Source organism: Streptococcus sp. SCPM-O-B-23252 (M501), from assembly GCF_058200355.1.
The window spans coordinates 633,767-864,452 of record NZ_JBYQGS010000001.1 but is presented as its reverse complement, the minus strand read 5'-3'; the positions used below and the strand labels follow the sequence as shown (position 1 = coordinate 864,452).

Genomic DNA, 230,686 nt, shown 5'->3' with positions numbered 1-230,686 from the left:
CTATCTGAGAACCTGGGCCAATTGTCTCTACTGGATGAGAAAGAACAAGCAGTGGGCAATCTAGAGATTCTCTCCTTTGAACAGGACTATGATTTGGTTATTGATTGGCAAGACAGATCTTATCCCATGGTCCAGCATGTATTTTCGCATCGCAAGTGGCAGGTTCAACTTCGTTACGGATTGGTAAAAGAAGGAGAACAAGCAACCAGTGATTCGACTGTTTGGTTGCAACCAGAAGAATTTTCGGCCTATCCTTTTGCCAAACCTCAGCAGAAGATTTGGACGACTTTTACAGAAAATGAAAATTAGCTAGATAATAATCTCTAGCTAATTTTTTATAGATGAGCGAATGCTTTGATTTCTTCTTCTGACATGGATGAGTCGCAGCGAACGCTAACTTCACCGGCTTCGACATGTAAAAATCCAGGAACAGTTGGAATGCCATAGGTAGAGCGGAAGGCTTGCAAAGCATCAAGTTGACTTGGTTCTTCACTATTAATGAAGTAGATATGAGCTTTAGTTTCGGCTACGACAGTTGCTAATTTAGCAGCGAATTTACGACAGTAAGGACAAGTTTTGCGTCCAATAAAGAAGGTTGCTGTTTCTTTTTGATCGATGGCTTCTTGCGCACGCGCAACAGTGGTTACTTCAAGATCTTTAATATCTTCTAAAAATTGTTCCATGAGATTACCTCGCTTTCTTATAAATCTAGTATGCCATAAAGGGCGAAAAAATGCTGTATTTTGATACGAAAAAAAGATGAGATTGGTTGATCTCATCTTTTGTGGTTGCTTATTTTACAAAGGCATTGATTTCAGCTTCGATGTTAGCAATTTTAGCTTGAGAATCTTCGTTGCTTTCACCAACAACGGCAATGTAGAACTTGATTTTTGGTTCTGTACCTGAAGGGCGAACGGCAATCCATGAACCATCCGCAAGTGTGTATTTCAATACATCACTTGGAGGAGTAGTTAAGGCTGTTACAGTGCCATCAGCAGCAGTAGATGTTTGTGCTTTGAAGTCTTCAACGACAGCAATGGCAGTTCCATTGAATTCTTTTGGACCGTTTTCACGGAATTTCGCCATAATCGCCTTGATTTGCTCAGCACCGTCAACACCAGAAAGTGTAACAGAGATTGTCTTTTCAGCGTAGTAGCCGTACTCTTTGTAGATTTCCTCGATACCGTCAGCAAGTGTTAAACCACGAGAACGGTAGTAGGCAGCAAGCTCAGCAACGACAAGGACAGCTTGAATCGCATCTTTATCACGCACGAATGGTTTGATCAAGTAACCGAAGCTTTCTTCAAATCCCATCATGTAAGTGTGGTTGTGTTTTTCTTCGAATTCTTGAATCTTTTCAGCGATGAATTTGAAACCAGTCAAGACGTTAAACATGGTTGCGCCGTAGCTTTCAGCAATCTTCGTTACCAAGTCAGTTGAAACGATTGATTTGCAAAGGGCTGCATTTTCTGGAAGTGTACCAGCATTTTTGTGGGCTTCCAAGATGTACTTAGCCATGATGGCACCGATTTGGTTACCTGAAAGGTTAAGGTAGCTACCGTCTTTTTGAAGGACTTCAACACCGACACGGTCAGCGTCAGGGTCAGTTGCCACAAGAACATCAGCTCCTACTTGGCGACCAAGTTCTTCTGCAAGAGCAAAGGCTGCTTGGCTTTCAGGGTTTGGAGATTTAACAGTTGAGAAGTCTGGGTCTGGAGTTGCTTGAGCTTCAACGACTTGAACAGAGTCAAATCCTGCTTGCGCAAGAGCACGACGAGCCAACATTTCACCAGTACCGTGAAGAGGAGTGTAGACAATCTTCATGTCTTTGCCAAACTCTTCAATCAAGGCTGGGTTGATGTTAACGTCTTTTACTTCTTTGAGGTATTCAGTGTCGACAGCTTCGCCAATAACTTCAATCAAACCAGATGCTTTTTCAGCTTCTACATCAGCAACTTCAACTGCAAATGGATTGTCGATAGCACGGATGTAGGTTGTCAATGCGTCCGCGTCGTGTGGAGGCATTTGACCACCATCTTCACCGTAAACCTTATATCCATTAAACGGAGCAGGGTTGTGGCTAGCAGTAATCATAATCCCTGCGAAGCAGTTGAGGTGACGAACAGCAAATGAAAGTTCTGGAGTTGGACGGAGACTTTCAAAGACATAGGATTTAATACCGTGTTTTGCAAGAACGGCTGCTGATTCGAAGGCAAATTCTGGAGAGAAGTGACGGCTATCGTAGGCGATGGCTACACCACGTTCTTTTTCATTTCCACCTTTAGATTCAATCAAACGAGCCAAACCTTCAGTTGCTTGACGGACTACATAGATGTTAATACGGTTTGTACCCGCACCAATCAGTCCGCGCATACCTGCAGTACCGAATTCAAGGTTTGTGTAGAAAGCATCTTCCTTCGTTTTTTCATCCATGTTTTCCAAATCACGACGAAGGTAATCTGGTAGATCAGCGAAATCAGCCCATTTTTGGAAGTTTTCTTGATAAGTCATAGTGCAACTCCTTATTTCTATAATTAATCGCTTACATTATAGCATTTTTTTTCTGAAAAAACTAGATTCAATAGCAATTGTTTTCAAATTTATATGCTGAGATCGACAAAAAAATCACACCTTCATTTAAAAAGTGTGATAAACGAAAATGCATTACAATGAATTCTTAACTTTTGAGAGAGGTGGGATGATAGCTAGTGTCAGAATGACTGTCGCAAGGACCTCAATCAAAGAGTTAGTAGTTAAAACAGCAGCGAGGAAGGCTTGGATACCACCTGGATAATTTTGTGAAAAGAAGATGAAAATACCTGAAAGCACAAAGAAAGTGTTGGTGAAAGATCCAACCGCGGCAGCGATTGCCAGTCCGGATTTATTATGGATCAACTTGTACACAAAGTAAGGGGTGATCCCAATGAGGATACGGGGAACCAGCACAATAATCAGAGAGTAAATGTTCCCTTTTTCAACAAAGGGACTGAATAAATAACTACTTGGTAGCTGAACAATGGTGTTGATGGTGAGGCTAAAGAGTCCCATTAAAAGTCCCAAGGTCCCACCAATACGAGGTCCATAAAGAATGGAGGCAATGACAACTGGGATATGGACGAAGGTCGGTGGAATTAAAAAGGGGAAGAATTGGAAGATCATGGTTGATGTAAAATGAATGGTCACCATGATAGCGAAGAAAATAGAAATTTGTGCAATGGATGAAGAAGATTTTCTCATGAGAGCGACTCCTGTATAGTAGTTAGAATGGTTTCGATGGAAGCTAAAGCGCCAGATCCCTGATCGCCACAAGCTAGTAAAGCTTCGCGCGGTGGGATGATTTGGTAGCCGTAGCTTTTTAGAGTTTCAAGATTGTTTTGTGTAGCGGGGTGGTCCAACATCTTGGTATTCATAGCGGGTGCTAGGAATTTCTTCACCTCAGACGGAAGGGCCAAAGCAGTGCTGGTAACAATAGTATCTGCAAAGCCGTGGGCTAATTTTGCAATGGTATTGGCACTAGCAGGTGCGACTAGAAAAAGATCGGCCTCTTTCCCCAAGTCAATATGTTGGATTTGTTTTGGATCCTCTTCTGTCATGACTTCTACCAGGACAGCTTGTTTGGAGAGGACCTGAAGTGTTAGAGGGGTAATAAAAGCTGTAGCTGCAGGAGTCATCAGAACCTTTACCTGGTGACCGAGCTTGGTCAATTGACTGGTGAGGTCTGCTGTCTTGTAGGCAGAAATGCTCCCAGTTACAGCCAGTAGTATATTCGCCATAGGTTTTATCCTTTGTTCCTAATGTGATGATAAATTTTTTGAGCAATATCCAATTTCGTTTCAGCTATTTGAGTAGCATCTTTCGTAACTAAGTAAGCTCGATGTTTTCCGTCTTGAATTTCGCTTAAGTCATTGGCAACAATCATTTCTGCCTGATTCTTTTCGAGGCTTGCACGAGCAACGGCTAGGAGTTGATCCTGTGCAACATCAACAAGCAGTTTAAAGCCAATCAAGCGTATGTTTGGATTCCAAGTTTTTACTAGAGAAATCAACTTAGGATTTTTCTTCAAAAAGAGAACCTGGTAATCTTCCTCTGATGAAATTTTCGATTCCTGGTTGGTTTGATGGAGAAATTGCTCTAAATTGCTAGCTTCTTTGACAGCCTGAAAGCCTGACATATAAACGGGGCTGTAGTCAGAGACGGCCATCGCATGGATGAGCACATGGTGAGTTGGAGTTTCTTTTTCAAGGACGGTTTGAAGTTCAGCGACATTTTTGATAAATATCTTTCTTAAACGAGGATGTTCTTTAGGCTGAACCGCAGTTTGAGTTGTCACCAGAGTCACAGAAAAACCTGCCTCTAAAAAACGTTCGGAAATAATTTTTCCAAGTTGACCAGTGGAATGGTTGGTAATCGAACGAACCTGATCGATCTTTTCACTCGTCCCACCGGAAGTAATCAAAATATTCATAGGCTTATTTTACAAGAATTTTATATTTTAGTAAAGCCAGGAACACGGCTCATACGATTGTTGGTCAAGGGGATGCAAAGGCGGTAGAGTGGACAATGAAGGGACTAATAGTTATTTCATATAGAAGGGTATAAGAAATTAGAATGAAGGCTGATAAGGTCTATTTTAAAGGCAAAATCCGAACGAATGGAAAAAGTTTGACATTTAAAATATATATCCTCGCAAAATTTCTGTATAATAGGATTATAAAATAGTGAGGAGATTCAGATGAAGACAGATATCGAGATTGCACAAAGTATTGAATTGAAACCAATCACAGATGTAGTTGAGAAATTGGGCATTCAATTTGATGACTTGGAACTTTATGGAAAGTACAAGGCAAAATTAACCTTTGACAAGATCCAAGCCGTTCAGAAGGAAGAACCAGGAAAACTCATCTTGGTAACAGCGATTAACCCGACTCCGGCTGGAGAAGGGAAGTCTACCATCACCATTGGTTTGGCAGATGCATTAAATAAAATTGGAAAACAAACCATGATTGCCATTCGCGAACCTTCTTTAGGTCCTGTTATGGGGATTAAAGGTGGTGCAGCTGGGGGAGGCTATGCTCAAGTACTCCCAATGGAGGATATCAACCTTCATTTCACGGGTGACATGCATGCCATTACAACAGCAAATAATGCTCTTTCGGCATTGATTGATAATCATTTGCATCAAGGAAATGAGCTAGGCATTGACCAACGTCGGATTATCTGGAAACGGGTAGTGGACTTGAATGACCGTGCTTTGCGACACGTATCGGTTGGTCTCGGTGGACCGCTCAATGGGATTCCTCGTGAAGACGGGTTTGATATCACCGTTGCTTCTGAGATTATGGCCATCCTTTGCTTGGCGACGGATATTAAAGACTTGAAGCGCCGTTTAGCTAATATTGTGATCGGTTATCGCTATGATCGTAGTCCAGTTTATGTCCGTGATTTGGAAGTGGAAGGGGCGCTTGCCTTGATTCTGAAAGATGCGATCAAGCCAAACTTGGTCCAAACCATCTATGGAACGCCAGCCTTTGTTCATGGTGGACCTTTTGCTAATATTGCCCATGGATGTAATTCTGTTTTAGCTACCTCAACCGCTCTTCGTTTAGCCGATTACGTAGTGACAGAAGCAGGTTTTGGGGCGGATTTGGGAGCCGAAAAATTCTTGGATATCAAAACACCAAATCTTCCTGTTAGTCCATCTGCAGTGGTGATTGTCGCAACGATTCGTGCTTTGAAGATGAATGGTGGAGTTGCCAAAGATGCTCTTTCTGAAGAAAATGTAGAAGCTGTTCGTTCAGGTTTTGTGAACTTGGAACGCCACGTAGAAAATATGCGTAAATTCGGAATTCCTGTAGTAGTGGCTATTAATGAATTTGTCACAGATACAGAAGCTGAAATTGCAACTCTGAAAGAACTCTGTGCTTCTATTCAAGTTCCTGTTGAATTGGCGAGCGTTTGGGCTGATGGTGCTGATGGAGGGTTGGCCCTAGCAGAAACAGTAGTGGAGACAATTGAAACAAATCCAGCCAATTACAGTCGTCTTTATGATAATGACCTTTCTGTTGAAGAAAAAATCACTAAGATTGCCCAAGAAATTTACCGGGCCGACAATGTTGTCTTTGAGAAGAAAGCTAAAACTCAGATTGCTCAAATCGTGAAAAATGGCTGGGATAAGTTGCCAGTTTGTATGGCTAAGACCCAATACAGTTTCTCAGATGATCCAAGTCTCCTCGGGGCGCCGTCTGGTTTTGACATTACCATTCGCGAATTGGTACCTAAGACTGGTGCAGGCTTCATTGTTGCTTTGACAGGTGAAGTGATGACTATGCCTGGATTACCAAAACGTCCTGCTGCTTTGAACATGGATGTAGCAGAAGATGGTACTGCTTTAGGCTTGTTCTAATAAACATATATAGAGGTTGGTGGACAACCTCTATTTTTGTGTTTTTGGGGTATAATAGAGAGATAGAAAGCGAGAAGACCATGCTGAAGATAAGACCCGTCACCCTTGAAGATGCTCCTGAACTTGTCAGGATTTATGCCCCTTATGTTGAGAAAACAGCCATCACTTTTGAATACCAGGTTCCGACGATTGAGGAATTTGAAGGGCGTATCGAAAAGATCCTTCAACGTTTTCCCTATTTAGTAGCTGAAGTAGACGGTCAAGTCCTTGCTTATGCCTATGCCTCAAGCTATTATGATCGATCAGCATATGATTGGGCGGTAGAAGTATCCGTCTATGTGGATCAAGATCATCGTGGGCAAGGACTGGGTTCTCGTTTGTATGAGGCATTAGAGATCGAGATAGAGGCGCGTGGTTATTTGCGGTTCTTAGCTTGTATTGCCCTGCCAAATCCAGCTAGTATCGCCCTACATGAGAAACGAGGCTATGTGAAAGTTGCTCATTTTCCTAAAATTGGCTATAAATTTGATCAATGGCATGATATTGTCTGGATGCAAAAGACCATCGAAGGGACTGTGAAGCTCCTAATGTAAAAACCAGAGGAGCTTAGCTCAGCTCAAACTTTTTAAAGGAAGTCTAGAACGACCCTCTTGACAGTTCATGTGATTTCATGGTAGACTAGCTTCATGCGATGAGTCGATTGGCTCTTAGGAGCCTTTTGCGCTGAGGAGGTCTACATTCAATTGTAACGCAGGAGCGGACCTTGAACAGTTGTGTGAACCGGCTGTTCTCATCGAAAGATGCCTCGATCCCTTACCGTTTGGTAGGGGATTTTTTTTGTAAAAATTCATTGTAAGCAAATACATAAATTTGTTTGCCTCTTATGACTACCGGTGATATAATGATGTAAATAAATGGATTCATTTGTGTTTGAAAGGAGATGGTTATAGTGTATGATCAAAACAGTCCAAACAACAAGTGGTCACAAGAAACGTTTCAACGTATCAGTGAACTGGAAAAATTAGAACAATATCAGGCTAAGTTGCTCATTATGAATGAACAAATGAAGAATAATATTCATTGGAGAAACGCCACTATTCTTGGTGGTATTCTAGCTTTTCTCTCCTTCCAACTTGTTAGATGGCGAGCAGCGATTGTTATCATTCTTCTTGTAGTGGTGTTTTATTATTTACCAGAATACAAAAAACGAAAAGCCTTATTCGGAGATCAGGTTCGATCCAATGAAGAGATTTATATTACAGATTTTCTTTGTCCCATCCTGAAAGAAGTTTTTCCTCAAGCGGAGCTAACTCTGACAGCTGACTACCCAATGAATGTCCTGCAGGTCATTAGTCCGAGATCGACTAAGTTTGATCTCTTTCATCAATTATCTTTCCATGATGAAAAGAATCTCGTAGTAGCCAATCTCTATGCTTATCATATTGAGACGCGAACAAAGAGAGACTCTAGTGGGGAAACTCATACGGTCAGAGAAGAAGTTAAAGATTTTGCTGGTCAGATTTTTTCTTTAAAAGCTCCTATCTCATTTCCAGGGCACTTGAGAGTTGTTCCAACCAAGAAATCTTTGTTTTTAAAAAGAGAACTAAAAGGTGCCTATCCGGGTGCTGGACCTAATGAAGTCCAAATTGAAACAGAAGATATCCAAAACAATGAAAATTACAATATCTATTGTACAGATGAACTGGCTGCTCGAAAATTCTTAAAACCCAAGATACTAGAATGGTTTGATCAGCAAATTTCTCAAAATGCTATGTGTGTTTATTTAGTACAAGATACACTCTATATTTCCTTATATACTAACCGCTACCTTTTCCCAACACCGAATAGAAAAGATGCAATCGAAAGTCTTTCGATTGCTGCAGAGTATCAAAAACTTTGTAGGGAGATTGATCTCATTGATGAATTAACCAATATATTTAAAGGAGAATAACTATGTTAGGGTTATTTATTGCCATTGTCGTTTTTGCTCTTGTCGTTGTTATGTGGTTTATCGGTGAAAGCAATCGCTTGAATCGTTATCAGGTCATGATTGAAGAAGCAAAGAGAACGGTTGATATCACTCTTGTCAAACGCTACGATACCATTTCTGAAATGTTGAAGGCGGCTAAGGCCTACGCCAAACATGAGGAAAAGGTCTTCACGGAATTGGTAGCCCTTCGTCAAGGTGCGTCAATCCAAGAATCCAACCAAGTCATTGCCAATCAAAACGATGTTTTGGCACAAATCCGAGCAGTAGGTGAGAATTATCCAGATCTCTTATCTTCTAACCAATTCTTGGCCTTGCAAAAAGAAATTGCAGACGAAAATGAAGATTTGGCAGCTTCTAAACGCATTGTCAATAGTAATATTAGCCAAATCAACCAAGCCATAGTAACCTTCCCAACTTCACTAGTGGCGGGTATCAAAGGGATGCAACAAGTGCCATTTTTATTGGAAGATACTCAAGGCAAGAAGGATTTGAATGATTTGGATTATGAAATCCATTAATTTTTAATAAAAGCTATTTCATATCTAGAAACTATCCCGGTCTTAGATCGGGATTATTTTGTTTTTATAAGTGTAAAATACACTTTTCATTTGTAGGGAAAAATAGTATAATAGATAAAATTCACAAATTTTTAGAAAATTCCGAAAGAGGTTTTATTATGGGATATACAGTTGCTGTTGTTGGTGCTACAGGTGCCGTTGGTGCTCAAATGATCAAAATGTTGGAAGAATCAACACTTCCAATCGATAAGATTCGTTACCTTGCGTCTGCGCGTTCAGCAGGTAAAGTCTTGCAATTCAAAGGGCAAGACGTGACCATTGAAGAAACAACTGAAAATGCTTTTGAAGGGGTTGATATCGCTCTCTTCTCTGCTGGAGGATCAACTTCAGCTAAATATGCACCATATGCTGTTAAAGCAGGAGCAGTAGTTGTTGATAATACATCTTACTTCCGTCAAAACCCGGATGTGCCATTGGTTGTACCTGAGGTAAATGCACATGCGCTTGATGCTCATAACGGCATCATCGCCTGTCCTAACTGTTCAACGATTCAAATGATGGTAGCTCTTGAACCAGTTCGTCAAAAATGGGGCTTGGACCGTATCATCGTGTCTACTTACCAAGCTGTTTCAGGTGCAGGTATGGGAGCCATTCTGGAAACCCAACGTGAATTGCGTGAAGTATTGAATGATGGAGTGGATCCACGTGATTTGCATGCGGAAATCTTACCTTCAGGTGGTGATAAGAAACATTACCCAATCGCTTTTAACGCCCTTCCTCAAATTGACGTCTTCACTGATAATGACTACACATATGAAGAAATGAAGATGACCAATGAAACTAAGAAAATCATGGAAGACGATAGCATCGCTGTCTCAGCAACATGTGTACGTATTCCAGTCTTGTCAGCTCACTCAGAGTCAGTCTATATTGAAACAAAAGAAGTAGCACCAATCGAAGAAGTGAAAGCGGCTATTGCTGCCTTCCCAGGAGCAGTTCTAGAAGATGATGTGGCTCATCAAGTATACCCACAAGCTATCAATGCGGTTGGTTCTCGCGATACCTTTGTTGGTCGTATCCGTAAAGACTTGGATGCAGAAAAAGGGATTCACATGTGGGTGGTTTCTGATAACCTTCTTAAAGGAGCTGCTTGGAACTCAGTTCAAATTGCAGAAACCCTTCATGAACGTGGACTCGTGCGCCCAACAGCTGAGTTGAAGTTTGAGTTGAAATGATTCATTAACTAAATAATGTGTATAGGGGACAGCTATCAACTTTTGGTGCTGTCCCTCTTCCCTATGGTTGTCTCAAAAAGGAGTATGTATGTCTTATCAAGACTTAAAAAATTGTAGAATGATCACTGCCTTTATCACTCCCTTCCATGAAGATGGTTCGATAAACTTTGAGGCCATTCCTCCACTCATCGAACATCTCTTGGCTCATCACACAGATGGGATTCTTTTAGCTGGTACCACAGCTGAAAGTCCAACTCTTACTCACGATGAAGAATTAGAACTTTTTGCAGCGGTGCAAAAGGTAGTCAACGGACGGGTTCCTTTGATTGCTGGTGTCGGGACCAATGAAACTCGCGACTCGATTGAGTTTGTAAAAGAAGTGGACCAATTTGGTGGTTTTGCTGCCGGATTAGCGATTGTCCCTTATTACAACAAACCTTCTCAAGAAGGTATGTACCAGCATTTTAAGGCTATTGCAGACGCTTCTAACTTGCCAATCATAATCTATAACATCCCTGGGCGCGTGGTTGTCGAAATGACACCAGAAACCATGCTTCGTTTGGCGGAACATCCAAATATCATTGGGGTCAAAGAGTGTACAACCCTTGCCAATATGGCTTATCTAATCGAGCACAAGCCAGAGGAGTTCCTCATTTATACGGGAGAGGATGGAGATGCTTTCCATGCCATGAACCTTGGGGCAGATGGTGTGATTTCAGTAGCTTCCCATACCAATGGGGATGAAATGCACGAAATGTTCCTAGCCATTGAGAATAATGATATTAAAAAAGCGGCGGCCATTCAGCGCCAATTTATCCCGAAAGTCAATGCTCTCTTCTCTTATCCAAGCCCAGCTCCTGTTAAAGCAGTCTTGAACTATATGGGCTTTGAAGCTGGTCCGACTCGTTTGCCATTAGTGCCAGCTCCTGCTGAGGAAGCGAAGCGCATCATCAAGGTTGTAGTGGATGGGGATTACCACGCGACCAAAGAAATCATTACGGGAGTTCTTCGTCCGGATTATTGATGTTTTAGATTCTTGACAAATCCCCTATTTATTTAGATAATAGAAGTATATTGATGATCAAGGAGAATAAGATGGAAGTCATTAAACGTAGTGGTGAAGTTGTAGAATTTGATCCAGATAAAATCTATCAAGCTGTTTTGAAGGCAGCACAAACAGTCTATGTCTTGACCGATGATCTTCGCCAAAACTTGGCGCAAGTGACTAAAAAAGTTGTGATGGATTTGGAAGAAGCGAAAGTGGAACGTGCCACAATCAGTATGATCCAATCAATGGTTGAGCACCGTTTACTTGGTGCTGGTTATATTACCATTGCAGAACACTATATTTCTTATCGTTTGCAACGCGATTTGGAAAGAAGTGGTTATGGAGATCACATCGCTGTTCACTTGCACTTTGAACAAATTCGCTAAGCTAAACCATTAGTTAGTAAATCACTCGTGGAGTAAATACCATAGAGTCTAACCACCCTTCATAGGGTGGTTTTGACTGTCTAGCAATTTATTTTTCTTGAAAGGGCTATATTTATGCAGAATCCAACCATCTTTACCTACCTTAATAGGGATTTCTCTGCTATTCCACTTTTTGATGGCTTAAGCGTTGATGGTCTATCTCAAGGGAGTCAGGCAGATTTGCATCTGGCTGATGATTATCAGTCCCCTTCTATTGCTGTCTTCCGTTTTCTTGATGATCAATGGTTTCTTGATTGTTTGTCTGGGATGATTGAGGTGGATGGTGTGATCTATCAGACAAATCAACGTGCTCTATTAAATCATCGTTCCATTATCCACCTTTGTGATGCTGACGGCCATGTTTTTCGCTCAAAATTCATCATTGTAGAAATGCAATCCCCAGAATGGAAGACCATTGAAAAAGATGCATTTCCGGTGGATTTGTCCTCGCTTGCTAGGATTGATTGTGTAGTTTTATCAAATCAGTTGGTTGTCAGACTAGGAGATCAGATCATTTACCAAGATCTTCAGTCAGCAGCTGCAGATCCATCTGTTTCAACTAGAGAGTGCCAGGACTTTTCTCATTCATCACTCACGATTGCTATTCAAGATGTAACAGTCGGAAATCTCTTAAACCGTAAAACCATTCTTAAGGACATTCAGGTAGAATTTAAACCTAAGGAGATGATACTTATTCTGGGTGGTTCTGGTGCTGGGAAATCAACCTTTATGGAAGCAGTGACAGGACTTGTTTATTCAAATACCAGTGCTTATTTTAATGGAGTGGATTTATTAAGTGATGGGAAGAAACAAGGGGTGATCACCCTCGCTCCTCAGTCTCCGGATGAGCATTACCGAATGGAAGATACGGTCTATAAGAATTTAGAAGATGCAGCCAAACTCTATGGCCCATCTGAATTAGCAGAAAATCCTGAACTTCGAAAAGAAGAAGTCCTATCAGTTCTGAAAAAGTTGGATTTAGAATCGGTAAAAGGATCTAAGTGTTCTTCTCTTTCAGGTGGCCAGAAGAAAAAACTTACAATAGCAATGGAATACATCACGCGCCCTGAGATTCTCTTTATGGATGAGCCGGATTCCGGTGTTGATGGGAGCATGGTCATGGAGGTCATGACCACACTGAGAGAGATTACGGATGAAGGAAAAATCTTATGTGTTATCACTCATACACCCGATCGTATTCGTCATCTCTTTGACAAGGTCATGGTGGTTGGAAAGAGTTCGGAAGGATGCGGAAGACTTTGTTACTTTGGATCTGTTGACAATGCGCTAAAAGTCTTTGCGGCTAATAGCTTAGAAGACATCGTCCATAAAATTTCAGGAGCTGAAAATGCAGCTCTTGTTGACAGATATGTGCTATGGTTTGAAAATGAAAGGAGAGGTGTCCATGCTGGATAAGAAGCAAGTCTCGATTTATTTTAGTAAATTCCTTCGACTCCTCATCAACAAAAAATCCCTATTTTTTGTATCAGAAGCGATTCTCCTTCCTTTCATCATTTCGATCGCTTTTAATGCTAATGAAGTTTTTAATAAATACCACATTACCAGAACTTCTTCGATCATGTTTATTTCTGCAGCTCTCTGGATTGGTCTCTTTAACTCAGTGACCAGTATTTGTAATGAGAGAAAAGTCATCAAGTTTGAGTACCAAATTAAAGGCTTGTCCTTACCTTCTTATGTAGCGGCACGTGTATTAACAGAGTTGGTTCTTTGTTTAGCCGAAGCTGTCTTAATGATAGGAACCATTGTTATACTTTATCCACATGCTCAAGGAAATGGAAGTCAGATAGTTCTTTTTGGGGTTACTTTGTTCTTGGTGATTTTTACTTCCGATATGTTGGCCTTATTGATTTCGGCATTTGTCAAAAAATCGTCCCAAGCGATGACAGCCATGCCGCTAGTATTGATGGTTCAACTGCTGTTTTCAAATTTTCTCCAATCTTTGGATGAAAAAATTCCATTTTTAGTGTGGATCTCACATGCAACGATTACGAGATGGGGAACAACGGCCTTCTTTCGGATTGCAAACATGAACAATTTGGTCCCGTCTCAAGGTCATACTGACTGGCAAGTTTATCAAAAAGATGGGGTAGGAACCTATGCTTATGATCTACTTGCGATTCTTGGAAATTGGGGAGTCTTGATTGCTTTTTCAGCTCTATTTATGGTCGCAACTTCCCTAGTATTGACTTCTGTCCGTAAGGACGCTCGATAAATAATAAGGAGATGATTTATGAAAAACTGTACCAATTGCCAGGCACCCATCAATGCTGGTGATGCCTTTTGTTCTAAATGTGGTGCTAAAGTTCAAGTAGCTGCCAAAGCTGAACCAAAAGCTGTTGCTTTTCAACCAAAGACAGTTCAATTAGGGCCAAGTCCAACTCAAGCCCCAGAACCTAAAAAACCAAAAAGAAACATTAGAGGAATTTTAGCAGGGATTTTTGTCCTTCTTGCTGTCATTGCTGTTGCAAGTTATTTCCTATTGAACCGTGGAAGCAGTGACACCATTAATTTAGAGGATTATGTAAAGCTGGAAATCAAAGGGAATGATGGTGAAGGATTTATTGTTGAGAAGTCAGTTAGTTTAAATAAGGAAAATTTAGACCGGGATATCAAGAAGAAACTTAAAGCGGATCACTCCAAAACGGAGAGTTCAAATTACAATATTGATCAGTTAGTTTCAAAAGTAGAATTTAGCGTTTATAAAGGGGATGAGCTGATAGATGTAAAAGAGCGAAAGAACCTAAACAACCACGATAAAATTACGGTTAAATTACTTTACGATAAAAGTGATCTTGAAAACATGATACCTGGCCTTCACTTTACTGGTACATCTGTAACTCAGGAGGCAGATCTAATCCCGCTTGTAGGTGTTGACCCCTTTAAGGGTTTTTATCCAAAAATCAAGGGCATTTCTCCAAATGGAACTTTATCAAAACCTTCTCAATTTGAAGGAAAAGATGTAGAAATTGTTGCAAAGGCAACCGCTAAATATGGTTTTCCATTTGATTATTATCTGAATGGAAAAGAAGTTTCAAGTAATGATCCCATTGCAGTTGGAGATGAAATTGAAATTCGTCTCAATGAAAGTGGTAAAAATGCGTTGAAAGAAAACGGTCAAACTGTTGAGAAAGGAAAAGACAGTATGAAATACAAGGTCACTTTGGCTGATTTTGAGGAAGGGGCTTATGTGACTTCCTTGTCAAAAGTGGATGAGGATACACAAGAAGCCATCTCTAAAAATGTAGAGGATGCAGCAAAGGCTTATGTGGCTGATCGCAATTACAAAGTCCTTCCAAAATTTGAAGGGATGGCTTTTGCGGCAATAAAAGATGGAGTTGACTGGGGAGGTACATTTGATTCCAAAATCCCACAGCTAATCTATGTATACTCTATTACCAATACCTCCTATGGTAAAACAAAAACAAGTTATATTGTAATTTCGAAAATTACAGTTATTGAACAGGTTGAAAATCATGGGAAAGACAATGCTCATGAAAATCCTGGAAAAACTATTCAGACTTTTGAAAAAGATTCTAAGAAGTATAATTTTCAAAACTTTTCTGACCAGAATGATTTGAAGAACTCCTTTACTAGAAATATAGATACTTTTACCTATACAATGGACGATCAATTGAAATCGTTGATTAATTGGACGGAATAGAAAAAAATGAAGTTACCTAGGTAGCTTCATTTTTTGTATTCTCATTTGACGCTGAGAATTAAATAAAACATGTTATAATAGAAAAGACTGAACTGGAAAGGAATGGAGAACATGGCAACTATTCAATGGTTTCCTGGACACATGTCCAAAGCTAGAAGACAAGTACAAGAAAATATTAAATTTGTGGATTTTGTGACAATTTTGGTGGACGCTCGTTTGCCTCTATCAAGTCAAAATCCTATGTTAACAAAAATTGTTGGTGACAAGCCTAAGTTGATGATTCTGAACAAGGTAGACTTGGCCGATCCTGTCGCTACAAAAGAATGGCAGGAGTATTTTGAGTCGCAAGGAATCAAAACCTTGGCTATCAACTCCAAAGAGCAATCTACGGTTAAGAAGGTTACAGATGCTGCCAAGTCTTTGATGGCCGATAAAATTGCTCGCCAGAAAGAACGGGGGATTCAAATCGAAACCCTTCGGACCATGATTATTGGGATTCCCAACGCTGGTAAATCAACGCTGATGAACCGCCTAGCAGGGAAAAAGATTGCGGTTGTTGGAAATAAACCAGGAGTGACCAAGGGGCAACAGTGGTTGAAAACCAATAAGGACCTCGAAATCTTGGATACCCCAGGGATTCTTTGGCCAAAATTTGAAGATGAAGATGTAGCTCTAAAATTAGCTTTAACGGGTGCCATTAAGGACCAGTTATTGCCAATGGATGAGGTGACTATTTTTGGTCTTGAGTATTTTAAATCCCATTACCCAAAAGAGTTACAAGAACGCTATAAACAAATGGATTTGGAGCAGGAAGCGCCAGAAATCATTATGGAGATGACTCAACGCTTAGGCTTCCGAGATGATTACGATCGCTTTTACAGCTTGTTCGTCAAGGATGTACGTGATGGTCGTTTGGGTCGCTATACCCTTGATCGTGTAGGTGAAGTGGATGCCAACGATTAAAGAAATCAAAGAGTGTTTGGCAACGATTAATAGGCTGGATCATCCCTTATTTGAAGAGTTGATCCTTGATGGTCGAGCGGGCGTTCAAGCGGCTATCAGCAAACGAAAACGCGAACTCCAAAAACAAGTGGACGAAGACTTGCGTTTAGAAAAAATGCTAGCCTATGAGAAAGAACTCTATGCTCGAGGGATTCATCTTATTGCAGGTGTGGATGAAGTAGGGAGAGGCCCTTTGGCAGGTCCTGTCGTCGCAGCAGCCGTTATTCTGCCGGAAAATTGTAAGATTCCAGGTTTAAACGATAGTAAGAAAATTCCAAAATCGAAGCACTATGCTATTTATCAAGCGGTTTTAGACCAGGCTCTCTCTGTCGGGATTGGGATAAAAGATAATCAGGTCATTGATCAGGTTAATATTTATGAAGCAACCAAATTAGCCATGCTAGAGGCTATTCAAGAATTGGATCCTCAACCTCAACACCTCTTGATTGATGCTATGAAATTGGCTCTCCCTATTTCTCAGACATCCATCATCAAAGGAGATGCTAATTCTCTGTCTATCGCTGCGGCTTCTATTGTGGCGAAGGTGACACGAGATCAGATGATGGCAGCCTATGACCAAGAGTATCCAGGTTATGATTTTGCTCAGAATGCGGGGTATGGGACAAGCAATCATCTTGAGGGCTTGGAAAGACATGGGGTCACTCCTATCCATCGCCGAAGCTTCGAACCCATTAAGTCCATGACGGATGTTGATTAGGAGGGAAGGAAATGCTATTAGCCTTTGACATTGGCGGGACCTTTATTAAATATGCCTTAGTGGATGAAGCCTATCAGGTGAGTGATTCCTCTAAAGTTCCGACACCAGCTACTATTGAGGAATTCTGGGAAGCTCTTGAGCGCGTGATTTGCTTGTTCCAGAATCGAATCACTGGGATCGCCATCTCTTGTCCGGGTGAAATCAATAGTCGACTGGGATTTGTCTTCAAAGGTGGCCTCATTCCTTATTTAAGGAATATTCCTTTAGCTTCTCGTTTAAATAAGACTTTTCAAGTCCCTGTGACCGTCCTCAACGATGGGGATGCTGCAGGCTTGGCAGAAGCACGAATTGGAAACCTCCAGGATTGTGATTGTGGCGCAACCTTTGTTTTAGGAACTGGGGTAGGCTTAGCCTTGACTTCCAACGGTTCCTTAATTTCCACCTGGAATCTCAAGGATTATCTTCGTTGGCCAAGCTTAGGGGAGAAGCAAATGACTCCTGAACAAAAGCAATATCAGACCGAGATTTTGAGACATGGGATTTCCAGTTTGGTTCAAAATTTAGGCTCTGCAGTCAATTTTGTGGCTAATGCTAGTCGGCTCTTAGAATTGCCTGAAGAAGATGGAGTTCAAGTTTTTGAAGTCCTTGAAGCTGGTCATCATGAGGAATTGCAAGACTTATTTGCTTCTTATTGTCGGGAAATTGCGATCCTAATCTATAACCTTCAGTCTTTGGTTCGGCTTGAAAAAGTGACGATTGGTGGGGGAATTAGTAGTCAACCCCTTCTTTTAGAAGAGATTAACCATCAGTATAAAAGCCTGATGGAGGAAAGTGGGGAGCAACGATTTTCTTTAGTGGAGATTCAAGCAGCTCGTTACCACAACTCAAGTAATCTTTTGGGGGCAGTTTGTCATTTTAACATCTTAGAAAATCATTAAAAAGTTCTATTTTTAGAGCTTTTTTTGTTTTCTTTTACGAATATTATAAATAGATAGTAGAAATTGAGGTTTACAAATGAACAAATATGAACTTTATAAATTAAAGGTTGCTGGCCTATCAAATTTACAGGTTTTTAACATTGTCAATTACTGGGAAATGAATGGGGAGTGGCCCTCTTTAGAATTAATGGCAAAAATTGCAGGTTGTCGCAATCAAACACTATTTATGGAACGGTATATCCGGATTGATGACAAGGTCTTGAGAGAAGAGTTCAAGGAGTTCGATTCGATTTCCATTATGGATCCGGAATACCCTGAAGAACTTCTCTGGATGCATAACCCACCTGTTTTGTTGTTTTACTCAGGCAATATTGATCTTCTTAAACAGCCAAAGATTGCGGTCGTAGGAAGTCGATCCTGTAGTCGCACAGGGATTCAATCCGTCGAGAAAATCATTAACGAGTTAAATAATGAATTGATTGTGGTGAGTGGATTAGCCAAGGGGATTGATGCTGCAGCCCATTATGCTGCTATTCGAAATGGAGGAAAAACAATTGGAGTGATTGGGACTGGCTTAGATGTCTTCTATCCTAGATCCAATAAACAATTGCAGAAGTACATGAGTGGGAACCATTTAGTTCTTACCGAATACGGTCCAGGTCAAGGTCCTCAGAAACACCATTTCCCAGAGCGCAATAGGATTATTGCTGGGCTTTCTAGAGCAGTGATTGTGGCGGAAGCGCGGATGCGGTCTGGAAGTCTGATCACATGCGAGCGTGCTATGGAAGAAGGGCGAGATGTCTTAGCTATTCCTAGTTCAATCTTGGATGGACGTTCAGATGGCTGTCACCACCTCATTCAAGAAGGTGCAAAGCTGGTCACCAGTGGAAAAGATGTCCTAGATGAGTTTGAATTTTAAAATGAGTTTTCCTATAGGAGAACTTCACGGTTGACATCCCGAAAAAAATAGTTTACACTCTATGAGGTTTATTACAAAATAGAGGTAAAAAAGTGGCTACTAAAACAAAAAAGAAAACCACAACAACTAAAAAGAATTTAGTCATCGTGGAGTCTCCTGCGAAAGCTAAGACGATTGAAAAGTATCTTGGTAGAAATTATAAGGTCATGGCCAGCGTGGGTCATATTCGTGACTTGAAAAAATCTACCATGTCTATTGATTTTGATAACAATTACGAACCAGAGTACATCAATATTCGCGGAAAAGGTCCTTTGATTAATGATTTGAAAAAAGAGGCTAAAAAAGCCAAACAAGTCTTTCTCGCAAGTGACCCGGACCGTGAAGGAGAAGCTATTTCTTGGCATTTGGCGCATATTCTTCAGTTGGATAAGGAAGATAAGAACCGTGTTGTTTTCAACGAAATTACCAAGGATGCGGTAAAAAATGCCTTTCAAGAACCCCGTAAGATCGATATGGATCTGGTAGATGCTCAACAAGCACGTCGTGTCTTGGACCGGATTGTCGGCTACTCCATCTCACCAATTCTATGGAAAAAGGTGAAGAAGGGACTTTCGGCTGGTCGGGTGCAATCCGTTGCTCTTAAATTGATTATTGACCGGGAAGAAGAAATCAATGCCTTCCAACCAGAAGAATATTGGACAATTGATGGAACCTTTAAAAAGGGGACCAAGCAATTCCAAGCCAATTTCTATGGAATGAATGGCAAGAAGATGAAGCTTCAAAACCAGGAGGATGTGAAAGCCGTTCTTTCACATCTCGATGGGAAAGAGTATATCGTTGAAAAGGTAGAGAAGAAAGAGCGCAAACGCAATGCGCCGCTTCCTTACACAACTTCTTCCATGCAGATGGACGCAGCCAATAAGATTAACTTCCGTACACGTAAGACCATGATGGTGGCCCAGCAATTGTACGAAGGAATCAATATTGGATCTGGTGTTCAAGGTTTGATCACGTATATGCGTACGGATTCGACTCGGATTAGTCCAGTCGCTCAAAATGAAGCAGCTAGCTTTATCGTTGATCGATTTGGAGACAAGTATTCTAAGCATGGTAGTCGGGTTAAGAATGCTTCTGGTGCTCAAGATGCTCACGAAGCCATTCGTCCTTCTAGTGTCTACAATACGCCTGAGAAAATTGCCAAGTACCTAGACAAGGACCAGCTTAAGCTCTACACCTTGATCTGGAATCGTTTTGTGGCTAGTCAGATGACGGCAGCTGTTTTTGATACCATGAATGTCCGTTTGGGGCAAAATGGGGTTCAATATACAGCAAATGGTAGTCAGGTGAAGTTTGACGGCTATTTGGCGATCTACAATGATTCGGACAAAAATAAGATGCTACCGGACATGGAAGAAGGGGACACCGTCACTCAGGTCAACAGTAAACCTGAACAGCACTTTACCCAACCACCAGCTCGTTATTCTGAAGCGACCTTGATTAAGACTTTAGAAGAAAACGGTGTTGGTCGTCCTTCAACCTATGCACCGACCATTGAGACCATTCAAAAACGCTATTATGTGAAGCTTGTAGCCAAACGCTTCGAGCCAACCGAATTAGGAGAAATCGTCAATAAACTGATCGTTGAATTCTTCCCAGATATCGTCAATGTAACCTTTACCGCAGAGATGGAAGGGAAGCTGGATGATGTCGAACTCGGGAAAGAACAGTGGCAAAAGGTCATTGATTCCTTCTACCAACCCTTTAAAAAAGAAGTAGCAAAAGCTGAAGAGGAAATGGAAAAAATCCAAATCAAGGATGAGGCTGCTGGATTTGACTGTGAGGTTTGCGGAAGTCCGATGGTCATCAAGTTGGGTCGATTCGGTAAGTTCTTCGCTTGTAGCAATTTCCCTGATTGTCGCCATACCCAAGCTATCGTTAAGGAAATTGGAGTGGAGTGTCCAGATTGTCACCAAGGCCAAATTATCGAGCGTAAAACCAAACGGAATCGTCTCTTCTATGGCTGCAATCGCTACCCAGACTGCGAATTCACCTCTTGGGATAAGCCAATCGGCCGTGACTGTCCGAAATGTGGTCACTATCTAGTTGAGAAAAAAGTTCGTGGTGGTGGTAAGCAGGTCGTATGTAGCAACGGCGACTATGAAGAAGAAAAAGTGAAATAATCTTTTAGAATCATTCGATGTCTATTATAACGGCAATTTTTAAAAATGTCTGTTATAATAGACATTTTTGTTTTTTTTCGTTATAATAGACACAAGGAGGTGGGCTTATGTATCTTGCTTTGATTGCAGATGTCATTGATTCCAAAATGGTTCAAGAGCGTTTTGACCTGCAAAAACAGTTGGAAAAAACGCTTCAAAAGATCAATGAGCTTTTTAAAAACTGCCTAGCATCGGCTTTTACCCTAACTTTGGGGGATGAGTTTCAAGCGCTTTTAAAAGTGGAGGCTCCGGTTTTTCAAATCATTGATACCCTGCGTTCAGAACTAAAGCCGACTCAACTTCGTTTCGGGATTGGTCTCGGGGAGATTTTAACGGATATTGATCCTTTACAAAGTATCGGTGCGGATGGGCCAGCCTATTGGAATGCACGCAGCGCCATCAATCTGGTCCATCAGAAAAATGACTACGGCAATACCCAGATCTATTTTTCAAGTGGGAAGGAAAAGCAAGACTTCTTTGTGAATGCCCTCATCGCTTCCGGTGAAGCTATTCGTTCGGGTTGGCGTGGCAGTCAGGAAGAAATCCTGCTAGATCTTCTTAAGAGATGTGTATATAGTGAGAATTTTAGCCAGCAGGATTTGGCCCAATCGCTAGCCATCAACCCGAGTGCTCTCTCTAAACGGCTGAAAAGTAGTAGTATCCGTGTTTACTTACGGGGGCGAGCAGCAGCACTAGCTAGTATTCAAAGTTTAGCGTAAGGAGAGGCTTATGACAGGATTATCTAATATCGTAACAAATCCATACTTGCTTCTCTTGTTGAGTTGTCATTTGTTGTCGGATTATTATTTTCAAAGCCAAAAGATGGCGGACCACAAGGACCAGGATAAGAAGGTGCTCGGCCTTCACATTCTGTATGTAGCTCTGCCTCTATTCGTCGTTTCCCTCTGCCATCTGGATTTGTGGTGGATTTGCTTGATCATTTTGTTGACTCATGCGGGAATAGATTTCTTGAAACCGATCGTGCAGCAACAATTGAAACTACCAACCACCTGGACTTTTGCCTTGGATCAAGTCTTGCATGTCGGTATCATTAGTTTCCTAGTCCTTTGGGGAGCTAAAAATGGCACGACTTATTTGCCTATTGACAGTTTAAAGTTAATCTTTTATGTCCTCCTAGTGGGAAAACCGACCAATATCGTCTTTAAAATTCTTTTTGCTAATTACCAGCCGACGATGGAGGAGAAAATGGATACCATCACTGGGGCTGGTTCCATGATTGGCTTCTTAGAGCGGTTGATTATCGGTGCCTGTCTTGTCTACGGCAAATTTGCTTCTATCGGACTGGTCTTTACGGCCAAATCTATCGCCCGCTACAATAAAATTTCGGAGAATCCAGCCTTCGCAGAGTATTATTTAATCGGGTCCTTGTTCAGTATCCTATCAGCCCTCTTTGCTGCTTGGTTGTGTCTATAAGAAAACAAATAACAGACTTAGGTCTAAGACAGGAAGGAAACCCTCCCTGTCTTTTTACTTGGCTTTCTGGTATAATGGACCAAGTAGAAAATTAGAAAGATTTGTGGGTGTCTAACAGCTTAGTGGGATGTTTGGATACCCAAAGAGGTATTAGTGTCATGTCTCAATCTTATATCAATGTTATCGGTGCTGGCCTTGCTGGCTCTGAAGCAGCTTACCAGATTGCCCAACAGGGAATTCCGGTGAAGCTCTATGAAATGCGGGGAGTAAAATCTACTCCGCAACACAAAACAGATAACTTTGCTGAGTTAGTGTGTTCCAACTCTCTTCGTGGGGATTCTCTCACCAATGCTGTCGGGCTCCTCAAAGAAGAAATGCGCCGTCTAGGTTCTGTCATCCTTGAAGCAGCTGAAGCGACCCGGGTACCAGCCGGTGGAGCACTGGCAGTGGACCGAGAAGGTTTTGCTAGCCGGGTGACGGAGAAGGTGTCCCAACACCCTCTCATTGAAGTGATTCGCGATGAAATTACTGAATTGCCGACAGATGCCATCACAGTGGTCGCAACGGGGCCTCTAACCAGCGATGCCTTGGCAGAAAAGATCCACGCGCTTAATGGTGGCGATGGCTTCTATTTCTATGATGCAGCAGCTCCAATCATCGATGTCAATACCGTCGATATGAACAAGGTTTACCTCAAGTCTCGTTATGACAAAGGAGAAGCGGCTTATCTCAACTGTCCCATGACCAAACAAGAGTTTATGGACTTCCATGAGGCTTTGGTGAATGCGGAAGAAGCCCCGCTCAACTCTTTTGAAAAAGAAAAGTATTTCGAAGGTTGTATGCCAATTGAAGTCATGGCCAAACGAGGCGTCAAAACCATGCTCTATGGTCCTATGAAACCAGTTGGTCTCGAGTATCCAGATGACTACAAAGGACCTCGTGACGGGGATTTTAAGACCCCTTATGCGGTAGTCCAATTGCGCCAAGACAATGCAGCTGCTAGTCTCTACAATATCGTTGGCTTCCAAACTCACCTTAAATGGGGCGAGCAAAAACGAGTCTTTCAAATGATTCCTGGTTTGGAAAATGCGGAGTTTGTGAGATATGGCGTCATGCACCGTAATTCTTACATGGACTCTCCAAATCTGCTTGAACAGACTTACCGTTCTAAGAAGCAAGCCAACCTCTTCTTTGCGGGGCAAATGACAGGAGTAGAGGGCTATGTCGAGTCAGCGGCTTCAGGTTTGGTGGCTGGGATCAATGCGGCACGTCTTTTCAAAGGAGAAGAAGTAGCGATTTTCCCAGAAACAACAGCCATCGGAAGTCTCGCTCACTATATTACCCATGCCGACAGCAAGCATTTCCAACCCATGAATGTCAACTTTGGAATTATTAAAGAGCTGGAAGGCCCTCGCATTCGGGATAAGAAGGAACGGTATGAGAAAATTGCCGAACGTTCTTTACAAGATCTGGCTACATTTATTGGAAAATAAAGTCAATCAATGAAAAAGTTTGGAGAAATCCAGACTTTTTCTTATAAAAATGGTATAATAAATAAAAATTTAGAATATAGAGAGTTTTCTGACAATGAATAAATCCTACTTTTATTTAGAGATGAAGACACACGAGTTGAAAGTGCCTTATACCGGAAAACTCCGTCGTGTGCGAGTCTTATTACCTAAGAATTATGAAACAGATACAGATCGTCGCTACCCTGTGGTTTATTTCCACGATGGGCAAAACGTTTTGTATAGCAAGGAAGCCTATGCAGGTCATTCCTGGAAAGTCATTCCAGCCATTAAGCGGAATCCAGACATTAGTCGCATGATTGTCGTTGCCATTGATAACGATGGTTTGCAACGGATGAACGAGTACTCTGCCTGGAAGTACAAGGAGTCCAATATCCCTGGTATGCAATTTGGTGGCAAGGGTGTCGAGTATGGGGAGTTTGTCATGGATGTTGTCAAGCCCTTTATTGATCAAGAATATCGAACCCTTGCTGATAGAGAACATACAGCCATGATTGGATCTTCGCTTGGTGGGAATATCACCCAATTTTTGGGCTTGGAATACCAAGACCAAATCGGTTGTCTGGGAGTCTTCTCCTCTGCTAACTGGTTGCACCAAGAGGCCTTTGACCGCTATATTGAGCGCAAGAATCTTTATGCAGATCAACGTATTTACATCTATGTGGGGACTGAAGAGGCGGATGATACAGATAAAACGCTAATGGCGGGGAATATCAAGCAAGCCTATATTGACTCATCCCTTCGGTACTATCATGACGTTATTCAACAAGGTGTTGCTTTGGAAAATATTGCTATTCGGATTCAATCTGGGGCTATTCACCACGAAGAAGCCTGGGCTGAGAATCTTCCAGAATGCCTTCGTTTTTTGGCAGAAAAATGGGATTAATAGACTGTAAATAAAGAAATATAGAAAAAGAGGGAACTTATGAATATTGAACATTTAAGCCACTGGAGTGGTCAACTTAACCGTGAAATGTATTTGAATCGCTATGGACACGCAGGGATTCCTGTTGTAGTCTTTGCTTCATCAGGTGGAAGCCATAACGAGTACTATGACTTTGGTATGATTGATGCTTGTGCTCAGTTTATCGAAGAAGGTCGGGTTCAATTCTTCACCCTTTCGAGTGTTGATAGTGAAAGCTGGCTTTGTGATTGGAAAAACCCTCATGATCGAGCAGAGATGCACCGTGCTTACGAGCGCTATGTGATTGAAGAGGCCATTCCTTTTATCAAACACAAAACAGGCTGGTTTGACCCGATGATGACAACTGGTTGCTCAATGGGAGCCTATCATGCGCTTAATTTCTTCTTGCAACATCCAGATGTCTTTAACAAAGTGATCGCTTTAAGTGGTGTTTATGATGCTCGTTTCTTTGTTGGTGAATTTGGTGGAGATGAAGCCATTTATCAAAACTCGCCATCTGATTATATCTGGAACCAAAATGATGGCTGGTTTATCGATCGTTACCGTCAGGCTGAAATCGTTGTTTGTACTGGTTTAGGGGCTTGGGAACAAGACGGGCTTCCATCTTTCTACAAACTGAAAGAAGCCTTTGATCACAAAAATATTCCTGCATGGTTCGCTGAGTGGGGCCATGATGTCGCCCATGATTGGGACTGGTGGCGCAAGCAAATGCCTTATTTCCTAGGTCAGATGTATTTATAAGCTAAAAAGGAGGAGACCTCTATGAATTATCTTGTTATTTCACCTTATTATCCGCAAAACTTTCAACAATTTACCATCGAGCTGGCTAACAAAGGCATCACGGTCTTGGGAATTGGTCAGGAGCCTTATGAACAGTTAGACGAGCCATTGCGCAATAGTTTAACAGAGTATTTCCGAGTTGATAACATGGAAAACTGGGACGAAGTGAAGCGTGCAGTAGCCTTTCTTTTCTACAAACACGGGCCAATCGATCGCATCGAATCCCACAATGAATACTGGTTGGAATTAGATGCAGCGCTTCGTGAGCAATTCAATGTCTTCGGTGCCAAGCCAAAAGATTTGAAGAAAACCAAGTTTAAATCAGAAATGAAAAAACTCTTCAAGAAAGCTGGAGTCCCAGTCGTACCTGGTGCAGTGGTCAAAGCTGAAAAAGACATCGACAAGGCTGTGAAGAAGATTGGGTTGCCATTAATCGCCAAGCCTGACAATGGGGTAGGAGCAGCAGCAACCTTCAAGCTTGAAACAGCAGAAGATGTGGACCATTTCAAGGCTGAATGGGATGGACATACTGAGTATTTCTTTGAGAAATTCGTCACTTCTAGTGAGATTTGTACCTTTGATGGTCTGGTCGATCGCGATGGCAACATTGTCTTCTCAACGACTTTTGACTATGCTTATACGCCACTTGACTTGATGCTCTACAAGATGGACAATTCTTATTATGTCCTAAAAGAGATGGATCCAAAATTGCGTCAATACGGAGAAGCGATTGTTAAAGCTTTTGGTATGAAAGAACGATTCTTCCACATTGAATTTTTCCGTGATGGGGATGACTATATTGCGATCGAGTACAATAATCGCCCTGCAGGTGGCTTTACCATCGATGTCTACAACTATGCTCACTCGATTGATTTGTACCGTGGCTATGCTGCCATCGTAGCCGGAGAACCTTTCCCAGCTTCTGAGTTTGAGCCATTTTATTGCTTGGCGACTTCACGCCGTGCCAATGCAGCTTATGTCCTTTCAGAGGAAGAAGTCTTGGCCAAATACCGAGATCAATTCCGTGTGAAGAAAGATATGCCTGCGGCCTTTGCAGAGCTTCAAGGGGACTACCTTTACATGTTAACAACTCCAAGTCGTGAAGAGTTAGAACAAATGATTCATGACTTCGGCCAACGCCATCAATAAAATGATTCCGATAGGTCTTCCCTATCGGTTTTTTGATTATCCATATTAAAAAACGACTTTGTGAATCTTTTATATAACAGTTTGGGAATTCATATCTATCAGTATTCTAGACAGATTAGTTTGTGAAAGGAAATGAGCATTTATTTTGACAGTGTTTTCATAGTGAGATAGAATAAAATAGAATAGAATGAATAATTGCTTAGAAAGGCGAAATAATGGCAACATTAGATAAAAGTCTCTTATTGGAAATGTTCCGTAAAATGGAAGAAATCCGTCGCATGGACTTAAAAATTGCACAGTTAGTAAAAAAAGGAAAAGTGCCAGGAATGACGCACTTTTCTGTTGGGGAAGAAGCGGCTAACGTTGGAGCGATGTTGGCTTTGAACGATGATGATTTGCTGACATCTAACCACCGTGGACATGGACAAGCCATCGCTAAAGGAATCGATTTGAATGGTATGATGGCAGAAATCCTTGGTAAGTATACCGGTACTTGTAAAGGGAAGGGTGGCTCCATGCACATCGCCGACCTGGATGCAGGTAACCTTGGTGCCAACGGTATTGTTGGTGGTGGTATGGGGATTGCAGTAGGAGCTGCTCTTACTCAACAAATGCATAAGACTGGCAAGATTGTTGTCTGCTTCTTTGGGGACGGCGCAACCAACGAAGGTGTCTTCCACGAAGCAGTGAATATGGCTTCTATTTGGAATCTTCCGGTAATTTTCTACTGTATCAATAACGGTTATGGAATCTCTGCTGACATCAAAAAAATGACCAATGTCAAGCATATCCACGAGCGTAGTGCTGCTTACGGTATTCCTGGAATGTTTATTCCTGATGGAAACAATGTTATCGATGTCTATGAAGGATTCCAAAAAGCTGTTGAACATGTCCGCTCTGGTAAAGGCCCTGTCTTGATTGAAAGTGTCACTTATCGTTGGCTCGGTCACTCATCTTCAGACCCTGGTAAATACCGGACCCGTGAAGAAGTTGAAGAGTGGAAGAAGAAAGATCCAATCGAAAACCTTCGCAAGTATCTCCTTGAGAATGAGATTGCGAGCGCAGAAGAATTGGATCAGATCCAAGAAGAAGTAAAAGAAGCAGTGGAAGCTTCAGTTAAATTTGCGGAAGAAAGCCCATTCCCTCCACTCGAATCAGCTTTCGAAGATATTTACGCAGACTAAGGGGGAGTAAAGAATTATGGAAACTAAATTAATGTCTTTCCGCGATACCATTATCCTTGCTATGTCTGAGGAAATGCGTCGCGACGAAAACGTATTGTTGATGGGGGAAGATGTCGGAGTTTTCGGTGGAGACTTCGGAACTTCAGTAGGAATGCTTGAGGAATTCGGTCCAGAACGTGTTCGTGACTGTCCGATTTCTGAGGCTGCGATTTCAGGTGCGGCAGCAGGGGCAGCCATGACCGGACTTCGCCCAATCGTTGATATGACCTTCATGGATTTCTCAGTAATTGCCATGGATGCTATTGTCAACCAAGCTGCTAAAACTCGCTACATGTTTGGTGGAAAAGGGCAAGTGCCGATGACCGTTCGCTGTGCTGCTGGCAATGGAGTTGGATCTGCAGCTCAACACTCCCAATCTTTGGAATCATGGTTTACTCATATTCCTGGTTTGAAAGTTGTTGCTCCTGGTACGCCAGCGGATATGAAGGGACTGCTCAAGTCATCTATCCGTGATAACAACCCCGTTATCATTCTTGAATACAAATCAGAATTCAACCAAAAAGGGGAAGTGCCAGTTGATCCAGACTACACGATTCCACTTGGTGTCGGAGAAATCAAACGCGAAGGAACTGACGTCACTGTCGTAACCTACGGGAAAATGCTTCGTCGCGTGATGCAAGCAGCTGAAGAATTGGCAGAAGAAGGCATCTCAGTAGAAGTAGTAGACCCACGTACCTTGGTTCCACTTGATAAAGAGATTATCATTAACTCTGTCAAGAAGACAGGAAAAGTAGTGCTTGTTAATGATGCCCACAAAACAAGTGGCTATATCGGTGAAATCTCAGCTATTATCTCTGAATCAGAAGCATTTGATTACTTGGATGCACCAATCCGCCGTTGTGCGGGGAAAGATGTGCCAATGCCTTACGCACAAAATCTTGAGAATGCAATGATCCCAACAGTTGAAAGCATCAAAGATGCCATTCGTAAAACATACAACAAAGAATAATACATAACATAAATTATGTAATGTTAATTAAATTAGACTAGGAAACTTTGTATCTAGTGATGCAAAGTTCTCTACGTCCTTGATATCTTAGATTAGAGCATGGGCTAAAAGCTCGGAAAAAAGATAAATCTCCTTGACTTCATCGAAGTCTGCGTTGATTTCCTATTTTTCAGTCGCTTTTAAACGCCCTTTGCATCATAAAATTGAACTCGGGCTAAAGTCTGGGTGAAAAAGATAAACTTTCCTAGAAACTAAAGTTTCTTCGTCAAGTTTCCTATTTTCACTGAGACTTTTGACGCCCTTAGTATCTTATAATAGAATAGGAGAGGTCATGGCTGATGATAAGCTAAGAGCGACTCCTGCGGCTAGAAAATTAGCGGATGATCTTGGGATCAACCTCTATGATGTTTCTGGTTCAGGCGCAAACGGTCGTGTCCACAAAGAAGACGTGGAAACATATAAAGACACAAATGTGGTTCGCATTTCACCACTTGCAAAACGAATTGCTTTAGAACACAATATTGCTTGGCAAGAAATCCAAGGAACTGGTCATCGTGGTAAAATTATGAAGAAGGACGTCCTTGCTTTCCTTCCTGAAAATATTGAGAATGAGACCATTAAGTCACCTGCTCAAATTGAGAAAGTCGAAGAAGTTCCTGATAATGTGACACCTTATGGTGAGATCGAGCGGATTCCGATGACACCAATGCGTAAGGTAATCGCTCAACGGATGGTGGAATCTTACTTGACAGCACCAACCTTTACTTTGAACTATGACATTGATATGTCTCAAATGTTGGCCCTTCGTAAGAAGGTATTGGATCCAATTATGGAGGCCACTGGCAAGAAAGTCACTGTAACAGATTTGCTTTCTCTAGCAGTGGTTAAGACCTTGATGAAACATCCATACATCAATGCGTCATTAACAGAAGATGGCAAAACCATCATCACTCACAATTATGTCAACTTAGCGATGGCAGTTGGGATGGACAATGGATTGATGACTCCAGTTGTCTACAATGCTGAAAAGATGACCTTGTCAGAGTTGGTCGTAGCCTTCAAGGATGTTATCGGACGTACCTTGGATGGTAAGCTTGCTCCAAGTGAATTGCAAAACTCAACCTTTACCATCAGTAACTTGGGAATGTTTGGCGTTCAATCATTTGGACCAATTATCAACCAACCAAATTCTGCCATCCTTGGCGTTAGTGCAACGGTTGAAAAACCAGTGGTTGTGAATGGTGAAATTGTTATTCGTCCAATCATGAGCTTGGGCTTGACCATTGACCACCGAGTAGTCGATGGGATGGCTGGTGCCAAATTCATGAAAGACTTGAAAGCCTTGATTGAAGACCCGATTTCAATGTTGGTCTAATCAACGAGAGAGAATAGAAACAAGAAAAAGAGGGAAATAAAATGGCCTTAGAAGTAATTATGCCGAAAGCCGGCGTAGATATGACCGAAGGACAAATCGTTCAGTGGAATAAAAAAGTTGGCGAATTTGTAAAAGAAGGAGAAGTTCTCCTTGAAATCATGACAGACAAAGTCAGCATGGAGTTGGAAGCGGAAGAAGACGGTTACTTGATTGCTATCTTGAAAGGGGACGGCGAAACTGTTCCTGTAACAGAAGTGATCGGTTACCTTGGTGAAGAAGGGGAAAACATCCCAACCGCTGGAGCAGCAGCACCAGAAGCGAGTCCAGCACCAGCCACAGTAAGTGCTTCAAACGATGACAATAAGAGCGATGATGCTTATGATATCGTAGTAATCGGTGGGGGTCCTGCTGGTTACGTATCTGCTATTAAGGCAGCTCAATTAGGTGGTAAGGTTGCACTCGTTGAGAAATCTGAACTTGGTGGAACGTGCTTGAACCGCGGATGTATCCCAACTAAGACTTACCTCCACAACGCTGAAATCATTGAAAATATTGGTCATGCGGCAAACCGTGGTATTATCATTGAAAATCCAAGTTTCTCAGTGGATATGGATAAGGTTCTTGAAACCAAGAACAAGGTCGTAAATACCTTGGTTGGTGGTGTTGCTGGACTTCTTCGTAGCTACGGAGTGGATGTTCATAAGGGTATCGGTACCATTACGAAAGATAAGAATGTCTTGGTCAATGGCTCAGAATTGCTTGAAACCAAGAAAATCATCCTTGCTGGTGGTTCAAAAGTTAGCAAGATTAACGTTCCAGGTATGGAATCATCCCTTGTCATGACCAGTGACGACATCCTTGAAATGAATGAAGTTCCAGAAAGCCTTGTCATCATCGGTGGTGGGGTTGTTGGTATCGAACTTGGTCAAGCCTTCATGACCTTTGGTTCAAAAGTTACTGTTATCGAAATGATGGACCGTATTGTTCCAGCTATGGATGCAGAAGTATCTAAGAACCTTCGCTTGATCCTTGAACGCAAGGGTATGACCATCTTGACGGATACGAAATTGCAAGAAATCATTGAAGAAGATGGCAAACTCCGTATCAAGGTTGAAGGAAAAGATGATATCATCGCAAACAAAGCTCTTCTTTCAATCGGTCGTGTTCCAGATCTTGAAGGAATCGGTGAAGTCGAGTTTGAATTAGACCGTGGTCGTATCAAGGTTAACGAATACATGGAAACTTCTGTTCCAGGTATCTATGCACCAGGTGATATCAACGGTACTAAGATGTTGGCCCATGCTGCCTTCCGTATGGGTGAAGTTGCCGCTGAAAATGCTCTTAAGGGAAATCATGCTGTTGCAAAATTGAACTTGACTCCTGCAGCCATCTACACACTTCCAGAAGTGGCGGCTGTTGGTTTGACAGAAGAACAAGCTCGTGAGAAATACGACGTTCAAATCGGTAAATTTAACTTTGCGGCGAACGGTCGTGCCATTGCATCAGATGCGGCTCAAGGCTTTGTTAAAGTCATTGCAGACAAGAAATACGGTGAAGTTCTTGGGGTTCATATCATTGGTCCTGCAGCAGCTGAATTGATCAACGAAGCTTCAACCATCATTGAGATGGAAATCACTGTGGAAGAAATGCTCAAGACCATTCATGGTCACCCAACCTTCTCAGAAGTGATGTACGAAGCCTTTGCGGATGTACTTGGCTTGGCAGTTCACTCACCTAAGAAGAAATAATACTATTCTTTCAACTAAATTTTCTTAAAGTAGTACGGACGGCAGCGACCTCTCTTAGAGTTCCATGCCTAAAAATTGAGCCACTTGTCTCAATTTTTCCGAGAAATGTAACGAGTTATCGTTACATTTCTTTTTACTACTTCAGAAATTCAAGTGAAATTCAACTATTTCTGTCTAATGCTTATCTTACTATGAGTAGGATTTATAAAACGAATTTTTGGAATTACTATGAAATACATTATTAATTATTCAAATGATACTGCTTTTAATATTGCTTTAGAAGAGTATGCTTTTAAGCACCTCTTGGATGAGGATCAAATCTTCCTTCTTTGGATTAACAAACCTTCGATTATCGTTGGTCGTCACCAAAATACCATCGAAGAAATCAACCGTGACTATGTTCGGGAGCATGGGATTGAAGTGGTTCGCCGGATCAGTGGTGGTGGGGCTGTTTATCACGATTTGAACAACCTCAACTACACCATCATTTCAAAAGAAGATGAAAACAAGGCCTTTGACTTCAAGAGTTTTTCTACTCCTGTGATCAACACCTTGGCTCAACTTGGGGTTAAGGCTGAATTCATGGGTCGTAACGACCTAGAGATTGATGGCAAGAAATTCTGTGGAAATGCCCAAGCTTACATCAATGGTCGGATCATGCACCATGGTTGCCTTCTTTTTGACGTTGATTTGTCAGTCCTTGCCAATGCTCTCAAGGTGTCTAAAGACAAGTTTGAGTCCAAAGGGGTTAAATCAGTCCGTGCTCGTGTGACCAATATCATCGATGAGTTGCCAGAAAAAATCACGGTGGAAGAGTTCCGGGACCTACTTTTGGACTACATGAAGAAAGAATACCCTGAGATGACAGAATATGTCTTCTCGGATGAAGAATTGGCTGAAATCAATCGTATCAAGGAAACCAAGTTCGGTACCTGGGATTGGAACTATGGAAAGTCTCCTGAATACAATGTCCGTCGTGGCACAAAATTCCCAAGCGGTAAGGTGGAAATCTTCGCTAATGTCATTGAATCAAAAATTCAAGATATCAAGATTTACGGTGACTTCTTTGGTATCGAAGATGTTGCAGCAGTAGAAGATGTTCTTCGTGGCGTTAAATACGAACGTGAAGACGTCCTCAAAGCCCTTCAAACCATTAATCTAGGTCGTTACTTTGCAGGTATCACTGCAGAAGAAATTGCTGAAGCAGTGGTGGAATAAAGTCATAAGAGATTCGCAGAAGCGGATCTCTTTTTTGAAACTAGTTTCACATAGAAATTATTGTTTTACGAAGGATTTTGTAGTATAGTAAAGGTGGAAAAGTGTATTCGTTTACAATAATATAATTAAAATTTTTATACTCAGTAATCACGATACAATTAAATTAATTGACTAGCTAGGTATTACTTTCCTTTTCTGCTTTAGAAAGTGTGATGATATGAAACGTGTCTTTATTATTTTATCAAACCTTTTCATCTCTAGCTTTTTGATTTGGATTGCCTTTATTTCTCCAAATACGCTTATCCACCGCAGTCTTCCGGTAGTAGGTGTGGTAAGACAAGATAAGAGCGTCACATATGAAGACTTATCTTCCAGTTTAGACCGCTTGGCAAGGGAAAATCATAGTATAATTGCCCGTCAGATACAAAGAACAGATTCTAAGGGGCAGGTTGTTTTCACCTATGAAATCTACGGAGAGGGAAAACTTCCTCTTGGGATTAAAAGAGAGAAGAAAGAACTGGCTGCCAAAGAAAGCCTGCTAACGAATTATTATGTATTAACAGGTGAATTGGAAACTGAAAAGCTGGATCAAACTCTTCATACTCTTGGTTTCTCACAAACTTTTATTGAGAAACCGAATCTTCTGCTGACCTTTATTGCCTTTTTTGGCTCAGGTTCACAATCACTTGCCTTAGTCATTTTTATCATTAGTTTTAGCGCTTTTACGATTATTCAAAAAACACAAGAAATGAGAAGTGCTGGGATTCGATATATTTCAGGAATGAGACGCTTGCAACTTTTCGGACATTCTCTAAAAGATGATAGTATAGAGTTGCTTTTGGGATGTATTGGCGCAAGTATAATGGGTGCTGTTCTGATTTATTGCTTTCAATTGACACCTTTTTCCTATTCCATCGTTATTTTCAGTAGTATTATTTACAATGGGATGTTACTAATTTTGTCTGTTTTCTTATCCTTCCTCTTTGCATATAGTATTCAAACGATTCATTTAGTCCCCCTTTTAAAAGGGAAGGTTCCATTGAAGCGCATATTGGTTTTCCTCTTTATTTGTCAATTTCTCGCTGTGGCATTAATTGGCCTTGCGATTCATCGAATCAGTATTTTTGGATCAGTCTGGCAAACTCACCAAGAGGGAAGTGAGGCTTGGTTAAAACAGTCGAATTGGGTCCAAATTAGTACAAGTCGGGAGGATTTTTCACAGAAAACAAACAAAGAGACGCAAATTGAGGACAGAGCAAAATGGTCTAAGCTCATCGAGTCTGGCATCGAAAATGGTGGTCTTTTAGCTTATCATAATCTCGTATCTTTTAGTTCAAAAGGAGTTATGACGGATCCCAATACAGGTAAAGAATTTTCAATCACAGATTACGATCCTCTTGCACGAACTCTCTATGTAACTCCAAATTATCTTGATATTCAGAATGTTCCAGTTTCTCCTGAAGAAAAAGATCACTTAAATCACTTACAAGCAGGAGAATTTGGTCTCTTACTTCCGGAAAAATTAAAAGGTCGAGAAGAGGAGATGATCAAACGATATGAAGATTATCTATCTCCTCGAGATGATCAAGGAAATATCACCTTATCAATGAAGGCGCAGGTAACGTATATTCCGAATCATCAAAAACGCTTTATCTACAACAACACACCAATCAGCTATAAGCAATTCTTTACAGATCCTGTTTTAGTGGTTATGCAACCTGAAAGTTTTGGAGGTTATGAGAATCCATATTTCACCCACCTAGATTCCTACCTTTATTTTAATGGGCTTCAGAATAGTAAGAAGCTAGTCGCTGAGTATAATCTTGAAAAAAGTGTTAGTCAGTACGACTATGCAGTGGACGTTTACCAGCAAATGGCCCAAAACATACAAATAGAAAATCTCATGGCGATTGCAGGAGGAGTCTTTGGTATAGCAACCTCTGTTCTTCTTTTTAACACTATGAATTTCCTATATTTTGAAGAGTTTAGAAAACAAATCTTCTTGAAGAAGATTGCAGGTCTGGGATTTGTAAACATTCACCAAATGATTTTGCTATCAGAAAGTAGCCTCTTGCTATTAGGAAGCCTCCTGGTATTCCTTCTCACTCAAGAATGGTGGATTGCTCTTGTCACTCTCTTTCTATTTATTACTAATGCTTGGTTCATTCTCCTGTACCGGTCTCATAAAGAAGACCACTTGTTAGCCACTGTACTGAAAGGAGCCTAATATGATTAGCGTAGAACATTTAACCAAATCATTTGGCCAACGAACGGTCTTTCAAGATTTGAGTTTGCAATTTACAGAAGGTAAGGTCTATGCTCTGATCGGAAATAGTGGGTGTGGTAAAACAACCTTGCTCAATATCTTGGCGAAGATAGAGCCTTATGAAAAAGGGAGTATAAGCTATAAAGGGCAAGAACTGAAACAAATCAAACTGCATCACTTCTTTAAGCATGAATTAGGCTATCTCTTTCAAAACTTTGGCCTACTTGAAAACGAGACTATCGCTACAAATTTAGATTTGGGATTGATTGGGCAAAAATTAACGAAAAAGGAGAAGAAGCAGCAAGAAGAAGAAGTGCTAAAAAAAGTAGGACTGGCTTACCTTTCTCTGGATCAAAAGATTTATGAACTATCTGGTGGCGAGGCACAACGTGTCGCATTGGCCAAAGTCATCCTCAAAGATCCACCTTTAATTTTGGCAGATGAACTAACTGCAGCACTGGATCCAGAAACCTCACAAGAGGTGATGGACTTGCTCTTAATGTTAAAGAATCAAGATCGTATAATCATTATTGCAACCCATAATCCAGTAATTTGGGAAAAAGCTGACGAAGTGGTAAAACTCAACTAGTCCATGGCTGAAGAATGGTAGGATCTTCTGTATTATCTTTTATAGTTAGCTATTCATGAGGTAAGAGCTAATGAAGAAAAAAGATTATGTCAAACAAAAATTTTTAAGATTTATCATCAAAAGTTAGTTCATGACACGGCCTCTTTTCTTGATATTCAAAAATAATGAGAGTAGAATATAGAGGAAATCTGAACAAAAAAGGGGATCATATTCGATGATGAAAATTCCAGTTGAAAATCTTGGTCTATTTGAACAGTTAGATCGTATAGTAGTGGCTTTTTTTAGCAAACAACAACCTTCAAGTCCATATGATTTGAATATCAGTATTACACAAGAACACCTTGACCAGAAAAAACAAGAGCTAGAACCATTAGGTTATCAAGCTGTCCAACTACCATTAGGAATGGCTTTAGATAATATCATTCAGCAACCTCATTATCAAAACTTAATCCTTGGTGGACTTGCTCCCGACGAAATTATAGTCAGCAAAGAAGAATTAATGCCTTTGAAAGATATTGTAGATAGTTTTTGTATTATGTACGCTGCAGCGAATAACAGACTGGAAAATAGTAAGGCTTATGAATTAATGAAAGATAAGACGGTTTATTTTATTGGTAAACTATTTACAGATTTTCCAAAAGCCGGTGATGAAATTGCTTATTTAGGAATTGATCGAATAGCGAGCGATGGTACTCCATATGAAGCAGTTAAATGCTTTTTAACGGAAGAGAGTGCAGAGAAGTACAATGGTGAAAAAAGACCGGTCAGCCCTGCAAACTTGGCCTATCTAAAATCATTCTGGGGAAAACCAGTTATTATTGAGCCCCACCGTAATTATTGGATCGAATTTTTATAGAAAGAATAAAAGAGCGTAAGATACCATAAAAAATCTTACGCTCTTATTCTAACACTAAAACATTACATAATTTATATTATGTATCTTATAAACTATCCAAGGCATTTTTCTGTTCGTCATTAACGATATGCGTATACAAGTCCGTTACCTGTGTGCTAGCATGTCCCAGCTGGTGGCTGACCAAAACTTGGGATTTGGTAGCATCATAGAGACGGGTTGCAAGAGTATGGCGCAGTTTGTGGGGGGTTACGCGGACTTTGAAGTCTTCTGAATACTTGGCCACCATCTTTTCAACACTAGAAGCATCAATCCGGTTTGGAACACCTCTATACAAGGTCAGAAAGAGGGCTGTATCAGTCTTTTCTGTCTTATAACGTTTGTCTCGAATAGCAAGATATTGCTCTAAATAAGGCTTAGCAAAGGCAGCAACATTAACTGAGTCTCTTTTTCCACCTTTTCGAGTGACGTCAATGACCATCATCTTAAGATTGAGATCTCGAAGATCCAGGTTAACTGCCTCAGAGAGACGGACACCAGAGGCGAGAAGTAGTGCGATAATGGCTAAATCTCGTTCTTTGTTCTTATTAAAGGAAGATAAGGCACGATTGGAGAGTGTTTGAGGGTACTCCTGATCGATATAGTTGAGGAAACCTTCTGTCTCATCCCCTAAAAAGAGCTTTTGCTTGATATTTTCAGCCCGAGCAGCCAAGGTTTCTTTCTTTTTCTTGGTCGCAACCTTCTTCATGACATTACGGTAGAAATAAGGTTCCCCATGCTCGTTTTCAACTTCCTCAGTCAAATACTTATAAAGGCTAGAAAGTGCCGAAAGGGTACGGTTAATGGTTGTTTGCGAAACCCCGTTTTTCGTCGTATTGGCATTGAGCAGAGGACGTTCACGTAAGTAAAGGATAAAGGATTCCATGTTTTTCTTGGTCATGTGCTCCAGAACCTCTAAAGGGATATTAGCCATGGTGTCAGCATCCGATATACCAGATTCCAAGACCCAGGTGAAAAATCGATCGTATTCCTTTAAGTATTCGTATAAGGTCGTAAAACTATATGGAACGGCCAGTTTTGATTGATAGTATTCCAAAACGTACCAAGGCATGATTTTTTTGAGTTTATCAATCCGTTCTAATAAGATCTCGCGTTTCATGTTTTTCTCCAAATCTTTCTATACTAGTAGTATAACATAGCCAGATATATTTTTCAAGAAAATTATAGTTTTTCGGAAAGATGTTATAGGGGTTATATAGGACTGTTTTGTATCAAGAGTATAACCAAAAAAATTTTTTAAGCCAATTATACTCAATTATGTACTTTATTTAAGTGAACACTGGAATTTTTTACTACTCTCAATTCAGTTGAAAATGTACTTTATTTAAGTGAAAACTAAAAAATTTTCAAATGTACATTTTGACAATAAAAAAACACTCTAATATCAATTTAATGAAATTTAGAGTGTTTTTATTTATCTATATTTTTTCAAACTGTACAAAGTGTTCTTGCTTTCTTCTGTGGCCTTTGCAAATGGAACACGACCTTTTATTGCGTTTTTTGTATGCCATTCTTTCTTTTACTTGAATTTTGTAACGGTGATTAAGATTTTCTTGACATATCCACCATACAGGCAGAATACTCAACTCTGTAATTTCAGTTGGACTTACTATCAAGGAGTTATTTAGATAATCCCACTCATTCATTAGACTTTGTTGCGTTGTTGCTAAATCGTTAAATCCTTTTAATACTTTTTGATTTCTACAGTATGGACAAGAATTTTCTCTGTAAAATTTTTCTTTAATAACTTTCTGATATTCTCCAGTACATACAGGGCATTTCCACCATGCATTATATGTTGAATTTGCCCTTACTGAAGATATTTCTTGTTTATTTAATGATGACCATTCTTTAATTAACCAAGGATGTGTTGTTTCAAGATCATTATAACCTTTTGCAGTCTTCTTAAAAGAACAATATGGACAACATTGGTCGTTTTTGTGGCGATCAGAAATTTTTGCTTTAAAACTTCTGTGACATTTTCGACAAATCCAATTGGTTAAAGCATTTGAATTATAAAAGAAGGTATCAATATCACCATTCAGTTCTTTTACCCATTCATTGTTTAAGTACGGTTTAACATAGCTTAGTGTTTCATTTGGTTTAGGAATTTTTTTATTACAGTAAGGACATATAGAATTGAGACTATTAGAATTATTGTTTGTAAACACACCTAGAACAATCCCTAATCTCTCCTGAAATTCTAAATCACAACAATCACAAATCCAATTAAATATTTTATTCTCGGTTTCTGACGATTTCGTCACCTCATCAGGTTTTTCTACATTCTTGCTACTCCAAAGGTCACACAACTCAGGATAAGTATCTGCAATTGTATTATAACCTTTTAATGCTTGTTCATCATTACAATATGGACAGCTATCTATTACTTCTTTTCTTATTGGAATTGAACAAAGGTATTCACCTTGACAAACAGAACACTTCCACCAATATTTTTTTGTTTCGATGTGGCTCAATGCTAAATGAACAGGCAATCCGTTTTTATCGCTCCATTCTTCCTGTAATTTTGGGAAATTATAGAGTATATCATTGTTAAAAACAAGTGTATCCCAATCACAACGATTAGGACAAGTTTGAAAATTACTATTCTCTAAGTCGGTTCTTAAAATCATTTCAATTGGACTACAATAAAAACTGACTTTGCAGCAAGGGCATTTCCAATTTATGCATTTAGAAGACTTATACCAGTATTCAGAAATAGGTTTATCATTACTTTTATCCCAAAATTTCTCTAAATAAGGATGAGTTTCTTGTAAAGTATTATATCCTTTTAACATCAATTTATTATCACAATAAGGGCAGCCTTCAAGATGCCTTTTGACAACACTACATTCATATTGACCATGACATTTAAAACACTGCCATCTTACTAAGATGTTGGATAAACTATCAATCATATTACTTTTTACATGAGTTGGAATAAATTGCTTAAAAAGATTTCTATCTGTATGTAATAGGGGGTTCGCTTTCACTTTAATTGGGGTATCAAATGTAGCTTTACAGTTAGTACAATAGAAACTATATCTTTTGATTCTTGAAATTAGCTGATCAATAGACAACTTAAAGATATGGTCACATTTGTCGCATTTCCAATTTCTAGGGATTGTAACATTGTCACTTAACTTCAAATCATTAAACTCTACATCGTTTTGTTCCCCTGGAAGATAAATTTTCCGAAGATTAGGGTATGCTTTAGTGTAAGGTACAAAATGTGTACTTTCATTACATCCGACATGAACAAGCTCTTGATTATGTTTATTGATTAATTTAGAAGTGTTTGCTACATCTTTCCAACCAACATGACAGGTAGGACATTTGAAGTGAAATAACCTCTTTGAAGAAAAAGATAAATTATCAATCTCTTCCTGAATGGTTTCTATATTTTCATAATGAAAGTTTATGTACCTTAGAAAGTTAGGAATCCTTGCAGATATAGAGTTTTCCCCTTTTATGAACACTTTTCCAAGCTCACATACAGGACAGATTTTTGAATGATTTTGAATATTCTTATAAGATTTTGATGTACTTGCTTTCCATTCATAAGAACAGGTAGGACATTTCCAGTTAATGTGTTTTTTACTGGTAATTGTTATTTTTTCTACATCTATTTTGATATTCTTGTCAAAGTCCCAATAGTTCAATAAGGCTGGAAAATCAGTGATTAAGTCTGACATTTTCTCCTCCTAATACTTAGTCTTGTTATCCAGTAAGTCTTTTATTTCCAAAATCTTACTTTTGCTTGTTTGCTTTTCAGTATGAGTATGTTTTTCAAAAGATATTTTTGTGTCTGAAGTAATAACATTCTCACTAAGATACTTCTTAGTTACTAGTTGCTGATCAGATTTTAACAAGCCCTCTTCTTTTAACAATTCATTCGCAATATCAGGATACAAACTAGTTTTAAGAAGATTCCTTAACTTTTTGTTTTCCTCTAATAATTCTTTGTTTAACGCTGTCTGCTCCTTTATTTCAGCATTCTTTTTATTAAGTTGTGCTACCTCATTTTTCAACTCTGAAACTCTTGTTTTGAGCTGACTGGCTTCTTCCTTATATTCTATTGCTGCATCAACAACTCTTTTATAATAATTGTTAAGTTCCATCAATGCTGATTTGATTGCTTTAGGGGTTCTATTGGTCATTAAGAAACGTTCTACATCTAGAGTTTTATACGTTATAACTGTTTGATAAGTGTCGTCTTCAAATAGTTCCAATCTATCATTAAGGGCTTGTCTAAATTCTTTGTTTCTTCTAATCGTTGTGTCTGCAACCTGCGAAAATCCGTTGCTTCTAAGGTAATTTCCAAACTGTGGAATTTTGAATAGTCTAGGATTATTCGAACAATGTTCCAGTAAATAATGTTCAAATAATAATAGCAATTCTTGATTATCAATATACTTCTTTCTAGCCATTTGAGAACTCCTGTAAGGATAAATGTTTTTCAGTTAGATATTCTTGATAAGAATGACTAACTGTTTTAAGTTTTAATAATGCCTCACCAATATCTTCTATATTCCCCTTTCCTTGTCGAACTCTTTTTATAGCCTCATCTACAATTAAAGCTTCCTCGTCGATTGATTTCTTAAAGGATTTATCCATAGAGAAATAATCTTTTCCAGCTTTTCTGTAAAATGGACAACTAGTACAAGCACCAAGCTCTGCATGTGAGCTAATGACTTTAAGACAGTCTGAATAATCACCTTCCTCAAATCGAGGTGAATAACATCTGCCCTTATTATCAAGAGGAACATAGTTTTTATTAATGGTGTATTTATGTTGAGTTTTACTTATAGCGTAAGACGTTTGAGAGTTTGTTAATTTACGATAAAGCTGATAGCTCCTACATTCAATAAACTGACTCAGATTTGAAAAATAATGTGAAGATGTTGTGATACTATCATGTCCAGCTAAGAGCATTGCTGTTACTGGACTAGCTCCTTCTGCTATCAAATTGATCATTGCAATGTGTCTAGTATCTCCAATATGAATGAAATTAATCTCATGATCGTCTAATTGCTTTGGGGAATTGATATGATGGACAAAATACCCATACTGTTGAGATACAATCTCATTAAAGAAATATTTTAAAATTGTATTTAAGTTACTGTATGTCAAGAAACGGTTTTTAGTACCAGAAATACGTTTCCATTTCCGATAATGAGAGTCTGTCACAAATAGAGTATCCAACTGAGTAGATGATAAATCTTTGGTTAGTTCTAAATAATTTAAAATCTCACTCGCAAGCTTAAATGGTACTTCGTAAGTTGTTAAATAATAATCCTCTGAAATTTTATGGGATACTCCCTTGTCTTTTCCTTTTAAGTTATTTCGTCTGAGAGTTAAGTAATATTTTCCGTCTTTTTCTGTGAGACAATTTCTCTGAGTGAGCAAAAACTCCCTTGGTCTAAGTGGTACTACTGCTGTTATTTGCCACCATAAGTAAAGAGGGTAGTAAAACAATCTTTCCTCATCTAATAATGATTTAACCCAATAGTCGTTTAAAATATCATTAAATAAAAAATAGGATTGAAATTGGGCTAACTTTCGCTGTTTTTTAGTGTTCAGTTGATAACTAACATTTAAAAGTTCGTCTAGTTGCTCAATCAGTTGGGTTAATTCGTTACTCTCTAAACATGGTAGTGTAGAAAGAAAATCTATACATACTGAGGGGTTGGAAATCTTCATATTTGCTAATGAGAAGACTTCGTTCACTTTTAGTTCTTTGACTAATTTCTTTATATCTCTTAAAAAGGCTTGGAGAGTGATTAAAACATGATGTTCCATAGATAGCACTATAAAACTCTTTAAGTAGGTAACAAAATCATCAAAAGATAATTGAAATACTTGTTCATAAAACCTTTTATATTGGAATTTATTCAAGTTAAAAATGAAGCTAACGTTAGAATATTCATTAGTCGTTTCCCATTTATTTTCTTCAAAATTGGTGGATAGAATAATCCCTTTTTCAACATAGTCTTGAAAACATTCTTTTGCGCTCTCAATCATATTGTCATCAAACAGGATAATTTCATTTACTTTACGAAATAATTTTGATTGATTATTCAACTGACTAACTCCTTAATAATATCCTCATAATCAGACAATACAGCTTCGCCATACTGTTCTGATAAAGCTTGCAACATTTCTGTAAGACATGGTTTAATCTGCTTCTCAAGAATGGCTCGAACCTTTCCTCGTTCAAGTTCATTCTTTAATTTTTGATATTGTTTATTGAGTCGATTAAACTCACCAATTAACAAAAGCAAGGTAGATTTTGTTTGTAATTCATACTGACAGCCGACGCAATGCTGACGGTCATCATAGGGACATAGTTTCCCTAGTGCAGATAAAAGACACATACTCTCTCCTTGCTTAGAAAAAGCTTCTCCGTTACCAATTCGATGACAGATCGTCAGTAATTGTTCAGGATCAACATTATTTTCAACTAGAGTTTTTAATGCTTGTTGCGAACGTGAATCAGCCCTAATACTCAATTCCAACGTTTTTTCAATTTCAATTGGCGTTAAATCTAAACTTTTAATCATTTGAGTTTGTTGGCTTGGACTTAATTTTTTATACTTTCCTCTAGTTACAATGGTCAAGAGCATAGACGGAATCATGGATAATACGCCTCGTTCAAATAGCTCTTTTGCAACCATTTCAGGTTTTAGTTGTCCGAGTTGGGCATCTTTTAGATACGTTGTTGTAGTTTGTGCAAATTCATTAAAATCCCCTTTATGGCTACGAGCTAATGCTGCTAGAAAATAACCTTTAATATTCAGTTCTGACTTTTCTTCAAGAACATCATCTGCTAACATTGCGACAGATTGTAAGTAGGACTTGTTTGCAGAACGACTACTAAAGTTACGCTCTAAAAATAAATTTCCGATTTCCTCCCCCATATAACTAGTAATCTTTTCATAAGTTTTAATTTGTCTGATCAATGGATTTTCTGCATTGAATGGTATTTGAAGTTGGAAATGTGCCTCACAGATAGCCAATAACGTTCCAATAAGAACCTGACAACTTTCTGGGACATGAAACTTTAACTGAGCAACATTAGAAGCGTTTTTGGTTTTATTAGGTGTTAAGTTTAAATAAGTCAATCTTGTTGTAATACTTAGTAAAGTCCTTCTAGCTTCACTACTACTCCAAGTTCCATCTACTACTGCTTCTAAAACTTCTAATGGTTCTCTTGTTAATTTAGGATGTCCTAATCTTTCTAAGTCTGTTGATCTTAGTGCGCAAATAAAATGTAACCCTAGATACAACCATGTATCTGCATAGTTTTTTGAATTTGCTGCTTTACACAACATATCATTTTTTATGATGTAGTTTTCGTTGAATAGGTAGTACATTAATTCAAGGTATTCATCTAATTCATACGCTCCATTTGCACTCTCAATCGTGTAACGCTTTGTCATTTCAAAACTTACTCGATAACGAGTAACGCCTTTATTGAGTAGCCATTTAATAAATTGAATGAGGATATTGCCTTGTGACTTCGTAAGGACTTCTGTTGCTACTTCTACTAAGGTCTCTACTTCAGCATCACCATATAGAAACAAATCTTTTGTTAAGTAGTATGCTAAAAAATAAAGTAGATAGAAACGATTTGTTTCACTCAGCTTTTCTTCTTCAGCAAATTGTACGAATAATTCACTTGTAGAAGGAAATTTTTTTGAAAAGATTCCTTCCATACTCTTAATTCCAGGAGGTGTTGTTAGATAGTCTTTGATGTGATTTTTAAGAACTTCAGCATCTTTTTCAGAAATAGTATAGTCATCAAGATTTATAGACACACCAAACCATTCATTGTCTAGTAAGAATCCACTGACTTTCTCACGGTGTTTTATTGTAGCAGCACCTAACTCGACTAATATTCTTTCAAGATAATTTTTAAAATCTACTACCAATAGCTACTCCTTTTAATCTTCTCCAAACAATTTTTCTGCTTGCCAGTTCATATATTCAAAAACACCATTATTAACCTGACCATATTGTTTTGCAATTTCTCCTTTATTTTGTAAATAAACCCAAGCACTTTCTGGTGAATTGTCCCCTCTAGCAGACATCAGTTCACTAACTTCATTAACACCTGACAAAACCAATTGTGTGGTGTACCAGTGCCTAAAGATATGGGGTGAAATATTATTTTCTTGCAAGAGTTGACCAAAAAAGACAACCTCTGGGTCATCAGATTTAAGAAATATTGGAATCATTTCTTCGCGAATAATCTTACGAAATCGTTGATAGTACACATCGTATGACAATGCTTTCCCTTGCTTGTTAAGGTTTAATGGACCATAATCTCTCTCATACCTTTTACCTTCTAGGTAGCTCATATAGTCATTGTAGGTGTCTAAAAAGACCTCTAAGAAGATATAAGGTACAGCTTGAAGTCTTTCCTTTTTAATTCGTCCAGTTGGTTTTAAATCGCTTCTAAGGGGCATTTCTTTTCGCAGATCAATCTCAATTTTAAATACTTGATTATCACTTTGGTGAAATATGATACCTGCCCCCAAAGGGCTATCTTCACGCCTTACATTACAAGCTTCTGATGGTCTTAAACCAACAAATGCTCCCAAAGCAACAACCATAAGTAAATCCTTGTGATATTGAGCAATGTGAGCAAAAAGCATTTCAAAGGCGCTGTTTGGCATATCCCTAAAAATTGACTTCTGTGTGTTGCTTCCATCAACAAATACCTCAAAATTCAACTCTTTTCTTTTGATGACTCTACCTCGTCTATTAGTGAACGTATTGATAGAATAAAGGTCTTTTGGCTTCAATTTAGCCTTCCCTTTTCGTTCATTCAAGTATAGAGTTAAAAAATCAAGAACGGCATTTACACATTTTTCGACTGTACTTTTCTTTCTATTTGTTCTATCTTCAGGTAATTGTGCTAAACCATAAAGCGTAAAAAATTCCTTGACCATTTCAAAAGTTAGTTGATCAAGATTATTTACCCCAACTGTTCCAAATATATAGTTCAAAAACTTAACAACGTATGAAAAACGTTTGTTGCCATTGTCTGAGATAGACTTAATTTTTGCGGAAGATTTTACATATCTATGAAAATGAGTGAATTGTAATGTGCCATCATCATGTTTGAGTGCAATCAATTGCTTTGTAACGATATTATTATCACCTAGAATCAGTGAATGTTTATATACAACAAATCTCATGCTACCTCCTTGTTTATTATGACTGAAGGTTCTGACTGTGTTTTATGATGTCAATACACAAAAAAACGATCAAGTCAGTACCATTTTCCTTTGTGCTCTAACTGCATAAAGGGAATATCGATGAGTACTTTCATTGATCGTTATTATTATTTAAATTAATTCAATAATAAAAGTAACTTCATCTAAGTAATAAGAGCAATTAATTAGCTCAGCAACAACGATAACCACAGCAAATCCTTCTAAACAATGAAAGGAATATCCGCCGTGGCTATCTATTTACTTTTGTTATTTTACTTCTGTAAGTTACTTTTGTTATTTTTACTTTTTCTGCATTATATCATATTTTGATTAAATTGTCATCTGAGAAAGTGATTTTAAAAAAACTGGAAATTTTTTCAATTGTATATTTTGACAATAAAAAACACTTTTATGTCAATTTAATGATTTTAGAGCGTTTTTAGCTTATTTGATTTTAAAGTTGTCGTCTATTCCTCAGAATTACTTGAAGAAGTAAAAGTAACTAATAATGTCAAGTTATTTATTGGAAAATGAAAAAAGCCTTAAAATCAAGGCTTTTATATACTTTCAAAAATAATCCTAATAAATTTCCATTCAACTTCATCTAAGCATCTTTTCAAAAAAATAAATTGACAATCTCATCTTCCGAAAATCCTAGCTCACCTAGATTTTCAAACAAAATTTTCACTAGCTTGTTCGATTCTTGATATCTTAACTCCTTTATTTCTTGCTCGCTTGCTATGACAAAATATCCTAATGTTCCACAGCTAATAACCAAATTCTGTTCTTCGAGAACTTTCATTGCTTTTTGGATTGTTGCTGGATTACACTTCTCATTTTCTGCTAAACTCCTTATCGAAGGAATTTTTTGTCCAAGCACATAATCACCTCTTAAAATAGTTGTTCTTAATTTTGATGCAATCTGTAAATATAGATGGGGTTTCATTTAATCTTTTTATTTTCCTTCCCCCTAACAATCTTCCAATATGCAGAGTATGGAATTACTGTAGCCAGTAGAAGATAATATTTATTTGCAAACATATCTGCAACACCTTTTGCATTGAAATGGATAGGAACTTCCTCTGGGAGAAAACTACAAATAACAACTATTATGACTGTCATCCCTAGCAACACCAAAATATCTTTTGTCAGTCTGTTTTTCATCTTATTTTCCTCCTTTAACTAGATAAAATTCGACTTGCTCATTGTTATATAAACACCCATTGTAATAACCAATAAAACTACTGATACTACCTGCAAAACAAATGTAATCGGAATATTTAACACCCAATTAAGAAAAATAGGCGTAATAAGTACAATCATACCAATAATTCCAGTCACAATAACAGGTAGACTTTGTTTGACGACTATCATCTCACTGTCCCAATAATAGTTAGGATATTTTTTATTTAATGAAATTCCGATTACCGTTATAAAAAGGGAGTAACATATAGGAACAATAACTAGATTCATAACTTGAATAGGATTCATATCAAGTTTCAGCATAAATACTGATACAGAAATCATATATCCAATCAAATGAAGTGTAAGGTTGACAGCTATCTTAGCATTTAAAATCATTTTTATCTCAACCGGAGAACTTTTCAAAATCCAAATATTTTTACCTTCTAAAGATATAGATGAAGCTGCTGGACAACTGAGTGAAAGCATAGATGCAATAAAGACGGGAGCTAAGTTTGAAAGATACTCATTTATATTTTCAATTCCTGCAGAATTTCCTATTTGACCTACAGAATTAAACAGGAAACATATACTAAAGACACATAAAAGAATCACTCCAAGCCCAGCATTCAAGACTGCCATATAAGAACTTAAAAATCGTCCAAGCTCTTTTTGATACAAGGCAAAAAATACCGATTTTCTTTCATAAGATACTTTGTCATTAGCATAACTTGATTTTGTATTGGCAAGTGTATTAAGTAGTCCATACTTCAACGAAGCAATTTTGACAAATAGATAAAAGACGACTATTGAAAGAACTATATAAAATCCCATCCCATAGTACATTGGAAAATTGTAGTATGACATAAATAGTCTAGAAATTGGATACAGTCCAGTAATTTGCTTAGCCAGAGTAACCCCAATACTACTTTCATCACCTGATTGCAAAGCTGATAATGCAAAATATCCAATTATACCTAGCATCGCAAATGAAAAAATAAGAGAGATAACATTTTTTCTTTTAAAAAAAGATGAAGCGACAACAATAACGAGTCCCATGCATGCCGCTATACACATGGGGATCAAAGGGGCAAAAAATATAGAAGTAAAATACAATATAATCTGTAGGAGGTTTAAACTTCCGTTCAAGCCCCATACAATTCCACCCGGAAGCATAAACATCAAGCCTATTAAAAAATTCAATAAGTACATAAACATGAACTTGCTGGTGATAATATACGAACTTTTAACAGGTAAGGATTGGAGAATTTCCATATCTCGACTGCCAAATAAAATGCCATTCGAATAAAAAACTGTCAAAAATAATATCGAAAAACTTGAGACAGAGACCATATATGCCGGAATCAAGTTTTGTTGTCCAACTTGTACCAATGTTTTAGCTGTTAGGATATTATAAAAAAAGCAAAATAAGGCAAGAGTTACTATGCCAAAACTCGCAATAGCCATTGAACTTTGTTTTTTATTTCCCGTCTCTCTAATCTGGTTAATGGGAAAAAAATTTATCAATTGTGCTCTAATTAGTATCCAAATGTTACTCATTGCCCTGCACCTCCATGAAAAATGCTTCCAATGATTCATTACCTTTGATATCTCCTGTATTACCACTTGCAACTAACTTTCCATTTTTGATAATGGCAATCTTATTACATAATTTTTCCACAACATCCAATACATGGGTTGAAAAGAAAATAGCACCTCCATCTGAAACACACTCATGCATAATTTTCTTTAGTAGGAAAGTTGCTTTGGGATCTAGCCCAACAAAAGGTTCATCTAAAATCAATAGTTTGGGAGAATGTACAAGTGCAGAAATAATGGCTGTTCGTTGCTTCATACCATGTGAATATGAAGAAATTATCCCCGAAAGATGCTCAGTCATATCAAATAAATCACCGTAATTTTGGATTCTCTCCCTGCGTATTTTTGTAGGAATTTCAAACAGGTCAGCAATGAAATTAATATATTGAAGTCCTGTCATATGTTCATACAAATCTGGATTATCTGGGATATACGCCATCATTTTTTTACAAATAACAGGTTCTTCTTTAATAGAATGACCGTTGATAATTATACTTCCGTCTTCAAAATCATGGATACCGACAACTGCCTTTATCGTTGTCGTTTTTCCCGCACCATTTGCTCCAATAAAACCATAAATATCTCCAGGCTGTACTGAAATAGATAGGTTATCCACAACCTTCTTATCCCCATAACTTTTACTAAAATTCTTTATCTCTAACATATTTTCACCTCTATTGACAATTTGTCAGTCATATTTTGAAATAATACCGATAGCTTGTTTTGATTCAGCTATCGGTACATAGTTCTCTTTACAAACATTCTATCTTTTTTTAATTGCTAAAGAGTCCTTTTGTATTTAGGTTTTGTTCCAGCATTATCTTAAATGCATTCAAGTAATCTTTGACAGGTTCTTTCTTTGATGTTTTTATACCTATGTTATTTGAAACAAAAACATAGGCTGTCATAAGAAATTCTGCTGTTTCAGATGGATATTTTACAGAAAATACTTTTTCTGAGATGCCTTGATTTATTATCCTCTCAAAATATATAGTCAGTTTTTCAATGAGCTTATGGGATAACTTATCTAACATATAACGATTTTCTTTAAGATCAACCGTCTTTTGTAACTCAGTTCCCTCCGCTGAAACGTTATCTGTAGAGATTATTGTGGCATCTATAAAGGCTCTTATTTTTTCAATAGCAGTTTTGTCGTCATCATTGACAATCACATGAATATCTCTCAATAATTTCTCTGAATATCGTTCCACAAGACAATATAGAATATCTTCTTTGTTCTTAAAGTGATAGTATAACAAACCTCGTGATATATTTACCTTATCGACTATATCCTGAGTTGTTGTGTTCGCATATCCTTTCTCCATAAAGAGGAGCATAGAAGCATCCATAATCTCAGCCCGTCGAATTTCCGGATCTTTTACATCTCGCATTTTATTCCTCCTGATTATAAATTATACTGCTCTACTGACAAATTGTCAATTATAAAATTATCTTTTTGAGGATAGCAAAAAATCCTTGACACCAAGGCTTTTTCGTCAACATTTTTTTCTAAGCTCGTACAAGCAGTGATACTGCCTCAACGTGTGCTGAGAGCTTTCTTCTATACTAATAGACGAAAGGGTGTGAAAATGATTTTTAAATGATACTGTGGAACGGAACAGTAGCCCTAGTATTGACTACTGTCGTTTCTATTCATATTGGCTATTCTAGGACTGAGATGAAAAAATCTATAAATGCTCAGAATAAAATTGAACCCGCAAATCTCCCCAAAACAATGGTGAGTCATGTACTTGTATTATTCCGAAAAAATACACCTCTGGTGCAGTGAGACAAATTGGTGTATCTTATAGTGGCTTCGTAGATGAAAGCTATACTCTACTATCACTCTTTGATGATGTAGAACAAATTGAAAAAGATAATAGACTTCAGACAGCTATTGATGTTGTCAGAGAACAGTTTGGTTTTTTAGCCATACAAAAAGGAACCGTCCTAACTGAAGGTTCCAGAAATATTGAACGCAGTAAACTTATCGGTGGTCATTCCGCGGGTGGATTGGAGGGATTAAAATGAAACAAGAAAAAAATACAGTACAATTTTCAGAAATCCGTAGCAAAGGATGTAATGATATTGAAATGCTTGAAAGATTTTTACATGGAATCGTTGAAACAGCAACTTCAAAACTTCGTCAGAGAAAACTCAAAACAACTGAAATATCGATACGACTAGTACATGCTAAATCTGAAAACCGATTACCATTGGAATTTACATTTAGCATTAAGCCAACAAGCTCATCTGTGATAATCTATACTGAGGTAATCAATCGCTTTAAAGAATGTTACACAGGTGGGAGAATTCAAGGTTTTACGATTCAATTTGATAAAAATACCCTTGCCTCTGCATAGAAAGGATTTGATATGATTGACCGTTCATATTTACCATTTCAATCAGCAAGAGAGTACCAGGATACAAAGATGCAAAAATGGATGGGCTTTTTCCTATCTGAACATGCATCAGCACTCTCTGATGATACAAACAAAGTAACGTACATGTCTGACTTATCACTAGAGAAGAAATTATTACTCCTCAGTCAAGTATACGCCGGGCAGCTACGCACACGCATTCAAGTGATTGAAAAAAACAAGCGTGTTTCCTACACTGGAACAATACCAAGTCTGACCAAAGATTTCATTTTGATAAAAACTACAACAGGTCACATCAATTTGAAATTAAAAGACATTATTAGTATTGAACTTGTCGAGGAGGTGCTCTATGAATCAGCTTGAGTTTCAGCGTAATCACCTACAAATGGACTATTATAGCGAGAGCTACCAAGATTTTGAACGTGACTTCTACCGCTACTCTAACATGAATATTCCATTGACCTTCCTAACTGATGATATCCTAAAAACAATGGCGACTTCACGTAAGAATTACTTTGTCCTCAATAAGGAAAAGTCCAGAGATAACCGCGATCACTTCTTCATATTTGAAGTAAGTACCGTAGATGAGAATCCGCTAATCTATCATTATACATATAAGAAAACTACAATATATTTAGCAGAAAAATAGGAGCAGTTCAATTGACTGTTCCTATTTTTAATATTCATAAAATCTAAAGTCTTTATACTCTTTAACAATGGAGTCGCCAACCAGAACAGACTATACTGACCAGCGACTACCTTAAATTTAATGTTTCAGATTTATTTTCTTATCTCTAATTTCATAAACTACATCTGCTACATTTTCGAGTAATCGTTTATCGTGGGTGATAAACACGATAGTTCCGGTGTACTCCTTCATTAGTATTTCCAAAGCCTCTAAACTTGGTATGTCAAGGAAGTTACTGGGTTCATCCATTATTAGGATGTTATATCTACCCATGAGCATTTTAGCAAGCAACAATTTTATAATTTCTCCACCGCTTAAAACAGATAAACTTTTTCCAATATCGTTCTGTTTGAACCCCATAGATGCTAGCACTGAACGAATTTCTGATATATTGTAGTCACAATCCTTCTGCATAAACTCCATAACATTCTGATTACTGTTGTACTTGTAACCATTCTGTGCAAAGTAACCTATTTTTGCCTTAGGCGAAATAGAAATTCCTTCTTCATGGTTTAAGATCATTTGGATTAAAGTTGTTTTTCCGATTCCATTACCACCAGTTAACGCCACTTTTGCTCCTAACGGAATTTGAAAAGATGCATTTTCAAACAGAGCCTTATCCCCAAATACTTTATTAATTTCTGCACCGACTATAGGGTATGGATTATGGAGCTCCAATGCTTTACTTTGCCTGAAACGAATTCTGCGAATGCCTTCCGGAGCTTCTACTTTTCCTAAGGCCGCAATCCTGTGCTCTAGGGTTTTAGCAGCATTATACATCTTTTTTTCCTTACTTCCTATTGATTTTTGATGAGCTAAACGCCCTCCGTCTTCAGTACTTTTTTTCTTTGAAGAACCTTTTGCCTTCTGTTCTATTTTACGAGCCTGTTTTCGCTTTTCCTCCGCAGCCCTTTCCAATCGGGCACGTTCCGCAATAAATTGTTCGTATTCTGTAGCTTGGCTCTTACGTTCTTCCTCTTTCTGACGAAGATAATCAGAATAGTTTCCCCAATACTCAGTGATTTTGCCATCTTTCAGTTCCCATATTTTATCTACTATTTCATCAAGAAAATAGCGGTCATGGCTAATAACTAACAGTGCACCTGTAAAATATTTTAGCTGTCCTATTAGAAAATCAATTCCTTCACGGTCTAAATGGCTCGTAGGTTCATCCGCTAAAATACCATGAACCTGTGCCGATAAGGCCTGTGCTATTTTAAGCCTTGTTTCTTCACCACCGCTCATAGTCTGTATATTTAATTGCTCAACACCTAGCTTGCCTACAAGTGCAAAATCTTTTTCCTCCTGCAGAGTTACTTCGTCCAACTGGGGAATATAGGCAAGTTCACCCAGACGATTCATTTTACATCCTGGGGGAGTTAATTCTCCTAAAAGTACCCTGAGTAAAGTGCTTTTTCCAGCACCATTTGCTCCTACTAAACCAATACGGTCATAATCATATACTTCTAATTCATTTATATCTAAAACATCGCGTCCTTTGAATTCCACACGAATGTCTTTTGCTTTTAATATTAATTCCATAACATTTCCTCCTGTCTATAATCGCATGCTTTCATTTGCTTGTATGCAGGGAAAACCCTGCGATTTTAGCAGGAAGAGTTACATGAAAATAAGATACATAAATATTCCTCCAATATTGTTTATTTTAAATCTAATTTTCTAACCTCAGTTATCATTTGGCAAACTATAGCAATGCCAATAATTAAAATACCTGATAGTAAAAACCAATGATTTACACCGATTTTATCAGCAAAGAATCCAGAAAGAATTAACCCAATTGGCATAGCAAGTGACATGATACTTCCGATCAAAGAAAATACACGTCCTAAATATTCAGGCTTAATTTTCTCCTGAAAAAGAGCTGTTTGCACACCGCTATAAAATGGCACCGAAAGCCCCATTATTGCACAGCAAACTACGAATATTACAAATCCATTTGGAGGAAGTATTCCCGAAACGGCTAAACTGGTCCCCATTATAAAAAATGAACTTGTTATTAGTAATACATGCTTTTCGAAGCCCCCTAATCTTCCTAATAATAAGCCTCCTGCTAGCATCCCAAATGCAAAGGAAATTTCCGTAATAGAAATATGCACAGGCGTTCCATTAAAGTGTTCCATGCTTATTAAAGGAAATAGTGCATTGATTGGCATATAAACAAAAGTATATAGTGTTCCTAAGAGTAATAAGGCAAACAATCCTTTGTTTTGTCTCAGAACCACAACTCCTTCTTTCATCTCCCTTATGAAATTTGGTTCTAAACTTTGCACTTGATTACCCAGCTTAGGTATACGTACAATTGCTACCGTAATAGATGCAATCACAGCACCCAATACGTCGATGGCAATAATAGCATTTAAATCCCAAACGGAGTATAAGAGTGCTGCAACTGCCGGACTAACAATATAGCTTATAGACTGCAAAGACTGACTATAGCCTGCGCATTTCGTTAGCTGTTCTTCTGGTACTAAAAGTGGTGTAACCGCATTGAGTGCTGGGGTATGAAAAGCTGTTCCAATGCTACGGATAAACAATACTATCATAATCATCCAGACAGGTAGCTCCATACAGAATGCAACAATAGCAAGCACTGCACCAGCTGCTGCGATAATTAAATCGGCACCAATCATTATCTTCTTCCTATCATGACGATCCACTAGCACACCAATGGCAGGTCCCAAAATCGCATAGGGTAAAAAACCTACTAATGAAGCCATAGACAAGACCATCGCAGATCCTGTTTTTTCTGTAAGGTAAAAAATAATCGCCATTTGCAGGATGGCACTAGTGATTAATGATACTGCTTGCCCTGCCCATATTGCATAAAATTTTCGTTTCCAATTGTTGTATTTTTCCATTTATATTATCTCCTGCATATTATTTTGCTTGAATTTCTATTTTTAATAGCATTCTAGGCAATAAAAAATGCAGGCCAAACCCCACAATGTGGCTTTTGGTCTGCATACATACAATTTGGAAACATTCATATTAAAGACATAGTTAAATAAAGGTATAGTTAAATAACCAATATCCTCACCGTAACTAATGAATGCTCAATATCGTATAAATAAGCACAACAAAAAAGCCTATCATCGGGTATAGATTCTGCTTTTTTTATTGCCAGCTTATCTTAAACGCATTGAGGCTGTCATAGTTTCGGTTCCTCCTACATCTTTGTTTATATCAATTTATAGTATAACACAACAAGATGATATGTTCAATATAAAAGTTATGGAATGAGACTCATACTTCCAATTCGATGCCAGATTTAAAGGATATGACGAAGTTTTCTTCATAGACTGTAACGCTCTGGATTATCTTCATTAGTAGCAAGCGATTAGCTTTCACAAAATCTTCTGTTTGTAGTTTTAAAAATTCATCAGGATTTTCTAACTCAACCTCAAAATATTTCATTTTACATTCCCTCATTTCATTTATTGATAAATTGAGTTTGCAAAAAAGAGTGGACAATTTTTGTCTACTCTTAACCTTTAAAATAGTTTTTTTTAATCGATTTGAAGTTGCCTAAATTATTACTTATTCGGTAAAATGAAGTATTGCTTTCAACAGATTTCCTTCAACTACACTTCACTTGATTCAAACAAGGTGGGTACATTTCTATTCCCACAAACTCCTTGTCAATGGAAACAAACACGTACCCACAGGGTAAATGGAAATAGAAACTGATAATTTCTAGCTATCACTTCTACTCATTCCAAAAATTTTCTCACTCTGATACTTACCCACCATAAAGCAAAAAGCCTTGCAATCAAGGCTTTCATTATCCCTTTCGTTCAAAGGTTTCTAAGCTTTTACGAGCAGAGCGACACACTCAGCGGTTCGCTATCTCCGTTCTGTCTGCGTGCTAGCACTTGTCAATCACGGACAGCTATCGCATGGGCGGAAGTAAATGCTAATCTTCGTCGTTTTACTCCTTGACTAGCAAACTTACCGCCTCAACATGTGGTGCTAGTATACTCCTATATTAAAGAACGAAAGTAACTGAGTTGTTGTTTAAAATTAAAATGTAGAATGAAACTATTTTATAGTTACCATTTTTCAACTTTATAGCTGATAATTGTCACTTAAAAAATTTACTTGCTAACTTGTAAACTTGTTGAGTCTCTTTACTTTTAACGTCCCAACTACCAAATTCTTCTTTAATCAACTCTTTTATTATTCAGCTTTTTTCTCAATCAAATACCAACTAGGAATGATTTGCTTCATATCATCATACCATTCTAAAATTTCCTTAGCTTGATTTTGCATTACTGATATTTCTTCAACTCCGTAAGGAACAGACCATGGAAGAGCACCAACTATGTTATTTAGAATATAGATAGCAAGAAGTTTCCAAAATAAATCTGGAACCTTATGATCAAAATATCCATCTATCATACCAGAGGCAAAAGAAGGTGAAACTTGAGCAGACCATACAATACGATTGAATTCCTCCCAAGGATCTCCAAGGTCAAATCGATCAAAGTCAATGACATAAATATTACGATCTTCACCAATCATGAAATTCCCGATATGATAATCTCCATGTTGGAAAACCTGAGGTCTATCTTTTAATAATTCTCTATTTGCATTTAAAAAATCAATAAAAATCTGACCATTCTCGTATTGAACGGGGCATTCTTTGTATTTTTTGATTTTGTCATCAATTTTACGATTAAAAAAGGGTTCCCAATCTTCACGAACTTCTGTAACAGGAAGTGAATGAATTTTTCGAAGTATACTTCCTGCTTCTACTCCGTAAGTGTATTGTTGTTCTTTCGAAACAGTTAAAATGGTTTCTCTTGCATCTTTCCCGTCTATCCATTCGTGTAAAGAATGCACTTCATCATCACAGAGTTCTATACTAATCGGTTTACACATCGGAATTCCAAGAGAAGCTACTTTCTCCATCATATCATATTCAGATTTTTTAGAATCTAACTTCTCCTTATCAGAAACACGCAAGAAATATTTTTGCTGATTTTGATCTGTCACACAATATTTTTTATCATCTGACCAGCCTTTATTTATGGCTATCTTACTAATAAAATTCATCAAGCACTCTCCGATTCACTTTCCAACACTTCTTGCAGTTTTCACTAGTAACCCATCCAGTTCGTCTACACTTTAGTTTCCAATATGTAAAAATATCTTAATAATACGCTATCTAGTTGCTTTCCCTAATAATAAAGTTAAAATGTGTCTCACCGTATCTGAAAGCTGATAAACTAAATCGATATAAAATTCAGTTGATGATTTAATAATCATATCAATTGTTTTCATACTTTCTACTTCCTAATCAACTTTCAAATATATAGCGTTTTCATTATTTTCTTATCCTATTATATCATTATTCAAAATAAAAAACTGCAACTTACTAGTTGCAGTTAAACACAGATTTTCTTCCGTTCCTACTAGAAATTTATAAGTTAACATTTAGAATTTGTTCAGTTATCAAAGTTCATTTAGCTTTCTACTATGTAAGATTCTTGCTTGATAGCGGAGTAAATTTTCTATTCTACACCAAAAGCAAAAAGGATATATTTTTAATAAATTCCATTTGAAAACAATTCCTGTTCTATTATAGTAATGGTAATTCTAACTTTACACTTGCACCATGTTTATCCGAGTTGTTTTCTAATATGATGCGTCCATTATGTAATAACATTATTTTCCAAGAATTATATAAACCTAAACCATAGTTTGTAGCTGAATGTCTACTCTTATCTCCACGGTAAAATTGCTCCGTTCCTCGTTTTAAATCCTCATTAGAAAATCCTGGGCCTTCGTCTATCACAGATATTGAAAGTATCTTATCTGTAGTCATTATTAGTAATTCAATGTTGGATTTGTCTGGTGAATATTGAATAGCATTACTAAATATATTTTGAATGACTCTTTCAAATAATTGTATATCTATCATTACATCTGAATCTTCACAATTAATAGATTTAGATATAGTACGGTCATGTATTAGTGTAATCTCTCTCGCTATTTCACTAACTCTTTCGATTATTTCTGACACCTTTACTTTTTGTAAATTCAACGAGTTTAATTTAATTGACTGATTCATCTCCATCAGAGCTTTTGTATAATCTGATATACGTGTTGAATTTTTTATAATGTACGCTACATAATCTTTTTGTTCATCAGTTAGATCAGTTACCTTTAACAATTCAGCATTACCTTGGACAATAGAAACCGGAGTTTTTAAGTCATGCATTAATGCCGATATCTGACTTCTCTTATTCTCTTCTTTAATCCAATTCTCTCTTAATGAATCACTTAAGGCTTTTTTCATTATATCAAGGCTATTTAAGACATCATTAAATTCTTTGATATTTGAACTTCCTATTTCAAAGTCTAATTCATGGTTGGCGATTTTATCTGATGCATCTAGCATTGGAGATAATTGCCTTGTTATTCGTTTTGCCCAGATTAGAGTAGCCACAAATGCACTCATTAAAAAGAAAATGATTAATAAAAATATTAATAGTAAATCTATGCTAGGGAAATATTTTTCCATCCAATCATTATTGTAGCGTGGCTCTAGTGAATAATGGATTAATACATATCCATCATTCCTTTTAAATTCTATAAATGAAGAAGATGGAGTTGAAAATCCCTCATGATTGTGAAAATTCTTAGCTTTCAGTTGAATAGCTTCATCCATATTAGTTTTTATCACTTCACCATCTGGCGATAAAAACATATAGCTAGCTCCTTTAGGTATCAATGCTTCATCAAAGTCAATTTTATTTAAAATTTTATATTTATCTTTTTGTAATAAATTTTCTGTATGGTTAGCCGGAACAATCAAACCAACACTATAAAACGCTGTAAAAGTTAATAAAGCTAGTACGATGGCACATCCTAAACCAACTCCAACAGTCATTAAGTATTTAAGAAATACTATTTTGAGCGACTGTCCTTTTCTAATTAATTCCATTTATAACCAATCCCCCAAACTGTAGAAATTGGATTTTCACCAAATTTTAAGAACTTTGCTCTAATATTTTTTACATGTTCTGATATGGCAGAAGAATCACCAATCCCATCAAATCCAAAAATCATTTCATATATTTGTTCTCTTGAAAAAACTTGTCCCTTTCTCTTTGCTAAAAGTTTAGAAATTTGATACTCAGACTTTGTCAGATGAATTTCTTCTTCCTTCACAAATACTTGATTGGAGGATAAATCAAATCTTATATTCCCTAGGTTTAAACTCGAATGTTTTTCTCTTTGTTCTCTTCTCAGATGAGCTTCTACCCTTGCTAACAATTCACCAACACCAAATGGTTTGGTAATATAGTCATCTCCTCCACTTAATAAGCCATCTACTATATCCGTTTCCATTGCTTTTGCAGTTAAAAAGATAATCGGACAATCCACTTTGCTACGTATATTTTTACAATAGCTGATTCCATCAACCTCTGGCATCATTACATCAAGTAATATTAAGTCATATTTCCCCAAACTATTTTCATCAATATCTACCGTGGTTTGGTAAATATCAACAATATGATCTCCTTTTATTAAAATATTCTTGATTAGAGTCAGCATATCTAATTCATCATCTATAGCAAGAATTCTTGCCATACCAAACCACCTCCATATTTATAAATATTTTATTATTATTATACCATATTCCATTTACAAATACATTTAGAGCTATTATTCACTGATTGACTTTCCACCCCACCTATTGAACCATAATAAAGAGCCAGTAAAAATGACTACTGTAATAGGTATTGCTACATAGCCCCACATGGTAAACTCTTTAATTAAATATGAGCTATCAGCCAATTCACTTCCAACAATATATGTTGCAGATAATCTCGATGCCCAAGTACAAGGTAAATAATACCAGATATTTTCACCTAAATTGGTTATTGAAAGTAAAGCAATCAACGTTTCCACAAATCCCAATCCAATAGATGCACCACCACCTAACATAAGTGATACGCATAAATGAATCATATATGTAGATAAACATCCTATAAAAACTAATAATAATTCAATTAACCAAGCCATAGTCGCTTGATTACCAAATAGCATTGCAAATATAAAAACTGCTAAACTTATAGAAAATAGAAAACTCAATAAGAGCATTATAAGTTTTCCGCCATAAGCCTTGCTTCTGGATTTTGTAGTTGATAGAATCACTTGAAATCGTCCAGCACTTGCTTCCATGTCAACAACCTTAGATGTGATAGCACCAAATATTATTGGTAAGATAGCACCTAAAAGCACAAAATAATTCAGTATGATATCCATATCAGAAAAATTTTTTAGACTTGTAAATGTTGCTGCTCCATAAAATATTAGTGCATATAAAACAGGTAAGATAAAGTGAGCCCAGGGAATCCATGTATGCTTCAATTTATAAAACTCTGATTTTAATATTTTCATCATTACTTCACCTCTTGCTTAGAAAACCATTTTGCAGTAATGAAAGTCAATAATGTAAACAAACATATTGATAAAATACAAGGAACAAGTAAGGATGTGTTTAAAATCATTGGATCTGATACTTCTGTTGGGATACCGTTCGGTAAAATACGCATAACGGGTACCATCAATCTAATCCCCCAAGAATAAGGGCAATAAATCCACATAGAACCGTCAGCTAACAAAATTCCTAACACAAGACCTAATACAGCGTTTACTACAATGCTTGCTATAAACCCAAACTTTTTAGCCAGGAAAAAACAAAATGGAACTTGCCATATGTTAGTTATAACCAATAATACACTTGCGAATAATAATGTCGTGAATGCATAGTTTCCTGTTAATTGTTCTCCAATGAAAAATTGAAAAACAAATACTCCTAGCATATGCAAAATAGCAGTTATACTTAGATAAATTGAAGCTGTTAATATTTTTGAAATCCATATCGTTTTTAAATCAATATTGAGTGGAAAAATTGCTCGGTAGTTTAATTTTCTCTCTTCTTTTCTATGCATCATTGCTGGTATTAAAGCGAAAGTTGCTGGCATAATCATCACATACCACCAATTATATGCATTTACACTAAAATATAATGGCATTAATACAAACGCAACAAGTAAAGATATAATTGGTGCAATAAATAATATCTTCAACAAAAAACTGTGTTTGTGTTTCAAAGTTTCTGCAAAAATATAATTTTTCATTAATCTATACTCTCTTTCCATTCTTTACAACATCCATAAAAAGTTCTTCTAAATTTTCATTATGATCAATGATGTTTTGATATTTTAATTCTCCATCATGAATAATTCCTATGTGATCTGCAGTATGTTCTACTTCTGCCAGAATATGGCTTGATAAAATCACTGTTATCCCTTTTTCAGGAAAACTACGTATCAAATCACGTAATTCTTGAATTCCTAATGGATCTAATCCGTTTGTCGGTTCATCTAGTATCAATAGTTTAGGATTATTTAATAAAGCAATTGCAATACCTAATCTTTGTTTCATCCCCAAAGAAAATTGACCGCTTTTCTTTTTTCCGGTATTTTTTAAATCTACAATTTCTAAAACTTCATCAATTCTTGCTTCAGGCAATCCAAGTAATAATGTTCTAACTTTAAGATTTTCTCTTGCACTTAAATTTTCGTATAAGGGTGGCATCTCGATTAAAGCACCAATATCTGATAAATCATTTCTACTCCATTCATGTCCTTCAAACATAATTTCACCTGACGTCTTGTGTAACATACCTGTAATCATCTTTAATGTCGTAGATTTACCTGCACCATTAGGTCCTAGTAATCCATATACTGAATTTTCCTCAATTTTTAATGACACATTATTTACAGCTTTTTGTTTTCCAAAAACTTTTGTTAGCTCATTTGTTTCTAAAATATATTTGTTCATATTTTATTCCTCCTTTAATCTTGTAAATAGTATAAAAAATAATTTTAAGGATTCTGTAAGGAAAAAATATTTTTAAAAAGTAGCAAGAAAATTCTAATATATTAAATGTTTTGCATTTTTTTCTTTAGTCTTTTATGCCATATTTCATATACTTCATAAATAAAAAAGGCAGAACCAGAGTTCTGCCATAAATAACCATTATTTATCTTACAACTTCAATCTCCACCTTACTCTAAATCAAATTTTAAGGAATTGAAGTATTCTCTTTTTAATCCTATAGATATGCCTATTCTGTTCGAGTTTCAGCTAAATATATTCTCCATTCAGCTAATTCTTCAGGCAAATCATAAACAGTTTTTCCATTACATTCATAGATTTCAGAGATTCCTGGTGAGGTCTTAGAAAAAGTTTTCCAAGCTGTCACTAGTTCTTCTACAAATTGAATATTATGAGGTTCAAAAAAGTCATTAAATTTCGATAGTTCTTTACTATAAATTGTCACAACATTATAGCTATCAAGCATGATCTCATCATGACTTTTATGCCCACCAAATCCAAACTTACTTAGTCCATCATTAACAAGCAAATCACCGTATCTAATCAACAGTTCTAGGCATTCCTCTCTTGAACAACCATCAATATAATAAACATCCTTATGGGATTCCTTGATAATATTCTTTGCTATTACTTTTTCTCTATCAATACTGACAGGCAATTCCAAAATAAAAAACAAGGGCTCGTCATGAATCGCAATAAAGTGTTGAAAAACCTCTAATATTTTTTCTGAGTGTACATTCGCCATCAAATGATGTTCAGTTAACTTTGTAAATGATTCAAACAGGTTTTCTACCAAGGTAACTCGGTGACCTTTTACTAAATTCAACATTATGCGTCCTCCAGAGTATTTAGACAATATCCACATTTATAATTACATTATACCATTAAACCCCTAAAAAGACTGCAACTTCCCAGTCACAGTCTCTTATAAATCTACCTCAGTTCCTTCAAGGAAAGTTATTACAATTTGTCCAGCTTCTGAAATAGATTGATAGCATGTCAGACTATAGTATCCAGAAGCCATACTTGAACTATTACTCTGATTCTTACCCTCTATTCGATTAGAGAAGCTACCTTCACGCTTTTCATTATTTCTTTCGTTCACTTTTAAGAGCAGAGAAACACTCTCAGCGGTTCGCTGTTACCGTATCGTTTCGTCGTAAATTCCTTACTCTAAGACAGCTGTCCCATGGGCAGAACATCTTCTTCTACCTCGCTGATGCTTCAGCTCGTACAAGCAGTGATACCGCCTCAACGTGAGTTTTAGAGGACTAAATGGAGTCTGAATTGCCTGATAGAGATGTAGTATTGATTAAGCAATCAACAAAAAATGTACAAAACAAAAATAAAGTACACTGCTTAATGAGTGTACTTTATCCTTCTAATTCAGTTTTATCAATAGTTTAGCTCTAGTTAAGTCGATTAGTTAAATGAATTTAGACTATTGCTTTTTATAACGACTATAAATTGTATGTTCAATACTATAATTTATCTTTCGAATCTACTTCTTCATAATTTATCGGAATTAAAGCAACATCACTGCTTAGAGTAGATTGTTTTTCATTTTCACTTATTTGAATGGCATTTTTGAGTGAAAAAATAACTTCTCTTACAAGATTTAATAAATCTAATGCAAACTCTTGAAGTTCAGATTCAGTTAGATACAGTCTCGTTTCATTATTATTTTCACTTCCATCAAAAATATTCAATGTTATATTAGTAAACCTGTGCTCTAAATAATTTCTAATAATTTTCAATCGCTTTGAGTTTGGATTAGCTGTTAAAGAATTATCACCATTATCAAAATCTTTCGCTATCCAAAATATAGATGACAGGCCAATGTTCTTATTCAAAAATTTATTTAAATCGCTATTAGACATCCAAATTGAATGAAAATTTACTTGTCTAGTCTTAATTTTAAGAGAATAATATTCATTTATAAACATTGCAACTTTGTCTAATAATGAATAGAGTGTTTTAAAAGCCGCTTTTAATCCTTCAAGTCTGATAGAGTATTGTACGTAGTCTAGACAATCAATAAGATTAACATTCTCGTCAGCATAATGAACCGAATCAACCTCAATGCTATTAAAACAGAGATAACGGGCATAAACATATTCTTGCTTAATTTGATTAAACATAGAAATGTATTTGTTTAAATCTTTATCCGATTGAAACAATAAACTTGGTAGTAAAAGATTGTCATCATATCTATTTATATCGTCAGCTTGTAAGTCATTAAGTGGATTAAGATACAGCCCGTTGTTCCAACACCATTCACGATACTTTTGTGAATTAGGATTATAATCAATGTTTTTACAAGAGCATTCATCTAAATCTTTATAATCAAGATATTGTTCGTAAAGTTTAATAAATTGCTTTTCTGCGTTTTTAACTCTGTTTGGATCTGAAACAGTTATACTTGTTTCTATTAAATTTTTAATTTTTTTAATAAAGTGAAGATGTTCGTTATCATTCAAAAAATTACGATAATGATGTAGACAAATAGCCAAGTTACCACTAGCCATTGTGAATCTTGGATTGATTTGTATACATTTACAATACATCTTAATAGCTAACTGTTTTCTACCACAAGCATCTAATAGATTTGCGTAATTGGTGTATAGTGAACATAATAATGGGTGAATAAAGCTATTGTTCTCAGGATCTATATCAATATTATTTGAAATTTCGATAGCTTTTCTAAAGTAATAAATTTGTTGAACTGTACAATCGGTATCTATGTTGAATACTAGGTTATTACTTAGTTCAAATATATCACCATATGCTGTCCCAATAGAATAAAATAATTGAATTTTGGAAATATCATCAATAGTATTTTCCATATTTTTTCCAAATTCTATTAGTCTATAGATTTCCACTATATTTTTATGTTTAAAAGCATTATCGAAATCCTTTGACAATTTAAGTACACTATGATTAATTGGATTATTTGTTAACATCTTCATCCTAAATATTTCGATTTTAAATTTGATTTTCCTTTATTTTCTTGTTCTTCAACTAACATATCAGATAAAAACTCTTTTATCATATTAAGATTAAGAAAAATTCGAGTTGCAATAAATTTAAGTTATAATACCTTATATAAATTATAAATAGGGTAAACCTGATATCTTTCTTGAGTTTCTTTATCTAACTTAGTCCAAAATAAATCAGCTTGTGGTTTTGATTTTAATAACACTGATGCACCAAAACAAATTTCATCATTATCTTTATTATTTAATAAAATATTAGTAAGCTTCTCTATTTCAGTATTATCTAATTCACGATTTCTATATTTAATTTGAAGATCATTTATGATGCTTATGCTATTTTCTTTTATATGGTTCATGTTCCAGTCAGAAAGACGTTGAGCCCAGTTAAGCAACTGTTCTTTTTTTGAAACTTCTTCTGTCATATCGGCTGCAGCAACTATTTTTATTATGGTATCGTCAGCACACACGTTTTCTACACTACAGTCAACTAATCTTTGGTATGAGGCAATAACCGAATCAAAGTTACAGTTATCAATTGTTAACCAATCTTCGGGCCTAAAAACCTCAAATAAAGAAATATCCTCATCCTCGCCTCTCCTGCACCAAGGAGTTTCAGTGAAAATATCTATCATAGTTCCATTATTACCTTCATGAAATGCATATAGAGTACTAATATGTATGTTAGCAATCTTAAGATTAAACAATTTCGATTCCTCGTAATTTAACGCCACCTTGTTTTTTAATACTAGACCTGAATTAAGGATATTTAAATTTCTTTGAGATTGTTCATTAAAGAGGGATAAATCAAGCTCTTTTTTTATCCCCATTTTCTTTATGAAATTTGATATTTTCGACAATTCTTTTATATGGCTATCTAAATCAAGCGAATTAATATCCGATAAAGACCGTTCATCTAGTTCTATACTAATACCATTGAGTGTGAAAAATCCTACTTTTCCTAGTTCTTTAAGTGCCTGAGTACACTTTATAGCATCTGACAGCATATTAGGTCTTGAATAATTAAATTTAGGTTGAGCTTTCCCATTGTTAAAGGATATTTTAAAACCTTCCCCAAAATGAAGCTGTACCTCTCCGTCAGGAAAATAATGTCTCTCTATATCTTCAAAAATATAATCTCCTATCTCAATAATTAAATCTGTTGCTTCGAAAGTTTCAACAATCTCTATTGAATTTTCAAGTGGAATTTCGATGGCAGTTTCAGGATCCCTAAGATAAAGAAAGAGGTCGTGTTCCTTCTGGTAATTAAATATTCCTTCATGCCCCTGACCATAAAAGTAAAGCTTGATCTCTTTATTATTGGGTATATTTTCAATTGACATCCCATCGATATTTATAAAACTATGCTGTTTCTGACTATTAGTAACAAAATCAACTAACATCGAATAAATTTTTTGTTCATCTAGTTTATGAATCTGTACCGAAAGTGTTTTATAATTTGCAGACTTATTTTTTAATTTACTTCTTTTAATTATTTTCTTTATAGAAAAAGGTGGCAGTGATTTATAATAAATATCTTTTAAATTGCTATTCTCATCTAACCAAACTACGAATAAAACTACCCCACCGTTTTTTGAATACAATTCTAAATCACGCATATCTACTGGGAAAGATTTCATTGAATTGTTCTTACGTTTAGTTGCTTTAATTTGGACAGGTACTCTCCCAAATATTTCGCTCTTTTTCTCACTAGCATTTTTAAGAACATGAATTTCCCCATCCCACGCTGGAGTTTTATCATTGTTATCGAAATAAGTCTGAAGCAACTTATTTCTGTTAATAAATGTTGCCAGATATGAAACGCCTAACGTTTCAATTTGTCTATTATTTGCCAAATTATCACCTCATAACATAACACTATGTATTATTTATTATACCATCAACAAAATAAAAATCTATATCTTGTGTTCAATTGAAACTTAAATAAGCTTCAAAAAATGTACAATTGAACCACCACTTCTTCTACACCTATTAGAGTCGAAAATGTACAAATCAATTTCTTCGATTAGATGATATTATGTACTAGAAAACATACAAAATAACACTCCAGAATAATGTACAAAATAAAAATAAAGTACACTATTTAAAGAATGTACTTTATGCTTCTAATTCATTTGTATCAATGGTTTAAGTCTTGTTTGGTCAATTGTACATAAATTTTTAGTTTTTCTTTCTATACTAGATCTCTTTTAAATACAATAAAATCAGCAAATCACATGGATTTGCTGATTGTTTTTTTCTGTAACTTATTTTTCTACATATCGAAATGGAATCTTACTACCACAGAGCCAATTATAGACTCGATCATTGACTTGAACATTCATAGCTTCGTGGGCATATTCTGGCATGATTAAATGCTCTTTTGGACATTCTAATCGATTATAAATGGCAAACTGCGTTTCAGGATAACAAACATCATCATCTAGTCCGGTTATCATGTGAACTTGTCCTTTGATCCGATGGGCAAAGTTTTTTACATCAATATAGGCCAATGTCTGCATCAAACGATCTTCGGTTTCGTGGAATGGATCATGGAACTTGAAATAACGGAAAAGCTCGTCATAAGCCTCGCTGGTGTTCCCAATCTCCAATACTCGTCTGAAATCTGATAAGAATGGATAAATGGCTACCGTTCGTTGTATACGAGGATTCAATCCAGCAGCAATCAGGGCCAAGGCTCCACCTTGAGATGCTCCGTAGCTAGCAAGTTTGCTGTCGTCAACTTGAGGGAGGTTGGCTACAATTTCAATTAACTGGTAAAGATCCAAATAGACATCCTTATAAAAGAGCTCATCCGGACCTTCCACGGCTCCACGGATAATCTGTCCTTTTACCGTATTTCCAAGTGGTGAACGATCTCCGTCGGTTGAAAAGCCTGACTGACCTCTTACATCCATAGTCACAACACCATAGCCGGCTACTGTATAAGGCAGCATGTCAGACCAATCCCAACAACGGCCCATATAGCCATGAAAATGGAAAATAACTGGAACCTTTTGATCCGTTTTTGGGAGAACAACCCGCGCATAAACAAGCCCATCTCGTGTTCCTTTAAAGGTTAATTCATAACAAGCAACATTTGGAATGCTGAAATCTCGTTCTTCAAGCTTGTATTCAGGCAGTTCAGTCATCTTTGCTAGGGCTTGATCCCAAAAAGCATCAAAATCTGCGGGAACCTCATCTCGTCCCTTATAATCTTTCATTGTTTCTAATAATTTGGGATTTTTCATAAAATCCTCCTTAAGTATGTGTAATCGCTACCAAAAATGTACCATATTTACTTAAGGATTGCAAGAGACAAATAAAAAATTACATAACCGAAATTATGTAATTTACTTATAGATTCAAAAATAGACTTAATTGTTTCACTAGATCTGGATTAGTGGGTAAAGCCGAATGATGAGCTTTACGACCGTTTAAATTCACTTCTGTATAGGCTTGTTTCTCAAAAATAGATTGTGCTGCTTGTGCACTAGAAAGGGGGACGATCCCGTCTGATTTTCCAGCAAAGCTACCGACAAAGTTAAGGACCTCTACTCCTTTTTCTAAGCGATGCTTCCATTTTTGAAAATCATCATACATTTCCTGATTGAATTGGTAAGGACTGCCAATAATAGCGAGCTTGCTCACGGTCAGTTTTTTCTTTTCTAAAAAGCCACTTTCCAATAAACCAGTCAAAACTAGTCCACCATTGGAGTGCCCAACTGCCTTGAACTCTGTAAAATAATAGTGATCAAGGAGGTAGGTTAGAGCAATCTTAAGGGATTCGATTTGCTGCTTGATATTGCTGTAGCCGTCTCGATTGTTCTCGAAGCCAATCACAATCATCGGATTCGGCTCTTTCGTATTCAGTCTTCCCTCCATCTCTATAGAATCATCTTTGTTGACTTTTATTTTTAAAAGACTTTGCTTTTTTCTAGAAAAGCGATGGAGCATGCGGATGGTTCTATTGAATCGCTGGATACTGGCTGAACTCCCAGGTACAAAGATGATTGGTCTGATCGGTGGTTTCTTTGACCCTTTAGGAAATTCAAAGGGCTTGCTGTGCGAAGAAAACAATCTTGCAAAGAAACGAATGACTTGTTGAAATAATTTTTTTAACATGTTTCCTCTAGTAGTAGTTTCTAAAAGAACCCAGAACAGTGTGTTCCAGGCCCTCATTAGAAAGAATTATTTCCGCTTTTTCTTATTTTTGCGCATTTGTTTGGCCATTTTGTTCATAGCCCGTTTCATCATAAATTCACCGGCTTTTCCTTTGAGACCACCACCGAACATTTGGCTCATGTCAGGCATCCCAGCGCCTCCGCCAAGAGCTGATAAGTCAGGCATCCCGCCTTGTCCCATCATGCCTTCAAGAGCAGACATATCAGGCATGCCACCAGGCATATTCTTCGGCATGTTATTTGGATTCAGCCCCATTTGTTTCATCATCTTGTTCATATCGCCAGAGAGGACACCTTGCATCATCTGTTTGGCTTGGTTAAAGTCCTTGATGAATTTGTTGACTTCGACAAAGCTGTTTCCTGAACCAGCCGCAATCCGACGACGACGGCTTGGATTTAACAAATCTGGATTCTCCCGTTCAGCTGGTGTCATGGATGACACGATCGCACGTTTGCGAGCAATTTCTCGTTCATCAACCTTAAGGTTCTTCATGGCTGGATTGTTGGCCATTCCTGGAAGCATCTTGAGCAGGTCTTCCATTGGTCCCATGTTTTGAACTTGGTCTAACTGATCGATGAAATCGTTGAAGTCGAAGGTATTTTCCCGCATCTTTTCAGCGAGTTCAAGAGAGCGTTTTTCATCGTATTCTTGAGAAGCTTTCTCGATCAGTGTCAGCATATCCCCCATACCGAGGATCCGACCAGACATGCGGTATGGGTGGAAGGTTTCGATATCAGTGATTTTTTCACCAGTACCGGTGAATTTGATTGGTTTCCCGGTAATCTGACGGACAGAAAGGGCTGCACCACCACGGGTATCCCCATCAATCTTGGTCAAGATGACCCCGGTCACTTCGAGTTGTTCGTTAAACTCACGCGCCACATTGGCTGCTTCTTGACCGATCATGGCATCCACAACCAAGAGGATTTCGTTCGGTTCAGCAAGAGATTTGACATCGCGCAACTCGCCCATGAGTTTTTCATCGATTTGCAGACGACCGGCTGTATCGATCAAGACATAGTCATTGTGGTTGGCTCTCGCTTGTTCCAAACCTTGACGTACGATCTCTACTGCAGGGACTTCTGTACCAAGTGAGAAGACAGGGACATTGATCTGCTGACCAAGAGTCTTCAACTGGTCAATGGCTGCTGGACGATAGATATCGGCCGCAATCATCAAAGGACGTGCATTTTCTTCCTTGACCAATTTGTTGGCCAATTTCCCAGCAAAGGTTGTTTTACCAGCCCCTTGAAGACCGACCATCATGATAATGGTTGGGATCTTTGGAGATTTGATAATGTCTGCTGTCTCAGAACCCAAAATGGCTGTCAATTCTTCATCGACAATCTTCACGATTTGTTGGGCAGGGTTGAGGGTTTCAATGACCTCATGCCCTACGGCCCGTTCGCGGACGCGTTTGATAAAGTCTTTTACAACTGGAAGGGCAACGTCGGCCTCTAAGAGGGCTAGACGAATCTCTTTGGTCGCCTCTTGGACATCCGCTTCAGAGATTTTCCCTTTCTTACGAAGATTTTTAAAGACGTTCTGTAAACGTTCAGTTAAATTTTCAAATGCCATTATTTTCTCCTAATTTTTCAATTCAGTGGAAATCGTCCGAAATGTTGCAAACATTCTAGTTCTTCGGGTGTGACTTCTTTCATGATTTCATTTGGATATCCCCAACAGCTAAAACCTATTTGCATAGCTTTGGAGATATCATTGGGCGAGATAATCTGTAGTCGAGCAGAAAATACTTCCTCTGCGACTAATAGTTTGCAAGGTATTCCTTGATAAATGACGAGACTGCCCATAATCACTCCCGATTGTCAATGCTTGATAAAATTTCAACCTGCTCTTGTAGAAAAGTATCTTCCGGATAGCGTTCTAAAATCTGATCAAAAATCTGGCTGCGCACAATGTAATCGGAATACATATGGAGTTTCATTTCGTAGTCCTCCAAAATCTTTTCAGTACGTTTAATATTGTCATAGACCGCCTGACGGCTCACTCCAAACTCTTCCGCAATTTCAGCCAAACTGTAATCATCGGCATAATAAAGCTCGATGTAGTTCATTTGCTTATCCGTCAAGAGCGCTGCATAAAACTCAAAGAGCGCATTCATTCGGTTGGTTTTCTCAATTTCCATACCTTTCATTATATCAAAAAAGCCCGCTAAAGACTAGCGGGACTTACCTATTTTGCCTCACAAGAAACAAGGAAAATGGTTTAAAACAAAATCGCTGTTTCCTAGCGAAAGACTCCTGAGAATTACGTAATATAAATTATGTAATTCTAATTATTTTCTAGATAAAATTCAAAGCGCTCGCCAACATATTGACTTTTTACATACTCAAAAGCGGTTCCATTATCAAAATAAGAAATCTGGGTCAAACCAAGGATGGCCTGCCCTTTGGGAATTTCCAGATATTCAGCAATCTTTTCTTTGGCCAAGCGTGCATAAATGGTTTGTTGAGATTTGCCAATTCGATAGCCGTGCTCTTCTAAGGTTTGGAAGAAATGGCTAGTGACTTCTTCCCGTTTGAAGTTTTTGATAAATTTTTCTGGAATCGAGGTGACTTCATAAACGACTGGTACACCATCCGCATAACGAACCCGTTCCATTCGAACGATTGTTTCAGTCTTGTCGATACCAAGCTTATCTACTTCTTGAAGGCTTGGTATGGTGCGTTTGTATGATATAACCTGTGTCGAAGGGATCTTTCCTTGGGCCTTCATGATTTCAGTAAAACTAGTCGTCCCCCGCATCTTTTCCTGGACGCGCGTGCTAGCGACAAAAGTACCACTACCAACACGGCGTTCCAGTACTCCTTCTTCTACCAAGAGTGTAATGGCTTGACGGAGGGTCATGCGACTCACTTGAAACTTTTCTGCCAAGTCTCGTTCACTTGGGAGGCGCTGTCCAATTTTCCAGATTTTCTGGTCAATCTCTGCCTTGATTTGGTCGTGAATTTGAATGTATGCTGGGATCATATTGCTACTCTTTCTATCTGTTACAACCTATTGTAGCGCAAATTTATCAAATCTTCAATCCTAGTCAGTCTTGATTGGTAATGAATGGCCTTTTGTGTTAGAATAGAGGAAAAGAATTTTCTAAAAGAAGGGGAAAAGATGACAAACCTATCAACTGATTTGCATGATGTTGAAAAAATTATCGTGCTTGACTACGGTAGCCAGTACAATCAGCTTATTTCACGTCGTATTCGTGAGATTGGTGTCTTTTCAGAATTGAAGAGCCACAAAATTACGGCAGCTGAAGTTCGTGAAATCAATCCAGTTGGGATCGTTCTTTCAGGCGGACCAAACTCAGTGTATGAAGAAGGGTCTTTCGATATTGATCCTGAAATTTTTGAACTTGGAATTCCAATTCTTGGGATCTGTTATGGAATGCAGCTATTGACTCACAAGCTTGGAGGAAAGGTTGTACCTGCAGGAGATGCTGGTAACCGTGAGTATGGTCAATCTGAGCTAAACTTAGCTGAATCTTCTGCCCTTTTTGATGGAACACCGGATAAACAGTTGGTTTTGATGAGCCACGGAGATGCTGTAACAGAAATTCCTGCCGACTTTGTTCGTACAGGTACTTCTGCTGACTGTCCGTATGCTTCGATTGAGAATCCTGATAAGAAAATCTATGGTATCCAATTCCATCCAGAGGTTCGTCACTCAGTACACGGCTATGATATCCTTCGCAACTTTGCCTTGAATATCTGTGGTGCCAAGGGTGACTGGACCATGGATAACTTTATCGAGATGCAAATCAAACAAATCCGTGAGAAAGTTGGAGACAAACGTGTCCTCCTTGGCCTCTCTGGTGGTGTTGATTCTTCTGTCGTTGGAGTTCTCCTTCAAAAAGCGATTGGGGATCAATTGATCTGTATCTTTGTAGACCACGGTCTTCTTCGTAAAGGAGAAGCTGACCAAGTCATGGATATGCTTGGTGGAAAGTTTGGTCTCAATATCGTCAAAGCAGACGCTGCCAAACGTTTCCTTGATAAATTGGCTGGTGTTTCTGATCCCGAACAAAAACGGAAGATTATCGGTAACGAATTTGTCTATGTCTTTGACGATGAGGCAAGCAAACTAAAAGATGTGAAATTCCTTGCTCAAGGGACACTCTATACAGATGTGATTGAGTCTGGTACGGATACTGCTCAAACTATCAAGTCTCACCACAATGTTGGTGGACTCCCAGAAGACATGCAGTTTGAACTCATCGAGCCTTTAAACACTCTTTACAAGGATGAAGTTCGTGCCCTTGGTACTGAACTTGGTATGCCAGACCACATCGTATGGCGCCAACCATTCCCAGGCCCAGGACTTGCGATCCGTGTCATGGGTGAAATCACTGAAGAGAAACTTGAAACAGTCCGCGAATCAGACGCTATCCTTCGTGAAGAAATCGCTAAAGCTGGTCTTGACCGCGATATCTGGCAATACTTCACTGTTAACACTGGCGTTCGTTCCGTTGGGGTTATGGGGGACGGCCGTACTTACGACTATACCATCGCTATCCGTGCTATCACTTCCATCGATGGGATGACAGCTGACTTTGCCAAAATCCCTTGGGAAGTACTCCAAAAAATCTCTGTACGTATCGTAAACGAAGTTGACCACGTCAACCGCATTGTCTACGATATCACAAGTAAACCACCTGCAACTGTTGAGTGGGAATAGATTATAGTACTACATTTATGTGATTTAATTAATGTAACAGCATTATAATTACGAATAAAGATTGGAAACCATCAGAACCTATTTTGATGGTTTTCTTAATTTTATATACTGCTCTATATTTTATTATTAAATATAACGCCTTAGATACTAATTCTTCTTATATTTTAGTTAAAAATCCAAATAGAACCCTTATATTTTTGAGATATAAAAAAATAAGATTTTGTTGTGTTGCTTTTAATGATATTGACAAAGAATGTGATTTTTATTATAGTTATTATGTTATAAATACTTAACATTCATTAAGAAATTTGTGTTAAGTATAATAATTAATCTACTAATTTTACGAGGAAATTATGGAAGAAAACAATCAGTTAATCCTAAAAGGTCACCAATTAAATAATTTGTCTAATCATCATTTACAAGATGTTATTTCTATGGCTGTAGCTGAGAAAAAACCTGTAGAATTAGCTTGGAGCAACTATTATTATGCCTCAGAAAGAAAACAGTATAATGACTATTTGTTCGATCTCGGGCTAACTCAATATCAAATAACAAACTCAATGATCGGACAAAAATTACCTTTTTCTCAAAAAGATGTTGAGGAGGCTATACATAATAAAATTAACGAAAATATTAGTATGGCAGAAACTAACTTAGCCAAACTTGATAAATCTTGGAAGAATGATAGTAAAATATTCTTAGAAAATCTACAAGCTGAGAATCCCGAATACTTTTTAGACTGGTCAAAAGAACAGATTAGTAAAACAAAATCTCCAGGCTTCTTTACATTAAGTCTATCGGCAATGCTATCTGGTTTAGTTTTGTTGTATATTTTTTATATGAATGTATACAGTATGGGTAGTGAGCATTTTTTTCAATGGGTATTAGAACCTTTTATTAGTCTAGTCACGTTGGAATTTTTGGAATATCCATTTTTATCCTTCTCATTCTTTATAGGATTTGTAATTGCATTTGCAGTTTTATTGACTATCACAAGTCCACTAACTATTTCTCTTTGGGAAAAATTTGTAAGAGATCCTTCAGCAGAATCAAAATCTAAAAAGATTGCTAACGATCGTTATATTCACTCACAAACAGTCTTAAAAGAGTATACAAATAAGCCTCTATCAGAATTTATTGAAAAGAATGTTTATAACCAATTAATTACTGACGCAATCCCTACTGATTATTTAAATAAATTAATTAATGACTATAATAAGAATATAGAATTGCTAAAAACAACTGATGCTTGGAAAAATAGATACCCTAAAGCAGCAATTAAAAAGGTTTTCAAGTTAAATGAAAAATTGTCTACGGCTTTGCAAGACTATAATAATAGAATTGAAAATGGTACTAGTATGATTGCATTACTACCAAAATCGTATCATGATTCTAAAAGTTTATCAGTTATTTGGCAGTTATTAAACGAGGGACGGGCAGATACATGGAAAGAAAGTGTCAATCTTATGAAAACAGATCAATTCCAAGATCAGATGCTCTACACCATTAATAATCTTTATCAATCAGTTGATAACCTTTCATCTCAACTGGCTGATGATGGTAAGAAATTGCGTGATAGTCTAGAATTCTCCATTCAGCAACAACACTCTCATTACTCTGAACTGAAACAATCAAATTCTAAACAAAATAATCTTTTAGAGCAAAATAATAAATTGCTAGAAACGCAAAATGATATTACAAGTGCCCTTTTGATGTCAGAGTTAATCTCTAGATAGATACATAAAAATTTATTTAAATACAAAAAATCACTTGATTTTTCAAGTGATTTTTTGAGTTGCTACTATAGTCAAAAAAGATGAAAATATATATAGAGATCTTTATTTGAATAGTATTTATAAAACACGTATCTTATAGGAAATAATTAATCTATTCATTTCAAAAGTTTGCTATAAATCCGTGCAAATGTTAAAAATAATCCCCATAGTAAACTTAAGATGATTATAATCATTTTTCCAGAACTTACTTCTGCTCCGATAATAAATATATGAAAGAGAGGAGCGAGGCTCATGCACATGTAAATAAGATAAGTAAGGAAATTAACTTCACCAATTCCAATAATAAAATTTTTCATGAAGAATTGCATAGTTTCTTTACCTTTTAGCTTCTTAAAAATGGTATATAAGATGTTTGCTCCAGTAAGTCCGATTAATAATTCTATTGGTAAGAAGTAATAAGAAAAAATCAAATGAGAAGTTATTACAAATGAAAATATAAGAATATCTAAATTAATACTCTTAAATTGAGCTTTAATCAGATAATATAAAAACGCAACCAATATAGAAAGTATAAACATCTTCATAATACATTTCCTGACTTATTATTTACTTTAAAATATAATTATTTGTGTATATACAACTGTTTCTTTTATAATTTAAAACAGAATGAGATAATTATTTTCAACATGATAATAGCATAAATTTGTAAGTTCTTCAAGCGTAATTATTTATGGTTTAAACTTACTTTGAAGAATCTATTCTAATAAATACATACACTATCTTTCGTATAAGATTTAACTTGATTCTTAAAGAAAACAATGCTATGATAAAGTTATCGTTATTTTTATGAATTATTAAGTAAAATACTTTTAAAGTTTAGGAGAAACAAAATGTCAGAAATTACAGTATCGCGTCAAACTGGCCTTGTAGGTGTATTAATGAAGGTAAACGTTTATATCAATGGAGAATGTGTTGCCAACTTAAGCAAAGACGAAACCGTTATACTTCCGCTTCCTGAAGGGCTTGATATGGTTAAGGTCTACGTAGATCAAAGAGGAGCCTTCACTCGTTCTAAGGAAGTGATCGTAAAAGCTGGTCAAACAGCTATTATTAAAGCTTCAGCTATGAAAACACTTCTAGGTATTTTCGGAAAAATCTTAGGTCTTCCTTATCTCTCAATCGAAGTAACAGATTAAAAAGCCAATGAAAATTGGTTTTTTTTTAGGACTTAAATTTTTAATATAAGCCTACAGAAAAAGGAAGCAGGTTTTATCCCTTTGCCTCCCAACTAGTCTATCCTTTTTATCTTATGACGGGCTTACAGCTTCTTTATAAACAGATGACAGTTTGCTCCATAAAAAAACAAGGGATTCTTCCCTTGTTTAGAGTGACTGCTTGTATTAGAACCAGGAAAATAGTTTCATGATGAACTGATTCATTTCAACGAGACGTGAATAATAATAATTTCCCCCATTAACGTAGAGCTCTGAGCCATGTAAAAATGAAATAGGATGGAGATAAAGATAGGTCTTCCCTGTGACATTACCAAGACTCGGTGCAACCACTTCTTTTGAGTATTTACGAGCTAATTCAAGACTGTTTTTCCCGCCATTTTTTTCTACATATTCAATGTAATCCTGTCCGAAATTATAAGCCTGAACAGCTGTCCAGGGATCGACTCCCTTCTCCTTTGCTTTTCGTAGATTCTCAGATAGGGTTTGAATTCCTTGGCGGATACTTTCTTTATTATTGGTGATAGAATTTGTCTGGCCTGTTGCACTTTCACTGGCCTGCATGACATCATCTTCCTTGCCCTTGGTCTCTGTATAAATCATAGCAAGGATCAGATCTTCATTTGTACCAGTATCTTCCTCAGCCAGTACTTCACGCACTAGGGTACGATAAGTCATGACCTGTTTTACATCCCGGTGTATCTGATAGCCCTTGTATATGAAAAAGACGAGCAAGAGGCAAAAGAAAATTTTTATTATTCGTTTCATCATTATTTATTCTGAATGTCCTCTATATTCTTGATGAGGATCGAGTAGGTCCCATTCTCATTCTGGATGAACTCTACCGATTCAGCATCTTCGTAAACATGGTTAGGGACCAAAAGCTCAATTCCGTTTGAAAGGGAGAGTTTTTGGTTTTCAAATTTCTTCAATTGGCGGCTGGCATCAATCTCATCGAAGCGAACAGGATCTGGAATAGTCTCTTTCACCTGATCGACAAAACTGAGTCGAGCTGTTAAGTTGTCATCGAACAAATCATTGGCTAACTTTTCAGGTGACAATTCATTCTCTTCTTCCAGTTGGTTGAAAATTGCTGATTTGACCTTGGATTGGAACTGAAAATCATCTTGTTGGAAGTTCTCAGCAATCCGTTGGGCCGTTTTCTCTATTTCTTTGATTGACTTTTTAGGAGAAATCTTCGGTTGGGCCTGGAGGAGATTCTCAGAGAAATAGTTCAAGAACGTTCCGTTGTACTTGATCCGTTTTTCAATCAAGTGGTACTTACGGCTTTGAAGATTAATAACCAAGGCTTCGTCGGCACCAGTACCAAAACCAGGCAGATTGTTTTGTGTCAGTTTGATTGGATTGTCCACTTCGCCACCTAAGTGTGTCAAGGTTTCACGCAATGCAATTCGGAGGAAGGCAAAGTGGTCCACCCCTTCTTTTGAGAATTGAATAAACACCAAATCATTGGTCTTTTGATTCTCAGAGATGACAAATTCTTCCTTCCAGCGATTCGCAACTGCTACTGAAGTTTCTAGTAAATCATCCGAAATCATCTCAAGAAAAGGGTTATCCTCTTCAAAAATACCGGTCTTGGCTTCATCGGAGTAGACCCGTTCAATCTTTTTGCGCAAGTATTCCTCAATTTTAGGTGTGATATTGAGGAATTTGTCCGCCAGGTAGAGGTCGGTATCATCTGGGCTAAATTGATGAATGATGGCTTTCTTTACGTAAATATCCATAAGATGGTTTAGTCCTCATAAAGTGGAAAGGCATCTGTCAAGGCTTTGACTTGGTTTCGCACTTCCTCTAACACAGCTGGGTTATCTGCGTTTTTCAAGGTTTTAATCATCAGTTCAGCCACTGTACGGCTTTCCTCTACTCCAAAACCACGAGCGGTGATGGCTGCTGCCCCGATACGGATTCCACTGGTCTTGAATGGTGATAAAGTTTCGTAAGGGATAGAGTTCTTGTTGAGAGTAATGTTGACTTCATCTAACAAGTTCTGAGCAACTTTCCCATTTTCAACGACTTTCGTCACATCGACAAGGAAAAGGTGGTTCTCTGTTCCGCCTGAAATGACACGGAAATCAGGATCTTGTAAAAAGACATCAGCCATAGCCTGACTGTTTTTAATGACGTTCGATGCATACTCTTTAAAGGCTGGATCCAGTGCTTCCTTGAAGGCTACTGCTTTAGCTGCGATGACATGCTCCAAAGGTCCTCCTTGGATACCAGGGAAGATAGCTGAATTGATCTTCTTGGCCAAGTCTTCATCATTGGTCAAGATCAAGCCACCACGAGGGCCACGAAGGGTCTTGTGGGTGGTCGTGGTCGTGATATGTGCATAAGGAACTGGGCTTGGGTGAAGACCTGCTGCGACCAAACCAGCGATATGGGCCATGTCAACCATGAGCTTAGCTCCTACTGCATCCGCAATTTCACGGAATTTAGAGAAATCAATGATATGAGAGTAGGCTGATGCACCAGCAACGATGAGTTTTGGCTTCACTTCTTGGGCTTGTTTTAAGATTGCGTCAAAATCCAAGAGTTCTGTTTCAGGGTCTACGCTGTATGACACAAAGTGATAAGTTTGCCCTGAGAAGCTTACAGAAGCTCCGTGTGTCAAATGTCCTCCAGCAGCCAAATCCATCCCCATAACAGTATCTCCAGGCTCAATCAAGGCCATATAAGCAGCACAGTTGGCCTGACTACCTGAGTGGGGTTGAACATTGGCAAACTTAGCACCAAAAATTTCCTTAGCGCGTTCAATCGCCAAGCTTTCAACGACGTCTACAACATCTGTCCCACCATAGTAACGATGACCAGGGTAACCTTCAGCATATTTATTGGTCAGGATAGACCCTTGTGCAGCCATAACTGCCTTTGAAACGACGTTCTCAGAAGCAATCAACTCGATATTGTTTTGCTGGCGCTCCTCTTCTTTTGCGATGGCATTCCATAGGTCCGCATCATAGGCTTTGTAATCTTCTTTGTCAAAAATCATAGGTCTTCTCCTTTATAAAAAAATATTTATGTACATTATCACTGAGGAAATTCATCATCCTCAAAGGAAAGCTCGGGCACATGTGCAAGCAAATCAGCTTTCGTTATAGAACCTTGCCGCAAAATCCTGGCTTTAGAACCAGAAATATCCAAAATAGTTGAATCTTGGCCAGTCAAGAAGTCATCATCCTCTATACCATGAACCACTTGATCAAATTCGCTTACAATAGCCTCATACTTTGTTCCACTTACATGACCTGAAAGATTAGCCGAGGGACCTACCAAAGGGCCGTATTTACGAACTAATTCCAATGTTTTTGGGTGAGCCGGAATACGGAAACCAACTGTATCCAATCCTGAATGAATCCAGTCTGGGACCTTGTCATTCGCCTGAAGAATGATAGTGAGAGGCCCTGGTAAGAATGAATCAATCAGTTTTGTTAAATAACTAGGTTGATTTTTCGAATAAAGTCTGATATCTTCTTCGCCGGCTACATTTAAATTCAGTGCCTTGTCTCTCGGTCTACGTTTTAACTCGTATATATAATCAACTGCCTCTTGGTCCAAAGCTTTAGCGAAAATACCATAGACTGTTTCAGTTGGCAGAATAACCGCACGGCCTGCTTCTAATTCTTTCTCAATGTTATCCATTGTCTACTACTACCATTCTATCTTGTCCAAATTGGTCTTTCAGAACGCGAACTCGTTTGTTGGGAAAAGCCTCTTGAAAGAGTTCTTTTACTTTCTTACCTTGCTTATAGCCAATTTCTAGATAAATCTTTCCTTCTGGTCTTAATACACTCGGTGCTTGTTGGGCAATCTTTTCGTAGATGGCATATCCATCACGATCCGCAAAGAGTGCCAAGTGCGGTTCAGAGGCTAATACATTGGCTCCAACTTCTTCTAGATCATCATGCGAGATATAGGGTGGGTTGGAAACAATCAGGTCGTAGGGACCTTCTAGTTCATCCAGTACGTCTGAAGAGTTGAAGGAAACGACTGCTTCTAACTCTTGAGCATTTTCTTGAGCAAGCTCCAAAGCCTCCTCTGACACATCACAAGCTTGAATCTGCCAAGAAGGTCTAGCCAGGGCTAAGCTAATGGCAATGGCGCCACTTCCCGTCCCAATATCGAGTACGCGTAAGGTTTCCCTACTGTTTTCTTCAATAATGAGGGTGACGAGTTCTTCTGTTTCAGGCCTAGGAATCAGCACGCGCTCATCCACTGTGAAAACATGGCCACAAAATTCTGCGCTCCCAATAATATATTGGGCAGGGACGTGATGTTTCAACTGCTCAAAGATGGAATCAAGCAAGACTTGATCCTCTGCTTCCACTTCTTTTTGCAAGTCAAGGACGAAGTCTGTAAAGGTCCAGTTTTTTAAAGCACGATATACGAAGGAGAGGCTTTCTGCTTCCTCTCCAACGGCTATTAATGCATCTTCATACTGGGCTAATAATTGTCCCAACAACATTATTTGTTCAACTCTTCTAGTTTTTGAGTTTGATCATACAAGACCAAAGCATCGACCACTTCATCTAATTTACCAGATAAGATGGTATCCAGTTTTTGAAGGGTCAAGCCAATCCGGTGATCGGTCACACGGTTTTGAGGGAAGTTGTAAGTCCGAATCCGCTCTGAACGATCCCCAGTACCAATAGTAGACTTCCGCTCAGCATCCTGCTCGTCTTGAGCAATCTGAGCAAAGTGGTCAGCTACACGCGCACGGATGATCTTCATGGCTTTTTCACGGTTCTTCTGTTGGGTGCGTTCTTCTTGCATCTCTACCTTGATATTGGTTGGCAAGTGGACGATACGAACGGCTGTTGCAACCTTGTTGACGTTTTGTCCACCCGCACCAGATGCGTGGTAGATGTCAATTCGAAGGTCTTTTGGATCAATGTCGTACTCAACTTCTTCGATTTCTGGCATAACCAGAACAGTTGCTGTAGAGGTATGGACACGACCCTGGCTTTCCGTCACAGGAACGCGTTGTACCCGGTGGGCACCAGATTCATACTTGAGTTTTGAGTAGACAGATTGACCAGAAACCATGGCTACGACTTCTTTGATCCCACCAACGCCATTATAGGAAGCTTCCATAACTTCAAAGCGCCAGCCTTGGCTTTCCGCATATTTTTGATACATCTGCAAGAGGTCACCAGCAAACAACTGGGCTTCGTCTCCTCCTGCTGCCCCACGGATTTCCAAGATAATGTTCTTGTCATCGTTTGGATCTTTTGGAAGAAGTAAGATCTTCAGTTTTTCTTCGTACTCTTCTTTTTCAGCCTTGGCATCTTTCAGCTCTTGCTTGGCCATTTCTTCCAAATCTGCATCGCCACCTGCTTCCTTGATCATTTCCTCAGCGTCAACGATGTTTTGAAGGACTTGCTTGTACTCTCGGTAGGCTGTCACCGTGTCACGAGTGGAAGCCTCTTCTTTTGAAAGCTCCATAAAGCGTTTGGTATCAGAGACTACATCAGGGTCACTCAGTAATTCTCCTAACTCTTCATAACGGTCTTCTACAGCTTGTAGTTGATCATAGATATTCATGTTTGCTCCTTAATTCTTGGTTGTTAGATCATAGATTGCTACAATTTCGTCTTCTATGACTTCGCCAGTTTCTTTAAATCCATAATGGAGATAGCAAGATCTCGCTTGATTATTTTCCGGTTCATAAGATAACCAAAGACTTGTAGCTTTTCCAGCTGGCTCTGTTCGAACAAAGTCAATAACTGCATCCATAGTCGGTTTAAAATAGCCTAAACCTTGAAATCGTTTATCTATCATAAAACGAAATAACAAGTAGTTCCCCTTACTGATCCCAATTTTCCGGTCATAGGCAATCATAACAAAACCAATTAATACTTCCTTATCATAAACTGCTAAGGGAGCTATAAAATCACCATTTTTATCATATACATAGGCTTCAGCTAAACTAATGGAATTGGATGCAATAAAATTCCTTTGGTTTGGATGAACTTCTAGATTTAAAACGTCAAAATAATTCTCTATTGTAATATATTTTAAACAAATAGACATTTTTATACTCTCTAAAACGTTCTAGACGCTTTCAGTTGGTATGTCTGGATTAAAATAATGCTTGCGACAAACCGAGATATAGGTCTCGTGTCCACCGATCTGGATCTGCTCTCCGTCGTAGACAGGTTTGCCCGCTTGGGTGCGCAAGACCATGGTCGCCTTGCGAGAACAGTATTGGCAGATGGTTTTGATCTCCTCGATCTTGTCGGCTAACAAGAGGAGGTGTTTGGAACCTTCAAAGAGTTCATTTCGAAAATCATTTTTGAGGCCAAAAGCCATCACCGGCACATCCAGTTCATCCACGACTCTTGCCAGATCATAGACATGATGGCGTTTCAAAAACTGAGCTTCATCGATTAAGACACAGTAGGGTTTGATTGCTTGGTTTTTAATAAAGCCAAAGATATCTGTATCGTCTTCGATCGCAACGGCTTCCCGTTTCATACCAATCCGGCTAGAAACAACTCCAAATCCATCGCGCGTATCGATTGCCGAGGTCATGATGACGACGCTCTTGCCTTGCTCTTCATAATTATGGGCCACCTTCAAAATCTCAATGGTTTTCCCCGAGTTCATGGTCCCATATTTATAATATAATTGTGCCATTTTCCTTCTGTTCTCTCTAAAAGTGTTTCATTATATTTTACCATATTTTTGCCCAGCTTTGTATCCCAAAATGTGATAAAATAGATCTAAGATTTATAGAGGAGGTGGCTCTATGCCATTTGTACGAATTGATTTATTTGAAGGACGCACCTTGGAACAAAAGAAAGCTTTGGCCAAGGAAGTAACCGAGGCTGTCGTTCGGAATACAGGTGCACCCAAATCTGCTGTCCATGTCATTATCAATGATATGCCTGAAGGAACCTACTTCCCTCAAGGTGAAATGCGCACTAAATAAACAAAACAACCAGAAGCGTATTCTGGTTGTTTTGTTTTAGGAAATTTGGTATTTCTTTTGTATCTGCAATAGGCGAAGTTGGTAACAAATACCACTCACGACAAGACTAGAAATGAGGCCAATCCAATAAGCATAGGGACCGAGGTCAGTCACATGATCAAGGAAAATCCCAAGAGGGATAGAGATACACCAATAACTAAAAACTCCTAATAAGAATGGAACCGTTGTATCCTTATAACCCCGCAAAATCCCTTGAAGGGGTGCTGCAAAAGTATCAGCTACTTGGAAAAAGAGACTAAAGGTCATGAATATAGTCGTTTGCTGAACGAAGATTGGATCCTTGCCATATAATCCAGCCAGTTGGTAGCGGAATGTATATAGAAAGGCGAGGGTGATAATCGCAAAGCCAAAGGCTGTCAATCGTCCTAAACGGCAATATTGTTTCACTACCTCCGGTCTTCCAGCTCCTAGTTCGTAAGACACAATAATTGCCATGGTGCTTGAGATACTAACTGGGAAAGCATACATCATGTTTGAAAAGTTCATGGCAGATTGGTGACTAGCAATGGTGAGTGATGGGAATTTTGCCATGAGCAGTCCAACAAGCGAGAAGATGATGACTTCAGCAAAAACAATTCCCCCGATTGGAAGGCCAAGGTGCAATACTTCTTTGATCCCTTTAAGATCATAAGGTTGTGGCTTCCACAATTGATAAGGAGCTACCTTGGGATGCTTGCATAAGATAAAAATTGCAATAATTAGTAGAACCCAGTAAGCCAGAGAGGTTCCAAGGCCCGCTCCTGCTCCTCCCATCTCAGGAACACCAAAGGCTCCATAGATAAGGACATAGTTAAAACAGGCATTCAAAGGCAAGAGCAAGAGCATCAGGTACATTGATAGACGTGTCATTCCTAACGTATCAAGGAAGGTTCGCACGATACTAAAGAGCAACAAGGGTAGGATTCCTAGCGAAAGGAAATATAAGTAGCTTATGGCTATCTGAGCAACAACATTTTCTAAGCCGATCTGCTTGAGTATGATTGGCGCAACTCCCCAGACAAAGCCTATTAAGAGAACAGCCATACCAAATGACATATAAAGAAATTGGTAAAAATCACTAGCAATCCGTTCTTTGTTTCCTTTGCCTAGGTGATGCCCGACTATCGGCGTTAGGGCAGAAACAATTCCTGTCAGAAAAGTAAAAAAGGGATTCCATAGACTCGTAGCCGTAGAAACACCAGCCAAATCAAGGGTCCGATACTGACCAGTCATGGCTGTATCAACAAAACTAGCAGAGTAGTTAGCAAGTTGATAGACCAGGAGAGGGATAAATAGACTGATAAACAAGCGCAAGCGCTCTTTAAAATGATGGGTTAGATACATGGATGATACTCTCTTCTTGTTAAGTTGAAATTTTCTCTTACCACTCTACTATATGTCTCCTCAAATGTCAAAAAAATTAAAAAACTGAAGATCTAACGGATCCTCAGTTTGTTTAGATTATTTTTTGTTGCGGTTCAAGATGGCGTTGAGAATAATTGCCAAGACGCTGGCAACAACAATTCCGTTTGCAAAGAACATTTTAAAGGCGCTTGGTAAGCCATTAAAGAGTGTGCTATTGTTTAACCCTACTCCTGCTGCGATTGATACAGCCGCGATGAGGAAATTGTGCTCATTGTGTTCAAAATCAACACGCGCAAGGATCTGCATCCCCTGAATAGACACAAAACCAAACATGACTAGCATAGCTCCGCCAAGTACTGGACTTGGGATGATTTGCGCCAAAGCTCCAAACTTAGGCAGGAGCCCAAGAAGAACGAGGAAACCAGCCGCATAGTAGATTGGAAGACGGGTCTTGATACCAGACAATTTCACCAATCCGACGTTTTGTGAGAACCCTGTGTATGGGAAGGTATTGAAGATACCACCGAGAAGGACGGCCAACCCTTCAGCGCGGTAGCCATTACGGAGGCGCGTGCTATCAATTGGATCTTTTGTAATATCTGAAAGCGCAAGATAAACACCAGTTGATTCTACCATTGATACAGTTGCGATGATACACATCATGACGATTGAAGTAATTTCAAACTTAGGAGCTCCAAAGAAGAATGGCGTTGGAACGTGAACGACTGGAGCTTGTGCTACAGGTGCGAAGTCCACCAAGCCCATTGAAGCTGCGATGGCTGTCCCAACAATCAACCCAATCAAAATAGAGATGGATTTGATAAAACCTGTCGTATAGATGTTGACCACAAGAATGATGAGGATGGTAATCACAGCCAAGATCAAACTTTGAACCGTAGGTTCTGCTGCATTGTTCCCCATATTCCCAATCGCTACTGGAATCAAGGTCAAACCAATGGTCGTAATGACAGATCCCGTCACAATGGATGGGAAGAGGTTGGCGATTTTAGAGAAGAATCCTGAGACTAGGACTACGTAAATCCCTGAGACAATCAAGGCACCAAACATAGCGCCACTACCATGGCTAGCCCCAATCATGCTAAGAGGTGCTACAGACTGGAAGGCCACCCCAAGGACGACCGGAAGACCAATCCCGAAATGTTTGTTTAACTGCAATTGCAGGAAGGTGGCTACCCCACACATAAAGATATCTGTAGAGATGAGATAGGTTAGTTGCTGGGCATTATATCCCAAAGCGCCCGCAATCATAATCGGTACTAGAATAGAACCCGAATACATAGCTAATAGGTGTTGCAAGCCTAGAATGGCTGCCTGTGAATGGTTTTCCTGTTTTTGCATTAGATGTCTGCCTCCTTAAATACAACCTGACCATTTTCGAAACGGTCCAAACGAGCAAGTGAAACAACTGGGTAGCCGAGTTCTTCTAGCAGTCCACGGCCATCTTGAAAGGATTTCTCAATGACGATACCGACGGCTTCTATACTCGCACCAGCTTGTTCGATAATCTGGATCAGACCTTTAGCTGCTTGTCCATTAGCCAGAAAGTCATCAACGATCAAGACGCGATCATCTGGTGTTAAAAACTTGCTAGCAATGGAAACAGTACTGGTCACTTGCTTGGTAAAGGAATAGACTTCTGCTGTCAAAATCCCTTCATTCATGGTGATATTCTTGGCTTTTTTGGCAAAGATCATGGGAAGTTCCAAAGCTTCTGCCACATAGAGGGCAGGAGCAATTCCGGAAGCTTCAATGGTCACAATCTTGGTCAGACCAGCATCTTTAAAGTGTTCCGCAAAAGCCTTCCCAATTTCTTTCATCAACTGGTAATCCACTTGGTGGGTCAAGAAGGAATCAACCTTGAGGATATTCTCTCCCAGGACATTTCCGTCTTTCAATATGCGTTCTTCTAATAATTTCATGTTTTCTCCTAAACAGTTTGGAACAAAAAATAGAGACTTACCAAGTAAGCCTCTACAGAATCCAAGTATTCCTGGATCAATCTAAGACTTACTTATTGTTAGGTGTTCCGGCACCTTGTAGAGACCTTGCGCCAATCCGCAAGATAAATAAGTAATTGTAGTTTTAATGAGAGTCACCATTCCAGATAGAGTTCTTTACGATGACATAATCGACATGCTTCAGATCAGCAACCTTCCGGCCTCCAGCATAGGAAATAGAACTTTGCAAGTCTTGCTCCATCTCTGTCAAGGTATCTTGCAGATGACCTTTGGCTGGTAGGAGAATTTTCTTGCCTTCAACATTTTTATAGGCCCCTTTTTGGTACTCGGAAGCAGATCCATAGTACTCTTTAAAGGATTCCCCATCGACTTCAACGGTTTTCCCTGGGCTTTCAATGTGACCTGCAAAGAGAGAACCAATCATGACCATGCTGGCACCAAAACGAATGGATTTCGCAATATCTCCATGCGTCCGAATTCCGCCATCCGCAATAATCGGTTTGCGGGCTGCTTTTGAACACCAACGAAGGGCTGCTAACTGCCAACCGCCAGTACCAAAGCCTGTCTTCACTTTGGTAATACACACCTTACCAGGTCCAATCCCGACCTTGGTAGCATCTGCTCCAGCGTTTTCCAATTCCCGAACGGCCTCTGGTGTTCCGACATTTCCTGCGATCACAAAGGTATCTGGTAATTCCTTCTTGATATGCTGGATCATTTGGATCACACTATCTGAGTGACCGTGAGCGATATCGATGGTGATGTATTCTGGTGCATCGTCCTTGAGTTGAGTCACAAAGTCGTACTCATAGTCTTTTACTCCAACCGAGATGGAAGCAAATAAGCCCTGATCGTGCATGCGTTTGATAAAGGGAATGCGACTAGCTTCGTCAAAGCGGTGCATAATGTAAAAATATCCCCCTTTAGCCAGTTGCTCGGCCACATCCTCATCCAGGATAGTCTGCATGTTGGCAGGTACCACTGGTAGCTTGAAGGTGTGCTTACCAAACTGAACGGTCGTGTCAGCTTCTGCACGACTTTTGATAATACACTTGTTAGGGATTAATTGAATATCTTCGTAATCAAAGATTGGAAATTCGTTTAACATACGGATTGGAATCTCGTTTCTAAATTTTAAATCGTGATGCGTCATCACTACGCCTTCCGACGTTTCCATTCAAGATTATAACAAAGATACGGAGGCGATTCAAATAGAATGCTGATTATATAAATAATGTTCGGAAATTACTAGACAATTAGTTAGATAAAATTCTATATATGAGTTATTTATGAACAAACTTGAATCCAATTGATGATTTCTTTGCTGACAAGCTCGGGAACTGCTGTATAAAAATCGTGGCCTAGATCCTTTAAGAGCACCTTCTTGATAGAAGGATCTAAATTTTCAAGTGCTCTTGCTCTCCATTCAGGCTCATCCTCGTATTTAGGACCGATAAACAAGGCCTTGGTATCCGTTAGTGGAGCTTGATAAGATCGGAGCTCTCGTCTGAGTCTCAGCAAGGAAAGAACAGCTTGTGGATCCAAAGCCAGTTCATAATGATGGAGATCAGGATTCCAACGATAACTGGCTTGGATGGCCTTTATAGTCGCTGGCGAAGGAATGACAGTATCTCCAAGTTCACTTGCAACAGCTTCCTCTAGAGACGGAAATACCTGTTGCTTCAGATAGGCGAGTGTCTCTTCGATTTCCTGCTCTAGTGGTAAGATCTGGTCCATGTTAAGATAGCCACCATCTAGCAGAACCAGATGTGTAATTTGAGGCATATTGAATGCTAGGTATCGAGCCAAATCTCCACCCAGTGAATGGGCAATGATACAAGTCTTTTCATTAGAATCGGCATGGGCTTCAAACCAGCCAACTAAATCTTGGGGAGATTCCAGTTTCAGATTATAGGGATCTAGATAGGTGATGGGGTATGGAAAGTAATGAGCAAATTCGCTCATATGATTCTCATTACTTCCCAGTCCTCCGATAAAGTAAAACTTCACTCTTTCACCTCTATTTCCTTAATGATTCTGGCTGGATTACCAGCTAGGACTACATTATCCCCGAAGGATTTGGTCACCACTGCTCCTGCTCCGACGACGACATTATCGCCTAAGGTTACGCCTGGAAGGATGATAGCTCCACCACCCGCCCAGAAGTTATCTCCTATCGTTATCGGAGCTCCATATTCTTTTCCTGCATTACGTTCATGCGGATCTAGCGGATGGAGAGGGGTGAGAAATTGGCAATTGGGGCCAATCATGGCATTCTTTCCGATCCTGATCGGGCAGACATCCAGCATGGTTAGGTTCCAGTTGGCATAAAAATTCTCTCCCAAGTGGATATTGACCCCATAGTCACAAGCCAAGAAGGGGTGCAAGGATAGATTTTCTCCAGTTGACCCGAACCAACTTTTTATGAGTTGACTCCGCTTCTCACCGTCTGCTTCTTGGTTAAAGGCAAATTGCTTGGCCCGAGCTTCTTGTGCCAACTTTCTCAATTCTGGATCCATGGGACTGTAAAACTCGCCAGCAATCATCTTTTCATATTCCGTCTTCATAATTATCTCCGTCCTATAGTAAAAAACCACTCATAGTGAGTGGGCTTGTCTATCTCTTAATGGTACATCAGGTAGCCATCGAAGAGCTCAAAAATCTTTCCTATCGCTCGGAAAACAAGAGCCGCAACAAGGGCAACCAACAAAAAGTAAGCTACAGCAAAAATCACACTAATGATCATCATGACACACTCCTTTTTAATGTACTTTTTCCACCCTCTATTATACTCCTGGCCAAATTTAGATTCAAGGAAAACGCTATCAAAAGTTGATTTGTTTTCAATTTGTAATTTACAAAAATTTTCAGACGGTTCAATAATAACAAAAAGCAGGATTCATACTTAGATATCGTTTTAATGATCTACTCCTGCTTTTGCTATTATTGAAAATGAAAGAACAAAAGATAGTTCTGTCAGAAAATATCATGAAAGGTAAGCTATTATTCTTCAGTCTTACCAGTCTTTTCTTTGTCCTCTTCTTTTTCAGCAGAACCATTGTTGACGGCTGACTTGAATTCAGAGAACATTTTCCCAAGCGAGTGTCCTAACTCAGGCAAACGCTTTGGTCCAAAGATTAAGAGGGCTCCCAGGATGATAATAATCAGTCCTGGTGCACCGATATCACGTAAAATTCCCATATTTATCTCCTTTTTTGTATACGGTTAAAGATGATGCGACTGATGCCCAGACTCACTTCGTAAAGCAAGATCAGGGGCACGGTCATTGCTAAATCACTGATGAAATCAGCAGGGGTCAGGATGACTGCTAGTACCAGCAATAGAAAGTAGGCTATTCGGCGATACCGCCTTAACCAGTCTGGCGTTAAGATATGAATCGAAGTCAAAAAGGCTACAAGGACCGGCAATTCAAACAAGACACCCAAAGGCACTGTCGTATGAAAGATGAAGGCCAAGTAGTTCTGTGCCGTTAACTGGATGGTAAACTGGCCTTGTCCCAACTTTAGGAGCACCTCGAGAATAGCTGGACTAACCAGATAATAGCCGAAGAGTAAGCCTAGCAAGAAACAAAGCAAACTTGCCGGCACATAGAGCAGAATAGCTCCTGCTTCTCCCTTTCTCAATGCTGGTTTTACAAATTGCCAGACTTGAAAGAGAGTGAAGGGCAGGGTGATGGTAAAGGCTATTAAGCTTGCCAACTGAAGGTAGATGCTTAAAATGTCATTAGGGCCAAGGACCAAGAGTTTCTCTCGAAATCCAGCCGTCAAAAAGGCATAAAGCTGGTCAGAAAACAAGAGGGCTCCACAAAAGACAACGAAAAAACAAAGGATACAAGCGATGAAGCGTCGTCTAAACTCGCTTAAATGCTCTACAATAGTAAGCTTACTATCTTCATTTTTCATGCTGCTTCACCGTTACAAACCCGACAATAAGAACGAATAGAACTTGGCAAGCAAGAACTTCCCAGCTCGGATAGATCCCTGCCCAATCGACCGTCGGGAAATTACTCAAGATATGATTGGGAAGCATATTGGTTAATTGGAGCGCGTGCAGGCTCACCCCTAGCATCTTAAAGGCCAGGGCATAGATCATCCAAGTCAGGATGAAGAAAATCTTATGTGGCTTGACCAGATGACTTGCCTTGGTCATGAGAATAGCAAGAATGGCTAAAACTGCAAGTGCCAAGCCAATCCCTAGGAAGAAATCAAAGGAGCGAATACGAGGGAGGATCCCCACATAGAAAAGGATGGTCTCAGCCCCCTCACGGAAAACAGCTAAGAAGCTGAGGGCAAACATAGAAATAAAGCTTCCAGTTGCTGTCACAGCCTTCATCTGACTTTCCATGAATTGATTCCATTTTTTTACAGAGGACTTACGATGTAGCCAAATCCCAATGACAATCATCATGCCTACTGCGATAATCCCTACTGCCCCTTCGATCACCTCACGGTTGGAAGCTGAGGTCACAGCTGGGAATAAGAATTGAAGAGCGACTGCAATGGCTGCACTGGCTAGGATACCTAGAAGAGCGCCTGCATAGACCCATTTCAAACCTTTGATCAATTTAGCAGATTTGAGAACTGTCACCAAAGCCATAACAATCAAGAGCGCTTCGACACCCTCGCGTAAGAGGATCAACATAGCGTCAACCGCCGAATAAGAGGCGGTGGTATCAATAGCAGACAGATCACTAATCAGGGCTTCCAGTTGTTTTTGGTACTTGCTTTCCTTTCCCTTGACCATAATAACTGGACTTTGACTTTCTACTCGGGTATAGAGAGCTGGATTGGTCGTGCTGACATCGCCCTCGATTGTTGGCCAAATGGTAATGAACTCCTTCATGACTTGACTAGCTTGGCTAGTCTCATTGGCTTGAAAGAGGCTAAGAGCTTTTTTAAGGAGCTTGATCCCGTCTGAAAGGGTCAGATTGGAGCTTGTCTCTTCAATCTTTTCCCCACTGATAAATTGATCCAGTACATTCTTTAAGTCGTTGTACGAGGATTGGATGGCGTCAAAGTTTGTAGGCTCCGTTTCGATCGCACTTCTCAAGAAGGAGATAGCTGTTTCTACCTTTCCATAGTAAGCGGTACTATGATCTCTGACAACCGCTTCATTCCGGGTCCAGGTATTGTTTAAATCGGCATAAGCCTTTCGTGTCGCTTGGAGATCCTTTGTCGTGATCGCCTCTTGAAGCTTCTCAAAGTAAGGCTTCAAGCGAGTTTCTAGCTTCTCTTTTTCAGCATCCAGATCGACTGGATTTTGCTCTTTTTCAAAGGCTAGCAAGGAAGTGGAGACAGTCACCAATTGCTTTTCTGTAATCTCACCTTCCAAGTCCAGACTTTTCTGGACTTCTTTTCCTGCCTTGGAATCATGATTGGCTTTCTTAAGAAATTCTTCTTTTATCTCTGCAACAAGAGTGTGAGCTTTTTCTTGATCCTTATCCCGAACTGCTGTCGTTGCATCTGTAATTTTGATAAAGAGATCACTATAAGACTCAGCTTGGACAGGGGTGACGATGAAAAAGAGACAGGCTACTAGGACGACTAACAATTTATTCAAATAAGTCTTGACCAATGTACCCTCCTTCCTTCACACCTCCGAAGCAGGCAAAGAGGCCACTGCCAATATGGGTCACATATTCATTCATCTTATCGTCTGCCCCAAGATTGGTTTGGATTTTCACAAAGCGGTCTGGATCCTTTTGAAAAGCAATAAAAAGCAATCCTGCATCAAACTGCCCCGTTTTCGGATCAATCCCATCAGAGTAAGAATAAGAGCGTCGCAAAATTGGCAGATCCACTTCTTTAGCCAAACGGACATGTGAGTCAACTGGTAAGAGGGAGAGGTCCACTTCGTCAAACTCGTTTTTCTTTCCAAATGGTGCGCCACTTTCTTTATAGCGTCCAAAGGTATTTTCTTGCTCCTGCAGGTTGGTCCGGTCCCAAGTCTCTAAGTGCATAATAATCCGACGGACAGCCATATAAGAGCCGTTATTCATCCAGTCTTGACTATCAGCCCAAACTACCTTATTAAAATCTTTCTCTGACGTGACATTGGCAGTTCCATCTTTGAAGCCAAAGAGGTTCCGGGGCGTTTCCATGCGATCCCCAATAGCAGCGAATCCTGATTGGCTCCACTTCATGGTCACCTTATTGCGTCCTTTACGAATCAGATTGCGGACAGCATGAAAGGCTACCTGCTCATCATCTGCACATGCTTGGATGACAATATCACCACCCGTATACTGCTCTCTCAACTGTTCCTTAGGAAAAGCTGGAAGATCCCGGAAGAGTTTAGGACGTTTCTTTTCAAGGCCTAGTTTGGTCAAAAAGCTAGCCGAAACACCAAAGGTTAAGGTGAGGCGGTAAGGATTTAGTCCGACTGTTTCTCCTGTATCACTTGGAGGCAAGAGAGCGTTGGATCCATCTTTTTTGACCAGTTCCCCATTGACTAATTTCTGGCTATAATCTGTCCAGTCTTTAAACAACTGAATCAATTCGTTTTTATCTGTCGTCCGGAGATCGAGCACCACAAAATAAATATTCTTCTGCATGGGGGTGGTAATCCCCGCTTGGTGCTTACCATAAAAACTAATCTCTTCTTGACCGTCTGCGATATTCTTGGAACCTTGATCCTTATTAGCGAAAAAAGCAGAAGCACCAGATAGACCAAGTGCTAAGCCTGCTCCCCCAATACCTGCTTTTTTCAGAAATTCGCGACGATCCATCTTCTTTTCAAAAAATTTTTCGTCTTTTGTCATTGTTATTTACCGTTTAAAATGATTCCCATTTGAGAGAGTGGTTCCCCCAATTTTGTAACTGCTTCTGCTAGTTCTTTGGTATCTTTTTCTGTTAGATCTGTATATGATTTATAGTTGGAATCATCTGTCATATGTTTGTCTAACAAGTCATTCACCGCCTTGAATTCTGTTTCAAGGGTTTTCACTAGCTTGGCATCCTTCTTCTCAATGAGAGGTTTGAAGAGAGCAAAGATCTTCTCAGCCCCTTCGATATTGGCACGGAAGTCATAGAGATCTGTATGAGAGAAAATTTCTTCTTCCCCAGTGATCTTTTGTGTCGCCACTTCATTCAAGAGGTCAACCGCACCTGTCAACATCAAATCTGGCGTTACTTCTACTGTCGCAATCTTAGCTTTCAACTCTTTGATATCATTTACCAATTGCTCTGCATATTTTTCAGTGCCTTCGGTTGTATTTTGTTCCCAGAGAATGCGTTCGATACGGTGGAAGCCTGACCATCCTTCTTCTGATTTGTTTTCATCGACATAGTCAACCAAACGGAAGTCAATCTTGACATCAGACTCCCCAAAGCTTTCAGCGATTGGTTCAGAGCGTTCATAAGACATCCGAATCAAAGGATAGACCTTCTTAGCTTCTTCTAAATCACCACTTTTTAGGACTCTTTGAAATTCCTCTGTATCTTTTAACAACTGATCAATTTGTCCTTGCACAAACTCCTTGTATTCACTTGTCGCCTGGTCCAAGGCTTTTTGGTCCTCTTTTGACAATTTCACTGTCGAAGAGGAACTATTTGTAGTTGTGTTTTTTGAAGATGTATTGGCACAGCCTGCTAATAAAGCGACTGATAAGAGTGTTACTGCAAGTTTTTTCATGAGAATTTCTCCTGGATTCGTTTTTTACGTGGTCTATTATAGCAAAGATTTTCTCATTTTTCAACAATTGTCAGAAAACTTTAATAAAATGAATTAAAGAAGTAATTCTTTTACCCGACCGATATCTGCCTCTTTTACCACGAGGTAGATGCTATCTCCTAGATAGAGGCGGGTACTACCATGCACCGTACTGTTTTTTCCATTATGCTGATGAGTTGTGATCAGGAGGTCTCTAGGTAGGTCTAAATCTCGAACCTGACGGCCTGCTATTTTCTCTGATACTGGAATTTCGATCAGGGTTAAGACATCTGAACCGCTGGTCACCTCAGGCATCAATTGCTCCAGCATAGCCTCGTAGACAGGGGCCCCTTTTAGCAGATCCATTGTAATGTAAGCTGTCAAAGTCACCAAGCCAATCGGCATCAAGGTTCGTATATCTCCTACCATTTCAGTCACTAGAATCATGGCTGTCAAGGGCGCTTTTGAAATGGCACTGAAATAACCACTCATTCCTAAAATAACAAACAAGGGAAGTTGATTAGAATGTATGAGACCAAACTTCAACAAAACAGCCGCAACAAAGGCTCCTAAAACAGAACCTAGAGCTAGAATCGGAAGAAAGATGCCACCAGGAAGACCACTCCCGTAACTGATCATACTCCAGATAAACCGTATCCCAAAATAAAAGACTAACGTCTGGATACTAAGAGGAACATGGGCTAAGCTCAAAACCAACTGATTGCCACCACCTAATAAGTGAGGAAAATAATAACCAATTGGTAGGATCAAAAGAAAGGCAAAGAGTGGAAAATAGGGAGAAGTCACCTTGAAACAGCTACCAAGCTTTTGATAAACACGACCAATATTTAAAACAGCAACTTCATAGAAATAACCAGTTAGGCCCAGAAAAATTCCCATGACTAAGAAAATCCAATAACTGGATAAATCGATATGGGGGATGTGGTCCGGCATGTTTAAAACAGGTGTTTGACCGAAAATATTGAGAGAGACAAAGTTTGCGACCAAACTAGCAGCCAAGGTCGATACCCAGAAGACACGAGAAAAATGATGGTAGACTTCTTCTACTACAAAGAGAAGACCCGCAATCGGCGCATTGAAGGCTGCTGCCAAACCTGCCGCAGCACCGCTGGCTATCAAGGCTCTTTCTTCTACTGGACTAAGCGCAAGTTTCTTAGCCAGCCCCTTTCCTCCCATGGCGCCAAGTTGGATACTGGGGCCTTCACGACCCAACATCAAACCACTTGCAATTGCTAAAATCCCTAAAATGTACTTCTGCCAAAGCGTAGCCCACCAGTCTATCTGAAGCAATCCTTTTAATTCTGCTTCTACTTGAGGAATACCAGATCCTTTAACGTTTTTGTTCTTTTTGATGAGCTGGCTAGCTAGCAAAATAATAAAAAGATACATAGAGAGGATGATGACCCAATTGAAACGACTTCTTCCTAGATCCTTATACAATCCCTGGACAACATGAAAGAGATGCTCAATAAAAAATCGAAAACTCGAGACAATCGCACCGACTACAAGCCCTACTAAAACACCTCTACTAACCTGAGATAAAATAGATCTCGAGGTCGATTGAAATTCTCTTTGGATTTGCTGACTTTGTTTCATAATTTCTCTTTAACTCCCAGATTGATTGCTTATATTATACTATTTTTCATAGCGCTTGAGTAAGACAACAGCAAAAAAACGCCCAAATGAGCGTTTTTATAGAATACATTATTTAGCAGTAAGTGCTGCCATTGTGATGTAGTTGTATGGTTTGTTGAAGTGCGGCAAGAAGAATAGGTCTGTCAATGCCAATTTTTCAATCGTTACATGCTCTTGGATAGCCAATGAGAACATGTGGATACCCATTGAGATTGCAGCATCACGTGATACCATTTGAGCACCAAGGATTTCGCGGCTATCTTGATCATAAACAATCTTGATGGCAACTTCATGGTTGTCATGTTTGATAAATTCTGGTTTTTGAAGGTCGTTGAAGCCAGTTTCAACAGCGTTGTAGCCTGCTGCTTTTGCTTTTTCAAGAGTCAAACCAGTTGAAACCATGTGAAGACCATAGATAGAGATACCGTTAGATCCTTGCACACCGATTCCTTCAAGCTCATGTCCACAAGCATTGTAAGCACCTACAATACCAGTACGAACAGCGTTTGATGCAAGGGCAATGTAGCTAGTGTCTTTACGAGCGTTGTCATAAACAGTCGCACAGTCACCAACAGCGTATACACCTGGGATTGAAGTTTCTTGTTTCTTGTCTACAAGGAAAGCACCGTTACGGAAGAGTTCGATCTTACCATCAGCAAGAGCTGTGTTTGGACGGAAACCAACAGCAAGAATAACCATATCAACGTCGAATGTTTCTTTGTCAGTTACCAAGCGTTCTACTTTACCGTCACCTTGGATAGCTTTAACAGTTTGACCAAGTGCCAAACGGATGTTGTGGTCTTCCAAGTTTTTAGCCATCATTTGTGTAAAGTCTTTGTCATAGTATCCGTTCAATACTGTGTCAACGATATCAACAAGGACAACTTCTTTTCCAAGACGTTCGAATGCTTCAGCAAGCTCAACACCGATGTAACCACCACCTACAACAGCGATGCGCTCAAGGTGTTTGCTCTTGTCTTCAAGTTTCTTAATAACTTCTTCAGCATTTTGGTACAATTTAACGAATTGTACATTTTCAAGAGTCGCTTTGAACTCACGGTTCCCTTTGACAATTTCAACACCTTCAATTGGTGGCAAGATTGGAGTTGAACCAGTTGCGAAGATCAATTTTTCATATGATTCTTTGTGTTCTTTACCATCTACTTCTGCAGTTACAACTTTGTTGTCGTAGTCGATTGAAAGAACTGGTGAGTTCATGTAAACTTTAGCGCCTTTAGCTTCTAATTTTTCTTTATCTGAATAGAACAAGCCTTCAGGTCCGTCAATTTGTTCACCAATCCAAAGAGCCATTCCGCATCCAAGGAATGAAATATTTGAGTTTTGGTCAAACACAACGATTTCATTTTCGTTTCCAAAATTATCCAACATTGTGTTGATACATGCAGTTCCAGCGTGGTTAGCACCCACAACTACGATTTTACTCATAGAAAAAATCCTACCTTTAATTTTATTTACCATACAATTATAACATGAAAATGATATCGTTTCCAATTTTTTTGCTTACAATTTGTGATTTTATTTTCAAATCAATTTGCATAAGTCCTGAAAAATGTCAATAAATTTGCTTGGGGGGATTGTGAAATGGCTTTCTTTTTGATAAACTTGAAGTAGGTGAATATTGGAAAGGTGGTTTACTATTTGTGGAACTAACTAGTCGATCCGAACGCCTAATGGGCTCCACCATAACCGTTTCGATTTCTCATCAACAAGCTGACCAAATACTGGTCGATTGTTTTAGTCTCCTGCGATCCTATGAGCATCGCTTTAGTGCTAATGACCCTTCTTCTGAATTGATGGAGGTCAATCAAAAGGCTGGCATTGAACCCGTAAAGGTTCATCCAGATCTTTTTTCACTGATTGCTCTAGGAACTAGCCATAGTCAGGCGCAAGGAAGTCATTTAAACATTGCGATTGGTCCACTTGTCCAAACTTGGAGAATTGGTTTTTCAGATGCTAGGAAGCCTGATCAAGTAGAAATTGAACAAGCCCTAACAGTCATTGACCCTCATCAGATTTGCTTAGATCCGGATCAACAAACTGTTTTTCTCAAAAGAAAAGGGATGAAAATTGATCTAGGCGCTTTAGCTAAGGGGTTTAGTGCCGATTTACTAGCTGGCTATCTCAGAAGTCAGGGCATTGAACAGGCTTTAATTGATTTGGGAGGGAATATCCTTACCCTTGGTCAAAATCCTATCAGTCACCGCCCTTGGCGAATCGGGATTCAAAATCCTCAGCTTCCAAGAGGGGAACATTTACTGGTTCTATCTGTAACAGATAAGTCCGTCGTGACGTCAGGTACCTATGTTCGTCACCTCGAAGTTGACGGCCAGTCCTTCCATCATATTTTTGATCCCCAAACCGGCTATCCTGTCGAAACGGAGCTGGCAAGTCTCACGATTATTTCTGATCAATCAGTCGATGGGGAGATTTGGACCACCCGCTTGTTCGGTGAAGAACCGACAAACATTTTAAATATTGTTGAAACCTTACCTGGCATGGATGCTATTCTAGTCTATCAGTCAGGTCGCCTCGCCTATACCAGTGGGCTACATGATTATTTGTAATTTTAATTTCAGAAAGGAATTTCCATGACAAAACTTATTGCGATCGTTGGAACAAACTCCAAACGTTCAACAAACCGCCAACTGCTTCAATACATGCAAAAGCATTTTGCTGACAAGGCAGAGATTGAGTTAGTTGAGATCAAAGATATCCCTGTCTTCAACAAGCCAGCTAACAAACAAGTTCCTGAAGCTATCTTAGAGATTGCTACAAAAATCGAGGAAGCTGATGGTGTCATCATTGGCACACCGGAATATGATCATTCCATTCCAGCTGTCTTGATGAGTGCACTTGCTTGGCTATCTTATGGGATTTACCCACTCTTAAGTAAACCAGTGATGATTACAGGTGCTTCTTATGGTACACTTGGTTCATCTCGTGCTCAATTGCAACTTCGTCAAATCTTGAACTCACCAGAAATAAAAGCAACTGTCCTTCCAGACGAATTCTTGCTTTCTCACTCTCTTCAAGCATTTGATCAAAATGGTGACTTGGTAGATCTTGACGTCATCAAGAAACTCGACGCTATCTTTGATGACTTCCGTATCTTTGTTAAAGTGACTGAAAAATTGCGCAACGCTCAAGAATTGCTTCGTAAAGATGCCGAAGACTTCGACTGGGAAAACTTGTAAGATAGGAGACATACTAGCATGAAATTTGTAGGACTTGTAGGATCGAACTACGACCAATCATATAACCGCAAACTTTTGGAATTCATCCGTCGTCATTTTAAGATCAAATTTGAATTAGAAGTTCTTGAAATCGATGAAGTTCCAATGTTCAACCAAGATGAAAAATGGGACGAAAGCTTCCAATTGCGTCTCCTTAACAATAAAATTACCCGTGCCGATGGTGTCATTATTGCAACACCTGAACACAACCACACTATTTCAGCAGGATTAAAATCTGTTTTAGAATGGCTTTCCTATGAAGTACATCCATTTGAAAGCAAACCGGTCATGATCGTGGGTGCTTCTTACTATGACCAAGGGACTTCTCGTGCCCAAGTTCACCTTCGTAAGATTCTGGATGCTCCAGGTGTCAATGCCTATACCCTTCCAGGGAACGAATTCCTTCTCGGAAAAGCGAAAGAAGCTTTTGACGCGGATGGCAACATCATCAACGAAGGAACTGTAAAATTCCTTGAAACTTGTTTAGATAACTTTGTGAAATACGTAGGAGTCGTTTCTAAATTGAAAAAACCAAAACCAATTGAACCAGAAGATTTGGATTGCGGAAAACCAATCGCTACTACCATCACTGAGGTTGACCCAGATGATCCAGATTGGGTAGAAAAAGTTGCAGAAATTACAGGTGCTGTATCAGGCGATACTTATGTCAAATTGGACCACGGTATCCTGACTGTTAATCAAATCGATATGTTCTTGAAAGCTATGCCTTTCGAATTGACATACGCTGATGACAACAACCAATTCCTCTACTACAACAATGCCCACCAAGATCCAGATACCATGTTTGCAAAACGCGTGCCACCTCAATCAGGTAGCCGGATGTCAACCGTTCACGGTTCCCTTCCACCAGCACGTATGAAAAACGTTGAATGGGTAATCGGCACTCTTCGCAACGGAAACCAGGAATATGTTCGTACCATTGTTCCAGGATCTCCTGAAGGCGTGATCAATACTCATAACTACCAAGCAATGTACTATCCAGATGGCTCATATGCTGGTATCAATGAGATCGTCTTCAACTTCCAACCATGGTTGGACTGGTATCTTCAAACAACAGGTCAACGCCTTGTAGGCGGTAGCGGACCATTTGCTCCTGCTGGTGGCCATGGTGATGCAGATGCAACTTCAGGTGCATCAGATACTGGAGGACACGGTGACGGAGCTGCTGATGCTACATCTGGTGCAAGCAACTAATAAAAAGAGAGTGGGACAGAAATCGGTAATTCATTAGAATTCGATTTCGTCGTCCCACCTCCGCACAGTTGAGTAGGGCTGTAAAAGCTGATGAAATCAGCGTAGTAGAGCCCACTCAACCACTGCGTCTTGCTCGACAATCCAAAGACAATTGAGAGGCTAGGACTTTTGTCCCAGCCTCTTTTATTTCAACTCTTTGATAATCTTCTTGGCATCTTCGTTTGAAATAGCCCCTAATTGAACATGTCCAATCTTTCCTTGGCTATCGATAAAGACTTCCGTAGGGATTGAACGAACTTGATAATTCATAAAGGCAGATCCATCTGGATTGTACAAAACAGGAACCGATTGATAGTCTTGTTGGGCAAACCATTTAACGAACTCTTCTTCTGTTTTTTCCCCTTGCATTCCCGGTGCCATAACGGTAAGAATCTCAAAGTCCCGGTCCTTTTCTTCAACTAATTTATTGAGTTCAGGCATGCTTTGGCGACAAGGACCACACCAAGTCGCCCAGAATTTCAAGTAAACCTTTTTGCCTCTATAGTCTGAAAGTTTAACCGTGTTCCCCTTCATATCCTTTAGCTCGAAGTCACTCGCTTCTTTCCCTACTAAAGGATGTTTGCTAGCTGTTGTGTTGGTCATTGATTGATTATTCATTGATTGATTATTCATTGATTGATTATTCATGCCACTCTCGGACTGATTCATAGAGCAAGCAGTCAGGATAGACAGAGAAAGAAGCGAAAAACAGGCGTATTTAATAACTTTCATAATAAGTAAACCTCCATTTGATTTATGAAAAGATAGCAGACAAGCTATTCAATTGTCCCAAAAGTAACAAAATCCCCATGATGATGATGATCAAGCCACCAATCTTCTTTAGTAACAAGAGATGGGGTTTTAGACGATTAAAGTATGGGAGAACGATCCCAGATGCTAGAGCTAGAAGTAAGAATGGAATAGCCATCCCTAATGTATAAATGAAAAGGTAAACGGCTCCCATAAGGGCATCTTGGCCATTGGATGCTGCTAAGGCAAGTACAGAGCCAAGAACAGGACCGATACATGGCGTCCATCCAAAGCTAAAACCAAGCCCAAGGAGAAAAGCTGAAAATAATTCATTCTTGTGCTTGTTTGCCCCGAAATCCATTGTCTTTTGCTTTTCTAAGAAGTTAAAGTGAAAGACTTCCATCTGATGAAGACCAAGGATAATGATCAGCGCGCCCATCAAGTATCGGAACCAGTTGGTGTACATAATTTGACCAAGTAGACCTGCCCCGAAACCAATAATGAGAAAAATAACAGAAATCCCTGCGATAAAACACAAGGTCTTTACAAGACCATGCCAGCGAATCTTCTTCCCAAAAATCTGAATGGATTTTTCCTGATCACTTCCTAGCAAGACCCCGATGTATACCGGAAGCAAAGGGAAGACACAAGGAGAGAAAAAGGAGAGAATCCCTGCCAGAAAGACAGAGAAGGAGAAAACGATTTGATTCATAAAATACTCCGTATATTGATATGCTACAACTAGTATAACATTCCAGCTCCTAAATTAAAAATTTCTGCTACGCTTTGGTTTCTAAACGATCATTTAGAAACTAGTTTCAAAGCCAAACAAAAACTCCAAAGTATTTCACTCTGGAGTTCAATTGACGACTTATTCTTCTTCTGCACTTTGTTTATTTGGCAAGAAAAGAGAAAGGACAATACCAACAACTGCTGGGAGTAACCACGGAAGGGACTGGGCAGCAAATGGTAAAGTTTTAATGACGTTTGCCAGACCTGTAAATTTGAAGGTGCTTGCAAGAACATCTGCAATCGCCACCAAGCTAACTAAGAAAATAGTTAGTTGCATTCCTGGTTTTGATAGTTGAGTAAATTTGTTTACAATCACAATCAACACAATAGTAATGGTGATTGGATAGAGGATCATCAAGACAGGTAATGAATAGGCAATAATGGCGCTCAAGCCAAGATTGGCAATCGCAAAACCAATCAAAGTGAAGATTGTCGCATAGACCTTGTAAGAGATTTTAGGGAAGGTATTATGGAAGAATTCCCCTGTTGACACGATCAAACCGGCTGTTGTAGTGAAGCAAGTCACCGTCACCATACCCGCAAGGAAGATTTGAGCAGCTGGGCCAAAGATAGCCTTGGTCGCTTCTGAAAGGACATAGACCCCTTTATTGGCATCAGATGCCATTACTTTTGCTGGAATTGGGAAATGATTTCCAAGGTAACCCAAACCAATGTATAAAATACTAAAGCCAATGGCTACGACGATCCCAACGATCCAGATGGTTTTAATGTATTCTTTCTTGCTGGTGAAACCAAGTTGATTAAGAGTAGTCACTGCGATGACGCTAAAGGCTACTGAAGCAAGAGCATCCAAGGTGTTATACCCTTCAAGGAAACCTTGACCAAAGGCAGAGGCTTGGTAAGCTTCTGTTGCCACTTGAGGCGCATTTCCGCTGTACTTGAGAGCACCAAGTACAACGAGCACAACGATCAAGATAGCAAAGACAGGTGTTAAAATCCGACCAATACTATCTAGAATTTTAGAAGGGTACAAGGCAATCAAATAGGCTAAACAAAAATAAACTAAGGTAAAGATAAAGAGACTCAGTCTACCACTTGATTGTCCTAACAGTGGAGCGATCCCAACCTCGTAAGAAACAGTAGCTGTTCTTGGAATGGCAAAGAAGGGACCAATAGACAGATACAAGGCTACCAGATAAACGATGGCAAACCAAGGAGCAATTTTTCGTGAAATCTCATGGATATACCCTTTAGGATTGAGTGTACCAACAATCAAGGTAATAATCGCAATCCCTACTCCTGATAAGACAAATCCAGCAATAGCTGGCCAAAAATGGCTACCCGACTGGGCACCTAGCGCAGGTGGAAAGATCAAATTCCCTGCACCGAAGAAAATACCAAATAACAGCAAACCTGTTAAGGAACCTTTTCGTAACATGTGTTCTCCTTTACATTTTTCAATCTTATCTAGTATAACAGCTTTTATCTGCTACGGCAATTCTTTTTATCTGGATTTATGGATTGCAACATGTAACTTATGGGTTAAGCTATATTATTATGAAGTATCAGGGTACAAATTCATATACTTATTTACTTCTTCATCCATTGATTAAAAAAAGCTCCTCTGCTAAGTAACAGAGAAGCACTTTTTTAATCTTCACTAAAGCGTCTGTATTCAATACGGAAATCAAAGTAATTCTCTGCTTGCAGTTTATGGAAGATGTCCCGATAAGCCTCTTCATCAAATTGATCGCCTCGATAAAGAATCTCAAAACTCAGATCATCGTATTCTAAAAAGGCATTGGCTGTTTTGAAGCCGTTCCGCAAATAAAAGTCCATCCGAGCCCGTCGTTGTTCTAGATTATCACATTCTTCATCCAATCGCTCAACTTCTAACAACATGGTCCGTTGGTAAAACTCGACTAATTTTTCAATGATTTCTTGACCATAGCCGTGGCTTCGCAAGTGTGGCATAATAGCAAAGAAGCTGACGTAAAAGGCCTTGGCATTTGAAATAGCAAAGGCAAATCCGACAAACTCTTCCTCATTGTAAAAAGCAAAAAAATGAGCATCATCATTGTCCGTATAGCGTAAAAACTCCGATAAAGGAATCCGTTCCTCTTCAGGGAAAGCCTCGATATTCAACCGCTCGACTTTATCCAGATCTGAGAACGTTTCAGTGATTAATTGGCTGGTTAAGCGCATAAAGCCTCCATTTCTGCTTCGATTATAGCAAATAAAATACCCCCTTTCAAGAAATCCGACTTTTAACAAAAGCAAGTGATTTGCCAAACAAAAAAAGAGCTAATGCTCTTTTTGTTTGTCTTATTTTGCCACTTCTTCTTTTTTGGAGAATTGGCTCATATACAAGTCGTAATAAAATCCTTTTGCAGCCAAGAGAGACTCATGGTTCCCCTGTTCAATGATCTGTCCTTCTTTAAGGACTAAAATCTTGTCCGCTTCTTGGATCGTAGACAAGCGGTGGGCAATGACAAAGCTAGTCCTTCCCTTCATCAAGTTCTTCATAGCCTTTTGAATCAAGAGTTCTAGACGGGTATCCACTGAAGAAGTCGCTTCATCTAAAATCAATATTTTTGGATCGGCCAGAAGAGCACGCGCAATGGTCAACAATTGTTTTTGCCCCAAAGAGATATTGCTAGACTCCTGGTTCATCTCCATGTTGTAGCCCCCCGGAAGTGTCCGGATAAAGTGGTCGACATTGGCAGCCTTGGCAGCAACAACAATCTCTTCGTCTGTTGCGTCCAAGTTCCCAAAGCGCAGATTTTCTTTAATGGTTCCTTCATAAAGCCAAGCGTCCTGAAGGACCATCCCAAACTGCTTGCGGTAGTCTTGGCGAGATAGGTCGCGGATATCCTGCCCATCCACTGTAATAGATCCCTTAGTCACGTCGTAGAAACGCATAAGGAGGTTGATGAGGGTCGTTTTCCCTGCTCCTGTCGGTCCGACAATAGCCACCATCTCTCCAGGATTGACCTCTAGGTTAAAATCACGGATCAGGGGTTTATCTTCCACATATTGGAAGTCCACATGGTTAAAGCTAACCTGCCCTGTCAATTCCGTGTCCAGAGATTCATTTTTACCGAGCACTTCATCTGGCTCATCAAGGACTTGGAAGACCCGGTCCAGTGAAGATTTGGCACTTTGCAAGGTTCCAGCTAATTGGCTCAAATTTTGAATTGGCTGATTGATTTGCCAGACATACTGAACAAAAGCCTGCATATTCCCAACTGTAAGACGTCCGGCAAGAACTTGAATAGCTCCGATAACAGCCACCAAAAGGTAGGTCAAATCAGAGATCGCATTAAGAACTGGCATCATCAGTCCAGAAATAAAATTCGCTTTAAATCCAACTTGCTGGAGACGACGGGTAATGTCACGGAAGTCTTCTTGCGATGATTCTTCACGTACATAGAGTTTTAAGACATTGAAACCACTTAAGTTTTCCTGAACAAAACCATTTAAAGCCCCAAGGACATCAGCCTGCTCCTTAAAGTAAGGCTGGGATTTCTTCATAATCAACTGGGCACCGAAGAAGGTGATTGGAATAGAAGCAATCACGATTAACCCCAAAGTGAGGTTAAGATAGAGTACAATAGCGATGACCAAGGTTAAGGTGAAAATGGCATTCACAATTTGAAGGAAGGATTGCTGCAAGGCGTTAGAAACTGTTTCGACATCACTAGTAAAGCGACCAAGAAGATCTCCAAATTGGTGCTGATCAAAGTAAGAAACGGGGATACGATTTATTTTTTCAGATAAGTCATTACGCATATCCTCAATCATGCTTTGAACAGCATTGGTCATGAAGTAATTCGAATAATAAGATCCAAGCTCATACAAAACTCCGCGGAAGAGATAGACAATCATGACCCAGCCAACATAGCCAGCATTAATCTCAGCTCCTGCAACTCCTCTAGCCATATCTGTCAGGTTAGCGGTCAATTCCGTAATAGCGAGCCCAAGAATATAGGGCTCAATAACACTCATGACCACACTTAGAATCTTTAGGAGTGTAGCGAAAATAACGGCAAAACGATAGGCTTTTAGATAGCCCCAAAGACGTACAAAACTGGAACGTTTTTCTTTCATTTTCTCCTCCCTCCTATTCTTCTGTTAATGATTGGTTATTCAACTGAGAGCGAGCAATCTCACTGTAGATTTCATTGGTTGCTAACAGTTCCTCGTGGGTTCCACGACCAACGATTTCTCCATGATCCAAGACGATGATTTGATCTGCATCCATAATGGTCCCAACCCGCTGGGCAACGATTAAGACTGTCGCATCTCCTGTCACTTCCTTGAGACGATTTCTCAACGTTGCATCTGTCTTATAGTCCAGAGCCGAGAAGGAATCATCAAAGATATAGATATCCGGCTCCTTAACAACTGCACGTGCAATGGATAAACGTTGCTTCTGACCGCCAGAAAGGTTGCTTCCCCCTTCAGCTAAATGAGTGTCAAACTGTTCTTCCTTACTTTCGATAAACTCCTTGGCTTGGGCTACATCCGCTGCCTTATCTAACTCCTCAATACTCGCATTTTCCTTCCCATAGCGAAGGTTTTCAGCAATAGTACCTGTAAAGAGCAAGGCCTTCTGTGGAATGAATCCAATCTTATGGCGCAAGGCTTTAACGTTAAAATCACGGACATCCACGCCATCGACCAAGATTTTCCCTAGGGTGACATCGTAAAAACGTGGAATGAGCTGGACGAGCGAGGACTTACCAGAACCGGTCGATCCAATAAAGGCGATGGTTTCACCCGGTTTAGCCTTAAAGGAAATATTATGCAAGACTGGATTCTCTGTTTCCCCTGGATAGGCAAAAGTGACATTGTCAAACTCCAGATAACCCTTGGTTGCTGTCTCAGTAACCCCATTTTCATTAGGATCAATGGAAATCGGCATGTCCATGATTTCTTTCAAACGATGACTAGACACTGCTGTCCGTGGGTACATGGTGAAGAGATTGGCTAGGAAAAGGAAAGAAAGCAAGGCATGGAAACTGTATTCGATAAAAGCGACAAGGTTCCCGATTTCTAAGATCCCATCCCCTAGAGGGTCTAAAGCAAACCACACAATAGCTACAATCATCGCAATGATGATTTGAACAAAAAGGGGCTCTGTTAAACCGGTCAGTTTAAAGAGTTTATTAGAGTTGTCCGCATAGACTGCATTGGCTTGGCCAAACTTTTCTTCCTGGAATTCCTCACGTGCAAAAGCACGAATAACCCGGAGACCTGTAAGATTTTCTCGCGCATATTGATTGAGCTTATCCAGAGTTTCCTGCTGCTTCTCTGACAAAGGCTTTGTCTTGACAGCGACATACCAGACGACTACGGCTAAAAATGGCATCGAAATCGCCACAATCCAGGCAAGCGAAGGACTTGTTTGTAAAATCAACAGAATACTTGACACCATCATGATAGGGGTAATGACCCCAAGTTTTAACATCTGGTCAGAAAACTGCATCAAGACAAAAGCATCTGACGTCATTCGCGTCACTAAAGAAGAAACGCCAATCTTTTCATACTCATGATGCGAATATTCCTGAAGCTTCTCATAAAGATCATTCCGCATATCCATAACCATGGTTGTAGTAATCTTCCCAACCGCATAAGCTAGAACGATTCGACCAAGAATTCCGACAATGATCACACCAAACATAACCCAGGCCCAGAAATAAACTCGTTCTATATCTCTCGGATTAATTCCCTCATCAATCATACGGGCCAAAACAGTTGGTAGACCGAGGTTAACAATCACAAAAAAGATGGCCGCTGTAAAGTTCAAGCACAACCATTTTGGATATTTTCTCAAATAGGACCAAATATATCCCATACCTTTCTCCTCCCTATACAATAAAAAAGCACCCTCAAGTACTTTTTAACTGATTCTAGAAAGCTCACACGCCTTCTTCAATGCAACCTTATTATATCAGATCCCTAGGAGGCTAGCAAGGAAAAAAGCTATTGAAAAGTAAGGAATGAAAAAAAGGATAGCCTCAGCTATCCCTTCTAGATACGATTATTTTTGACGTTTGAATTTTGCATCTTTGAAGAAAGCAAATGTTTCGCTATCGTTAGACTTAAATTTACTCAAGTCCAAAGTTAAAACATCCCCATCAATCTTATACTTGACTTTATCATTACCACCTTCTTCTGACTCAAGAGTTTTGCTACCTTGATCAGCTTTTAGGTCAAATGATTTCTTTCTATTATTTCCTAGGGTATAGCTAACAGTTTTAACACATTTTTCAGACATAATATAAATTTAAAGGAGTTAAAGAATGTCAATTAAAAATCATTTACAAAGAGAATTCAAAGGTTCAAATTTTGAAATTCGTGAAAAACTAATAACAGATACCTACTTCACTAGCTTTTTAGATTACGTGAGTTTACCTGAATCAATCTCGAAATTAATTGAAGAAGGCTATGCTGATAAAAGAAATCAACTAGATGAATACATTGATTTTGCAGTTCATCATAATTTAATTACTATGCAAAATAATATTATTCAAGCTACTGATCTTGGTTTAGCTTGGGTGTGGTGGGCTTATGCACCAGTTGAAGGCGATGATTGGATTTAGATAAATAGGCTCCATAATTTCTATTTAGTCTAAAACTAACATAGAAATTATGGAGCCTATTTTATTGTAGAAAAAATCCCTGCCAAGATCTAACTTGGCGGGGATTTGGTGGGGAAGAACTCCTCTATTTAAGATTTAAATCACCTTATGCAATTCTTAACCTTAATATACTAGGCTTTCGCATTCAATTTGCGTTACTCTATTATTCGTGCACATTAATGATTTAACAATTCTCCCATTTAGTATTGAGTCACAAATAAATAACCATTATGTAAGATATAAGTAAACTTCACTGGTCTATATTATTCAAGACTATAACAGTTCATGATTACAACATGAATAGCTGTCTAATCATCAAAAGACACATTACTTACCGGCTAATCACTTTCTACAAAGGCCCATCCTTTATCTTTATTAAAAATTACTGCCCTTGTTAGCTTCTCTGGCATACGTTTTTTGAAATCATAAATCCAATCACCAACTTCTTTTGGTAAATCTTTAACTGGCCGATCTCTCAAATAAAGAACGAACTCTTTACCTGGGGATTTCTTATCTGCTATTCCGTAAGGTTCAGTTGTATCAATTTTCACACCATTAACAATCTTTGTTTCTCCCACTTTTGAATAATCTAAATCAGTTAAAGTCATCTTATATTCATAGTCATTAACTTTAACTAGATTTTTAAAATTACCTTTAAAATTAGAAATATACATTTGACCATTTGGATAATTTGGACCAGTAATTCCCATATTCGTATCATGGTACGTTCCCTTGAAACTGCCATCTTTAGAAACATCCATTCCAGTAGCCCAGCCTCCTACACCACTAGCAAAGATGAATGGTTTAGTTAGTTTTTCAAATATAGCCTCTGGATTATGAACTGGCTCATTACTATAATCCTTTCCTAAATCAAACTCATAATTTCTAAATTTTATTTTACCATCAAATAAGGTTAATTCATCATTTAATGCCATGTCTTCCTGAATTAATCCCAATTTTTTAACTTGCTTCAAAATTTCTAGTTCAGCCTTTAAAGTTAGATAACCATACTCTTCGATAGATATCTTTTTATCATTGATAGAAATAGGTGATGTAATAAGTTTTTCATTATCACCAGTAATTAGATTTGTTTTATCTTCTTTTTTCTTCTCAACAGATAATATTGTTTGTGAATATGAAGCTTCTATGGCTGACCCAGCATTAGCAGAAACAGAAACTGTATCTATTCCTAATATTTTAGGTTTTACTTTTATTTCTGGACCACGCTTGACCGTGGCTTTAGCTTTTATTTCTCCCACTTTCATTGTATGGTTGACAGTACGCTTATATTCAGGAGCCCAATTTTTTAATTTGATTGAGTCTTGAATTGAATATGTACTTGATACTGAAACACTTAAACTCCCTTCAACAGTGATCTTAATACTTATAGGAATATTTACAGTCACCCCTGTAACCGGTGTAGGTAAAATCAATTCTCCTAAATGAATCTCACTTACTATATCTTCTGGTGTACTAAATTCTAAAGAACCTTCTGTAGTAAAACTCAATTCTTTATTGATATCAAAATTCATAAAATCTATTTTAGGAATCCAAAAATTTAAATCTACAGCATCTGACCAAACCTTACCTGAAATATTAAATGACAGGTTTCCTTTTATTTTATCTTTACTAAGTAATGGAATTGATAAAGTTGGAAGAGTTCCTTCAAGAGAGACACTTCTAAATAGACCTTGATCTGTATTTGATGCTTTTTTTACAGTAACTCCTTCAGCTGGAATAAAAGTAGCACGGTTGATATTAGACGACCAAGCTTTTGTATTGATATTCTGTACAACCTCGTACAATGATGGCACACTATATTCAATAACTGACTGATTATTAATAGTGCTAATAGAATTTATTTTAATAGCTTTAGAAGTCTCATAAATCTTAGATGGTGGGATAACAAGAATATCACCTACTCTGGCATTAATTTCTTTAGATAGTACTACTTTTTTCCCATCGTCACTCAAACTTTGATATTGACCATCATTAACGTAAATTACATTGTCTTTTAGATGGTAGTCAATCATATCATCTGAATATTTTTTTCCTAATTCAAAATGACCCTTTATATTTTCAATTATCGGATCACCATAAGATAGAGCTGTAACTTTAGCTTCGAAGCCATTAGATTTCAAAATATAAGATTGATTTGGGATTAAACGAGTAAACATATAACCATCAAAATCAGTATTTGCCTCTGCAACCAGCTCATTACCTTTATAAATTGAAATAAAACTTTCCTCTATAGCATTGTCATTGCTATTATATGCATGTCCTGAAATAACTACATCTTTCTTAGATAAACCGTTATTTTTTGTACCTAGGCGATAAACCTTAGTAAGTAATGGAATATCTTTAGTCATAATCAATTCAGTTTGTGGTTCTTTATTATTTAGATCCCGTTTTTTCTTAACATTTACTGTCACATAGCTAGCTTGAATATCTTGTAATTGTCGCTGACCTTCGAGAATTGTATTATCATAAATTTCTATCGTCTTAATCTTCACCAACTTTTCTCCATTTGGTGATACAAGATTTAGAAATGGTGTTTTATCTTTTACCAACTCTCGCACTTTTTCTCGGTCAGTTTCAACTGTTTTATTTTCAGATTCAGTAACATCGACTGTATAGTAACCTGAGAGAGAAGTTTTTGGTGTTGTTTCTTTTGATTCAGTTACAAAAGTTTCATCTGAGCCTGCACTTGGCACTACTCCACTAACAGTAGATTGCTTTGCTGTTTTCTTCGTTCCAATTAGGAAAACTTTATTTTGAGCTGCTTCAACTGTCTCTGAGGTTGTTTCCTTTATCTTTTCCACACCATCAACTAAAGTAATTTTCTGAATAGAAACTTTCTTCCCAACTTTTCCCTCTGTTTCTACCTTAACCTCATCTTCAGATAGAGAACTATCTTCCTTGATAACTATCTCGAATGGTATATCTTCAGTAACGCGAACAGTACGAATGACTTTCTTAGTTTTAACTGTTGTTGCGTCTGCAATAGTTCCTAAGTTAGAGTTTAAATTCTCTACTGGAGCGGAAATTTTCTCTTTGTTATCCTCTCCAACTAATGATTCTGAAGAAGATTCAGTCCCGGTAGAGTTTTTAATCTTTGCAGAAGTTTCATCAGTTGGGTTTACAGGAGTTGAAGTACCCGATGGAGTAGCTGGTGTTGTAATCTCATCTTCCACAACTTCCTCAGATAATATTTCAACTAATTCAGATGGGATGTCAACGCTTGTTCCCTTAAGAATATCAACAGTTGTTTTTTCTTCAGATACAGTATCTTTCTTGTAAACCTCCGTTACTGTATGTACAATGACTAACTGTCCATTCTGAACTTCTCGTGTTTCAACAGGTTGGCTCTCGCTAATTTTTGTATAACCAGTTAAATCTTCTAGTATATTCCCTGAATCATCTACTTTAATAATTTTATTAATAACTTTAGGTTCTAAATACTTAACTGGTTCGTCTACTTTTGGTGGAGTTATTGGTTTAATTGGCTCCACTTTACCTCTACCACCATCTTCCAAAATATCTTTCTTAGGATTATCCACTGGTACAAAAGTATCCTGTATTTTATTTTCTTGTGAAGGTAGTTGAGTTACATGTGTCACTTGATTTGTATCTATATCTTTACCATCAATATAACCAACAAATTGATATCCAGAAATATTTACTTTGCCATCTGGAAGCATGAAACCTGCTTTTATCATTTCGGTATGGTTATAGTTGGACAAAGTAGCAATTGTTAAAGCAGATACAGTTGTCACACTCAAAGCTCCTCCAACCAAAGAGATAGAAAAGATACACTTGACAATCTTCTTATCTACTTTACCAATTCTCTTTATGATATAAGCAACTAACAATAGACCTGTTCCAACAACAGAAGCGATGGGCAACATGTTACTTCCAGTATTTGGTAAAACATTATTTACAGTATTTTTACGATAGATAACAAACAAATCTGACCCATCTACAAGATCCTTTGGTAACTCGTTTACAATGAGTTTTTTCTCTATTTCAGTCAACTCATCTGTAGTAACATATTTATAGTTTACTCTTATATCTTTTTCAGCAGCAGAAACTGTTTTAAGAGGAAATGAGCAAAAAACTACAGTCCCAATCACAGCACATACCGCCCCTATTCCTGAAACTTTCCTCAGACTATACTTTCTTCTACGTTCATCTACATTTAACTTCCCTTTTGGTTTCATAATTTTCTCCTTTTTTATTGATAAGCTATTTACGTATACATAAACGAAATAACTTACCTTATAAACATTTTATCCTCCCTCAAACTATTTTGTCAACTATTTCCAGGATATATGAGCAAATTATTAATCAAGATTAAAATTCAACTTGTAGTTATACACAAAGCATAAATTCTCTGAGTACTTATAATCGAAGTATTTTAAATGATAATTTCGAAAAAACGACCTACTTTAGTTCCATTTTATTTACCCCATTCAATAACAATCTACAAATCAATCTACTTTGATTTTAATTTGTCCCCCTTTACCAATAGCCATAAGTGAAAGAGATAGTGGATGTGTTTCATAGAAAAAATGTATAACATGTAATTAAATAAAGCACTGTTATCCACCATGATAGAAAGAAGCTTATATTCACTCAATAATATATTAAGATTCTGATTATCCGAATCGGCAATTTTCTTTTGGTTTAGTTGGATAATTTTGTTCCGTCTCCTTCTATATGTCAAAGCAATTAGTTAGCAACTCTTCTCACTAGTTAAAACAATTGTCTTGATCTCTAAATGAATTTTCTCCGAGTAAAGGTTAATAGATCAGAAACATAATACAATGGATTGACCATAGGTTTGAAAGGTGAGAATAAACTGTTTTTATATCTCTATTAACCAGTTATAAAATAGTCGAGCATGCCAAAATCATTTTAAAATTTATAAGAAAGCACTATAATTTCTGCATAAGGTAAAACTGATAAAGGAATTATATAGCCTATTTTGTTGTAAAAAAAAATCCCCGCCAAGTTAGATCTTGGCGGGGATTTGGTGGGGAATAACTCCCCTATTTAAGATTTAAATCACCTTAAGCAATTCTTAACCTTAATATACTATGCTTTCGCATTCAATTTACGTTACTCTATTATTTAAGAGTAACTGAAGCTCCAGCTTCTTCCAATTTAGCTTTGATTTCTTCAGCTTCAGCTGTAGCAACACCTTCTTTAACAAGTGCAGGTGCTCCATCAACAAGTTCTTTAGCTTCTTTAAGACCAAGACCTGTGATTTCACGTACAACTTTGATAACGCCGACTTTCTTGTCGCCTGCAGATGTCAATTCAACGTCGAATGAATCTTTAGCAGCACCAGCGTCAGCAGCACCAGCTGCAGCAACAGCTACAGGAGCAGCTGCAGTTACACCAAATTCTTCTTCGATAGCTTTTACAAGGTCGTTCAATTCAAGGATTGAAGCTTCTTTAATTTCAGCAATAATGTTTTCAATGTTCAATGCCATTGTTATTTCCTCCAAATAAGTTTCAAATTTTTTATTTATATTTTTTTGTAGCTAGGCTACGCTGCGTAGCTTAAGATTAAGCTGCGTCTTCTTTGTTGTCTGCAACCGCTTTGACTGCAAGAGCAACGTTGCGCACTGGCGCTTGAAGTACAGAAAGGAGCATAGAAAGAAGTCCTTCGCGGTTTGGAAGAGTTGCAAGAGCAAGAATCTCTTCTTTAGATGCGACAGCGCCTTCGATTGCACCACCTTTGATTTCAAGTGCGTCAGCGTTTTTAGCAAAGTCGTTCAAGATTTTCGCTGGTGCGATAACATCTTCGTTAGAAAATGCTACTGCAGATGGTCCAACAAACACAGATGCAAGATCTTCAAGACCAGCTTTTTCAGCTGCACGACGTAAGATTGAGTTTTTAATAACTTTATACTCAACTTCGCTTCCACGAAGCTCACGACGAAGAACTGTATCTTGTTCAACTGTCAAACCACGAGCGTCTACAACGACGATTGATGCAGCAGCTTTCATTTTCTCAGCTACTACGTCAACTAGTTCCGCTTTCTTAGCAATAATTGCTTCACTCATTAGTGTGTTCACCTCCGTAATTATTTTGCTTGGGGAATTTTTCCAAAAGAAAAACGCGCCCAAACCTAGACACGAAAGTACAATACGCTTCTTTTTACATGATACGTTTTGTCCTCGGTAGGATATTTATGAGTCGAGCTCCCCTACTGTCTTAGGCAGTTTTTTCAAACCGTTATTTAGTTTATCACATAAAAAAAAAGAATGCAAGTATTTTGCAAACTTTTTTTAAAAATAGTTAATCTTTATAGATAGTCTTAGTACGATTGAGCCATGCATAGGCCAAGCCCATAATCACTCCTCCTCCTACCCAGTTACCTACAAAGGTGACAGCATAGTGACGAAGCACATTGAAGAACTCTAAGTGAGGCAAATCTTTCGCAATAGAATTAAAAGTAGCTAATGAGAAAGAAGCAAAGTTCGCTGCGATGTGTTCATTGGTAAGAAATACAAACATATAAATAGCTGACAAAGCCATCAGAACTTTCGCTGTTTCATCTTTAAAGAATAAGTAGGACAAAATAGCTATATTAACAAAGATATTGGCAACAACCCCTTCAAAGAAGACCAATTGATTAGAACGTTGCAACTTCATCTCTACAACCGAACCAAGGAAGCCTTTTGGATTCAGATTTGCAAAAGCACTTGTCTGACTGAAGAGAAATGCGAGGAACAAGGCACCAACCAGATTAAAGAACGTACAATAGAGTAAAATTTCTAAAGCTTTCTTCCAATTAATTTTCTTTAAATAAACACCGGCTGTCAGGTACATCATATTGGAAGTCGTTAACTCACTATTTAAGAAGAGTAAATAAACCAATCCCCAAGCAAAAATAAATGGGAACAAGAAACGACCAGAACCTGGCAAGAAGGTATTGAGCAAATCTGCACCTACAATCCCAACTGCTGTACTCATTGTTAGAAATGCACCCGCAAACATAGAGCGGACAGCATACCGAGCTTTAGAAGCTGTATATAGCTCTTCCTTCTTCTGACATGCTGCTTCTACCTTAAGAACAAAATTTGATTCTCCCATCTGAATCTCCTTATATATTGAATTTGTGAACTTCTTCATTATATCATAGAATAGACTTTCTGAAAAGGTTTTCAGAAAAAATTAGTAAAAATAATGTGTTCTATAAAGAAACGATTTAAAACGATGGAGAGAAAAAACAGACCTTAAAGGTCTGCTTATAATTCAATTTAATTCATATCTTACAAGAAACGATTTGCCCAAGCGATATCCAGGTTCAAGATTTCTTGTGTTGTATATTGTTGGCGATAAGGATTGTAGACAGTACCTTCATAGCCACCATACACACTAGGTGAATCATACTGAGTAAGATTGTAAGTTTCGATGATATGGTTCAATTTTGCATAGTAACTAGTATCAGTAGCATAGACACCCGTTAAGGCAGCTGTAGCATCCTGATAGCTACTTGTATTGCTCTTCCAAGCGCCAGCAAAATGACCTTGTTTCAAAACTGCAACGTAGTCTTGCAATGATTCATAGTAGCTAGGGTATGAACGGAAAGCATCGTTGATGGTATAGGCATTCCCCGCACCATCATCTTCCCAAGTCTGCATCACTGCTGATTGACCTGCATAGCTTCCTTTAATACCAAAAAGGTTATAGTGTGGATAAGATGACAAACCAGATTGACCTGATCCACTTTCTAAGATAGCTTGAGCAATCATAACTGATGCATACAGATCATTTTCTTGACCAAGCTGACGAGCAGATTCACCGATTTGTGAGATGAAAGCTTCTGTTGGATCTGCGTATTGAGAATAAGCCTCATCGTTAGCACCGACGTTTCCTACATGCTCGCTCATTGCTGCCGCTACTGTTCCTGCAGCAACCAGAGCCACTAACGATCCAATCAATTTCGATTTATTTAGTATTTTTTTCAATGTGATAATCTCCTAAAGCTTTAATGAAAACTCTTTAAGATGATTATAGCACAGAAAAACCTTAAAATGTTGAGTTGAATATTACATTTTAATTACAATATCGATATAAATCAAACAAATAAATAACAACTTAGTAATAATACGAATTATTCCGAAAAACTAAAATCAAAAATTGCGTTCCAAGCTTCTTCTACTCCCGTTTTATTAACGGATGAGAAGATGATAAAGGTATCTGATTTATCAAAATCCAACTTCTTCTTGATCATGGATTCATGCTTGTTCCATTTTCCTCTTGGTATTTTGTCAGCTTTCGTGGCAACTAAGATAACAGGGATTTCGTAGTATTTTAAAAATTCGTACATTTGGACATCATCTGCTGAGGGTTCATGACGAAGATCGACTAGGCTGACAACTGCTTTTAGATTATCTCTGGTTGTCAGATACTCCTCGATCATCTTGCCCCATTTCTCACGCTCTTTTTTAGAGACACGAGCATATCCATAGCCAGGTACATCGACAAAACGAAGTTTGTCATCGATATTAAAGAAGTTTAATAACTGTGTTTTCCCTGGTTTTCCAGACGTACGGGCCAAATTCTTACGATTTAGCATGGTATTAATAAAAGAAGACTTGCCGACATTTGATCGACCGGCAAGTGCAACTTCTGGGATATCATCTTGAGGATAATGACTTTTATTGGTAGCGCTCAACAAGATATCTGCATTATGAGTATTTACTTTCATAGAAATTCTTTCTAGGCAGTTTCTAAAATTGGTTTTTCAGTTCCGTTAACTGCTTCTTTAGTGATTCGAACCAGTTTGACGTCTTCTTGACTTGGAACTTCAAACATAACATCCAACATAGTTTCTTCGATGATAGAACGTAAGCCACGAGCACCTGTCTTGCGTTCGATAGCTTTGCTTGCAATTTCTTCAAGTGCTTCGTCATCAAATTCTAATTCAACATCATCAAAGGATAGGAGAGCTTGGTATTGTTTCACCAAGGCATTTCTTGGTTCTTTCAAAATACGAACCAGATCTTCAACTGTCAGTTGCTCCAAAGCGGCAAGAACCGGAAGACGACCAATTAACTCAGGAATAATACCGAATTTTTGGATATCTTCTGCAATGATTTCTTGCATGTAAGAGCTAGATTCATCAATGGCTTTGTTGTTTTGGCCAAACCCGATGATCTTTTCACCTAGACGTTGCTTCACAATTTCTTCAATCCCATCAAAGGCTCCACCAACGATGAAGAGGATATTTTTGGTGTCAACTTGAATCATCTCTTGTTGAGGATGCTTGCGTCCGCCTTGAGGTGGCACGCTCGCAACAGTTCCCTCGATGATCTTCAAGAGAGCTTGCTATACTCCTTCACCAGATACATCACGGGTGATCGAGACGTTCTCGCTCTTTTTAGCAATCTTATCAATTTCATCAACATAGATGATGCCACGCTCTGCACGTTCAATATTGAAGTCAGCTGCTTGTAATAGCTTAAGAAGGATATTCTCAACGTCTTCTCCGACGTAACCTGCTTCAGTCAAGGCTGTCGCATCGGCGATAGCAAAAGGCACATTCAAACTCTTAGCAAGCGTTTGAGCCAAGAAAGTTTTTCCTGAACCTGTAGGACCGACCATCAAAATGTTTGATTTTTGTAGATCCACATCGTTGTCATCTTCACGATTTTCATGGAAGTTAATCCGTTTGTAGTGATTGTAGACAGCTACTGCTAGTGCTCGTTTCGCACGATCTTGACCGATGACATAGTGGTTAAGGATATTGAGAAGTTCGATTGGTTTTGGAACCTCTGAAAGGTCTGCCAAGACTTCCTCAGCTAATTCTTCTCGAATGATTTCTTGAGCTAACTCAACACATTCATTACAGATAAAGGCATTGTTCCCAGCGATAATCTTCTGTACTTCGTCCTGATTCTTCCCACAGAAGGAACAATAAACCATCATATCATTAGATTGATTTGTAGGCATTTTCTTCTCCCGATTCTAAATTCTGTTAATAATTTATTTAAATAAAGTCATATAAAAGGCGTGAATAGAATTCACAAGATTGGTAAAGGCATTTAGCAAAAATAGAATGGCTAATCCATAGCGCTTTTTCCGAAGGGTCTGAGAAGCACATACTAGGCAAATTACGCATAAAACAGCCGTAAAAAAGCCAAAGATACTACGTTCCATGAACTAGTCTTCCTTCCTTTTAAAATGTCTAATGGTGAAATCGTAAGGGTTTTTTTCATCTTTTTCGATTGTCCGCTCGTCAAGCAACTGAAACAGATCCCAATGGAAGTCTTCTGGGAAATAGGCGTCTCCTTCCAATTCGGCATCGATGACAGTATGATAAAGCTCCTCTAGATAAGGCTCGAAGAGACGGATGACCTTCTCACCACCGATAATAAAGAGCGACAGATCCTGACTCTTATACCAGTTTAAAACGTCCTCAACCGAAGTTTTTAACAAAACGCTTTCATTCTCTACATCATACTTGTCATCTCTAGAGAGAATGATATTTGTTCGATTAGGAAGGACGCGTTTATTTAAACCTTCGTAGGTAACTCTTCCCATAAGGATCGCATGGCCCATTGTCGTTTGTTTAAAATGCTGTAATTCAGCAGGTAAATGCCAAGGCATCACTTGGTCCTTGCCAATCACCCCATTCTTCGTCTGAGCCCAAATGCCAATTACTTTCTTACTCATTTCTACATCCTTTACACTGATACATCTATTTTATCAAATTTTTCAAGAAAAGACTGTTTCTAACTATTGCTTCCTTGAACAAAACTGCCTATTTTTCCCATCAAAAAAACCGCGAATTAACGCGGTTTTTTATGAGAAATTTCTTAAACCTTAGTCTTCTTTTTTGCGTTTAGCAAGTCCAAATAATGAAAGACCTGTTAAAGCACTTAGTAGAGCAAGACCTGTTTTAGAAGTTTCCTCAGTACCAGTTTCAGGAAGAACTGCTGTTTCATCAGAAGGATTGATGAATTTAATTTCCTTAGTTTCTGGAACTGGTTTTGGATCTGGGGTTGGAACTGGATCCGGAGTAGGTGCCGGGGTTGGAGTTGGGGTTGGTGTAGGAACCGGATCTGGCGTTGGCATTGGATCTGGTGTCGGAACTGGATCTGGTGTCGGAACTTTTTCATAAATATGTTCTGTATCACCGTTTGGAAGTTTCTTAGTCTCTACAAAGCGGTATCCTGGAATCTCTCTCTTAGGATTTTCGCCATCCTCGATCGGATAACCAGGAATCTCGTTACCTTCCTTATCCTTATGATTAGTTTTCACTTTCTCATAAACATGTTCTGTGTCACCATTTGGAAGCTTCTTAGTCTCTACGAAGCGGTATCCTGGAATTTCTTTCTTAGGTTGTTCATTGTCCTCAGTTGGATATCCCGGAATTGCTTTACCTTCTTTGTCTACAAATGTAGTAACAGGAAGTACAGTTGGTGTGTACGTTGCAGAAGCTTTTGTTCCATTCATATCTTCACGGACAACAGTTACAGATGGTGCTTTTCCAGTAAATTCTGGCTCAGGTTTAAAGGTTACAGTTCCGTCCGGAGCTACTGTATACGTACCAACACCTGGAATTGTCTTCGTTGTTGAACCATCGTCAAATGTAGCCGGAACAGCATCGTTCATTGGAACAATTGGATCACCTTCCTTGAAGTTTGGCTTACCAGATTGTTCTTGACCTTTAGGGCCAATAGTTGTGGCTGGTTCACCTGTTGGTGTTACTGGAGTTACAGTTGGTGTGTATTTAGCTGTTACTGGTGTACCGTTCTTATCTACACGTTTAACAGTCACGCCTGTTCCTGTTCCTGTGAATGATTTTTCTGGTACGAAAGTGACTGTTCCATCTGGGGCTACTGTGTAAGTACCTTCTCCTGGAATTGTCTTCGTTGTTGAGCCATCTTCGAATGTAGCTGGCGTATCATCATCCATTGGAATGTTTGGATTGCCTTCTGTAAACTTAGGCTTACCTGTTTGGGTTTGACCTTGTTTATCTGTTGAAGTTACATCCTCTGCTGTTGGAACAACTGGAGTAATCTTAGGTGTGTATGTTGTTTCAGCTGGGGTACCGTTGGCATCCTTAGCTTGAACCTTAACTGAAACGACATCACCTGAATAGGTCTTATCTGTTGGGGTGAAGGTTACAACACCTGTTGCTTTATCAACTGTGAATGTACCGATAACCTTGCCGTCTGGTGACTTAGCATCTACTGAAGCTGCTGGTTGACCATTTTCGTCAAGAAGGGTAATCGTATCCTTGTCGATTGGCGCAACTGGATCACCTTCTGTGAAGGTTACTGTTCCAGTTTGAACTACACCTTGAGGAGCTACTGATTCAGCAGGTGACGCTGTTGGTGTTACTGGTGTTACGGTTGGTGTGTATTTACCTGTTACTGGTGTACCATTCTTATCCACACGCTTAACTGTTACACCTGTTCCTGTTCCTGTGAATGACTTCTCTGGCACGAAGGTTACACTTCCATCTGGGGCTACTGTGTAAGTACCCTCACCTGGAATTGTCTTCGTTGTTGAACCTTCTTCGAATGTAGCTGGTGTATCATCATCCATTGGAACTACTGGATCACCTTCTATAAACTTAGGCTTACCTGTTTGTGTTTGGCCCTGTTTATCAATTGAAGTCACTTCTTCAGCTGTTGGTGTTACCGGTGTTACGGTTGGTGTGTATTTAGCTGTAACTGGTGTACCATTCTTATCTACACGCTTAACTGTTACACCTGTTCCTGTTCCGATGAATGATTTTTCTGGTACAAAGGTTACACTTCCATCTGGGGCTACTGTGTAAGTACCTTCACCTGGAATTGTCTTCGTTGTTGAGCCATCTTCGAATGTAGCTGGCGTATCATCATCCATTGGAATGTTTGGATTGCCTTCTGTAAACTTAGGCTTACCTGTTTGGGTTTGGCCTTGTTTATCTGTTGAAGTTACATCCTCTGCTGTTGGAACGACTGGAGTAATCTTAGGTGTGTATGTTGTTTCAGCTGGTGTACCGTTGGCATCCTTTGCTTGAACCTTAACTGCAATGACTTCACCTGAGTATGTCTTATCAGTTGGTGTGAAGGTTACAACACCTGTTGCTTTATCAACCGTGAATGTACCGATAACCTTGCCGTCTGGTGACTTAGCATCTACTGAAGCTGCTGGTTGACCATTTTCATCAAGGAGGGTAATCGTATCCTTGTCGATTGGCGCAACTGGATCACCTTCTGTGAAGGTAACAGTACCAGTTTGAACAACACCTTGAGGTGCCACTGATTCAGCAGGTGTCGCTGTCGGTGTTACAGGAGTTACTGTTGGTGTGTACTTACCTGTTACTGGTGTACCATTCTTATCTACACGTTTCACAGTTACGCCTGTTCCTGCTCCTGTGAATGATTTTTCTGGAACAAATGTAACAGTTCCATCTGGAGCTACTGTGTAGGTTCCTTCACCTGGGATAGTCTTAGTTGTTGAACCATCTTCAAAGGTTGCAGGTGTATCATCATCCATTGGAACTACTGGATCACCTTCTGTAAACTTAGGCTTACCTGTTTGGGTTTGACCTTGTTTATCTGTTGAAGTTACATCCTCTGCTGTTGGAACAACTGGAGTAATCTTAGGTGTGTATGTTGTTTCAGCTGGGGTACCGTTGGCATCCTTCGCTTGAACCTTAACGGCAACGACTTCACCTGAGTATGTCTTATCTGTTGGGGTGAAGGTCACAACACCTGTTGCTTTATCAACTGTAAATGTACCGATAACCTTACCGTCTGGTGACTTAGCATTTACTGAAGCTGCTGGTTGACCATTTTCATCAAGAAGAGTAATGGTATTCTTGTCGATTGGCGCAACTGGATCACCTTCTGTGAAAGTAACAGTACCAGTTTGAACTACACCTTGAGGAGCTACTGATTCAGCTGGAGCTGCTGTAGGAGTTACTGGTGTTACTGTTGGTGTGTACTTACCTGTTACTGGTGTACCATTCTTATCTACACGTTTCACAGTCACGCCTGTTCCTGTTCCTGTGAATGACTTCTCTGGTACGAAGGTTACACTTCCATCTGGGGCTACTGTGTAGGTTCCTTCACCAGGAATTGTTTTCGTTGTTGAGCCATCTTCGAATGTAGCTGGCGTATCATCATCCATTGGAATGTTTGGATTGCCTTCTGTAAACTTAGGTTTACCTGTTTGGGTTTGGCCTTGTTTGTCTTTTGAAGTTACATCTTCTGCTGTTGGAACAACCGGAGTAATCTTAGGTGTGTATGTTGTTTCAGCTGGGGTACCGTTGGCATCCTTCGCTTGAACCTTAACGGCAACAACATCACCTGAATAAGTCTTATCTGTTGGGGTGAAGGTTACAACACCTGTTGCTTTATCAACTGTGAATGTACCGATAACCTTGCCATCTGGTGACTTAGCATCTACTGAAGCTGCTGGTTGACCATTTTCATCAAGAAGGGTAATCGTATCCTTGTCGATTGGCGCAACTGGATCACCTTCTGTGAAAGTAACTGTACCAGTTTGAACTACACCTTGAGGGGCTACTGATTCAGCAGGTGACGCTGTTGGTGTCACAGGTGTTACGGTTGGCGTGTAAGTTGCAGAAGCTTTTGTTCCGTTCATGTCTTCACGAACTACAGTTACTGCAGGTGCTTTACCAACAAATGATTTTTCTGGTACAAATGTAACTGTTCCATCTGGAGCTACTGTGTAAGTACCTACTCCTTCAACCTTCTTACTTGTAGTTCCATCATCAAATTTAGCCGGAACAGCTTCGTTAATGGCTACAGTCTTTTCAACACCATCAATTTCAGCAGTACCACCTTTAAATTCTGGTTTACCTTTTTGAGTCGCACCTTGAACATTTATAGTTTCTGCTGGTGTTGCGGTTGGGGTTACTGGAACGATTTCTGGTGTGTAAGTTGTATCCACCTTGATACCGTTTGAACTTTCAGCTTGAACCTTAGCTGGGGTTACTTTACCAGTGTATGATTTGTCTGTTGGTGTGAAGGTTACTTGCCCTGTTACTGGATCAATAGAGAAAGTACCAATTTCAGTTGTACCATCTTCAGCAAAGGCTGGTGTGCTTGAAACTTCGTTACCATCTTTATCTAGCAATGTGTAGCTATTGTCTTTAATGGTAATAGCTTTATCTTCACCATTTACTTGAACAGTAGTTCCTGCAAAGGTTGGTGTCCCTATTTGTGTTGCACCTTGGATATCTTTAGAAGTTGCAGGGTTTGCAGTTGGAACTGCTGGCACAACAGTTGGTGTGTAGGTCGCATCTGAAGTAATGGTTGCAGTCTTACCATTAGCATTTGTAATAGTAGCAGTTGCCTGAACAGTTACGCCTTTTGCAGTACCAACAAAGTCTTTTTCTGGCGCAAATGTTACTGCTCCAGTCGTTGGGTCGATAGTATAGCTACCTTCACCTGCTACTGTCACTGTTGTTTCATCAGTTGGTTGACCAGTTGCGGGATCCACCAATTTCTTTCTTGTGATTTCAGCAGTCTTGTCGTTGCTCAACTCAAATGTAGGAGTTTGTGTTTGAGGAACGTTTTGAACATCCACAGAAACCTTGTCTGTAGGAGTCACTGTGATTGGAGTAACCGTTGGTGTGTATTTAGCTGTAGCAGTCTTGATGTACTCCTGTTGGATCTTACCATCTTTGTTTCGACCAACTGGCGCTGACAATGTAACATCCACACCTTTAGCTGTACCAGTAAAGCTTGGTTCTGGAGTGAAGGTTACTTCACCTGTTGAAGGATTGATCGTGTATGTCCCTTCCCCTTCAACTGTTACAGATGGCTCATCAATCGTGCGACCTGTAGCTGGATCTACCAATTTAGCAGGATATTCTGCACTTGGAGTAACCGCAATCTTGTCACCAGCTGAGTTAGAAGCTGTTGTATTAAAGGTAGGTGTTTCTTTTTGAGTTGCACCTTGAATATCTTTAGAAGTCTTGTCAACCCCTTCAATGTCAATCGGTGTTACAGTAGGAACATATTGACCATCCATAGTATTTAATTGGCCATTCACATTAGGCTCGCTGTCTGGGAATTTTGTTGACCAACCAGTATCATAGCCATTATTATCTGAACGACGGATAGAGATACCATCAGCTGTTCCTAGGAAGTTATCTTCTGGGATAAACTCAACGTCTACATCTTTGCCCTTAGCAGTAATCTTGTATTTACCTTGTCCTTGAACGACGTAGTAACCGTCTGCGTCAAGGGTTGCGCGGTTGCCATCTTTGTCAACGATGTATGGTTCTACAGTTTCATCAATAACAGCATTAGAATCACGTTCAAACTTGTGTTCTCCACGTGCTGTAAAGGCAACAGTTGCTGATTGTTTCGTACCTTGAGGGCCACTTGTTTCCTTAAATTCTCCTTTTGGTGGGTGGGTGATTTGAGTCTTGAAGTCTTCTACTTCACCTGAGAAGGCCATGCCAGTTGGGCTTTCGATCTCGTTCGCTTTCTTAGCGATACGAACACGAGCACCTAACTCTTTAACGCTTGGGTCGACGTAAGTCTTGCTGTTTGCAAAGGTCAACTCAACAGTGCCATCTTGTGTGATTGTAGCGAGATTTGAGCGTTCATCTTCATCGAATTTACCATTTTGGTTAAAGTCTACCCAACCATAGATATGTGCTTCTGAAGCTCCATCCGTATGAGCTTGAATTGACATCTTGTAGTTACCTGGTTTGGTACGGTCCATTTGGATCATCTCATTGGTTGTCCCTTTGAGTTCCTCTGGAAGCAATTGGTTAATTCCTTCATCGGCCGTAGTTGCCTTATCATCACCGAACCAGTCTTGAGTGGTGTTCTCATCCATATCTGGGCTCACGTTACCAATGTACGGTTGATTTACTTTAGCTCCAGTAACACCGTCTACAGTTGCAATGGTATGGACTGCCTTACCATATGACTCAGGAGCATCCCCTTCATCAAGTGGGAAGAATCCTAGCATTGCTGACTGTTTACCAGCTGAAGCGATATAAAGTCCCACTTCAGATGCTCCACGTGTCATAACGAGTGGAACTGTTCTATTTCCTTCAGAAATGTTTGGTCCAAAGATACCGGTTCCTAGACCACCTGTAACTTGGTCAGGATTTCCAAAGTACTTCCATGCTACTGGTTTCTTATCTGGTCCAGCTTGAGTAGAATTATCACGAAGTTGTCTTAGGTTAATGTTATTATATTTAGGTTTAGAACCAAAAAGATTCTCTGTATCTTGTGGTTCATAAGGAACAGAGGTGGCTGGTCTAGTAGTTTTCTTCCATTCCCCAATGTGCTGCCAACCTTGTCCGTTGGTAGTAAACATAACAAATTCACCAGGGTTAGCAGACTCACCATCAGCCATAACAATAGCTGGCTTAACTTTCTTTCCACGGAAGGTTGCAGAGATTTCAAACTGAATTCCAATATTCCCACCATTATATGCAGAACTCATGGTAGTCTTTTTGGCTTTCGTATCAACGTTTTCATGTTTGATTTCAGTCCAACGGTTTTGGGCATCAGCGATAACGTCGGCTTCTTTGCCATCAGCAAAATATTGCCTAGCAATTGGTGAAGTAACACCCTTTACATATCCATTTTTTGCATTTGGATCATAGGTCGCTTTTTCAGCTTCTGTAGCCCCTTGTTCTTCCATCCGTTTTTTATAGATTTCAGTTGCTTGGAATGGTTTCAAAGATTTGACTTTTACAGTAACTACATAACCAGGCATGATTTCCTTGGTATAGGTTGCCCCAACTTGAAGAGCTAAGGCCTCTTCTAGTTCATTTGGTTTAACTTCCTTTTTAGCGACTTGGATTGTTTTTGCTCCTGTCCAGTTAGCTACATCTCCAAAGTCCAACCAAGAGATTTGGCTAGTCATAGATTTGGCATCAAGATCTGTTGTAAAGCCAGGTTTTTCAACTTTTGGAGTTGAAGTTGCATCTTCAACATCATCCGCGATCAAGTTAGGATCGTTGGCGTCACCAAGAGCACGACGGCTACGACGGCGAACATCCGAGGTTGCTACTGGAACAGCTGGTGTTTCTGGCGCAGGTGCTACTACAGCTGCAGAAACTGTTTCTTTATTATCAGTTGCTGTTTCTTCTGTCCCTTTGTTACTTGGGTTTGTTGATCCTTCTGCCACTGCAGGAGTTGCTAGTGGAGCCTTTTCTTCAACAGGAGCTGTTGTAGTTGGGGCTGTTTCTGGTGCAGTTACAGGAGCTTCAGCTTGGTATGTTGTAGCTGAAGTTGAAACTTCACTAGTTGTTGAAACGGGTGCTTCCGTTGTAATCGCAGGTTGGCCTGCTTCTTCTTTCGTTGCAACCCCTACTTGGTTCTCTGCGTTTTCATCAGCTGCGACGCTTGAAGCTGTCCCAACCATCACTAGCGTCCCTAAAAGAACCGAGCATACTCCGACATTCAATTTTCGAATTGAAAATCTGCTAATACGATCATTGAATAAATCCTTACTCACTTAAATTCCTCCAAAAATTTTAAAACTTATATTTATATTTTACGGCTAATGCCTAACCTTATTAATTCTACCAAATTAATTTAACTATTCAAAATACAATGTCTCAAAAATTGATCAATTTTTTAAAATTTGACGATATTACTAATCATTAAATTTTAAAAATAGGAAGTACGAATCATTATTTAAAAAATAACAAACGGTCTTCCTATTTTTGTCAACTAACAATAATCTCTATATAGCTAAATCAAACTTCAACTGAGGTTTGACAGGATCATAGTCCTCCAGTACAAAATCCTCGGCTTTTATATCGAAGAAATTTGTACCATCTGGCACGTTCAGTACCAAGCGAGGCTGGCAAGCAGAGGGCTCACGCCGGAGCAACTCTTCTGCCTGTTCGAATTGGTTATCATAGATGTGGAGGTTGTTAATAAAGTAAAAGAACTTGCCAACCTTCCAGCCAAAGTGTTTGGCGATCATCATCTGAAGGGCTACATACTGCATGGCGTTGATATGGTGCGCCACTAGCATATCATTTGAACGTTGGGTCAAAGTTGCATCCAGATAGATTTCCCCATCGACACGACGCACATCAAACATGGTTTGAAAAGCACAAGGCAAGAGCCCTTCGCTCTCCTCAAAGGCTTGGTAGTCCCATAGAGAAATGATATTGCGACGATTCCAGGGATTGGCTTCTAGCTGTTTGAGAATTTTGTTGATGATGTCGTGCTTTTTAACGACAGCACCATAACGCTCTCCAATTGTTCCCGTATCTCCTACTTCCCAGTCATTCCAGTAATGAACTTGGTACTTGTCATTTAGGAGTTCCAGACTATTGGACTGGTCCTGGTAAATCCAGAGCATTTCCTTGATGGCTGACTTGATGGCGATAGGACGAAGAGTTGTAATCGGGAACTCGCCCTTTGCCAGATCAAACTCCATAAATGCCCCAGTGATGTATTTGGAATTGGCAGTTGTGCCATCCTTGTACTTGGGCCGAGCTTGCTCAGACCAGACGCCTTCTTCCATAATTCTTCGAATATTTTCTTTAAAAAGGATATCTGCTTTTGTCATTCATTCTCCTTAAATACTGTAATACCTTCATTATAACACAGGATAAAAGAAAAGAGGTCCAAATGATTCGATTTGGATCTCTTTCAAATAAATTCTATTGTAAGACGAGTGACGCTGCTCCAATAACTCCTGCATCATTTCCAAGATTAGCAAGCACCAATTGGGTTGACGTACGGACTTGTGGGAAGGTGTTTTCATCAAAGACCTTTTGAACCCCATCCAAGAGGAATTGACCGGCTGCTGATACACCACCACCAATGACGATGTTGGCTGGGTTCAAGACACTAGCGATGTTGGCACAAGCAATACCCAAGTATTGAGAGAAATGACGGTAGACAATCAAGGCCAACTCATCTCCATCTTTAGCAAGATCAAAGACAGTCTTAGCTGTAACTTCTTCGCCATCATCAATGAGACGTTTCAAGGTCGCATCTCCTGCATATTCATCTGCATAGCGACGGGTCAAATTGACAATCCCGGTTGCTGAGGCTACTGTCTCCAAACAGCCTTTCTTACCACAAGTACAATCAAATGGACGATCGAAGTCTACTGTGATATGACCAAGCTCACCAGCTACACCACCAGCACCGTGCAAGAGTTTTCCTTCCGCAACGATACCGCCACCAACACCAGTTCCAAGTGTCATGAAGACGACATCTGGTTGGTTTTCGCCAGCACCTTTCCAGCGTTCCCCAAGGGCAGCTACGTTGGCATCATTATCGATGAAGAAAGGAATTCCCAAAGCAGACTCAATATCTTTCTTGATCGGCTGTACGGTTTTCCAGTTGAGGTTGTATGCTCCAACGACAGTTCCTTCGAAGCGATCCACTGCACCAGGAGATCCCATCCCAATTCCAATAAAATCTTCTGCGGATAAGTTTAACAACTCCAAGTGGTGTTGAATGGAAGCGATGATATCAGGAACGATGTGGCTTCCTTCGTCAAGGATGTTGGTCTTGATAGACCACTTCTCTTGAATCTCTCCTTCTTGCGTCAAAATGGCAAACTTGACAGATGTTCCACCTAAGTCAATACCAATAATTTTTTTGGACATTTTATACTCCTTTGTTCCTATTCTCTTGACACTAGTATACCAAAATGTGAAAAGGGTTTCAATTGTTTTTCAAGAATTCTCTCAATTTCATTTGCAAAAAAAGAACCTGTCTGCAAAAACACAGACAGATTTCTTTACTCTTCGTTATGAAGTTTTAAAAAGAGTCTCAAGGATTGAACGCCAATTATGAAAAAGAACAATCCCAAAATATGTAACAAGAAGATACTAATAGATAGAGGACTAACAATGAGAAACAATCCTGTAAACAATTGAATAAGCCCCCAAAAAGTAAACTTCTTGGATAATTCTTCAGATCGTTTGGAAAGATAGTGAGCCTTACGTAAACTCAAAGCAGACTTATATAAGAGCCAAATTCCAAGTGTCATCGGAAAGACAATCGGCAAGGTCTTGTAGCCATATAGTAAGAGATAGACTGCAAAGACTAGCGAGACCACGCTTTGAAATAAATAGGGATCCGACAAGGTCGCTTGAGTCCGTAGACGGTAGTAACGCGACAAACGCGAAACTGAAATCAAGAAAAAGCCCAGAGAAATCAACCAACTAAAGGTGGCAATTTTTTCGATTGGATTCACAAAGAGAATAAAACCAATACCACAAAATAAAAATGATGACAATAACAGACTGTATTTGCTAATATGATGCATTCTTCCTCCTTTAGTTTTCTGCCAACTCACTCAAGTACTCATACCGTTCATATTTGGCTAAGAGCCGCTCGTTTTCTTCATCCATCTGACGTTGGAGACTGGCCAACTTACCGAAGTCAGAACCATTCTCATTCATCTCAGCCTCGATGGTTGCAATCTTGTTTTCAATCTCTTCAATCTCACTTTCAATGGTCGCCCACTCCTGCTTTTCCTGGTAGCTCATTCGTTTCTTTTCTTCTCGGACTTTGACTACCTTTTCTTTTTCAGGCTTGCTACTTTCAGCTACCACTTCTAGCTCAAACTTTTTCTCATCTAGATAGTCGGTATAGTTGCCGAAAAACTCACGAATGCTACCATTTTCAAATGCTAGAATCTTAGAAGCAACCTTGTCTAGGAAATAGCGATCGTGACTAACCGTAATGACCGGACCGCCGAACCCTTGTAGGAAATTCTCTAACACTGTCAAGGTCGCGATATCCAAATCATTGGTCGGCTCGTCTAAAAGCAAGACATTTGGTTTTTCAATGAGAAGCTTCAAAAGATACAAGCGTTTCTTCTCACCACCAGATAGTTTCTCAATCAAGGTTCCGTGGGTCGAACGAGGGAAGAGAAATTGCTCCAACAATTCGGCAATTGATGTAGACCCTGCGCTGGTCTTGACTTCTTCCGCTACTTCCTGCAGAAAGTTGATCATTCGCTTACTTTCATCCAAGCCTTCGATCTGCTGCGAGAAGTAGGCAATCCGTACCGTTTCTCCGATAAGGACCTTCCCAGCAGTCGGTTGAAGTTTCCCAGCAATGAGGTTGAGCAAGGTTGACTTTCCAACACCATTATCTCCCACAATTCCAATCCGATCTTTGTTTTGAACCAATAGATTAAACTGCTGCAGAATCGGTCCCTGATCATAGGCGAAATCAACATCTTGAAATTCAATGACTTTTTTGCCGATACGACTGGTTTCAAAGGACATTTCCAGATCAGTTTCCGTCGTCTGATGAGATAGGTCCTTTTTGAGGTCGTGGAAACGATTGATCCGAGCCTGTTGCTTGGTAGCACGCGCCTGTGGTTGGCGACGCATCCAGGTCAATTCTTGTTTATAGAGTTGTTGCTTCTTGTGAAGAAGAGCTGCATCCCGTTCGTCCTGCTCAGCTTTTAAGCGGACATAATCCTGGTAGTTTCCTTGGTATTCGACTAGACCTGCACGGTCCAATTCGAAAATACGTGTTGAAATATTGTCCAAGAAATAACGGTCATGGGTGATGAAAAGAACAGTTTTTTTAGAGTTCTTCAAGAAATTGGTCAACCATTCGATGGTATCAATATCCAGATGGTTGGTCGGCTCATCTAACAGCAACAAATCATGGTCTCCCAAGAGAACTTGTGCCAGCTGAACACGGCGACGCAGACCACCAGACAAACTCCCCACCTTAGCAGACAAATCATGAATCCCCAATTTGGTCAGGACTGTTTTGACTTGGCTTTCAATTTCCCAAGCATTGAGAGAGTCCATCTCCGCCATGACTTTTTCCAGTTTTGCTTGCTGACTCTCATCGTACTGGCTCGTCAACAACTCATACTGACGAATCAATTGAAGTTCCTTCACATCATCTGACAAGACTGTATCAAGGACAGTTTTGCTATCATCAAATTGAGGTTCTTGGGTCAGATAACCAATCTTATAATCATTCTTTGCAGAAAAAGGGGAACGATCTCCATCATAGCCTGCACGACCAGACAAAACATCTAAGAGAGTTGTTTTCCCTGTCCCATTGACCCCTATTAGTCCAATCCGATCCAGCTCATGAATGATAAAAGAAATATCTTTAAAGACCGTCTTATCCCCGACGGACTTGGTTAGTTTTTCAACAATAAAATCGCTCATGCTTCCCCCTTCTTGGCTTCAAGATAGTGGCTCAAAAAATCACCAATTGCTTGTTTGTCGTTCTCTAATTCGCCATCTACAATGGCCCATTCGATGGCAGAAAGCACTTGTCCTAGACCTGGACCTGGTTTTAAGCCGTATTCCTTCATCAACATCCCACCATTGACTACGATTTCGTGCTTATCATGGATAGCTAGAGAATCATACAATTCTTCGATGACTTGGAAATCTACGGGCAATCCATGAGCCTGACGTAGTACTTCCGCTGACAAGAGAAGGCTACGGTCATAGCGATAGACATCCCGACGATTTAAACTAGCCTTTTCACGCAACCGGTAGATTTCAACCAACTGCTCCACCTTCTTAGCGAAGTCACGAGAGGTTTTCCATTTCTTGAAAAAAGCAGATACCTTATTCTCATCTAAGGTCAAGAGTAAGGCGGCCCAAGCTTGCTCAGAACTCGTAAAGGTATAGTCCATGGACAGCTGGAACAGTTTCTCTAGGGACGATTGGCTATTTTGTAAGAGAGGGAGGTACTGATAGCTTTGGCTAGCAATTACACCTTCTAAGCCCTTGCGCCAAAAAGGAGCTAAGAGGAGCTTATCCAACTCAATAAAGACTCGTTCGACAGAGATTTTCTCCAACAAAGGAGCGCAATCTGTCATGGCATTAAAGGTTGCTTCTTCTAGATCAAAACCAAGACTGGCCTGAAACCGAAAACCACGCATAATCCGAAGAGCATCCTCGTTGAAGCGTTCTGTCGCCACACCAACAGCTCTTAGAATCCGATTCTCCAAATCTTCCAGTCCATTGAAGAGATCAATGATTTCCCCTTCTTCACTCAAGGCAAAGGCATTGACGGTAAAATCGCGGCGCTTGAGATCTTCTTCTAAGGAACGGACAAAATTAACCGCACTAGGTCTTCGAAAGTCGACGTAGACATCCTCTGTTCGAAAAGTGGTAATTTCATATTCTTGATGATTCTCAAGAACTAAGACCGTCCCGTGTTCAATCCCGACATCAATGGTCCGCTCGAAAATAGCCTTGGTCTCTTCCGGGTAAGAGGAGGAGGCAATGTCTACATCGTGGATAGGACGACCTAAAATGGCATCCCGTACAGAGCCCCCGACAAAATAAGCTTCATATCCAGCTTTTCGAATCTTTTCTAATATTGGCAAAGCCTCCTGAAATTCAGAAGGCAGTTTTTTTAATCTCATAATAGATGTTCTAAACCATAGACAAGCTCATGACGCTTGACTACTTCTTTTACTCCTAGATTGACCCCTGTCATGAAGGACACCCGATCGTAGGAATCGTGGCGTAAGGTCAATCCTTCTCCTTGACTACCGAAAATCACTTCTTGATGGGCTACCAGACCAGGCAAACGAACCGAATGGATGTGCATGCCTTGGTAGTTAGCACCGCGAGCACCTGGAAGACTCTCTTCTTCATCTGGCGCTCCCTGCTCTTGTGGTTGACGGACCTGACTAATCAGCTCAGCTGTCTTCACAGCAGTCCCACTCGGGGCATCCTTCTTCTTATCATGGTGCAACTCGATAACCTCTACATTCGGGAAATACTTAGCTGCCTGCGATGCAAATTGCATGAGCAAGACTGCACCAATAGCAAAGTTTGGCGCGATGAGGCCTCCAAGATTCTTCTCACGAGACAATTCAATCAAATCAGTGATTTCTTCTGTTGTAAATCCAGTTGTCCCAACCACAGGCGCTAGTCCATGCTCCAAAGCAAAGCGGGTATGTTCATACGCCACTTTAGGGATGGTGAAGTCAATCCACACATCCGCATCCAGCGACAAAACCCCTTCTTTGTCATGAAAGACCGGAACACCCGCCAGCTCGTTTTCAGACGCATGGGGATCAACCAAGCCAACTAGTTCAAGCTCGGGGTCTTCTAACACCATGTGACAAGCCGCTTGGCCCATTCTCCCTTTAAAACCTGCAATCACTACTCTAATTGGCATGATTTCTCCTTATACTTTCGGTACAAAACTGATAGCAACACTGTGATTTCCTAAGTGCGTACCAATGACACTGCCGAAGGTCGCAAATGGAATCTCACCAGCAAAACCGTTTTGATGAAGAATATCGCGAAGCGTTTCTGCTTTATCCAGTGCATTCCCATGGATGATAATGATCTGATAGTCTTTATCCGCAGTTCCTCCTTTGACAATCTCAGCTAAGCGTTTGATGGCTTTTTTCTCAGTCCGAACTTTCTCGTATACCTCAATCACGCCTTCCTCGTTAAAATAGAGGATAGGCTTGATGCTGAGGAGATTCCCTAGAATCGCCGCTCCATTGGAAAGACGCCCCCCTTTGACCAAGTGATTGAGATCATCAACCATGATGTAGGCAGAAGTCCCATCGATTTGTGTCTGGATGTTGGCTAGAATTTCATCAAAAGAACGGCCTTCATCAGCCCATTTAACAGCTTCTTCAGCCATCCACCCAAGAGGAGCGCTGGTAATCTTAGAATTTGGAAAAGCGATCGTAAAATTTGGGAATTCGTCTTTCATATACTGGATATTCTGATAGAAACCAGAAATACCAGAAGAAAGGAAAATCCCTAAAACATGGGTATAGCCTTTAGCCTCTAATTGCGACAAGAGTTCTTCTAATTCCGCGATACTAGGTTGACTCGTTTTCGGAAGCTCAGAGGAAGCTTCCATCTTTTGATAGAACTCTTCTGCTGTCAGGTTTTTACCTTCTACATAAGATACTCCATCAATGACAACTGGAATATCTAGGACAAATAAATTATCGTGTCCTCTTGATTCATCTGATAGATAGGCAGAAGAATCTGTGATGACTGCTAATTTCATGCATTAAAACTCCAAATTAATCCCTGGTAAATCAAGGGCGATTTCAGTTACCTCATAGGTCAAACGATTCAGCATATTCAAGCAAGGACGAGCTAGTTCTTCCACTTCTTCTTTGCTGAACTCACTTGGCTCGCTGACCAAACGATTGTGAATGTGGTTGATTTGGGTAATGGTCCCGCTGATGACAAAACCATCAAAGACAATCATATAGGTCAAAATAACGATTAAAGAGGTTGTCTTTAACTCTGTATCGCGTTGAATCAATTGAAAGTTGACGTCTACTTTGGTCTCGGGAGTTCCATTCTCTTTTTCCCATTCAAAGTTACGAGCATCATAATGATACTGGCTGACGAATTCTTTTTCACGTTGGATATCCATACTTGTTCTCCTAAAAATAAGCGTTATGAAAATTATACCATAAATTAAAACAAGATTCTATTGCAGAACCATGTCTTTTCACACTGTTTTCTCTCAGAGAGAGAAGAAAAAAGGCTGGGGAAATCCCAGCCTTTTCGTCATGTTTAGTTTTTAGGTTTGCGAAGCAATCCGAACAAGATACCACTTACAACTGCACCGATCAATACGAACAAGATATAAAGAAGTGGATTTGAAGTAAGGGCGATCACGAAGATTCCTCCGTGAGGAGCCATAAGTTTCAAGCCTGCAAGACCAACAAGAGCACCTGTCAATGCTGAACCTGCGATGAAGCTTGGGATGGCACGAGCTGGGTCAGCTGCACCGAAAGGAATGGCACCTTCTGTGATGAAGGAAAGACCCATGACAATGTTTGTCAAACCAGAATCACGTTCTTCTTGTGTGAATTTATCTTTGAACAAGACAGTTGCTACGAATACTGCCAATGGAGGAACCATACCAGCTGCCATAACAATAGAACCACCTGAAGCAACAGATTCAGCAAGTGTGCCTGTAGCGAAGACATAAGCTGCTTTATTGACTGGTCCACCCATATCGACAGCCATCATACCTCCAACGAGAAGTCCAAGAAGAACAGCTGAGCTACCTGATAAGCTTGAAAGGAAGTTGTTAAGACCAGTATTGATGGCAGCCATTGGAATATTGATGAGGAACATCAAGAAACCTGTCAAACCAACACCAAGCAATGGTAAGAGAAGGATGGAACGGATACCATCAAGAGAACGTGGAAGACCTGCAAGAGCTTTACGAAGGACCAGAATCACTCCACCTGCAAGGAAACCACCAACCAAAGCGCCAAGGAAACCAGATGATACAGCTGCTGGTAATTCACCTTTAGCAGCCCCGAAAGCGATGTTGCCAAATGCTGAACCTGAGCTAGCAATAGATCCTGCGATAAACCCTGCTACAAAACCAGGTTTTTCAGCGATTGAGAATCCGATGTAACCTGCAAGTACAGGAAGCATGAAGCCAAAGGCTGCACCACCGATTGTTTTAAATTGAGCTGCTAATTCATGGTATGAGCCAAGTTGAGACAATTGATCTTGAGGCACCCCAAGAATTTGGTCGATCAAGAAGGCAAGGGCGATCAAGATCCCACCACCGATAACGAATGGAAGCATTTGAGAAACCCCACTCATCAAGTGTTTGTAGAAAGCTCCACCTAAGCTCAATTTTTCTTGGCTAGCGCTAGCTTGTGCAGCATTTTCAGCGTGGAAGACTTCTGCTTTGTCATCCAAGATGGTTTGGATCAATTCTTCGGTTTGACGGATACCAGCTGCGACTGGTTTAGAGATCAATTTTTTGCCATCAAAACGAGCGGTTTCAACTGCCTTATCTGCAGCAATGATGACCCCTTCAGCTTTGGCGATTTCTTCAGCTGTCAAGCGGTTGCCGACACCTGATGCACCGTTTGTTTCAACGCGTACTGTAACACCCATTTCTTCACCTTTTTTGATGAGGGCTTCTTCTGCCATGTAAGTGTGGGCGATACCTGTTGTACATGCTGTAACGGCAACAATGAGCGGTTTATCAGATGAAGCTGCTTCTTTGACTGCTTCTGCTTTTTTTGCTTCTTCGACAGCAGCTTCTTGCTCTTCTGCATCAAAGGCTGCAATGACTTGATCAGGGGTGCTTGCTTGGCGAAGTTTGTCCGCAAATCCTGGTTTCATCAAATACTTAGACAATTCAGCAAGGGCTGCCAAGTGAGTGTCGTTTGCTCCTTCTGGAGCTGCGATCATGAAGAACAAATCTGTTGGTTGGCCATCAAGCGAAGCATAGTCCACACCTTTGTTTGATTTTGCAAACAAGACCGTTGCTTCTTTGACAGCTTCGTTTTTGCTGTGGGGCATAGCTATCCCGTCACCCAAACCAGTTGAAGTTTGTGCTTCACGGTTCATGATGCCAGCCTTGAAGGTGTCAAAATCTGTCACCACACCATTGTCGACGAGCGATTGGACCATCTCATTGATCACGCCCTCTTTATCTGTTGCCTGAAGGTCAAACAACATCACGTTTTTATTTAAAACGTCTTGAATTTTCATAGTTTTTCTACCTCTACTTTTTCATAAGTTTCTTTAATATAGTCCGCTGTCGCCAAGTCATCTGAGAAGGTGGTCGCTGTGCCACAAGCCACGCCCCATTTAAAGGCTTCGATGACATCTCCTGTCGTTGCGAGTTTCCCAGTGAAACCTGCTACCATGGAATCACCAGCCCCGACTGAGTTCTTCACTTGCCCTTTGATGGGTTTTGCGAAGTAGGTACCACTTGGACTTACCAGAAGAGCACCATCACCCGCCATGGATATAATAACGTTTTGCGCTCCTTTGGCCAAGATTTCTTTGGCATAGCGTTCAATTTCTGGCAATTCCGTCAAGGTAACGCCAAAAATAGCTCCCAACTCATGGTTGTTTGGTTTGACCAATTGGGGGTTAAACTCCAAGGAATCAATCAAGGTTTGACCTTCAAAATCGCAAACCACTTGCGCACCTGTCGCACGAGTTGCTGCAATCAATTGTTTGTAAACGGTATTTCCAAGTGAAGATGGGGCAGATCCAGCAAATACTACTACATCATCTGCTGTTAAGCTTGACAGGATGCTAAGCAATTCTTGCAACTGAGCTTCCGTCACTTCTGGGCCGTTCCCATTGATCTCGGTTTCCTCATCGGCCTTGATCTTGACATTGATCCGTGTATCTTGGTCCACTGTCACAAAGTTGGTAGAAATAGCTTCGCTGGTCAGTACGTCTTCAATGAAGCGCCCTGTGAAACCTCCGATAAATCCAGTCGCTGTATTTTCGATATCGAGCCGCTTCAAAACACGACTGACATTGATTCCCTTACCACCGGCGAATTTATCTTCCGAAGCCATCCGGTTGACCGCCCCTGTCTCTACATGATCGAGACGGACAATATAGTCAATGGCAGGATTCAGTGTTACTGTATAAATCAAACCTCTATAACCTCCGTTTTTTCTTTTAATTTAGAAAGGATTTCTGTATCCGAAGCATTGGTAATGATGGTTGCTCTCTTAACCGGAGCTACCTTGACAAAAGAGGTCCGACCAAGTTTTGACGAGTCAAGAAGAATGTAAGTATTCTTTGCATTCTCTAGAATGGCCCGTTTGACAGCCCCTTCTTCAAGATCCGGTGTACTGTACGACTCTAGGTCGACGCCATTCATTCCGATAAAGGCTCGATCGAAGCTCAGCTGGCCGATTTGATTCAAGGCTATTCCTCCGATGCTAGCGTCCGTCGACGTCTTGACCATCCCTCCGATGATGACCGTTGGAATGTCTCTCTCTACTAAACTAGCTGCATGGTGAATGGAATTGGTCACAACTGTAACAGTTGGATTGGCCAATTCATGAACCAATAATTCATTGGTGGTTCCTGCATCGATAAAGACAACTTCAAAATCTTTGATCAATTCTGCTGCTTTTTTTGCAATGGCAGATTTTTCTTGCACGTTTTTGATTGCTTTATCTTTATTACTTTCTTCTTCCTGCAAGGAATGAAGACTTTCAGCCCCACCGTGAATCCGTCTCAGTTTATTCTCAGCTTCTAATTCATCCAAATCGCGTCGAATCGTTGATTCTGAAGAGTTTAGCTCTTTTACTAAATCTTCCAATGAGACGATCCGCTCTTTGATAACCTTTTCTAAAATGATGTGTTTTCGTTCAGATTTTAACATAGAACCTCCTTTCGGAAACGATTACAAGGACTATTATACTCTCTTATCTTTCAAAGTCAAGCACTAAATATCATTTTCTTTCATTTTCTGTCATTTTTTTCTATCACTCTCACTTTTAAACAAACTATTTGACCATCAATCATAGTCCTGTAAATCCTACTAAAAATCTCCAATTTCAAATTCCTACGCAAGAAAAAGAGGCTGGACAAAAGTCCTAGCCTCTTAAATGTCTTTGGATTGTCGAGCAAGACGCAGTGGTTGAGTGGGCTCTACTACGCTGATTTCATCAGCTTTTACAGCCCTACTCAACTGTGCGGAGGTGGGACGACGAAATCGAATTCTAACGAATTACTGATTTCTGTCTCACTCTCACTTTAACAACTAGTCATCTTTTTTAAACCCAAACCCTCGCAACCATTTGGATAATCCTTTTTTACGTTTGTGTTCGTCTTTTCCAGTAGCTTTCTCAAGGTCAGCTTCGTCTTGCAAGTGATCTTCTGATTGAGTAGAAGCCAGTATCGAAACTTGGGCCTGATCAGTAACTTCTTCCCCTCCTGCTACTACAGGTTGGTTTCCATCCTCATTTGACTGAATTTTCTCTATCCGACTCCTGAACTCACTAGCTTCTTTTTGATAAGCCATAAAACTTGCAAAGGCTGTTTCAAATTCTACTTTTTTCTCTTCAAGTTCAGTTTTTGCGGAAGCCACCAAGGCTTGGGCATCAACTAGCAGTTCAGATGAATTAGTAAACAGTTTAAGATGACCTTTAGCTTGCGTTAATTGTTTTTGAGCGATTTGAAGTTGAGCATGTGCGCCTTCAAGCTTAGATCTAGTCTCCTTCGCTGCATTCTGTAAAGCTTCTAATTGCTTTTTATCTTCTTCTAATGCCAGAGTAACATTTTTCAAGGCTTCTTCTTTCGGGCTAATACTACCTTGTATACGAGCTCGTGATACTGCCAGTGAGTTTTCGGCTTCCTTGACTTCTATCGACGCAGCCTGCCATTTCTTCATCGCAGAAGCTAAGTTACGTTGTGCACGTGCCAATAGTTGCTCATGACTTGCAAGAGAATTCTTGACATCGAATAAATGCCCAGAAAGGATATTGATGCGGGATTCTTGGTTAATCTTTTCGACCTTTAGGCTCTCCAATGTATTTTTTACAGCCTTCACATCCGCTTTTGTCGTCCTTGCATTGGCAACTTTTCTCATCCACTTGGTCAGTTCTTCGCTGGTATAAAGCGGACTTCCTTCTTCAAAGAAAGCTGCTTGAGATACTTCTAAATCTGGAGCATAGGCAACTGAAATAGCCTTGTATTGATTCCCCATCATGTGGATATAGTGGCCAACCTTAGCAAATAGCTCCGGTCCCACTTTTCTGAAGATCTGACTAGGATCTAGCTGACTTTCATCCGTCGGTAAATTGAATTGCTTGGCTAATTGACGATAGTGGTCTTTTTCACTATACCAGAAGGCAACCGCTTCTCTAGGTCGATAGCCCCAGGCAACATTCTCATTCTCTTGGTAACTGGACAAGCCTTTTCGATGGTTAACATAATACTCTGTTTGAAGTTGACTAGCAGGCAATTGATAAGGATCTACCAAGAGCTCCTCTAAACCAGCCTGGCGACGGTACTGATTAATCGTATCTACGATTTCTAACGCTTTTAAGACGTTATCTAATCTAGTGACCTTTCCACCTGCCAGCTGCTCCTCTTCACTCCTACGGCTATAAAGAGACAAGGCATCGACAGCGCCTTGGTCACCCGCCTTGGCCCACTCTTGAAGCAAACCCTCATAGCTTGCCTGTTGAAGATTGATGGGACTTAGCATTGCCGCTTCACGGACCTGTTCTAACTCCACTTCTTTTTGGGAGATTTGATGAGTTAATTTCTCAACTTTCTCCTGTACTCCCGCGATCTCACTAGAAATCTGCTTTAAGACCTGAGGCACTTTGGCATCAGTTTCTGTCAGTTGAACCACTAATGCTTGAGCTAGTTTTACTTCATTTTGCGCCTGCCCCTCTTTTTGCTGTGCGTTGGCTAATACTGTCTCATCGTTCTGGATGGGTTGTTTGGCTTTTCTCAATTCATTACCTGCAATATCTACAAGTAATTGTTGGGCAGCGATTTTATTCTCTTGATTCTTGATGGCAGAACGGACTTGGCAATCGGCTTCTGTTGCTTGGCGTACCTTGTCTTCTTCTAAAGTAACAACTGCTTCACCAACCGCAACTTCATTTTCAGTTTTGCCAATAGTGCTTTGATTGGAGTTTTGAATCCTTGTTTCAGTATTCTGTAAGTTCGCTTCAGCAGCTTCAAGACCAGACTTGGCTACATTGTATTCAGATTGAGCCTGATTCAAGAGCAAACGTTGGTCTTCTACTCTTTTTTCAGCTTTTGCTAACTGTTCATTTAAGATATCCATATCCATAAAACTTGAATCCATTCCAGTCATATCCGTCGACTGCTGATCCCCAGCATCCTTCTGAGTGATCTCCTCCGCTTGCGTCTTATGTCCAGCCAAACCTGAAAAGAGGGTTGTCGCAGCGACACCCGTTGTAAAGACTGATTTTCCTATTTTTTTACCCATTGCAATCCCCACCAAAACTTTTTCATTTCTCTTCTCTCTTCATAAGAATACCACATTTTGTTACCAATAACTAGTAGGATGGGAAAGATTTTTTCTAATTTTAGAGCAAAAGAAAAACAGCTGTCGCTGTTAGTCTTCTTGTTTAATTTGCTCCAACATCTTCTCTTCTTCTGCTGTCAATTCATAGTTTTCTAGCAGATCAGGGCGACGCTCCAAGGTCTTTTTCAAACTCTGGTAAAGACGCCATTGACGGATATTTTCATGGTGACCACTCATGAGGACATCTGGAACCGTCATCCCTCGGTATTCATAAGGTCGTGTGTATTGAGGATACTCTAAGAGACCAGACGAGAAACTATCATCCTGGTGGCTGGATTCTTTTCCGATCACCTCTGGAATCAAGCGGACTGTCGCATCAATCATGGTCATGGCTGCTAGTTCACCGCCCGTCAGAACATAATCTCCCAGAGAAATCTCATCTGTTACCAAGGTCTTGATCCGCTCGTCGTAGCCTTCATAGTGACCACAGATAAAGATCAATTCTTCTTCCTGAGCTAACTCTTCTGCATAGGCTTGGTCAAAGGTCCGACCAGCAGGGTCCAGTAAGATCACGCGCGGATTCTTTTTCTCAATGGCATCAAAGGCATCGAAAATCGGCTGAGCTCGCAAGAGCATGCCTTGCCCGCCACCATAGGGTTCATCATCCACATGCCGCGCCTTCTCTGCATTTTCACGGAAATTATGGTAGTTGATCTCTAATAGACCTTTTTCACGAGCCTTTCCGACGATAGAGTGCTCCAGGGGTGAAAACATCTCTGGAAAGAGGGTTAAAATATCAATCTTCATCGTCTAACCCTTCCAAGATATCTACATCCACCCGGTTTCCTGGGATATCAATATTGAGGACCACTGGTGGGATATAAGGCAAGAGAAGGTCTCGTTTACCTTTGCGTTTGACCACCCAGACATCATTGGCACCCGGTTGCAGGATTTCCTTGATCTGACCGATGAGCTGGTCATTTTCATAAACATCAAGGCCAATGATCTCGTGGTAGTAAAATTCACCATCCTCCAAATCCGTCAAGTCTTCCTCGGCAACCTTGAGGCTAAAACCCTTGAACTTTTCGATGGCATTGATATGGTACATATCCTTAAACTTGATGATATCAAAGTTCTTGTGCTTACGGTGACTGGCAATGGTCACTGTTTGGACAAACTGATCCTTCTCATCGAAGAGAGCCAACTCCGCTCCTTTTTTAAAGCGCTCATCCGCAAAGTCTGTCACAGACAAGACCCGCATCTCTCCTTGCAAGCCTTGGGTATTGACAATTTTCCCAACGTTAAAATAATTCATTTTATTCTTTACATTCCTCTTTTAATTAATTTATCTCTACAGTTCTCTAATAAGAGCTGCAATTTTTTCCGATTCTGACCACTGTAGATAGTGGTGGTTTCCACCTAGAATGAGTTTTGTATTAGAATTCCAATATTCTGAATCTCTATACTCTTTTTCTCTGTACGCCTGACAAAATACGAAAACAGGAATATCATCTGCTAAGGACAAGCTATCAAAATCTTCAGCGGTAATAGTTACAGATATCTGAAATCCAGGAACTTGCTTTTCCAATTCTAAGCCCTTTTCTTCCATCAATTCCCAAATCAGTCTATCAGTTTCAGGTTCAAATGTTGCTTGAGTTAGTCCCTTAAAATAATTTTCCGGACCACATTCTTCAATCATCCTCATTTGCTCTTCCATTTCTGGATAAGGATTTTTTGAAAAATCAGCAAACATTATATTTTTTGTTGTTGGTTCAATTGCTATCAAAGCTTGACACTTAATTGGTTTACTCATCAACTTTAACGCCAAAACACCACCTAAACTATGAACACATAGTATATAATCAGAAATTTCCAATCCTTCCAGAATTTCGTATACCGTATCAACCAGACTGTCAAAATTTAGTCCTGCCTGATTATGAATCAAACTCCTTCCTGTATTTGGAAAATCAATTGTAAGGTAGCCCATTGAAGAAGGAAGTTTTTCAAGTATTGGTAGAAAATTTTCATAAGTTGGTATCAAACCAGCACCATTTAAACAGACTAGTACTCTATTTCTTTTTTTATAAGTAACAGAGAGACAACCAATCTTTGTAGTTACTTCAAATCGGTTCATATCAAAACCACTCATTCTATACAATAATTCACTAAATATTCTTATGTTTATTTTATCACGTTCAAGGGATTTTCTCAAATGCTCTTTTCTGCTAGAAACTGCTCCAAATCCTTATCGTGCTGGTATTTGACAGCTGCTGTTTTATCCTTTTCAAAGATAGTTTTGGTGAGGTCGATGTCATTGATAGCTGCGATAGAGACTGTATAGTGAATTATATCAGCCAGTTCTTTAGCCAATTCCTCATTTGAGTCCTTAACCCCTTCTTTTCGTCCAGAACGTCCATTTAAGACCTCGGCAACTTCACCAACCTCTTCGACGAGCTTGATAAACAGACCTTCTTCTGTACGACTGTCTTGGTAATGTTCCTTTAAATAGGCTTGCAATTGGCCAATGGTCACTTGTTTCATAGCTTCTCCTTGTAACAAAAAAACGGGACAATGTCCCGCCTTTTTATTTTTCGTCAATAACGATTCTTACTTTTTTATCTTCAGTTGGGACAGAGTAGACAATCGTTCTTATCGCAGAAATGGTGCGACCTTTCCGACCGATCACTCGACCAACATCGCTAGGATCAAGGTCAAGGTGGTACTCCAAGAATTCAGGAGTATCTTCGATCTTGATGGTTAAGGCATCCGGTTGTGAAATCAAGGGTTTCACAATTGCAATAATAAGATTTTCAATCGTATCCATACATCAACCTACTTTATGATTATTTTGAGAATTTAGAATCGTGGAATTTCTTCAAGACACCTTCTTTTGAAAGGATGTTGCGAACTGTATCTGAAGGTTGAGCTCCATCAGCCAACCATGCAAGAACGCGGTCTTCTTTCAAAGTTACTTGGTTTTCTTCAACAAGTGGATTGTAAGTTCCAACTGTTTCGATGAAACGTCCATCACGTGGTGAACGTGAATCTGCTACGTTGATACGGTAATAAGGTTTTTTCTTAGAACCCATACGAGTCAAACGAATTTTAACTGCCATTTTTATAAGTCTCTTTTCTATATTTTAATTTTCGGTGAAATAGACAAGCTATTTAGCACATAATCTATTATAACACATTTTATAGACCTGTCAAGAAAAAAACTTGACACTATTAAAAATTTTTTAATCGATCTCAAAGTAATAAGATCCTTCATTTTTGGAATCCGATTCAATCACATAGTTCCCAGGAGGAAGACCGGATACATCCAAGTGCTTTCCTTCAAATTCTTTGGCGAGGGAAGTCACTGTAACGGTAAAGGAAAATCCCTTAATTTGGCGGTAGGTAGCATAATCCAAGGTTAGAATCCCTCGAAGATCCGTTTCTCCAGCTTTCTCGGCAGCTAGCAAGTCTCTTGCTAACTGATCTTCAAAATCGGGATTTTGTATTGGTAACTGGAGACGAATCTCGCTTACCTCGAGGCCCTGTTGATGGAATCGCTCTTTTATCTCTTGCTTTAATTGTTGAAATCCTTGAGATTCCGTAAATGCTCTTTCGAAGAACGGAGCTACTAACCAACTGTTGTAATGTTGAGCCAGTTCTCCTGCCGTGTCATAGTTTTTCCCAGTTTCTTCTTTTGATAGATGAGTCGCATCGGGAAAGTCAAACTGAACCGTCTTTCCCTCAACTCTTTCTTGATAGGTATAAGCATATTTGGTCGACATCCCATGGAGTTTAGCTGCTTTAAAATGTAGGTCTCCTTTAAATCCTGCTTCCTGATAAAAGCCAGAAATTTGCTGTTGGATTTCTTTTTCTTCTTGATTAGTAAAATAAAAGAGAAAACAAATCAAGAGAGCGACCACCGTGAAGAATGCACGAACTAGGTAGCCGACCCATTTCTTGATATTGAATGGTATTTGTTTAAATATATTCATTTATCCATAATAACAAAAAACTAGCCCGAGAGCTAGTTTGTAATGGAATGAAATTTGAACAAAGCTTGTTCAGATTCTTAAAGAAACGCTTATATTTGATGTTCCTCCACATCACCGCTGCACTCTATCCATGGATATTCCCTGAACAGATAGGACCAAAAGTGATGCCACTCCTCTTTCTGATAGCTAATAGCGAGATAGTATTCCTTGTAGTCAAAATCCCTTAACACAAGAAAATACTTAGGAGGAAGAAGTGATTTGTTTCTACCAGAGTATCTACTATAACTATACTTTTGAAATTTCTGAAGTTGGATTTTCCAAATGTCCTCATCTATTCTCAGATAGTCGAAACAAGACCGGTAGGTTATCAAATAGCCCTTATATACAAGTAATTTCAACCTCGGTTCTCTGAATTCCGCTTCCTTCTCTATTTCCTGCAAAGAGATTGATTCGATCCATTCCTGCGAAAACTCTCTGCCTTTTCTGCTTGTTTTACAAATCAGACGAACAAATTCGAATACTTGCCGAATGAGAATGAAAGAAACCGTACAGCCAAGCATAATCCACGCTCGAAACCCTTTTCTTTCCTGGATAGTAGCTTGATCCCAATCCATCCCATTTAACAAGAATAACAGATAGAAAGCTGCACCAGCTAATAGGAGGATATAAGCTAGTCGAATAAGAAATTGAAAAAATAAACTCTTTCTAATCATTTAACCCCGTTTACACTCTCCTTCTTTTCAGGTCAATTCCTTTTCACCTCTAACTGAAAGCAACTGGTATCAGTACTAGGCTAATCCTTTCGCAAGAGAGCCAATAAAGCCTCATAAGAATCCACTTCATAAGTCGGCACTACTGGACTGGTATTTTCTTTGTGATCCGGATTGTACCAGACGGTATCAATCCCCGCAGCATTGCCTCCAGCGATGTCCGCCGTCAAAGAATCGCCAATCATGAGAGCTTGTTCCTTGGCAAATCCTGGGATCAGGTTCGCAATCTTTTCGTAAAAGGCCACTTCCGGTTTTTGAGTTCCTAATTGTTCAGAGATGAAAATTTCTTTGAAATAAGGGGTAATGGCTGATTGCTTCAAACGCCCTTGTTGAATGGCAGTAACGCCGTTGGTAGCACCATAGAGCTGGTAACCTCTTTTTACTAGCTTAGCTAACAAGTCTTCTGCTCCTGAGAAAGTCTGTCCCTGTCGACTAATGTAGTCCTGGTATCGAAGAGCCATCTCTTCACCATCTACCTCTCTACCAAAATGGGCAAAGGCAATGGCAAACCGGCTGTTAATCAAGTCTTTCTTGCTAATCTTCTTTTGCTCCAAATCTTTCCAGAGGCCTTGGTTCATGGGTTTGTAGTAATCTTTAAAGGATTGGATATCTTGAACCCCCTGATATTGGAGAAATTGCGTTAAGGCCACTTCCTCCGCTGTATCAAAGTCCAACAAGGTGTGGTCTAGGTCAAAAAGTAAAAATGTATATGCCAAATTAATACCTCATTCTTATTTTTTATATTTTTAACAATTAGCAAAATATTTTGTTAGTATGTTACATAAAAACAACACTGATTAAGTATGACAAAATAACTGTTCTCTCTAAAAAGCAAAAATAGAATTTTATCTTTTATATTAAGTATTAATTACTGTTAAATATTATTTATTGTAATGTCCCATAAATCTTCAAAAAAACATTCAATAGAATCAGTACGTATTCTTAAATTCTCTTCATAAAAAGACTTAACATTACCTATAGATAAATATTTTGAAGCTGGACTTTTTTTAGTTAAAATCTCAATGCAAGTATTACTTTCTAAACATAGTAATTTGAAGTAACTATTCAAAAAATTTTCTCTAAAGTGTTTATTATTTTATCTTAAAAAAATTTTTAATTTATTTGATTTTTTTATGGCATAAGTTAATAAACAAACCATCCAAATTTGACTTGGCAATATTTTCTTTAGTTGAAAATAATCTTTCAAAGCCTTTGTCATTTTATGTCCTTTTTGCCACTCATTCTCGTTTTCGGAAGCATAAGGAAAAAATTCCCAAAGTGCAACTGGAGTAACTTTATCTAAATTAAAAATCATATCATAATGAGCTTCTTTTAATTGAACATGTTTTCCCATCTTTGCATAAAACAAACCATTAGGTCCGAAATAATAGTCATTATTTAGAATACTTTTTCTATTGTCAAAAGGTTTCTTATATATGGTTGTATCTAATCCATATGGCTCATGCTGGACAGTCATTTTAGGATTTATACCAAGAATTATAACCTTAGGATCAATAAAATTACCATCAAAAGCTTGTTCAAAGTCTTTAAATCTAGATTGTACTATATCTTTGGATTTAGAATCATTTTTTAATAACTGTTCAATATTCTCAATCAGTAACTCACCTAAAATAAAACAATCAGGTTCTGCTAAAGAAGTGAAATTATAACCATTTTTTGAAAAACCTGCTTTATTCCATGGATTTGAAGATTCGATTTCAAGCCTTAAATCATCGCTGAAAGGTTTGCTTTCTTTAAGAATTTTATCAAAAAGCTGTAGGTATTTATCATAATAACTTTTTGCTTTATTATAATCAGAATTGCTAATTTTAAATATATGGCTATACTTATCTTTCAGAATCATTAAATTTCCTTTTTTTCATCAATATACTTAGTGTATCATTAATATGTCTATAAAAATTCTAACTATACTAGTATTTATTAAAAAATTTAAAATTACTCTATACTAGTCTAAATAAATTATCAATCCAATAATTTTTTATAAAACACAACAAGAATAAATTATAGTTACAAACGATCCTTCAATTTTTCTACAAATAAATAAGCTGCTGGGCAAGTGAGGGTATTCTTGATAGTCAGATGGTTGATCTGGTAGATTTTCTTGCGGTCTGTATGAGGAAATTCTCGGCAAGCCTTGGGACGCACATCGTAGATGGAACAGAGATTATCACCACCCAAGAAAGGGCAAGGCATGGATTTAAAAACCTTATCCCCATCTTCATCGACTTGAAGAAATTCCGCCTCAAAAGCTGGAAGCTTCATCTTGAAATACTTGGCGATGCGCGTGATATCTGCTTCTTTAAAATCGGGTCCTAGGGTCTTACAGCAGTTGGCACAGGCTGTACAATCAATTTCTTGAAAGACTTCATCGTGGATCTCTTGGGCTATTTTATCTAGATTTTTAAGAGGCTTCTTTTTCAGATTCGCCAATACCTTGCGGTGCTCCTTTTGCTTTTGAACCGCTAACTGATGGTATTTTTCTAAGTCAATTTCTTGAGACATAAACTACTTTCTAATTGCTAAATGGATAAGAGCATTATACCATACTCAACAAAAAAGAGCAGGTTAAAATAAATGGAAGACACCATTCATTCTATCCTACCCTCAAGATCTTCGATTAAGAGAAATTCAATTTCCCATAGTAGCTGCTTTTCCAGCGCCTCATGACTTTTATCAGACCCTTTCTAGCTTAGACATATTGGCTTATTCTTCATAAGAACTTAGGCTTTTGGACCTTTCTCATCCAAACTCCAAGTTTCTTCAATGTAAGGAATGAATTGAGCCAAGGTCTCTGGATCCCCTTCAAAAGACATCAAGTATACCTTATCATCCTTTTGGAAGACCCAAGTAATGAGGTACTGTCCAGATTTAAGGATAATATTCAGCTGCAAGGCTTCATTCCCTGAGACAGTAGTCTTCGCTCCCCACATTTTCTCTACTTCTTTATTGTCATTCCAATAATAAGCAATTCGGTTCGCAATCAACTCTGCGTTGAAGACTTCCCCTTCACCAACATTTGCTTTCTCTTTAGTATACCCGTTCATGGTAACGATATTGTAGGCACTTCCATCTGTAAATTGAATGCTGTCTCCACCATCTATATCTGTAAATTTAATCCACTTGCTTGGGATATCGATATAACCATAATCTGGAGAACCAACCCGTTTGGTTTCAACAGAACTCTTGGTATCATCCGATGATTTTGACTCCACCTTGCTAGAAGTCTTTTTACTAGAGGATTTTTTGCTCTTTTTTACCACCTCAGTGGAACTAGATTCAGATGACAATGGTTTTCTAGACTCTTTTTTAGGTGTGCTACAAGCTACAAGGGCAACAGCTGATAAGACCGAGACAGTCGCTAGTAGGAACTTATTTTTCATCTTTCCTCTCCTTTGTGATGGTTTTTGATACCTCTAGTGTATCACGTTCAATGAAGATTTGAAAGCGCTATTTGTCTAGTCCGATACAAAAACGCCCCTAACGGGACGTTTGATTTGTTGGAATATTTCAGAGAGAAGCTTACTCCTCATCCATTGAAAGAACTGACAAGAAGGCTTCCTGTGGTACTTCTACTGAACCGATAGCTTTCATTCGTTTCTTACCGGCTTTTTGTTTTTCAAGAAGCTTGCGTTTCCGTGAGACGTCCCCACCATAACACTTGGCTAAGACGTTCTTCCGAAGGGCCTTGATATCTGTACGAGCCACGATCTTATGACCGATAGCTGCTTGGATAGGCACTTCAAACTGTTGACGAGGGATAATCTTCTTGAGCTTCTCAACAATCAACTTACCACGTTCATAGGCAAAGTCCTTGTGAACGATAAAGCTGAGGGCATCGACGGTATCTCCATTGAGGAGAATATCCATCTTAACTAGTTTGGATGGACGGTACTCAGACAACTCATAGTCAAAGCTAGCATAGCCACGAGTAGAAGACTTCAATTTATCAAAGAAATCAAAGACAATTTCAGCCAGTGGGATTTGATAGATGACATTGACTCGATTTTCATCGATGTAGTCCATGGTCACAAAATCACCACGTTTACGTTGGGCCAATTCCATGACAGCTCCGACAAACTCCTGTGGCACCATGATTTGCGCTTTGACATAAGGTTCTTCGATTGAAGCAATCTTGGTTGGATCTGGAAACTCAGACGGGTTAGACACATCCAGCACTTCTCCGTCTGTCAAATTGACCTTGTAGATAACAGACGGTGCTGTCATGATCAAATCAATATTGAACTCGCGCTCCAAGCGTTCTTGGATAACATCCATATGAAGGAGGCCCAAGAATCCACAACGGAAACCAAAACCAAGCGCTTGCGATGTTTCAGGTTCAAACTGTAAACTAGCATCATTGAGTTGCAATTTTTCGAGAGCTTCACGAAGGTCATTGTATTTATTGGATTCGATTGGATAAAGACCTGCAAAGACCATTGGATTCATTTGTTTGTATCCATGAAGAGGCTCAGCTGCTGGATTGGTCGCTAAGGTCACAGTGTCTCCGACACGAGTGTCCGCAACAGTCTTGATAGAGGCTGCAATATAACCAACATCTCCTGTCGCAAGGAAATCACGACCGACCGCTTTAGGAGTAAAGATCCCTACTTCAGTCACATCAAAGGTCTTGCCATTGCTCATCAGCTGGATGGTGTCGCCAGGCTTCACCATACCATTAACCACCCGAACTTGAAGGATAACTCCACGATATGGGTCGTATACTGAGTCAAAGATCAAGGCTTGCAATGGAGCAGCAACATCCCCAGTAGGAGCTGGAACTTTCTCGACGATTTGTTCCAAAATCTCTTCAATCCCGATACCAGCCTTGGCTGAAGCTAGGACTGCCTCACTGGCATCCAGACCAATGACGTCTTCTACTTCTGTTCGTACCCGTTCTGGATCTGCAGCTGGCAAGTCGATTTTATTGATAACTGGCAGGATTTCCAAATCATTATCCAAAGCCAGGTAAACATTTGCCAGAGTCTGGGCTTCAATCCCTTGAGCCGCATCCACTACGAGAATGGCCCCTTCACAGGCAGCAAGTGAACGCGAAACCTCATAAGTAAAGTCCACGTGTCCCGGAGTGTCAATCAAGTGGAAGATGTAGGTTTCTCCGTCTTTTGCCGTGTAATTCAACTCGATGGCATTAAGCTTAATGGTAATCCCACGTTCCCGTTCCAAATCCATGCTGTCCAAGAGCTGGGCTTGCATTTCCCGACTAGAAACGGTCTCAGTTTTTTCTAAGATTCGGTCCGCCAAGGTTGACTTTCCGTGGTCAATATGGGCGATAATCGAGAAGTTCCGAATCTTCTCTTGTCGTTTCTTTAATTCTTCTAAATTCATTTTTTCATCCTTATAAAACTATTCAGTATATTATAACAAAAAAGATAGGCCTTTGCCTATCTTAATCCATTATTTTCAAAAATCGCTTCTGTGTTTTATTTCCTTCATAACCTATATGTTCATAAAAAACATGGGCATCTTTACGATGGGAGGCAGAACTCAAACGAATAAAAGAAAAGTTATGAGTTCGAGCAAGAGCTTCAACTTGCTCCATCAATTGCCGACCAATCCCACGTCCTTGAGCAGAAGGAAAAACAGCTAGTCCTAAAACATTTAAACCTGGATCGCTATATATACTCTCATAGGCTTCTGCTTCGACATAGCCTAAAATATTCCCAGTTTGGTCCTCTTCGTAAACAAAGCAAAAGTGACCCGAATCTGGCTGATTGAATTTATCGATCTGAGCTGTTACTTTCTCAAGGGTCGAATCATACCCCAATGCCTGGTGGCACAAATCACGAATTTGACCTGCATCTTTAATTTGAACGGTCCGAATCATACTTTTACCTCCATGAAGTCTTTTCCTTTATTTTAGACCTTATACCTAAAAATATCAAGTTTTAAAATATATTAATAGAATATATTATGTTTCTATTTAATTCGAATTAAAATAATTAATGAACAATAAAGGATTTCTATTTACTTTTTCGATTTAATTCGCTATAATGAATTGTAATGTAAAAAGGAGGTGAAGATCTTGGCAAGAGGACGTGGAAAAGCAAGCCCACAAGATAAAGAGGCTTTGCGCATTATTTCCGAGAAAATAAGAGAACTATTAAAGGTTCAGAATAAGAAACAGGTCGATTTATCTCGTACTACTGGTATCCCAGCTAGTACCTTGACTGGCTATGTAAAAGGGACTTCTCTCCCAGTCAGTGAAAACTTAGAAAAGATTGCTAGTTTCTTTGAAATCCCCATCTCTGACCTAGATCCTCGTTATGGACAACCAGATACCTTGGAGGATTCTAAGATTGAGTTTATCTATAAGCAACTGGATGAGGATTTTCAAGATTCACTCTTAGAGGAAGCCAATCGCTTGTTGGTTTTGCAGGCCGAACGGAAACGTATCGAGAAGAAATACACACCATATACGGTCTTCGATAGTTATGCTGCAAGTCAAAGTGCTTCTAAGGGAGATTTGGTTTGGTTTGATCAAAAACTAGCTTATGATCTAGCACTTTGGATTCATACAGACTCGCTGGAACCTAAATATCCAAAGAGATCTGTTGCCCTAATCAAGCAAACTTTCTACGATACTGCTGGTGCCATCTATGCTATTGAGTACGATGGGCAAACCTTGATCAAGCGTGTCTTTCGTGAAGCCCAAGGGATTCGTCTCGTTTCCCTCAATAAAAAGTATAGTGATAAGATTATTCCTTTAGAAGAGGAGCCGAGAGTCATCGGTAAAGTCATTGCTAGCTTTCTACCAGCTAAGGAGGACGAGCTATGATTCGATTAGTTGCTATTGATTTAGATGGGACCCTTTTATCACCAGACAAAACCATTAGTCCTGCTAATAAGCAGGCTCTTTTGGATGCTGAAGCTGCTGGTGTACACGTCGTTATCTGTACAGGTCGCCCTCTCTCTGGTGTACGTCCAATTTTTGAAGAAATTGGCTTCAAAAGTAATCACTCCTACTCTGTGATTAACAACGGTTGTACAACTGTCAAATCATCAGATTGGTCTATCATCAGTTATAATGCCTTATCTGAAGAAGATTTGGTTTATCTTGATCAACTGACTCAGAAGATTTACCCTCAATTGAGTTTATTCGATTTAAATCGTTATATCATTTTGAATAAGGAACCTTCTGAAATAGCTAAAATGGATGCTAGCATCGTTTCTGCAGTCCCCGTGTCACTTGGCCTAGAAGAAATTCTTGAGGCACGACCGATTTTCCAAGGAATGTTTATCGATCAGAAAGAGCAGATTGATGTCTTTCAAGAAACCTATGAAGAAGTATTAGCCCAGCGCTTCCACACTATTCGCTCCCAACCAATCCTATTTGAGATCCTTCCTAAAGGGGTAAATAAAGCGACCGGCTTAAAGGCACTGGAAGAATACTTGGGAATACCAAGGCAAGAGGTCATGGCTATCGGGGATGAGAACAACGATATTGAAATGATTGAGTACGCGGGTCTTGGAGTTGCTATGGGCAATGCTCCAGCTCCTATTAAAGCTTTGGCTGATGTCACTACTACTTCTAACGAAGAAGACGGTGTCGCCACCGCTATCAAGCGCTATGTTCTACAAGTACAGAACTAGAAAAGGAAAAACAAATGAAATACCCAACATTATTAGAACGTTTTTTAACCTATGTCAAAGTCAACACTCGCTCTGATGAGACTTCAACAACAACTCCTAGTACACCTTCTCAAGTAGAGTTTGCAAAGAATGTACTGCTTCCTGAAATGGAACGAGTTGGACTGCAAAATGTTTATTACCTTCCAAATGGTTTTGCGATTGGAACGCTGCCAGCAAACGATCCAAGTCTTACCCGAAAGATTGGCTTTATCTCTCATATGGATACAGCTGACTTCAATGCTGAGAATATCAGCCCACAAGTCATTGAAAACTATGATGGTGGCACTATTGCTCTCGGTGATTCTGGTTATTCACTTGATCCAGCCGACTTTGCTAACCTCCATAACTACAAAGGTCAAACCTTGATCACTACTGACGGTACGACCCTTCTTGGTGCAGATGACAAATCAGGGATTGCTGAGATTATGACAGCCATCGAATACTTGACTGCCCATCCAGAAATCAAACACTGCGAAATCCGAGTTGGCTTTGGACCAGATGAAGAAATCGGAGTCGGAGCAGATAAGTTTGATGCAGAAGATTTCAATGTAGACTTCGCTTATACAGTGGACGGTGGTCCTCTTGGTGAATTGCAATACGAAACCTTCTCTGCTGCAGGAGCTGAAATCACCTTCAAAGGGCGTAATGTGCACCCAGGTACTGCAAAGAACCAAATGGTCAATGCTCTCCAGTTAGCCATTGACTTCCACAATCAACTCCCTGAAGAAGACCGCCCTGAAAAAACAGATGGCTACCAAGGCTTCTTCCATTTAATGAATATTGATGGGACTGTTGAGGAAGCGCATGCTAGCTACATTATACGTGACTTCGAGACAGAGAACTTTGAAGCCCGTAAAGCCATGATGGAAGACATCGCAAGCAAGATGAACCAAGAACTTGGTGCCGAACGTGTTCTCTTGACCCTTAAAGACCAGTACTACAACATGAAACAGGTCATCGAGAAAGACATGACACCAGTCAACCTGGCTAAGGAAGTTATGGAAGATTTGGGCATTACGCCAATCATCGAACCAATCCGCGGCGGTACAGACGGTTCTAAGATTTCCTTCATGGGAATTCCAACTCCAAACCTTTTCGCTGGTGGCGAAAATATGCATGGTCGCTTTGAATATGTCAGCCTTCAAACCATGGAACGTGCAGTGGATACCATCATCGGAATTGTTAGCCATTCCTAATCCAGTGTTTTGTTTTTAAAATTTCTTCTGTTAAAATAACCAAAGAATTTCAGATAAAATATTTAATCTACTTGGAAACTTTCCTTAGGTGAGTACGGACGTCAGCGAACTTCCAAGAAGTTCCATGACTTAGTTTTGAGCCTAAGGTCTCAAAACTCCCGAGTGCCTGAAACAAAATTGTTTCAGGCACTTTTCTAACTGCGAAAAGTTTTAGAACTACTTAACTGTATCAAAAAATGAGCTCATGTTTTTAAATAGTCAGCTAACTATTTTATATAATAAACAGTTTGTTTTTATCCTAAAAGAGCTTCGGTTATCTTGACCGAAGCTCTTATTCTATTCATCCAAATATTCTACTTGACCAAACTGGCTGTTAATCTGGTCTTGGTAAGTCTCATAAATTGAAAGAGGGATTCGCAAGCAAGTATCTGCTGCATGTCCTGCAAAAGGACGATGTGTCAGAAGGACTACTTTTCTTCCCTTTTCATGCTCCTGCTTCAAGCGATCTATCAGTCTAAGAATCTGGCTCGAATCTTCTGGAGCGCTTCGATCAACCAATAAGGTCCATTGACTCCAATCTGGTGCCTCATTCTCGCCACAGATAGAAGTATAGTAAGAAACCCTTTCGCCAACTTGACCGAATCTAGCTGTTAAATCCAAAGGACGTAATTTTAGCTCAGGACATAGTTGCTCCTTCTCTTGTCGCTCATACAAGTAAAGATTATATAAAAACTGGAGATAAAAAGGGTCCATACGGCTCAGGTCACTCACTTCTTCCATCTCGAATCCTCTATGAAATGCCTCTAAGATAGATGAGAAACGATATGGCATTCGTTTGGCGATCCGTTGGATCAATTCATCGTCTGAAACTTCCTTCAGAATATGCTTAGGCCATTGATCCGAACCGAAGTTTTCAACAGCTTGCTGATAGGCTTCTTCTAGACTTGTACCAAACCCATGAATTGCACCAACTGAATGAATTTGTGTATTGAGAACTTTTGTCACCTTTTCCATTGGAAAGACGGGTAGTTTAAAGAAAATACGATCTAGAGTGGGTTCAAACAGGGCTGTAAGACCCTTCATCGTAGGATGAGGAAGGTCCAAAAGGTGGTCGCCTAACTTTAAGCATAAGGCTTGGTGGTAAATCGAATAACCTAAGGCCATGGACATGGTCGAGAAGGAATCCGAAGCAAATGGATTGACCTCAAGAATATAGAATTGGTAACTCTTTGGATCTAGCGCAAACTTGATGGAAGTTGCTCCAACCAGTCTCAAATGCCGGATAATAGACAAGGCTGCCTCTCTCAAGGTCTGATGCTCGGTATCCGTCAGCGTCAGACTAGGGATGACTTGATAAGAATCACTGGAGTGGATCCCCACCGGGTCGACGCTCTCAATGTTTCCAGCAAGATAATAATTATCCTGACGATCTCGGACAACGATGTATTCCAACTCCTTGAAACCAACCGTCGAGAACTCCAACAAACACTGAGCCTGTGGCGATACTTCTAGTCCCTTTTCGACAGCCTCACAAAGGTCGTCCAAGTTATTAGCAATCCGACGACCTTGCCCATGCTTGCTGGCAAGTGGCCAAACAACAATTGGGAATTGGATCTGCTCTGAAAACTCAATAGCCTCTCTGACTGTCGAAACCAAGGATGAGGAAGGAACTTGATAGCCCAAGTCCTGTAGAAATGACTTTTGGTCTGCCTGGTGGTAAAAGGTACGGTACTGCCTAAGCGAAGTTCCTAGAATACGGATCTTGTGTTCCTTGAGAAATCCAATTTCCTCCAATCGGAATAATAGCCCAAGGACTTGCTTATCCGCAAAAGACAACAGTAAATTTTTTGTTTTTGTCGCTAGAAGGGCTTCTTTGAGACTATCCAACTTTAAACGAATAACCGAAAGAGCATCTCCTGCCTCTTTGGTGATGTCGTTCTCGTCTCCACAATAGAGGACTTCTGTCTGATAACCACGTTCTTTTAATAAGGGACAAGACGTGAGTGCTCCAAGCAAACTGACATCATTGAAGGATTCTGCACACAACAGCGTTACTTGATTCATGACCATAACTCCTCCCTTCTTTCGTCTAATTTACTTTCAATCAGATCCATAAATTCGTCATAGAAATAGAGACTTTCCCTTGGTCCTGGACTGGACTCAATATGGTAGAGAACACCAATCAAGGGAAGATAGCGGTGACGAAAGGCCTCGATCGAGTGATCATGAAGTTCCTCATGGGTGATCAGAAAATCTCGTGGAAGAGTATCGCGCTCGATGTTGTACTGGTGATTCTGACTAGTGATTTCGACTTTTCCAGTAGCCACCTCTTTTACAGGAATGTTTAGACCTCGATGAGGACTTTTTAATTTCGCGAGGCTTCCTCCGTGGGCAAGGGCCAGCAATTCTGCCCCCAAGCCAATCCCCATGATCGGAATATGAGGATCGATTTTAGCAATTACCTGGCAAATACCATCGATATGATGAGGATTCCCTGGACCACTGGATAGAATGATGCCATCTGGCTGCAAATCCTTTAATTCCTTCAATTTAACTGAATAAGGAACGACCGTGACGTTACAACCTCGTGCAATCAATTGACGCAAAACGGAATGCCGTAAGCCCAAGTCGATCAAGACGATACTCTTACCAAACCCTGGTGCAGCATAGGGGGTTTTGGTCGACACCTGGCGGACTTGGTCAAAAGGTAAGACGGTTGCCCGAAGCTGGTCCAAGATATGCTCGATCGCATCCCCCTCATTGACCACTGTAGCCTTGATACTTCCATGTTCTGTAACAATTTTAGCCAGCTTTCGAGTATCGATTCCTTGGATCCCTGGAATATTGTGTTTCTTCAGGTAAGCATCCAAGGATAACTGTTTGCGCCAATTATTGGGATGACTCGCTAATTGATGCACCACCACTGCTAGACACCCAGGAAAAATAGATTCATAATCATCTCGGTTTATCCCAGTTGTACCGATAACTGGAAAAGTAAAGGCTAAAATTTGCCCCTTATAGGACTGGTCGGTAATCAACTCCTGATAACCCGTCATGGCAGAATTTAAGACCAATTCCCCACTGACATAGGTATCAGCTCCAAAACCAGTTCCTTCAAAAACCGTCCCATCTTCTAATACTAAGAGACGTTTTACCATAAATTCTCCTTACAAACTCCAAAAAGAAAAGTGAGAAAAGACCACCTTTTTGTAGACTCTCTCACTTCTCCTTTCTTTTTTACATATTATTTACGTCCAGCTAAAACCGCTTCGATGATAGCCATGCGGACAAAGACACCATTGGTCATTTGCTCCACGATGCGTGATTTAGGAGCTTCTACCAAGTGGTCAGCAATCTCCACATCACGGTTTACTGGAGCTGGGTGCATCAAGATGGCTGTGTCTTTCATACGATCATAGCGTTCTTGTGTCAAGCCATGCAAACGATGGTAGTTCTCTTTTGAGAAGAGTGACTCATAATCATGACGCTCGTGTTGCACACGGAGGAACATCATGACATCGACCTCTTCGATCACTTCATCAATCGTCACAAAGGTTCCATAATCTTCAAATTCCGCACTTCTCCACTCGTCTGGACCAGCAAAGTAAAGGGTTGCTCCCAAGCGTTTCAAGATTTGCATATTGGATTTTGCCACCCTTGAGTGATCCAAGTCACCAGCGATACAAACCTTGAGTCCATCAAAATGACCAAACTCTTGATAGATGGTCATCAAGTCTAGCAAACTTTGACTTGGGTGTTGACCAGATCCATCTCCCCCGTTGACAATAGAGGCTGTGATGGTTGGACTTTCAATCAATTGCTTGTAGTAGTCTACTTCTGGGTGACGGATGACGCAGATATCAACTCCGAGAGCTGACATGGTCAAAATAGTATCGTAGAGAGTTTCTCCCTTGTTTACAGAGCTCGTTTTCACATCAAAGCCAAGGAGGTCACAACCTAATTTCAACTCAGCCACTTCAAATGCTTTGTGCGTACGTGTTGACGACTCAAAGAAGAGATTAGACACGATGTGTTGCTCATCGTAATGAGCTTTTGCTCCATTTTTAAACTCAATCCCACGCTTAATCAAAGCCATAACTTCTTCGTTTGATAAAGCTTCCATTGAGACAAGGTTTTTAAGTGCGATTTGATTTGTAGACATGTTGTAACTCCATTCCAAAGATATGCATATGTGAAAACGATACAGGAGGCTTCCTCAGTCGCTCCTGTATATAGCGACGATTTGAAAACTACCTTATTCACTCACCTCGATCAAGATGCGATCTTGACCATCCAACTCAGTCATCTCGACAATGATTTCCTCTGATCGACTTGTTGGAATGTTCTTTCCAACATAGTCTGGTCGGATCGGCAATTCTCTATGACCACGATCCACTAGGACTGCCAGGCTGACACGCGATGGACGTCCACGACTGACAAGATTATCGATGGCTGCTCGAATGGTCCGACCTGTATAAAGGACATCATCAATCAGGATGACATCTTTGCCAGTAATATCTACTGGTAAAACGGTTGAATCTTCTGTTACTTTGATATCATCACGGAAAGGCTTGGTATCCAATTCACAGACCGGAACTTCTATTTGTTCTAGCTGTGCTAACCTTTCTTTGATGCGATTGGCAATGAAAACTCCACGAGTTTTGATCCCTACCAAAACAATTTGGCTCAGATCCTTATTCCGTTCAATGATTTCATAAGTGATGCGTGTAATCGCTCGCTTCATGGTCAAATCATCAACGACTTCTTTGATCTTCATCTTTTCCTCCTAATTGATAGAAAAAAGCCTCCCTTTTCAAGGAGGCTTCAGAAAAATATCAAGAGATAAGACCTAGAACGCATCTAGTTCACCCCTTATTTTGATCAGACTCCTTGCCTGCCTCACGGGACAGGATTAAAGGACTATTTAATTATCCATACTATATCACAGTTTATAGTGGGATGCAAGAAAAAACTCATTATTTTCTATGAATGTTCGGATTTACATCCACAAATCTTCTATTTAATGATGATCTGTTCCTTTTTTCCCAATCCTCTTCAAGGCAAACAAGCCACATCCAGCTAGTAAATAAGCAACAAAAATGATGCTCGCCATCTTGACCACATAGAGCCAACCAAAACGATTGACATTGATAAAGAAATAAGGGAAAGGACTGTCTTTTGCCCCTGGTACTGGCCACTTAAGGACCAAACCGTTGAGAAGGGCAAAGACCATATAGAGCAAGGGAAGCACGGTCCAAGCTAATGGATCCGACTTACGGTATTGTTTCGGTTTATCAATCACCAGGGTGTCAAAGAAGAACATCAAAGGAACAATGTAGTGACAGAGGAAGTTTTCCAAGCGGTAAAACTTCTCAGGTGTCGCGATGGGTGCTAGCATAAAGTGGTAGATGACACAGGTGATCATAATAGACATGGTGACACCGCCCTTTAAGCGAAGATAGCCCTGAGTCTGGGTCGAACGACCACGAAGCATGCGCCAGACCATGTCCCCCATAAAGAACATGACCAACATGTTGGACAAAATGGTGTAATAGAGCATCATCCCAAAGCCACCATGCTTGGTCAGTTGCAGATAAACGCCGATCACACTCAAGATAAACAATAGAAAACGATAGCTAAACAATAGTTTGAATTTCATAGTATTCTCCCAAAAGAAAAGGGTTTAGGCCCTTCTTCTTATCCTTAGATTTTCTTCACAAATTCTGATTTGAGTTTCATTGCACCAAAGCCATCAATCTTACAATCGATATTGTGGTCGCCTTCGACGATACGGATGTTTTTCACGCGCGTTCCTTGTTTCAAATCTTTTGGTGCGCCCTTCACTTTCAAGTCTTTGATCAAGGTGACAGTATCACCATCAGCCAATTTATTTCCATTCGAGTCGATGGCTACAACACCTTCTTCTTCCACAACTTCAGCTGGGTTCCATTCATAAGCACACTCTGGACAGACCAAGAGGGCACCATCTTCATAGACATATTCAGAATTACATTTTGGACAGTTTGGTAAGTTATTCATTTCAATCTCCTTATCAAAATTAACTCCCATAGTATACCATGAAAGGGAAATTTTGACAAATTCTGTTTAACTGTAGCATTGTCAATAAAAGAAGAGGCAACTTGGCCTCCTAAAATTGATGGTAACCTTTAATCCTCTTGCAATTCCTGAATGTCTTGAATCACGCGCACGCCTGCTTGACTCTTATTCTGTAATTCTTCGTCCGAGTAGGGGAAGGTATTGATCAAGATACTTTGCATGCCGATGCTTTTCGCTACAGCCACATCTGTAGTGAAGTCATTCCCTATCATGACTGTTTTATTCGGATTCAACTGGTGGTCTTTGATAACTTTCATGAGAAATTCGCGCTGAGGTTTGCGAATCCCTGCATCAGACGACAGATAAATGTCATGAAAAATCTCTCTCAAGCCAACCAAATCAATCTCTGGGTTGGTAAAGTCCGCTTGGGCATTGGATAAGAGATAGATCCGACACCCTGCAGCTTTCATGTCTTCTAAGACTTCTTTCGTGTGCGGATAGAGCTCCAATCTTTTGCGAGAGAGGACACGGAAGGTCCGAGCAATCAAGCGTCCCCACTCTTTGAAATGATGGACACTGGCTCCTGTTGGATGACTCTCTAGATAGAGTTGAACGAAAATCACGGTCAAATCAATCTCCGGATATGTAACCTGTTTTTCCTTAGCGATACTTTGCTCAGCTTGCTGCACCAACTCCTTATAGCGGACTTGCAAACTTTCCCCTGTATAATGAGCACCATAGGACTGGTAGATCTGGGTCATGGTCTCCCATAAGACTGGACTCGACTCATCGGTTTCGATATCGACCAAGGTTCCATAAAAATCAAAAATATAGTTTTTAAATGCGTACTTTTGCTGATTCATCTCTTTCTCCCGTTACAAACATGGTAAAGGTGGCCTTACAGACATTGGCACCTTCCTGATTGGTAATATCGACATCCACAACCCGAGTCGTCCGTCCACTGTGGACACATTCCCCGTGGATGGTTAGGATATCTCCTAGGCGCCCTGCTTTCAAATAATTGATGGAAGACTGCAAGGTCACACCATCTACTCCCTGTGAAATCACGACCAAGCCACTGATCTGGTCACACAGGGTAAAGAGATAGCCGCCGTGCGCGTTTCCATAATAATTGAGCGACGATTCGACCACCTTGGTTGTCACCACCACATGGCCATCTCTCATGGTTTCAATCTCGTAATTTTCAAATGCCGCAATGGCATCAAAGTGAAAATCCTTCATATATAATAAATCCCCCTAGATCAGCTATTCCTAAACCCTTCCATCATACTACTTTTTTCCACTTCTTACAAGAATAAGAAAAGAGCTGGTGTACCCAACTCCTTAATAGCGAAATTTTTCCCAATCATCGTCTGTCCGTTTACGATAATAGTACTCGGACAAATCCGGGTCTTCCATCACTTCCAGCAGAGGAAGCATGTCGTAGGACAAGTCCAACTGTTCTAATTGGTCCTTCTCAACCCAAGAAACTTCTCCTTCATCAGACGATCTTAGCTGGCCTATGAATTCTGTCGCTTTGTAGCAAAAGACGATGTAGCGGATGCCATCCTCTAACTGCCAGTTTTTTACAGCGACTAATCGGGGGTTGAAAATGGTGAGGCCAGTTTCTTCATCAATCTCACGGATAACTGACTCGACCAGACTCTCGCCTTCTTCAATATGGCCACCTGGAAAAGCATAGCCAGCCCAGTGAGTCTTTTCAGGTGAGCGGTATTGGAGGACTACTTTCCCATTTTCAAGATCTTCGACCATGCAAAGATTGCACAGTATAGTAGGCGTTGTACGTGACATATATTTCCTTTCTATGATATTGACAATTAATCAATATAAACTTTTTTCTTTATCTCTTTTTTCATCACAAACGGATTCACCAGCTCATGGTATTCATCAAAGGCATCTAAAAGGGAGCCTCTTTGAAAGACAATTGACTTCTCTTTTAAATAATATTCTGAGTGAATCATTACCGAACCATGACCATCAAAACTAAAGAAAAACACAATGAATAATACTAAGATCAAGCTAGCAAAGAAACTAAACAGTAGACCCACTACATTCTTCCAATTGACTGTGTGAGTTCGATAAAAGCGATACCAGATATGACAAAAAACTGTCACAGCTCCTAGATACAACCAAGGATTCCACAGGAGCGGAGTAAAGGCGTAACCATTGTAGCCTAATACAAAGTTAGCAAAAACAAAAAGTAAAAGAATCAGATACAGGTTCGTAAACAGGTTCACATACTTTCCCATGATTGAACTCTCCTATGTAAACATTGGTGGAGATTTAAAAAACGAATAATCTTCTTTTAAATAATGATCAATAGGATATGAACTCCTAATCGAAGCCAATGATCAATCAAAGGCGTATCCGGATCACTGTTTTTACTATCTAAGAATAGGCTGAGCGATAATAAAAGTAAAAGAAGGGCAATGATCAATCTCAGAGAGAGCTTCACGCCCCCAATAGCAAGAGTAGCTAGAAAGCCAAAAAATGGCAAAGGGCTAAATAAAAATGACAATAAACTAAAATAGAGCATAAACGAAGAGAGTATCAATAAGCCGTATACAATCAACTTAGTGAAAATTGAGACTCTTATACCTTCTCTTTTCATTTTTGACAGTGAATAAATGACATAGATCATATAGATAAAAAGTAGCATATTGAATCATTCCTATGTTTTATAGATTATGTTAATAGTTTAACCAAAAGCCAATCAAAATACAACTAAAGACAATAACTTATTAGTAGTCTCCTGTCTCTGATCAAAGTTTCTTGACTTCTGCTGCTACCTTTTGAAGATGCTGTTCCCGCATGCTAGCGGTGTTCACATCTCGTCCGACTTCACCCAAGATGCAGACACGCTTGGTTTTAATCCCACAGTGGTTCAAGACGGCATTTTTCAAAACAGAGATACCATAACTATCAGGAATGTTGAGAGGGCCTGAAAAGATCTTGTACCACCAAGTAGGCGCCATCGAAGTCGCATAAATACTAGCCGTTTTGCCTTTGAGTAACTTCTTAAATTGCTTGCCTCTGAGGTAATTCCAGATAAAGCTTCCTTGATCATTAGCCGAGTAGGCAATCCCTGGCGTAAAGACCCGATCAATCCAACCTTTCATAAGGCTCGGCATACTACTCCACCAGATGGGATAGACAAAGATCAGGTGATCCGCCCACTGGATCCATTCTTGAGAACGAAGGATAAAGGAATCTTCCTCCATCCGCTTTCGATAACCATAGCGAAGAACAGGATCAAAGTCCTCTTCATTGAGATTGATCACTTTAAGCTCGTGGTGCTTTAAGTCAATAGTTTCGACAATGGTTTGAAAAATAGCCTGACAGTAACTTTCCTTATCCGGATGCCCATTGATGACTAGAATTTTCATTCGACTTCTCCTTCATTTATTTGGTTCTTTCTATCTCTTTTATTTTTTTACTTGATTAATTGATAATGGTTCAAAGATTGATAGATAGGTCCTTTAGGAATTTTTATTTGAAGAACACATCATCCGCAATTCCTTAACGGGTTTTCCAAGTTTAAGTATTTTTTCTTGCCCATCAAAAGTAAAACCCATTTTTTGATAGAAAGCAATGGCTCGCTTATTATCTTTCAATACCCATAAATAAATTTCAGAAAAATGATCAAGAGTCCTCAAAGCTTCCTTCATTAATTTCTGAGCAATACCTTTTCCATAATAGTCTTTTAAAACATATAAAGCAATGATTTCACCAGCTTGAATGGCCTCATCACGAAAATTTCCATAGCTGATAAATCCAACGACTTTCTTTCCATCCATCGCAATCAAGGTATTTTCTGGATACTTTTGACTAAAGAAACGACATCTATCTAAAGTCATCGTCTCCTGAAATTCCGCGGGTAAAAGATTGTCATAAGCCTCTCTCCACGTTTGCCAATGAACGAGAGATTTTCCTTCTATCTCTTCAGGAGTTTCCATTGTTTTAATGATAATCTTCATTCGCATTATCCTATCTAATCCAAGGCCTTGACTTCCAACATCATATCACGGATTTGCGCTGCTAACTCAAAGTCAAGCACTTCGACGGCTTCTTGCATCTGGCTTTGTAGTTTCTTGACCAGTTCCTTGCGCTCTTGGCGGTTGAGACTGGTGATATCCACTTCCTTGTCCTCTTCCTTGGCCACCGCCTTTGTAACAGAGATCAGGTCACGGATTTCCTTCTTGATGGTTTGTGGCACAATGCCATGCTCTTCATTATAAGCCATCTGAATCTGACGACGACGGGCTGTTTCATCGATAGCTTTTTGCATAGACTGGGTCATGGTGTCCGCATACATGATCACGTGCCCCTCACTATTACGGGCAGCACGACCGATGGTCTGGATGAGTCCCCGCTCGTTACGGAGGAAACCTTCCTTATCCGCATCGAGGATGGCAACTAGACTCACTTCCGGTACGTCAATCCCTTCCCGAAGGAGGTTGATCCCGACCAAGACATCAAAGACACCCAGACGCAAATCACGGATAATTTCTGTCCGCTCCAAAGTCTTAATATCCGAATGCATGTATTTGACCTTGACACCCATTTCTTTGAAATAGTCGGTCAAGTCCTCTGCCATCTTCTTGGTCAGGGTGGTAACAAAGGTCCGCTCTCCACGTTCTACACGCGCATTAATTTCACCCAAGAGATCGTCCATTTGACCCATGGTCGGACGCACTTCCACCTCAGGATCGAGTAGACCTGTCGGACGAATGATCTGCTCGATGATGGTATCGGTTTGTTCCATCTCATAATCACCCGGTGTCGCAGACACATAGACGATCTGGTGGACATGGCTTTCAAACTCCTCACGACGTAGTGGCCGGTTATCCAAGGCAGACGGCAAACGGAAACCATAGTTGACCAGCATTTCCTTGCGTGAGCGGTCTCCATTGTACATGCCCTTGATCTGTCCCATGGTCATGTGACTTTCATCGATCATAATGAGAAAATCTTCTGGGAAGAAGTCAAGAAGGGTGTAGGGAGGCTCTCCTTCACTCCGGCCATCCATGTGACGGGAGTAGTTTTCGACGCCATTGGTGTAGCCCATCTCTCGTAGCATTTCAATATCGTATTCGGTCCGTTGTTTCAAACGTTGAGCTTCCAAAAGCTTGCCTTCTTTTTCAAAGACCTTTAACTGCTCTTCAAGTTCCGCTTGAATCTTGGCAATGGCCACTTCCATATGGTCGTCATTGGTCACGAAGTGGGTAGCTGGGAAAATTGCCAAGTGGTCCACTTCACCAAGGACTTGACCAGTCAGAGCTTCAACCTCACGAATGCGGTCAATTTCGTCCCCGAAAAACTCAACACGAAAGGCATGCTCATCACGCGAAGCTGGGAAAATCTCGACCACATCCCCACGAACACGGAATTTCCCCCGTTGAAAGTCGATGTCATTGCGCTCAAACTGGATGTCCACCAGGTCATTGAGTAGTTTATCACGAGAAATCTCCAGACCTGGACGCAGACTCACTACGCTATCGGCATATTCCTTCGGCGAACCCAAACCGTAAATACATGAAACAGATGCGACAACGATGACATCGTTACGCTCTAACAATGCTGAAGTCGCGGAGTGACGAAGCTTGTCAATCTCATCATTGACTGAGCTATCCTTTTCGATGTAGGTATCGCTCGAAGGCACATAGGCTTCTGGTTGGTAGTAATCATAGTAAGATACGAAGTACTCGACCGCATTCTCCGGGAAAAATTCCTTGAACTCTCCATAGAGCTGGCCTGCTAGCGTCTTATTGTGGGCGATGACCAAGGTCGGTTTATTGACTTGGGCAATGACCTGGCTCATGGTATAGGTCTTCCCCGTACCAGTCGCTCCCATCAGGATTTGCGCCTTCTCACCACCCTCGATGTTATCCACCAACTGTTCAATAGCCTGCGGTTGATCCCCAGACGGTTGGTATTTGGAAACGAGTTTAAATTTGTTATCTGTAATTCGATTAATCATCTCTTTATCCTCACATATATAGACCTTATTTTACCATAAATCACTAGAATTCTCTGAGATGAGGAATGAAGAGGGAAGACAACATGTTACAAAATGATCCGTTAAATCGGGATATGTCCGAATTACAACATCATTAATTAGACACGCATTAGCATGGAAACTAAACAAGACTCTCGCAATTACTTCGAAAGTCTTGTCTTTTATTCTAAAACCATGAAATACGTAATTAACATCAATGTCATTGATTTACAAAATTAGCAAGGTTCGCTCATCAGTATCATTTTTATTTACTACTTAACTTCTTGATTCCTTACCAAGAGGTAGAGAGTCGCTCCAAGTGAACTTACAAGTCCAAAAACGTAAATACAGAGTTGCAAATTGGAAGCACTACCTAATATGGTATCCGCAACAATATTATAAAATAGATAACTAGTCAATGGTTCCACTACTCTTTCTATGAATGGTTGTACCAAAATAGGAAAAAGTAGCAAAATAGCTAAACTCCCCATTGGACTTTTGAAAAAATAACTTAAGAAGTAAGAAATCAAAAAGTATTGGATGGAGCCAATCAAATAGAAACTGAAAATTTCTAAACTGACACCATTTTCGCTACTAAAAAAATGAAACCATATAAGCAGTACAATGAAATATAAGGTTGATTGTAGTACTACATCACATAACTCTACGAACAGGATCCGAATTGAACTTAAGATCCTTTTTCCACTTACCAAATAAACTAGTTTTGTTTCGTGTGATTGTAACTCTACAAATACATTAACACTCCCAATACCAACAGAGAGCATTGATGCAAAAACAAGAGCTTGCTTTAAAGATAATTCTACAATTGTACCATTGATTGCAACTGGTAAAATACTTAAGAGACACACAAAACCTATCAAAAATGACTGTATGGTTATCTGGTACTTCACGGGTTTTAAACTATATTTTTTGACGATAAGACTGAAAAATACTTTTGCCATTCTTCCTCCCCATTCGAATCTTTTCTACAACCATTATGAACACCAAGAACAAGATCCCTTCTACTACTAAAAGTGTAAATCCATACAATTGGCTCGTTTGAGTCCCTTCAATTCGGCCAAAAGCAAATGACTTTGCTCCAATCAAAGGCAATAGATTTTCTATTTTAGAGGAAATTCCTCTTAGAATACCTGATAAACTGATTACCAATAATAAAACATCTGCAATTAATGAAGTCATTGATTTTTTCGTTACTATTACGAAAAGTAAAGCTAATAAAGTAAGAACGATTGCAAATATCATAACTCTTACCGTAACATCTAAGAACAAAGTCAATTCTAAATAATTCTTTAAAGTTGAATCTAGAAAAATGAGTAAGATAACAGCATTTACTATAGAAATTATTAAAGTAGAAAGTAACGATAAAACAATCGAACTTGCCATAAACCCAGTAAGACGAACTTTCCAGTTTGGGATCAATAACTGAGTAAAATTATCATCACCAAATTGGTAATGGGTTGAATAAACAAGTGAAACCAAGATTGGCAAGAAAATAACACTTGCTTGGTAGGGAGAGGATAAGAGAGCATCCCTGACTGTATAGACTGGATTCGATGATAACATAGACGGATCAAGGTTAACTGCTTGGCCATTTCCTTCTACTAAGGCATTTATCACCTGGATATTTTGAATTGTAAAAAATATGCTGACTCCCAAAATAAGAAAAAAAGTGGATTTAAAAGTAACTAAACTACAATATTTATAGAGGTCACTAAAAAAGGAACGTTTCAACATATTATTCACCTTCTTTCCCTTCGAGCGCCTTAAAATATGCTTCCTCAAAAGATCCAAACTGTTTCAAAATATCTTTTGTAGGAGCATCAATAACAATTTTCCCATTAGAAATACCAACTAGATGATCTACAGTTAATTCTAACTCACTCATATAATGACTTGTCATTAAGACAGTTTTACCTTCATTGACAAAAGACTGCAAAAAATTGCGTACCCAGCGTATACCCTCTGGATCTAGTCCATTGATTGGTTCATCTAAAATTAAGATATCAGGATTTGCTAATAATGCTGTTGCTAACCCAAGACGTTGCTTCATTCCTAATGAATAGTCTTTTACTTTTTTATTTTTAGCTTCACTTAACCCCACCAACTCTAAACATTCATTGCACCTATTTTTGTCAACGCCACAAGCCAAGCCAATCCACCGAAGATGCTGAAATCCTGTTCTAGTTGGATAAGGTTGGCAACTATCTAGGAATGATCCAACAATACCAAAAGGATTATCTCCCAATTGAGAGTATTTTTTGCCATTGATCAACGCTATCCCCGTTTGACTATTTTCTAAACCAAGTAAAATTCTGATTAAAGTTGATTTTCCGGATCCATTAGGTCCAATCAATCCAGTAATCTCACCTTTTTTGGCTTTGAAAGACACGTTTTGAAGGACAATTTTATTATTATATTCCTTATGTAGCTTTTGAATTGTTATCATTCATTCTTTTTCCCTTCTGACTTTTAGTGAAATTCCACCTTCACTTGGAGCAAGTATAACAGGAGAAAATCAGGAAATTATCAGAATAATTATTTTCTTCATTTCTAACAAATTGCATTTTATATTTGCTATAATATGCTCATACAATTGGAGGGACTATGAAGTATAAAATTTTAGCCATTGACGATGATGAAAAAATCTTACGATTAATAGCGAATGCATTAAAAGCGAATAACTTTCACGTGGAAACTCGTAAATATATAGAGGAGATCAATATCTGCGACTTTACTGGATTCGATCTAATTCTACTTGATGTCATGATGCCTATTTCTGGTTTAGAAATCTGTCGTTCCATTCGTTCACAAATTACTACTCCAATTCTATTTCTAACCGCTAAAGATTTTGAAGAAGATTTACTAAAAGGAATACAAGCCGGAGCCGATGATTACATCACAAAACCATTCAGCATTAAAGAATTGATTGCAAGAATTCAAATGCACCTTCGTAGAGAAGAAAGATCTCACAACGCCTCTAAAGAAGAGATGGATTCAAATATAGCTTTTTATCGAGATAGTCAAGAAGTTTATTATCAATCAAAGAGAATTTCATTAACTAAGCGAGAGTTTGATTTACTTTATCTTTTAGCAAAAAATGAGAACCGAATATTTAGCATAGAAGAACTTTACAATTACCTCTATCCTGTAGACTCTGATGCACAACTACGATCCATTACTGAATACATCTATCAAATCAGACAAAAATTTAAGATCCATCAAATTGACCCCATCAAAACAATATGGGGAGGAGGATACAAATGGAAAAAGAATTGACAATCAAGCAACTCATTAAGCGTACTTACCTTAAAATCATTTGGCAATTTCTTCTATGTCTGATACTTTTTTACATAGTTCCAGCTCTTCTATCTTCTGTATCTGGAATTAATGAGAAAAATGCCAATCACTTTGCTTTATTTTTTAGCGTCAGTTCTTGGATTTATCTTTGCATCATTTTAATTTTTATCATTGTAATAAATATTAAACAATTATTAACCAAGATTCAAACAGAATTGAACATGGTTTATCATAGTGGTCTATATTTCACCAAAAATGAACATCACCATTTGCAGATTAAAGAATTCATTGAAACAAACGATCTGATCGAAAAAATGCAATCTGAAATAAAAAATAGAATTCAAAATGAAAAAGATCAAAAAAAAGAACTCATGTTTCAAGTATCTAGCGCTGCACATGATCTTCGTAGCCCTCTAACTGTCATCAGAGGAAATGCCGAATTCTTACAATCCACCGAGCAAACACCTCAAGCAATGGAATGTCTAAAAGATCTGGAGCAAGCAAGTATTCAATTAAATGATTATTTTAACCACTTCATCCAATACTCCAAAACTTTTTATGACCATGATATTCAACTTGAAAACATATCAATTCAACAAGTAACTCATCAATTGAAGGAACAGATCACTCCGTTACTCCCGAGAAATACACAATTTGTTTTTTCAAATACAGTAACTCCATCAACACAAATTGCCATTCATTCCAATTTGTTTTTTCGAGCAATCACAAATATTATTAATAATGCAATACAACATCAAAAAGATAATGATGCAAAGATACAGCTAACAATGTCACAAGAAAATAATCGATTAGTTCTAACTATATGGAATAATCAATCTAGATTTTCAAAAAATGTTTTACAACATGCTGGAAATCTTTTCTATAAAGAGGACCAAGCAAGAACACTTTCTCAAGAAAGTCACTATGGACTTGGTTTATCTTTCGTAAAACGCGTCATGAAACTTCATAATGGAACGATGCATTTAGAAAATATTCATAATGGTGCCCAAGTCAAGCTAATTATTCCCATTATATAAAACAAGCCGAACTCATCATTAGGTGTTCGGCTTGTTTTATATAATTGATAAAAAAGACCGGCACTTTTGCCAGTCTTCGTTTTTATTTTTATTTCCTATCAGCCATTTCACACTTGTTCATTAACAACTTTTTCTCTTCTTTCACCTAAGCGGTAAACAATCACGACGGATAATAGAAGAACCAAAGTGGTGATGATCGATCCTTCTGCACCAAATGCTCCTCCAGTTAGCCAGTCAGGTCCTGATCCCATGGTAAAGCTAAAGATAGACGCATCTGCGCCCGTCCCACTGACTTGAAAACCAAGGAGATTTCCTTGTACATAGTTCCAAGTACCGTGTTGAGCGACCACTAGCCAGATACTATCGGTGTAGACAAGGAGCAGACCAGCTAGCACCCCATCAAGGACAATATTCAGGACGGATAAGAAGGTCACTCCTGAATTTCCCAGATGAAGAAAGCCAAAGAGACTACTAGAAACTGCGATCGCTAATGGTAGATTAGCTCTTGCTGCAATCCGAGTGAGGAGCCAACCCCGCGTCGCTACTTCTTCAGTCCCTCCTTGAAGGAGCCAAAATGGAAATAAACCGAGAATAAAGAGGATGGGTTCTAAACTTAATTCATTTAGCTCAAAAGTCCCGATTCCACCTACCTGGTAGACAAGTGCAATGACTCCCATTTGAAGAAGGGAAAGCAAGATCCCCCAACATAGATACTTAAGCCAATTCCTTTTTACAAAACCTAACGTCGATAAGGGATTCTTCTCAATGAACTTCACCCAAAAAATAAAGAGGATGAGAATGAATACAAAACTGAAAAGCTCATAATAGAGAAAATAATGGTAGAAGAACTCTTGAACACTTGCGCCTCCATTTCCTGGTGAAAAGAGCTCCGTTAAAAACTCTATGACTAGAGAAAATGGTCCTACAAACTCACTCCCAAGCCAAAGCCCACCTTCAACAAATAGGAAAGTTAAGAACACATAGAATAGTGTAGAAACAAGTACTGACCATGAGGTGTCAGTTTTTATATCTTGAAAAATGTTACCTTTCTTCATTATCTTCCTCCTTTTATCTTATAGTTTCATTGTAGCAAAGAAAATCAGAGACTGCAATATTTAATGATGTCAGAAAACATAACATGGATTGGTTAAAATTCTTGATTTTAGGTTTCATTTATGGTATGATAATCCTCGTAACTAATAAATGATGAAATTCATACTTGTTTTCAGTATGAATTCTTTATTTTTTTGAGCCCTTTTGGGTATCCCTTCCATTGCTCTTCTCGAGACAACTGGATTTGATATAAAGGAGAACGAAATGAAGAAAAAACTAGTAGCATGTTTGCTTTTCTTATTTCCACTATTCGCCTTTGCGAGTCAAGCACAGGCTGAAACTGTAAAAGTCGTTTTCGATACGGCATATGCGCCCTTCGAATTCAAAGACTCAGACCAAGTTTATAAAGGAATTGATGTTGAAATCTTGGATAAGGTCGCTGAAATTAACGGATGGACCTTAGAAAAATCGTTCCCAGGCTTTGATGCAGCGGTCAATGCAGTTCAAGCTGGTCAAGCCGATGCCATTATGGCAGGGATGACCAAGACCAAGGAACGTGAGCAAGTCTTTGCGATGTCTGATACCTACTATGATACAAAAGTCGTGATTGCGACTAAGAAAGCTAACAAAATCACTTCCTATGACCAGCTCAAAGGAAAAACGGTCGGAGTCAAAAACGGAACAGCTGCTCAACGCTTCCTTCAGAAGAACAAAGATCAGTACGGTTATACAATCAAGACATTCGATACCAGTGATTTGATGAACAATAGTTTATCAACCGGTGCAGTGGATGCCATTATGGACGACCAACCTGTTATCGAATATGCCATTAAGCAAGGCCAAGATCTTTCTATTAATATGGAAGGAGAAGCTGTTGGAAGCTTTGCTTTTGGAGTCAAAAAAGATGGGTCCCATGAAAACCTTATTAAACAATTCAATACTGCCCTTGCTCAAATGAAGAAAGATGGTACACTAGACCAAATTATTGAAAAATGGACTGGTAGCAGCCAATCATCATCTTCAACAACGACTACCGCCAGCACTTCTGCTGTTCCTGAAACGAGCACAAAAGCTGGCCAAAAGGCGACTCCTAAGAAGAAAAAATACAAAATTTCTAGTGATTCCTCTTTTGCTCCCTTCGTCTTCCAAAATGATCAAAGCAAATACACTGGGATTGATATGGAATTAATTAAGGCCATTGCCAAAGACCAAGGCTTTACTCTAGAAATTAGCAACCCTGGTTTTGATGCCGCCGTCAGTGATGTTCAGAATGGAAATGCGGACGGAATGATTGCAGGCATGACTGTAACAGATGCTCGTAAGGCAACTTTTGACTTCTCTGACCCATACTACACAACGAATTCGATCCTAGCAGTTCAAGAAAGTAGTAAGATTTCTTCCTACGAAGATCTAAAAGGAAAAACAGTTGGTGTCAAAAATGGTACTGCTTCTCAAACTTTCCTCGAGGAAAACAAGAGCAAGTATGGCTATAAAATCAAAACCTTCTCAGATGGGGCTTCTATGTATGACAGCTTAAACTCTGGTTCTGTAGCTGCTATCATGGATGACGAACCTGTGATCAAATACGCCATTAAACAAGGACGTAAATTCAAAACACCTATCGAAGGAACTCCAAGTGGTCAGACTGCCTTTGCAGTTCAAAAGGATTCAAACCCTGAATTGATTGAAATGTTTAACAACGGTTTGGCCAACTTAAAAGAAAGTGGCGAATACCAAAAGATCTTGGATAAGTACCTTTCAAGCGATAGCGAAGAATCCACAGAATCTACTGCAGTAGATGAAACGACTATCTGGGGCTTGCTCCAAAACAACTACAAACAATTGTTAAGTGGACTTGGTGTCACTATTGCACTAGCACTTCTATCATTTGCGATCGCTATGGTGATTGGGATCATCTTTGGAATGTTCAGTGTCAGTCCTTATAAATGGCTTCGTTGGACAGCTGAGATCTTCGTCGATGTCATCCGTGGTATCCCACTGATGATCCTTGCTGCCTTCATCTTCTGGGGAATTCCTAATTTGATCGAGTCCATGACAGGTCATCAATCACCAATCAATGACTTCCTTGCAGGTACCATCGCTCTCTCCCTCAATGCTGCTGCTTATATTGCTGAGATTGTTCGAGGAGGGATTCAAGCAGTCCCTGCCGGACAGATGGAAGCTAGTCGAAGCCTCGGGATTTCTTATAGCAAGACCATGCGCAAGATCATATTGCCTCAAGCGACTAAACTGATGCTTCCAAACTTCGTCAACCAATTCGTTATTGCACTGAAAGATACGACTATCGTGTCTGCGATCGGTTTGGTCGAGCTCTTCCAAACTGGTAAGATTATCATCGCTCGAAACTACCAAAGTTTCAAGATGTATGCAATCCTTGCGGTCTTTTACCTCGTCATCATTACCTTATTGACACGCTTTGCAAAACAATTAGAAAAGAGGGCTAACTAATGGCTAAATTAAAAATTGATGTCCATGACCTCCACAAATATTACGGTGAAAATGAGGTCCTAAAAGGCATCTCAACAAAATTCTACGAAGGAGATGTGGTTTGTATCATCGGACCATCTGGTTCAGGTAAATCAACCTTCCTACGCAGTCTCAATCTTCTCGAAGAAGTAACCAAGGGACAGATTACCGTGAACGGCTATGATCTTACTGATCCAAAAACAAACATTGATATCGTTCGTGAAAATGTCGGGATGGTCTTCCAGCACTTCAACCTTTTCCCTCATATGAGTGTTATCGAAAACATCATGTTTGCTCCTTTAGAGCACAAACGTATGAGTCGGGAAGAAGCTAAGGAATTAGCAATGGAACTCTTGGAAAAGGTTGGACTGGCTGACAAAGCTGATGTCTCTCCTGATAGCTTGTCAGGTGGTCAGAAACAGCGGGTGGCCATTGCGCGTGGTTTGGCAATGAAGCCAGATGTCATGCTCTTTGACGAACCGACTTCTGCCCTTGACCCTGAAATGGTAGGGGACGTACTGAACGTTATGAAGGACTTGGCTAAACAAGGCATGACCATGATTATCGTTACCCACGAGATGGGATTTGCTCGTCAAGTAGCCAATCGTGTCATCTTTACCGCTGATGGGGAATTCCTCGAAGACGGCAAACCAGACCAAATCTTCGACAACCCACAACACCCACGATTGAAAGAATTCTTGGATAAAGTCTTAAACGTTTAATAGAAATAAAAACTGGAGTTAAACCTCCAGTTTTTTTCTTCTTCCAAATATGAAAAATATTAAGAAATTTCATCTAAATAACTTGCTAAATGAATCAAAAAACTATACCATAGTAGAGTGTCAAAAGACGTAATAAAAGAATGTAGGTAAATATGAAAAAATTATTAGAAAAAGTTAGTATCCTTTCTTTATCTCTGGTACTAACAACTTCTTTCTCTATCTCAAGCACACTTCCTTCCATGTTTAATTATTATAAGGATTTACCTAAAGGCCAGATTGAACTCTTGGTATCTCTTCCATCTGCTGGTATCATGGTCACCTTATTTTTAAATACTCTTATCGAGAAGTTTTTAGATGAAAGAAAGATGATTGTTACCGGTCTCTTGATTCTTTCCTTTTTTGGAATGATTCCCTTCATCAACCAAGCTTATCCGATTCTTTTTCTCTCACGTTTAATTTTTGGGATGGGAGTCGGATTGATCAATGCAAAGGCAATCTCCATCATTAGCGAACGCTACCATGGTCGCGAAAGAATCCAAACACTTGGATTTCGTGGTTCTGCTGAAGTAGTCGGAACTGCCTTAGTCACCTTATTAGTTGGTTTTCTATTACAATTTGGTTGGACTGCAAGTTTCTTAGCTTATGGAGCTGGTTTAATTGTTCTCTTCCTTTTCTTAACCTTCGTTCCTTATGAAAAACACGAAGAAGAACATCATGCTTCTGCTAACCATAAAGAGCCGCTAAAAAAAGAAGAGTGGAAATTAACCATTATCTTAGCTCTTGTAGCCGCAATGATTGTCTTATGTAATGTCGGTGTTACTCTTCGCATACCAAGTATTGTTGCTTATACTTTCAAAGAATCATACAACTCAGCTAGTCTCATCCTAAGCGGTATGCAACTAATTGGTATCCTCGCAGGTCTCACATTCTCTGGACTTGTCCATACCTTTAAGAATAAGCTCATTACATTTGCGGGTATTGCTTTCGGCCTTTCATTAATTGCGATAGCTCTTTCTCCTAGCATTCCTTTACTTGGAATTTCTGCTCTCTTCTCAGGTTATACCTATAGTACATCCCTCACAATGGTTTTTCAGATTATTTCAGAGAAGATCCCTGCTAAACGCTTGAATCAAGTTACTTCTGTTGCCGTTTTAGGTTGTAGCTTTGGAGCAGCCATTACACCTTTTGCTCTTAGTACCATCGGATTCATCTCCGAAAGCAATGCTTTTATTTTTACAGTATTAGGTATTGCTATGGCTCTCCTGGCCTTCTCTCTTCTCTATCTTTTAAAAGATCAGCAGGATTAAATACAAAAGACTGGACAAAGATCCAGTCTTTTTCTGTCTTAATTACTAGAAAGTTGGGCAGTTTGCATTTTGTAATATATGCCTTTTTGAGCCATCAACTCCGTATGATTCCCGTATTCGACAATATTTCCATCTACCATAACTAGGATGAGATCCGCATTTTCAATTGTAGATAGACGATGGGCAATCACAAAGCTCGTTCGACCCATCATCAACTTATGAAAGGCCTCCTGAATGAGCAACTCTGTCCGCGTGTCAATGGAAGAGGTCGCCTCATCTAGGATCAGAATCTTAGGTACTGCAAGAAAGACCCGAGCAATGGTCAGAAGCTGTCTTTGTCCTTGAGAGAGGGAGTCTCCCGCATCCGCTAGATAGGTATCATAGCCATCTGGAAGCTGTTGAATGAAGAAATCAGCATTGGCAGCTTTTGCTGCTTGAACCACTTCTTCCCGACTAGCATCTGGTCGACCAAATGCGATATTCTCATGAACCGTTCCAACTTTGAGCCAAGTCTCTTGTAGAACCATTCCAAACTGCTTGCGGTAGCTTTCTAGACTATAGCTATCTACAGCTTCATGATCTAAGCTCAACTGCCCCTGATCCACATCATAGAATCGCATGAGAAGGTTAATTAGTGTAGATTTCCCAGCCCCAGTTGGACCAACAATAGCTACCTTACTAGCTGGCGGGATGGAAATGGAGAGGTCCTTTATGAGGGTCTGATCAGGGCGATAACCAAAGCTGACATGATCAAATTGGACAGCTCCTTTGACAGTCTCTTCTTGCAAGTCTCTCTTGCCACTTTCTTTCACTTCCTCTTGATCCAAGACACTGTAGAGACGTTCCGCACAAGCCAAGGCACTTTGCAACTCAGCAAGGACAGATGAGATGTCATTGAAGGGTTTGGTATACTGATTGACATAGTTGAGGAAGGTCACCAACTGGCCAACAGTAAAGCCCGTTCCAGATAGGATTCGGAAGGCTCCAAATCCTGTCACCAACGCATAAATCAGGGCATTGACAAAGCGCGTCGCAGGATTAACGGTAGAGGAATAAAAAATCGCCTCTTGAGAATAACCAGCATAGTCGCCATTGATCTCAATAAACTTGTCTTTAAACTGACCCTGCGCATTAAAAGCTTGGAGCAAGCTTTCTTGACTGAGAGATTCTTCAATCATCTGCGTCTGAGCCCCACGAGCTTGGGTCTGCATCCGAAAGAGATGGTAGGAACGCTTGGCAATAAAACGAGCGATAAAGAGTGATAAAGGAGTCAGGATCAAAACCATCCCCATCATCATCCAATCCAATCGGGCCATACTAGCGATGGTCACTAAGATTGTAAGAAGACCAACAAAGAACTGACTGAAGACCATGAATAAACCATTGTTCAGTTGTTCAACGTCCGTGGTCAAGCGACTGACCAAATCCCCAGTACCTTGACGATCCAGGAAAGATAAAGGAAGGACATGTACTTTCTGGATGACCTTCTCCCTTAAGTCCTCACTGTATCGATAGATCATCTGATTGTAAATTAAAGGATTCAACCATTGAATCAAGGTTGCAAAGAGGATCACTAGACCCATTTGCAGGATAAGTGGGAGTATGAGGTGAGCTGCATCAGGGAGGACCACTAAGTCTATTGCCCGCCCGATTAGGATAGGGATATAGACGGTCAACAAGACTTGTAAGATGGTTCCCAGACTGGCTAAGATTAGCCAAATGGGCTGTTTGGCTATATCAGCAAGCAAGCGCCGTAAATAAGTCTTCTGTTTCATTCTGCCCCCTCCTCTCTCTTCTGTTGGGAGAAATGAATCTCTTGGTATAAAGGATTGGTTGCCACCAAGTCTTCATGACTTCCTAGGCCGACTTGACGACCTTTATCTAAGATGAGAATTTGCTCAGCACTTCGTAGACTATTGGTCCGCTGCGAGATGAGGATGAGGCTTGTTTCCGTCAACTCCTCTTTTAGAGCCTGTAATAGTCTTGCTTCTGTCAAATAGTCCAAGGCAGATGTAGAATCATCCAAGACCAAAAATGGTGCTTGGCGAAGGACAGCCCGAGCGATGGTTAAACGTTGCCGTTGACCACCAGAAAAATTCCGTCCAAAAGCTTCTACGGGAGCCTCTAGTCCTCCCTCTTTCTCACGGACGAAATCAGCTGCTTGCGCAACTCCCAAGGCCCACCACAACTGCTCTTCGTTCTGTTCCTCATTTAATCCTAATGTTAGGTTTGAACGAATACTCCCTTTAAAGAGCTCAGCCTTTTGTGGAACTACTGCTACCCAGTCACGCCATTGACGAAGAGTCTTTGGATTTTCTCCATCTTTAAAAATAGTTAGACTTCCTTTACTTGCTTCATACAGATGACCTAACAATTGAACCAAAGTAGATTTACCAGCACCTGTCCCTCCTATGATTCCCAAAGTTTGGCCCTTGTTCAGGGATAAGTGAATCCCTTCTAAGGATGGTTTTGCAGCTAAAGGATAGGTAAAGACAAGGTCTTGGATCTGGAGGGCCAGTTGAGGGTCAGAAACAGATACATCATCCAACTCTTGATCCAGCTCTTCACTTTTTTCTTCAAAGACCTGGACTATCCGACCAGCAGCAATATAGCTTTGGTTGAGCGATGTCACCAACATGGCTAACTTCAGCAATTCCGTCAAAATTTGAAGCAGGTAATTGACCAAAGCAACCAACATTCCTTGACTGAGGGTCCCCATTTGAATAGAGGCTTGCCCTTGCCAAAGAATACAAATCAAGGTTCCATTCACGACGAGAAAAGTTAAGGGACTGATTAAACTAGACCATTTAGAGACCACTAATTGCCACTTCGTATAGTCTTGGTTAACCTCATTAAACTCTGCTTCTTCGTGAGATGCCTGCCCAAAGGCGCGGATAACCCTCATCCCTTGTAACTGCTGACGCGTAATGGTAACCATTCGGTCCGTAATTTTCCTTATGCGCGCATAAAGAGGATTGACCAGACGAGACATAAGGACAATGATTAAGGTCAAGAGGGCAACCATACCAATAAACCATAAGGTCAGTTGCGGACTAATGGTGAAGGCCATAAAAATCGATCCGAAAACGACAATCGGCGCACGGAGAAATAGACGTAAAAATAAATTAATCCCCGTTTGAATCTGATAGGTATCACTGGTTAAGCGCGTCACGAGACTTGAGGTGGTTAAACGGTCTCTTTGCTCCTTAGACAAGCTGAGAATCTTCTCATATAGGTCATTAGTCAATTCCTTGGTATAGCCAACCGCTGCTTTTGACGAATAATATTGGGCCGTTATCGCTACAAGAACCCCAAAACCAGCAAAAACAAATAAGAGACCAACCAGTCCAAATATCCCCCCTTGATCCTGACGGGGGATGAGCTGATCGACCAGATGGGCAATTAAAAGTGGAACCAGTAATTCAAAAGTTGCTTCTAACAACTTGAAAAACGGTCCCAGTATGGATTCTTTTTTATAATTCCTGAAGTATTTCAATAAGTCTTTCATACTACTAGTTTCTCTTTCTAATGGATGTACTTATTTTACCACAATTTAGAAAGAGAGAAAAACTCTCCCTGCAAAGCAGAGAGAGTTGAAAAACGACCCAATGTACGTCAGGAATATTATTCCATCTTTGTCCCCTTATTTAATAGATTGCCCATTTTCCCTAATCCAATCAGTAAGAGAGGGAAAGATAGGAGGATCACAAGGCCTAGTACAAGGAAAACAGCTACAAATCCACAAGTGTCAATCAACCAACCAGTCAGTGGGAAGATCACAATCATAGACAAACTAAACATCATCGAATTGATACTAAGCATGGTTGCTCGTACACTAGAAGGCAAATAAGCTTGTAAATCATTGTAGTAAATGGGTTGATACACTGCATAAAGGGCATTGGTCAAGAGATAGACACTCAGATAGGCGAATGGAGTCCTCCACCCTACCAACAGCAAGGCCAAACCTGTCAGTGCAACCAGGATTGGAAAGACTTGATTACTGTTCCATTTTTTCCCGATTTGACTAGCTAGATAAACTGCTAGAAGATTAAATCCACTTCCAATCAACATGATGAGCGATACTTGCCAACTAGCTAGGTCACTGATTTTCTGTTGGTAGTAAAAATAAAACATACACATGATGGTTCCTACCAGCTGATAGGTGAACATCCAGTAAAACAAGACTGGTTTTTCCTGCCACTCTTGTTTCACTACCTCCAATATACGCTTTATGGTCAAGTGATTTCTTTCACCGCTCTTACTCTCTGGCTCTTTCATTAGAAAAATCAAGAGAATGGATAGCAAGGATAGTCCAATAGCAATCAGATAGGTCCAGGCCAATGCTCCGTGAATAAAGAAGCCTGCCACAACTGTACCTAAGGTTCGGGTGACTTCTGCCACACCAGATAAAAAGCTAGAAATCTGAAGATATCGGTCCTTTTGATCAGCTTCAACAGCAGAATCATATAAGAAAGCGGTACTGGTCCCTGAGTCAAAATTGTAGGACCAAGCATTGACCATCATAGCAATCGCATAAATCCAAAAATTCCCCTGACCAAACAAAATCAAGATAGAGGACACAATACTGGCCAAGCGAGCCAAATTGAGATTGGTCTTGTAGCTAAATCGATCGGCCAACATACCAGATGGGATTTCACATAAGAGACTTGTCCCATGAAAGATACTCTCTAATAGACCGATTTGAAGCAAGGAAAGACCATTTTGGATAAAAAATAAAATCCAAAAACTAGTAATTCCAAAATAAGATGTAAATTCCAGACCTGCTAGGAGTGGAATATTGCGTTTGTAAGTTCTTTTAAACATTGTTTTCTCTCTTTCAATAGATATTTTTTGTGTTTCTAAAAGACTTACTTAGAGTTGCCTACATTTTCTCCACCTCTTTCATTTAAAGTAGAGGCTGGGACAAAAGTCCTAGCCTCTCAATTATCTTTGAATTGTCGAGCAAGACGCAGTGGTTGAGTGGGCTCTACTACGCTGATTTCATCAGCTTTTACAGCCCAACTCAACTGTGCGGAGGTGGGACGACGAAATCGAATTCTAACGAATTACCGATTTCTGTCCCACTCTCTTATAGTTATTAAGGTTTGATACGGTGCAACATACGTGGGAATGGAATGGCTTCACGGATGTGTTTTGTACCTGCTGCAAAAGTCACCATACGCTCGATACCAATACCAAATCCACCGTGTGGGACTGTACCGTATTTACGAAGGTCAAGATAGAATTCATATTCTGTACGATCCATACCAAGTGATTCCATCTTAGCGACAAGGGCATCGTAGTCTTCCTCACGCATGGAACCACCGATGATTTCTCCATAACCTTCTGGCGCAAGCAAGTCTGCACAAAGCACGCGATCTGGGTTACCAGGAACTGGTTTCATGTAGAAGGCCTTGATGTCTGCTGGATAGTTGATCACGAAGGTTGGTACACCAAAGTGGTTTGAAATCCAAGTTTCGTGTGGAGAACCGAAGTCATCTCCATGCTCGAGATGTTCGTAGTCCGCATCTTCATCGTTTTCATGCTCTTGCAAGAGATCAATCGCTTCATCATAAGTAATGCGTTTGAACGGCTCTGCAATGTAGCGTTTCAAAAGCTCAGTATCACGTTCCAAAGTTTCCAAGGCTTGAGGAGCACGATCTAGAACACCTTGAAGCAAAGCTTTAACATAAGCTTCTTGCAAGTCAAGTGACTCATCATGTGTCAAGTATGAGTATTCCGCATCCATCATCCAGAACTCAGTCAAGTGACGGCGAGTTTTTGATTTCTCCGCACGGAATACTGGACCAAAGTCAAAGACACGACCAAGGGCCATAGCTCCAGCTTCAAGGTAAAGCTGTCCTGATTGACTCAAGTAAGCTGGTGTCCCAAAGTAATCTGTTTCGAAAAGTTCTGTAGAATCTTCTGCCGCATTTCCTGAAAGAATTGGGCTATCAAACTTCATGAAGCCATTCTTGTCAAAGAACTCATAAGTTGCATAGATAATAGCGTTACGGATTTGCATCACCGCTACTTGTTTGCGTGAACGCAACCACAAGTGGCGGTTATCCATCAAGAAATCTGTTCCGTGTTCTTTTGGAGTAATTGGGTAGTCTTGCGATTCACCAATGACTTCGATGTCTGTAATATCCAGTTCATAACCAAATTTAGAGCGCTCGTCTTCTTTGACAATCCCTGTCACAAAGACAGATGTTTCTTGGCTCAAGCGTTTGATGGTATCAAATTTTTCAAGACCCACTTCTTCACCGAATTTTTCGATAAAGTTTGGTTTAAAAGCAACCCCTTGGAAAAAGGCAGTTCCGTCACGCAATTGCAAGAAAGCAATTTTCCCTTTTCCTGATTTATTCGACACCCAAGCCCCGATGGTCACTTCTTGACCAACGTAATCTTTTACTTCGATGATGGTAATCCGTTTTTTCATAATACATCTTCCTTTTCTCATTGTACTTGTCCGAAGACATGATCACCTTTCATTTTACCACAAATAAGAGCCGATAGCTATCTCTCACAATCTAAAAATTCGGCTTTTTTTGACGAAAACAGACATTTTAAAAAAAGTAATTCAACTTTCTCAAATTCTTGAACCGATTTAAATATTCTATCCTATATTTTGATTATTCAAAGGAAACCCCTGCAATTTCATCCCTTTATAGCAGCTGTTTTTGACAAGTAAAAAGCTTGCAAGTTATACTATCAGTATGTATAAAGAGGAAAATATGAAAAAGAAAATTTAACTCACTACGGGATTGTGTGCAGCTGTTTTAGCCCTCAGTCTCGCAACAACCACTTTTGCGGATGAGCAGACTGCACTAATCACTGCTCCTATCTCTGAGCGACAAGATACGCTTACTCCTGTTTCAGTCATTTCAGAGAGTGGAGCTACTGTAGTTACCAACGAAACACTAGCCCCACTTCCTAACGAAGAAACAACTACCCCAACCGTTGAGGAAGCAACCCCAGCTTCTGCTAAAACTCCAGTAGATCCACGAATCTCTGAAATTCGTGTTATCCATCGTCGTCGGACTTTGAAACCAGACTTTTCTCCAGTTGCTTCTTCAACAGATGTCGTCTACAAGACAGTTGAAGCCCATGCTTTTACCGAATATGATGTCTCTGGAAATGGACCAGCAACGGTTACAGACGAAAACGGAAAAACATGGTACCGTGTGCGATATTCTGATCTTGGTATCAAAGATGGCTTTGCATACAATAGCGCTCCAGAAAAAGGTTCTGCTACAGCACCGGTCATTGAAGTCATTCATCTCTATGACGATATCGATTTGAATCCTGACGTTATTAAACGAGCTCGTTTTGTGGATGAAAAGGGACAAGAAATTGCGCCTTCCCAAGAAAACAGCGTCGAGCGGAGCCTTGATTTGGCTTACGAAGCTGGTCTACCAACAGCACATGCTCAGATCCAAGCTAATGGAAAAACTTATACCTTCCAATCAGCTGACAAAGGAGAACTGACCTCCCATAAACTCCACATTTCTAACCTGGTTACAGTAACCTATTTCTATAAAGAAGTGACCAGTCCAGTAGTTGAAAAACCTGTGACTCCACAGCTGCCAGAAAAACCTAGTCAAAAACTCCGCCTTCCCAAAGGAAATAACGGAGCTAAGACCCGTGTCCCTGTGAAAAAGGCGAATAGGATCCTTTCTGGCGATTACTTATAATTCTAAAGAAAAGAGAGTGGGACAGAAATCGATAATTCGTTAGAATTCAATTTCGTCGTCCCACCTCCGCACAGTTGAGTAAGGCTGTAAAAGCTGATGAAATCAGCGTAGTAGAGCCCACTCAACCACTGCGTCTTGCTCGAAAATCCAAAGACAATTGAAAGGCTAGGACTTTTGTCCCAGCCTCTTAATTTTTAATTTTCCATAAATTGATGCAAGCGGCGAACAGCTTCTTTCAACGTTTCCAGGTCAGTAGCATAACTAAGACGCACATTTTCTGGGGCTCCAAATCCAGCACCTGTAATGAGGGCAACTCCCACTTCTTCCAGGATGGCAGTTGCAAACTCTGTCACATCCGTATAACCTTTCATCTCCATGGCTTTTTTGACATTTGGGAAGAGATAGAAAGCTCCCTGTGGCTTAATGATATCAAAACCTGGAACTTCGCTCAAAAGAGGATAGATGGTGTTCAAACGCTCCTCAAAGGCTTGACGCATCACCTCTACCGAGTCTTGTGGACCTGTCAAGGCTTCAATCGTAGCATACTGCGATACGGCCGTCAGGTTGGAAGTTGTTTGACCAGTCAGTTTACTCATAGCTGCGATGATTTCGGGATCACCAACCGCATAACCAACCCGCCAACCTGTCATAGCATAGGCTTTTGAAACACCGTTAATGACAACCGTTTGTTTGCGGATGGCTTCCGATAAGCTTGAAATCGGAACAAACTCATTGCCGTTATAAACCAGGCGACCATAGATATCATCCGCTAGGATAATAATGTCATGTTCAACCGCCCAATTTCCAATGGCTAGGAGTTCGTCCTTGCTATAAATCATCCCCGTCGGATTAGAAGGAGAGTTTAAGACCAAGACCTTGGTCTTTTCTGTACGAGCTTCTTCCAATTGCTCAACAGATACCTTAAAATCATTGGCTTGGTGCCCTTTGACATATACAGGAACTCCTTCTGCCATCAGGACTTGGTCCCCATAGCTGACCCAGTATGGTGTTGGAATGATGACCTCATCACCTGGATTGAGCACAGCCATAAAGAAGGTATAGAGCGAAAACTTCGCTCCAGTCGCAAAGGTGACTTGATTTGGTGATACAGTGTATCCATAGTAGCGTTCGAAATAGGTATTGACGGCAGCCTTTAATGCTGGCATGCCAGAAGCAACCGTATAAAAGGAAGCCCGCCCATCCCGAATAGCTTGAACTGCAGCATCTTGAATATTCTCAGGAGTGTGAAAATCAGGCTGGCCCAAGGTTAGAAAGAGGATATCTTTTCCTTCTGCCTTTAGTTTTTTTGCTTTGGCATCACTTGCCAGGGTGACACTTTCTTCCATCTTTAATACACGATCAGAAATTTTCATACCTTACCTACTTTCTATCTGGGACCAGTTACAGACGAACCAATTTAGACTAAGATTCTACCAGAAGCTGGCTACAATACCTATATTATACACCATAAATCTGACTTGGAGCAAGATTTTACTAAAGATTCCACATAAACTTTACTCCTTCTAACTATTCGAGTTGTAAATAATTTGAAAGTGAAGTTAACAGACCTATTTCTTGTGTTGATAATTCCATTATCTTGTCACCCACCTGTAATGTATTTGATATTAAGGCTTAATAGCGTCTAATACTATTTATTGATAAAATAATAGTATGAAGAATTTAGAAAAACTATTTGAAGAAGCCCAAACAGAATTAAAAACTATGATTGTCTTTCACAAGGCGGAACGGACTTTTCGTGCAGCAGAGTCTCATGTCTTTAAGGAACATCAGTTGACCCCTACTCAGTTTTCCGTTTTAGAAACCTTGTACAGTAAGGGGGATCTCCGTATTCAGAACCTGATTGACAGTATTTTAGCGACCTCTGGAAATATGACTGTCGTGATTCGAAATATGGTGCGTGATGGATGGATCAAGCGCGAAACGGATCCAGATGACCGTCGTGCCTGCATTGTTTCTTTGACAGAAAAGGGACGTAAAAAAATTATCGAAGTACTTCCTGATCATATACAAAATGTTCAAAAAGTTATGAGTGTCTTTAGCGAAGAAGAGCAAAAACAACTGCAATCTCTTCTGAAAAAATTAAAGGGCTCCCACTAAATTCTAATCATTCAATTAGTCGTGTTCATGGCTAACTTCCTTTAGTAGGGAGCTGGGAACACGGCTTTTTTGATCCCTCGAAAAAACAAAAGAGGCTGGGACAAAAGTCCTAGCCTCTCAATTGTCTTTGGATTGTCGAGCAAGACGCAGTAGTTGAGTGGGCTCTACTACGCTGATTTCATCAGCTTTTACAGCCCTACTCAACTGTGCGGAGGTGGGACGACGAAATCGAATTCTAACGAATTACCGATTTCTGTCCCACTCTCTTTTACTTACTCATATTTCACAAAGACTAATTGTTTTTCAGACGATAAGTCAGACTGGTATGCAAAGCCATTAAAGGTTAGCTGCTTCATCTCTTCGACCTTCGTAATTTGCTTCTCTAGTAAGGCTGTCACGAAAGCCCCACGCGCTTTCTTAGAAATGGTCGAGTGAACCTTCAACTGCCCATTCTTCTCTTCAAAGAATTTAAAAGTCACCATCCGATTTTGAATCTCCTTAGAAAAGACTGTTTCAAACTCACTGGAGAGCAATGAAATAATCAGTTCTTCCTCCTGAAGAGCTTGATCATAGACAGCCTTCCAAAAGGGCTTTAAGGATTTACCCTGGACCTTAAGCTTCATTAGAAAGTCCAAACGATGGGGAGCAATCGAAGTAAGGGCTGGAATCACTCCATAAAGAGCTGAGGTGATCAAGAGATGGTCTTGCACATAAGCAGCTTCTGCTTCTGTCCAGTCCATACGGCGGATATTCCGATACATGAGGCCGTCAAAGAGCTTCAAAGCTGGATAGGTCTTAGCTGTACCCGACTTGAGCGCTTGGATCCGTTGCTCTTCTTCACTTGCTCGTTCTTTAGAAATCTTATAAAGTGAGGCTAACTCTTCTAGAGATAATGAAGCTAAGGCATCGATGACCGCTTGTGTCTCATTTGATATAGGATTCCCCATTTTTTCTGGGGTATCCAGATTCATTTCTTTTGCAGTTGGAATTAATAGTTTCATAGAATTATTGTACCATATTTCATTTTCGCTTGACATAAAATTACCATCATGTTATCATCTAGTTATTAAAACTAGATAACAAAGAGGTAATAACTATTTTATTCAACTACAGTTATCCCAGGTGGGAAGAAATTCCTGATATTGATCTTTATTTGGACCAAGTCCTCCTCTATGTCAATAAGGTGTGTGCGCCTTTTATCTCAGAAACAGACAAGGGCTTGACAGCCTCCATGGTTAATAATTACGTTAAACACGGCTACCTGCCAAAACCAGATAAGAAGAAATACAAGCGACAGCAAGTTGCCCGTCTCATTGCTATTACGACCTTAAAGACGGTTTTTTCGATTCAAGAGATCGCAGCTACCTTGAACCTCTTGCAGAGTCAAGCCAACTCCGCAGACCTCTACAATAGTTTTGTGGACTTTCTTCATGAAGAGAAAGAACCTTTAGCACCCATTATCGAATCTGCCTGTCGTACCGTGCTACTCTATCAAGAAACGCTATCCTATATCCATGTTCATTCTGAGGAGGAAAAATAAAAGTGAATTATGCTAGTAAATTAAGTAAACGATTATCCTTTGGGGAAGAAATCGCTAATAGCGTCACCCATGCAGTCGGTGCCGTTTTGATGCTCTTTCTCTTACCAACTTCTGCTATTTATAGTTATGAAACACATGGGACTCTATCAGCTATCGGGACTTCTATTTTTGTCATCAGTCTCTTTCTCATGTTTCTCTCATCGACCATCTACCATGCTATGGCCTATGACTCACCTCAGAAGTATGTCCTTCGGATCATCGATCACTCCATGATTTATATTGCCATTGCAGGTAGCTACACACCCGTCGTTCTTTCTCTCATGAACAACTGGTTCGGCTATGCCATTATCCTGATTCAATGGGGGACGACCATCTTTGGGATACTCTACAAAATTTTTGCTAAGAAGGTAAATGAAAAATTCAGCTTAGCCCTCTATTTGATTATGGGATGGTTGGTGATTTTCATTATCCCACAGATCATTAGCCAAACAAGTCCAACCTTCTGGGGCTTGATGTTGATGGGTGGCCTATGCTACACAGTTGGAGCTGGATTTTACGCCAAAAAGAAACCTTATTTCCATATGATTTGGCACCTCTTCATCTTAGCCGCTTCTGCTCTCCAATATATCGCGATTGTGTATGTCATGTAAGACAGTGACTCTCTTATAGGGAGTCACTTTTTAGTTGCTTTTTTACACCCAATTGACTACAATAAAGAAAAATTGTACGGGGACAGTTATGACAACCAAATACCAAAAGATTTTTACTACATTGAAAAACCAGATTGACCAGGGGATCCTAAAAACTGGAGACCGCCTGCCTTCCGTTCGCCAACTAGCCAGTCAGTATGCCTGCAGTAAGGATACCGTCCAACGGGCCCTGCTCGAGCTCAGCTACAAGAACTATATCTATGCTAAGCCCCAAAGCGGCTATTATGTCCTGGAGGAAGAGACTGGAAAGCATACCGACCTGCCTCTTCGCCTCAAGGAAGATCGCTTCCAGGCCTTTGAAGACTTTCGGACTTGTATCAACGAAACCCTTGTCGGTCGTGATAATTACCTCTTCAACTACTATGAAAAACAAGAAGGTCTTGTCGATCTCCGTCAATCTATTGCTTCTCTCCTGCGAGAAGATGCGATTTATACCCAGGAGCAACAAATCGTTATCACCTCAGGAACCCAGCAAGCCCTCTACCTCCTAAGCCAGGTCGCCTTCCCAAACCAAAAAGAAGAAATCCTAGTAGAGCAACCAACCTATTACCGCATCAATAAATTAATTCAGGAGCAAGACTTACCTTATCAAAGCATCAATCGCTTGCCTCAAGGAATTGACTTTGACCAACTGGAAGCCATTTTCAAAAGTGGCAGGATCAAATTTTTCTATACCATTCCCCGCTACCATTATCCTCTGGGACATAGTTATAGCAAACAAGAGAAGGAACAGATTTTGGCCTTAGCAGAACTCTATGATGTCTATATTGTCGAGGACGATTACTTGGGAGATTATGATCCACATTTTTCTCCTAGCTTTCATTATCTGGATGCATCTGACCGGGTCATCTACATCAAGTCCTTTTCTACCAGCCTCTTTTCTGCCCTCCGCATCACTTCTATGGTCCTGCCCCAAGCTCTTCTTGCCCCTGTCTTAAAACTCAAGGGTACACTCGACTACGAAAGTAACTTGGTCATGCAGAAGGCCTTGAGCCTCTATATTGATAATGGCATGTTTGCAAAAAACAAAGAGCTTCTGCACCAACAGCAATTCATCCAAAAAGAGCAAGCTTCTTCCCTACTCCAGCAACATTCCCTATCCGTCCCTGTATGGCCGGTCATTGGAGGAGTCTTACTAGATTTAAGACAGGTCCCTTCGGTCGCTCGACTGAAACATAGCGGTCTCCCTCTCCACTTCTTCGAATCTGCCTATATTCAAAGCTGTCCCTATGCCTTTGCCCGTATCAATCAGGACAAACTGGAAGAGGTTTTACCCCAAATTATCGCTTATCTATGATTCAATCCCACCCTTCTATTTCTTGAGTAATTTTATATACAAAACTATGTTACGAAAATATTACATTTATTACAAAAATCACTTGACATCTGTAACAATAGGAGTATAATCTAAGTCAGAAAGATAAAGAGGTGATATTATGAAACGATCTTTGATTCGTTGGACTGCAGCCTCTCTTGTGGCTGCATCACTTGGACTTGCTTTGGGAGGGTGTGGCTCAAAAGATAAAACAACTTCCTCATCCGAAAAAGCTTCTAGCTCAAAAGTTGAGAAAAAACCAAAAGCTAGCTTAAATAAAAAAGCTACAGTTTCTTCTTCTCAAGCAAAAGAAAATACTACTCCTTCAAGTCAGGCAAGTAACCCGTCAGCTTCAACTGAACCGAACAAGGCAGAAGATACATCTTCAACTGATCAAGCAGTTGTTCCTGCAGCACTTGTCGGCACTTGGGTAGGATCTAGCCCTCAGGCGGATAGCATCAAAATGACTATTGAAGCTAATGGAGATATTACAACTGTCGTTAGCTTTAAAAATGATAGTGAACCAACCCGCACAGCCACCTATACTGCAAGAGCTATTCAAGCATCTGGTAATGTCTATTACTGGGAGTCAGAAGGTCTTAATGGCGCAGATGCTCTTCTTCCTGGTATTACTGGTTTAGGAGTAGCAAATTTCCGCTTCAAACCAGGATTTATCCTTGAGGAAGGTCATTATACTCCGATAGCCTTCACAACAGATATCAATACAGAATTTGACTATAGCAATTACAGAGATTTCCACTTCTCATTGACCAAAGAGCAATAAGGACAGGAAATTCTCTAATAAAAAAAAGAATGTTGACCCTCAACATTCTTTTTTTATGTTTTATTCACTTTCACAAATCAATTGGGTTAAACCCTTACTTCTTAGTCAGGGCCCAGCTCTTAGCCACAAGCTCAAAGAGAAGATCATCCTCCACTCGACCATCCAAGGGAATGCTGATCCAGTACTTCTTGTTCATATGATAAGCCGGATAGAAATGGGGTTCTTCTAAGAGTTGGCTGACATGATCCTGTTTAAGATTTAAGACCTCAATCTTCCCTTCCTGCCTCGCATCTAGCTTGGACCAGTCTATCTTCATCAAGACGCCAAACCATTTGAGATCCTTTTGATGACGGAAGACGCCCGAGTCCGGAGAACGGTCCCAGAGGTATTCGATAGGACGGTCATATTGCCGGCTGATCCAATCCACCAAGCGCTTGGTCTGAGGATACAAAAAATCTTTGACAGTAAAACAGGAGCTTCTGATATCCTCTAAGGCCTGCTGGCAAGCTTCTCTGACTTGGCCAACATATTGACCAACCATCTGGTCCATATGAAGCTGCACATAGTCGTCGCCTGTCTCCTGATCCACTAGCCAAAAATGCACTTGCTTACTTTGGACAGTCACATAAAGTTTGAAGTCTCCATCCAGGATCTGTTGATCATAGTGAAACTTCTCTCCCTGCTTTGAAAACCCATAAGCTAGAGCTTTTTCATTGTCTATACTGTATTTCTCAAAATAATCTGGTAAAAACACGTACTACTCCTTTCCTCCAGTATACCAAAAATCAAGAAAAAAGAGCTGAGATTTCTTCCTCAACTCATATATCTTTAAAAGACAACACGAGTTCCATGGACCTGATCCACCCCTGGAACATCAAGGAAAAGCTGACGATTCTCCAAAGAGACTCCTCCACCTGCCAAGATTTCTAACTGGCGATCTGCAAGCTGGGCATACTCTTCGTAGCGTTGCAACCGTTGTTCTAAGTCTGTTTCTGGACTGCCGGCTCTTGTTAATAGTCTCGTCACGCCTACTTTCTTCATCCACTCGATACTCGCAGCTTGATCTTCTAAAGGAATCTGGTCAAATGCCATATGCATGGTCAATTCAAATCCTTGACTGGCTTCGATGAAACGAAGCATAGCATCTTTATCCAGCTGATTGTCAGCAGTCAAAGCCCCAACAGCTAAACCATCAACACCCAGGTCACGGGCAATTTTCCAGTCTTCTAACATTATGTCTAGCTCTTGCTCAGAGTATACAAAATCTCCACCTCGTGGACGAATCATAACGATGACCTTTGCCTGATAATCTTTAGCAAGCTTCACAGCCTCTTTGATCACACCATAGCTTGGAGTCGTACCTCCAACCGCTAAGTTATCACATAATTCTACACGACGCGCTCCTGCTTGAAAAGCCTTCTCTAACAGTGTTATGTTCTCTGCACAAAATTCATATAACGGCATCCTAAATCTCCCTGTATTTGAAATCGTTTTCTTGTTCTACCTTACTCTTTTTTCATTTCTTTGTCAATTAGAAAAACCATCAGCCTCATCAGAAACCTATGGTTGATGCTTAATAGGAAATTGGAACAATAATCTGTAATACCATGTTCCCTTTTTCGACCTTCGCAGAATGGATTCGGTAGCCACTTGTCGGCATGGTCAATTGGATTTGATTCCCTATCATAGTAGCTCCTGTGCCCTCTTGGTTAACTTTTTCAGCAATCTTTGAAGCAACCAAGCTACGTGGAATCGGCAGATGTCCAAGACGGGCCCGTTCTAGGTTCAAGGTCAATTGTTGATCCGTCACACTAGCTGAAAAGTCCATGCTCACCATGGTTTCCACCGGTCCCAGTTCAATCGGAACCTGAACATTGATATACTCTCCATTCATAGCAACTGCTGTATTGAGGAGAGTTTCATCTGTCATTTCCCCTGCCATGGATTTAATAACTTGGCGCAATTGAGGAGAATTCAGTTGAAGCTCTGTTTGCAGGCCAGAAGCAGTCACGTCTGCTGTAGAGAAGCCTTCTTGAGCCAGATCTACCAGCGAAGTATTCACTGTTACATTTTTAAATTGCTCTTGAGTCGAAACCTTTGCTGGTATCAAGAAAACTGCTAAGACAATAACTAGGAGGAAGGTCAGTCCGATGAGTCGTTTGATCCATTTCCACATATGGTCACCTCTTTTCGTTTTGATGGATAGAAGAGAATTCACCTCTATCACTATTGATCTATTCTTTTTAAAATACGACTTCTATTCTACCCTAATTTTTCAAAAAAAGCGAACGAGAGGAATAAGGTGCACATAAGAAAAGAGGTGGAAAAAATCCCAACCCCTATTTGAATGTTAATGGAATTGCATCCCACCATCCACGATGATGGTTTGTCCTGTAATGTAGTTTGAATCAGGACCAGCAAGGAAGCTAACCGCTGCAGCGACATCTTCGGGTTCGGACAAACGTTTAAGGGTAATATCTTTAGCGAAAGTTTGCATACCCCATTCGTCATCTTTACCAGCGTTCTTACCAACTTCATGAGCGATATCATACATCATTGGAGTCTTAACGATACCAGGTGCATACGCATTGACAGTAATACCTGAATCAGCCAAGTCACGTGCCAAAGTTTGAGTGATACCACGAACTGCAAACTTAGTACCACCATAGACAGTCAAGTTAGGGTTACCTACAACACCTGCTTGTGAAGTTGCATTGATGATTTTTCCGCCATGGCCAAGCGCCTTGAATTGAGCTTGTGCAGCTTGAGCACCCCAGATGACACCACCAACGTTGATGGCAAAAGTGCGTTCAAATTGTTCTTCTGTAATCGTATCAAGTGGTGTAGTTGGAGCAACACCAGCGTTGTTAACGACAACATTTAAATCTCCGAAATGATCCACAACTTTTTGGAAAGCTGCAGCCACTTCAGCTTGTTTGGAGACATCAGCAACGACCGCAAAAGCATTCTCTGCTGATAACTCAGCTACTGCTTTTTCTGCTGTCTCAGCATTGTAGTCTAAGACTCCGACCTTGAAGCCATCTTGTACCAATCGTTTTGCAATCGCAAAACCGATCCCTTGACCTGCACCTGTGACAATAGCTACTTTAGACATATGATTCCTCCTTGGTATCCCCGATACCAGCAAACGTTCATAGAAGAACAGCAAAGGTTGACAGTCAGTTTTGGGTGAATCTATCATAAGTTCCTTCCAAAACTATGCTAACAGTATACTCCTTTGTGAAAAAAGTGTCAAACTCTAGCCTGTTATTTTCTAAAGTATTTTACAATCTATCTTATCTTTATTTAGTAATAGATTAACTGATTATAATAATTTTGAAAAGGGTTTTATATCTTGACAAAAACACTCCTATTGTCTATTGTTTTGGGCCTTATTTCATGCTACACTAATTATAAGACAATCAAATAATAAGGAGATCTAACAATGAAAGAATTCATGGATAAATTGAATAACCTACCTAAACCAGTTCAATACATTATTGCGATCATTATTTTCTTTATTGCGTTTTACATTTCTTATAGCTTGTTTTAAGTTAGAACGTACAAAGCTCTCTTTATCTGATACAGTATTTTAAAAGAGAGTGGGACAGAAATCGGTAATTCGTTAGAATTCGATTTCGTCGTCCCACCTCCTCACAGTTGAGTAGGGCTGTAAAAGCTGATGAAATCAGCGTGGTAGAGCCCACTCAACCACTGCGTCTTGCTCGATAATCCAAAGACAATTGAGAGGCTAGGACTTTTGTCCCAGCCTCTTTCATTTTTTAAAACATTTTAAAGACTGCTACTGCAAGTACTGCACCGATGATTGGACCAACTACTGGGATCCAAGCGTAACCCCAGTCACCATCTCCTTTGTTAGGAATAGGAAGGAGGCTGTGCATGATACGAGGTCCTAGGTCACGAGCTGGGTTGAGAGCGTAGCCTGTAGTTCCACCGAGAGACAAACCAATCCCTACAATCAAGGTACCAACGGCAAAAGTACCAAGTCCTGCTTGAAGGTCATAAAGACCAAGTGCAAAGATGGTCAATAGCAAAACAAAGGTTCCAAGGATTTCACTGATTAGATTGGAAGTAGTGTCTTTGATAGCTGGACCTGTACTGAAGGTTGCAAGGATATTTCCAGGATTTTCTTCTGCTAGGTAATGCGGTTTGAACTGTAACCAGACAAGGACTTGCCCCACCATGGCTCCAGCAAATTGAGCGATGATATAAGGAATCACAGATGCCCAAGCTAGTCCACCATTAAGAGCAACCCCAATCGTCACCGCTGGATTCAAATGTGCCGGACTTAACTTGCCAGAGATAAAGGCTGCCACTGCAACTGCAATCCCCCAACCAAGAGTAATGACGATCCAACCTGAGTTATGGCTCTTCGTTTTCGGAAGAACCACTCCTGCTACAACCCCATTTCCCAAAAGAATCAGGATTAAGGTCCCTAAAAATTCACCAAATAATTCTTTCATATGATTTATTTCTCCATTATAAAGAGGGGCCGGTCAGATATTCTTCTTTCCAACCCCTTTTTGTTTTTCTTAATTTTTTAATGCTGCCAAGTCATTGTTTTCCAAAGCGACTTGCAAGTCTTGACGGTAGCCAGCTTTTTCTTCTTCTGACCATTCATAGAAGCGTCCCATTTCATCCAAAACAGGTTCGACAATTGCATCTAAGCTATCTCGCATGAAGAGCATGTGGTTCGTCCGACGAAGAAGGAAGTCAACTGGGCTAAGTGCCAATTCATTGCGCATTGCATAGTGAAGTGATAAGGTATCTGCTAGGCTCAATCCAGGTGCTTGTTCCACGCTATGAGCAAGGGCGAAGACCTTAGGTGCATTAGAACCGTATAGGTTAGCTAGGTAGTGAGCTTCCTTGCTATCCAAGCCACGAGATACGCCAAGTTGAGCAAAGGCTTCGATTTCAGAATCCACGTTCGTTGGGTTAATTTCTCCACCTGATACTGGATAGGTCTTAGAGTTGATCAATTTGAACTGACGGTCAAATTCTTCCTTGAGAATGGTCAAGACACGCTCCATCGCTCCTTCAGCCATCTTGCGGTAGTCTGTAATCTTCCCACCAGCCAGGGTCAAAAGACCATTGTCATCGCGGTCTAAGCTTGATCCACGAGAAACAGCAGATGGATCCAAATGTTTTTCAGAAGTGCTGCCTTCCAAGTGGCTGATTGCTGATTCAACATCTTCACGCGATTTTTCTTTAGAAAGATAGCCTTCAACTGTTGCAATCAAAGCATTAAAGCTTTCATCACTGATAGTGCCGTTGTTTCCACCATTGTAGTCAGAAGCACTGTTTCCTGAGATCAACGGACGAAGACCAGCCCAGCTACTTTCGATATCATCGATGGTGATGTGAGCTTCTGGGAAGCGGTTATTCACGATTCCTAACAAGTAGTCGACATCTTCTTGAGTTACTGTTGGATGCTCTAAGTCGCCAGTGTAGTCCGTGTCAGTCGTTCCGAAGTAAGTTTTGTTTTCACGTGGCAAGACGAAGACCATCCGACCATCTCCAAGACCAGTATCAAAGTAGACTGGTTGAGAAACTTTGATCTTGCTTGAATCTACGACCAAGTGAACACCCTTGGTTGGACGCATTTGTGAATGCTGCTCTCCATCGTTTGAGAGGTTACGCACTTTATCGCTCCAAGGACCAGTTGTATTAATCACCAAACGAGCCTTGATTTCAAAGACTTCATCAGTCAAGAGATCACGCGCCACTACACCTGTGATCTTGCCAGATTCATCAAAGAGGAATCCTTCAGCTTTTACGTGGTTAGCAATGAGGGCCCCATCTTGGTTGGCACGTTTGATATTTTCAATCACCAAACGAGCATCGTTGTTACGGAAGTCTAGGTAGACCCCACCTCCGACTAGACCTTCTTGTTTCAACTCAGGCTCACGAGCCAACACTTCTTCTTTGGTCAAGACCTTGTTGGCAGCTGGAGTATTGCTGACACCTGCCAAGAGGTCATAGAGGTCCATGGCTACCTTAAGACGGAAGAGGCTAAAAGTTGCCCCATCTTCATCATAGACTGGTAAGAGCATTGGGTCTGGTTTTGGAATATGAGGAGCAATTTGTTGCACTACTGCACGTTCTGATACCGTATCTGATACCACTTCTACGTCAAATTGTTTGAGGTAACGAAGTCCACCGTGGACCAATTTTGTTGAACGGCTTGATGTCCCTTCCGCAAAGTCCTGCATTTCAATCAAACCTGTTTCAAGACCACTTGCTGCTGCCTGCAAGGCTACCCCAGCACCTGTGATCCCTCCCCCGATAATCAAAAGATCCAGGGTGCGTTCTTGCATTTTCTTAATCGATAATTCACGAGTTTTCTTTGAAAATTCCATAATTCTTCACTTTCTATCCTACTGAAGTCTTGACTAGTCTTCAATTTCTGCAAAGAGTTGGGTAGCTTTAACAGCTTTCTTCCATCCCTTGTAGAGTTGTTCTTTACGAGATTCGTTCATAGAAGGCTCGAAGAGTTCACCAGTTGCATTGAGTTCTTTCAATTCATCTAGGTCTTTCCAGTAGCCGACTGACAGGCCAGCAAGGAAGGCTGCCCCCAAAGCTGTTGTTTCCAAGTTTTTAGCACGAGCGATATCAATACCAAGAATATCCGCTTGGAACTGCATCAAGAAGTTATTCATAGCTGCTCCACCGTCCACCTTCAGGACTTGAATAGCCGTCTTAGCATCAACCTGCATAGTATCAATGATATCACGTACTTGGTAAGCAATGGATTGAAGAGTCGCCTTAATAAAGTCTTCTTTGGTTGTTCCACGAGTCAAGCCAAAGACAGAACCACGAGCATTTTGATTCCAGTATGGTGCCCCTAGACCTGTGAAGGCCGGTACCACATAAACTTCATCGTTGTTGTGAGAATCACGTGCATATTGTTCAGATTCAGGTGAGCTTTCCACCATGCGTAGACCATCACGAAGCCATTGAATGGCACTTCCAGCGATAAAGATAGATCCTTCCAAAGCGTAGTAGACTTTACCATTGATTCCATATCCAATGGTAGTCAACAAGTTATTTTCAGATAACTGCATCTCTTCACCGGTATTCATGATGATGAAAGATCCAGTACCGTAAGTATTTTTAACCATACCAGGTTCAAAGGCCAACTGTCCAAAAAGAGCCGCTTGTTGGTCACCCGCCATACCAGAGATAGGCACTTCTCCACCGTAGAAATGGAAAGGAGCTGTTTTTCCATAGATTTCAGAGTTAGAACGAACTTCTGGAAGCATAGCCTTAGGAATATTGAGGATTTCCAAAATCTCATCATCCCATTTTAGGTCTTTGATATTGTAGAGCATGGTACGAGCAGCATTTGAATAGTCTGTTACGTGAGAAGCTCCGTCTGTCAACTTCCAAACCAACCAAGTATCGATGGTTCCAAAGAGCAATTCTCCTTTTTCAGCCCGTTCTTGTGCTCCTTCTACATGATCCAAGATCCAGCGAATCTTAGTTGCTGAGAAGTAGGCATCAATGACCAAACCTGTTTTTTGGTGAAATTTTTCGACATAGCCTTGGCTCTTAAGTTGTTCAGCTAAAGGAGCTGTTTGGCGAGACTGCCAAACAATGGCATTGTAGATTGGAAGGCCAGTATTCTTATCCCAAACAACAGTTGTTTCCCGTTGATTGGTAATTCCGATAGCTTCGATTTGTCCTGGTTTGATGCCACTTTCGATAAAAGCACCAGCGATAACAGACTGAACAGAGTTCCAGATTTCATTTGGATTGTGTTCAACCCAACCAGCTTGAGGGAAAATTTGAGTAAACTCTTTTTGGCTAGAGCTTACTTTTTCTCCTTTTTTATTAAAAATGATGGCTCTAGAACTAGTTGTTCCTTGGTCAATGGCCATAATGTATTTTTCTTGTGACATGAAATGTCCTCCTGGAAAAAGAAATATTCTTTAGGAGACGTACTCCTTACATTGTCTAGTATACAAAATAAACCGCTTTCATGTTCATCAATTTTTTTTTAATTTTTAAAAAATATGAGGGGCGTCTCTTGAATCGCTTGAGACAGAAGAGATTTCCACACTTCTGTTCTATTAAATTTTCAGACAAATCTAAGCATTTTCGAGCAAAAAAAGAAGACCCGAGTCTTCTTTGTAATCTACTAAGAATTGGCATCCCCATAAATCATCTGACGAATATTAGCTAGATCGATCAGATCCAAATCATATTTCAAGTAATAGACAGGGATCCGCTCTGTAAAACTAATCGGGTTGTTGGTCACAATCAAATCGTAATCCGTAGCTGGATCAAAGGCTTCAATGGTAATAAAACGATTATATTCCAGATAGCGCTTGAGGACTTCCGTCATTCGTGTGTAGCCTAGATAGCCTACGGTTAAGTCTAGGCCGATCTTAATCTGTCTCCCACTATTTTCTGCGATATAATCCATTAATTGAAGCCACTCCCACTTGATTTTTTTATCCAGAGCCGTCCCTTGGCAAAGGATCGGAAGTTTGCTAAAGATAGTATCTGCTACTTCTCTATAATCATGACTACTAAAGATATACGGATTATGGTTTTCAAGTTGGTATTTATACTTGTCTTGAAGGAGGTAGCCTGTAAAAAGATAAACCTGCCCACAAATTTGGCTAAGCTCATAGGTCACAGGACCTTCGATATAATCCGCTAATAACTTCTGCGTTTTCATCTCTTGAATGAGCTGCGTAGTCAAAGCCCCAATCTCCCCTCCAAATCCTAAGATATACTCCATGGTATGAAGGGGGAGGATCCGATGGGTGACTAGAAAAGCAAAGAGGATCAACATCTCTCCATCCTCATAGCTAAGAGCAATGTGTTTCCCTGAAAAGAGCTGGTCTACCCTATGAAACAAACGTTGATAAAATATATTGTCCGTATAGCCCTTCATCTTCTGTTCAATTTCTCGGAATTGACAGGCATTAACCTTGAGTCGTTGCTGGGTAATATGGGACCAGAGAACAAAATCCAAGCGTTGTCCTTGAGACAATTTTGCTCCACAGAGCTCTTCTAAGGTTGCAATTTCGGTTTGTCTTTCTTTCTTGTCCAGTTCTTGTTTCCAGTCTGCACTAGCCCAGATCTTTCGTAGCAAGCCAAAATAAAAATAGCGAATCTTATGTTCAGGCCCTTTCAAGCGCCCATTGTGGATGGAAAATTGAAACTCAGCTAATAATTTGTTTAAGCCCGAAATATGACGCCCTAATGTCGCTTCACTAATCAAGAGTTCCTGAGCTAGTTGCTGAGCTTGAAACTGGCCATGATACAGCAAATAGATCAATAGTTGGTACTTGATGGCATTGTCCAAAAAAGCCCGCCGAATGTCCCGCCCCTTGGTATCCGAATCCACAAGAAGGCGAAGATTTTCATCTACTACCTCAATGGAAAGGGCCAGCTGATTTTCTTGGGCCTTGTCATTGATCAGTGCAAGATATTTGTTCAAGGTTGCTTTGGAAAATTCCGTCTCAGCCATCACTTCTGACAGACTGCTTGGAGAATGCTTTTGCAGATGAGACAGGATTAAAAACTGCCCACCCTCACTTTTTTCCATTAAATCAGCTAAATGCATTTTCAGAAAACCCTTCCATGATATTAGTTTTAGCATAACACAAAACTTATGAAAGTCGAAATATAATGCTTACCAGCTCTATCTAAATATCACAAATCTCTAAATTATAAAACCTCCCACCGAAATTAGATGAGAGGTGCAACTCTATTTCTATGATTTTCGCATAGTCACTAGCCAAGTGGCTACTAGGATTTTGAAAATAATTTGCTCATTTTTCCTCCGTAACAGGATGATAAATCAGATAGATCCCCCCTAATCCGCATCAACCCAAAGATGGTATTGTTCACAATGGAGACATCGAAAGAGATAGCCACACATAGGACCATCCTTGACTAAGTATTCAGCCACATCCTGAAATTCATTACGTGCCTCGTATTCTGCTAAGACTTGCTCTGCAATTCCCATTTCTTCGAGTTCACGAGTGCCAACTGTCCCCATATAGGCACAGTAGTCTTGGCAACAAGAGAGCCAATATTCGCCCTGCCAGCTTCTATAGCCAGGAGTTTGAAAGAAGAGGATCTGGTCTTTTTCCTTATCCATGACCCCTTGCCAATCAGCATCTTGGATAAACTCTGCTTCAAACTTTTGGGCAGCACGACCTGTAGCAATACAAGTCGGACAGAGATGACTTAGCTCTTCTTCACAATAGGGTCTCAACGCATAATAAATGGTGTGGGCTTCCCCACACGAAGGACAGGTCTTAGGCTCTCCTTCCTTAAAGGCACCCGTTGCTAGTGGGTCCGGATGATAGCGGAAGGTTGGCAATTCATTGATTTTCTCTTTATGAGCCTCTTTTTCTTTTTCAGTAAAGGGACGCGGGAGAGCAAAGCGATCTCCATGACTATGACTCATCTTTTCTAAGATAAAAAGTTTCTTAACTTGCTTGCGATCAGACTTGTCTACTAGCTCTGTGAAGAGGGCAAAGGCACTGGCATACAAGCCCAACTCTTGGTAAACATCCACCAAGACCTGCTTAGCTTCTGGAGTTTCCAGTAAAGCTAGACGATCTGCAAATTCATAGAGAGCTAGCACGCTGGATGAATCCTTCTCTTGCGCTTGGAACTGCTTTTTAAGCCGGATATATTCTTTCATCGAATCGATCATAGGACTACTCGCTTTCATTTTTAAAGGAAACAATTCGTAAATTCTATTTCTACAGATGATTGTATTCTAACGTGAATCATGTACTTTAAACCCATACCTACCAGCATTTCGCTTGAGTTTCGCAACTAACACTTCATTGCGCTTGCTTTTCCCGAAAAAGAGGGGAATGGTCTTACCATTTCTGAGTTCGGTATAGAAAGCATAGCGACTCCCACCACCAGCGCGACCACGGAGTAGCAAGTAGGTAATTTGCTTAATCTCTTTCAGTGGGATCATTCGCCGACTGAAACACAAAGGCACATGAATGTAGAAGATGCCACTGTTAATATGGAAGGGTGCAAAGAAGGGACCACCACTACGTCGGCTAGCCAACCAGCGACGAACGAATAACGTAATGCTGAAGAAGCCAATAAAACCAACACTTAATAATACTGGTCCTGATCCTAAACTTGCCATTCCATTTCTCCCTCCATAAATTCTAAATACACAGTACAATTGTTGACTCGGCCTTAATCAGTATGCTTTTTAGTCTTGGTTAATAAGATGATGACAGCCACTAAGAGAAAAATTCCAAATCCGAAAGCAACTTGTTCTAAATCTTTTAATCCTTCAATGTAGGGTAGGACATACATACTTGATTCTACTAATAGAAAACCAATAAGAATAAGGGCTAGAGCAAAGTAGCTCCATTTTTTACTCATCTTTAGCTCCTTTCCTTAGCTGGAATTCCATCAAACTTAACTAGCTGGAAATTCTATTTGGTTTCAACCCATTTTTCATTGTCCATGATAAAGGGCTTAGCTAGACCTTCACCGGTGTAATCTTGGTATTTGGTCTCCAAGTATTTGTAGACATCTTCTTTAGTCGCAAACTTGATGGCTTGATATGGTTCTTCAAAAGTAAGTTTTTCGACAAAGAGATAGCCTTCCTTGGCAGGTACCAAAACGCCCACGTGACCAACAAAAAGGGTATTACCGTCTAAATTGTCATGAACGATGACAGAAAGCATACGCGCGTTTTCATTGAATTTGAAATTAGAAAAATACTCTTCCATCTTCTTAGCATGGACCTTGACATCCGTTGTAGCTTCTGTTGAAACTCGTGAGTAGAGAATGTTAAAGGCTTCCTTGTCTGCCTCATCAAAGACTTTTCCTTTGTCAATAGCATCATTGTCCACAAACAAGAGTTCACTATCCGCCTGCTGCTTAGGAATCTCGATGCGGTTCTTCAGCAAAGTATAACTATTGATCCGGCAGTTGGTCCCGACGAAATCGCCCTTCTGCTTGGTCCACAAGTCACTGATCTTCTCCACATCGTATTCCGTCTTTTTGAAGGTGCTGAAGTCACCTATCAAGCCGACCGAGCCAACAATGCTATCGTAGTCGGTTACTAGACCCAAAAATTTATCTACACTGTCCTGATCCAAATAAGCAGATAAGAGAGCCCGCACTTCTTCGACACTTTCCTTACTATTGAGGTTGCTGTAAGTTCCCTTGTAGTGCTCCTTGTCTGAATGGGACTGCTGCACTGTGGAACTTGCCTGTTTTTCCTTGGATTGCTTTTGGTTGCTACCACAAGCCGCTAATGCAAAGATCCCCAAGGCACAGCTGGTAAGGAGCATGAATTTTTTAAATGGTTTCATAAAATGGTTCCTTTTCTATATACTAAGATGTTTTATAACATTGAGTCATGTTTTGTACCATGATTCATTTCTTTTTCCTATCGAATCTCCTTATCCTATATTATAGTTTAAAACTGACTTAGCTCCAACTATTTTTTACGAATTAAGGAAACTTTATAAGTAGCAAAAAAGAGCTGGCAGACTATCCAGCTCTTCAATGAATAATGAATCTTATTTAATCTTATGTTTGTTCATCTTTTCTTCAAAGACTTCCGTCATAATGACACGCAATTCTTCCCGTTCTTTTTCAGGAAGGTCTCCTTGGCGTTTGGCAACGGCATAGAGATTAGGATAGCGCATGGCCACACGTTCGATCGTCTTTGTTGTCGCATGCCCTCTGACAAAGAATGGAATGCGCTTGATCCATTCTTGCGGTACAAGAGCAAGCAACTTCTTCGCCGCTTCCTTATCAGAAATCTCGGCAGTGCTCAAACCTTGGTTGATTTGTTCCTGTTCTTTTTCTGTAAAATCTTTTAATTCCATTCAAAACCCTCATTATCTATTTGTATCTAATAGTACATTATACACCTAAGAAATCAAAAGTACAATTTTAACCTTTCCTTAGCTGAAAGGAAAAATTAATAGCACAACAGTATTATTCGCATAAAAAAGCCTCAAGAATTATATTCTTGAGACTTTATTGTTAAATCAAATGTGCTAATACACTACAGTTAGTTATATATTAGTTATTTGAAATTTTACGTTTCAACAACACTGCTCCTGAAAGAACAATTGCTCCTGAAAGGATCAATCCGCTTGCTACGACTTCACCTGTACTTGGGAGAAGGACTTTGCGTCCGCCACCGTTACCATCTCCATTTCCGCCAGGGTTTCCTGGTGCTGGAGTTGTTTTCTCTGGAGTTGTTGTGGTTCCACCATCACCATTACCTGAACCATGGTTATCTGGTTTTTCCGGAGTTGTTACAGTTGTATCTTCACTTACTGTAGTAGTGGTTGTAGTTGTATCCTCACTTACTGTAGTAGTTGTTGTGGTTGTATCTTCACTTACTGTAGTAGTTGTTGTGGTTGTAGGTTCCTCAGTTGTTGTAGTTGTGGTTGTTGTAGGTTCCTCGGTTGTTGTGGTAGTTGTTGTGGTTGTTTCACCACCACCTTCACCATGGTTATCTGGATTTTCCGGAGTTGGTGTGGTGGTTGTAGTTGTTGTAGGTTCCTCAGTTGTTGTAGTTGTGGTTGTTGTAGGTTCCTCTGTTGTTGTAGTTGTTGTGGTTGTTGTGGTTGTAGGTTCCTCAGTTGTTGTAGTTGTTGTTGTTGTAGGTTCCTCTGTTGTTGTAGTTGTTGTGGTTGTTGTGGTTGTAGGTTCCTCAGTTGTTGTAGTTGTTGTTGTTGTAGGTTCCTCTGTTGTTGTAGTTGTGGTTGTTGTAGGTTCCTCAGTTGTTGTAGTTGTGGTTGTTGTAGGTTCCTCTGTTGTTGTAGTTGTTGTTGTTGTAGGTTCCTCTGTTGTTGTAGTCGTGGTTGTTGTAGTAGTTGTTGTAGTTGTAGTTACATAAGTATTTGTAAACTTACGTGGAGAATCTGCTTCTTTAACTGTTGCAACAAGCTTACCTTCACCATTATCTACTACTGAAACATGGACAGTGTAGCTTTCTTCTGAATAAGTAACACCTTCTTCAGATCCAGCTTTCTCAGTAATCACGTATTCGTGCTCACCTGGTTCAGTGTATGAAAGTTTGAAGGCTACTTCATTTGTCGCTACCTCAACACCTTCAACTTCTTTACCGTTTGATGATGTTGCAATAACATTTCCACCTTCGCTCAATTCGAATTCGAATTGTTCTTTAGTAAGTTCTTTACCTACTAATTCTTTAGTTGCTTTAATGACAGCTTCAGTTGGCGAAACTTTATAAGTATTTGTAAACTTACGAGTTGAGTCTGGTTCTGTTACAGTTGCAACTAGTTTACCTTCACCATTATCTACTACTGAGACATGGATTGTGTGACTTTCTTTAGAGTATTCAACTCCTGCTACTGATCCAGCTTTCTCTGTCAACACATATTCGTGTTCACCTGGTTCAGTGTATGAAAGTTTGAAGGCTACTTCATTTGTCGCTACTTCAACACCTTCAACTTCTTTACCGTTTGATGATGTTGCAATAACATTTCCACCTTCGCTCAATTCGAATTCGAATTGTTCTTTAGTAAGTTCTTTACCTACTAATTCTTTAGTTGCTTTAATGACAGCTTCAGTTGGCGAAACTTTATAAGTATTTGTAAACTTACGAGTTGAGTCTGGTTCTGTTACAGTTGCAACTAGTTTACCTTCACCATTATCTACTACTGAGACATGGATTGTGTGACTTTCTTTAGAGTATTCAACTCCTGCTACTGATCCAGCTTTCTCTGTCAAGACATATTCGTGCTCACCTGGTTCAGTGTATGAAAGTTTAAAGGCAACTTCATTTGTTGCAACTTCAACACCTTCAACTTCTTTACCGTTTGATGATGTTGCGATTACGTTTCCGCCTTCGCTCAATTCGAATTCGAATTGTTCTTTAGTGAGTTCTTTACCTACTAATTCCTTAGTAGCTTTAATAACAGCTTCTGTTGGAGTAGCTTTATAGGTATTTGTAAACTTACGAGCTTCGTCAGCTTCTGTAACAGTCGCTACGAGTTTACCTTCACCGTTATCTACAACTTTGACATGAACTGTATAGCTTTCTTTAGAGTATGTAACTCCTTCTGCTGTACCAGCTTTTTCTGTAATTGTATATTCGTGGTCTCCAGCTTCAGTGTAGAGAACTGAGAAGACTACTTCATTTGTTGCTGCTTCAACACCATTAACTGTCTTACCGTTTGATGATGTTGCAATGACTTTTCCACCTTCGCTCAATTCAAACTCAAATTGTTCGTTAGCAAGTTCTTTACCAACTAATTCTTTAGTTGCTTTGAATGTAGCACGAGCTGGTGATGGCTCATATGTGTTTGTTAAAGTTGGTGCTTGAGTTGTAACCTCAGCTTTAAGTGTTCCACCTTCAGCTTTAACAACAACTGTTACTTCATATGAGTTTTCATCAAATGTGATACCTGGAACTTTTGTTTCAGTATTTTCTTTGATGACATAGTTGTAGGTACCAGGACCTTTAGCTTTCAAACCTTCAAATGTGATGCTTCCATCTGCTTTGTTTGTTGTTGAAGCAATTGGAGTAGTCAAGTTATTTGCATTGTACAAATCAAACTTGAACTCACCATCTTTCAAGGCTACTGGACGATTTCCAGCAATTACTTTCTTAGCAGTAATTGAGAAATCTGCTGCGATTGGTTCGTCTTGAAGGTTAATCTTAGAACCTTCGGCTCCAAGAACTACCTTATATTCTTTTTCATCAAGAGTATATCCAGCAGGAGCTGTTTTCTCTTTGATGATGAATGTCTTACCAACATATTTTTGATCAAACTCATCAGAGATTGCCACACCTTTTTCATTTGTAGTCAATTCTGTAGAGATAGTCCCATCTTCTGATTTAACTGTATAAACAGCGCCTGCAACTGGAACCAATGTGAAAGCATTTGTCTTGTTGATCTTAATCTTAAAGGCTGTAGAAGCTTCGATTTGTCCTTTTACAAGAGATACACGTTCAGCTTTGAATTCTAAATTTGTACGATTACTGCGGAAAGGAAGTGCAGTTCCATCTGATGTAGTCAACTGGATAACGTTTTGAACTTTTCTACCGTCACCTGGTGTTGTGGTGTGGTATTCTACCCAATACGATTTAGATCCATCTGCAAAGATAAGCTTGAACTGAGTATAGTTCTCATTCCAAGCTACAGTATAGTCAGTACCTTCTACCATCTTCTTAGCATCATCCGGAACTTGAGAAGTACCATCGTTCAATGTGGCAGAAGAATAAACTACCAATGACTCTGGGATATACTGGATAGGAGCAAACTCAGATGTATTTGGAAGGAAGTCATTCAAAACTAAGTTTTTACCATAGTCTTGTCTTCCAGTATTGACACGAATTCTCCATGGAGAGTATACGTCACCTTTACCTACTGAACCAATTGCTGCTAACTTTGCTGAAGTCCATTCTTTACTTACTACATCGTTACCAACCTTAGCAAAGTTTTCGAAGCCTTCTTGCTTGCTGTCAACTGTCTTAGATGTAAAGGTATGTGTGATTGTTTTACCAACACCCTTGTTTTCAAAAGTTAGTGGTGTTGCTGTTTGGTCACTCTTAAATAGGAAAGTAATTGCATAATTTCCTTTCACACCCTTGACGGTGTCTCCACCAGTTTTAGCTTGGAACTCATCAAGGTTCTTCAAAGTAACACGTGCTTTACCACCTTGGTTATCACCATTAGCAGTAACAACTACTGTACCGATATTAACTTTTGTTTCCTTATCGAACAATTCAGTTGTTCCGTTATAGACGGTTACTGGAGTTGGAATATCAACATCAAAGTAATCGCCATTAGCCAATTTGCCATCATATTGTTTCAGGTCAAATTGAACGAAGAACTGATTTGAACGATTTGTAATAATCTGATAAGTACCATCACTATTCGGTTCCAATTTTGAATCCGACATGTTGAGGACACTGATGTCAGTTACTACACCTGTCAATTCCTTCCCATCTGCAAAAGCAACATTATTTGATGAAAACAATGTTCCCAAGATGGTCAGAATCGAGACAAAAAATATTAAAAACGGCTTAATCTTAAACTTTTTCACCATTAAATATTTCCTTCTTCCTACACTTTTTTAATAATCATATTTAAAAAACCAACACCGTTTCTTAAATACGTTGAATTATTTAAAATAATTCAAAAATATAGTACTACTTTTAACAATTAAAGTCAATATTTTAAACTAAATTATACCAAATATTTATGCTATTTTTATTTCCCTTGAAATTTTAGATTTTAGCAAAAAAATAGAGGAATTTTTCCTCCCAAATTTCTCCATTTAAAAAATATGATTTAAAACGAAAGTATTAAACAATCTTCCGATTGCCACTCTACTATGTTACGATTTAATACGAAGTAAAAATTCTATTATTTTTTAAAATAATATTATGACAATAATTGTTTGATTGAGCTTCTCTTTAATATTAAAATTATTTACATTTATTTGTCATTCATTAGTTCTTTTTTAAAAAACAATTTAAATATTTCATTTTAAATCGTACTTCCAGTTTTCTCCATCTTGGTAGTAGAAAAATTCAGAAAGATCTTCTTCAAGAAAAATACGAAGCATATCTTCCATATCTAAGGAGAGGTCTAGATTTGGTAATTCTTTCAGGTCCTCCCACCAGACTTCCCCCTCTTCAGAGGATATTAAGTCTCCTTCAAACTTTTCTGTCTTATAAAAGAGAACTACATAACGAATGTCGTCTTCCACCCAATCTTTCATTCCACACATCTGGGGAGAAGCGATCTTTAAGCCAGTTTCTTCCTTCACTTCACGGATTACTGCTTCCGTAAATGATTCTCCCACTTCGACATGACCTCCAGGAAAGGTTATACCTGGCCAGTCCTCTTTTTTACGATCAATAACAAGAACTCTATCGCAGTCTCTTACCATACAAAGATTTGTAAACTCAACAGTCTCATTCATACAGATACTTCCTAACTATGTTTGTCTTTTTCTTTAAGGATAAGATAAACAATCTGTACCCTAGTCTTCTTTTAGTTGCACTTGCGTATGGGCTAGCAAGTCTCCTAGATGCCTCTTATCTTTCCGAAATATCGTCATTGCCAGTAAGGAAACTGCGAGTAAAGTCGCTGAAATAGAAAGGATAATGGATAACCCATCAAAATCACTATAGAAGCCATGAATCGTGCCCATATGACCGAGTTGCCAAGGTAAAAATTTGATGACATTTCTAATCAAGCTAGCCTGCACTGTTTTTTTCTGGTAGACCAATTCAAGTCCCGCATTTATCTTCCCAAAACTGCCATCATTTTTATAATCCAAGAATGTGAACAGGAGCGTGATTGGCAAAACAGAGGTGAAAAATACAAGCCACTGCGACTGAATTTCTGTAAAATCTGGGACGCCATTAAAAAAAATAATGTAAATAAGCATCGAACCTAAAAATAGAAGTACTAAATAAGCTAGAATGAAAAGATAATCAAACAGAAATTCTGTCATTCTTTTTTTAAACGAAATAGGATTGATTGCTAACATCTTCATCACCGTCTCCCCCTTCTCATCTCCCATTATAATATAAGGGCACAAATAAAGAAACCATTAATAAAAAAGAAAGACTGCAATCTTTCGATTCCAGCTTCTTTCTTACTAATCTTCTCTATAAATAACAAAGCCATTTGGCTGAATGATCAATTGATCATCCGAGATGCTTCCAAGACTGATCAGATCAGCTTGTTCTCTTTCTAGGACAACGTCTTTCTTGGAGTGGTTAAAGCAAGCTTTAAGGAGCTGTCCTTCATATTGCCATTCTACTGACACCACATCTGGATCAACTTCTTCTAAGCTTACTTTACCATGTTGAATCAACTCTGCTACTTCTTTTCGTAGCTGAATCAAGTCCTTCATAAAGTTCAGCATATCGTTGTCCGCTGACACGCGCTCCCAAGGCATGACACGCCGGCAATCCGGGTCTGGGCCGCCGATGAGGGCTAGCTCCGTTCCATAGTAGATACATGGCGTTCCCCGTTGCAGATAGAGGAAGGCGAGGGCAGACTTGACGGACTGGAGTTCGCCTTTGGCCGTCGTCAAGATACGCTCTGTATCATGGGAGTCTAAGAGGTTGAACATCACCTCAGAGATCTGTTGCCTGTAGTACATAGACTGGCTATTGATCTCCCAAATGAAGCGTTGCGTCTCCTTATGCCCACGCAGGAAATAATCCTTGATACTTTCAGAGAGGGGATAGTTCATCACCGCATGGAACTCATCACCATTGAGCCATGGTTGGGATGAATGCCAGATTTCCCCGAGAATATAGAGGTCTTGCTTCTTGGCCAAGACCGCCTTGCGGAAATCCCTCCAGAATTGATGGTCGATTTCATTGGCCACGTCCAGTCGCCAAGCATCGATATCAAACTCTTCAATCCAGTATGTCGCCACCTTCAAGAGATAGGCCTTCACCTCAGGATTAGCTGTATTAAGTTTAGGCATATAGCCCGCAAAGGCAAAAGCATGATAGGTTAAGTCACGATTGTTCCAGAGATTATCCGTCTCAACTGGGAACTCTTTGATATGGAACCAGTCCTTGTAAACCGAATCTTCCCCGTTTTTGAGCACATCCTGCCATTGGGGTGAATCATAGCCAATATGGTTAAAGACGGCATCCAACATGATCTTCATCCCACGCGCGTGAGCCTCTTTCACTAGCTGGCGGAAGGTTTCCTTATCTCCAAAATGCCGATCAATTTCAAAGTAATCGATGGTATCGTATTTGTGGTTGCTCGGCGATTCAAAAATCGGGCAAAGGTAGAGCCCTGTGATCCCTAACTCCTGTAAGTAGTCCAAGTGATCAATGATCCCTTGCAAATCTCCACCAAAGAAATCCAACATTGTAGGGGCAATAGACGCATCCCACGGACGGACGCCTTCAGGGGAAAGGGCTGGATTGCCATTAGCAAAGCGCTCAGGAAAAATCTGGTACCAAATCGTCTGCGCCACCCAGTCCGGAACAGCACACCCATCAATCTCATGGATAAAAGGAAGCTTAAAGCCGTTCATAACGAAGTTCAGGTTCTCCTTGGTGTAGGCTGCCAGACCTCGATCTCCGTACAAGATCTTCTCTCCCGCTGTGTCCTCTAATTCAAAGAGATACTGGACACGTGCATGACCAACTGATACCAACACCTGCCAATAATCAAACAAATCATCTGAGGTTACCTTGTCCATTTCCTTGGTTACCTCATAGAGGTCCTCGATAAAAATAAAAGGATCCCCATAGTGCAAGAAAATCCGTTTGATATCTTCTTTCTTGGTCTGGATGCGAATGTGGAGCTGGCCGTCCTTATATAGATAGGCATACTCCGATTCAGGCCGGTGATAAATCGCTGTTAATTCCATCTGTCCTCGTCTCCTACTTTTCTTTCTCATCATTCATCAGTTTATGCGAACGATTACACAAAATCATGTTCTAGTATACAACTTAATAAAAAGCTTTGCAAGATATTGGAGGAGATAATTCATAACTTCTAACTTTCCAAGATTAGCTTGCACACAAAAAGCCCTACAGGGCTTTTTTATATGCTTAAATTTTAGCTTTATTCTTTTGATGTATGCCTCTTTCCAAGATTCAGCGCTTGCTCTTCTGACATTTCGATTACATTCGCAAAATTAGTGTTTCTCGGCATATTATCCTTTGAATACCAATAAACATCCGCATTTCCATTTCTTGCCACATAAACTACTGGAGCATGTTGACGACTTGGTGCAGCAGGCTCGACTGGCTGAACTGGTTGCGCAGCTTCTACTGATTGACTCGGTTGAGGACCTTGACTTGGTTGCATATCTACAGGAGGACTTGAAGGTTGAGGTTGACTACTTGGTTCCGTCGGAACCAGTGATGGAGTCGCTGTTCCTTTTAAATAATCAATCGTTGCGTTCTTAGAGTAGTTATCCAAGGTGACGGTGGTAATCCCATAAGCATCTACAGATTCTTTCGGACTTCCTAGATTAATACGGAGTAGATTTCCTTCTTGATCAATCCCTACATACTGTAAAATGACTTGTCTCGGAATTAATTCATCACCTGTATAGACCGGAGTCACCTTATAGTCTAGCCAGTAATTAGGGTGAGTGGCCAACCAACTATCCAAGCGCTTTTCATAGTAGAGCATTCCCTCACTATTACTATCTGCAGTCCCACTATAATTTCCACTATTAGTCCAAGCTGTCAAAGGAACTAAATTTTTCCCTTCATTAGACAAGCCACTAAATTGATAGCCTACCAGATGCCCTCTATGGAACAACCAGGCTTTCTTTCCTTTGTTTCCATAGGACATTTTATAATTATGCCAACCAACTGGGTTATAAGTAAGTCGGGGCTCTCTTTTCTGCTTTGGTTCATCCTTATCTTGTAACTGTATGTGAGCTGAAGTCGCACGACCTAAATGATCAAACTCACCTAGAACGAGCTGCTTATTACCAGTAAAAGGCAACAGGTTGAGACTTTTGTAATCGAGTCCAGTTTGCTGGGCTTGAACACCTTGCAAAACGGTCAAAGACATAAAAACCGAGACCATCGCAACAATAACATTTTTCAAAAACCGTTTTGTAACCATGATTGAAACTCCCACATTTCTATCTAGTAATATTATAGCAGAAAAAAGCGGTTACAAAAAAATTATTTTTTCAAAAAGTCTTGTTCATGACTTTACGTAACGATTTACAATATTTATGAGGAGGTGGGTAAGTATGACCAAATATAGAGTGATTCCAGAAGGTTTTATGACAGTTGGACAACTAGCAAAGAAAATCGGCATTACCATCCGTACTCTACAATATTACGATAAAGAGGGGCTTGCTTTCCCATCGGCAGAAAGTGAGGGTGGTCGCAGGCTTAATACAGATAAAGATTTAGAGATGCTCCATCAGATATTGTCTTTGAAATCACTGGGCTTTTCTCTCAAGGATATCAAGGGGCGTTTGATCTCTTTGAAAACACCTGATGATGTTGCTAAAGCTCTTACGTAGCAGGCAGATGTTCTTCGTAAAAAATAGAACAACTTAAGGATTCTTTGGTTGCAATTGAGCAGTTGAAGACAGAAGTTTTACAAATACAGACAGTCAATTTTAAGAAGTATGCTGACATTATCGTCAAACTACAAATGTGATATTTACACATCCACTTTGCGTGAGATAAACTATGTGCTTTTTGAGCCATACTTTTCTTCTTTCGCTTTACAATTGGCTTGAACACCTTAATTGTATCGCGTTTGGAGTTTTTTGGTATAACCCTCATAGCGGGTGGTTCATTTGTCTCGCACCTCACGGAGCGAGATGGACTGAAAATCACATAATTTAAAAGGCTTTAGTCCTGTGCAATATAGGACTAAAGCCTCTAGATAAACTAATTGTTTAACCTTTTTTGGTAGTAATAATACTAGTCTGCTTTTTTCTTTCTTGACAAAGCATAACCGGCAGTAGCTAAACCAATAAGTGCTGAATAAGTCATGAATGATTGTTCAACTGAACCGGTATTTGGTAATACTGATTCTGACTCTTTTTGCTTAGGTTCTGATTTTTGTTTCGACTTAGGCTCTGGTTTCGGTTCAGGCTTAGGTTGTGGTTTATCATCTTTCTTGATAACCACAACATTCTTATGCCATTCAACAACTGGTTTTTCTGTTTCCTTCTTTACAGGATCCTTAAGTAACACTGGTGCTTCTGGTTTAACCGGTTCACTTGGTAAGACAGGTACAGTTTTATATTCTGGTTCTGTCGGTGGAACTGGTTTTTCTTTAACAGTTGGTACTTCTGTCAATTCTGGTTTTTCAGGTTTAACTGGAGGCGTTGGTTCTGTTGGTTTAACTGGCTCTTCACCTGGATCTTGAGGGAAGCCAACATTTGAGTTAATAGAGAACCAATAGAGAGTTGCTTCGCCTGTTGCGTTAGCACCTTTTGCTGTAAATTCAAGATGACCATCTTTCAAAATAACAGCAGCACCACCATAGTAAAGGTAAGGACTCTTAGGATCATCCCAACCCTTAGTTTCACTTGAAGAGTCTGCATTAAATGTAGCACCTTGAGCCATGTATTGGTTTTGTTCTTTAGCAGATACTTCTTTTGTCGATGGATCTTGGTCTACACTTGAATTTGGAAGTTTAATAAACTCTTTGTCACCAATGTTTACAGACTCAACGTGAGGAGTATCTTGGTGTTTCATTTTTGGTGTGTATCTCAAAACACCTGATGTAGCGTCTACAGTGTAAGAACCGATAACGTCTGATTTATCACCGAATGTGTAATCTTCAGTACCAACTGAGTGACCATTTCCGCCACCAGATGCGTTCACTGTTGTAGCATCAACTGCTGTTTCTTCAGTTACTTTGAAGGCATCATCAACCCATGTTGCTTTTTGAGCAACAATTTTCAAAGGATTATCAGCATTGATATCAACTTCTGCACTACCGAAGTCAGCTTTACCGCTTTTCACAACAACGTCTGCACCATCAAGTTTTGGTTCACTTCCATCTGAATATGGATCCCAAGTTCCACGAACTGTATTACCTTCGCTATCTTTAGCTTCAACAACTAGAGTACGAGGTTTGTCATTTTCAACATAAGATGCACCATTCCAGTGGTTAAGTGAGTTAAGGGCAAGGATTGCATTGTGTTGTGACAAATCAATCAATTGGTCATTTTCATCATAAAACTCAATGTCAACACCAACTGTAACTGGGTTTTCAGTATCAGTTGAGCTACCAATTGTCATTGTAACCGCTGGATCGTTATAAATTTGAACGATTCCTTTTCCATCTGATGATGGAAGGCTCTTCACTTCGTATTTATAAACAACTTTTGCAATACGTTTTTCTTCGCTACCTTTTACAATTTTAGCTTGAGTAAGTCCTGTGTATGTCACATCAAATTTGTCTCCGACTTTTACAACTCCCCACTCGATTTCATTGTTAGCATATGGGTTTGTAGTTGTCACATCAGAATCTTGAAGATTCTTAGTTTCATACATCTTAGTAGCTTTACCATCACCGTACATACGAGCTTGACCTTCTTTTGTCAAGTAGGTTGTTAATCCAGTTGTTTGGTGTGTGATTTTAGTTGTTTCACCATCAGCAAGTTCTTCAGAGAGGAATGTCAAATCTTGTTTGTATTTTGCAGGATTTCCACCACGCTCTGCAACTGTCTTATTGAAGGCATCTTTAGCATCATCGTATTGTGCTTTTTTCTTGTTGTAAATTTCGAGTTCAATCAAGTAAGCAGCTTGTGCTTCATCATAAGCAGCTTTTTTAGTTTTGTATTCGGCTAATTTAGCTTCATACTCTGCTTGAGCTAATTTATTGCTTTCAGTAGCTTCTTGATTTGCTTTTAGAGATGCATTGTAAGCTACAAGAGCTGTATTATATTCTTCAAGCGCTTTTTCATAAGCAACACGTGCTTCTTCATTGCTTTTCTCTACAGCTGTTTTTTCTGCTGTTTTTTCAGTTAATTCCTTTTGATAAGCAGTAAGTTTTTCGTTGTAGACTGCAAGCTCTTTGTCGTAATTTGCTTGTGTAGCAGCATTTTTTGCATCAACTTCAGCTTTTTCTTTTTCAAAAGCTTCTTGATTTGCTGCAACTTCAGCTTTGTAGTCAGCTACAGTTTTATTAATTTCAGTAACTTGTTTTTCGTAATCTTTAGCAGCAGCTTCCTCTGAATCTTGCTTTTTAGTCTCTGTTTCTTTTACTTCAAGACCTTCATTTGTTGCAGCAGTTTTAGCTTCTTCCAACTTCTCTGGAACAGCAACCTCTTTTGTTTCTTCACCAGTTACTGTTGTAGTCGAAGTAACGGATGTTGATGCTGATGAAATTTCATCGGCAGATACAGTTGCAATACCTGCAGTTGCAATCATTGTTGCGACAGCAACAGAACCAAAAGCAACTGATGTTTTTCTCAAGACATACTTAATTGTTTTATTATTCTTGAACGATGACATAACAAGCTCCTTTTAAATTTTTTTTATTATTCTTCTCTAGCAAAAAGAATTTTTGTTCTTCGAAGTCAGAATGATAGTATCAAAATAAAAATGTAATGTCAAGGTTTTTCCATAAATTTTCAGAAAGTTTCAATCTATTTTCATTTTTTATAAGCAATTTCGTTTCGTAAACATTCCCTTATGAAGTATCTTATTATTTCAACTAATTATTCAAAATAAAAAACTGCAATCTACTCGTTGCAGTTACACACAAATTTTCTTCTATTTCTTTTAGAAATTTATAAATTCATTTTACTCGTTAAAAGGGGTTAGCTCGACAAACTGGGATTTACTGAATTGAAATCCACTCTGCCTTTGATAGACAGGTTATGTGTTCTGTGCGAAGAACACCTTCCAATGCGCATGGAACCTTCTCTTTTGTATGATGATAACGGAACCCACATTTTTCCTGGACTCTCTTTGACTTTGTATTGCCGTCAAAATAACCGCACCACATTTTCTCCAGATTCAAGTCATCAAATGCATGTCTCATTATCTCATGAACTGCTTCTGGTATCAGCCCCTGACCCCAATACGGAACCCCAATCCAGTAGCCAATCTCAGCCTCAGTATCAGGAATACCTATATTACTTGCAGAACCAATCATCAATCCTATGCTCCCCACTGGTTGCATCGTTTCTTTTAAAACTACAGCGTATGTCTCAGGTGAGGAAAAAACACTTTTTATAATCTCCCTACTGTTTTCAACACTAGTATGTACAGGCCAACCTGCAATTGGACCAACCTCTGGATTACTGGCATATTGAAATAAATCATTGGCATCTTTTTCTTCCCATGGGCGAAGAATCAATCTTTCCGTTTCTAAAATCATTTTTTCTCCACAAATTCCAATTGAATTATTTATTTTTCTTTGGTTTGGGTGCAGGTAATTCATCATACATTGAATTGAATAAGCCAGTCAAAAAATCTTTGTTGTCAACATCATCTACCAACAGCATTTCCTTTGCTCCATCATATGGTAACTCATACTTTGCATTTGGCATATATGCTATTGCAGATTTAACAGGCTTCACTAAAAATCTATCATCATAAATTCCACCTATGATTTTCCCACGATAATAAACAATATATTCGCCCATCATTGATCTATATGTTATTTCTTCCAACTCGGATAGTTGTTCTAATATGAAATTTAAGTATTCCTTACTTGAAGCCATTTTTTCTACCTGCTTTCCTTACTAATTCTATTACTTGCTAATATTGTATAAATTAAATAAGCTATAAAAATGATAATAAAAGTAAGATTAATCTTCAACACAAAATAGAGATTTAACAAATTTGCGAACGCATGAAATAATATACAGTATCTCACAGATTCCGTTTGACGGTATAGAAGTCCTAAAACAAAACTTAAAAATAATGTATATATAAAAAATAAAATAAAAGGAAATCCTTGATGACTTTCTCCTACTATAAACCATAAAGGCAGATGCCAAATCGCCCAAATTAATCCTACAATCAAATTAGATTGCCAATATGTATATTTTTTATCAAGTAAGGGTTGTAATATACCTCTCCACCCTAATTCTTCATGTCCACCACCAAAAATAATTAATTGAATAAAGAATAGTGGCATCAAATAAATTGATAGTCCGTTTAATTCTAAGGAAGATACAGAGAATAGTATCAAAATTGCCAACAAATGAATAATGAAATAAATACTACTATTTTCTTTCTTACTAAATACAAAATGTTTAAATTTTATATTATTTCTTTTCAAATATAAGCCACTTGCAATTGCTGGTCCAAGTGCACCTACTATGTGTAACATTCTCCCTATAATTGTTTCTAATCCCAAAATATGAGATTGAGTAAAGATGGCAAGAATCCCCCAAGCTATATAAGTAATTCCAAATGTAATATAAAGATAATTTTTTAAATTCCTTTTATCAATTTCTGTCATTTTATCTTCCTTATTTTTATTATTCTATGTATAATATTTTTTTCTGCTTCTTAGTTGCTCTCGATTATAACTACCTATATTCTATCACAAAAATGCAAAAAAAAGCCCTATAATCAAGGCTTTTCATTATTCATTTTGTTAATACTTTAGTTTCGTAGATTCAGATTCGCATGATTAAAACTAGTCAATTTTCTCTATGATATTTCCAAGTTTATCCAATACAAGACAGGAATGATCATTTAGTGGAATTATGGGAACATTAACGAGTTCTTCAGCTCTATCCTTATTAGCTTTATCATTCCATGAATCATAATGGACACTAATTAAAAACTGACTAAAGAGTCCTAATCCATTCTTTATCTTTATCTGATGATCTGAATGATCATTAGGTGAGATATAGACCTTTTCTCCTAATAATAGGGCTCCTGCAGAAAATCCCATAACTTTTGCCCCTTTATTCAGCATATGCTTGATATAATTTTTGAACTCTTGATTGACATAAGTAGCTAGATACTTTTCTGTATTTCCACCACCGATGATAATGACATCAGCATCTATATAGCTATCAAAATCAATCTGCTCAGTGTCCAAGAGTAAGTAATCAGTGTTTAGGTTAGGAAAGTGGCTTTGGAAAACTTCCGTGTACTTTTTCATATACGGTTTCCAATTGTCTCGATAAACTGTAAAAATGACAATTCTTTCGATCTTCCTTGATGACACAATTTTATTAACAATCGTATGGTTCTTTATCGGCGGATTTCCACCCATCAAAAAAATTTGTTCGTCCAATCTTTCACACTTTCTAAAGATACATAAAGTTTAAACAAGTTTATTCTCGTTTCGAAATTATAATTTTTTCTTAAAATGAATAATTCTATTTGCCTCCTGAAATCCAATATTGAGATGAAATCTTATAGAATCCGTATTTGTTAAAGTACAGTCACTTGCAAATTCCTTACATCCTTTATTTTTCGCCCATTCCTCACATTTTGTACAGAGATTTTTAGCAATATCCTTTAAACGATATTCCTCATCGACAATAATCCCTTCTAAGAATCCAACAGGACTATATTTACAACCTTCAACATAATCAAATCTGAGTGAACATAGTGCTAACCCTACAATTGTGTCACCTTTAACTTCTGTAAAGATTGCAGTATTTTTGCCATTCGTATATTTTTTTACTTCATCAATAGCTTCTTTATCTGTCAATTGGGGCCATAATTGTTTCATTAGTTTAGCCGTTTTTATAGAATCTTTTGTTATTCCATCCATATTGATATTCCTCCGCAAATTACAAGCAAATGTTTCGAATCATGCTGTTACTTTGTTACTCATTGATTGATACCAATACCATCCCCTTCTACTTTTCGCTGTCTCAGATAGGAAGAGCAGAGACACGCAATCAGCGGCTCGGACTTACCGTATCATTTCGTCGGTTTCCCTCCTCATTCTACGAGTCCTATCCCATGGGCGGAACATCTACTTCTACTTTGTTGATGCCACAACTCGTACAAGCAGTGATACCACCTCAACATGTGGTAATATGCTGCTTTTATACTAATAAACAAAATCATTTTAAAATGATACTGTGGAACGGAAAGATTTTCACCAGTTCCAAAAGAAACGACATTCATCACTCCACTTTAAATTATAATAGATAATTCTCTAACATAGATCATCTAATTAGCAAATCGTTACTTTCAATAATGGATATCCTGATCTAAATTTTAAAATGTTGTTTCCTTACTAATTCTATTACTCGCCAATATTGTATAAATTAAATAAGCAATAAAAATGATAATAAAAATAACATAGCAGCCAGTCTTACAATTTACTACTTTTTATATGATAATTTACAAATGTCTTTCCAGCCACTCGATCTTTTTAAAATCCTTATTGTTATTGTGAGCATTTCGATAGGAGTCTTGAGAAGAAGCTTTGTAAATACTTAGATACTGCTCCAGACTTGGAAGACGAAAAGTGATGCCTTCAATGTTAATAAGCTCTATATCCGATTCCGAAACTCCTGCAAAATCAAGTAAGGAATCGATACTTCCAAATTCAACACTCACTCTATCCTTTTGGAATTCATGCTCATGAATATCTATTAAGACGTAGCCTAAGTCTTTCAACACTTTCATTATCTTGTCCCAGTCATAAATTCTGAGATGATCAGGTGCTTCCCAACCTCTAGCGTCACCAGGCACATGAATGTCAATGTCAGACGGCCCCCAATTTTCTTTCGTTCTATACTCCAATCCTAAAGAACCCATCAGTGTCGGTGTAATTCCGACTCGATTTAAATGGAAACAAATGGTTTTAAATTCTTCAAATAAGAGACTCATGTTTACTCTAATCCTTTCATATAAATGTTCGTTTACACTTTAGTTACCTAGATCAAGATTTAGATAATGAAAACTAGTCAATTTTCTCAATAATGTTTCCAAGTTTATCTAATACAAGACAGGAATAGTCATTTAGTGGGATTATGTGAACATTAACGAGTTCTTCAGCAGCACAGGGAGAAACACGCATAGCAGATCCATTTCCAAAGCTATTGTAAGGATCACGATTGTCACTATTGATCCAACTACTAAACCGAGCACCGTAGCCCGCATCGGGATACATTTTTCCATATTTCTTCATGGCGTCAATAAAGTCATCTTTCTGACCACCATTCATGATTGCTTCTGCGACGGCGCAGGTCATAACAGTATCATCTGTGAAAAAACAATCCTCACGAAATAAGGGAAAATCCTTCGTTTTAATATTGTTCCATTCGTAAACTGAACCTACAATGTCTCCAATAATTGCTCCTAGCATGGTATTCCTCCTTACGAAATATTGGTTTAGACTGACATTTCTACTTGCCATACTCTTTTATTTTATCAACATATTCGGTTAAAAGATTCTTTGAGTAAATTTTTTCATTTTTTGAATTTCTAACTTCTTTCCAAAGAATAGAAGCAACTTTTAATTTGTTTGAGTAGTTGCGACTATTTTCGTCTGCACAGAAATCCTTTAGAAATTGATTCCATTGACAAACCGAATGGTCATACTTAGCATAGTCTGAGTTTCCATAATAAACTTTTAGCATATCTTGGATTGTAAAACTCAAATCATTTTCTCTTTTTACTTTTCTCCAAGCAGTCGCCATATCAGCAGTAAATTTAAAGGGCGAAACATCTGTTAAAGTTGAGAAATATTCTCTAAAGTGTGCATTAAAGGAGAATCCGCATTCAAGTAAGGGCGTATCTAAGGTAACGACTTCTACTAGTTTCTTATTTCTTTTTGTTGATGATTTTTTAATCAAATTTCCCTTAAAGTACTGCTCAATAATATCATTGAGTTCTTGTTTTGTACCTCTATTTTCAAGCCCTAATGACTTGCATATCTGTGAAAGTTCATCACGATACCAGTAGTATTTATTAAACTCATCAAAGGATGATATTTTTTCAAACACAGGTCTGCTTTCTATCAATATAACACCTCCTTAAAAACAGTTTAGGTTTTCATCTCAAAATAATGGAGTTTTAGTTTCTTTATTTTGAGGATTAACTACGTTTCACTAACAAACTCACACACTCAGCGGTTCGAACTTACCGTATCATCCGTGAAAAAACAATCCTCACAAAATAAAGGAAAATCCTTCGTTTTGATATTGTTCCATCCGTAAACTGAACCTACAATGTCTCCAGTAATTGCTCCTAGCATAAGATTCTTCCTTCAAAATACGGGTTTAGACTGACATTTCTACTTGTCATACTCATCTATTTTATCAGCATATATCGTGTTTAATGGATAGAATTGTAATATCTTTCCAAACAATGATCACATTTTCCTCAGAATTAAACGAAAATCTAGATAAAGGCACAACGTTTCCGTTATAAATAATTTCCATATAATTCGACAAGTGTTTGGGGTTCACATACTCCACTTCAAACCCATCTTCTATTTCTAAGGTATATCCAGGTATTTGAGAAACAAAGTCTTTTCCATCTTCTAAAAAATCAAACACGACAAAATCTTTAGAATGATCATTTTGGCACAATTCCAATAGATACATCTTTCATTCTCCCAATATTTGAAAAACTAACCGATATTTTAAGCAACTTACAATCAAATTATCTAGCCTTAATATACGCATTTATCATATATCGAAGATAATTAAGTTTGGTTTATCCAGGATCTACATCTATAGAAGTTATTTTATAACCATCCTCTTGGTATAAAAATTCTAATTGTAGGGTTAAATCTACTAATTCAGAATCGGAGGTCATCTGATATTCAACAGCAAAGCCAGTTTGATCATTAAATTCATAAACTTGTAATTGAGAATACTCATAATTCGGATGGAAATTACATTCTACACCATATTCATCAATTTTATCAAAATCATTTAATTGTAATGACTCGTCGATATATTCAAGTAACTCTTTTACATCATCAACTTCTGAACCATCAACACAATCCATAATATCTCTATAATTATTTAGATGAATTGCTCTTAAAATCTTTTTAAGTGCTTCAATTACTTTTTCTTCATTTTGGTAGTTTTCTTTGTACTCAAAATCATCGAATATTCCCATGATAATAATTCCTTTTTTTGTAATCAAGTTTAAATCTTATGAAAATAAAAAATGTTTCTCAAACAAGCTTACACACTCGGCGGTTCGGACTTACCGTATCATTTCGTCAGTCCCCTCCTCATTCTACGAGTCCTATCGCATGGGCAGATTATTTACTTCTACTTCGCTGATTCCTCAGCTCGTACAAGTAATGATACTGCCTCAACGTGGTGCGTTTGTGGACTCAAAAGGTTCAGTGAACCTTTTGAGGATTAACTGCGTTTCACCAACAAGCTTACACATTCAGCGGTTCGCTGTTACCGTATCGTTTCGTCGTAAACTCCTTACTCTACGACAGCTATCCCATGGGCGGAGCATCTACTTCTACTATGCTACTTCGTAGCTCGTACAAGTAGTGATACCGCCTCAACATGATGCGTTTGCGGAAACAGATCCACCGGTTGGACTTTCTTCAATTCATAACCCAACTCTTGGTAGAGTTTGATATCACGCGCCATAGTAGCGACGTTACAGGAAATATAAGCGATGCGGTCAGCGCCTGTTTGGGCACTTGCTTTGATAAAGCTTTCGGTCAAGCCCTTGCGTGGTGGGTCGACCAGGATAGCAGTTGGTTGGATGCCTTCCTTGAGCCAATTCTTCATAGCATTTTCAGCTGTATCACAGACATAGTGGGCATTTGTGATGCCGTTTAATCTAGCATTCTTCTGGCTATTCTCCACAGCTTCAGGGATGACTTCTACGCCATAGACTTCCTTGACGTGCTTGGCAACGGATAAGCCAATGGTCCCAATTCCGGAGTAGGCATCAATCACGACATCGTCTTCTGTTAACTCCGCAAAGTCAATGGCTGTCTGATAGAGCTTCTCTGCCATTTCGGTATTGACCTGGTAAAAGGCTGGTCCAGAGATTAGGAAGCTATTGCCCAACATTTGGTCGGTAATATAGTCTTGACCGTAGAGAAGCCGCCATTCTTTTCCAAAAATGGCATTGGTATTCTGATCGTTGATATTTTGCATAACAGATTTGATGGCTGGGAATTGCTTGATCAACTGCTCGATCAACTGGTCCACACGGAAAACCTTGGGACGAGTGGTGACCAAAATGACCATGATTTCTCCTGAATGGTGACCTCGGCGGACCACAAGATTGCGAATCAAGCCAGATTGTTCCTTTTCATCATAAGGCTTGAGGTCAAACCGACGAATCAAATCTCGAAGAGCCAAGACCACTTGGTCAATGACTGGATCTTGGATATAGAAATCTTCAATCGGCATCAAATCATGAGAGTTCTTGCGAAAGAAGCCTGTCTCCACCTGACCATTGACACGACGAACAGGCACCTGGGCCTTGTTACGATACTGGACGGGATGGTCCATCCCCAAGGTCAGGGGCACTTCGATATCAGAGATTCCTACCATCTTGTAGAGACTATCCTTGACCTGTTTGGCCTTGAATTTCAGCTGCTCCGGATAAGCCAGGTGGCCCAAGTCCGCAATGCCGCTTCGCAAGTAAGCCAGGTCCAGTTCCTCATTGCGGTGAGGAGATTTTTCCAAGTACTCCTCTACTTTTCCGTAGCCGATCTTCTTGTTGACCTTGAGCACGCGCATGCGGATGACTTCTCCTGGCAGGGCATTCTCCACAAAAAAGACCAGGCCATCGACCTTAGCCACTCCTGCTCCTTCGTGGGTCAAATCGACAATCTCAACGTCTACAATTTCATTTTTCTTTAACATGGTGTTCTATCTTTCTACAAATTAAAAGGGATGGAGTTTTCAAAACTCCTATCCCTTAATTATATCATCTTAAGCCCATTTGGGACAATTTCTTTTTATAAGCATCGAAATCGACCAGCAAGCCTTGACCACCATACATATCGTAGGCATCGACCCAATCCCCATTTTCTGGGATGGTGATGCGTTCAATCCCCTTGCTGGCGCTTCCGACTAAGCCAATCCCATTGGTCAATAGGAAAGAGAAGGGGACATTGGTTGAGGTCATAGCAAAGACCTTTCCTAGTGCTTCAGATCCAGTAAAGAGCTTGGTTGGATCCTTGATTTGGTGCACAATGGCAGACATGACTTCTTGTTGGCGTCTTGTCCGGCCAAAGTCACCCTCATCATCCTTCCGGAAACGAGCATAGTTGAGAAGGGTCCGGCCGTCCATCCGTTGTTTTCCGACCTTAATAGTCTGATTCGGAACGACCCCATCCTTCATATTCAAGTCATCAGGAACTTCAACCTCAGAGACGGTTTCACCATCAATGGTGGAGAACTGAGCATTCATCTCCACCCCATTCGGGAAGAGAGTGTCAATCGCTGTCGCAAAGGTTTGGAAATCGACCATGGCATAGTATTGGATATCAATGTCAAAGTTATCTTTGAGCATTTGACGGACCAACTCCGCCCCTTGGTTGTTATTCTGCTCTCCAATGGTGAAGGCCGTATTCAACTTCTGGTCATAGTAATCTTGATATTCTGGATCCGTTTGTTGGCTCACGCCATCGATATGAACCAGAGTATCCCGCATGAAACTGACCATTTTCACCTTGCCGTCCTTGTTGTTGACATTGACCACCATGATGGAGTCCGTTCGCGTCTCAGACGAGCTTTCCCCGATCCGACCATCTGTTCCCAAGATCAGGATATTGACTCCGTCTTTGGTCTTCTGGCCGTTAAAATACTCTTTAACAGCTGGTTGGGCATTGGTCCCACCGGGTTTGCTATTCAAACCTTTGAGAAACATAAAGACCATACCACCAAGAACCAATAAGAAGATGATGGCAATCCATTTTAAAATACGTTTGAAGCGAATTTTGCTACCTTTCTTCCGTTTGGGAAGGGGTGCTACTTCCTCTCGATTCTTTTTATTGGATTTGGATTTGTCCTTCCGGCTACGTGATGGATAGACTGGTAATTCGTCAGAATTGTCTTCCCCTCTACTTGAAAGAGCAACAAATTCCTCTGCTCTTGCTGAAACGGTGTTTTCTTGGAAATGTCCCTCTGATTTATTTTTTAGGTACTTGTATTCCAACTGCTCTTTTTCATTCAGGTAATGGTAGTTGGAATAAAGATAATCCAATCTCTTTTGTTCATGATAGGATAGTTTTTCTGATTCTCTACTCATACGTTCTCCGTTTTATTGTCGTTTAGCACATAGACCCAATAGTGGCCCAAGGTTTTGATGGATACTCCTAGGGACTCCAGTTCTTGATAGGCAGAAGCAAAGAGTGATTCGTCAGCATCTACCACATCGATGATAAAAAAATATTCCCCTAGGGCCGTCTTCAATGGACGACTCTCAATTTTTGTTAAATTTAATTCTCTTGAAGCAAATGTAGATAGGGCCTGGCATAAGGAGCCCGCAATATTACTTGGTAAGGTAATAGCCAGACTATCCTTGCGGGCAACTTTCTTCAAGGAGCGACTGCCTTCAAAAGGCCGCTGACCAAGAATCCAAAAGCGGGTATAATTCTGATCCATCTCTTGAATGTTACTCGCTAACACTTCCAGACCATATTCATCTTTGGCCTCCAAAGGCGCAATGGCTGCGATAGGAAGTTCCGGATGTTGAGAGACATATCGAGCCGCATAGGAAGTCGAAGTTGTCATCTCTAGTCTGGCTTGAGGGAAATGCTCCTGGACATAGGCTTTCCCTTGGGCTAATGCTTGAGGATGCGAATAGATCACTTCAATGGCTTGATCCTGCTTAACTGCTAAGAGTTGTTGCTTAATAGGATAGACCACTTCTGCAATAGCTTGGAAACGAGCCTGGTGAAAGAGGTAGTCAATCGTCTCATGGACACTACCTTCGATAGAGTTCTCAACAGGGATAACCGCATAATCTACTTGGTCGGACTCATAAGCTTTGATCACTTCTGTGATAGACCCGTAAGGGCATAAGGTAGCCTCTTCAAAACTTTCAAGAGCTACATGGTGGGTAAAGGATCCCTTAGGACCGAGATAAGCTACAAGCATCGGATGATCTCCACAATTTCTTCTGGTGTCTTATCAGCAACATCAATCACATGTGTGGCTACTTCTTCATATAGGGGCAGGCGTTGCTCATACAAGGCACGAAACTCTTCTGGTTTTTTATTAAGAAAGAGGGGGCGCTTAGTTGCAGGATCGGCAGCCAGTCTTTGATAAAGCCGCTCAAAATCAATTCGTAAATAAATATTACAAGGATTCTTCTTGAGAAGCTTGCGATTTTCTGGTTTCAGGACAATCCCTCCACCAGTTGAAATGACCGAGCTCTCTTGATTGAGTAACTCATGCAACAAAAGCGACTCTTGCTGGCGAAAACTGTCTTCTCCATAGCGAGCAAAATAGTTAGAAATCGGCATTTCTAAGCGTTGGACCAAGAGTTCATCCATATCTGCAAAAGCTGGGTCCAATAAAGAGCCAATGGTTGTTTTCCCTGCTCCCATAAAGCCGAGTAGTACTTTAGGCATGAGACACCTTTTCTAAATCTGCGAAGAAGGTAGGATAGCTGGTATTAATAGCTTCAGCACGCGCAAGCTCCACTTCACCATCGCTTACAAGCAAGGCTGCAATAGCTCCCATCATGCCAATCCGGTGGTCACCAAAGGTTTGCAGACTAGCACCATGCAAAGGTGTTTTCCCTTCAATGATCATACCATCCTCTGTTGGAGTGATGGAAGCCCCCATGGCATTTAGACTATCCGCCACGACTTGAATGCGATCCGTTTCTTTAACTTTTAATTCTTCAGCATCTTTGATAATGGTTTTCCCAGAAGCTTGGGTTGCCAAAAGAGCAATGATTGGAAGCTCATCAATCAAGCGAGGAATCAAATCACCCGAAATTTCTGTTCCATGGAGGTCGGAAGTCTCTACGACAAGCGTCGCAGCCTTAGCAAGGGGATCAACATCCAAGATTTGAAGCTTGCCTCCCATTTTTTTAATAACCTCTAGAATACCTGTACGAGTCTCATTGATGCCAACATTCTCTAGACGAATCTGACTATTAGGAACAATCAAACCAGCTACCAACCAAAAGGCTGCACTGGAAATATCACCTGGAACCGTAACCTCACAGGCTTGGAAGCTTTGAGGCCCACGCAGGCGAATTTCCTTGCCCTTCACGCTGATATGGCCACCGAACTGCTGGATCATATCTTCGGTGTGATTCCGTGTCAGTTCCTTCTCTAGAATGACTGACTCCCCTTCTGCTTGCATGGCAGCAAATAGAAGTGCTGACTTGACCTGAGCAGAGGCTACCGGTAATGAATAATGGATTGGTTGTAACTCTTTTGTCCCATGAAGGTGAAGAGGAAGCATGTCTCGCTCAGTTTGCCCCTGAACAGTGACTCCCATCTCTCGAAGGGGGATCGCCACCCGATCCATTGGTCGTTTGGACAAGCTATCATCTCCAACCATGGTGACTGGGAATGGACTTCCTGCTAAGACACCCGCTATCAATCGAGTGGAGGTGCCTGAGTTCCCCATATCCAGATTATTCTTAGGTTGTTGAAAGGCTTCGAAGCCTTTTCCCTCGATGGTGATCACTTGACCATCATCTTGGATAGAAACGCCTAGGTCTCTAAATACTTGAATAGTGGATAAGACATCTTCACCACGTAGGATATCATAGACCTTAGTGGTTCCATGCGCAAGGCTACCAAAGATAATCGAACGATGACTGATCGATTTATCCCCCGGAACACGAATGATTCCATTTAAACCCTTACAATTGGTTTGTAATTTCATGGCTTACCCCTTCAAGCTTTTCTAAAAATTCTACCATAAAAAACAGCCATTTTCAACGTTCAGTCAGAAGCTCCCCTAAGATGGAGAGAAAAAGAGGTGGGCTCTCCACCTCTCCCTTATTTAAATAAATCCTGAACTGGATCAAAAATAATCCGTTCAATATCTCCTAGATAAACAGACAATTGCTGTTGTTTGGTGAAAAACTCATTTACAATTGGGTTTCCTTGTAACTTCCCAGCAAAGTCCTGCATTTTCTTTTGTTGGTCTTCAGTTGGCATTTGTCCAGACTGGATGACTCCATGAATTTCTTGTTGGAAAGCCAGGTAGTCACCGAATAATGCTTTTGCATCGGCATCGGCATCAATGGCTTCCTTACTAGCAAGGACAGCCTTGTATTCTGGTAAGTCACGAATTCCTCGTGACAATTCATTGGCTAGATCATAAATGTTTGACATGTGATTTCTCCTTAACAATTTGGTTTTGTTCTATTATACAAAGATTCTGGTACAACTTGTGTTAGAAACTGCTATTTTTGTAAAAATCCTACTTGGGACCTATTTGATCACTACGCTATAATCCGTTTTCTCGGTGATCAGAGCTTCGGCCCGTGCTTGATCTGCAGCTGTCTTAAAGGAAATCTGAAGAATTCCGTAGACATCTTCCCGGTTTTCCTCATTGATGTGAATATTGACCAAGGAGGTACCACGAAGCAATTCGAGGATCCGAAGGATGACATCTTCTTCGTCTGGAACATCCACAAAAATATCGAAGGTGCTTTCCACCCCTCCTCTTTTATGGATCTGCATATGTTGCCGTTGCTCTCGACTATGGTCAAAGAAGGCCCAAATGGCATCTTCTTGTCCTTGGCGAATCATATCAGCAACTTGCTCAAGACGATCCTTAAAATCCGCTATCCGATCAAGAACCGAAGCTGGATTAGATAGCAAAACTGAGGTCCACATACTTGGCTCACTCTCCGCAATCCGCGTCATATCACGAAATCCTCCTGCAGCAAAGCGACCTGCTAGGGCATGCTCTTCTGTATAAGCAGCTGCTTGTCCCATCAGGGTAGCCGCCAATACGTGAGGAAAGTGGCTGATCTGAGAAGTAACCCGATCGTGTTCCATTGGATCTACCTCGATGAAACGGGCTCCAAGCCCTGAGAGGAGATCCTTCAATTCCAAGACCGCACTTGAGTCTGTCGTAGCTGTTGGCGTAAAAATATAGTAGGCATTTTCAAAGAGGGTGGAGTCAGCTGAGGCAGCTCCCGTCTTATGACTCCCCGCCATGGGATGCCCGCCGACAAAACGGACTGGGAGATGTCTAAAAGCATTTTCGCCAGCTTCTACAATGGCCCCCTTGGTAGAGCCCACATCTGTCACAATGACTCCTTCTTTCAGTGGCATTCTCGCCAGTTGCTGAAAGGTTTGGATGGTTTGCTTGACGGGCAAAGAGACGATGATAACATCTGCACGACTAGCAAATGCTTCAATATCAGCCGTCA

General features: G+C 39.6%; 214 protein-coding genes, 2 pseudogenes, 1 riboswitch and 1 other annotated feature (2 of these 218 cut by a window edge). Of the genes and pseudogenes, 57 read left to right on the top strand and 159 right to left on the bottom strand.

Annotated features, from left to right (window positions below):
* A protein-coding gene (mutY, locus tag AC3E6G_RS04200; protein WP_490700521.1) for an A/G-specific adenine glycosylase crosses the window boundary here: on the top strand, window positions 1-309 show its 3' portion. Its footprint begins 846 nt before the window's first position; only the last 309 of its 1,155 coding nucleotides appear in the window; its start codon lies off the left edge, out of view; it ends in the stop codon at window positions 307-309.
* Between the two features lie 26 nt (window positions 310-335).
* Here mutY and AC3E6G_RS04195 read toward each other — a convergent pair whose 3' ends face one another.
* The 5 genes from AC3E6G_RS04195 to AC3E6G_RS04175 form a co-directional block, all read right to left on the bottom strand.
* A complete protein-coding gene (locus AC3E6G_RS04195; RefSeq protein WP_070661389.1) occupies window positions 336-683 on the bottom strand; it encodes a DUF6568 family protein in 348 nt (115 codons plus the stop codon).
* Between the two features lie 109 nt (window positions 684-792).
* Complete coding sequence (locus AC3E6G_RS04190; protein ID WP_490700520.1) at window positions 793-2,511, bottom strand: phospho-sugar mutase; 1,719 nt, start codon at window positions 2,509-2,511, stop codon at window positions 793-795.
* A gap of 153 nt (window positions 2,512-2,664) precedes the next feature.
* A complete protein-coding gene (locus AC3E6G_RS04185; RefSeq protein ID WP_490700519.1) occupies window positions 2,665-3,237 on the bottom strand; it encodes an ECF transporter S component in 573 nt (190 codons plus the stop codon).
* Window positions 3,234-3,773, bottom strand: a complete 540-nt coding sequence (coaC, locus tag AC3E6G_RS04180; RefSeq protein ID WP_490700518.1) for a phosphopantothenoylcysteine decarboxylase — start codon at window positions 3,771-3,773, stop codon at window positions 3,234-3,236. The genes AC3E6G_RS04185 and coaC overlap by 4 nt, the downstream gene beginning before the upstream one ends.
* Before the next feature lie 5 nt (window positions 3,774-3,778).
* Window positions 3,779-4,465 (bottom strand): phosphopantothenate--cysteine ligase, encoded by a 687-nt coding sequence (locus tag AC3E6G_RS04175; RefSeq protein ID WP_490700517.1) that lies wholly within the window; start codon window positions 4,463-4,465, stop codon window positions 3,779-3,781.
* 267 nt (window positions 4,466-4,732) lie between these two features.
* On the opposite strand from AC3E6G_RS04175, the gene AC3E6G_RS04170 reads away from it, so the two are divergent.
* From AC3E6G_RS04170 to AC3E6G_RS04030, 29 genes are all read left to right on the top strand, one after another.
* The gene (locus AC3E6G_RS04170; RefSeq protein ID WP_285337976.1) at window positions 4,733-6,403 is read left to right on the top strand and encodes a formate--tetrahydrofolate ligase; all 1,671 of its coding nucleotides are present in this window, start codon (window positions 4,733-4,735) and stop codon (window positions 6,401-6,403) included.
* A gap of 80 nt (window positions 6,404-6,483) precedes the next feature.
* Complete coding sequence (locus AC3E6G_RS04165; RefSeq protein ID WP_125336131.1) at window positions 6,484-6,996, top strand: GNAT family N-acetyltransferase; 513 nt, start codon at window positions 6,484-6,486, stop codon at window positions 6,994-6,996.
* Between the two features lie 347 nt (window positions 6,997-7,343).
* On the top strand, window positions 7,344-8,354 hold the full coding sequence (locus AC3E6G_RS04160) for a DUF3137 domain-containing protein (RefSeq protein ID WP_285337975.1): 1,011 nt from the start codon (window positions 7,344-7,346) through the stop codon (window positions 8,352-8,354).
* 2 nt (window positions 8,355-8,356) lie between these two features.
* Window positions 8,357-8,911, top strand: coding sequence for a LemA family protein (locus tag AC3E6G_RS04155; protein ID WP_125336129.1), 555 nt, complete (start codon window positions 8,357-8,359; stop codon window positions 8,909-8,911).
* Window positions 8,912-9,069: 158 nt separating this feature from the next.
* The gene (locus AC3E6G_RS04150; RefSeq protein ID WP_125336128.1) at window positions 9,070-10,146 is read left to right on the top strand and encodes an aspartate-semialdehyde dehydrogenase; all 1,077 of its coding nucleotides are present in this window, start codon (window positions 9,070-9,072) and stop codon (window positions 10,144-10,146) included.
* Between the two features lie 88 nt (window positions 10,147-10,234).
* Window positions 10,235-11,170 (top strand): 4-hydroxy-tetrahydrodipicolinate synthase, encoded by a 936-nt coding sequence (gene dapA, locus AC3E6G_RS04145; protein WP_048715961.1) that lies wholly within the window; start codon window positions 10,235-10,237, stop codon window positions 11,168-11,170.
* 71 nt (window positions 11,171-11,241) lie between these two features.
* Complete coding sequence (locus tag AC3E6G_RS04140) at window positions 11,242-11,580, top strand: ATP cone domain-containing protein (RefSeq protein WP_006597242.1); 339 nt, start codon at window positions 11,242-11,244, stop codon at window positions 11,578-11,580.
* Window positions 11,581-11,694: 114 nt separating this feature from the next.
* Window positions 11,695-13,035 (top strand): ATP-binding cassette domain-containing protein, encoded by a 1,341-nt coding sequence (locus AC3E6G_RS04135; protein WP_490700516.1) that lies wholly within the window; start codon window positions 11,695-11,697, stop codon window positions 13,033-13,035.
* A complete protein-coding gene (locus tag AC3E6G_RS04130) occupies window positions 13,025-13,852 on the top strand; it encodes an ABC transporter permease (protein ID WP_048788995.1) in 828 nt (275 codons plus the stop codon). Before AC3E6G_RS04135 ends, AC3E6G_RS04130 begins: the two co-directional genes overlap by 11 nt.
* An 18-nt stretch (window positions 13,853-13,870) precedes the next feature.
* A complete protein-coding gene (locus tag AC3E6G_RS04125; RefSeq protein ID WP_048788996.1) occupies window positions 13,871-15,301 on the top strand; it encodes a zinc-ribbon domain-containing protein in 1,431 nt (476 codons plus the stop codon).
* A gap of 111 nt (window positions 15,302-15,412) precedes the next feature.
* Window positions 15,413-16,264 (top strand): ribosome biogenesis GTPase YlqF, encoded by an 852-nt coding sequence (gene ylqF, locus AC3E6G_RS04120; RefSeq protein ID WP_490700515.1) that lies wholly within the window; start codon window positions 15,413-15,415, stop codon window positions 16,262-16,264.
* A complete protein-coding gene (rnhB, locus tag AC3E6G_RS04115; RefSeq protein ID WP_238656367.1) occupies window positions 16,251-17,021 on the top strand; it encodes a ribonuclease HII in 771 nt (256 codons plus the stop codon). Before ylqF ends, rnhB begins: the two co-directional genes overlap by 14 nt.
* 11 nt (window positions 17,022-17,032) lie before the next feature.
* The gene (locus AC3E6G_RS04110; RefSeq protein ID WP_238656368.1) at window positions 17,033-17,959 is read left to right on the top strand and encodes an ROK family protein; all 927 of its coding nucleotides are present in this window, start codon (window positions 17,033-17,035) and stop codon (window positions 17,957-17,959) included.
* 76 nt (window positions 17,960-18,035) lie between these two features.
* Window positions 18,036-18,878, top strand: coding sequence for a DNA-processing protein DprA (dprA, locus tag AC3E6G_RS04105; RefSeq protein ID WP_490700514.1), 843 nt, complete (start codon window positions 18,036-18,038; stop codon window positions 18,876-18,878).
* Between the two features lie 92 nt (window positions 18,879-18,970).
* Window positions 18,971-21,058: a type I DNA topoisomerase gene (topA, locus tag AC3E6G_RS04100; protein WP_238656370.1), complete on the top strand. Its 2,088-nt coding sequence runs from the start codon at window positions 18,971-18,973 to the stop codon at window positions 21,056-21,058.
* A 107-nt stretch (window positions 21,059-21,165) separates the two neighbouring features.
* Window positions 21,166-21,816, top strand: a complete 651-nt coding sequence (locus AC3E6G_RS04095) for a SatD family protein (RefSeq protein WP_238656371.1) — start codon at window positions 21,166-21,168, stop codon at window positions 21,814-21,816.
* A 10-nt stretch (window positions 21,817-21,826) separates the two neighbouring features.
* A complete protein-coding gene (locus AC3E6G_RS04090) occupies window positions 21,827-22,531 on the top strand; it encodes a DUF3307 domain-containing protein (RefSeq protein WP_490700513.1) in 705 nt (234 codons plus the stop codon).
* Between the two features lie 158 nt (window positions 22,532-22,689).
* Entirely contained in the window at window positions 22,690-24,024 is a 1,335-nt protein-coding gene (gene trmFO, locus AC3E6G_RS04085; RefSeq protein WP_490700512.1) for a methylenetetrahydrofolate--tRNA-(uracil(54)-C(5))-methyltransferase (FADH(2)-oxidizing) TrmFO, read from the top strand.
* Between the two features lie 94 nt (window positions 24,025-24,118).
* Window positions 24,119-24,946 (top strand): alpha/beta hydrolase, encoded by an 828-nt coding sequence (locus AC3E6G_RS04080; protein WP_061563962.1) that lies wholly within the window; start codon window positions 24,119-24,121, stop codon window positions 24,944-24,946.
* A 39-nt stretch (window positions 24,947-24,985) separates the two neighbouring features.
* On the top strand, window positions 24,986-25,726 hold the full coding sequence (locus tag AC3E6G_RS04075) for an esterase family protein (protein WP_490700511.1): 741 nt from the start codon (window positions 24,986-24,988) through the stop codon (window positions 25,724-25,726).
* 21 nt (window positions 25,727-25,747) lie between these two features.
* Window positions 25,748-26,914 (top strand): ATP-grasp domain-containing protein, encoded by a 1,167-nt coding sequence (locus AC3E6G_RS04070; protein WP_490700510.1) that lies wholly within the window; start codon window positions 25,748-25,750, stop codon window positions 26,912-26,914.
* A gap of 215 nt (window positions 26,915-27,129) precedes the next feature.
* A complete protein-coding gene (locus tag AC3E6G_RS04065; RefSeq protein ID WP_049514824.1) occupies window positions 27,130-28,098 on the top strand; it encodes a thiamine pyrophosphate-dependent dehydrogenase E1 component subunit alpha in 969 nt (322 codons plus the stop codon).
* A gap of 16 nt (window positions 28,099-28,114) precedes the next feature.
* On the top strand, window positions 28,115-29,107 hold the full coding sequence (locus AC3E6G_RS04060) for an alpha-ketoacid dehydrogenase subunit beta (protein ID WP_490700509.1): 993 nt from the start codon (window positions 28,115-28,117) through the stop codon (window positions 29,105-29,107).
* A gap of 331 nt (window positions 29,108-29,438) precedes the next feature.
* A complete protein-coding gene (locus AC3E6G_RS04055; RefSeq protein WP_048691178.1) occupies window positions 29,439-30,482 on the top strand; it encodes a dihydrolipoamide acetyltransferase in 1,044 nt (347 codons plus the stop codon).
* A 41-nt stretch (window positions 30,483-30,523) separates the two neighbouring features.
* A complete protein-coding gene (lpdA, locus tag AC3E6G_RS04050) occupies window positions 30,524-32,230 on the top strand; it encodes a dihydrolipoyl dehydrogenase (protein ID WP_061563965.1) in 1,707 nt (568 codons plus the stop codon).
* A gap of 228 nt (window positions 32,231-32,458) precedes the next feature.
* Entirely contained in the window at window positions 32,459-33,448 is a 990-nt protein-coding gene (gene lplA, locus AC3E6G_RS04045) for a lipoate--protein ligase (protein WP_490700508.1), read from the top strand.
* Window positions 33,449-33,665: 217 nt separating this feature from the next.
* Window positions 33,666-35,675 (top strand): DUF1430 domain-containing protein, encoded by a 2,010-nt coding sequence (locus AC3E6G_RS04040; RefSeq protein WP_490700507.1) that lies wholly within the window; start codon window positions 33,666-33,668, stop codon window positions 35,673-35,675.
* Window position 35,676: 1 nt separating this feature from the next.
* Window positions 35,677-36,303: a putative bacteriocin export ABC transporter gene (locus AC3E6G_RS04035; RefSeq protein ID WP_490700506.1), complete on the top strand. Its 627-nt coding sequence runs from the start codon at window positions 35,677-35,679 to the stop codon at window positions 36,301-36,303.
* A gap of 214 nt (window positions 36,304-36,517) precedes the next feature.
* Window positions 36,518-37,159 (top strand): hypothetical protein, encoded by a 642-nt coding sequence (locus AC3E6G_RS04030; RefSeq protein WP_490700505.1) that lies wholly within the window; start codon window positions 36,518-36,520, stop codon window positions 37,157-37,159.
* A gap of 85 nt (window positions 37,160-37,244) precedes the next feature.
* Here the strand turns inward: AC3E6G_RS04030 and xerS are convergent, their stop codons facing one another.
* The 11 genes from xerS to AC3E6G_RS03975 all read right to left on the bottom strand — a co-directional run bounded on the left by xerS (window position 37,245) and on the right by AC3E6G_RS03975 (window position 50,612).
* The gene (xerS, locus tag AC3E6G_RS04025) at window positions 37,245-38,315 is read right to left on the bottom strand and encodes a tyrosine recombinase XerS (protein ID WP_490700504.1); all 1,071 of its coding nucleotides are present in this window, start codon (window positions 38,313-38,315) and stop codon (window positions 37,245-37,247) included.
* Between the two features lie 319 nt (window positions 38,316-38,634).
* Window positions 38,635-40,911: a zinc-ribbon domain-containing protein gene (locus AC3E6G_RS04020; protein WP_490700503.1), complete on the bottom strand. Its 2,277-nt coding sequence runs from the start codon at window positions 40,909-40,911 to the stop codon at window positions 38,635-38,637.
* A 9-nt stretch (window positions 40,912-40,920) separates the two neighbouring features.
* A complete protein-coding gene (locus AC3E6G_RS04015; RefSeq protein WP_490700502.1) occupies window positions 40,921-41,646 on the bottom strand; it encodes a hypothetical protein in 726 nt (241 codons plus the stop codon).
* Window positions 41,639-43,300: a hypothetical protein gene (locus AC3E6G_RS04010; RefSeq protein WP_490700501.1), complete on the bottom strand. Its 1,662-nt coding sequence runs from the start codon at window positions 43,298-43,300 to the stop codon at window positions 41,639-41,641. Before AC3E6G_RS04010 ends, AC3E6G_RS04015 begins: the two co-directional genes overlap by 8 nt.
* Window positions 43,297-45,150, bottom strand: a complete 1,854-nt coding sequence (locus tag AC3E6G_RS04005) for a hypothetical protein (RefSeq protein ID WP_490700500.1) — start codon at window positions 45,148-45,150, stop codon at window positions 43,297-43,299. The genes AC3E6G_RS04010 and AC3E6G_RS04005 overlap by 4 nt, the downstream gene beginning before the upstream one ends.
* A gap of 12 nt (window positions 45,151-45,162) precedes the next feature.
* Window positions 45,163-46,422 (bottom strand): site-specific integrase, encoded by a 1,260-nt coding sequence (locus AC3E6G_RS04000; RefSeq protein ID WP_368909812.1) that lies wholly within the window; start codon window positions 46,420-46,422, stop codon window positions 45,163-45,165.
* A gap of 634 nt (window positions 46,423-47,056) precedes the next feature.
* On the bottom strand, window positions 47,057-47,386 hold the full coding sequence (locus AC3E6G_RS03995) for a GntR family transcriptional regulator (RefSeq protein ID WP_035620602.1): 330 nt from the start codon (window positions 47,384-47,386) through the stop codon (window positions 47,057-47,059).
* The gene (locus AC3E6G_RS03990; protein WP_009664127.1) at window positions 47,383-47,604 is read right to left on the bottom strand and encodes a DUF1648 domain-containing protein; all 222 of its coding nucleotides are present in this window, start codon (window positions 47,602-47,604) and stop codon (window positions 47,383-47,385) included. Before AC3E6G_RS03990 ends, AC3E6G_RS03995 begins: the two co-directional genes overlap by 4 nt.
* A gap of 18 nt (window positions 47,605-47,622) precedes the next feature.
* Window positions 47,623-49,182 carry a permease-like membrane multi-spanning protein gene (locus AC3E6G_RS03985; protein WP_490700499.1) on the bottom strand — a complete coding sequence of 520 codons (1,560 nt, stop codon included), beginning with the start codon at window positions 49,180-49,182 and terminating at the stop codon, window positions 47,623-47,625.
* Window positions 49,175-49,885 carry an ABC transporter ATP-binding protein gene (locus AC3E6G_RS03980; RefSeq protein WP_490700498.1) on the bottom strand — a complete coding sequence of 237 codons (711 nt, stop codon included), beginning with the start codon at window positions 49,883-49,885 and terminating at the stop codon, window positions 49,175-49,177. The genes AC3E6G_RS03985 and AC3E6G_RS03980 overlap by 8 nt, the downstream gene beginning before the upstream one ends.
* Before the next feature lie 109 nt (window positions 49,886-49,994).
* On the bottom strand, window positions 49,995-50,612 hold the full coding sequence (locus AC3E6G_RS03975) for a TetR/AcrR family transcriptional regulator (protein WP_009664199.1): 618 nt from the start codon (window positions 50,610-50,612) through the stop codon (window positions 49,995-49,997).
* Between the two features lie 394 nt (window positions 50,613-51,006).
* Between AC3E6G_RS03975 and AC3E6G_RS03970 the strand changes: the two genes are divergently transcribed.
* The 4 genes from AC3E6G_RS03970 to AC3E6G_RS03955 are packed head-to-tail and all read left to right on the top strand — an operon-like array spanning window position 51,007 to window position 52,251.
* The gene (locus AC3E6G_RS03970) at window positions 51,007-51,252 is read left to right on the top strand and encodes a hypothetical protein (protein WP_001813542.1); all 246 of its coding nucleotides are present in this window, start codon (window positions 51,007-51,009) and stop codon (window positions 51,250-51,252) included.
* Window positions 51,249-51,584, top strand: a complete 336-nt coding sequence (locus AC3E6G_RS03965; protein WP_490700497.1) for a DinB/UmuC family translesion DNA polymerase — start codon at window positions 51,249-51,251, stop codon at window positions 51,582-51,584. Before AC3E6G_RS03970 ends, AC3E6G_RS03965 begins: the two co-directional genes overlap by 4 nt.
* A gap of 12 nt (window positions 51,585-51,596) precedes the next feature.
* On the top strand, window positions 51,597-51,965 hold the full coding sequence (locus AC3E6G_RS03960) for a hypothetical protein (protein WP_000567222.1): 369 nt from the start codon (window positions 51,597-51,599) through the stop codon (window positions 51,963-51,965).
* Window positions 51,952-52,251, top strand: coding sequence for a DUF5960 family protein (locus tag AC3E6G_RS03955; RefSeq protein ID WP_001072467.1), 300 nt, complete (start codon window positions 51,952-51,954; stop codon window positions 52,249-52,251). The genes AC3E6G_RS03960 and AC3E6G_RS03955 overlap by 14 nt, the downstream gene beginning before the upstream one ends.
* A 117-nt stretch (window positions 52,252-52,368) precedes the next feature.
* Here the strand turns inward: AC3E6G_RS03955 and msr(D) are convergent, their stop codons facing one another.
* The 18 genes from msr(D) to AC3E6G_RS03865 all read right to left on the bottom strand — a co-directional run bounded on the left by msr(D) (window position 52,369) and on the right by AC3E6G_RS03865 (window position 72,398).
* Complete coding sequence (gene msr(D) / locus AC3E6G_RS03950) at window positions 52,369-53,832, bottom strand: ABC-F type ribosomal protection protein Msr(D) (protein ID WP_070673943.1); 1,464 nt, start codon at window positions 53,830-53,832, stop codon at window positions 52,369-52,371.
* 119 nt (window positions 53,833-53,951) lie between these two features.
* Window positions 53,952-55,169 (bottom strand): macrolide efflux MFS transporter Mef(A), encoded by a 1,218-nt coding sequence (mef(A), locus tag AC3E6G_RS03945; protein ID WP_000417519.1) that lies wholly within the window; start codon window positions 55,167-55,169, stop codon window positions 53,952-53,954.
* Between the two features lie 385 nt (window positions 55,170-55,554).
* Window positions 55,555-55,725, bottom strand: a complete 171-nt coding sequence (locus AC3E6G_RS03940; protein WP_490700496.1) for a DNA recombinase — start codon at window positions 55,723-55,725, stop codon at window positions 55,555-55,557.
* Window positions 55,726-56,487: 762 nt separating this feature from the next.
* Entirely contained in the window at window positions 56,488-57,366 is an 879-nt protein-coding gene (locus AC3E6G_RS03935) for an aminoglycoside phosphotransferase family protein (RefSeq protein ID WP_004252845.1), read from the bottom strand.
* Window positions 57,367-57,892: 526 nt separating this feature from the next.
* Window positions 57,893-59,260 (bottom strand): sensor histidine kinase, encoded by a 1,368-nt coding sequence (locus AC3E6G_RS03930; protein WP_023918143.1) that lies wholly within the window; start codon window positions 59,258-59,260, stop codon window positions 57,893-57,895.
* Complete coding sequence (locus tag AC3E6G_RS03925; protein WP_004252839.1) at window positions 59,251-59,910, bottom strand: response regulator transcription factor; 660 nt, start codon at window positions 59,908-59,910, stop codon at window positions 59,251-59,253. Before AC3E6G_RS03925 ends, AC3E6G_RS03930 begins: the two co-directional genes overlap by 10 nt.
* Before the next feature lie 75 nt (window positions 59,911-59,985).
* Window positions 59,986-60,726 carry a lantibiotic protection ABC transporter permease PcfG gene (gene pcfG, locus AC3E6G_RS03920; RefSeq protein WP_049517878.1) on the bottom strand — a complete coding sequence of 247 codons (741 nt, stop codon included), beginning with the start codon at window positions 60,724-60,726 and terminating at the stop codon, window positions 59,986-59,988.
* Window positions 60,726-61,466: a lantibiotic protection ABC transporter permease PcfE gene (gene pcfE, locus AC3E6G_RS03915; RefSeq protein ID WP_004252835.1), complete on the bottom strand. Its 741-nt coding sequence runs from the start codon at window positions 61,464-61,466 to the stop codon at window positions 60,726-60,728. Before pcfE ends, pcfG begins: the two co-directional genes overlap by 1 nt.
* A 4-nt stretch (window positions 61,467-61,470) precedes the next feature.
* Window positions 61,471-62,172 carry a lantibiotic protection ABC transporter ATP-binding protein PcfF gene (pcfF, locus tag AC3E6G_RS03910; RefSeq protein WP_004252834.1) on the bottom strand — a complete coding sequence of 234 codons (702 nt, stop codon included), beginning with the start codon at window positions 62,170-62,172 and terminating at the stop codon, window positions 61,471-61,473.
* Window positions 62,173-62,458: 286 nt separating this feature from the next.
* On the bottom strand, window positions 62,459-63,058 hold the full coding sequence (locus AC3E6G_RS03905) for a hypothetical protein (RefSeq protein ID WP_004252832.1): 600 nt from the start codon (window positions 63,056-63,058) through the stop codon (window positions 62,459-62,461).
* A gap of 652 nt (window positions 63,059-63,710) precedes the next feature.
* Entirely contained in the window at window positions 63,711-65,192 is a 1,482-nt protein-coding gene (locus AC3E6G_RS03900) for an LA2681 family HEPN domain-containing protein (protein ID WP_490700495.1), read from the bottom strand.
* 128 nt (window positions 65,193-65,320) lie between these two features.
* Window positions 65,321-67,078 carry a DUF4365 domain-containing protein gene (locus tag AC3E6G_RS03895; protein ID WP_004252826.1) on the bottom strand — a complete coding sequence of 586 codons (1,758 nt, stop codon included), beginning with the start codon at window positions 67,076-67,078 and terminating at the stop codon, window positions 65,321-65,323.
* Between the two features lie 411 nt (window positions 67,079-67,489).
* Complete coding sequence (locus tag AC3E6G_RS03890; protein WP_156676783.1) at window positions 67,490-68,473, bottom strand: acetylxylan esterase; 984 nt, start codon at window positions 68,471-68,473, stop codon at window positions 67,490-67,492.
* 106 nt (window positions 68,474-68,579) lie between these two features.
* Window positions 68,580-69,347, bottom strand: coding sequence for an alpha/beta hydrolase (locus AC3E6G_RS03885; protein ID WP_156676784.1), 768 nt, complete (start codon window positions 69,345-69,347; stop codon window positions 68,580-68,582).
* Between the two features lie 66 nt (window positions 69,348-69,413).
* The gene (gene ffh, locus AC3E6G_RS03880; protein WP_490700494.1) at window positions 69,414-70,985 is read right to left on the bottom strand and encodes a signal recognition particle protein; all 1,572 of its coding nucleotides are present in this window, start codon (window positions 70,983-70,985) and stop codon (window positions 69,414-69,416) included.
* Window positions 70,986-71,002: 17 nt separating this feature from the next.
* Window positions 71,003-71,218, bottom strand: a complete 216-nt coding sequence (locus AC3E6G_RS03875; RefSeq protein ID WP_490700493.1) for a 2-oxoglutarate:acceptor oxidoreductase — start codon at window positions 71,216-71,218, stop codon at window positions 71,003-71,005.
* A 2-nt stretch (window positions 71,219-71,220) separates the two neighbouring features.
* Window positions 71,221-71,553 carry a putative DNA-binding protein gene (locus AC3E6G_RS03870; RefSeq protein WP_003001435.1) on the bottom strand — a complete coding sequence of 111 codons (333 nt, stop codon included), beginning with the start codon at window positions 71,551-71,553 and terminating at the stop codon, window positions 71,221-71,223.
* Window positions 71,554-71,699: 146 nt separating this feature from the next.
* The gene (locus AC3E6G_RS03865) at window positions 71,700-72,398 is read right to left on the bottom strand and encodes a GntR family transcriptional regulator (RefSeq protein ID WP_490700492.1); all 699 of its coding nucleotides are present in this window, start codon (window positions 72,396-72,398) and stop codon (window positions 71,700-71,702) included.
* Between the two features lie 138 nt (window positions 72,399-72,536).
* Between AC3E6G_RS03865 and guaA the strand changes: the two genes are divergently transcribed.
* Both guaA and AC3E6G_RS03855 read left to right on the top strand, forming a co-directional pair.
* Window positions 72,537-74,102, top strand: a complete 1,566-nt coding sequence (gene guaA / locus AC3E6G_RS03860) for a glutamine-hydrolyzing GMP synthase (protein ID WP_140813992.1) — start codon at window positions 72,537-72,539, stop codon at window positions 74,100-74,102.
* A 353-nt stretch (window positions 74,103-74,455) separates the two neighbouring features.
* Window positions 74,456-75,838, top strand: a complete 1,383-nt coding sequence (locus tag AC3E6G_RS03855; protein ID WP_490700491.1) for a hypothetical protein — start codon at window positions 74,456-74,458, stop codon at window positions 75,836-75,838.
* A 155-nt stretch (window positions 75,839-75,993) separates the two neighbouring features.
* On the opposite strand, the gene AC3E6G_RS03850 is transcribed toward AC3E6G_RS03855, so the two are convergent.
* The gene (locus tag AC3E6G_RS03850; RefSeq protein WP_490700490.1) at window positions 75,994-76,422 is read right to left on the bottom strand and encodes a hypothetical protein; all 429 of its coding nucleotides are present in this window, start codon (window positions 76,420-76,422) and stop codon (window positions 75,994-75,996) included.
* Between the two features lie 306 nt (window positions 76,423-76,728).
* On the opposite strand from AC3E6G_RS03850, the gene AC3E6G_RS03845 reads away from it, so the two are divergent.
* Complete coding sequence (locus AC3E6G_RS03845) at window positions 76,729-77,034, top strand: hypothetical protein (protein ID WP_061563974.1); 306 nt, start codon at window positions 76,729-76,731, stop codon at window positions 77,032-77,034.
* 204 nt (window positions 77,035-77,238) lie between these two features.
* Here the strand turns inward: AC3E6G_RS03845 and AC3E6G_RS03840 are convergent, their stop codons facing one another.
* From AC3E6G_RS03840 to AC3E6G_RS03805, 8 genes are read right to left on the bottom strand one after another with little or no spacing between them, the layout of a single operon-like run.
* Entirely contained in the window at window positions 77,239-77,841 is a 603-nt protein-coding gene (locus AC3E6G_RS03840) for a lysozyme family protein (RefSeq protein ID WP_048789029.1), read from the bottom strand.
* Window positions 77,841-78,815, bottom strand: coding sequence for a nucleoid-associated protein (locus tag AC3E6G_RS03835; protein ID WP_455166819.1), 975 nt, complete (start codon window positions 78,813-78,815; stop codon window positions 77,841-77,843). The genes AC3E6G_RS03840 and AC3E6G_RS03835 overlap by 1 nt, the downstream gene beginning before the upstream one ends.
* A gap of 8 nt (window positions 78,816-78,823) precedes the next feature.
* Entirely contained in the window at window positions 78,824-80,080 is a 1,257-nt protein-coding gene (gene glyA / locus AC3E6G_RS03830) for a serine hydroxymethyltransferase (protein WP_490700489.1), read from the bottom strand.
* A gap of 38 nt (window positions 80,081-80,118) precedes the next feature.
* Window positions 80,119-80,730, bottom strand: coding sequence for an L-threonylcarbamoyladenylate synthase (locus AC3E6G_RS03825; RefSeq protein WP_490700488.1), 612 nt, complete (start codon window positions 80,728-80,730; stop codon window positions 80,119-80,121).
* A complete protein-coding gene (gene prmC, locus AC3E6G_RS03820) occupies window positions 80,723-81,553 on the bottom strand; it encodes a peptide chain release factor N(5)-glutamine methyltransferase (RefSeq protein WP_490700487.1) in 831 nt (276 codons plus the stop codon). Before prmC ends, AC3E6G_RS03825 begins: the two co-directional genes overlap by 8 nt.
* Window positions 81,553-82,632 carry a peptide chain release factor 1 gene (prfA, locus tag AC3E6G_RS03815; protein WP_003007273.1) on the bottom strand — a complete coding sequence of 360 codons (1,080 nt, stop codon included), beginning with the start codon at window positions 82,630-82,632 and terminating at the stop codon, window positions 81,553-81,555. Before prfA ends, prmC begins: the two co-directional genes overlap by 1 nt.
* 9 nt (window positions 82,633-82,641) lie before the next feature.
* Entirely contained in the window at window positions 82,642-83,121 is a 480-nt protein-coding gene (locus AC3E6G_RS03810) for a GNAT family N-acetyltransferase (RefSeq protein ID WP_042766180.1), read from the bottom strand.
* 21 nt (window positions 83,122-83,142) lie between these two features.
* Window positions 83,143-83,727 (bottom strand): thymidine kinase, encoded by a 585-nt coding sequence (locus AC3E6G_RS03805; protein WP_156676806.1) that lies wholly within the window; start codon window positions 83,725-83,727, stop codon window positions 83,143-83,145.
* 112 nt (window positions 83,728-83,839) lie between these two features.
* Between AC3E6G_RS03805 and AC3E6G_RS03800 the strand changes: the two genes are divergently transcribed.
* Window positions 83,840-84,022, top strand: a complete 183-nt coding sequence (locus AC3E6G_RS03800; RefSeq protein WP_120701931.1) for a 4-oxalocrotonate tautomerase — start codon at window positions 83,840-83,842, stop codon at window positions 84,020-84,022.
* 36 nt (window positions 84,023-84,058) lie between these two features.
* Here the strand turns inward: AC3E6G_RS03800 and AC3E6G_RS03795 are convergent, their stop codons facing one another.
* The 14 genes from AC3E6G_RS03795 to nox all read right to left on the bottom strand — a co-directional run bounded on the left by AC3E6G_RS03795 (window position 84,059) and on the right by nox (window position 98,178).
* Window positions 84,059-85,405, bottom strand: a complete 1,347-nt coding sequence (locus AC3E6G_RS03795) for an MATE family efflux transporter (RefSeq protein WP_490700486.1) — start codon at window positions 85,403-85,405, stop codon at window positions 84,059-84,061.
* 117 nt (window positions 85,406-85,522) lie between these two features.
* On the bottom strand, window positions 85,523-86,785 hold the full coding sequence (locus AC3E6G_RS03790; RefSeq protein WP_490700485.1) for a nucleobase:cation symporter-2 family protein: 1,263 nt from the start codon (window positions 86,783-86,785) through the stop codon (window positions 85,523-85,525).
* A complete protein-coding gene (locus AC3E6G_RS03785) occupies window positions 86,785-87,366 on the bottom strand; it encodes a xanthine phosphoribosyltransferase (protein ID WP_156676809.1) in 582 nt (193 codons plus the stop codon). Before AC3E6G_RS03785 ends, AC3E6G_RS03790 begins: the two co-directional genes overlap by 1 nt.
* 75 nt (window positions 87,367-87,441) lie before the next feature.
* Window positions 87,442-87,537: riboswitch (purine riboswitch) on the bottom strand.
* Entirely contained in the window at window positions 87,530-88,513 is a 984-nt protein-coding gene (gene guaC / locus AC3E6G_RS03780; RefSeq protein WP_156676810.1) for a GMP reductase, read from the bottom strand. Its footprint overlaps the riboswitch before it by 8 nt.
* Window positions 88,514-88,692: 179 nt before the next feature.
* The gene (locus AC3E6G_RS03775; protein ID WP_366961683.1) at window positions 88,693-89,370 is read right to left on the bottom strand and encodes an alpha/beta fold hydrolase; all 678 of its coding nucleotides are present in this window, start codon (window positions 89,368-89,370) and stop codon (window positions 88,693-88,695) included.
* A gap of 41 nt (window positions 89,371-89,411) precedes the next feature.
* Entirely contained in the window at window positions 89,412-89,972 is a 561-nt protein-coding gene (locus tag AC3E6G_RS03770; RefSeq protein ID WP_125336234.1) for a sugar O-acetyltransferase, read from the bottom strand.
* Between the two features lie 56 nt (window positions 89,973-90,028).
* Window positions 90,029-90,154 carry a hypothetical protein gene (locus AC3E6G_RS03765; protein WP_023023285.1) on the bottom strand — a complete coding sequence of 42 codons (126 nt, stop codon included), beginning with the start codon at window positions 90,152-90,154 and terminating at the stop codon, window positions 90,029-90,031.
* A 254-nt stretch (window positions 90,155-90,408) separates the two neighbouring features.
* Complete coding sequence (locus tag AC3E6G_RS03760) at window positions 90,409-90,606, bottom strand: Sec-independent protein translocase subunit TatA/TatB (protein WP_125336235.1); 198 nt, start codon at window positions 90,604-90,606, stop codon at window positions 90,409-90,411.
* A 2-nt stretch (window positions 90,607-90,608) separates the two neighbouring features.
* Complete coding sequence (gene tatC / locus AC3E6G_RS03755) at window positions 90,609-91,328, bottom strand: twin-arginine translocase subunit TatC (RefSeq protein WP_366961685.1); 720 nt, start codon at window positions 91,326-91,328, stop codon at window positions 90,609-90,611.
* The gene (locus AC3E6G_RS03750) at window positions 91,318-93,000 is read right to left on the bottom strand and encodes an FTR1 family iron permease (RefSeq protein WP_219074318.1); all 1,683 of its coding nucleotides are present in this window, start codon (window positions 92,998-93,000) and stop codon (window positions 91,318-91,320) included. Before AC3E6G_RS03750 ends, tatC begins: the two co-directional genes overlap by 11 nt.
* Window positions 92,978-94,186: an iron uptake transporter deferrochelatase/peroxidase subunit gene (gene efeB / locus AC3E6G_RS03745; protein ID WP_219074319.1), complete on the bottom strand. Its 1,209-nt coding sequence runs from the start codon at window positions 94,184-94,186 to the stop codon at window positions 92,978-92,980. Before efeB ends, AC3E6G_RS03750 begins: the two co-directional genes overlap by 23 nt.
* A 2-nt stretch (window positions 94,187-94,188) precedes the next feature.
* Window positions 94,189-95,058: an iron uptake system protein EfeO gene (efeO, locus tag AC3E6G_RS03740; RefSeq protein ID WP_125336239.1), complete on the bottom strand. Its 870-nt coding sequence runs from the start codon at window positions 95,056-95,058 to the stop codon at window positions 94,189-94,191.
* A gap of 93 nt (window positions 95,059-95,151) precedes the next feature.
* Entirely contained in the window at window positions 95,152-96,693 is a 1,542-nt protein-coding gene (locus AC3E6G_RS03735) for a ClC family H(+)/Cl(-) exchange transporter (protein WP_125336240.1), read from the bottom strand.
* A gap of 108 nt (window positions 96,694-96,801) precedes the next feature.
* A complete protein-coding gene (gene nox / locus AC3E6G_RS03730; protein WP_125329400.1) occupies window positions 96,802-98,178 on the bottom strand; it encodes a H2O-forming NADH oxidase in 1,377 nt (458 codons plus the stop codon).
* Between the two features lie 215 nt (window positions 98,179-98,393).
* Here nox and AC3E6G_RS03725 point away from each other — a divergent pair, with 215 nt between their 5' ends.
* Genes AC3E6G_RS03725 through AC3E6G_RS03715 form a run of 3 tightly spaced genes read left to right on the top strand, consistent with a single transcriptional unit; the run spans window position 98,394 to window position 101,201 of the window.
* Window positions 98,394-99,317 (top strand): FAD:protein FMN transferase, encoded by a 924-nt coding sequence (locus tag AC3E6G_RS03725; protein ID WP_490700484.1) that lies wholly within the window; start codon window positions 98,394-98,396, stop codon window positions 99,315-99,317.
* A 24-nt stretch (window positions 99,318-99,341) separates the two neighbouring features.
* On the top strand, window positions 99,342-99,947 hold the full coding sequence (locus AC3E6G_RS03720) for an NADPH-dependent FMN reductase (protein ID WP_490700483.1): 606 nt from the start codon (window positions 99,342-99,344) through the stop codon (window positions 99,945-99,947).
* A gap of 18 nt (window positions 99,948-99,965) precedes the next feature.
* Window positions 99,966-101,201, top strand: coding sequence for an NAD(P)H-dependent oxidoreductase (locus tag AC3E6G_RS03715; protein WP_490700482.1), 1,236 nt, complete (start codon window positions 99,966-99,968; stop codon window positions 101,199-101,201).
* Window positions 101,202-101,384: 183 nt separating this feature from the next.
* On the opposite strand, the gene AC3E6G_RS03710 is transcribed toward AC3E6G_RS03715, so the two are convergent.
* The 7 genes from AC3E6G_RS03710 to AC3E6G_RS03680 form a co-directional block, all read right to left on the bottom strand.
* Window positions 101,385-101,972, bottom strand: coding sequence for a TlpA family protein disulfide reductase (locus AC3E6G_RS03710; RefSeq protein ID WP_490700481.1), 588 nt, complete (start codon window positions 101,970-101,972; stop codon window positions 101,385-101,387).
* Between the two features lie 22 nt (window positions 101,973-101,994).
* Window positions 101,995-102,702 carry a thiol-disulfide oxidoreductase-associated membrane protein CcdA2 gene (gene ccdA2 / locus AC3E6G_RS03705; RefSeq protein ID WP_490700480.1) on the bottom strand — a complete coding sequence of 236 codons (708 nt, stop codon included), beginning with the start codon at window positions 102,700-102,702 and terminating at the stop codon, window positions 101,995-101,997.
* Between the two features lie 159 nt (window positions 102,703-102,861).
* Window positions 102,862-104,181: a branched-chain amino acid transport system II carrier protein gene (gene brnQ / locus AC3E6G_RS03700; RefSeq protein ID WP_490700479.1), complete on the bottom strand. Its 1,320-nt coding sequence runs from the start codon at window positions 104,179-104,181 to the stop codon at window positions 102,862-102,864.
* Between the two features lie 212 nt (window positions 104,182-104,393).
* Window positions 104,394-104,948, bottom strand: coding sequence for a GNAT family N-acetyltransferase (locus tag AC3E6G_RS03695; protein WP_156676824.1), 555 nt, complete (start codon window positions 104,946-104,948; stop codon window positions 104,394-104,396).
* Window positions 104,949-105,068: 120 nt separating this feature from the next.
* On the bottom strand, window positions 105,069-106,853 hold the full coding sequence (locus tag AC3E6G_RS03690; protein WP_490700478.1) for an ABC transporter ATP-binding protein: 1,785 nt from the start codon (window positions 106,851-106,853) through the stop codon (window positions 105,069-105,071).
* Between the two features lie 13 nt (window positions 106,854-106,866).
* Window positions 106,867-108,603 (bottom strand): ABC transporter ATP-binding protein, encoded by a 1,737-nt coding sequence (locus tag AC3E6G_RS03685; protein ID WP_490700477.1) that lies wholly within the window; start codon window positions 108,601-108,603, stop codon window positions 106,867-106,869.
* A gap of 186 nt (window positions 108,604-108,789) precedes the next feature.
* Window positions 108,790-109,026, bottom strand: a complete 237-nt coding sequence (locus tag AC3E6G_RS03680) for a hypothetical protein (protein WP_490700476.1) — start codon at window positions 109,024-109,026, stop codon at window positions 108,790-108,792.
* A gap of 25 nt (window positions 109,027-109,051) precedes the next feature.
* Between AC3E6G_RS03680 and AC3E6G_RS03675 the strand changes: the two genes are divergently transcribed.
* Window positions 109,052-109,351 carry a tryptophanyl-tRNA synthetase gene (locus AC3E6G_RS03675; protein WP_490700475.1) on the top strand — a complete coding sequence of 100 codons (300 nt, stop codon included), beginning with the start codon at window positions 109,052-109,054 and terminating at the stop codon, window positions 109,349-109,351.
* A 377-nt stretch (window positions 109,352-109,728) separates the two neighbouring features.
* On the opposite strand, the gene AC3E6G_RS03670 is transcribed toward AC3E6G_RS03675, so the two are convergent.
* From AC3E6G_RS03670 to AC3E6G_RS03500, 35 genes and pseudogenes are all read right to left on the bottom strand, one after another.
* Window positions 109,729-113,610: a G5 domain-containing protein gene (locus AC3E6G_RS03670; RefSeq protein ID WP_490700474.1), complete on the bottom strand. Its 3,882-nt coding sequence runs from the start codon at window positions 113,608-113,610 to the stop codon at window positions 109,729-109,731.
* Between the two features lie 909 nt (window positions 113,611-114,519).
* Entirely contained in the window at window positions 114,520-114,888 is a 369-nt protein-coding gene (gene rplL / locus AC3E6G_RS03665) for a 50S ribosomal protein L7/L12 (RefSeq protein ID WP_001196965.1), read from the bottom strand.
* A 76-nt stretch (window positions 114,889-114,964) separates the two neighbouring features.
* Window positions 114,965-115,465: a 50S ribosomal protein L10 gene (gene rplJ / locus AC3E6G_RS03660; RefSeq protein ID WP_012000594.1), complete on the bottom strand. Its 501-nt coding sequence runs from the start codon at window positions 115,463-115,465 to the stop codon at window positions 114,965-114,967.
* 38 nt (window positions 115,466-115,503) lie between these two features.
* Window positions 115,504-115,639: a sequence feature (ribosomal protein L10 leader region), on the bottom strand.
* A 61-nt stretch (window positions 115,640-115,700) separates the two neighbouring features.
* Window positions 115,701-116,498 carry a formate/nitrite transporter family protein gene (locus tag AC3E6G_RS03655; RefSeq protein WP_125336248.1) on the bottom strand — a complete coding sequence of 266 codons (798 nt, stop codon included), beginning with the start codon at window positions 116,496-116,498 and terminating at the stop codon, window positions 115,701-115,703.
* A 179-nt stretch (window positions 116,499-116,677) separates the two neighbouring features.
* The gene (locus AC3E6G_RS03650) at window positions 116,678-117,376 is read right to left on the bottom strand and encodes a glucosaminidase domain-containing protein (protein WP_490700473.1); all 699 of its coding nucleotides are present in this window, start codon (window positions 117,374-117,376) and stop codon (window positions 116,678-116,680) included.
* 146 nt (window positions 117,377-117,522) lie between these two features.
* On the bottom strand, window positions 117,523-118,119 hold the full coding sequence (yihA, locus tag AC3E6G_RS03645; protein ID WP_455166008.1) for a ribosome biogenesis GTP-binding protein YihA/YsxC: 597 nt from the start codon (window positions 118,117-118,119) through the stop codon (window positions 117,523-117,525).
* A gap of 11 nt (window positions 118,120-118,130) precedes the next feature.
* Window positions 118,131-119,363: pseudogene (gene clpX / locus AC3E6G_RS03640) on the bottom strand (ATP-dependent Clp protease ATP-binding subunit ClpX).
* Between the two features lie 210 nt (window positions 119,364-119,573).
* Window positions 119,574-120,086: a dihydrofolate reductase gene (locus AC3E6G_RS03635; protein ID WP_490700472.1), complete on the bottom strand. Its 513-nt coding sequence runs from the start codon at window positions 120,084-120,086 to the stop codon at window positions 119,574-119,576.
* 150 nt (window positions 120,087-120,236) lie between these two features.
* Complete coding sequence (locus tag AC3E6G_RS03630) at window positions 120,237-127,871, bottom strand: CshA/CshB family fibrillar adhesin-related protein (protein WP_490700471.1); 7,635 nt, start codon at window positions 127,869-127,871, stop codon at window positions 120,237-120,239.
* 231 nt (window positions 127,872-128,102) lie between these two features.
* Window positions 128,103-128,942: a thymidylate synthase gene (locus AC3E6G_RS03625; protein WP_156676833.1), complete on the bottom strand. Its 840-nt coding sequence runs from the start codon at window positions 128,940-128,942 to the stop codon at window positions 128,103-128,105.
* 94 nt (window positions 128,943-129,036) lie between these two features.
* Window positions 129,037-129,996 carry an ROK family glucokinase gene (locus AC3E6G_RS03620; protein ID WP_048788866.1) on the bottom strand — a complete coding sequence of 320 codons (960 nt, stop codon included), beginning with the start codon at window positions 129,994-129,996 and terminating at the stop codon, window positions 129,037-129,039.
* Between the two features lie 134 nt (window positions 129,997-130,130).
* Window positions 130,131-130,661, bottom strand: coding sequence for a DUF308 domain-containing protein (locus AC3E6G_RS03615; protein WP_238656607.1), 531 nt, complete (start codon window positions 130,659-130,661; stop codon window positions 130,131-130,133).
* A gap of 10 nt (window positions 130,662-130,671) precedes the next feature.
* Window positions 130,672-132,543 carry an ABC-F family ATP-binding cassette domain-containing protein gene (locus AC3E6G_RS03610; protein ID WP_238656606.1) on the bottom strand — a complete coding sequence of 624 codons (1,872 nt, stop codon included), beginning with the start codon at window positions 132,541-132,543 and terminating at the stop codon, window positions 130,672-130,674.
* Window positions 132,540-133,760 (bottom strand): CCA tRNA nucleotidyltransferase, encoded by a 1,221-nt coding sequence (locus AC3E6G_RS03605; RefSeq protein WP_238656605.1) that lies wholly within the window; start codon window positions 133,758-133,760, stop codon window positions 132,540-132,542. The genes AC3E6G_RS03610 and AC3E6G_RS03605 overlap by 4 nt, the downstream gene beginning before the upstream one ends.
* A complete protein-coding gene (gene dapB, locus AC3E6G_RS03600) occupies window positions 133,757-134,524 on the bottom strand; it encodes a 4-hydroxy-tetrahydrodipicolinate reductase (protein WP_490700470.1) in 768 nt (255 codons plus the stop codon). Before dapB ends, AC3E6G_RS03605 begins: the two co-directional genes overlap by 4 nt.
* A 9-nt stretch (window positions 134,525-134,533) precedes the next feature.
* A complete protein-coding gene (locus AC3E6G_RS03595) occupies window positions 134,534-135,382 on the bottom strand; it encodes a DegV family protein (RefSeq protein ID WP_156676838.1) in 849 nt (282 codons plus the stop codon).
* Between the two features lie 3 nt (window positions 135,383-135,385).
* Window positions 135,386-135,760 (bottom strand): DUF1149 family protein, encoded by a 375-nt coding sequence (locus AC3E6G_RS03590; RefSeq protein WP_006596301.1) that lies wholly within the window; start codon window positions 135,758-135,760, stop codon window positions 135,386-135,388.
* Window positions 135,761-135,903: 143 nt separating this feature from the next.
* Window positions 135,904-137,859: a PTS fructose transporter subunit IIABC gene (locus AC3E6G_RS03585; protein WP_490700469.1), complete on the bottom strand. Its 1,956-nt coding sequence runs from the start codon at window positions 137,857-137,859 to the stop codon at window positions 135,904-135,906.
* Window positions 137,856-138,767, bottom strand: a complete 912-nt coding sequence (pfkB, locus tag AC3E6G_RS03580) for a 1-phosphofructokinase (protein WP_125329383.1) — start codon at window positions 138,765-138,767, stop codon at window positions 137,856-137,858. Before pfkB ends, AC3E6G_RS03585 begins: the two co-directional genes overlap by 4 nt.
* Window positions 138,764-139,507 carry a DeoR/GlpR family DNA-binding transcription regulator gene (locus tag AC3E6G_RS03575; protein WP_238656603.1) on the bottom strand — a complete coding sequence of 248 codons (744 nt, stop codon included), beginning with the start codon at window positions 139,505-139,507 and terminating at the stop codon, window positions 138,764-138,766. The genes pfkB and AC3E6G_RS03575 overlap by 4 nt, the downstream gene beginning before the upstream one ends.
* A gap of 381 nt (window positions 139,508-139,888) precedes the next feature.
* On the bottom strand, window positions 139,889-142,096 hold the full coding sequence (locus AC3E6G_RS03570) for a CAP domain-containing protein (protein WP_238656602.1): 2,208 nt from the start codon (window positions 142,094-142,096) through the stop codon (window positions 139,889-139,891).
* A 129-nt stretch (window positions 142,097-142,225) separates the two neighbouring features.
* Entirely contained in the window at window positions 142,226-142,942 is a 717-nt protein-coding gene (gene trmD, locus AC3E6G_RS03565) for a tRNA (guanosine(37)-N1)-methyltransferase TrmD (protein WP_003007469.1), read from the bottom strand.
* Complete coding sequence (gene rimM, locus AC3E6G_RS03560; RefSeq protein WP_070675786.1) at window positions 142,932-143,450, bottom strand: ribosome maturation factor RimM; 519 nt, start codon at window positions 143,448-143,450, stop codon at window positions 142,932-142,934. Before rimM ends, trmD begins: the two co-directional genes overlap by 11 nt.
* 36 nt (window positions 143,451-143,486) lie before the next feature.
* Window positions 143,487-144,269, bottom strand: coding sequence for an alpha/beta hydrolase (locus AC3E6G_RS03555; protein ID WP_490700468.1), 783 nt, complete (start codon window positions 144,267-144,269; stop codon window positions 143,487-143,489).
* 74 nt (window positions 144,270-144,343) lie between these two features.
* Window positions 144,344-144,676 carry a MazG nucleotide pyrophosphohydrolase domain-containing protein gene (locus AC3E6G_RS03550; RefSeq protein ID WP_490700467.1) on the bottom strand — a complete coding sequence of 111 codons (333 nt, stop codon included), beginning with the start codon at window positions 144,674-144,676 and terminating at the stop codon, window positions 144,344-144,346.
* Between the two features lie 43 nt (window positions 144,677-144,719).
* Window positions 144,720-144,959: an RNA-binding protein KphA gene (gene kphA / locus AC3E6G_RS03545; protein WP_003001620.1), complete on the bottom strand. Its 240-nt coding sequence runs from the start codon at window positions 144,957-144,959 to the stop codon at window positions 144,720-144,722.
* A 19-nt stretch (window positions 144,960-144,978) separates the two neighbouring features.
* Window positions 144,979-145,251, bottom strand: a complete 273-nt coding sequence (gene rpsP, locus AC3E6G_RS03540) for a 30S ribosomal protein S16 (protein WP_006596292.1) — start codon at window positions 145,249-145,251, stop codon at window positions 144,979-144,981.
* A 123-nt stretch (window positions 145,252-145,374) separates the two neighbouring features.
* Window positions 145,375-146,124, bottom strand: coding sequence for a hypothetical protein (locus tag AC3E6G_RS03535; RefSeq protein WP_314837224.1), 750 nt, complete (start codon window positions 146,122-146,124; stop codon window positions 145,375-145,377).
* An 89-nt stretch (window positions 146,125-146,213) separates the two neighbouring features.
* On the bottom strand, window positions 146,214-146,837 hold the full coding sequence (locus tag AC3E6G_RS03530) for a hypothetical protein (RefSeq protein ID WP_490700466.1): 624 nt from the start codon (window positions 146,835-146,837) through the stop codon (window positions 146,214-146,216).
* A gap of 80 nt (window positions 146,838-146,917) precedes the next feature.
* A complete protein-coding gene (pynA, locus tag AC3E6G_RS03525; protein WP_314837225.1) occupies window positions 146,918-147,610 on the bottom strand; it encodes a pyrimidine 5'-nucleotidase PynA in 693 nt (230 codons plus the stop codon).
* A 380-nt stretch (window positions 147,611-147,990) separates the two neighbouring features.
* Complete coding sequence (locus tag AC3E6G_RS03520; protein ID WP_490700465.1) at window positions 147,991-148,758, bottom strand: hypothetical protein; 768 nt, start codon at window positions 148,756-148,758, stop codon at window positions 147,991-147,993.
* 164 nt (window positions 148,759-148,922) lie between these two features.
* The gene (locus tag AC3E6G_RS03515) at window positions 148,923-149,417 is read right to left on the bottom strand and encodes a YkgJ family cysteine cluster protein (protein WP_048788853.1); all 495 of its coding nucleotides are present in this window, start codon (window positions 149,415-149,417) and stop codon (window positions 148,923-148,925) included.
* A gap of 218 nt (window positions 149,418-149,635) precedes the next feature.
* The gene (locus AC3E6G_RS03510; protein WP_272078482.1) at window positions 149,636-150,295 is read right to left on the bottom strand and encodes a hypothetical protein; all 660 of its coding nucleotides are present in this window, start codon (window positions 150,293-150,295) and stop codon (window positions 149,636-149,638) included.
* A 139-nt stretch (window positions 150,296-150,434) separates the two neighbouring features.
* Window positions 150,435-152,258, bottom strand: coding sequence for a translation elongation factor 4 (gene lepA / locus AC3E6G_RS03505; RefSeq protein WP_414281052.1), 1,824 nt, complete (start codon window positions 152,256-152,258; stop codon window positions 150,435-150,437).
* 61 nt (window positions 152,259-152,319) lie between these two features.
* Entirely contained in the window at window positions 152,320-152,757 is a 438-nt protein-coding gene (locus tag AC3E6G_RS03500) for a GNAT family N-acetyltransferase (protein ID WP_490700464.1), read from the bottom strand.
* 198 nt (window positions 152,758-152,955) lie between these two features.
* Here AC3E6G_RS03500 and AC3E6G_RS03495 point away from each other — a divergent pair, with 198 nt between their 5' ends.
* From AC3E6G_RS03495 to pepT, 3 genes are read left to right on the top strand one after another with little or no spacing between them, the layout of a single operon-like run.
* Window positions 152,956-153,708 (top strand): LexA family transcriptional regulator, encoded by a 753-nt coding sequence (locus AC3E6G_RS03495; RefSeq protein ID WP_490700463.1) that lies wholly within the window; start codon window positions 152,956-152,958, stop codon window positions 153,706-153,708.
* Window positions 153,705-154,523: a Cof-type HAD-IIB family hydrolase gene (locus AC3E6G_RS03490; protein WP_490700462.1), complete on the top strand. Its 819-nt coding sequence runs from the start codon at window positions 153,705-153,707 to the stop codon at window positions 154,521-154,523. The genes AC3E6G_RS03495 and AC3E6G_RS03490 overlap by 4 nt, the downstream gene beginning before the upstream one ends.
* Before the next feature lie 14 nt (window positions 154,524-154,537).
* Window positions 154,538-155,758 carry a peptidase T gene (pepT, locus tag AC3E6G_RS03485; protein WP_490700461.1) on the top strand — a complete coding sequence of 407 codons (1,221 nt, stop codon included), beginning with the start codon at window positions 154,538-154,540 and terminating at the stop codon, window positions 155,756-155,758.
* 336 nt (window positions 155,759-156,094) lie between these two features.
* Here pepT and AC3E6G_RS03480 read toward each other — a convergent pair whose 3' ends face one another.
* From AC3E6G_RS03480 to AC3E6G_RS03405, 16 genes are all read right to left on the bottom strand, one after another.
* The gene (locus AC3E6G_RS03480; RefSeq protein WP_490700460.1) at window positions 156,095-157,822 is read right to left on the bottom strand and encodes an ATP-binding protein; all 1,728 of its coding nucleotides are present in this window, start codon (window positions 157,820-157,822) and stop codon (window positions 156,095-156,097) included.
* Window positions 157,819-158,916 (bottom strand): carbamoyl phosphate synthase small subunit, encoded by a 1,098-nt coding sequence (locus AC3E6G_RS03475; RefSeq protein ID WP_048788846.1) that lies wholly within the window; start codon window positions 158,914-158,916, stop codon window positions 157,819-157,821. The genes AC3E6G_RS03480 and AC3E6G_RS03475 overlap by 4 nt, the downstream gene beginning before the upstream one ends.
* An 86-nt stretch (window positions 158,917-159,002) precedes the next feature.
* Complete coding sequence (locus AC3E6G_RS03470) at window positions 159,003-159,920, bottom strand: aspartate carbamoyltransferase catalytic subunit (protein ID WP_490700459.1); 918 nt, start codon at window positions 159,918-159,920, stop codon at window positions 159,003-159,005.
* 93 nt (window positions 159,921-160,013) lie between these two features.
* The gene (pyrR, locus tag AC3E6G_RS03465) at window positions 160,014-160,535 is read right to left on the bottom strand and encodes a bifunctional pyr operon transcriptional regulator/uracil phosphoribosyltransferase PyrR (RefSeq protein WP_006596278.1); all 522 of its coding nucleotides are present in this window, start codon (window positions 160,533-160,535) and stop codon (window positions 160,014-160,016) included.
* Between the two features lie 243 nt (window positions 160,536-160,778).
* Window positions 160,779-161,417, bottom strand: coding sequence for a Pr6Pr family membrane protein (locus AC3E6G_RS03460; RefSeq protein WP_490700458.1), 639 nt, complete (start codon window positions 161,415-161,417; stop codon window positions 160,779-160,781).
* 44 nt (window positions 161,418-161,461) lie between these two features.
* A complete protein-coding gene (locus tag AC3E6G_RS03455) occupies window positions 161,462-161,797 on the bottom strand; it encodes a zinc ribbon domain-containing protein YjdM (protein WP_490700457.1) in 336 nt (111 codons plus the stop codon).
* Window positions 161,798-161,925: 128 nt separating this feature from the next.
* A complete protein-coding gene (locus tag AC3E6G_RS03450) occupies window positions 161,926-162,678 on the bottom strand; it encodes an HAD family hydrolase (RefSeq protein ID WP_490700456.1) in 753 nt (250 codons plus the stop codon).
* Window positions 162,653-163,057, bottom strand: a complete 405-nt coding sequence (locus AC3E6G_RS03445; RefSeq protein ID WP_125336082.1) for a PaaI family thioesterase — start codon at window positions 163,055-163,057, stop codon at window positions 162,653-162,655. The genes AC3E6G_RS03450 and AC3E6G_RS03445 overlap by 26 nt, the downstream gene beginning before the upstream one ends.
* Window positions 163,058-163,159: 102 nt before the next feature.
* A complete protein-coding gene (locus tag AC3E6G_RS03440; protein ID WP_490700455.1) occupies window positions 163,160-163,627 on the bottom strand; it encodes an 8-oxo-dGTP diphosphatase in 468 nt (155 codons plus the stop codon).
* Between the two features lie 26 nt (window positions 163,628-163,653).
* Window positions 163,654-164,085 (bottom strand): hypothetical protein, encoded by a 432-nt coding sequence (locus AC3E6G_RS03435; RefSeq protein ID WP_314837233.1) that lies wholly within the window; start codon window positions 164,083-164,085, stop codon window positions 163,654-163,656.
* A 513-nt stretch (window positions 164,086-164,598) separates the two neighbouring features.
* Window positions 164,599-165,222: an NAD(P)H-dependent oxidoreductase gene (locus AC3E6G_RS03430; RefSeq protein WP_485779599.1), complete on the bottom strand. Its 624-nt coding sequence runs from the start codon at window positions 165,220-165,222 to the stop codon at window positions 164,599-164,601.
* Between the two features lie 93 nt (window positions 165,223-165,315).
* Window positions 165,316-165,813: a GNAT family N-acetyltransferase gene (locus AC3E6G_RS03425; RefSeq protein ID WP_125336078.1), complete on the bottom strand. Its 498-nt coding sequence runs from the start codon at window positions 165,811-165,813 to the stop codon at window positions 165,316-165,318.
* A gap of 14 nt (window positions 165,814-165,827) precedes the next feature.
* On the bottom strand, window positions 165,828-167,816 hold the full coding sequence (uvrB, locus tag AC3E6G_RS03420) for an excinuclease ABC subunit UvrB (RefSeq protein ID WP_490700454.1): 1,989 nt from the start codon (window positions 167,814-167,816) through the stop codon (window positions 165,828-165,830).
* A 290-nt stretch (window positions 167,817-168,106) separates the two neighbouring features.
* Window positions 168,107-168,796 (bottom strand): hypothetical protein, encoded by a 690-nt coding sequence (locus AC3E6G_RS03415; protein ID WP_048690618.1) that lies wholly within the window; start codon window positions 168,794-168,796, stop codon window positions 168,107-168,109.
* A complete protein-coding gene (locus AC3E6G_RS03410; RefSeq protein WP_048690616.1) occupies window positions 168,756-169,589 on the bottom strand; it encodes a hypothetical protein in 834 nt (277 codons plus the stop codon). Before AC3E6G_RS03410 ends, AC3E6G_RS03415 begins: the two co-directional genes overlap by 41 nt.
* A 1-nt stretch (window position 169,590) precedes the next feature.
* The gene (locus tag AC3E6G_RS03405) at window positions 169,591-170,301 is read right to left on the bottom strand and encodes an ABC transporter ATP-binding protein (RefSeq protein WP_048690614.1); all 711 of its coding nucleotides are present in this window, start codon (window positions 170,299-170,301) and stop codon (window positions 169,591-169,593) included.
* A gap of 158 nt (window positions 170,302-170,459) precedes the next feature.
* On the opposite strand from AC3E6G_RS03405, the gene AC3E6G_RS03400 reads away from it, so the two are divergent.
* Both AC3E6G_RS03400 and AC3E6G_RS03395 read left to right on the top strand, forming a co-directional pair.
* Window positions 170,460-171,131, top strand: a complete 672-nt coding sequence (locus AC3E6G_RS03400; RefSeq protein WP_048690612.1) for a response regulator transcription factor — start codon at window positions 170,460-170,462, stop codon at window positions 171,129-171,131.
* Window positions 171,116-172,189 carry a sensor histidine kinase gene (locus tag AC3E6G_RS03395; protein ID WP_048690610.1) on the top strand — a complete coding sequence of 358 codons (1,074 nt, stop codon included), beginning with the start codon at window positions 171,116-171,118 and terminating at the stop codon, window positions 172,187-172,189. The genes AC3E6G_RS03400 and AC3E6G_RS03395 overlap by 16 nt, the downstream gene beginning before the upstream one ends.
* A 107-nt stretch (window positions 172,190-172,296) precedes the next feature.
* Here AC3E6G_RS03395 and AC3E6G_RS03390 read toward each other — a convergent pair whose 3' ends face one another.
* The gene (locus AC3E6G_RS03390) at window positions 172,297-173,244 is read right to left on the bottom strand and encodes a CPBP family intramembrane glutamic endopeptidase (RefSeq protein ID WP_236128184.1); all 948 of its coding nucleotides are present in this window, start codon (window positions 173,242-173,244) and stop codon (window positions 172,297-172,299) included.
* Window positions 173,245-173,506: 262 nt separating this feature from the next.
* On the opposite strand from AC3E6G_RS03390, the gene AC3E6G_RS03385 reads away from it, so the two are divergent.
* The 3 genes from AC3E6G_RS03385 to AC3E6G_RS03375 all read left to right on the top strand — a co-directional run bounded on the left by AC3E6G_RS03385 (window position 173,507) and on the right by AC3E6G_RS03375 (window position 177,758).
* Entirely contained in the window at window positions 173,507-175,711 is a 2,205-nt protein-coding gene (locus AC3E6G_RS03385; protein WP_236128185.1) for an ABC transporter substrate-binding protein/permease, read from the top strand.
* Window positions 175,711-176,451: an amino acid ABC transporter ATP-binding protein gene (locus tag AC3E6G_RS03380; protein WP_048690604.1), complete on the top strand. Its 741-nt coding sequence runs from the start codon at window positions 175,711-175,713 to the stop codon at window positions 176,449-176,451. The genes AC3E6G_RS03385 and AC3E6G_RS03380 overlap by 1 nt, the downstream gene beginning before the upstream one ends.
* Window positions 176,452-176,603: 152 nt before the next feature.
* A complete protein-coding gene (locus AC3E6G_RS03375; protein WP_490700453.1) occupies window positions 176,604-177,758 on the top strand; it encodes an MFS transporter in 1,155 nt (384 codons plus the stop codon).
* Between the two features lie 38 nt (window positions 177,759-177,796).
* Here the strand turns inward: AC3E6G_RS03375 and AC3E6G_RS03370 are convergent, their stop codons facing one another.
* The 4 genes from AC3E6G_RS03370 to asnS form a co-directional block, all read right to left on the bottom strand.
* On the bottom strand, window positions 177,797-179,533 hold the full coding sequence (locus AC3E6G_RS03370; protein ID WP_238656595.1) for an ABC transporter ATP-binding protein: 1,737 nt from the start codon (window positions 179,531-179,533) through the stop codon (window positions 177,797-177,799).
* Entirely contained in the window at window positions 179,530-181,266 is a 1,737-nt protein-coding gene (locus AC3E6G_RS03365) for an ABC transporter ATP-binding protein (RefSeq protein ID WP_140814060.1), read from the bottom strand. Before AC3E6G_RS03365 ends, AC3E6G_RS03370 begins: the two co-directional genes overlap by 4 nt.
* 116 nt (window positions 181,267-181,382) lie before the next feature.
* Complete coding sequence (locus AC3E6G_RS03360) at window positions 181,383-182,582, bottom strand: MFS transporter (protein WP_238656594.1); 1,200 nt, start codon at window positions 182,580-182,582, stop codon at window positions 181,383-181,385.
* A 274-nt stretch (window positions 182,583-182,856) separates the two neighbouring features.
* Window positions 182,857-184,203, bottom strand: coding sequence for an asparagine--tRNA ligase (gene asnS / locus AC3E6G_RS03355; protein WP_192831858.1), 1,347 nt, complete (start codon window positions 184,201-184,203; stop codon window positions 182,857-182,859).
* A gap of 322 nt (window positions 184,204-184,525) precedes the next feature.
* On the opposite strand from asnS, the gene AC3E6G_RS03350 reads away from it, so the two are divergent.
* The gene (locus AC3E6G_RS03350) at window positions 184,526-185,455 is read left to right on the top strand and encodes a cell surface protein (RefSeq protein ID WP_285338673.1); all 930 of its coding nucleotides are present in this window, start codon (window positions 184,526-184,528) and stop codon (window positions 185,453-185,455) included.
* A 194-nt stretch (window positions 185,456-185,649) separates the two neighbouring features.
* Here the strand turns inward: AC3E6G_RS03350 and AC3E6G_RS03345 are convergent, their stop codons facing one another.
* On the bottom strand, window positions 185,650-186,828 hold the full coding sequence (locus AC3E6G_RS03345) for a pyridoxal phosphate-dependent aminotransferase (protein WP_490700452.1): 1,179 nt from the start codon (window positions 186,826-186,828) through the stop codon (window positions 185,650-185,652).
* 298 nt (window positions 186,829-187,126) lie between these two features.
* Here AC3E6G_RS03345 and AC3E6G_RS03340 point away from each other — a divergent pair, with 298 nt between their 5' ends.
* Window positions 187,127-187,573: a MarR family winged helix-turn-helix transcriptional regulator gene (locus AC3E6G_RS03340; protein WP_236128190.1), complete on the top strand. Its 447-nt coding sequence runs from the start codon at window positions 187,127-187,129 to the stop codon at window positions 187,571-187,573.
* Between the two features lie 272 nt (window positions 187,574-187,845).
* Here AC3E6G_RS03340 and yaaA read toward each other — a convergent pair whose 3' ends face one another.
* The gene (gene yaaA, locus AC3E6G_RS03335; RefSeq protein WP_285338671.1) at window positions 187,846-188,574 is read right to left on the bottom strand and encodes a peroxide stress protein YaaA; all 729 of its coding nucleotides are present in this window, start codon (window positions 188,572-188,574) and stop codon (window positions 187,846-187,848) included.
* Window positions 188,575-188,669: 95 nt separating this feature from the next.
* Here yaaA and AC3E6G_RS03330 point away from each other — a divergent pair, with 95 nt between their 5' ends.
* From AC3E6G_RS03330 to AC3E6G_RS03315, 4 genes are all read left to right on the top strand, one after another.
* On the top strand, window positions 188,670-189,113 hold the full coding sequence (locus AC3E6G_RS03330; protein ID WP_285338689.1) for a DUF1836 domain-containing protein: 444 nt from the start codon (window positions 188,670-188,672) through the stop codon (window positions 189,111-189,113).
* A gap of 2 nt (window positions 189,114-189,115) precedes the next feature.
* A complete protein-coding gene (gene trhA / locus AC3E6G_RS03325) occupies window positions 189,116-189,763 on the top strand; it encodes a PAQR family membrane homeostasis protein TrhA (RefSeq protein ID WP_125336061.1) in 648 nt (215 codons plus the stop codon).
* Between the two features lie 88 nt (window positions 189,764-189,851).
* A complete protein-coding gene (locus AC3E6G_RS03320; protein WP_023023428.1) occupies window positions 189,852-191,120 on the top strand; it encodes an aminotransferase-like domain-containing protein in 1,269 nt (422 codons plus the stop codon).
* Window positions 191,121-191,259: 139 nt separating this feature from the next.
* Entirely contained in the window at window positions 191,260-191,922 is a 663-nt protein-coding gene (locus tag AC3E6G_RS03315) for a hypothetical protein (protein WP_023023430.1), read from the top strand.
* A gap of 94 nt (window positions 191,923-192,016) precedes the next feature.
* Here the strand turns inward: AC3E6G_RS03315 and AC3E6G_RS03310 are convergent, their stop codons facing one another.
* The 18 genes from AC3E6G_RS03310 to AC3E6G_RS03225 all read right to left on the bottom strand — a co-directional run bounded on the left by AC3E6G_RS03310 (window position 192,017) and on the right by AC3E6G_RS03225 (window position 213,530).
* Complete coding sequence (locus AC3E6G_RS03310) at window positions 192,017-192,676, bottom strand: MmcQ/YjbR family DNA-binding protein (RefSeq protein ID WP_490700451.1); 660 nt, start codon at window positions 192,674-192,676, stop codon at window positions 192,017-192,019.
* A gap of 74 nt (window positions 192,677-192,750) precedes the next feature.
* A complete protein-coding gene (locus AC3E6G_RS03305; protein WP_023023434.1) occupies window positions 192,751-193,386 on the bottom strand; it encodes a copper homeostasis protein CutC in 636 nt (211 codons plus the stop codon).
* A 109-nt stretch (window positions 193,387-193,495) separates the two neighbouring features.
* Window positions 193,496-194,098 (bottom strand): hypothetical protein, encoded by a 603-nt coding sequence (locus AC3E6G_RS03300; protein ID WP_129822000.1) that lies wholly within the window; start codon window positions 194,096-194,098, stop codon window positions 193,496-193,498.
* Window positions 194,099-194,272: 174 nt separating this feature from the next.
* Window positions 194,273-195,037 carry a (S)-acetoin forming diacetyl reductase gene (locus AC3E6G_RS03295; protein ID WP_023023545.1) on the bottom strand — a complete coding sequence of 255 codons (765 nt, stop codon included), beginning with the start codon at window positions 195,035-195,037 and terminating at the stop codon, window positions 194,273-194,275.
* Between the two features lie 667 nt (window positions 195,038-195,704).
* Window positions 195,705-196,406 carry an MIP/aquaporin family protein gene (locus AC3E6G_RS03290; RefSeq protein WP_048716194.1) on the bottom strand — a complete coding sequence of 234 codons (702 nt, stop codon included), beginning with the start codon at window positions 196,404-196,406 and terminating at the stop codon, window positions 195,705-195,707.
* Window positions 196,407-196,475: 69 nt separating this feature from the next.
* The gene (gene glpO, locus AC3E6G_RS03285; RefSeq protein WP_117744339.1) at window positions 196,476-198,302 is read right to left on the bottom strand and encodes a type 1 glycerol-3-phosphate oxidase; all 1,827 of its coding nucleotides are present in this window, start codon (window positions 198,300-198,302) and stop codon (window positions 196,476-196,478) included.
* Between the two features lie 33 nt (window positions 198,303-198,335).
* A complete protein-coding gene (gene glpK / locus AC3E6G_RS03280) occupies window positions 198,336-199,844 on the bottom strand; it encodes a glycerol kinase GlpK (RefSeq protein WP_455165960.1) in 1,509 nt (502 codons plus the stop codon).
* A 239-nt stretch (window positions 199,845-200,083) separates the two neighbouring features.
* Window positions 200,084-201,523: an AcpB/EbpR/MafR family transcriptional regulator gene (locus tag AC3E6G_RS03275; RefSeq protein ID WP_048788804.1), complete on the bottom strand. Its 1,440-nt coding sequence runs from the start codon at window positions 201,521-201,523 to the stop codon at window positions 200,084-200,086.
* A 252-nt stretch (window positions 201,524-201,775) separates the two neighbouring features.
* Window positions 201,776-202,627: a CbrC family protein gene (locus AC3E6G_RS03270; RefSeq protein ID WP_490700450.1), complete on the bottom strand. Its 852-nt coding sequence runs from the start codon at window positions 202,625-202,627 to the stop codon at window positions 201,776-201,778.
* Window positions 202,628-202,693: 66 nt separating this feature from the next.
* A complete protein-coding gene (locus tag AC3E6G_RS03265; RefSeq protein WP_048788805.1) occupies window positions 202,694-203,083 on the bottom strand; it encodes a hypothetical protein in 390 nt (129 codons plus the stop codon).
* A 53-nt stretch (window positions 203,084-203,136) separates the two neighbouring features.
* Complete coding sequence (locus AC3E6G_RS03260; protein WP_048788806.1) at window positions 203,137-203,328, bottom strand: hypothetical protein; 192 nt, start codon at window positions 203,326-203,328, stop codon at window positions 203,137-203,139.
* A gap of 53 nt (window positions 203,329-203,381) precedes the next feature.
* Window positions 203,382-204,269 (bottom strand): DUF4300 family protein, encoded by an 888-nt coding sequence (locus AC3E6G_RS03255; protein ID WP_048788807.1) that lies wholly within the window; start codon window positions 204,267-204,269, stop codon window positions 203,382-203,384.
* Window positions 204,270-204,479: 210 nt separating this feature from the next.
* Window positions 204,480-204,791, bottom strand: a complete 312-nt coding sequence (locus tag AC3E6G_RS03250) for a hypothetical protein (protein WP_048788808.1) — start codon at window positions 204,789-204,791, stop codon at window positions 204,480-204,482.
* Between the two features lie 199 nt (window positions 204,792-204,990).
* Window positions 204,991-208,998 (bottom strand): Spy0128 family protein, encoded by a 4,008-nt coding sequence (locus AC3E6G_RS03245; protein WP_490700449.1) that lies wholly within the window; start codon window positions 208,996-208,998, stop codon window positions 204,991-204,993.
* A 438-nt stretch (window positions 208,999-209,436) separates the two neighbouring features.
* Window positions 209,437-209,880: an 8-oxo-dGTP diphosphatase gene (locus tag AC3E6G_RS03240; RefSeq protein ID WP_236127924.1), complete on the bottom strand. Its 444-nt coding sequence runs from the start codon at window positions 209,878-209,880 to the stop codon at window positions 209,437-209,439.
* Window positions 209,881-209,940: 60 nt separating this feature from the next.
* Window positions 209,941-210,459, bottom strand: coding sequence for an RDD family protein (locus AC3E6G_RS03235; RefSeq protein ID WP_236127923.1), 519 nt, complete (start codon window positions 210,457-210,459; stop codon window positions 209,941-209,943).
* A gap of 105 nt (window positions 210,460-210,564) precedes the next feature.
* Complete coding sequence (locus tag AC3E6G_RS03230) at window positions 210,565-212,313, bottom strand: glycoside hydrolase family 13 protein (protein WP_490700448.1); 1,749 nt, start codon at window positions 212,311-212,313, stop codon at window positions 210,565-210,567.
* 197 nt (window positions 212,314-212,510) lie between these two features.
* Window positions 212,511-213,530, bottom strand: coding sequence for a DNA/RNA non-specific endonuclease (locus AC3E6G_RS03225; RefSeq protein ID WP_236127921.1), 1,020 nt, complete (start codon window positions 213,528-213,530; stop codon window positions 212,511-212,513).
* A gap of 133 nt (window positions 213,531-213,663) precedes the next feature.
* On the opposite strand from AC3E6G_RS03225, the gene AC3E6G_RS03220 reads away from it, so the two are divergent.
* Window positions 213,664-213,942, top strand: a complete 279-nt coding sequence (locus AC3E6G_RS03220; RefSeq protein ID WP_431978936.1) for a MerR family transcriptional regulator — start codon at window positions 213,664-213,666, stop codon at window positions 213,940-213,942.
* A gap of 409 nt (window positions 213,943-214,351) precedes the next feature.
* Here the strand turns inward: AC3E6G_RS03220 and AC3E6G_RS03215 are convergent, their stop codons facing one another.
* The 19 genes and pseudogenes from AC3E6G_RS03215 to AC3E6G_RS03125 all read right to left on the bottom strand — a co-directional run.
* The gene (locus tag AC3E6G_RS03215; protein ID WP_490700447.1) at window positions 214,352-216,901 is read right to left on the bottom strand and encodes an LPXTG cell wall anchor domain-containing protein; all 2,550 of its coding nucleotides are present in this window, start codon (window positions 216,899-216,901) and stop codon (window positions 214,352-214,354) included.
* A 328-nt stretch (window positions 216,902-217,229) separates the two neighbouring features.
* On the bottom strand, window positions 217,230-217,772 hold the full coding sequence (locus tag AC3E6G_RS03210) for a GNAT family N-acetyltransferase (RefSeq protein ID WP_490700446.1): 543 nt from the start codon (window positions 217,770-217,772) through the stop codon (window positions 217,230-217,232).
* Window positions 217,773-217,797: 25 nt separating this feature from the next.
* The gene (locus AC3E6G_RS03205) at window positions 217,798-218,118 is read right to left on the bottom strand and encodes a TfoX/Sxy family protein (RefSeq protein WP_061564069.1); all 321 of its coding nucleotides are present in this window, start codon (window positions 218,116-218,118) and stop codon (window positions 217,798-217,800) included.
* A gap of 5 nt (window positions 218,119-218,123) precedes the next feature.
* Window positions 218,124-218,864 carry a CPBP family intramembrane glutamic endopeptidase gene (locus AC3E6G_RS03200; protein WP_490700445.1) on the bottom strand — a complete coding sequence of 247 codons (741 nt, stop codon included), beginning with the start codon at window positions 218,862-218,864 and terminating at the stop codon, window positions 218,124-218,126.
* Between the two features lie 180 nt (window positions 218,865-219,044).
* Window positions 219,045-219,653: a Type 1 glutamine amidotransferase-like domain-containing protein gene (locus tag AC3E6G_RS03195; protein ID WP_490700444.1), complete on the bottom strand. Its 609-nt coding sequence runs from the start codon at window positions 219,651-219,653 to the stop codon at window positions 219,045-219,047.
* Between the two features lie 57 nt (window positions 219,654-219,710).
* Window positions 219,711-220,139: an aminoglycoside 6'-N-acetyltransferase gene (aac(6'), locus tag AC3E6G_RS03190; protein ID WP_490700443.1), complete on the bottom strand. Its 429-nt coding sequence runs from the start codon at window positions 220,137-220,139 to the stop codon at window positions 219,711-219,713.
* A 581-nt stretch (window positions 220,140-220,720) separates the two neighbouring features.
* The gene (locus AC3E6G_RS03185; protein WP_490700442.1) at window positions 220,721-221,212 is read right to left on the bottom strand and encodes a nucleotidyltransferase; all 492 of its coding nucleotides are present in this window, start codon (window positions 221,210-221,212) and stop codon (window positions 220,721-220,723) included.
* A gap of 73 nt (window positions 221,213-221,285) precedes the next feature.
* Entirely contained in the window at window positions 221,286-221,690 is a 405-nt protein-coding gene (locus AC3E6G_RS03180) for an ADP-ribosylglycohydrolase family protein (RefSeq protein WP_490700441.1), read from the bottom strand.
* A 40-nt stretch (window positions 221,691-221,730) separates the two neighbouring features.
* The gene (locus tag AC3E6G_RS03175) at window positions 221,731-222,348 is read right to left on the bottom strand and encodes an SAP domain-containing protein (RefSeq protein ID WP_049518197.1); all 618 of its coding nucleotides are present in this window, start codon (window positions 222,346-222,348) and stop codon (window positions 221,731-221,733) included.
* A gap of 104 nt (window positions 222,349-222,452) precedes the next feature.
* Window positions 222,453-222,581, bottom strand: coding sequence for an ADP-ribosylglycohydrolase (locus AC3E6G_RS03170; protein WP_080983022.1), 129 nt, complete (start codon window positions 222,579-222,581; stop codon window positions 222,453-222,455).
* A 73-nt stretch (window positions 222,582-222,654) separates the two neighbouring features.
* Window positions 222,655-222,933: pseudogene (locus AC3E6G_RS03165) on the bottom strand (hypothetical protein); the annotation flags it as partial.
* 112 nt (window positions 222,934-223,045) lie between these two features.
* A complete protein-coding gene (locus tag AC3E6G_RS03160; RefSeq protein WP_414288600.1) occupies window positions 223,046-223,456 on the bottom strand; it encodes a DUF7668 domain-containing protein in 411 nt (136 codons plus the stop codon).
* A 371-nt stretch (window positions 223,457-223,827) separates the two neighbouring features.
* A complete protein-coding gene (rlmD, locus tag AC3E6G_RS03155) occupies window positions 223,828-225,189 on the bottom strand; it encodes a 23S rRNA (uracil(1939)-C(5))-methyltransferase RlmD (RefSeq protein ID WP_490700440.1) in 1,362 nt (453 codons plus the stop codon).
* A 64-nt stretch (window positions 225,190-225,253) separates the two neighbouring features.
* Window positions 225,254-226,579, bottom strand: a complete 1,326-nt coding sequence (locus tag AC3E6G_RS03150; RefSeq protein WP_125330028.1) for an LCP family protein — start codon at window positions 226,577-226,579, stop codon at window positions 225,254-225,256.
* Window positions 226,576-227,430, bottom strand: a complete 855-nt coding sequence (pheA, locus tag AC3E6G_RS03145) for a prephenate dehydratase (RefSeq protein ID WP_490700439.1) — start codon at window positions 227,428-227,430, stop codon at window positions 226,576-226,578. Before pheA ends, AC3E6G_RS03150 begins: the two co-directional genes overlap by 4 nt.
* Window positions 227,421-227,906 carry a shikimate kinase gene (locus tag AC3E6G_RS03140; RefSeq protein WP_125330030.1) on the bottom strand — a complete coding sequence of 162 codons (486 nt, stop codon included), beginning with the start codon at window positions 227,904-227,906 and terminating at the stop codon, window positions 227,421-227,423. Before AC3E6G_RS03140 ends, pheA begins: the two co-directional genes overlap by 10 nt.
* Window positions 227,899-229,182 carry a 3-phosphoshikimate 1-carboxyvinyltransferase gene (gene aroA, locus AC3E6G_RS03135; protein ID WP_125330031.1) on the bottom strand — a complete coding sequence of 428 codons (1,284 nt, stop codon included), beginning with the start codon at window positions 229,180-229,182 and terminating at the stop codon, window positions 227,899-227,901. Before aroA ends, AC3E6G_RS03140 begins: the two co-directional genes overlap by 8 nt.
* Before the next feature lie 116 nt (window positions 229,183-229,298).
* Entirely contained in the window at window positions 229,299-229,637 is a 339-nt protein-coding gene (locus AC3E6G_RS03130; RefSeq protein WP_061564079.1) for a YlbF/YmcA family competence regulator, read from the bottom strand.
* A gap of 99 nt (window positions 229,638-229,736) precedes the next feature.
* Window positions 229,737-230,686, bottom strand: the 3' portion of a protein-coding gene (locus AC3E6G_RS03125; protein WP_125330032.1) for a prephenate dehydrogenase. 157 nt of this gene lie beyond the right edge of the window; the window shows 950 of its 1,107 coding nt (coding positions 158-1,107); the start codon falls outside the window, past its right edge; it ends in the stop codon at window positions 229,737-229,739.

Coding starts and splice junctions, on each gene's coding strand:
- AC3E6G_RS03675 (WP_490700475.1), top strand. CDS start 109,052: ATGTCAATTAAAAATCATTTACAAAGAGAATTCAAAGGTTCAAATTTT.
- AC3E6G_RS03680 (WP_490700476.1), bottom strand. CDS start 109,026: ATGTCTGAAAAATGTGTTAAAACTGTTAGCTATACCCTAGGAAATAAT.
- AC3E6G_RS03840 (WP_048789029.1), bottom strand. CDS start 77,841: ATGATGAAACGAATAATAAAAATTTTCTTTTGCCTCTTGCTCGTCTTT.
- AC3E6G_RS03850 (WP_490700490.1), bottom strand. CDS start 76,422: ATGAAGATGTTTATACTTTCTATATTGGTTGCGTTTTTATATTATCTG.
- AC3E6G_RS03605 (WP_238656605.1), bottom strand. CDS start 133,760: ATGAGATTAAAAAAACTGCCTTCTGAATTTCAGGAGGCTTTGCCAATA.
- AC3E6G_RS03410 (WP_048690616.1), bottom strand. CDS start 169,589: ATGTTGAAACGTTCCTTTTTTAGTGACCTCTATAAATATTGTAGTTTA.
- AC3E6G_RS03440 (WP_490700455.1), bottom strand. CDS start 163,627: ATGTCACGTACAACGCCTACTATACTGTGCAATCTTTGCATGGTCGAA.
- AC3E6G_RS03340 (WP_236128190.1), top strand. CDS start 187,127: ATGAAGAATTTAGAAAAACTATTTGAAGAAGCCCAAACAGAATTAAAA.
- AC3E6G_RS03365 (WP_140814060.1), bottom strand. CDS start 181,266: ATGAAAGACTTATTGAAATACTTCAGGAATTATAAAAAAGAATCCATA.
- AC3E6G_RS03845 (WP_061563974.1), top strand. CDS start 76,729: ATGTCAGAAATTACAGTATCGCGTCAAACTGGCCTTGTAGGTGTATTA.
- AC3E6G_RS03550 (WP_490700467.1), bottom strand. CDS start 144,676: ATGAAACAAGTGACCATTGGCCAATTGCAAGCCTATTTAAAGGAACAT.
- AC3E6G_RS03955 (WP_001072467.1), top strand. CDS start 51,952: ATGAATCAGCTTGAGTTTCAGCGTAATCACCTACAAATGGACTATTAT.
- AC3E6G_RS03655 (WP_125336248.1), bottom strand. CDS start 116,498: ATGGGAGAATCAAATTTTGTTCTTAAGGTAGAAGCAGCATGTCAGAAG.
- pcfG (WP_049517878.1), bottom strand. CDS start 60,726: ATGATGAAAATATTAAAATCAGAGTTTTATAAATTGAAGCATACATGG.
- AC3E6G_RS03985 (WP_490700499.1), bottom strand. CDS start 49,182: ATGAGTAACATTTGGATACTAATTAGAGCACAATTGATAAATTTTTTT.
- AC3E6G_RS04155 (WP_125336129.1), top strand. CDS start 8,357: ATGTTAGGGTTATTTATTGCCATTGTCGTTTTTGCTCTTGTCGTTGTT.
- dapA (WP_048715961.1), top strand. CDS start 10,235: ATGTCTTATCAAGACTTAAAAAATTGTAGAATGATCACTGCCTTTATC.
- AC3E6G_RS04095 (WP_238656371.1), top strand. CDS start 21,166: ATGTATCTTGCTTTGATTGCAGATGTCATTGATTCCAAAATGGTTCAA.
- pheA (WP_490700439.1), bottom strand. CDS start 227,430: ATGCTTGTAGCTTATCTCGGTCCTAAGGGATCCTTTACCCACCATGTA.
- AC3E6G_RS03965 (WP_490700497.1), top strand. CDS start 51,249: ATGAAACAAGAAAAAAATACAGTACAATTTTCAGAAATCCGTAGCAAA.
- AC3E6G_RS03890 (WP_156676783.1), bottom strand. CDS start 68,473: ATGAAAAATCCCAAATTATTAGAAACAATGAAAGATTATAAGGGACGA.
- AC3E6G_RS03500 (WP_490700464.1), bottom strand. CDS start 152,757: ATGATTCGGACCGTTCAAATTAAAGATGCAGGTCAAATTCGTGATTTG.
- AC3E6G_RS03315 (WP_023023430.1), top strand. CDS start 191,260: ATGAAACGATCTTTGATTCGTTGGACTGCAGCCTCTCTTGTGGCTGCA.
- AC3E6G_RS03930 (WP_023918143.1), bottom strand. CDS start 59,260: ATGGAATTAATTAGAAAAGGACAGTCGCTCAAAATAGTATTTCTTAAA.
- guaA (WP_140813992.1), top strand. CDS start 72,537: ATGACAAACCTATCAACTGATTTGCATGATGTTGAAAAAATTATCGTG.
- AC3E6G_RS03585 (WP_490700469.1), bottom strand. CDS start 137,859: ATGAAAATTCAAGACGTTTTAAATAAAAACGTGATGTTGTTTGACCTT.
- AC3E6G_RS03385 (WP_236128185.1), top strand. CDS start 173,507: ATGAAGAAAAAACTAGTAGCATGTTTGCTTTTCTTATTTCCACTATTC.
- AC3E6G_RS03835 (WP_455166819.1), bottom strand. CDS start 78,815: ATGGATATTTACGTAAAGAAAGCCATCATTCATCAATTTAGCCCAGAT.
- yihA (WP_455166008.1), bottom strand. CDS start 118,119: ATGAAAGTAAATACTCATAATGCAGATATCTTGTTGAGCGCTACCAAT.
- rlmD (WP_490700440.1), bottom strand. CDS start 225,189: ATGTTAAAGAAAAATGAAATTGTAGACGTTGAGATTGTCGATTTGACC.
- AC3E6G_RS03720 (WP_490700483.1), top strand. CDS start 99,342: ATGACAAAACTTATTGCGATCGTTGGAACAAACTCCAAACGTTCAACA.
- AC3E6G_RS04000 (WP_368909812.1), bottom strand. CDS start 46,422: ATGAGATTTGTTGTATATAAACATTCACTGATTCTAGGTGATAATAAT.
- AC3E6G_RS04080 (WP_061563962.1), top strand. CDS start 24,119: ATGAATAAATCCTACTTTTATTTAGAGATGAAGACACACGAGTTGAAA.
- AC3E6G_RS03760 (WP_125336235.1), bottom strand. CDS start 90,606: ATGGGAATTTTACGTGATATCGGTGCACCAGGACTGATTATTATCATC.
- xerS (WP_490700504.1), bottom strand. CDS start 38,315: ATGAAACGCGAGATCTTATTAGAACGGATTGATAAACTCAAAAAAATC.
- rplL (WP_001196965.1), bottom strand. CDS start 114,888: ATGGCATTGAACATTGAAAACATTATTGCTGAAATTAAAGAAGCTTCA.
- AC3E6G_RS03960 (WP_000567222.1), top strand. CDS start 51,597: ATGATTGACCGTTCATATTTACCATTTCAATCAGCAAGAGAGTACCAG.
- AC3E6G_RS03475 (WP_048788846.1), bottom strand. CDS start 158,916: ATGGTAAAACGTCTCTTAGTATTAGAAGATGGGACGGTTTTTGAAGGA.
- ylqF (WP_490700515.1), top strand. CDS start 15,413: ATGGCAACTATTCAATGGTTTCCTGGACACATGTCCAAAGCTAGAAGA.
- pcfF (WP_004252834.1), bottom strand. CDS start 62,172: ATGAACAAATATATTTTAGAAACAAATGAGCTAACAAAAGTTTTTGGA.
- pyrR (WP_006596278.1), bottom strand. CDS start 160,535: ATGAAGATCAAAGAAGTCGTTGATGATTTGACCATGAAGCGAGCGATT.
- AC3E6G_RS03300 (WP_129822000.1), bottom strand. CDS start 194,098: ATGTGGAAATGGATCAAACGACTCATCGGACTGACCTTCCTCCTAGTT.
- aroA (WP_125330031.1), bottom strand. CDS start 229,182: ATGAAATTACAAACCAATTGTAAGGGTTTAAATGGAATCATTCGTGTT.
- efeB (WP_219074319.1), bottom strand. CDS start 94,186: ATGACAAAAGACGAAAAATTTTTTGAAAAGAAGATGGATCGTCGCGAA.
- AC3E6G_RS04135 (WP_490700516.1), top strand. CDS start 11,695: ATGCAGAATCCAACCATCTTTACCTACCTTAATAGGGATTTCTCTGCT.
- AC3E6G_RS03200 (WP_490700445.1), bottom strand. CDS start 218,864: ATGACAGAAATTGATAAAAGGAATTTAAAAAATTATCTTTATATTACA.
- AC3E6G_RS03610 (WP_238656606.1), bottom strand. CDS start 132,543: ATGAGCGATTTTATTGTTGAAAAACTAACCAAGTCCGTCGGGGATAAG.
- AC3E6G_RS03770 (WP_125336234.1), bottom strand. CDS start 89,972: ATGAAGACGGAATATGAAAAGATGATTGCTGGCGAGTTTTACAGTCCC.
- AC3E6G_RS04160 (WP_285337975.1), top strand. CDS start 7,344: ATGGTTATAGTGTATGATCAAAACAGTCCAAACAACAAGTGGTCACAA.
- AC3E6G_RS03160 (WP_414288600.1), bottom strand. CDS start 223,456: ATGGGAATATTCGATGATTTTGAGTACAAAGAAAACTACCAAAATGAA.
- AC3E6G_RS03445 (WP_125336082.1), bottom strand. CDS start 163,057: ATGAAGGATTTTCACTTTGATGCCATTGCGGCATTTGAAAATTACGAG.
- AC3E6G_RS03180 (WP_490700441.1), bottom strand. CDS start 221,690: ATGCTAGGAGCAATTATTGGAGACATTGTAGGTTCAGTTTACGAATGG.
- AC3E6G_RS04170 (WP_285337976.1), top strand. CDS start 4,733: ATGAAGACAGATATCGAGATTGCACAAAGTATTGAATTGAAACCAATC.
- AC3E6G_RS04185 (WP_490700519.1), bottom strand. CDS start 3,237: ATGAGAAAATCTTCTTCATCCATTGCACAAATTTCTATTTTCTTCGCT.
- ffh (WP_490700494.1), bottom strand. CDS start 70,985: ATGGCATTTGAAAATTTAACTGAACGTTTACAGAACGTCTTTAAAAAT.
- AC3E6G_RS03375 (WP_490700453.1), top strand. CDS start 176,604: ATGAAAAAATTATTAGAAAAAGTTAGTATCCTTTCTTTATCTCTGGTA.
- AC3E6G_RS03490 (WP_490700462.1), top strand. CDS start 153,705: ATGATTCGATTAGTTGCTATTGATTTAGATGGGACCCTTTTATCACCA.
- lplA (WP_490700508.1), top strand. CDS start 32,459: ATGAAATACATTATTAATTATTCAAATGATACTGCTTTTAATATTGCT.
- AC3E6G_RS03470 (WP_490700459.1), bottom strand. CDS start 159,920: ATGTCTACAAATCAAATCGCACTTAAAAACCTTGTCTCAATGGAAGCT.
- ccdA2 (WP_490700480.1), bottom strand. CDS start 102,702: ATGAATCAAATCGTTTTCTCCTTCTCTGTCTTTCTGGCAGGGATTCTC.
- nox (WP_125329400.1), bottom strand. CDS start 98,178: ATGAGTAAAATCGTAGTTGTGGGTGCTAACCACGCTGGAACTGCATGT.
- AC3E6G_RS03265 (WP_048788805.1), bottom strand. CDS start 203,083: ATGGCAAGTTTAGGATCAGGACCAGTATTATTAAGTGTTGGTTTTATT.
- AC3E6G_RS03785 (WP_156676809.1), bottom strand. CDS start 87,366: ATGAAATTATTAGAAGAACGCATATTGAAAGACGGAAATGTCCTGGGA.
- prmC (WP_490700487.1), bottom strand. CDS start 81,553: ATGTTGTTGGGACAATTATTAGCCCAGTATGAAGATGCATTAATAGCC.
- AC3E6G_RS03400 (WP_048690612.1), top strand. CDS start 170,460: ATGAAGTATAAAATTTTAGCCATTGACGATGATGAAAAAATCTTACGA.
- AC3E6G_RS03935 (WP_004252845.1), bottom strand. CDS start 57,366: ATGAATTTTATTAGTAAGATAGCCATAAATAAAGGCTGGTCAGATGAT.
- AC3E6G_RS03210 (WP_490700446.1), bottom strand. CDS start 217,772: ATGATTTTAGAAACGGAAAGATTGATTCTTCGCCCATGGGAAGAAAAA.
- AC3E6G_RS03455 (WP_490700457.1), bottom strand. CDS start 161,797: ATGAATAACTTACCAAACTGTCCAAAATGTAATTCTGAATATGTCTAT.
- AC3E6G_RS04070 (WP_490700510.1), top strand. CDS start 25,748: ATGAATTATCTTGTTATTTCACCTTATTATCCGCAAAACTTTCAACAA.
- trmFO (WP_490700512.1), top strand. CDS start 22,690: ATGTCTCAATCTTATATCAATGTTATCGGTGCTGGCCTTGCTGGCTCT.
- dapB (WP_490700470.1), bottom strand. CDS start 134,524: ATGCCAATTAGAGTAGTGATTGCAGGTTTTAAAGGGAGAATGGGCCAA.
- AC3E6G_RS03685 (WP_490700477.1), bottom strand. CDS start 108,603: ATGGGATATATTTGGTCCTATTTGAGAAAATATCCAAAATGGTTGTGC.
- AC3E6G_RS03150 (WP_125330028.1), bottom strand. CDS start 226,579: ATGAGTAGAGAATCAGAAAAACTATCCTATCATGAACAAAAGAGATTG.
- AC3E6G_RS03690 (WP_490700478.1), bottom strand. CDS start 106,853: ATGAAAGAAAAACGTTCCAGTTTTGTACGTCTTTGGGGCTATCTAAAA.
- AC3E6G_RS03595 (WP_156676838.1), bottom strand. CDS start 135,382: ATGAAATTAGCAGTCATCACAGATTCTTCTGCCTATCTATCAGATGAA.
- AC3E6G_RS03670 (WP_490700474.1), bottom strand. CDS start 113,610: ATGAAACCAAAAGGGAAGTTAAATGTAGATGAACGTAGAAGAAAGTAT.
- AC3E6G_RS03805 (WP_156676806.1), bottom strand. CDS start 83,727: ATGGCACAATTATATTATAAATATGGGACCATGAACTCGGGGAAAACC.
- AC3E6G_RS03615 (WP_238656607.1), bottom strand. CDS start 130,661: ATGCATCATATTAGCAAATACAGTCTGTTATTGTCATCATTTTTATTT.
- guaC (WP_156676810.1), bottom strand. CDS start 88,513: ATGTTAAACGAATTTCCAATCTTTGATTACGAAGATATTCAATTAATC.
- AC3E6G_RS03240 (WP_236127924.1), bottom strand. CDS start 209,880: ATGAATGAGACTGTTGAGTTTACAAATCTTTGTATGGTAAGAGACTGC.
- AC3E6G_RS04110 (WP_238656368.1), top strand. CDS start 17,033: ATGCTATTAGCCTTTGACATTGGCGGGACCTTTATTAAATATGCCTTA.
- AC3E6G_RS03215 (WP_490700447.1), bottom strand. CDS start 216,901: ATGTCATCGTTCAAGAATAATAAAACAATTAAGTATGTCTTGAGAAAA.
- AC3E6G_RS03535 (WP_314837224.1), bottom strand. CDS start 146,124: ATGAATATATTTAAACAAATACCATTCAATATCAAGAAATGGGTCGGC.
- AC3E6G_RS03520 (WP_490700465.1), bottom strand. CDS start 148,758: ATGATTCTGAAAGATAAGTATAGCCATATATTTAAAATTAGCAATTCT.
- AC3E6G_RS03620 (WP_048788866.1), bottom strand. CDS start 129,996: ATGTCCAAAAAAATTATTGGTATTGACTTAGGTGGAACATCTGTCAAG.
- AC3E6G_RS03290 (WP_048716194.1), bottom strand. CDS start 196,406: ATGAAAGAATTATTTGGTGAATTTTTAGGGACCTTAATCCTGATTCTT.
- AC3E6G_RS03790 (WP_490700485.1), bottom strand. CDS start 86,785: ATGCAAAAACAGGAAAACCATTCACAGGCAGCCATTCTAGGCTTGCAA.
- AC3E6G_RS03220 (WP_431978936.1), top strand. CDS start 213,664: ATGACCAAATATAGAGTGATTCCAGAAGGTTTTATGACAGTTGGACAA.
- AC3E6G_RS03625 (WP_156676833.1), bottom strand. CDS start 128,942: ATGACAAAAGCAGATATCCTTTTTAAAGAAAATATTCGAAGAATTATG.
- AC3E6G_RS03205 (WP_061564069.1), bottom strand. CDS start 218,118: ATGGCTTCAAGTAAGGAATACTTAAATTTCATATTAGAACAACTATCC.
- yaaA (WP_285338671.1), bottom strand. CDS start 188,574: ATGAAACTATTAATTCCAACTGCAAAAGAAATGAATCTGGATACCCCA.
- AC3E6G_RS03425 (WP_125336078.1), bottom strand. CDS start 165,813: ATGAAGATTATCATTAAAACAATGGAAACTCCTGAAGAGATAGAAGGA.
- rimM (WP_070675786.1), bottom strand. CDS start 143,450: ATGAATTATTTTAACGTTGGGAAAATTGTCAATACCCAAGGCTTGCAA.
- AC3E6G_RS03435 (WP_314837233.1), bottom strand. CDS start 164,085: ATGGGAAAGTATGTGAACCTGTTTACGAACCTGTATCTGATTCTTTTA.
- AC3E6G_RS03140 (WP_125330030.1), bottom strand. CDS start 227,906: ATGCCTAAAGTACTACTCGGCTTTATGGGAGCAGGGAAAACAACCATT.
- AC3E6G_RS03885 (WP_156676784.1), bottom strand. CDS start 69,347: ATGTTAAAAAAATTATTTCAACAAGTCATTCGTTTCTTTGCAAGATTG.
- AC3E6G_RS03260 (WP_048788806.1), bottom strand. CDS start 203,328: ATGAGTAAAAAATGGAGCTACTTTGCTCTAGCCCTTATTCTTATTGGT.
- AC3E6G_RS04020 (WP_490700503.1), bottom strand. CDS start 40,911: ATGTCAGACTTAATCACTGATTTTCCAGCCTTATTGAACTATTGGGAC.
- AC3E6G_RS04150 (WP_125336128.1), top strand. CDS start 9,070: ATGGGATATACAGTTGCTGTTGTTGGTGCTACAGGTGCCGTTGGTGCT.
- AC3E6G_RS03695 (WP_156676824.1), bottom strand. CDS start 104,948: ATGCGCTTAACCAGCCAATTAATCACTGAAACGTTCTCAGATCTGGAT.
- AC3E6G_RS03230 (WP_490700448.1), bottom strand. CDS start 212,313: ATGGAATTAACAGCGATTTATCACCGGCCTGAATCGGAGTATGCCTAT.
- lpdA (WP_061563965.1), top strand. CDS start 30,524: ATGGCCTTAGAAGTAATTATGCCGAAAGCCGGCGTAGATATGACCGAA.
- AC3E6G_RS04030 (WP_490700505.1), top strand. CDS start 36,518: ATGATGAAAATTCCAGTTGAAAATCTTGGTCTATTTGAACAGTTAGAT.
- AC3E6G_RS04015 (WP_490700502.1), bottom strand. CDS start 41,646: ATGGCTAGAAAGAAGTATATTGATAATCAAGAATTGCTATTATTATTT.
- AC3E6G_RS03450 (WP_490700456.1), bottom strand. CDS start 162,678: ATGAATCAGCAAAAGTACGCATTTAAAAACTATATTTTTGATTTTTAT.
- AC3E6G_RS04130 (WP_048788995.1), top strand. CDS start 13,025: ATGCTGGATAAGAAGCAAGTCTCGATTTATTTTAGTAAATTCCTTCGA.
- dprA (WP_490700514.1), top strand. CDS start 18,036: ATGAACAAATATGAACTTTATAAATTAAAGGTTGCTGGCCTATCAAAT.
- efeO (WP_125336239.1), bottom strand. CDS start 95,058: ATGAAAAAACTTGCAGTAACACTCTTATCAGTCGCTTTATTAGCAGGC.
- AC3E6G_RS04055 (WP_048691178.1), top strand. CDS start 29,439: ATGGCTGATGATAAGCTAAGAGCGACTCCTGCGGCTAGAAAATTAGCG.
- AC3E6G_RS03530 (WP_490700466.1), bottom strand. CDS start 146,837: ATGATTAGAAAGAGTTTATTTTTTCAATTTCTTATTCGACTAGCTTAT.
- AC3E6G_RS03460 (WP_490700458.1), bottom strand. CDS start 161,417: ATGAAATTCAAACTATTGTTTAGCTATCGTTTTCTATTGTTTATCTTG.
- AC3E6G_RS03250 (WP_048788808.1), bottom strand. CDS start 204,791: ATGGAATTAAAAGATTTTACAGAAAAAGAACAGGAACAAATCAACCAA.
- AC3E6G_RS03855 (WP_490700491.1), top strand. CDS start 74,456: ATGGAAGAAAACAATCAGTTAATCCTAAAAGGTCACCAATTAAATAAT.
- AC3E6G_RS03980 (WP_490700498.1), bottom strand. CDS start 49,885: ATGTTAGAGATAAAGAATTTTAGTAAAAGTTATGGGGATAAGAAGGTT.
- AC3E6G_RS03925 (WP_004252839.1), bottom strand. CDS start 59,910: ATGGCAAGAATTCTTGCTATAGATGATGAATTAGATATGCTGACTCTA.
- AC3E6G_RS03900 (WP_490700495.1), bottom strand. CDS start 65,192: ATGTTAACAAATAATCCAATTAATCATAGTGTACTTAAATTGTCAAAG.
- AC3E6G_RS03765 (WP_023023285.1), bottom strand. CDS start 90,154: ATGATGATCATTAGTGTGATTTTTGCTGTAGCTTACTTTTTGTTGGTT.
- AC3E6G_RS04175 (WP_490700517.1), bottom strand. CDS start 4,465: ATGAATATTTTGATTACTTCCGGTGGGACGAGTGAAAAGATCGATCAG.
- AC3E6G_RS04195 (WP_070661389.1), bottom strand. CDS start 683: ATGGAACAATTTTTAGAAGATATTAAAGATCTTGAAGTAACCACTGTT.
- AC3E6G_RS04090 (WP_490700513.1), top strand. CDS start 21,827: ATGACAGGATTATCTAATATCGTAACAAATCCATACTTGCTTCTCTTG.
- rpsP (WP_006596292.1), bottom strand. CDS start 145,251: ATGGCAGTTAAAATTCGTTTGACTCGTATGGGTTCTAAGAAAAAACCT.
- AC3E6G_RS03865 (WP_490700492.1), bottom strand. CDS start 72,398: ATGATCCCAGCATACATTCAAATTCACGACCAAATCAAGGCAGAGATT.
- AC3E6G_RS03515 (WP_048788853.1), bottom strand. CDS start 149,417: ATGTCTCAAGAAATTGACTTAGAAAAATACCATCAGTTAGCGGTTCAA.
- AC3E6G_RS03255 (WP_048788807.1), bottom strand. CDS start 204,269: ATGAAACCATTTAAAAAATTCATGCTCCTTACCAGCTGTGCCTTGGGG.
- AC3E6G_RS03270 (WP_490700450.1), bottom strand. CDS start 202,627: ATGATCGATTCGATGAAAGAATATATCCGGCTTAAAAAGCAGTTCCAA.
- glpO (WP_117744339.1), bottom strand. CDS start 198,302: ATGGAATTTTCAAAGAAAACTCGTGAATTATCGATTAAGAAAATGCAA.
- AC3E6G_RS03710 (WP_490700481.1), bottom strand. CDS start 101,972: ATGAAAGTTATTAAATACGCCTGTTTTTCGCTTCTTTCTCTGTCTATC.
- AC3E6G_RS03875 (WP_490700493.1), bottom strand. CDS start 71,218: ATGGGCAGTCTCGTCATTTATCAAGGAATACCTTGCAAACTATTAGTC.
- AC3E6G_RS03800 (WP_120701931.1), top strand. CDS start 83,840: ATGCCATTTGTACGAATTGATTTATTTGAAGGACGCACCTTGGAACAA.
- coaC (WP_490700518.1), bottom strand. CDS start 3,773: ATGGCGAATATACTACTGGCTGTAACTGGGAGCATTTCTGCCTACAAG.
- uvrB (WP_490700454.1), bottom strand. CDS start 167,816: ATGATTAATCGAATTACAGATAACAAATTTAAACTCGTTTCCAAATAC.
- AC3E6G_RS03245 (WP_490700449.1), bottom strand. CDS start 208,998: ATGGTGAAAAAGTTTAAGATTAAGCCGTTTTTAATATTTTTTGTCTCG.
- rnhB (WP_238656367.1), top strand. CDS start 16,251: ATGCCAACGATTAAAGAAATCAAAGAGTGTTTGGCAACGATTAATAGG.
- rplJ (WP_012000594.1), bottom strand. CDS start 115,465: ATGAGTGAAGCAATTATTGCTAAGAAAGCGGAACTAGTTGACGTAGTA.
- AC3E6G_RS03635 (WP_490700472.1), bottom strand. CDS start 120,086: ATGAGTAAGAAAGTAATTGGCATTTGGGCTCAGACGAAGAATGGGGTG.
- AC3E6G_RS03990 (WP_009664127.1), bottom strand. CDS start 47,604: ATGAAAAACAGACTGACAAAAGATATTTTGGTGTTGCTAGGGATGACA.
- AC3E6G_RS04125 (WP_048788996.1), top strand. CDS start 13,871: ATGAAAAACTGTACCAATTGCCAGGCACCCATCAATGCTGGTGATGCC.
- AC3E6G_RS03430 (WP_485779599.1), bottom strand. CDS start 165,222: ATGAAAATTCTAGTCATCAATGGGCATCCGGATAAGGAAAGTTACTGT.
- AC3E6G_RS03825 (WP_490700488.1), bottom strand. CDS start 80,730: ATGGATAACATTGAGAAAGAATTAGAAGCAGGCCGTGCGGTTATTCTG.
- AC3E6G_RS03360 (WP_238656594.1), bottom strand. CDS start 182,582: ATGTTTAAAAGAACTTACAAACGCAATATTCCACTCCTAGCAGGTCTG.
- glyA (WP_490700489.1), bottom strand. CDS start 80,080: ATGATTTTTGACAAAGAAGATTACAAAGCCTATGATGCGGACCTATGG.
- AC3E6G_RS03975 (WP_009664199.1), bottom strand. CDS start 50,612: ATGCGAGATGTAAAAGATCCGGAAATTCGACGGGCTGAGATTATGGAT.
- AC3E6G_RS03510 (WP_272078482.1), bottom strand. CDS start 150,295: ATGAAAAATAAGTTCCTACTAGCGACTGTCTCGGTCTTATCAGCTGTT.
- AC3E6G_RS03575 (WP_238656603.1), bottom strand. CDS start 139,507: ATGTTAAAATCTGAACGAAAACACATCATTTTAGAAAAGGTTATCAAA.
- AC3E6G_RS03225 (WP_236127921.1), bottom strand. CDS start 213,530: ATGGTTACAAAACGGTTTTTGAAAAATGTTATTGTTGCGATGGTCTCG.
- AC3E6G_RS03235 (WP_236127923.1), bottom strand. CDS start 210,459: ATGAAGATGTTAGCAATCAATCCTATTTCGTTTAAAAAAAGAATGACA.
- AC3E6G_RS03715 (WP_490700482.1), top strand. CDS start 99,966: ATGAAATTTGTAGGACTTGTAGGATCGAACTACGACCAATCATATAAC.
- brnQ (WP_490700479.1), bottom strand. CDS start 104,181: ATGTTACGAAAAGGTTCCTTAACAGGTTTGCTGTTATTTGGTATTTTC.
- AC3E6G_RS03185 (WP_490700442.1), bottom strand. CDS start 221,212: ATGAGTCTCTTATTTGAAGAATTTAAAACCATTTGTTTCCATTTAAAT.
- AC3E6G_RS04075 (WP_490700511.1), top strand. CDS start 24,986: ATGAATATTGAACATTTAAGCCACTGGAGTGGTCAACTTAACCGTGAA.
- AC3E6G_RS03480 (WP_490700460.1), bottom strand. CDS start 157,822: ATGAATCAAGTAACGCTGTTGTGTGCAGAATCCTTCAATGATGTCAGT.
- lepA (WP_414281052.1), bottom strand. CDS start 152,258: ATGAATTTAGAAGAATTAAAGAAACGACAAGAGAAGATTCGGAACTTC.
- AC3E6G_RS03795 (WP_490700486.1), bottom strand. CDS start 85,405: ATGTATCTAACCCATCATTTTAAAGAGCGCTTGCGCTTGTTTATCAGT.
- AC3E6G_RS03295 (WP_023023545.1), bottom strand. CDS start 195,037: ATGTCTAAAGTAGCTATTGTCACAGGTGCAGGTCAAGGGATCGGTTTT.
- AC3E6G_RS03395 (WP_048690610.1), top strand. CDS start 171,116: ATGGAAAAAGAATTGACAATCAAGCAACTCATTAAGCGTACTTACCTT.
- AC3E6G_RS03940 (WP_490700496.1), bottom strand. CDS start 55,725: ATGAAATATTTTGAGGTTGAGTTAGAAAATCCTGATGAATTTTTAAAA.
- AC3E6G_RS03305 (WP_023023434.1), bottom strand. CDS start 193,386: ATGCCGTTATATGAATTTTGTGCAGAGAACATAACACTGTTAGAGAAG.
- trmD (WP_003007469.1), bottom strand. CDS start 142,942: ATGAAGATTGATATTTTAACCCTCTTTCCAGAGATGTTTTCACCCCTG.
- AC3E6G_RS03570 (WP_238656602.1), bottom strand. CDS start 142,096: ATGGGTAAAAAAATAGGAAAATCAGTCTTTACAACGGGTGTCGCTGCG.
- AC3E6G_RS03170 (WP_080983022.1), bottom strand. CDS start 222,581: ATGCTAGGAGCAATTACTGGAGACATTGTAGGTTCAGTTTACGGATGG.
- AC3E6G_RS03320 (WP_023023428.1), top strand. CDS start 189,852: ATGACAACCAAATACCAAAAGATTTTTACTACATTGAAAAACCAGATT.
- AC3E6G_RS03275 (WP_048788804.1), bottom strand. CDS start 201,523: ATGCATTTAGCTGATTTAATGGAAAAAAGTGAGGGTGGGCAGTTTTTA.
- AC3E6G_RS04040 (WP_490700507.1), top strand. CDS start 33,666: ATGAAACGTGTCTTTATTATTTTATCAAACCTTTTCATCTCTAGCTTT.
- AC3E6G_RS04060 (WP_490700509.1), top strand. CDS start 28,115: ATGGAAACTAAATTAATGTCTTTCCGCGATACCATTATCCTTGCTATG.
- AC3E6G_RS03555 (WP_490700468.1), bottom strand. CDS start 144,269: ATGAACCGATTTGAAGTAACTACAAAGATTGGTTGTCTCTCTGTTACT.
- AC3E6G_RS03810 (WP_042766180.1), bottom strand. CDS start 83,121: ATGTCTATTTGTTTAAAATATATTACAATAGAGAATTATTTTGACGTT.
- pcfE (WP_004252835.1), bottom strand. CDS start 61,466: ATGAAAAATTATATTTTTGCAGAAACTTTGAAACACAAACACAGTTTT.
- kphA (WP_003001620.1), bottom strand. CDS start 144,959: ATGGATACGATTGAAAATCTTATTATTGCAATTGTGAAACCCTTGATT.
- AC3E6G_RS03380 (WP_048690604.1), top strand. CDS start 175,711: ATGGCTAAATTAAAAATTGATGTCCATGACCTCCACAAATATTACGGT.
- AC3E6G_RS04190 (WP_490700520.1), bottom strand. CDS start 2,511: ATGACTTATCAAGAAAACTTCCAAAAATGGGCTGATTTCGCTGATCTA.
- AC3E6G_RS03390 (WP_236128184.1), bottom strand. CDS start 173,244: ATGAAGAAAGGTAACATTTTTCAAGATATAAAAACTGACACCTCATGG.
- prfA (WP_003007273.1), bottom strand. CDS start 82,632: ATGAATATCTATGATCAACTACAAGCTGTAGAAGACCGTTATGAAGAG.
- AC3E6G_RS04065 (WP_049514824.1), top strand. CDS start 27,130: ATGGCAACATTAGATAAAAGTCTCTTATTGGAAATGTTCCGTAAAATG.
- AC3E6G_RS03870 (WP_003001435.1), bottom strand. CDS start 71,553: ATGGAAATTGAGAAAACCAACCGAATGAATGCGCTCTTTGAGTTTTAT.
- AC3E6G_RS03405 (WP_048690614.1), bottom strand. CDS start 170,301: ATGATAACAATTCAAAAGCTACATAAGGAATATAATAATAAAATTGTC.
- AC3E6G_RS03345 (WP_490700452.1), bottom strand. CDS start 186,828: ATGAAAATTTCTGATCGTGTATTAAAGATGGAAGAAAGTGTCACCCTG.
- AC3E6G_RS03775 (WP_366961683.1), bottom strand. CDS start 89,370: ATGAGCGAATTTGCTCATTACTTTCCATACCCCATCACCTATCTAGAT.
- pepT (WP_490700461.1), top strand. CDS start 154,538: ATGAAATACCCAACATTATTAGAACGTTTTTTAACCTATGTCAAAGTC.
- AC3E6G_RS03415 (WP_048690618.1), bottom strand. CDS start 168,796: ATGGCAAAAGTATTTTTCAGTCTTATCGTCAAAAAATATAGTTTAAAA.
- AC3E6G_RS04165 (WP_125336131.1), top strand. CDS start 6,484: ATGCTGAAGATAAGACCCGTCACCCTTGAAGATGCTCCTGAACTTGTC.
- AC3E6G_RS03130 (WP_061564079.1), bottom strand. CDS start 229,637: ATGTCAAACATTTATGATCTAGCCAATGAATTGTCACGAGGAATTCGT.
- AC3E6G_RS03905 (WP_004252832.1), bottom strand. CDS start 63,058: ATGTTGAATTTAGTAAAAGGTCACCGAGTTACCTTGGTAGAAAACCTG.
- AC3E6G_RS04140 (WP_006597242.1), top strand. CDS start 11,242: ATGGAAGTCATTAAACGTAGTGGTGAAGTTGTAGAATTTGATCCAGAT.
- AC3E6G_RS03995 (WP_035620602.1), bottom strand. CDS start 47,386: ATGAAACCCCATCTATATTTACAGATTGCATCAAAATTAAGAACAACT.
- glpK (WP_455165960.1), bottom strand. CDS start 199,844: ATGTCACAAGAAAAATACATTATGGCCATTGACCAAGGAACAACTAGT.
- AC3E6G_RS03370 (WP_238656595.1), bottom strand. CDS start 179,533: ATGAAACAGAAGACTTATTTACGGCGCTTGCTTGCTGATATAGCCAAA.
- tatC (WP_366961685.1), bottom strand. CDS start 91,328: ATGAAAAATGAAGATAGTAAGCTTACTATTGTAGAGCATTTAAGCGAG.
- AC3E6G_RS03590 (WP_006596301.1), bottom strand. CDS start 135,760: ATGGATATCCAACGTGAAAAAGAATTCGTCAGCCAGTATCATTATGAT.
- AC3E6G_RS03735 (WP_125336240.1), bottom strand. CDS start 96,693: ATGAAACAAAGTCAGCAAATCCAAAGAGAATTTCAATCGACCTCGAGA.
- AC3E6G_RS04035 (WP_490700506.1), top strand. CDS start 35,677: ATGATTAGCGTAGAACATTTAACCAAATCATTTGGCCAACGAACGGTC.